This window comes from Acidovorax sp. NN32, from assembly GCF_057597245.1.
The window spans coordinates 2,195,658-2,420,267 of sequence record NZ_CP199679.1; the positions used below are offsets into that span (position 1 = coordinate 2,195,658).

The 224,610-nt window shown below is 64.5% G+C and carries 211 protein-coding genes, 4 tRNA genes and 1 riboswitch (2 of these 216 running past the window's edge); of the genes, 119 read left to right on the forward strand and 96 right to left on the reverse strand.

Going from position 1 to position 224,610, the window contains the following annotated elements:
• The 28 genes from ACT89O_RS10340 to ACT89O_RS10475 all read left to right on the forward strand — a co-directional run.
• Window positions 1-58: the 3' end of a terminase large subunit domain-containing protein gene (locus ACT89O_RS10340; protein WP_487262559.1), read on the forward strand. It extends 635 nt beyond the left edge of the window; the window shows 58 of its 693 coding nt (coding positions 636-693); the start codon falls outside the window, past its left edge; it ends in the stop codon at window positions 56-58.
• On the forward strand, window positions 58-819 hold the full coding sequence (locus ACT89O_RS10345) for a phage terminase large subunit family protein (protein ID WP_487262560.1): 762 nt from the start codon (window positions 58-60) through the stop codon (window positions 817-819). Before ACT89O_RS10340 ends, ACT89O_RS10345 begins: the two co-directional genes overlap by 1 nt.
• 1 nt (window position 820) lies before the next feature.
• Complete coding sequence (locus ACT89O_RS10350; protein ID WP_487262561.1) at window positions 821-2,995, forward strand: portal protein; 2,175 nt, start codon at window positions 821-823, stop codon at window positions 2,993-2,995.
• Window positions 2,996-3,050: 55 nt separating this feature from the next.
• Window positions 3,051-3,260, forward strand: coding sequence for a hypothetical protein (locus ACT89O_RS10355; protein ID WP_487262562.1), 210 nt, complete (start codon window positions 3,051-3,053; stop codon window positions 3,258-3,260).
• Between the two features lie 137 nt (window positions 3,261-3,397).
• Window positions 3,398-4,171 carry a hypothetical protein gene (locus tag ACT89O_RS10360; protein ID WP_487262563.1) on the forward strand — a complete coding sequence of 258 codons (774 nt, stop codon included), beginning with the start codon at window positions 3,398-3,400 and terminating at the stop codon, window positions 4,169-4,171.
• A gap of 14 nt (window positions 4,172-4,185) precedes the next feature.
• The gene (locus ACT89O_RS10365) at window positions 4,186-5,232 is read left to right on the forward strand and encodes a N4-gp56 family major capsid protein (protein ID WP_487262564.1); all 1,047 of its coding nucleotides are present in this window, start codon (window positions 4,186-4,188) and stop codon (window positions 5,230-5,232) included.
• A gap of 46 nt (window positions 5,233-5,278) precedes the next feature.
• Window positions 5,279-5,485 (forward strand): hypothetical protein, encoded by a 207-nt coding sequence (locus ACT89O_RS10370; RefSeq protein ID WP_487262565.1) that lies wholly within the window; start codon window positions 5,279-5,281, stop codon window positions 5,483-5,485.
• A 10-nt stretch (window positions 5,486-5,495) separates the two neighbouring features.
• Window positions 5,496-5,864: a hypothetical protein gene (locus ACT89O_RS10375; RefSeq protein ID WP_487262566.1), complete on the forward strand. Its 369-nt coding sequence runs from the start codon at window positions 5,496-5,498 to the stop codon at window positions 5,862-5,864.
• Between the two features lie 48 nt (window positions 5,865-5,912).
• Window positions 5,913-6,362 (forward strand): hypothetical protein, encoded by a 450-nt coding sequence (locus ACT89O_RS10380; protein WP_487262567.1) that lies wholly within the window; start codon window positions 5,913-5,915, stop codon window positions 6,360-6,362.
• 1 nt (window position 6,363) lies between these two features.
• The gene (locus ACT89O_RS10385; RefSeq protein WP_487262568.1) at window positions 6,364-7,023 is read left to right on the forward strand and encodes a phage adaptor protein; all 660 of its coding nucleotides are present in this window, start codon (window positions 6,364-6,366) and stop codon (window positions 7,021-7,023) included.
• 1,991 nt (window positions 7,024-9,014) lie between these two features.
• Window positions 9,015-10,148 (forward strand): hypothetical protein, encoded by a 1,134-nt coding sequence (locus ACT89O_RS10390; protein WP_487262569.1) that lies wholly within the window; start codon window positions 9,015-9,017, stop codon window positions 10,146-10,148.
• A 3-nt stretch (window positions 10,149-10,151) separates the two neighbouring features.
• Window positions 10,152-11,906 carry a hypothetical protein gene (locus tag ACT89O_RS10395; protein ID WP_487262570.1) on the forward strand — a complete coding sequence of 585 codons (1,755 nt, stop codon included), beginning with the start codon at window positions 10,152-10,154 and terminating at the stop codon, window positions 11,904-11,906.
• Between the two features lie 18 nt (window positions 11,907-11,924).
• Complete coding sequence (locus tag ACT89O_RS10400) at window positions 11,925-12,164, forward strand: hypothetical protein (protein ID WP_487262571.1); 240 nt, start codon at window positions 11,925-11,927, stop codon at window positions 12,162-12,164.
• A gap of 563 nt (window positions 12,165-12,727) precedes the next feature.
• On the forward strand, window positions 12,728-13,531 hold the full coding sequence (locus tag ACT89O_RS10405) for a hypothetical protein (protein WP_487262572.1): 804 nt from the start codon (window positions 12,728-12,730) through the stop codon (window positions 13,529-13,531).
• Between the two features lie 9 nt (window positions 13,532-13,540).
• Window positions 13,541-14,626: a hypothetical protein gene (locus tag ACT89O_RS10410; protein ID WP_487262573.1), complete on the forward strand. Its 1,086-nt coding sequence runs from the start codon at window positions 13,541-13,543 to the stop codon at window positions 14,624-14,626.
• Window positions 14,627-14,631: 5 nt separating this feature from the next.
• Complete coding sequence (locus ACT89O_RS10415; RefSeq protein WP_487262574.1) at window positions 14,632-15,507, forward strand: hypothetical protein; 876 nt, start codon at window positions 14,632-14,634, stop codon at window positions 15,505-15,507.
• Window positions 15,501-16,664, forward strand: a complete 1,164-nt coding sequence (locus ACT89O_RS10420; protein WP_487262575.1) for a hypothetical protein — start codon at window positions 15,501-15,503, stop codon at window positions 16,662-16,664. The genes ACT89O_RS10415 and ACT89O_RS10420 overlap by 7 nt, the downstream gene beginning before the upstream one ends.
• Window positions 16,661-18,544, forward strand: a complete 1,884-nt coding sequence (locus ACT89O_RS10425) for a hypothetical protein (protein ID WP_487262576.1) — start codon at window positions 16,661-16,663, stop codon at window positions 18,542-18,544. Before ACT89O_RS10420 ends, ACT89O_RS10425 begins: the two co-directional genes overlap by 4 nt.
• Complete coding sequence (locus ACT89O_RS10430) at window positions 18,541-18,978, forward strand: hypothetical protein (RefSeq protein ID WP_487262577.1); 438 nt, start codon at window positions 18,541-18,543, stop codon at window positions 18,976-18,978. The genes ACT89O_RS10425 and ACT89O_RS10430 overlap by 4 nt, the downstream gene beginning before the upstream one ends.
• Before the next feature lie 2 nt (window positions 18,979-18,980).
• Window positions 18,981-20,783: a hypothetical protein gene (locus ACT89O_RS10435; RefSeq protein WP_487262578.1), complete on the forward strand. Its 1,803-nt coding sequence runs from the start codon at window positions 18,981-18,983 to the stop codon at window positions 20,781-20,783.
• 62 nt (window positions 20,784-20,845) lie between these two features.
• Window positions 20,846-21,283: a hypothetical protein gene (locus ACT89O_RS10440; RefSeq protein WP_487262579.1), complete on the forward strand. Its 438-nt coding sequence runs from the start codon at window positions 20,846-20,848 to the stop codon at window positions 21,281-21,283.
• 528 nt (window positions 21,284-21,811) lie between these two features.
• On the forward strand, window positions 21,812-22,330 hold the full coding sequence (locus ACT89O_RS10445) for a hypothetical protein (RefSeq protein WP_487262580.1): 519 nt from the start codon (window positions 21,812-21,814) through the stop codon (window positions 22,328-22,330).
• A gap of 4 nt (window positions 22,331-22,334) precedes the next feature.
• Entirely contained in the window at window positions 22,335-24,050 is a 1,716-nt protein-coding gene (locus tag ACT89O_RS10450; RefSeq protein ID WP_487262581.1) for an autotransporter outer membrane beta-barrel domain-containing protein, read from the forward strand.
• Window positions 24,051-24,136: 86 nt separating this feature from the next.
• On the forward strand, window positions 24,137-24,448 hold the full coding sequence (locus tag ACT89O_RS10455; RefSeq protein ID WP_487262582.1) for a hypothetical protein: 312 nt from the start codon (window positions 24,137-24,139) through the stop codon (window positions 24,446-24,448).
• A complete protein-coding gene (locus ACT89O_RS10460; RefSeq protein ID WP_487262583.1) occupies window positions 24,445-24,993 on the forward strand; it encodes a lysozyme in 549 nt (182 codons plus the stop codon). The genes ACT89O_RS10455 and ACT89O_RS10460 overlap by 4 nt, the downstream gene beginning before the upstream one ends.
• Window positions 24,990-25,196, forward strand: coding sequence for a hypothetical protein (locus ACT89O_RS10465; protein WP_487262584.1), 207 nt, complete (start codon window positions 24,990-24,992; stop codon window positions 25,194-25,196). The genes ACT89O_RS10460 and ACT89O_RS10465 overlap by 4 nt, the downstream gene beginning before the upstream one ends.
• Entirely contained in the window at window positions 25,196-25,378 is a 183-nt protein-coding gene (locus ACT89O_RS10470; protein WP_487262585.1) for a hypothetical protein, read from the forward strand. Before ACT89O_RS10465 ends, ACT89O_RS10470 begins: the two co-directional genes overlap by 1 nt.
• Window positions 25,379-25,397: 19 nt before the next feature.
• Entirely contained in the window at window positions 25,398-25,946 is a 549-nt protein-coding gene (locus ACT89O_RS10475) for a hypothetical protein (protein ID WP_487262586.1), read from the forward strand.
• 3 nt (window positions 25,947-25,949) lie between these two features.
• Here ACT89O_RS10475 and ACT89O_RS10480 read toward each other — a convergent pair whose 3' ends face one another.
• Entirely contained in the window at window positions 25,950-26,267 is a 318-nt protein-coding gene (locus ACT89O_RS10480) for a hypothetical protein (protein ID WP_487262587.1), read from the reverse strand.
• Between the two features lie 77 nt (window positions 26,268-26,344).
• On the opposite strand from ACT89O_RS10480, the gene ACT89O_RS10485 reads away from it, so the two are divergent.
• The 4 genes from ACT89O_RS10485 to ACT89O_RS10500 all read left to right on the forward strand — a co-directional run bounded on the left by ACT89O_RS10485 (window position 26,345) and on the right by ACT89O_RS10500 (window position 29,103).
• A complete protein-coding gene (locus ACT89O_RS10485) occupies window positions 26,345-27,199 on the forward strand; it encodes a Gp49 family protein (RefSeq protein ID WP_487262588.1) in 855 nt (284 codons plus the stop codon).
• 86 nt (window positions 27,200-27,285) lie between these two features.
• Window positions 27,286-27,474: a hypothetical protein gene (locus tag ACT89O_RS10490; protein WP_487262589.1), complete on the forward strand. Its 189-nt coding sequence runs from the start codon at window positions 27,286-27,288 to the stop codon at window positions 27,472-27,474.
• A 364-nt stretch (window positions 27,475-27,838) separates the two neighbouring features.
• Window positions 27,839-28,042 carry a hypothetical protein gene (locus tag ACT89O_RS10495; protein ID WP_055400780.1) on the forward strand — a complete coding sequence of 68 codons (204 nt, stop codon included), beginning with the start codon at window positions 27,839-27,841 and terminating at the stop codon, window positions 28,040-28,042.
• 377 nt (window positions 28,043-28,419) lie between these two features.
• Window positions 28,420-29,103 carry an IPTL-CTERM sorting domain-containing protein gene (locus ACT89O_RS10500; protein WP_487262590.1) on the forward strand — a complete coding sequence of 228 codons (684 nt, stop codon included), beginning with the start codon at window positions 28,420-28,422 and terminating at the stop codon, window positions 29,101-29,103.
• A 312-nt stretch (window positions 29,104-29,415) separates the two neighbouring features.
• Here the strand turns inward: ACT89O_RS10500 and ACT89O_RS10505 are convergent, their stop codons facing one another.
• Together ACT89O_RS10505 and ACT89O_RS10510 are read right to left on the reverse strand one after the other, a co-directional pair.
• Window positions 29,416-29,694: a hypothetical protein gene (locus ACT89O_RS10505; RefSeq protein WP_156358811.1), complete on the reverse strand. Its 279-nt coding sequence runs from the start codon at window positions 29,692-29,694 to the stop codon at window positions 29,416-29,418.
• Window positions 29,695-29,838: 144 nt separating this feature from the next.
• A tRNA-Arg gene (locus ACT89O_RS10510) sits at window positions 29,839-29,915 on the reverse strand.
• A gap of 207 nt (window positions 29,916-30,122) precedes the next feature.
• On the opposite strand from ACT89O_RS10510, the gene ACT89O_RS10515 reads away from it, so the two are divergent.
• A complete protein-coding gene (locus ACT89O_RS10515; protein WP_487256368.1) occupies window positions 30,123-31,877 on the forward strand; it encodes a cation:proton antiporter domain-containing protein in 1,755 nt (584 codons plus the stop codon).
• 209 nt (window positions 31,878-32,086) lie between these two features.
• On the opposite strand, the gene ACT89O_RS10520 is transcribed toward ACT89O_RS10515, so the two are convergent.
• From ACT89O_RS10520 to ACT89O_RS10535, 4 genes are all read right to left on the reverse strand, one after another.
• Entirely contained in the window at window positions 32,087-33,961 is a 1,875-nt protein-coding gene (locus tag ACT89O_RS10520) for a M14 family metallopeptidase (protein WP_487262591.1), read from the reverse strand.
• A gap of 132 nt (window positions 33,962-34,093) precedes the next feature.
• Complete coding sequence (locus tag ACT89O_RS10525) at window positions 34,094-35,209, reverse strand: endonuclease/exonuclease/phosphatase family protein (RefSeq protein ID WP_487262592.1); 1,116 nt, start codon at window positions 35,207-35,209, stop codon at window positions 34,094-34,096.
• Window positions 35,210-35,242: 33 nt separating this feature from the next.
• Entirely contained in the window at window positions 35,243-35,902 is a 660-nt protein-coding gene (locus ACT89O_RS10530) for a Rossmann-fold NAD(P)-binding domain-containing protein (protein ID WP_487262593.1), read from the reverse strand.
• Window positions 35,892-37,721, reverse strand: a complete 1,830-nt coding sequence (locus ACT89O_RS10535) for a DEAD/DEAH box helicase (protein WP_487262594.1) — start codon at window positions 37,719-37,721, stop codon at window positions 35,892-35,894. Before ACT89O_RS10535 ends, ACT89O_RS10530 begins: the two co-directional genes overlap by 11 nt.
• 243 nt (window positions 37,722-37,964) lie before the next feature.
• Here ACT89O_RS10535 and ettA point away from each other — a divergent pair, with 243 nt between their 5' ends.
• Entirely contained in the window at window positions 37,965-39,626 is a 1,662-nt protein-coding gene (gene ettA, locus ACT89O_RS10540) for an energy-dependent translational throttle protein EttA (protein ID WP_055400762.1), read from the forward strand.
• 60 nt (window positions 39,627-39,686) lie between these two features.
• On the forward strand, window positions 39,687-42,125 hold the full coding sequence (locus ACT89O_RS10545) for a DUF1631 family protein (protein WP_487262595.1): 2,439 nt from the start codon (window positions 39,687-39,689) through the stop codon (window positions 42,123-42,125).
• Between the two features lie 207 nt (window positions 42,126-42,332).
• Here the strand turns inward: ACT89O_RS10545 and ACT89O_RS10550 are convergent, their stop codons facing one another.
• The 11 genes from ACT89O_RS10550 to ACT89O_RS10600 all read right to left on the reverse strand — a co-directional run bounded on the left by ACT89O_RS10550 (window position 42,333) and on the right by ACT89O_RS10600 (window position 51,690).
• Window positions 42,333-43,655, reverse strand: coding sequence for a TAXI family TRAP transporter solute-binding subunit (locus ACT89O_RS10550; RefSeq protein ID WP_487262596.1), 1,323 nt, complete (start codon window positions 43,653-43,655; stop codon window positions 42,333-42,335).
• 134 nt (window positions 43,656-43,789) lie between these two features.
• On the reverse strand, window positions 43,790-44,317 hold the full coding sequence (locus tag ACT89O_RS10555; protein ID WP_238385691.1) for an EF-hand domain-containing protein: 528 nt from the start codon (window positions 44,315-44,317) through the stop codon (window positions 43,790-43,792).
• Window positions 44,318-44,330: 13 nt separating this feature from the next.
• Window positions 44,331-45,128 carry a lectin gene (locus ACT89O_RS10560; protein ID WP_487262597.1) on the reverse strand — a complete coding sequence of 266 codons (798 nt, stop codon included), beginning with the start codon at window positions 45,126-45,128 and terminating at the stop codon, window positions 44,331-44,333.
• A 142-nt stretch (window positions 45,129-45,270) separates the two neighbouring features.
• The gene (locus tag ACT89O_RS10565) at window positions 45,271-46,278 is read right to left on the reverse strand and encodes a P1 family peptidase (protein ID WP_055400754.1); all 1,008 of its coding nucleotides are present in this window, start codon (window positions 46,276-46,278) and stop codon (window positions 45,271-45,273) included.
• A gap of 66 nt (window positions 46,279-46,344) precedes the next feature.
• Window positions 46,345-46,701 (reverse strand): copper-binding protein, encoded by a 357-nt coding sequence (locus ACT89O_RS10570; protein WP_487262598.1) that lies wholly within the window; start codon window positions 46,699-46,701, stop codon window positions 46,345-46,347.
• Window positions 46,698-47,237, reverse strand: a complete 540-nt coding sequence (locus tag ACT89O_RS10575) for a DUF411 domain-containing protein (protein WP_487262599.1) — start codon at window positions 47,235-47,237, stop codon at window positions 46,698-46,700. Before ACT89O_RS10575 ends, ACT89O_RS10570 begins: the two co-directional genes overlap by 4 nt.
• Before the next feature lie 18 nt (window positions 47,238-47,255).
• Complete coding sequence (locus ACT89O_RS10580; protein WP_487262600.1) at window positions 47,256-47,753, reverse strand: cupredoxin domain-containing protein; 498 nt, start codon at window positions 47,751-47,753, stop codon at window positions 47,256-47,258.
• 21 nt (window positions 47,754-47,774) lie between these two features.
• Window positions 47,775-49,157 carry a multicopper oxidase family protein gene (locus ACT89O_RS10585; RefSeq protein ID WP_176885613.1) on the reverse strand — a complete coding sequence of 461 codons (1,383 nt, stop codon included), beginning with the start codon at window positions 49,155-49,157 and terminating at the stop codon, window positions 47,775-47,777.
• A 1-nt stretch (window position 49,158) separates the two neighbouring features.
• Window positions 49,159-50,610: a TolC family protein gene (locus tag ACT89O_RS10590; RefSeq protein ID WP_487262843.1), complete on the reverse strand. Its 1,452-nt coding sequence runs from the start codon at window positions 50,608-50,610 to the stop codon at window positions 49,159-49,161.
• Between the two features lie 14 nt (window positions 50,611-50,624).
• Window positions 50,625-51,104, reverse strand: a complete 480-nt coding sequence (locus ACT89O_RS10595; RefSeq protein ID WP_487262601.1) for a hypothetical protein — start codon at window positions 51,102-51,104, stop codon at window positions 50,625-50,627.
• A gap of 103 nt (window positions 51,105-51,207) precedes the next feature.
• Window positions 51,208-51,690 carry a hypothetical protein gene (locus ACT89O_RS10600; RefSeq protein ID WP_487262602.1) on the reverse strand — a complete coding sequence of 161 codons (483 nt, stop codon included), beginning with the start codon at window positions 51,688-51,690 and terminating at the stop codon, window positions 51,208-51,210.
• Between the two features lie 198 nt (window positions 51,691-51,888).
• On the opposite strand from ACT89O_RS10600, the gene ACT89O_RS10605 reads away from it, so the two are divergent.
• A complete protein-coding gene (locus ACT89O_RS10605; RefSeq protein WP_487262603.1) occupies window positions 51,889-55,437 on the forward strand; it encodes an EAL domain-containing protein in 3,549 nt (1,182 codons plus the stop codon).
• Window positions 55,438-55,464: 27 nt separating this feature from the next.
• Here ACT89O_RS10605 and ACT89O_RS10610 read toward each other — a convergent pair whose 3' ends face one another.
• The gene (locus tag ACT89O_RS10610) at window positions 55,465-56,124 is read right to left on the reverse strand and encodes a YitT family protein (protein ID WP_121419710.1); all 660 of its coding nucleotides are present in this window, start codon (window positions 56,122-56,124) and stop codon (window positions 55,465-55,467) included.
• Between the two features lie 324 nt (window positions 56,125-56,448).
• On the opposite strand from ACT89O_RS10610, the gene ACT89O_RS10615 reads away from it, so the two are divergent.
• Genes ACT89O_RS10615 through ACT89O_RS10630 form a run of 4 tightly spaced genes read left to right on the forward strand, consistent with a single transcriptional unit; the run spans window position 56,449 to window position 60,944 of the window.
• Window positions 56,449-57,279, forward strand: a complete 831-nt coding sequence (locus tag ACT89O_RS10615) for a DUF3348 family protein (protein ID WP_487262604.1) — start codon at window positions 56,449-56,451, stop codon at window positions 57,277-57,279.
• On the forward strand, window positions 57,276-59,702 hold the full coding sequence (locus tag ACT89O_RS10620) for a DUF802 domain-containing protein (RefSeq protein ID WP_487262605.1): 2,427 nt from the start codon (window positions 57,276-57,278) through the stop codon (window positions 59,700-59,702). Before ACT89O_RS10615 ends, ACT89O_RS10620 begins: the two co-directional genes overlap by 4 nt.
• On the forward strand, window positions 59,699-60,358 hold the full coding sequence (locus ACT89O_RS10625; RefSeq protein WP_487262606.1) for an OmpA family protein: 660 nt from the start codon (window positions 59,699-59,701) through the stop codon (window positions 60,356-60,358). The genes ACT89O_RS10620 and ACT89O_RS10625 overlap by 4 nt, the downstream gene beginning before the upstream one ends.
• Window positions 60,351-60,944, forward strand: coding sequence for a DUF2894 domain-containing protein (locus ACT89O_RS10630; RefSeq protein ID WP_487262607.1), 594 nt, complete (start codon window positions 60,351-60,353; stop codon window positions 60,942-60,944). Before ACT89O_RS10625 ends, ACT89O_RS10630 begins: the two co-directional genes overlap by 8 nt.
• Before the next feature lie 39 nt (window positions 60,945-60,983).
• Here the strand turns inward: ACT89O_RS10630 and ACT89O_RS10635 are convergent, their stop codons facing one another.
• Window positions 60,984-61,859 carry a DUF3703 domain-containing protein gene (locus ACT89O_RS10635; protein WP_487262608.1) on the reverse strand — a complete coding sequence of 292 codons (876 nt, stop codon included), beginning with the start codon at window positions 61,857-61,859 and terminating at the stop codon, window positions 60,984-60,986.
• A 3-nt stretch (window positions 61,860-61,862) separates the two neighbouring features.
• Window positions 61,863-62,510, reverse strand: a complete 648-nt coding sequence (locus ACT89O_RS10640; protein ID WP_487262609.1) for a cation efflux transmembrane domain-containing protein — start codon at window positions 62,508-62,510, stop codon at window positions 61,863-61,865.
• Between the two features lie 71 nt (window positions 62,511-62,581).
• Here ACT89O_RS10640 and ACT89O_RS10645 point away from each other — a divergent pair, with 71 nt between their 5' ends.
• From ACT89O_RS10645 to ACT89O_RS10660, 4 genes are all read left to right on the forward strand, one after another.
• Window positions 62,582-63,043 carry a Cd(II)/Pb(II)-responsive transcriptional regulator gene (locus tag ACT89O_RS10645; protein ID WP_055393445.1) on the forward strand — a complete coding sequence of 154 codons (462 nt, stop codon included), beginning with the start codon at window positions 62,582-62,584 and terminating at the stop codon, window positions 63,041-63,043.
• Window positions 63,044-63,239: 196 nt separating this feature from the next.
• Window positions 63,240-64,040, forward strand: a complete 801-nt coding sequence (locus tag ACT89O_RS10650; protein ID WP_121506797.1) for an MlaE family ABC transporter permease — start codon at window positions 63,240-63,242, stop codon at window positions 64,038-64,040.
• Window positions 64,041-64,099: 59 nt separating this feature from the next.
• Window positions 64,100-65,137 (forward strand): MlaD family protein, encoded by a 1,038-nt coding sequence (locus tag ACT89O_RS10655; RefSeq protein WP_487262610.1) that lies wholly within the window; start codon window positions 64,100-64,102, stop codon window positions 65,135-65,137.
• Window positions 65,138-65,172: 35 nt separating this feature from the next.
• The gene (locus tag ACT89O_RS10660; protein WP_487262844.1) at window positions 65,173-65,853 is read left to right on the forward strand and encodes a hypothetical protein; all 681 of its coding nucleotides are present in this window, start codon (window positions 65,173-65,175) and stop codon (window positions 65,851-65,853) included.
• An 11-nt stretch (window positions 65,854-65,864) separates the two neighbouring features.
• Here ACT89O_RS10660 and ACT89O_RS10665 read toward each other — a convergent pair whose 3' ends face one another.
• From ACT89O_RS10665 to ACT89O_RS10690, 6 genes are all read right to left on the reverse strand, one after another.
• Window positions 65,865-66,242: a hypothetical protein gene (locus ACT89O_RS10665; RefSeq protein ID WP_233573378.1), complete on the reverse strand. Its 378-nt coding sequence runs from the start codon at window positions 66,240-66,242 to the stop codon at window positions 65,865-65,867.
• A gap of 126 nt (window positions 66,243-66,368) precedes the next feature.
• Window positions 66,369-66,551 carry a hypothetical protein gene (locus ACT89O_RS10670; RefSeq protein WP_487262611.1) on the reverse strand — a complete coding sequence of 61 codons (183 nt, stop codon included), beginning with the start codon at window positions 66,549-66,551 and terminating at the stop codon, window positions 66,369-66,371.
• A gap of 210 nt (window positions 66,552-66,761) precedes the next feature.
• A complete protein-coding gene (locus ACT89O_RS10675) occupies window positions 66,762-67,082 on the reverse strand; it encodes a hypothetical protein (protein WP_431152670.1) in 321 nt (106 codons plus the stop codon).
• A 209-nt stretch (window positions 67,083-67,291) separates the two neighbouring features.
• Window positions 67,292-67,381, reverse strand: a tRNA-Ser gene (locus tag ACT89O_RS10680).
• 80 nt (window positions 67,382-67,461) lie between these two features.
• Window positions 67,462-68,379: an SPFH domain-containing protein gene (locus ACT89O_RS10685; protein WP_055401799.1), complete on the reverse strand. Its 918-nt coding sequence runs from the start codon at window positions 68,377-68,379 to the stop codon at window positions 67,462-67,464.
• Between the two features lie 52 nt (window positions 68,380-68,431).
• Window positions 68,432-68,857, reverse strand: coding sequence for an NfeD family protein (locus tag ACT89O_RS10690; protein ID WP_306555466.1), 426 nt, complete (start codon window positions 68,855-68,857; stop codon window positions 68,432-68,434).
• 152 nt (window positions 68,858-69,009) lie between these two features.
• On the opposite strand from ACT89O_RS10690, the gene ACT89O_RS10695 reads away from it, so the two are divergent.
• Together ACT89O_RS10695 and ACT89O_RS10700 are read left to right on the forward strand one after the other, a co-directional pair.
• Complete coding sequence (locus tag ACT89O_RS10695; protein ID WP_176885630.1) at window positions 69,010-71,379, forward strand: arginine/lysine/ornithine decarboxylase; 2,370 nt, start codon at window positions 69,010-69,012, stop codon at window positions 71,377-71,379.
• Between the two features lie 180 nt (window positions 71,380-71,559).
• Entirely contained in the window at window positions 71,560-72,120 is a 561-nt protein-coding gene (locus ACT89O_RS10700; protein ID WP_121419720.1) for a fasciclin domain-containing protein, read from the forward strand.
• An 87-nt stretch (window positions 72,121-72,207) separates the two neighbouring features.
• On the opposite strand, the gene ACT89O_RS10705 is transcribed toward ACT89O_RS10700, so the two are convergent.
• Together ACT89O_RS10705 and fabI are read right to left on the reverse strand one after the other, a co-directional pair.
• Window positions 72,208-73,053 (reverse strand): DNA ligase, encoded by an 846-nt coding sequence (locus ACT89O_RS10705; RefSeq protein ID WP_487262612.1) that lies wholly within the window; start codon window positions 73,051-73,053, stop codon window positions 72,208-72,210.
• Between the two features lie 77 nt (window positions 73,054-73,130).
• On the reverse strand, window positions 73,131-73,931 hold the full coding sequence (fabI, locus tag ACT89O_RS10710) for an enoyl-ACP reductase FabI (RefSeq protein WP_055401808.1): 801 nt from the start codon (window positions 73,929-73,931) through the stop codon (window positions 73,131-73,133).
• 104 nt (window positions 73,932-74,035) lie between these two features.
• On the opposite strand from fabI, the gene ACT89O_RS10715 reads away from it, so the two are divergent.
• The 4 genes from ACT89O_RS10715 to ACT89O_RS10730 are packed head-to-tail and all read left to right on the forward strand — an operon-like array spanning window position 74,036 to window position 79,612.
• The gene (locus ACT89O_RS10715; RefSeq protein WP_121508730.1) at window positions 74,036-75,862 is read left to right on the forward strand and encodes an extracellular solute-binding protein; all 1,827 of its coding nucleotides are present in this window, start codon (window positions 74,036-74,038) and stop codon (window positions 75,860-75,862) included.
• 18 nt (window positions 75,863-75,880) lie between these two features.
• Window positions 75,881-76,912, forward strand: coding sequence for a microcin C ABC transporter permease YejB (locus tag ACT89O_RS10720; RefSeq protein ID WP_487262613.1), 1,032 nt, complete (start codon window positions 75,881-75,883; stop codon window positions 76,910-76,912).
• A 22-nt stretch (window positions 76,913-76,934) separates the two neighbouring features.
• Entirely contained in the window at window positions 76,935-77,981 is a 1,047-nt protein-coding gene (locus ACT89O_RS10725) for an ABC transporter permease (RefSeq protein ID WP_218299502.1), read from the forward strand.
• 11 nt (window positions 77,982-77,992) lie between these two features.
• Entirely contained in the window at window positions 77,993-79,612 is a 1,620-nt protein-coding gene (locus ACT89O_RS10730) for an ABC transporter ATP-binding protein (protein ID WP_487262614.1), read from the forward strand.
• Window positions 79,613-79,869: 257 nt separating this feature from the next.
• Here ACT89O_RS10730 and ACT89O_RS10735 read toward each other — a convergent pair whose 3' ends face one another.
• Both ACT89O_RS10735 and ACT89O_RS10740 read right to left on the reverse strand, forming a co-directional pair.
• A complete protein-coding gene (locus ACT89O_RS10735; RefSeq protein WP_487262615.1) occupies window positions 79,870-80,466 on the reverse strand; it encodes a lipocalin family protein in 597 nt (198 codons plus the stop codon).
• Window positions 80,467-80,993: 527 nt separating this feature from the next.
• On the reverse strand, window positions 80,994-81,977 hold the full coding sequence (locus ACT89O_RS10740) for a PhnD/SsuA/transferrin family substrate-binding protein (protein WP_228894797.1): 984 nt from the start codon (window positions 81,975-81,977) through the stop codon (window positions 80,994-80,996).
• A gap of 221 nt (window positions 81,978-82,198) precedes the next feature.
• Between ACT89O_RS10740 and ACT89O_RS10745 the strand changes: the two genes are divergently transcribed.
• The 5 genes from ACT89O_RS10745 (at window position 82,199) to ACT89O_RS10765 (ending at window position 87,766) form a co-directional block, all read left to right on the forward strand.
• Window positions 82,199-83,071: a hypothetical protein gene (locus tag ACT89O_RS10745; RefSeq protein ID WP_487262616.1), complete on the forward strand. Its 873-nt coding sequence runs from the start codon at window positions 82,199-82,201 to the stop codon at window positions 83,069-83,071.
• A gap of 20 nt (window positions 83,072-83,091) precedes the next feature.
• Complete coding sequence (locus tag ACT89O_RS10750; protein ID WP_487262617.1) at window positions 83,092-83,562, forward strand: hypothetical protein; 471 nt, start codon at window positions 83,092-83,094, stop codon at window positions 83,560-83,562.
• 127 nt (window positions 83,563-83,689) lie between these two features.
• A complete protein-coding gene (locus tag ACT89O_RS10755; protein ID WP_487262618.1) occupies window positions 83,690-84,910 on the forward strand; it encodes a hypothetical protein in 1,221 nt (406 codons plus the stop codon).
• The gene (locus ACT89O_RS10760) at window positions 84,895-87,099 is read left to right on the forward strand and encodes an ATP-binding protein (protein ID WP_487262619.1); all 2,205 of its coding nucleotides are present in this window, start codon (window positions 84,895-84,897) and stop codon (window positions 87,097-87,099) included. The genes ACT89O_RS10755 and ACT89O_RS10760 overlap by 16 nt, the downstream gene beginning before the upstream one ends.
• Before the next feature lie 274 nt (window positions 87,100-87,373).
• Entirely contained in the window at window positions 87,374-87,766 is a 393-nt protein-coding gene (locus tag ACT89O_RS10765; protein WP_487262620.1) for a VOC family protein, read from the forward strand.
• A gap of 88 nt (window positions 87,767-87,854) precedes the next feature.
• Here the strand turns inward: ACT89O_RS10765 and ACT89O_RS10770 are convergent, their stop codons facing one another.
• A complete protein-coding gene (locus tag ACT89O_RS10770; RefSeq protein ID WP_487262621.1) occupies window positions 87,855-88,748 on the reverse strand; it encodes a LysR family transcriptional regulator in 894 nt (297 codons plus the stop codon).
• Window positions 88,749-88,855: 107 nt separating this feature from the next.
• Between ACT89O_RS10770 and ACT89O_RS10775 the strand changes: the two genes are divergently transcribed.
• Genes ACT89O_RS10775 through ACT89O_RS10785 form a run of 3 tightly spaced genes read left to right on the forward strand, consistent with a single transcriptional unit; the run spans window position 88,856 to window position 91,635 of the window.
• Window positions 88,856-90,220, forward strand: coding sequence for an acyclic terpene utilization AtuA family protein (locus ACT89O_RS10775; RefSeq protein WP_487262622.1), 1,365 nt, complete (start codon window positions 88,856-88,858; stop codon window positions 90,218-90,220).
• Between the two features lie 14 nt (window positions 90,221-90,234).
• On the forward strand, window positions 90,235-90,597 hold the full coding sequence (locus tag ACT89O_RS10780) for an AtuA-related protein (RefSeq protein WP_487262623.1): 363 nt from the start codon (window positions 90,235-90,237) through the stop codon (window positions 90,595-90,597).
• A 45-nt stretch (window positions 90,598-90,642) separates the two neighbouring features.
• Window positions 90,643-91,635 carry a Bug family tripartite tricarboxylate transporter substrate binding protein gene (locus ACT89O_RS10785; protein ID WP_487262624.1) on the forward strand — a complete coding sequence of 331 codons (993 nt, stop codon included), beginning with the start codon at window positions 90,643-90,645 and terminating at the stop codon, window positions 91,633-91,635.
• Between the two features lie 254 nt (window positions 91,636-91,889).
• Here the strand turns inward: ACT89O_RS10785 and ACT89O_RS10790 are convergent, their stop codons facing one another.
• Window positions 91,890-92,783, reverse strand: a complete 894-nt coding sequence (locus ACT89O_RS10790) for a LysR family transcriptional regulator (RefSeq protein WP_288851238.1) — start codon at window positions 92,781-92,783, stop codon at window positions 91,890-91,892.
• A 123-nt stretch (window positions 92,784-92,906) separates the two neighbouring features.
• Here ACT89O_RS10790 and ACT89O_RS10795 point away from each other — a divergent pair, with 123 nt between their 5' ends.
• Genes ACT89O_RS10795 through ACT89O_RS10805 form a run of 3 tightly spaced genes read left to right on the forward strand, consistent with a single transcriptional unit; the run spans window position 92,907 to window position 94,743 of the window.
• A complete protein-coding gene (locus ACT89O_RS10795; RefSeq protein ID WP_487262625.1) occupies window positions 92,907-93,773 on the forward strand; it encodes an MBL fold metallo-hydrolase in 867 nt (288 codons plus the stop codon).
• Window positions 93,774-93,822: 49 nt separating this feature from the next.
• Entirely contained in the window at window positions 93,823-94,095 is a 273-nt protein-coding gene (locus ACT89O_RS10800; protein ID WP_233559301.1) for a hypothetical protein, read from the forward strand.
• Between the two features lie 3 nt (window positions 94,096-94,098).
• Window positions 94,099-94,743 (forward strand): DsbA family protein, encoded by a 645-nt coding sequence (locus ACT89O_RS10805; protein ID WP_487262626.1) that lies wholly within the window; start codon window positions 94,099-94,101, stop codon window positions 94,741-94,743.
• 292 nt (window positions 94,744-95,035) lie between these two features.
• Here ACT89O_RS10805 and ACT89O_RS10810 read toward each other — a convergent pair whose 3' ends face one another.
• Window positions 95,036-95,926: a LysR family transcriptional regulator gene (locus ACT89O_RS10810; RefSeq protein WP_228894824.1), complete on the reverse strand. Its 891-nt coding sequence runs from the start codon at window positions 95,924-95,926 to the stop codon at window positions 95,036-95,038.
• Between the two features lie 132 nt (window positions 95,927-96,058).
• Between ACT89O_RS10810 and ACT89O_RS10815 the strand changes: the two genes are divergently transcribed.
• The 4 genes from ACT89O_RS10815 to ACT89O_RS10830 all read left to right on the forward strand — a co-directional run bounded on the left by ACT89O_RS10815 (window position 96,059) and on the right by ACT89O_RS10830 (window position 101,859).
• Window positions 96,059-97,057 (forward strand): DMT family transporter, encoded by a 999-nt coding sequence (locus ACT89O_RS10815; RefSeq protein ID WP_487262627.1) that lies wholly within the window; start codon window positions 96,059-96,061, stop codon window positions 97,055-97,057.
• Window positions 97,058-97,237: 180 nt separating this feature from the next.
• Window positions 97,238-97,606, forward strand: a complete 369-nt coding sequence (locus ACT89O_RS10820) for a hypothetical protein (RefSeq protein ID WP_487262628.1) — start codon at window positions 97,238-97,240, stop codon at window positions 97,604-97,606.
• A 581-nt stretch (window positions 97,607-98,187) separates the two neighbouring features.
• On the forward strand, window positions 98,188-99,531 hold the full coding sequence (locus ACT89O_RS10825) for a PQQ-dependent sugar dehydrogenase (RefSeq protein ID WP_487262629.1): 1,344 nt from the start codon (window positions 98,188-98,190) through the stop codon (window positions 99,529-99,531).
• Between the two features lie 159 nt (window positions 99,532-99,690).
• Window positions 99,691-101,859, forward strand: coding sequence for a TonB-dependent receptor family protein (locus ACT89O_RS10830; RefSeq protein ID WP_487262630.1), 2,169 nt, complete (start codon window positions 99,691-99,693; stop codon window positions 101,857-101,859).
• Between the two features lie 74 nt (window positions 101,860-101,933).
• Here ACT89O_RS10830 and ACT89O_RS10835 read toward each other — a convergent pair whose 3' ends face one another.
• The 5 genes from ACT89O_RS10835 to ACT89O_RS10855 all read right to left on the reverse strand — a co-directional run bounded on the left by ACT89O_RS10835 (window position 101,934) and on the right by ACT89O_RS10855 (window position 106,476).
• Window positions 101,934-102,503, reverse strand: coding sequence for a P-loop nucleotide/nucleoside kinase family protein (locus ACT89O_RS10835; RefSeq protein WP_487262631.1), 570 nt, complete (start codon window positions 102,501-102,503; stop codon window positions 101,934-101,936).
• A 209-nt stretch (window positions 102,504-102,712) separates the two neighbouring features.
• Complete coding sequence (locus ACT89O_RS10840) at window positions 102,713-103,732, reverse strand: alpha/beta hydrolase family protein (RefSeq protein WP_487262632.1); 1,020 nt, start codon at window positions 103,730-103,732, stop codon at window positions 102,713-102,715.
• A gap of 129 nt (window positions 103,733-103,861) precedes the next feature.
• Window positions 103,862-104,863, reverse strand: coding sequence for an endonuclease/exonuclease/phosphatase family protein (locus ACT89O_RS10845; RefSeq protein ID WP_487262633.1), 1,002 nt, complete (start codon window positions 104,861-104,863; stop codon window positions 103,862-103,864).
• A gap of 202 nt (window positions 104,864-105,065) precedes the next feature.
• Window positions 105,066-106,025 (reverse strand): NAD(P)/FAD-dependent oxidoreductase, encoded by a 960-nt coding sequence (locus ACT89O_RS10850; RefSeq protein ID WP_487262634.1) that lies wholly within the window; start codon window positions 106,023-106,025, stop codon window positions 105,066-105,068.
• Entirely contained in the window at window positions 105,988-106,476 is a 489-nt protein-coding gene (locus ACT89O_RS10855) for an Rrf2 family transcriptional regulator (protein ID WP_142145327.1), read from the reverse strand. The genes ACT89O_RS10850 and ACT89O_RS10855 overlap by 38 nt, the downstream gene beginning before the upstream one ends.
• A gap of 250 nt (window positions 106,477-106,726) precedes the next feature.
• On the opposite strand from ACT89O_RS10855, the gene ACT89O_RS10860 reads away from it, so the two are divergent.
• Window positions 106,727-107,449 (forward strand): class I SAM-dependent methyltransferase, encoded by a 723-nt coding sequence (locus ACT89O_RS10860; RefSeq protein WP_487262635.1) that lies wholly within the window; start codon window positions 106,727-106,729, stop codon window positions 107,447-107,449.
• Window positions 107,450-107,572: 123 nt separating this feature from the next.
• On the opposite strand, the gene ACT89O_RS10865 is transcribed toward ACT89O_RS10860, so the two are convergent.
• Window positions 107,573-108,511, reverse strand: a complete 939-nt coding sequence (locus tag ACT89O_RS10865; RefSeq protein WP_487262636.1) for a LysR family transcriptional regulator — start codon at window positions 108,509-108,511, stop codon at window positions 107,573-107,575.
• A gap of 118 nt (window positions 108,512-108,629) precedes the next feature.
• Between ACT89O_RS10865 and ACT89O_RS10870 the strand changes: the two genes are divergently transcribed.
• Window positions 108,630-109,028, forward strand: a complete 399-nt coding sequence (locus ACT89O_RS10870) for a tautomerase family protein (RefSeq protein ID WP_296015187.1) — start codon at window positions 108,630-108,632, stop codon at window positions 109,026-109,028.
• 57 nt (window positions 109,029-109,085) lie between these two features.
• On the forward strand, window positions 109,086-109,562 hold the full coding sequence (locus tag ACT89O_RS10875) for a cupin domain-containing protein (protein WP_487262637.1): 477 nt from the start codon (window positions 109,086-109,088) through the stop codon (window positions 109,560-109,562).
• Between the two features lie 415 nt (window positions 109,563-109,977).
• Here the strand turns inward: ACT89O_RS10875 and ACT89O_RS10880 are convergent, their stop codons facing one another.
• Both ACT89O_RS10880 and ACT89O_RS10885 read right to left on the reverse strand, forming a co-directional pair.
• The gene (locus ACT89O_RS10880) at window positions 109,978-110,427 is read right to left on the reverse strand and encodes a hypothetical protein (protein ID WP_487262638.1); all 450 of its coding nucleotides are present in this window, start codon (window positions 110,425-110,427) and stop codon (window positions 109,978-109,980) included.
• Between the two features lie 361 nt (window positions 110,428-110,788).
• Window positions 110,789-110,938: a hypothetical protein gene (locus ACT89O_RS10885; RefSeq protein WP_487262639.1), complete on the reverse strand. Its 150-nt coding sequence runs from the start codon at window positions 110,936-110,938 to the stop codon at window positions 110,789-110,791.
• A gap of 353 nt (window positions 110,939-111,291) precedes the next feature.
• On the opposite strand from ACT89O_RS10885, the gene ACT89O_RS10890 reads away from it, so the two are divergent.
• From ACT89O_RS10890 to ACT89O_RS10920, 7 genes are all read left to right on the forward strand, one after another.
• Complete coding sequence (locus ACT89O_RS10890) at window positions 111,292-112,008, forward strand: hypothetical protein (protein ID WP_487262640.1); 717 nt, start codon at window positions 111,292-111,294, stop codon at window positions 112,006-112,008.
• A gap of 327 nt (window positions 112,009-112,335) precedes the next feature.
• Window positions 112,336-113,586: an ROK family transcriptional regulator gene (locus ACT89O_RS10895; protein ID WP_487262641.1), complete on the forward strand. Its 1,251-nt coding sequence runs from the start codon at window positions 112,336-112,338 to the stop codon at window positions 113,584-113,586.
• Window positions 113,583-115,073: a sugar ABC transporter ATP-binding protein gene (locus tag ACT89O_RS10900; RefSeq protein WP_487262642.1), complete on the forward strand. Its 1,491-nt coding sequence runs from the start codon at window positions 113,583-113,585 to the stop codon at window positions 115,071-115,073. Before ACT89O_RS10895 ends, ACT89O_RS10900 begins: the two co-directional genes overlap by 4 nt.
• Window positions 115,054-116,079: an ABC transporter permease gene (locus ACT89O_RS10905; protein WP_487262643.1), complete on the forward strand. Its 1,026-nt coding sequence runs from the start codon at window positions 115,054-115,056 to the stop codon at window positions 116,077-116,079. Before ACT89O_RS10900 ends, ACT89O_RS10905 begins: the two co-directional genes overlap by 20 nt.
• 100 nt (window positions 116,080-116,179) lie before the next feature.
• A complete protein-coding gene (locus tag ACT89O_RS10910) occupies window positions 116,180-117,157 on the forward strand; it encodes a substrate-binding domain-containing protein (RefSeq protein ID WP_121506725.1) in 978 nt (325 codons plus the stop codon).
• A 172-nt stretch (window positions 117,158-117,329) separates the two neighbouring features.
• A complete protein-coding gene (locus ACT89O_RS10915; protein WP_487262644.1) occupies window positions 117,330-118,340 on the forward strand; it encodes a sugar phosphate isomerase/epimerase family protein in 1,011 nt (336 codons plus the stop codon).
• A gap of 57 nt (window positions 118,341-118,397) precedes the next feature.
• A complete protein-coding gene (locus ACT89O_RS10920) occupies window positions 118,398-119,582 on the forward strand; it encodes a Gfo/Idh/MocA family protein (RefSeq protein WP_487262645.1) in 1,185 nt (394 codons plus the stop codon).
• Between the two features lie 84 nt (window positions 119,583-119,666).
• Here ACT89O_RS10920 and ACT89O_RS10925 read toward each other — a convergent pair whose 3' ends face one another.
• Window positions 119,667-120,017: a hypothetical protein gene (locus ACT89O_RS10925; protein WP_010461104.1), complete on the reverse strand. Its 351-nt coding sequence runs from the start codon at window positions 120,015-120,017 to the stop codon at window positions 119,667-119,669.
• A gap of 194 nt (window positions 120,018-120,211) precedes the next feature.
• Window positions 120,212-121,552 carry a GNAT family N-acetyltransferase gene (locus tag ACT89O_RS10930; RefSeq protein WP_487262646.1) on the reverse strand — a complete coding sequence of 447 codons (1,341 nt, stop codon included), beginning with the start codon at window positions 121,550-121,552 and terminating at the stop codon, window positions 120,212-120,214.
• A gap of 80 nt (window positions 121,553-121,632) precedes the next feature.
• Between ACT89O_RS10930 and ACT89O_RS10935 the strand changes: the two genes are divergently transcribed.
• Together ACT89O_RS10935 and ACT89O_RS10940 are read left to right on the forward strand one after the other, a co-directional pair.
• Window positions 121,633-123,291, forward strand: coding sequence for an NAD+ synthase (locus ACT89O_RS10935; protein ID WP_487262647.1), 1,659 nt, complete (start codon window positions 121,633-121,635; stop codon window positions 123,289-123,291).
• A gap of 56 nt (window positions 123,292-123,347) precedes the next feature.
• Window positions 123,348-123,686 (forward strand): P-II family nitrogen regulator, encoded by a 339-nt coding sequence (locus tag ACT89O_RS10940; protein ID WP_007857855.1) that lies wholly within the window; start codon window positions 123,348-123,350, stop codon window positions 123,684-123,686.
• 114 nt (window positions 123,687-123,800) lie between these two features.
• Here ACT89O_RS10940 and ACT89O_RS10945 read toward each other — a convergent pair whose 3' ends face one another.
• Genes ACT89O_RS10945 through ACT89O_RS10970 form a run of 6 tightly spaced genes read right to left on the reverse strand, consistent with a single transcriptional unit; the run spans window position 123,801 to window position 127,380 of the window.
• Entirely contained in the window at window positions 123,801-124,394 is a 594-nt protein-coding gene (locus ACT89O_RS10945) for an LOG family protein (RefSeq protein WP_487262648.1), read from the reverse strand.
• Window positions 124,387-124,797, reverse strand: a complete 411-nt coding sequence (locus tag ACT89O_RS10950) for a diacylglycerol kinase (protein ID WP_055393766.1) — start codon at window positions 124,795-124,797, stop codon at window positions 124,387-124,389. The genes ACT89O_RS10945 and ACT89O_RS10950 overlap by 8 nt, the downstream gene beginning before the upstream one ends.
• 55 nt (window positions 124,798-124,852) lie before the next feature.
• Window positions 124,853-125,401: an RDD family protein gene (locus ACT89O_RS10955; RefSeq protein ID WP_055393768.1), complete on the reverse strand. Its 549-nt coding sequence runs from the start codon at window positions 125,399-125,401 to the stop codon at window positions 124,853-124,855.
• Between the two features lie 45 nt (window positions 125,402-125,446).
• A complete protein-coding gene (locus tag ACT89O_RS10960) occupies window positions 125,447-126,337 on the reverse strand; it encodes a DUF3106 domain-containing protein (protein WP_121419804.1) in 891 nt (296 codons plus the stop codon).
• 24 nt (window positions 126,338-126,361) lie between these two features.
• The gene (locus ACT89O_RS10965; protein ID WP_121506719.1) at window positions 126,362-126,814 is read right to left on the reverse strand and encodes a DUF3619 family protein; all 453 of its coding nucleotides are present in this window, start codon (window positions 126,812-126,814) and stop codon (window positions 126,362-126,364) included.
• Complete coding sequence (locus ACT89O_RS10970; RefSeq protein ID WP_121419806.1) at window positions 126,811-127,380, reverse strand: RNA polymerase sigma factor; 570 nt, start codon at window positions 127,378-127,380, stop codon at window positions 126,811-126,813. Before ACT89O_RS10970 ends, ACT89O_RS10965 begins: the two co-directional genes overlap by 4 nt.
• A gap of 293 nt (window positions 127,381-127,673) precedes the next feature.
• Between ACT89O_RS10970 and ACT89O_RS10975 the strand changes: the two genes are divergently transcribed.
• The 6 genes from ACT89O_RS10975 (at window position 127,674) to pbpG (ending at window position 135,152) form a co-directional block, all read left to right on the forward strand.
• Window positions 127,674-129,467, forward strand: a complete 1,794-nt coding sequence (locus ACT89O_RS10975; protein WP_055393777.1) for an acetolactate synthase 3 catalytic subunit — start codon at window positions 127,674-127,676, stop codon at window positions 129,465-129,467.
• Window positions 129,468-129,610: 143 nt separating this feature from the next.
• Window positions 129,611-130,102 (forward strand): acetolactate synthase small subunit, encoded by a 492-nt coding sequence (gene ilvN / locus ACT89O_RS10980; RefSeq protein ID WP_007857867.1) that lies wholly within the window; start codon window positions 129,611-129,613, stop codon window positions 130,100-130,102.
• A 61-nt stretch (window positions 130,103-130,163) separates the two neighbouring features.
• Entirely contained in the window at window positions 130,164-131,180 is a 1,017-nt protein-coding gene (gene ilvC, locus ACT89O_RS10985; protein ID WP_055393779.1) for a ketol-acid reductoisomerase, read from the forward strand.
• Window positions 131,181-131,373: 193 nt separating this feature from the next.
• Window positions 131,374-132,207 carry a CDP-diacylglycerol--serine O-phosphatidyltransferase gene (gene pssA / locus ACT89O_RS10990; RefSeq protein WP_055393781.1) on the forward strand — a complete coding sequence of 278 codons (834 nt, stop codon included), beginning with the start codon at window positions 131,374-131,376 and terminating at the stop codon, window positions 132,205-132,207.
• A gap of 213 nt (window positions 132,208-132,420) precedes the next feature.
• Complete coding sequence (locus tag ACT89O_RS10995) at window positions 132,421-133,959, forward strand: 2-isopropylmalate synthase (RefSeq protein WP_121419808.1); 1,539 nt, start codon at window positions 132,421-132,423, stop codon at window positions 133,957-133,959.
• A gap of 116 nt (window positions 133,960-134,075) precedes the next feature.
• The gene (gene pbpG, locus ACT89O_RS11000) at window positions 134,076-135,152 is read left to right on the forward strand and encodes a D-alanyl-D-alanine endopeptidase (RefSeq protein WP_121506717.1); all 1,077 of its coding nucleotides are present in this window, start codon (window positions 134,076-134,078) and stop codon (window positions 135,150-135,152) included.
• Between the two features lie 205 nt (window positions 135,153-135,357).
• Here pbpG and ACT89O_RS11005 read toward each other — a convergent pair whose 3' ends face one another.
• From ACT89O_RS11005 to ACT89O_RS11030, 6 genes are all read right to left on the reverse strand, one after another.
• On the reverse strand, window positions 135,358-136,185 hold the full coding sequence (locus ACT89O_RS11005) for an IclR family transcriptional regulator (RefSeq protein ID WP_055393786.1): 828 nt from the start codon (window positions 136,183-136,185) through the stop codon (window positions 135,358-135,360).
• Between the two features lie 56 nt (window positions 136,186-136,241).
• Complete coding sequence (locus ACT89O_RS11010) at window positions 136,242-137,003, reverse strand: arginyltransferase (protein WP_487262649.1); 762 nt, start codon at window positions 137,001-137,003, stop codon at window positions 136,242-136,244.
• Window positions 137,000-137,755, reverse strand: coding sequence for a leucyl/phenylalanyl-tRNA--protein transferase (gene aat, locus ACT89O_RS11015; protein ID WP_487262650.1), 756 nt, complete (start codon window positions 137,753-137,755; stop codon window positions 137,000-137,002). Before aat ends, ACT89O_RS11010 begins: the two co-directional genes overlap by 4 nt.
• A 198-nt stretch (window positions 137,756-137,953) precedes the next feature.
• A tRNA-Asn gene (locus ACT89O_RS11020) sits at window positions 137,954-138,029 on the reverse strand.
• A 52-nt stretch (window positions 138,030-138,081) separates the two neighbouring features.
• A tRNA-Asn gene (locus ACT89O_RS11025) sits at window positions 138,082-138,157 on the reverse strand.
• Window positions 138,158-138,294: 137 nt separating this feature from the next.
• Window positions 138,295-138,714, reverse strand: a complete 420-nt coding sequence (locus ACT89O_RS11030) for a YbaN family protein (RefSeq protein ID WP_487262651.1) — start codon at window positions 138,712-138,714, stop codon at window positions 138,295-138,297.
• Window positions 138,715-138,819: 105 nt separating this feature from the next.
• Here ACT89O_RS11030 and def point away from each other — a divergent pair, with 105 nt between their 5' ends.
• Window positions 138,820-139,359 (forward strand): peptide deformylase, encoded by a 540-nt coding sequence (gene def, locus ACT89O_RS11035; RefSeq protein WP_228895933.1) that lies wholly within the window; start codon window positions 138,820-138,822, stop codon window positions 139,357-139,359.
• A gap of 189 nt (window positions 139,360-139,548) precedes the next feature.
• Here def and ACT89O_RS11040 read toward each other — a convergent pair whose 3' ends face one another.
• Both ACT89O_RS11040 and map read right to left on the reverse strand, forming a co-directional pair.
• Window positions 139,549-142,158: a [protein-PII] uridylyltransferase gene (locus tag ACT89O_RS11040; protein ID WP_487262652.1), complete on the reverse strand. Its 2,610-nt coding sequence runs from the start codon at window positions 142,156-142,158 to the stop codon at window positions 139,549-139,551.
• A gap of 86 nt (window positions 142,159-142,244) precedes the next feature.
• Complete coding sequence (gene map / locus ACT89O_RS11045; RefSeq protein ID WP_055393799.1) at window positions 142,245-143,060, reverse strand: type I methionyl aminopeptidase; 816 nt, start codon at window positions 143,058-143,060, stop codon at window positions 142,245-142,247.
• 137 nt (window positions 143,061-143,197) lie between these two features.
• Between map and purL the strand changes: the two genes are divergently transcribed.
• Window positions 143,198-147,205 carry a phosphoribosylformylglycinamidine synthase gene (purL, locus tag ACT89O_RS11050; RefSeq protein ID WP_487262653.1) on the forward strand — a complete coding sequence of 1,336 codons (4,008 nt, stop codon included), beginning with the start codon at window positions 143,198-143,200 and terminating at the stop codon, window positions 147,203-147,205.
• Window positions 147,206-147,396: 191 nt separating this feature from the next.
• Here the strand turns inward: purL and ACT89O_RS11055 are convergent, their stop codons facing one another.
• Window positions 147,397-148,080, reverse strand: a complete 684-nt coding sequence (locus ACT89O_RS11055; protein WP_121419814.1) for a class I SAM-dependent methyltransferase — start codon at window positions 148,078-148,080, stop codon at window positions 147,397-147,399.
• A 276-nt stretch (window positions 148,081-148,356) separates the two neighbouring features.
• On the opposite strand from ACT89O_RS11055, the gene ACT89O_RS11060 reads away from it, so the two are divergent.
• The 5 genes from ACT89O_RS11060 (at window position 148,357) to ACT89O_RS11080 (ending at window position 153,593) form a co-directional block, all read left to right on the forward strand.
• Window positions 148,357-149,343 carry a DUF808 domain-containing protein gene (locus tag ACT89O_RS11060; RefSeq protein ID WP_436130034.1) on the forward strand — a complete coding sequence of 329 codons (987 nt, stop codon included), beginning with the start codon at window positions 148,357-148,359 and terminating at the stop codon, window positions 149,341-149,343.
• Window positions 149,344-149,473: 130 nt separating this feature from the next.
• Window positions 149,474-150,064 (forward strand): OmpW/AlkL family protein, encoded by a 591-nt coding sequence (locus ACT89O_RS11065; protein ID WP_055393808.1) that lies wholly within the window; start codon window positions 149,474-149,476, stop codon window positions 150,062-150,064.
• A gap of 406 nt (window positions 150,065-150,470) precedes the next feature.
• The gene (egtD, locus tag ACT89O_RS11070; protein WP_121506709.1) at window positions 150,471-151,388 is read left to right on the forward strand and encodes an L-histidine N(alpha)-methyltransferase; all 918 of its coding nucleotides are present in this window, start codon (window positions 150,471-150,473) and stop codon (window positions 151,386-151,388) included.
• 18 nt (window positions 151,389-151,406) lie between these two features.
• Window positions 151,407-152,597, forward strand: coding sequence for an ergothioneine biosynthesis protein EgtB (gene egtB / locus ACT89O_RS11075; protein ID WP_487262654.1), 1,191 nt, complete (start codon window positions 151,407-151,409; stop codon window positions 152,595-152,597).
• A gap of 153 nt (window positions 152,598-152,750) precedes the next feature.
• A complete protein-coding gene (locus ACT89O_RS11080; RefSeq protein ID WP_055393814.1) occupies window positions 152,751-153,593 on the forward strand; it encodes an SPFH domain-containing protein in 843 nt (280 codons plus the stop codon).
• 140 nt (window positions 153,594-153,733) lie between these two features.
• On the opposite strand, the gene ACT89O_RS11085 is transcribed toward ACT89O_RS11080, so the two are convergent.
• From ACT89O_RS11085 to ACT89O_RS11100, 4 genes are all read right to left on the reverse strand, one after another.
• Window positions 153,734-155,017, reverse strand: a complete 1,284-nt coding sequence (locus ACT89O_RS11085) for an O-acetylhomoserine aminocarboxypropyltransferase/cysteine synthase family protein (RefSeq protein WP_121419818.1) — start codon at window positions 155,015-155,017, stop codon at window positions 153,734-153,736.
• Window positions 155,018-155,186: 169 nt separating this feature from the next.
• Window positions 155,187-157,892, reverse strand: coding sequence for a cation-translocating P-type ATPase (locus tag ACT89O_RS11090; RefSeq protein ID WP_487262655.1), 2,706 nt, complete (start codon window positions 157,890-157,892; stop codon window positions 155,187-155,189).
• The gene (locus tag ACT89O_RS11095; RefSeq protein WP_487262656.1) at window positions 157,882-158,964 is read right to left on the reverse strand and encodes a sodium:calcium antiporter; all 1,083 of its coding nucleotides are present in this window, start codon (window positions 158,962-158,964) and stop codon (window positions 157,882-157,884) included. Before ACT89O_RS11095 ends, ACT89O_RS11090 begins: the two co-directional genes overlap by 11 nt.
• A gap of 55 nt (window positions 158,965-159,019) precedes the next feature.
• Window positions 159,020-161,023, reverse strand: a complete 2,004-nt coding sequence (locus ACT89O_RS11100; protein ID WP_487262657.1) for a peptidase U32 family protein — start codon at window positions 161,021-161,023, stop codon at window positions 159,020-159,022.
• 219 nt (window positions 161,024-161,242) lie between these two features.
• Between ACT89O_RS11100 and ACT89O_RS11105 the strand changes: the two genes are divergently transcribed.
• Together ACT89O_RS11105 and ACT89O_RS11110 are read left to right on the forward strand one after the other, a co-directional pair.
• Window positions 161,243-161,917: a hypothetical protein gene (locus tag ACT89O_RS11105; RefSeq protein WP_487262658.1), complete on the forward strand. Its 675-nt coding sequence runs from the start codon at window positions 161,243-161,245 to the stop codon at window positions 161,915-161,917.
• 257 nt (window positions 161,918-162,174) lie between these two features.
• Entirely contained in the window at window positions 162,175-163,302 is a 1,128-nt protein-coding gene (locus tag ACT89O_RS11110; RefSeq protein WP_487262845.1) for a branched-chain amino acid ABC transporter substrate-binding protein, read from the forward strand.
• 80 nt (window positions 163,303-163,382) lie between these two features.
• On the opposite strand, the gene ACT89O_RS11115 is transcribed toward ACT89O_RS11110, so the two are convergent.
• Entirely contained in the window at window positions 163,383-164,387 is a 1,005-nt protein-coding gene (locus tag ACT89O_RS11115; RefSeq protein WP_228894875.1) for a GlxA family transcriptional regulator, read from the reverse strand.
• Window positions 164,388-164,488: 101 nt separating this feature from the next.
• Here ACT89O_RS11115 and ACT89O_RS11120 point away from each other — a divergent pair, with 101 nt between their 5' ends.
• The 4 genes from ACT89O_RS11120 (at window position 164,489) to ACT89O_RS11135 (ending at window position 167,938) form a co-directional block, all read left to right on the forward strand.
• Window positions 164,489-165,109, forward strand: a complete 621-nt coding sequence (locus tag ACT89O_RS11120; RefSeq protein WP_121506701.1) for a LysE family translocator — start codon at window positions 164,489-164,491, stop codon at window positions 165,107-165,109.
• A gap of 64 nt (window positions 165,110-165,173) precedes the next feature.
• Window positions 165,174-165,419, forward strand: a complete 246-nt coding sequence (locus ACT89O_RS11125; protein ID WP_228894877.1) for a hypothetical protein — start codon at window positions 165,174-165,176, stop codon at window positions 165,417-165,419.
• Between the two features lie 58 nt (window positions 165,420-165,477).
• Window positions 165,478-166,869 (forward strand): tRNA adenosine(34) deaminase TadA, encoded by a 1,392-nt coding sequence (tadA, locus tag ACT89O_RS11130; RefSeq protein WP_487262659.1) that lies wholly within the window; start codon window positions 165,478-165,480, stop codon window positions 166,867-166,869.
• An 85-nt stretch (window positions 166,870-166,954) separates the two neighbouring features.
• Complete coding sequence (locus tag ACT89O_RS11135; RefSeq protein WP_487262660.1) at window positions 166,955-167,938, forward strand: LD-carboxypeptidase; 984 nt, start codon at window positions 166,955-166,957, stop codon at window positions 167,936-167,938.
• Between the two features lie 66 nt (window positions 167,939-168,004).
• On the opposite strand, the gene ACT89O_RS11140 is transcribed toward ACT89O_RS11135, so the two are convergent.
• The gene (locus ACT89O_RS11140; RefSeq protein WP_121419827.1) at window positions 168,005-168,358 is read right to left on the reverse strand and encodes a hypothetical protein; all 354 of its coding nucleotides are present in this window, start codon (window positions 168,356-168,358) and stop codon (window positions 168,005-168,007) included.
• 332 nt (window positions 168,359-168,690) lie between these two features.
• Between ACT89O_RS11140 and ACT89O_RS11145 the strand changes: the two genes are divergently transcribed.
• The 4 genes from ACT89O_RS11145 to ACT89O_RS11160 all read left to right on the forward strand — a co-directional run bounded on the left by ACT89O_RS11145 (window position 168,691) and on the right by ACT89O_RS11160 (window position 173,602).
• Window positions 168,691-169,620 (forward strand): adenylate/guanylate cyclase domain-containing protein, encoded by a 930-nt coding sequence (locus tag ACT89O_RS11145; RefSeq protein WP_199727006.1) that lies wholly within the window; start codon window positions 168,691-168,693, stop codon window positions 169,618-169,620.
• Between the two features lie 118 nt (window positions 169,621-169,738).
• Window positions 169,739-172,303, forward strand: a complete 2,565-nt coding sequence (locus ACT89O_RS11150) for a penicillin acylase family protein (protein WP_487262662.1) — start codon at window positions 169,739-169,741, stop codon at window positions 172,301-172,303.
• 23 nt (window positions 172,304-172,326) lie between these two features.
• Window positions 172,327-173,397 carry an asparaginase gene (locus ACT89O_RS11155; RefSeq protein ID WP_487262663.1) on the forward strand — a complete coding sequence of 357 codons (1,071 nt, stop codon included), beginning with the start codon at window positions 172,327-172,329 and terminating at the stop codon, window positions 173,395-173,397.
• Window positions 173,345-173,602, forward strand: coding sequence for an asparaginase (locus tag ACT89O_RS11160; RefSeq protein WP_487262664.1), 258 nt, complete (start codon window positions 173,345-173,347; stop codon window positions 173,600-173,602). Before ACT89O_RS11155 ends, ACT89O_RS11160 begins: the two co-directional genes overlap by 53 nt.
• A 70-nt stretch (window positions 173,603-173,672) precedes the next feature.
• Here ACT89O_RS11160 and ACT89O_RS11165 read toward each other — a convergent pair whose 3' ends face one another.
• The gene (locus ACT89O_RS11165; RefSeq protein ID WP_487262846.1) at window positions 173,673-174,299 is read right to left on the reverse strand and encodes a hypothetical protein; all 627 of its coding nucleotides are present in this window, start codon (window positions 174,297-174,299) and stop codon (window positions 173,673-173,675) included.
• Window positions 174,300-174,520: 221 nt separating this feature from the next.
• Between ACT89O_RS11165 and ACT89O_RS11170 the strand changes: the two genes are divergently transcribed.
• Complete coding sequence (locus ACT89O_RS11170) at window positions 174,521-175,252, forward strand: hypothetical protein (RefSeq protein WP_055393843.1); 732 nt, start codon at window positions 174,521-174,523, stop codon at window positions 175,250-175,252.
• Between the two features lie 215 nt (window positions 175,253-175,467).
• On the opposite strand, the gene ACT89O_RS11175 is transcribed toward ACT89O_RS11170, so the two are convergent.
• The 5 genes from ACT89O_RS11175 to ACT89O_RS11195 all read right to left on the reverse strand — a co-directional run bounded on the left by ACT89O_RS11175 (window position 175,468) and on the right by ACT89O_RS11195 (window position 181,147).
• Window positions 175,468-176,742, reverse strand: coding sequence for an acyl-CoA dehydrogenase family protein (locus ACT89O_RS11175; RefSeq protein ID WP_055393845.1), 1,275 nt, complete (start codon window positions 176,740-176,742; stop codon window positions 175,468-175,470).
• A 54-nt stretch (window positions 176,743-176,796) separates the two neighbouring features.
• Window positions 176,797-177,882 (reverse strand): phosphotransferase, encoded by a 1,086-nt coding sequence (locus tag ACT89O_RS11180; protein WP_487262665.1) that lies wholly within the window; start codon window positions 177,880-177,882, stop codon window positions 176,797-176,799.
• 35 nt (window positions 177,883-177,917) lie between these two features.
• Window positions 177,918-178,637: a Crp/Fnr family transcriptional regulator gene (locus tag ACT89O_RS11185; protein WP_055393849.1), complete on the reverse strand. Its 720-nt coding sequence runs from the start codon at window positions 178,635-178,637 to the stop codon at window positions 177,918-177,920.
• 164 nt (window positions 178,638-178,801) lie between these two features.
• The gene (locus ACT89O_RS11190; RefSeq protein ID WP_487262666.1) at window positions 178,802-179,581 is read right to left on the reverse strand and encodes an oxepin-CoA hydrolase, alternative type; all 780 of its coding nucleotides are present in this window, start codon (window positions 179,579-179,581) and stop codon (window positions 178,802-178,804) included.
• Between the two features lie 42 nt (window positions 179,582-179,623).
• Complete coding sequence (locus ACT89O_RS11195) at window positions 179,624-181,147, reverse strand: 3-hydroxyacyl-CoA dehydrogenase (RefSeq protein ID WP_121419833.1); 1,524 nt, start codon at window positions 181,145-181,147, stop codon at window positions 179,624-179,626.
• A 72-nt stretch (window positions 181,148-181,219) separates the two neighbouring features.
• On the opposite strand from ACT89O_RS11195, the gene ACT89O_RS11200 reads away from it, so the two are divergent.
• Window positions 181,220-183,442: a hypothetical protein gene (locus tag ACT89O_RS11200; protein ID WP_487262667.1), complete on the forward strand. Its 2,223-nt coding sequence runs from the start codon at window positions 181,220-181,222 to the stop codon at window positions 183,440-183,442.
• A 57-nt stretch (window positions 183,443-183,499) separates the two neighbouring features.
• On the opposite strand, the gene ACT89O_RS11205 is transcribed toward ACT89O_RS11200, so the two are convergent.
• The 4 genes from ACT89O_RS11205 to ACT89O_RS11220 form a co-directional block, all read right to left on the reverse strand.
• Window positions 183,500-184,423: a thiamine phosphate synthase gene (locus tag ACT89O_RS11205; RefSeq protein WP_487262847.1), complete on the reverse strand. Its 924-nt coding sequence runs from the start codon at window positions 184,421-184,423 to the stop codon at window positions 183,500-183,502.
• Complete coding sequence (locus tag ACT89O_RS11210; protein ID WP_431152755.1) at window positions 184,416-185,228, reverse strand: thiazole synthase; 813 nt, start codon at window positions 185,226-185,228, stop codon at window positions 184,416-184,418. The genes ACT89O_RS11205 and ACT89O_RS11210 overlap by 8 nt, the downstream gene beginning before the upstream one ends.
• Before the next feature lie 84 nt (window positions 185,229-185,312).
• Window positions 185,313-185,510, reverse strand: coding sequence for a sulfur carrier protein ThiS (gene thiS, locus ACT89O_RS11215; protein WP_055393858.1), 198 nt, complete (start codon window positions 185,508-185,510; stop codon window positions 185,313-185,315).
• A complete protein-coding gene (locus ACT89O_RS11220; protein WP_487262668.1) occupies window positions 185,507-186,637 on the reverse strand; it encodes an FAD-dependent oxidoreductase in 1,131 nt (376 codons plus the stop codon). The genes thiS and ACT89O_RS11220 overlap by 4 nt, the downstream gene beginning before the upstream one ends.
• Window positions 186,638-186,924: 287 nt before the next feature.
• Between ACT89O_RS11220 and thiD the strand changes: the two genes are divergently transcribed.
• Entirely contained in the window at window positions 186,925-187,773 is an 849-nt protein-coding gene (gene thiD / locus ACT89O_RS11225) for a bifunctional hydroxymethylpyrimidine kinase/phosphomethylpyrimidine kinase (protein ID WP_487262669.1), read from the forward strand.
• Between the two features lie 68 nt (window positions 187,774-187,841).
• Here thiD and ACT89O_RS11230 read toward each other — a convergent pair whose 3' ends face one another.
• The 13 genes from ACT89O_RS11230 to ACT89O_RS11290 form a co-directional block, all read right to left on the reverse strand.
• Window positions 187,842-189,122 carry a purine-cytosine permease family protein gene (locus ACT89O_RS11230; protein WP_487262670.1) on the reverse strand — a complete coding sequence of 427 codons (1,281 nt, stop codon included), beginning with the start codon at window positions 189,120-189,122 and terminating at the stop codon, window positions 187,842-187,844.
• Window positions 189,123-189,194: 72 nt separating this feature from the next.
• Window positions 189,195-189,299: riboswitch (TPP riboswitch) on the reverse strand.
• A 37-nt stretch (window positions 189,300-189,336) separates the two neighbouring features.
• Complete coding sequence (locus tag ACT89O_RS11235) at window positions 189,337-190,218, reverse strand: GyrI-like domain-containing protein (RefSeq protein WP_487262671.1); 882 nt, start codon at window positions 190,216-190,218, stop codon at window positions 189,337-189,339.
• A gap of 12 nt (window positions 190,219-190,230) precedes the next feature.
• Complete coding sequence (locus ACT89O_RS11240) at window positions 190,231-190,590, reverse strand: nuclear transport factor 2 family protein (RefSeq protein ID WP_176885704.1); 360 nt, start codon at window positions 190,588-190,590, stop codon at window positions 190,231-190,233.
• A gap of 128 nt (window positions 190,591-190,718) precedes the next feature.
• Window positions 190,719-191,786 (reverse strand): NAD(P)/FAD-dependent oxidoreductase, encoded by a 1,068-nt coding sequence (locus tag ACT89O_RS11245; RefSeq protein ID WP_487262848.1) that lies wholly within the window; start codon window positions 191,784-191,786, stop codon window positions 190,719-190,721.
• A 31-nt stretch (window positions 191,787-191,817) separates the two neighbouring features.
• Window positions 191,818-192,147, reverse strand: coding sequence for a ferredoxin FdxA (gene fdxA, locus ACT89O_RS11250; RefSeq protein ID WP_055393870.1), 330 nt, complete (start codon window positions 192,145-192,147; stop codon window positions 191,818-191,820).
• Window positions 192,148-192,261: 114 nt separating this feature from the next.
• Window positions 192,262-193,626, reverse strand: a complete 1,365-nt coding sequence (locus ACT89O_RS11255) for a sulfate adenylyltransferase subunit 1 (RefSeq protein ID WP_199731189.1) — start codon at window positions 193,624-193,626, stop codon at window positions 192,262-192,264.
• Window positions 193,626-194,594 carry a sulfate adenylyltransferase subunit CysD gene (gene cysD, locus ACT89O_RS11260; protein WP_121419839.1) on the reverse strand — a complete coding sequence of 323 codons (969 nt, stop codon included), beginning with the start codon at window positions 194,592-194,594 and terminating at the stop codon, window positions 193,626-193,628. Before cysD ends, ACT89O_RS11255 begins: the two co-directional genes overlap by 1 nt.
• 19 nt (window positions 194,595-194,613) lie before the next feature.
• Window positions 194,614-195,237 (reverse strand): phosphoadenosine phosphosulfate reductase domain-containing protein, encoded by a 624-nt coding sequence (locus ACT89O_RS11265; protein WP_121506681.1) that lies wholly within the window; start codon window positions 195,235-195,237, stop codon window positions 194,614-194,616.
• 25 nt (window positions 195,238-195,262) lie between these two features.
• Window positions 195,263-195,658, reverse strand: coding sequence for a DUF934 domain-containing protein (locus tag ACT89O_RS11270; protein ID WP_370460173.1), 396 nt, complete (start codon window positions 195,656-195,658; stop codon window positions 195,263-195,265).
• A 192-nt stretch (window positions 195,659-195,850) separates the two neighbouring features.
• The gene (locus tag ACT89O_RS11275; protein ID WP_121419840.1) at window positions 195,851-197,635 is read right to left on the reverse strand and encodes a nitrite/sulfite reductase; all 1,785 of its coding nucleotides are present in this window, start codon (window positions 197,633-197,635) and stop codon (window positions 195,851-195,853) included.
• 29 nt (window positions 197,636-197,664) lie between these two features.
• Complete coding sequence (locus ACT89O_RS11280; protein WP_487262672.1) at window positions 197,665-198,468, reverse strand: sulfite exporter TauE/SafE family protein; 804 nt, start codon at window positions 198,466-198,468, stop codon at window positions 197,665-197,667.
• A gap of 113 nt (window positions 198,469-198,581) precedes the next feature.
• Window positions 198,582-200,552, reverse strand: a complete 1,971-nt coding sequence (gene mnmC / locus ACT89O_RS11285) for a bifunctional tRNA (5-methylaminomethyl-2-thiouridine)(34)-methyltransferase MnmC2/FAD-dependent 5-carboxymethylaminomethyl-2-thiouridine(34) oxidoreductase MnmC1 (RefSeq protein ID WP_487262673.1) — start codon at window positions 200,550-200,552, stop codon at window positions 198,582-198,584.
• Window positions 200,553-200,735: 183 nt separating this feature from the next.
• Window positions 200,736-201,008: an oxidative damage protection protein gene (locus ACT89O_RS11290; RefSeq protein ID WP_010461281.1), complete on the reverse strand. Its 273-nt coding sequence runs from the start codon at window positions 201,006-201,008 to the stop codon at window positions 200,736-200,738.
• Between the two features lie 158 nt (window positions 201,009-201,166).
• Here ACT89O_RS11290 and ACT89O_RS11295 point away from each other — a divergent pair, with 158 nt between their 5' ends.
• From ACT89O_RS11295 to ACT89O_RS11330, 8 genes are all read left to right on the forward strand, one after another.
• Entirely contained in the window at window positions 201,167-202,189 is a 1,023-nt protein-coding gene (locus tag ACT89O_RS11295; protein WP_487262674.1) for a sulfate ABC transporter substrate-binding protein, read from the forward strand.
• 113 nt (window positions 202,190-202,302) lie between these two features.
• On the forward strand, window positions 202,303-202,893 hold the full coding sequence (ssuE, locus tag ACT89O_RS11300; RefSeq protein ID WP_121419843.1) for an NADPH-dependent FMN reductase: 591 nt from the start codon (window positions 202,303-202,305) through the stop codon (window positions 202,891-202,893).
• 175 nt (window positions 202,894-203,068) lie between these two features.
• Complete coding sequence (locus tag ACT89O_RS11305; protein ID WP_487262675.1) at window positions 203,069-204,037, forward strand: sulfonate ABC transporter substrate-binding protein; 969 nt, start codon at window positions 203,069-203,071, stop codon at window positions 204,035-204,037.
• Between the two features lie 26 nt (window positions 204,038-204,063).
• Window positions 204,064-205,083, forward strand: coding sequence for a sulfonate ABC transporter substrate-binding protein (locus tag ACT89O_RS11310; protein WP_487262676.1), 1,020 nt, complete (start codon window positions 204,064-204,066; stop codon window positions 205,081-205,083).
• Window positions 205,084-205,126: 43 nt separating this feature from the next.
• A complete protein-coding gene (gene ssuD, locus ACT89O_RS11315) occupies window positions 205,127-206,305 on the forward strand; it encodes an FMNH2-dependent alkanesulfonate monooxygenase (RefSeq protein WP_487262677.1) in 1,179 nt (392 codons plus the stop codon).
• Window positions 206,306-206,329: 24 nt separating this feature from the next.
• Window positions 206,330-207,193 carry an aliphatic sulfonate ABC transporter permease SsuC gene (gene ssuC, locus ACT89O_RS11320; RefSeq protein ID WP_487262678.1) on the forward strand — a complete coding sequence of 288 codons (864 nt, stop codon included), beginning with the start codon at window positions 206,330-206,332 and terminating at the stop codon, window positions 207,191-207,193.
• 200 nt (window positions 207,194-207,393) lie between these two features.
• Complete coding sequence (locus tag ACT89O_RS11325) at window positions 207,394-208,203, forward strand: ATP-binding cassette domain-containing protein (protein ID WP_487262679.1); 810 nt, start codon at window positions 207,394-207,396, stop codon at window positions 208,201-208,203.
• Between the two features lie 88 nt (window positions 208,204-208,291).
• Window positions 208,292-208,507, forward strand: coding sequence for a TOBE domain-containing protein (locus ACT89O_RS11330; RefSeq protein ID WP_055393898.1), 216 nt, complete (start codon window positions 208,292-208,294; stop codon window positions 208,505-208,507).
• 201 nt (window positions 208,508-208,708) lie between these two features.
• Here ACT89O_RS11330 and ACT89O_RS11335 read toward each other — a convergent pair whose 3' ends face one another.
• Entirely contained in the window at window positions 208,709-209,995 is a 1,287-nt protein-coding gene (locus ACT89O_RS11335; protein WP_487262680.1) for an ankyrin repeat domain-containing protein, read from the reverse strand.
• Between the two features lie 729 nt (window positions 209,996-210,724).
• Here ACT89O_RS11335 and ACT89O_RS11340 point away from each other — a divergent pair.
• Both ACT89O_RS11340 and ACT89O_RS11345 read left to right on the forward strand, forming a co-directional pair.
• A complete protein-coding gene (locus ACT89O_RS11340; RefSeq protein ID WP_487262681.1) occupies window positions 210,725-211,135 on the forward strand; it encodes a GreA/GreB family elongation factor in 411 nt (136 codons plus the stop codon).
• Between the two features lie 136 nt (window positions 211,136-211,271).
• Window positions 211,272-212,264, forward strand: a complete 993-nt coding sequence (locus ACT89O_RS11345; RefSeq protein ID WP_487262682.1) for a universal stress protein — start codon at window positions 211,272-211,274, stop codon at window positions 212,262-212,264.
• Here the strand turns inward: ACT89O_RS11345 and ACT89O_RS11350 are convergent.
• Window positions 212,233-213,567, reverse strand: a complete 1,335-nt coding sequence (locus ACT89O_RS11350; RefSeq protein WP_487262683.1) for an aminotransferase-like domain-containing protein — start codon at window positions 213,565-213,567, stop codon at window positions 212,233-212,235. The genes ACT89O_RS11345 and ACT89O_RS11350 overlap by 32 nt on opposite strands.
• 130 nt (window positions 213,568-213,697) lie before the next feature.
• Here ACT89O_RS11350 and ACT89O_RS11355 point away from each other — a divergent pair, with 130 nt between their 5' ends.
• The gene (locus ACT89O_RS11355; RefSeq protein ID WP_487262684.1) at window positions 213,698-214,309 is read left to right on the forward strand and encodes a DJ-1/PfpI family protein; all 612 of its coding nucleotides are present in this window, start codon (window positions 213,698-213,700) and stop codon (window positions 214,307-214,309) included.
• Between the two features lie 108 nt (window positions 214,310-214,417).
• Here the strand turns inward: ACT89O_RS11355 and ACT89O_RS11360 are convergent, their stop codons facing one another.
• Window positions 214,418-216,028: a methyl-accepting chemotaxis protein gene (locus tag ACT89O_RS11360; RefSeq protein ID WP_487262685.1), complete on the reverse strand. Its 1,611-nt coding sequence runs from the start codon at window positions 216,026-216,028 to the stop codon at window positions 214,418-214,420.
• A 318-nt stretch (window positions 216,029-216,346) separates the two neighbouring features.
• Here ACT89O_RS11360 and ACT89O_RS11365 point away from each other — a divergent pair, with 318 nt between their 5' ends.
• From ACT89O_RS11365 to ACT89O_RS11375, 3 genes are all read left to right on the forward strand, one after another.
• On the forward strand, window positions 216,347-216,937 hold the full coding sequence (locus tag ACT89O_RS11365; RefSeq protein WP_147433746.1) for a hypothetical protein: 591 nt from the start codon (window positions 216,347-216,349) through the stop codon (window positions 216,935-216,937).
• 59 nt (window positions 216,938-216,996) lie between these two features.
• On the forward strand, window positions 216,997-217,206 hold the full coding sequence (locus ACT89O_RS11370; RefSeq protein WP_487262686.1) for a hypothetical protein: 210 nt from the start codon (window positions 216,997-216,999) through the stop codon (window positions 217,204-217,206).
• 69 nt (window positions 217,207-217,275) lie between these two features.
• Window positions 217,276-217,611 (forward strand): hypothetical protein, encoded by a 336-nt coding sequence (locus tag ACT89O_RS11375; protein ID WP_487262687.1) that lies wholly within the window; start codon window positions 217,276-217,278, stop codon window positions 217,609-217,611.
• Between the two features lie 105 nt (window positions 217,612-217,716).
• Here the strand turns inward: ACT89O_RS11375 and ACT89O_RS11380 are convergent, their stop codons facing one another.
• From ACT89O_RS11380 to ACT89O_RS11400, 5 genes are all read right to left on the reverse strand, one after another.
• Complete coding sequence (locus tag ACT89O_RS11380) at window positions 217,717-218,241, reverse strand: hypothetical protein (protein WP_487262688.1); 525 nt, start codon at window positions 218,239-218,241, stop codon at window positions 217,717-217,719.
• 134 nt (window positions 218,242-218,375) lie between these two features.
• A complete protein-coding gene (locus tag ACT89O_RS11385) occupies window positions 218,376-219,053 on the reverse strand; it encodes a YkgJ family cysteine cluster protein (RefSeq protein WP_487262689.1) in 678 nt (225 codons plus the stop codon).
• Window positions 219,054-219,089: 36 nt separating this feature from the next.
• A complete protein-coding gene (locus ACT89O_RS11390) occupies window positions 219,090-221,393 on the reverse strand; it encodes an ATP-dependent DNA helicase (RefSeq protein WP_487262690.1) in 2,304 nt (767 codons plus the stop codon).
• Entirely contained in the window at window positions 221,390-222,292 is a 903-nt protein-coding gene (locus tag ACT89O_RS11395; RefSeq protein ID WP_487262691.1) for a hypothetical protein, read from the reverse strand. Before ACT89O_RS11395 ends, ACT89O_RS11390 begins: the two co-directional genes overlap by 4 nt.
• Before the next feature lie 401 nt (window positions 222,293-222,693).
• A complete protein-coding gene (locus tag ACT89O_RS11400; protein WP_436130076.1) occupies window positions 222,694-223,626 on the reverse strand; it encodes a LysR family transcriptional regulator in 933 nt (310 codons plus the stop codon).
• A gap of 83 nt (window positions 223,627-223,709) precedes the next feature.
• On the opposite strand from ACT89O_RS11400, the gene ACT89O_RS11405 reads away from it, so the two are divergent.
• Together ACT89O_RS11405 and ACT89O_RS11410 are read left to right on the forward strand one after the other, a co-directional pair.
• Complete coding sequence (locus ACT89O_RS11405) at window positions 223,710-224,453, forward strand: sulfite exporter TauE/SafE family protein (RefSeq protein WP_487262692.1); 744 nt, start codon at window positions 223,710-223,712, stop codon at window positions 224,451-224,453.
• A 6-nt stretch (window positions 224,454-224,459) separates the two neighbouring features.
• A protein-coding gene (locus ACT89O_RS11410) for a hypothetical protein (RefSeq protein ID WP_110958933.1) crosses the window boundary here: on the forward strand, window positions 224,460-224,610 show its 5' portion. Its footprint extends 41 nt past the window's final position; only the first 151 of its 192 coding nucleotides appear in the window; its start codon is at window positions 224,460-224,462; its stop codon lies beyond the right edge, outside the window.

A 224,610-nucleotide genomic window follows, 5' to 3' on the forward strand; every position in this document is an offset into this window, starting at 1 on the left:
CACCGGGACGGTGATGATGTTCCTGCAGCCGGACACTGGCCGAAAGGCGGTGCACTGATGCCAGCCGTAACCGCCACCCGCTATCTGGTCACGGCCGGATGGGATGACGTTCCGCACCTGGACGAAAAGACCAAGCGCGAACTCTGGGACAGCTCGCCACCGCACGAGCGCGAAGCCCGTGCCAAAGGCATCCCATCGCTTGGCAGTGGCCGCATCTTCCCTGTGGAGGAAGACGCTATCAAGGTAGCGCCGTTCGCCATGCCTGCGCACTGGCCGCGCATCAACGGCATCGACTTTGGCTGGGATCACCCTACGGCCGCAGTGCAGCTGGCGTGGGACCGAGACGCTGACTGCCTCTACGTGCACAAGGCGCACCGGATGCGCGAGGCCACACCAGTGATGCACGCGGCCACGATCAAGCCTTGGGGCCAATGGGTTCCAACCGCCTGGCCGCATGACGGGCTGCAGCACGACAAGGGCAGCGGGGAGCAGCTTGCCAAGCAGTACGCGTCTGCCGGGCTGCTCATGCTCAAAGACCGCGCCACTTTTGAAGACGGCTCCAACGGTGTCGAGGCCGGATTGATGGAAATGCTCGAAAGGATGCAGACCGGCCGGTTCAAGGTGTTTTCGAACCTCGACGAATGGTTTGGCGAGTTCCGCCTGTACCACCGCAAGGACGGCAAGGTGGTCAAGGTGATGGACGACTTGCTATCCGCCACTCGCTACGCCGTGATGATGAAACGCAAGGCCAAGGTTCGGCCCGTGCAGACCGCTTCGCCTGCTGGCTGGGCTCCTTTGGACAGAGAAATAGGATACTGACATGCAAGCCAACGTACAACACGGGGGCGAGCAGCCCGGCGAAGAAACCAAAGACATGCGCGCGATCTTCGTGCAGACGCTTCTGTCCAAGCGGAGTGAGGCGATTTCCGGTCGCGCCAGCTCAGGCATCGAAGAAGAGTGGACCGAGGATGAGGAACACTACCAAGGCATCGACGACGCCAACCGGGCGTACCAGAACGCCAATCAGCTGTTCCGCAGCCGGAAAGCCGCGCTGACAGGCACAGCTCCAAACACCAACGGCCCAAGCCGTTCCGTGGTGTTTCTGAATATCACCCGGCCATACACCGATGCCGCCAGCGCGCGGGTAGCGGACATGCTGCTGCCTACTGACGACAGGGCGTGGGAGATAAAGCCGACGCCACTGCCAAAACTGAGCCCTTCGCAGCTGACGCAGCTTGCTACGTCGATGGGCATGGCGGACCCAGCCGAAGCGCAGGCCCATATCGAGGCCAACCAGGCGCAGGCAAAGCAGGCCGCCACGAAGATGCAGCAGGCCATTGAAGACCCGCTTGTCGAAAGCAACTGGCACGGCGAGGTTCGCCAAGTGATCGAGGATGCCGCACGCATCGGCTCTGGCGTGCTCAAGGGGCCATTCCCCATCCAGCGCACGCAACGGATGGTTCGGCGCGACCCAATAACGCAGATGACCGCAGTAGTTCGGGTGGACAGCATTCAACCCGGCTCCAAGCGCATTGACCCGTGGAACTTCTTCCCCGACGCAGCCTGTGGCGAGAATCTGCACAACGGCAGTCACACTTGGGAGCGCGAGTACATCGGCAAGCGTCAGATCAAGATGATGCTGTCAGACCCGAGCTATGACCGCGACGAGTTGCTGGCAGCACTGCGGGAAGGCCCGGCGCGCACGCGGCAAGGCACCGAGGCCGTCTACCGCGCCAGCGACGACGAGTATGAAATGTGGATCTTCTACGGCCACTGCGCGAGCGATCAGCTGCGCACCGTGGGCGTGGAATTGGATGAAGGCGATGAGGACCGCGTGCCAACCATGGCAGTTCTCATCAACGACCGTCTGGTGAAGGCCACACAGAGCCCGGTCGAAAACGGCGAATTCCCCTATGACATCCTGGCCTGGCAGCGCCGCCCCGGGATGCCGTGGGGTATGGGCATCAGCCGCCAGATCCGCACCGTGCAACGCATGCTCAATGGCTCAACGCGCGCCATGATGGACAACTCTGGGTTGTCCGCAGCCCCTCAGATCCTCATTGGCAACGGCATCACGCCGGAGGACGGTCGATACGCCCTCACCCCTGGAAAGGTGTGGCGTGTCAATTCTGACGCCGACGCGCCGGATGTGCGCGCAGCCTTCGCTTCTTTTGCAGTGCAAAGTGTCCAGGCCGAAGCGATGAACATCATCAACTTCTGCTTGAAGATGGCCGAGGACACCACGGGGATGCCCGCCATGCTGCAGGGCATCAGGGGCGACGCCCCGAACACGCTGGGCGGGATGCAGATGCAGAACAACAACGCCACCAGCGTTCTGCGCCGTCTTGCCAAGCGCTTCGACGACTACCTGACCCGCCCGCACATCCAGCGCTACTTCGATTGGATGATGAGCTACAGCGACGACGAGAGTATCAAGGGCGACTTCGAGATCGACGTCCGGGCGTCGTCGGCTCTGGTTGAGCGCGACGCGCAGCAGCAGTTCCTGATGTCGTTGCTGCAGGTGGCGAAAGACCCTGTCTATGAGCTGGACCCAGCCAAGCTGGCTGCCGAGCTGTGCAAGGGCCAGCGCCTGGACCCCAAGAACTTCCAGCTGGACGAACAACAGAAGGCGCAGCGCGCGCAACTGCCGCCCGATCCTGTCGCTATCGCAAAAGCCAAGCTGCTAGAGGCCCAGACGCGCAAGGTCGAGTCGGACCGATCCGAGACGGATATGAAGACGCTCTACAGCGGAGTGCAGACCGCCCAGGTGCTCGCAACCGATCCTGGCGTGGCGCCACTGGCCGACGAATTGGCGCAGTCTGTCGGGGTCGAGGACCAAAACGGCGGCACGATTGTTCCCCAGCTGGCAGAGGCCGCAATGACCCAGCCGGAACCCGTTTCCGTGCCTTCCAGCACCGACCCACTCACACCAACAAGCCCCGCGCTTGGGGTCCAAGACGGCATCGAGACACCCGAGGCTGACGGCCTTCGGTGACGCGACCCCCCAGTAGGGTTCGCGCGGAACGCTTGCTCTCGGAACACTGCAGCGCATGAAAGGCATCGACCTCACCTCACCAACGTGGCGCGCCATTGAGCGAATGGCTCAAGAGCAAATCGACACGTTGCGGGTGAAGAACGACAGCTCTTCTATGGACGCCTTGCGCACCGCTGAACTCAGGGGGCGCATCGCGGCTTGGAAAGAACTGCTGGCGCTGGCCAAACCGGCCCCGGCTCCAACCGTTGACGCTGGCGGTTACTGACCCCGGCCTCAGCACAAGCATTTAGGAGTGCATGACGCATGGACGAACAACAGCAGGAGCTGGCCGCTTTCCAAAGCAGCATCAATGACACCCAGGTGATTGAGCCAACCGCCACTGTCGCAGACAACGCGACGGCCGTGGAAAGCCAGGAAACCCAAGCGGTGGATGGTGCTGCTGAGCAAGGAGCTGTAGCGCAAGCCGAAGTCTCAGATGCCGCACAAGGCCAGCCCGACAAGGCCACGCCTGCAGCGGAGGATGACGACCCGGTATTGCTCGACGGCCTCAAGCGAAGCGAACTCCGGCGCCTGTTTGAGAGCGCTGCTGAAGTTGGAACTTTGAAACGCCAGATCGACAAGGCGCATGGGCACATTGGGGAGCTGAACCGCAAGCTTCAGCAAGCCGCCCAGGCAGCACCGGCCCAAGCGCCGGAGTTGCCCGCCGAGATCAAGCAGTTCGAAGCCGACTATCCAGAAGTCGCTCAGTACGTCCGAGCGTTGGGTGTCACACCTCAACAACCGCAGACCGCCCCACCGGCTGATGTGCAGCAACCCGCCCATGCGGATGCACAGCCAGCGCAGGCCGGGCTCGATCCGCTGGATATTGAGCTGGTTGTGATGGACCGCATGCACAAGGGTTGGCGCGAAAAGATCAGCACGCAGGAATTCAACCTGTGGCTGGGATCGCAAGGAGAACAGGCGCAGCAAGTGTTCCACACGGCGCAAACCGCCGATGAACTGTCTGCGGTGTTGGGGCAATACGACCAATGGGCCAGCGCTCGTGCCGCCGCCGCCGACAAGGTGGCGAAGGGGCAGCAGCGGTTGCAACGGGCATTGACCCCAAGCGGAAACGCACCTCTCCCGCAAAGCGCGCCGACCGAATTGGACGCATTTAGGGCCGCGCTCAAGTCGTAGGCCAGGAGTAGACCATGACAGCATTTACCAGCACCAGCCCAGCAGCTCGCATTGGCAAGCTCAAGGGCGACATCCTCAAGCACGCAATGCCTGCTGAGGTACTTGGCATCACTGGCCAGCAACGCATGACGCCCAAAAATCAGGGCAAGACCGTTTCGCATCGCATGTACCTGCCATATGGTGCTGCGAACACGAACTGGGACACGCGCAATCGCCCAACCGTGGACGCTGCAGCGCATGAACTGCAAGAAGGCGTGACGCCTACGGCAGACAGCCTGACGCCCTACGACATCAACGTGACGCTCAAACAGTACGGCTGTCTGTATGAGCTGACCGATCAGACCGCCGACACCTACGAGGACGACGTCCCCGAGGAAATGAAAAAGCAGTGCGGCGAACGCATCGCCCTGGTGCGCGAAATGATTCGCTGGGGCACGGTGAAGGCTGGCACCAACGTCTATTACGGCGGTGGCGGTTCGACCCGTGTCAGCGTGAACGCAAAGATCACGCTGCCGATTCTGCGCCGCATCAGCCGCAACCTGCAGGCGAACCATGCCAAGCGCATCACCGGCATTCTGGAGCCCAGCGACAAGATCTCCACGCAATCAGTGGAGGCTGCGTACATGGTGTTTGCGCATACCGATGCTGAATCGGACATTCGCGACCTGCCCGGCTTCAAGCACGTCGCTGAATACGGCTCGCGTAAGGTCGCAAGTCCTTACGAAATCGGCTCCTGCGAGAACTACCGGTTCATCCTGTCGCCTGAGTTGGCACCCTATGCCAACGCGGGTGCGGCGGTGGGCGTGACCGGCCTGTACTCCACAGGCGGTGTGAACGTGGATGTGTACCCGTTCGTCGTGGTGGGCGAAGACGCGTGGGGCCAGCATGCCCTGCGTGGCCTGGACGCTATCGACCCAACCTACATACAACCAGGTGTGAAGGACAAGAGCGATCCACTGGGCCAACGCGGCTACGTGGGCGCCAAGTTCTACATGAGCTGCGTGCTGCTCAACGAAGGTTGGATGGCTGTGGCTGAGGTTGGTGTTTCCAGCCTTGCCTGATGAATAGGGGAGGGCTTCGGCCCTCTCCGAACTACGGGAGAACCACATGACCACATCGATCACGCAGCGCATCAACGCTGCCCCGCTGAGCTCCGCCGAATCGCGCGAGCTTCTGGCCTTGTTTTCGTCTGTCCACGCCGATTTGACAGCCCTGGCAACGCAGTTCAACCAGCTGCGCACGGACTACAACGCGAACGCGACCATCGCCACCGACACGACCGCCACGGCCGTGACCCTGAACACCACCGCTTAAGGAGCCCATCATGGCCGACAACTCTGCGGGCCAAACCCGCACCAATTCCGACAAACAAGACTCGCCAGCAATTGCTCGCGGCAAGGTGGTGTATGACGCCACCGCGATCACTGCCACGGAGTACACCCGTGTTCTGACCGGCTTCAAGCCGCGTTACGTGCGCTGGGTCAACCTGACCGACCGCGTGGAAGTGGAATGGTTTGAAGGCATGGATGCAAATACCTGCCTCAAGACCGTGGCCGCAGGCACCCGCACGCTGGAGACAAGCGGCGGCAATGGCGGTGTCACTGTGGATGACAAGGGCTTCCGCGTGCTGCAGAACGCCACGCTGGCCGCAATCTTGGCCTCCAAGACCTGCTACTACGAAGCCCAAGGCTAAACCCCAGCGCCCCGGCTTCGGCTGGGGCGCGCATTCTGGAGAACTTGCATGAGCAGAAAACCCGCAGTGGATGCGACCGACGAATACCTGGGCCGCACGGACAGCATGGAGTTTGGCGTGGTGCCATCCTTCACCGCTGAAATGATCGATGCCCCGGTGACGATGGAAGGCGTTGACCTTGAGGCGTTCATGAATGAGCCTGTGATGGTCACCGTGCTGTCGGGCGGCAAGGATCATGAGGCCGTGTATGTGCCCGTGTCGGTCAACGGCATCACCCAGATGTTCAAGCGCGACACCCCCATGGTGGTCAAGCGCAAGTACGTCGAGCGCCTGGCCCGCGCCAAAGAAACCGGCTACGACCAGACCGTTGATGACCGCCTGGGCGAGCGCATGAACACCTTGCACAACCGGCACAGCCTGCGCTACCCATTCCAAGTGAACCGCGACGACAACCCGCGCGGCGCCGCTTGGCTGCGCTCCATCCTGGCAGGCCGTTGATATGACGCTGTCGGAGTTGATCACGCTGTACCGGGCGCAGGCGCAAGACACAGCAGAGCCGTATTTCTGCTCCGACGAGCTGTTGACCATCTACGCCAACGAAGGCCAGGACGAAGCGTGCCGCCGTGGTCAGCTGCTGCGCGATGCAGCATCGCCCTTGTGCACTGTGGCATACGCGCAGGACGCCGAATCGGTAGCACTCGACTATCGAGTCTGGACCGTTCTGCAGGCGTTCGTGAACGGCCATGAGGTTGACGTCGTGGGCGCCGACGAGATGGCTTCGTTCATGCCCAACTGGACCGCCCAGGCATCCAGTGCGAAGCAGCCGACCAGAGTAGTTACTGGTGTCACCGCTGGCCGCCTGCATCTGTGGCCCATTCCCAGTGATGCCGGACAGATCAAGTTGCACGTTTTGCGTCTGCCGCTCAAGCGCATGGCTCAGAGCGCAGACCGGCCAGAGATCCGCCAGGAAGCACATCCGGCCTTGGTGGAGTGGATGTTGTACCGGGCGTACAGCCGACAAGACGCTGACCTGGGCGACCCAGCCAAGGCCGCGACTGCCCTGCGCAAGTTCGTTGCCGAGTTTGGCGAAAAGCACGGCGCCCGCAATGAGCAGTGGATGCGTGACCGCGACACGCATGCTCCCGGCCCTATAGCCTGACGCCCCCAGTAGGGTTCGCCACAACCCTTCTACAGCGGGAGACTTGGCGGCAAGACACCCCGAAAGGCTCACCGATGTACGGCTACCAGCCACCGGCAGCGCGCCGTCTCGCGCAAACCCCTGAACAATATGCAGACGACGGCCTGGTTGCGCGCATGAAAAGCGCTGATGCCGGGCCTGCTGCTTTTGGCTCGCGTGGCCTGAGCCAGTTGCGCGAAATGGTGCCGCAGATGGCCGCGATGGGCTACCCGCAGCAAGCCGCAGCGCCTGCTCCCGCTCCCGCTCCAGCACCTGTATCTGACCCACGCGTCGCACAGCTGCAAGCCATGATCCCCAAGATGGAGGCCATGGGCTTCCAGAAAATGCCGCTGACGCCGCAGATGCTTGCCCGTGGCGGCATGGTGCGCGGCCCTGGCACCGGAACCAGCGACAGCATCCCCGACGAAGCCGAGCCCGGCACGTACATCATGCCCGCCGACTCCACGGCCGCAATCGGCCCGAGCGCGCTGGAAAAGCTTGGCACGATGCCTGTGCGTCTGAGTGATGGCGAATTCAAGATTCCGCCCGAACAAGTGATGGCGCTGGGCGCTGCTGTGCTCAAACTGTACAAAGACGCCACACACACGCCAGTGAATGGCGAAGACGGCGGGCAGACTGATGCCGAGGTGGAAGGCGATGACGACGCCCGGGGCTTCAACCCAGCAGACCGCATGGCACAGATGCCACAGATGTACGCTGACGGCGGCATGGTGGACCCGAACCGCCCCAACAGCTTCGGTGATGCAGCAGCGGTGACGCGCGACCCTGGTGTGACGGAAGTAGGCGCCGGGTATCAGCCTGGAAACGGCACGTTTAGCGTTGTGCCGTCACGGCCCATCGCAGCACCGGCCCAGACTCAGGCCCCAAATACTGTTGTCAGCATGATCAACCCAGAATGGGACCGAGTCGCCAAACAGCAGAACGGGGTGACTTCTGCACCCCAAAGTTCGGTAGCTGCGCTTACAGCACCTCCTGCTTCCGCAGCGGCACCCACTGCGCCTGCTCCGGCCCAACAACCAGCGCCAGCCATGGGCTGGCAGGCCCGACAGGACCAGCGCAGCGCTGATGTATCGGCTGCATCTATTACCAACCGGCCTGAATGGCGTCGCACACCCCGCCCTCTGTCCTCTACCGGTTTCGCTCCAGCTGCGGACCGACTCGGTGCAATGCCCAACCAACCGCGCCGATATGCGGATGGCGGGATGGTCGAGGACGACCTGAAAAAGCGCTTGGCGCAAATCCCGACAGGCGGAATGCAGGCGCCTCAACCAGACGGCAGCCAGAACAACCCTTTGAACACCGAGATCGGCCGCAACGCCATGAACACGCTTGCCGCATTGCCAGGTGTTGGTGGCTTGGCATCTCGTGGCGGTGCTCAAGTGGCGCGCGCTGCAACTGGGGGCGCTGTCTCTGCGGAGCGTGTGATCCCCGCCGCATGGGAAGTCGTGCAAGAAGGCGGATCTTTGGTAGGCCGCGCAGCATCTGCAGCACCTGCAGCGGGCCAAATCGGCCGCAGTGGCGGCGGTGCATTGACCAGGGCTGCAAGCATGAGCCAGGGCGCTCCGCAGGCCGCGCTATCCGGTACTGGTGGGCAACTTGCAACGCGCGCAGCCGGTGAGGTTGGCGAGGCTGCGGCTGGATTCGCCCCGCGCGCAAGGGCTGCCACGCAATGGGCTGATGTGGTTGAGCCAGCCGCACTGGGCGCACCAACAGTGGGGCAAGGCGCCGCTGCTGCTGGCCAGGCCGCACCAGGCGCTGCGCGAGGCTTTGGCCGGTATGCTGCTGGCGCCGCAGGCTTGGGCGGGGCGACCCTGGTGGCAGGATCGGCTGGCGATAGCGGCGCCAGCCAAGCAGCTCCATCAATGTCGCCATCGCAACCATTCATGCAGCCTGCTGGCACGCCCCAACCCAGCGTGGCGGCACAGAGCCCTGCGGCTGCAGCAATGGGCCAAATGCCAGCTACGCAAAACGCCATCACACGCACTGGCAACAGCTACACCGGCCCGGCAAACATCAGCGGTGATGTGCGGATCAATGGCGCTGCACCAGGCGGTGGGCAAATCAGCGCGCAAAATATGGCCGCAGCTGATTCGTTGGCAGGGCGTCAGGCGCAAGAGTCGCTGGCGCGAGTGCTTGGACAGATGCCCAGCGCCGCCCAGGGTGTGCAAGTGCCGACCATCCGCACCAGCGCCAACGACTGGCAAAGCCGAAACGACCTGCGCAATCTGGAGGTGTCGGCATCCTCAATCACCAACAACGGCGGGCGATTTGACCAAACTGGTGGACGGAATCAAGCCCAGTCCGCCTATCGTGCAGCCCTGGAAACCGACAACGCACTGCGCGCCAGTGCCCCGGGTCTTGCTCAGCAGGCCATGCGCGAGCAGGGCGACACGCAGCGCGCAGGACTGCAGGTGACGGCCAGCGGCTTGAATGCAGCGGCCGACCGCCAAAACGCATTGGAGCGCACGCTGATTGGCGAGCGCGGCGCAAACGCACGGGCCGGGCTGTCTGCTGCGGCAACGCTGGATGCCGCCAGGGTGAAGGCGAATGCGGCAGGTCAAAAGCCATTGACAGAAGATCAAGCCAAGTCGGCGGGCTACGCGCTGCGCATGGACAACGCGCTCAAACTGATCGATGAAGTGGGCAAGACGAACCCAGGAGCCATTCGCCCAGGATTGGCAACGCGCGCAATCAATGCTTTGCCAGAAGGAGCCGCCAACATTCTGAGGTCTGGTGATCGTCAGCGTGTGGAGGCCGCGCAGCTTGATGCGCTAGATGCAGCGCTGACTTTGAACACTGGCGCGGCTTACACCAAGGAGCAGCTGCAAGGCCTGAGTCGCGCCTACTTCGCACAACCCAGCGACGATGATCAGACGGTGCTTGATAAGCAGAAACGTCTACAGAGCCTGATTGAAACAGCCCGTGTGCGTGCTGGTTCTGGGGGCGCTGCAATGATTGATGCAGCGCAGGCAAAGCAGGCTCAGGCGCCGCAAGGCCTGCCATCCGGCATGTCCCGGCAAGTCGGAACTTCAGGCGGCCGGCCGGTCTATGAAGACGCGCAGGGCAATCGATTCATTGGAGGCTGACGCATGGCACTGACCCCATTCACGGGCGAGCTTGACGCGCCTACGGCACCCGGTGGCAGCGCTCCGGCGAAGCTGCAGCCATTCAATGGACAGCTTGATGACGCGCCTGCACCGGCAGCGACCCAGCCCCAGCGCTCCGTGGGGGCCGAACTTGGCCGCCAGGTGGGGTTGACAGCCCGGCACGCCATCACCGGTGTCGCAGCCATCCCCGCGATGGCAGCCGATGCCGTGGCAGGTGTTGCCAACAAAGGGCTTGATGTGGCCATGGGCGAGGGGCAAGGGTTCCGATTCCCCAAGCAGGCCCAGGCGCTGGACAACGCATTGACCAAGGCCGGGCTTCCGCAGCCTGAGACCGCGCAAGAACGATGGGTTGGCGATGCCACATCAGCCCTGGCAAGCGGCGCAGGCGTGATTGGTGTGGGCAATACGCTCGCGAAAGGTGCCGCTACACCTGTGGCACGCGCTGTGGGTGAGACCTTGGCGAAGGGTCCGGGATTTCAGCTTGCCAGTGGTGCCGCCAGCGCAGGCGCGTCCGGCAAAGTCCGAGAAGAAGGTGGAGGTCAAGCTGCGCAGCTGGCTGCAGGCATTGCCGGTGCGATTGCCCCAAACGCGTTGCTGCCACGTCGGGTGCTCACAGACACCGGCCGTCAGACCCGCGCAGCAGCCCAAAAGGCAGCCGAGCAGGGTTATGTGCTGCCACCGGCTGACCTGAGCCCAGGGCTTGTGAGTGAGGCACTGTCCGGGTTCAGTGGAAAGATCAAGACCGCCCAGGTAGCCAGCGCCCGCAATCAGAACGTGTCCAACAGCCTGGCACGCAAAGCACTGGGCGTGGCGGATGACGTGGATTTGAATGTAGACACGCTAGAAAACATCCGGCGTACCGCAGCTGGCGCCTATGCTCCAGTCGCGTCATCTGGTGTTGTGTCCCCGGGCAAGGCCTACTCCAGCGCACTGGACAAGGCGTTGAGCCCGTTCACCAGCCAAGGCAAGTCGTTTCCCGGCGCCAGGGTGCCAAAGGTGGTTGACGATATCAACGCGCTGCGGTCCGGCCAGTTCGACGCAGGCGATGGCCTGAACATGATCCGCACCATGCGCGAGAACGCGGATATTGCCTACCGTGCGGGTGAGGCCATGTCCGGCAAGGCGTACAAGCAGGCCGCCAGCGCCTTGGAAGATGCCATCGAAGATCACTTGAAGAGCTTGGGCCAGCCAGCCGGCGACCTGTTGAAGAACTTCCGCAATGCCCGGCAGACCATCGCAAAGACCTACACGGTTCAGAACGCGCTCAATCCACAGACCGGAAACGTCAACGCCGTGAAGCTGGCTGCGGATCTCGCCAAGGGCAAGCCGCTGACAGACGAATTGCGCACGGTTGCCGAGGCCGGGCAGGCTTTCCCCAAGGCAACGCAAGCGCTCAAAGAGGCGCCAAAGGCAACCAGCCCGCTCGATTGGTTCGGCGGCACTGCTGCGGCTGCAGGGACCGGGAACATTCTGCCGCTGGCTGCAGTAGCGGCAAGGCCTGCTGTGCGTGCGGGGCTGCTTTCGGCGCCCATGCAGCGCTTGGCCATCCGCAACGCCGGGACCGAAGTCACACGGGTTCCCGAGGGTGCGGGCGCGATTGCCACAGGCCTGGCAAGCCGAGCTGGGCAAACTGACGAACCCGCCCCATACCGAAACAGGCTGCAGGCAGCCGCAGCGGCGCGCGAGGTGGGCGGGCGGGTGGTCCCGGTCCCCGGTGGATTCGCCATCCAGCGCTGATGCTGCTACATTTCGCGGATGACCAAGCGTTACGACCCACCGATGAGCTTACGCGAGTCGGAAAACCTGCTGCAAAGTGCTGAAAACTGGGAGGCAACCAAGCGCGGGTGGATTGCCGACTTTGGCATTTTGGCCCTGGTGCTTGGCGCCATTGCGGTTGGAACTCTGCTTTTCTTTGGCTTGGCCGCTGTTGCTGGTTCTGTTGTCGCGGTCATTGTCACTGTGGTGGCTGTGCTGTACTGGCACGACAAGAAGTAGCTGCCGTTCAGTGAAAACGAAGCCCGCTGAGTGCGGGCGTTTCATGTCTCCTTACGGGCAAACCCAGTTTGGTCCAGCACGATGGCAAGTCCTGCCATCCGGGGCTGTCAAGAATTCGGGGCCGTTGCGGTGGTATACCCGTCCAACGTTGTCAAAGCAAAAGCCTGGTTCGCACCTTGTGATGTTGCCATATGGCTGCGGGGCAGGCTGCCGTTGAGGCAGTGTTTGCACGACAGGCGGGGCGTCGTTTGTTCCGCAGAACCGGTTGATTTTTTCCTGTTCAGTTCGGTAGCGCTCGTTTCGCTGCTCTGGCGTCAACCCCATCGACGTTCCAGTGAACTCCATTTCACGTTTGGCCTTCCGGCACTCGTAAGGATTGGCTTGCGCTGTCGCCGAGACCGAAACCGTGGCCAGCACGGAAGCGGCAACCATATAGCTTAGTAGTTTCATTTTTCACCTCCGGGCACCACTCTAGCACCGGCCAATCTGCCCCCCAGTAGGGTTCGCGCCTTCGTGCCATCCCCGGAACACTGCAATGAACCAACATTGCAGGAGCTCCGGCCATGGCCAACACCTCATACCCCAAGGGTGCCCAGAAGATGCTGAGCGCCAGCATCGACTTCATTGATGACACCATCAAGGTTGCGCTCGTGTCATCCAGCTACACGTTCAGCACGGCGCATGAGTTCGTTTCTGACCTTTCCACGACACGCATTGCCACTGACCAAACGCTTGCAAGCAAGTCAGTGACTGGCGGTGTGCTGGACGCCGACGACTTGAACTATGGCGCCATTGCGCCTGGCAGCACGATCAAAGCCCTGGTGGTCTACAAAGACACCGGCAACGCATCGACCTCGCCGCTGCTGTTCTATTTCGACACGGTAACCGGGCTACCGGCTGCGACCAATGGTGGCGTGATCACGGTCCCGTGGAGCAACGATGTCAAGAAGATCGCTCGCATCACCCTGCCGTTCTTCCCGAAGGGTGCCGAAAAAGTCTTGGCAGGAAGCATCAACTTCTCCAGCGACACCCTCAAGGTACGCCTGCTGCCTTCATCCTACGTTTACGACGCCGGGCATGAATTCTTGTCCAGCGTCAGCGCAGGCGTTGGTACAGACCAGACGCTGGCGAGCAAGTCCGTCGCTGATGGCGTGTTTGATGCTGATGATGCCGCATTTGGTGCCATCGCATCGGGCTCCACCATTGGCTCGGTGCTGATCTACAAGGATACGGGTGACTCTGCAACGTCCCCGCTGCTGATCCTTTTCACGGACACCGTGGGCCTTCCGTATGCCACCAATGGAGCGAACTACACCCAGCAATGGAGCAGCGGCGCGGCGAAGATCTTCCGCCTGGTGCCAGCTTAAGGAGCGGCCATGCTGCATCAGTTCAGCAACAACGCGGAGACGACGCTCGCCGCCACTTTCACCGATTCGACGGATACCTCCATGGTGGTGTCTGGTGATGACACGGCAGAAGGTACGTTTGCTGCGTTTTTGAGCAGCGGACAACCTGCGACCCTCACCCATGCTTCGTTTCCTGGCATGTATGAGGTGGTGCTGATTACGGGGCAGGCCGGGACTACGTTCACCGTCGTCCGAGAGTATGAGGGCGTCGCCCAGGCGTGGCCCATCGGCACTTTGGTGTCTGCACGCATCACGGCGAAGGTGCTTGACTACTTTCTTCAACGTGACCCGCAGACGGGAGCAGTTTCCGCCCCGGGTGGGGCTACTTCCTTTTTGCTTGGTGGCGGCGCGATTTCCAGTGACGTTCGAGACAGCAATGCCCTCGTGGTAGGCGGAAGGTCAAGAATCATTGACGGGGTCCAGCTATCCGGCTGGAACACTCTGCAACTTCTGCGTTCACAGTCCGGCACGGGAGTGTTCGACAGCAATTTCGCCAATGAATCGGTGGGCGGGAGTATTCCTGTTGACCTCGGGGTTGCTGACGCATGGGACGACGACACCCCGCGAGGCAGAAGCGCCGTGGTTGCTCCTACGACGCCGGATGGCAACCAATACTGGCTCGATATTACCGACGTGAACGCCTCTGGGGTCAGCAGTGTTGCTGGCGAGCCCACTTGGAACACCACTGGCGCGACGCCAGTTGGTGATAGCGCATCGTGGTATCCAACGGCGTTGCCTGTGGACATCAGTACAGGCGAGTTGCGCAATGTGCTGATTACAGAGGTGGGGTTCATCGCCTACAAGTACACGGCTGCAGCCCCGCCCGTGGTGGATATTGGCACCGACGCCGCGCCGACGCGGTTTGCAGATTCCGTGACCCTGAGCCAAATCACTGGTGATGGTTGCGTGCACCGCATACCACTGACCACTGGCGGCCAGATGGTTGTTGGTGAGGGCTTGCGTTTTCGCGTGGATACAGCGGCTTCTGGCGGACGCTGCATGGGGCGCTTCTACTGGCGCGGCATCTTCGTTGAGCTGGATGAGTACAGCGCCTAGAAGCAATGAGCTATCCCCTCATCAACGGCGCGGCGATCAACGGTACAGGCGGCGGTGACATTGTTCTTTTGCCACCTGGACTTGACCTGCTTGCGGCCGGGACACACACAGCCGTTGGCAGTACAGACGCCGGGGATGGAGAGCCGCTGGAATTTGGAGACGCGAGCCTCATGTATGCACTAGAGCCGGACGGACTTGATCTTCTGGATCATGGTGTGCACCTTGGGTTCTACGACCCAGTTCTTTCTCCGCCTGGCTTGGACATCCTCCAGCATGGGACACCCGTCATGGTGGTGAATCCTGTGGCTGGAGACGCGGATGTGATGGAGTTCGGCGCCCTGTCGCTGCAGATTGGATCTCCAATCCATGCACGCCCGGCAAGCCTTGACCTCCTGACATACGGGCTGCATGTGGCTGATGTAGGCGGCGTTCTGCCACCACCTATGACGGGTATTGGTGTGAGTGCGCGTCCGCTGGAGTTTGGGATGCCAAGCATGGCGCCAGGGCCTTATGCGGCTGTGGCTGGCGGGTTGGAGCCGCTGGAGCTTGGCGCGCCGACTCTGGGAGTGGCGACCATCGCTGGCGCCGCCGAACCACTGGAGTTTGGGGACTTCGCTTCAGGCATGGCCACTATCGCCGGTGCTGCATGGCCGCTGGAACTTGCAGTTCCCGGAATTGGTATGGCATTTGCGGTCAGTGGGATGGATCTGCTGACGGCGGGAGTGCATCGAGCTGTCGGCGGGGACATGGCTGCCGTGGCCGGGAATGCTGCGCCATTGGAGCTAGGCAATCACGGTCCTATCGGTTTTGCGACGATCACGCGGCAGAAATTCCCCTTGGAGATCGGCGCCGTATCCATTCACAGGGGCGTGTCATGCTGACATTCGAGGCCTTCACCGGCATCAATAACGTGCTGCCCGAGCTTCGGATGACGGGCAGCGACCTGGTCGCAGCAACTGATGTGGATATTGGGCTGACGGGCGAGATCAATCGCCGAGACGGCTTCACGGAATCTGCCGACATCTGCCACAAGAACATCCATCAAGCCGCAGGGTTTATGCTGGCCACCACGGGGAGCGCATTGATCGCCATCCACCCGGGCGGCGCGCAGCATGTGATTCACCCCGCCCTTGGGCCTGGCCGCGTCTGGTATTGCAACCTGCCTGACGGCCGCACGACCTACACCAATGGGCTGATCCATGGCGTAACCGATGGGCTCACGGGCCGGGACCGCAGCGTTCCGGCTCCAGCGTCATTGGGGTTCCATGATGATGCTTTTGGCGAACTGTTCCCAGGCTCCTACCGCTACCACCTGACGCATGTGCGTCTGTCGGACCGGCTGGAAAGCCCTGCCATCAGTTCAGAGCCGATTTCCATCAACAGCGGTTTCCGATTGGACGGACTGCCGCAGCTGAATGGTCACGCCATCAATGTCTACCTTAGCGGTTTGAACGGGGAGGGCGGCTACCTTGCGGGTGCCACCGCCACGGGAAGTTTCGAGTACACCGGCAACAACGCGGCGCTGGTGCTGCCCTGCAGAACACTGGGCGCGCAGTCGTTCCCGGTGGGCACATACACGGCGTTCTGGCGCGGTCGCGTGCTCGCCGCTGTCGGCAATGCGTTGTGGGCCAGCCGTCCGAATGCGCCGCACCTCTCGGACTGGCGGGACTTCAAGCAAATGGTTGGCGAGATTACCGCCATCCAACCTGTTGACGATGGGATCTATGTTGGCACGGACAAGGATCTGTTTTTCTTGTCTGGCATTACATGGGATGCATTGGCGCTCATTCCCACGAAGCGCGGTGCCGTGGTGCCAGGCTCTGGCGTCTCAGCTCCGGGCGACCGCCTGAAACTAGGCGACGGCACGGGCGGCGGTGCGGCCATGCTGTGCATTGCCGGTGAGGGAATCGTTGCTGGGTTCAACGGCGGCCAGACATACAGCCTGACCGGGGACCGCTACAAGACCGCAGCCACGGAAGTCTGCGCGACGTTTCGCGAGATCGACGGCGTGCCCCAATACCTGGCGGTTCCGCAATGAGCATCTGGAATCCACTGGTGTTTACGCCAACGGGCAACCCGGTGCCTGCTGCCGCGCCGCCAGCGCTGCGTGTCTATGGCGAGGCGACGGCTGAGCAGCGCGCCATGGCTCAAGTGTCCTTTGCGAACTTCTGCAACAGCTCCCGCGTGAGCGTGGTGGCAAACCCCATCGTTACCGGGTGGCTGGCGGACGGGTCGCGCTACCGCATCGTCGTGATTGGCCCGCAGACGATCATGGAGATCTGGCCGCAGGGTCAAGACGACGACCTCCGCCGCAGTGGTATCGGCCTGTCGCTCACGATGCTGGACGGCGGATTGGTCGCTGGGCACATCCACAAAGATGAAGATCGGCCGCAACCGTACATTCTGACGCCGCGAGTGCGCAAAGGGACGCGCATCACAACGGGGAAATGGCGCGTGCGCAAGGTAGATGGCTACTCTGGCGGCAAGGGGATTTGGGTCAGCAAGTCTGGCAAAAAGTCTGTGACGGCATTCGGTGGCGTGAGCTATGACATCGACCTGAAGGAGCAGCCATCTTTCGAAAGGCGTTTTGGGACGAACACCCGCGCCTACTGGATGCGAAGCTTTACATCAGGCCCCGGAATCTATACCGATAACGAAAAACGGGTTGGCTCTCTACAGGGCGACTACGACACCGTGCCTTTCTTCCGCCTGGCGTCTGACGGTACGGTTTGGCTCATGCAGATCACCGCTGAATTCGACCCAGCGCGGTTGCGGCTGCATGGTGAGCCGTACGACGCCAGTGCCCCAGAGTCGATTCTGCCGATTGGGCCGCTGCGCTTTGAAATGGAGATCCCGGCAGGCCATTCCTTGATCTGGCAAACCCTCTCTGTTTCGCCCAACGGCAATACAGCTCGGTTGATGATGCGCCGCGCGTCCGATGACAAGTATGTGAAAACTGACCTGCGGATCTCGGATGACGCCCTGGCCATCGTGTCTACGAATGCTGTGGGCTCATCAATTCCAGGCTCTTATTCATCCACAACTGTGGGTTCCGGTGGCGCCGGTCTTACCACGACCACCGAACATTACACACCATCGTGGGAGTTGGTGGCGGGCGGGTATGGGTACGACGGCCGCGGCGGGCAAACGGACTTCACGCTGCGCTACCCAACGGGCGGGAACAGCGGGACAAGTATCACATCGACATTCCGCGCCTACACCACGGAAGAGAACTACTACAAGGAAGAAACCACCATCACTGGCTCTATCAATGATGTGTTCCCCGGCCCTTCCATTACCTGGGGCGACAACCTTCTGCAGTTCAATAGCGGGTCTCTGACATTTGCGCGGAACGTGCAAAACATCACTGAGAACTTCACTCCGCCTGACGGAACGCCGTACACACTGGCGTCTAACCAAGGCACAGAAATCAGAACGCGCATAGAGAGCGGCATGCTGATCCTGTTTGTTGACCTGACGATAGATTTGCATGTGCTCTACCGGCCACGCCGCCAGGCGGTTGTCGTCACGGTAATCGACAACACATCCGACAACAGGACGTCACCCCCAACGGTGGTTGATGGCGGCTCCGAAACCACGACCGAATCATTTTCGCGTCAGTTGACCGTGGTTCATAAAGGTGTCGAGTTTTTCAAGCTGGAAGAGTCGGTCCCAACGATGGACGACCTGCAGAGCCGCCAGTTTGTGGTGTCACAAGCAGCGGACCCGCTGACCGGCGCAGTGTGCATCAACATCCTTGAGCTTGACATCGCGGCTGGCATCTTTGCCCCGCCGCTGCGCAGCTGGATCATCCTTGCCGATGACGTGAGCGCCAAGTTTCTTCACGAGGTGATGGATGTGCAGGAAGGCACCGACATCCGTGTAAAGAACGATTCAACCTTGCTATCCGTCGTATGAAAACCATCGTCTGCAACACTCTCAACGGTGCGGTGTCCGAGTACACGCGCTTCGCTTTTCAGAGCATCACGCCTACACACGGAGGCTCAGCAACTGGGCTTTACGAGTTCGGTGGCGATACCGACGACGGCCTGCCCATCGTGTCGAACATCCGGCTGCCAGCCACGCTGCGCGAGTCCACGCTAAAGCACGCCATTGAGATGGTGTACCTGTCCATGCGCGGCTGCGGGAGCGCGCGGTTCACTGTGCATGGCGCACAGCAAAGCTGGCATTACCCGTTCCCGATGCGGTCCAGCGGAGAGACACGCTGCCCCGTTGGACGCGGCATCCGCGAGAACTATCTGGGCTTTGGCCTGAGCAATCCGGCCGGGCAGGCTTTCACGCTTGATCGCGTTGAAGTCCTCAATCGTCAATCGAAAACACGGAGGGTCTAACCATGGCCGACGCAACCAGCAGTGCAGCAGAAATCGTCAACGACAAATACGACCGGTCCATCGACTTGGCCGACGCCGCCACGGAGGCCGTTGAAGGGTTTCAGGCAGCATTGAATGCCAGCGTGTACCAGCCGCCCACGATCAGCGTGACCTGGAACACGCTGCCAGCTCCGAACCTGCCTCCCATCCCGGATCTGCCGGATCTGCCGGAGATTGACCTTTCCATCCCAGGAGGGATGCCGTCCGCGCTGACCGACACCGTGGGAAACGTGCAAATCGATGATTTCGACATCGAGATGCCGACACTGAACTTCCCCGCCGCGCCGGCCCTGACTATCGGCACGGCGCCCACGCTGCCCGAGGTGCGCGACGTGGCCTTGCCAGATGCGCCCACGGTCATCCTGCCGGATGCGCCGGAGTTCCTGACGCTGCAGACCCACAGCTTTGGTGGGATCAACCTGCACGAAGACTGGTTGGACAAGCTGGACGACATTCCGGAACTGTCGGTTCTGCAGCCAGCGCCGTTCGCCTATTCGCCCGGCGCGCGGTACGCCAGCCAGTTGCTGGACAACCTCAAGGCCACGCTGAATGCTCGTATCCAGGGTGGAACCGGGCTGGCCCCTGCTGTGGAGCAGGCGATCTGGGACCGCTCGCGCGACCGCGAAACGCAGATTGCCCTGGCGAAAGAGCAGGAGGTCCTGCGCGCATCCGAAGCGCTGGGCTTCGCGCTGCCATCGGGTGTGCTGGCCGGGCAACTGGCAGATGCACGCCGCGAGTACAACGACAAGCTGTCCGGCCTGTCGCGCGATATCGCCATCAAGCAAGCCGAGCTTGAGCAGGCCAATCTGCAGCAGGCGACGACCCTGGCGCTGCAGCTGGAATCCACATTGCTGGATGACGCCTACAAGCTGGAAGTCATGGCCGTGGACCTTGCCAAGACCGCCGCCGACAACGCCATTGCCTGCCACAACGCGGCATTGGAGCAATACAAGGCTTTGCTGGCTGGGTATCAGGCCTATGCATCGGCCTATCAGACAGTTATTCAGGCCGAGTTGAACAAGGTCGAGGTATTCAAGGCTCTGCTGCAAGCCGAACAGACCAAGGCCGACATCAACCGGTCTCTGGTGGAGCGCTACAAGGCCGAGATCGAAGGCTCCATGGCCGCCGTGCAAATCTACCAAGCCCGCGTTGGAGCTGCAAAGACGCTGGTGGAACTGGAGGGCACGCGCATTCAGGCCGGGGCCGAGCAGGTCAAAGCCTTTGTTGCCACGGTCAATGCCGAAACAGCGAAGTCGGAGATGTACAAGGCCACGATCAGCGCCGAGGCTACCAAGGTCGAAGCCGTTGGCACGCTGGCCCGCGCTTACGGTGCAAAGGTCGGAGCCCAGGCCGAGCGCGCGCGCGTGGAGATTTCCAAGCTGCAGGTCAAGCTGGCCGCGAAGGGCTTGGAGTGGGACGGCTGGAAAGCCCAGCTGTCGGCCTCGACCTCGCAGGTCGAAGCAGCATCGCGCAAATCCGCCGTCATGGTGGATGGATACCGCGCCGGGGCGAGTGCTGCAGAAGCCCAGTCAGGCGCTATCTCCCGCATCTGGGAGTCGAACATGAAGCAGTACGAGGCGGGCAAGAGTATTGCCGCTCAGATTGCCAAGGCCAACACGGACGCGGTGTTGCACACGAACGATGCCCGCATGGAAGCCGCGAAGGTGGGGCTCACCACGTCATCGCAGCGCCTGGCCAGTGCATGGGCCATGGTCAGCGCGAATGCCTCGATCAGCGGCAGCGCATCGCTCAGCCAGACAATTTGATCCTGGTGCTAAACCCCCAGTAGGGTTGGCGCCAAAAGGCGGGCGCCGGAACACTGCGGGGCATGACGATCACGCCCGCCAGCCTCAGCCTGCCCATCATCCAAGGCGCCACCTTTGATGAGGCGTTGGAGCGCAGCTTTTTCCCGTACGACACCGAATGGGTGTGCGGCCAGCTTGTCCGAGCTGACACTGGCGCGCCAGTCAATGAGGCTGACCGCGTGCTGGAGGACTACACAGGCTGCTCTGCAGAGGTGCAGCTGCGGCACCCTGAAACCAATGCGCTGATCAAGACACTTTCCACGGCAAATTCCGGCATCGTGCTGGACGCCGACACGCTGCGGCTGTTCATAAGCCACACCGACACCGCAGCGCTGGTGTACGGGGAAACAGCCCCGGCGTGGACGTACGCCGTTGGACACGTCGAAGTCACGCGCGCTGACGGCACCCGCGAGCGCCAGTATTCGATCACATTCCCCCTGAATCCGGAGCTGACGGTGTGAGCACGGTAGTCGATCCGTCGTCTGATCCAGTTGTCGTACGGCAATCCACATCGGCCGTCGTCGTAGTGGAGCGCACGCGCGCAGTTGTGGTGGCGCCGCAAACCGGGCGTGGTTCAGTGGTGGTCTCGCGTGGCGGCACGGGGCGACCAGGGCCGCCAGGCCAGTCTGGCGCAAGTTACCTCACCTATGTGTCAGACGGTGCATTAGGCGGTCAGCGTGTTGTGCGGGCCACCACGGGTGGAAAGGTCGGCTACGTGGACCCCAGCGACCCAGCCCAAGCGCACGCGGCAATCGGTTTGACCATGGGCGCCGCAGTAGATGGCGCGTCCATCAATGTGCAGTTCTCCGGCGAGATGTCAGAACCCGGTTGGTCGTGGACTGCTAACCAGCCGATTTTCGCTGGCGCCAACGGTATCCCAACGCAGACACCTCCAGCAACCGGGTTTCAGGCCGCCATCGGCGTAGCGATATCCGCCACGGCAATGGTCATTCAGATCAAGTCCCCCATCGTTTTATAGGAGCACCATCATGGGCACTGCATCAAGCAAGAAATTCATCAAGAACAACGCGGGCACGCTGACCGAGGAAGCCGCGCTGCTGGACAGCGCCGGGGCGGGAGACGCTAACAAGATCCCCGCGCTGGACGCCAGCGGGCGCCTTGATTCGTCTTTCATGCCGACTGGCATCGGCGCAGACACTGCATCTATCGCGTCTAGCGAGAACCTTGCTGCCGGTGATTTGGTGAATGTCTGGAACGATTCAGGCACAGCCAAAGTGCGCAAGGCAGACGCAACGACTGCGGGCAAGGAGGCCCACGGCTTCGTGCTTGCCGCAGTCACAAGCCCCGCCAATGCCACGGTGTACTTTGAGGGCACCAATGCGCAGGTCACAGGACTGACGGCAGGGCCGCTTTTCTTGGGGACAACGGCTGGCGCTTGCGTTGGTACTGCGCCCAGCGGTTCTGGCAACGTGGTGCAGCGTGTTGGCCTAGCAACCGCCGCAGCGTCGATGAACTTCGAGGCTGGTCAACCGATCGTTTTGGCTTGATCACATGGCGACTCGTCGGCCGCTTTCTATGGTTTCTGGGCTCCTTCGGGAAGTCCCAGACACCGACACCCTGCCCACCGCGATTCAAGGATTCACGGCGGCCGGTAGCGGCGCGGTCGCCCGCACACTCCAGGACAAGGGTCGCGATGTAGCCAGTGTGAAGGATTTTGGGACCGGTGTTGGGACTGGCAATGACACTATCGACACAGCTGCATTTCAAGCTGCTTTGGCTGTCGAGAAATCCGTTTATGTGCCGCCAGGTTCATACTTTGTGGCGGATAAACTGACCATTGGAGCCCTTGCCAATCAGTGTCTATATGGGTCATCGCGCGGAGCGACAACCATTACCTCGACATCTACCACCCAGCCTTTAATCTATTTCGTAGGATCTACGGCTGGGCTGTCGCTGCGCGGGCTAACGCTAGACCGCAATGTGACGCCAACTAGCACCGCACATGGCATAGATTTCAACCGCATCGGCGAAGGCCGCATTGACGACATAGAGGTTCTTAACCACTACTACGGCGCCTACTTGGGTGAGGCGGGTTTCAGCAGCATCAAAAACTCGCGCATCTGCAAAAACTATAGCGACGGCATCCGCATGCACACCGGTTCCACGGGTCAGCTCCAGTGGTCATTGCACAAGATGCTCATTGACCAGAACGATGGGAACGCCCTGGCCGTCTACGCCATTGGGTCGGCCGCGTCGTCCAGCCTTGGCGAGTGGGACATGATTTCCACCTTTGCCAACACTGGGTATGGCATCTTGGTGGAGGGGGCATCTGGAAAGGCCATCCATGGTGTGCGCCTGCGTGCATCTTTCTTGGGCCAGGACGGCAACTCGGAAATCCGTCTGAATACCTACGGCGGCCACCACAAGATCACCGACAACTTCGTGGAGCTTGCGGGCACCGGGCCTACTGGGCGAACGCTTGCCACCTCTGCAAGCAATGTGGGCATTGGCATTCAGGCCACAGCCAACAATGAAGAAGTTTCGATCATCGCCAATCGCGTCAGCGGCTGCTCGCACAGCGGCATCAAGACGCAGGCGGCCGAAGCCATCATTGAGGCCAACAACGTCATCAATTGCGGCGTAGCCTTGACATCTGGCGAACGAACCGGCATTCGGATTGTGTCGGGCAATGCCACGGTGACGGGCAACACGTCCATGAATGTGAATGGCGCCACCTACCAGCAGTTCGGCTTCTACAACGACACCGACACGGTGCACATGGTTGCCAACAAGGGATCGGGTAACACAGTTCTCGACTTCGACGGCGTTGCCACGGTCAACAGCGTGAAGATCGCCAACATTGGGTCAACCGCGAACAACCTGGCTGGCGCATTGAAGGTATCCGGCAACCTGACCACAACCAGCGGCCTGATTGGCTACGATGCTGGTGCAGGTGGGACAGTCACACAGGCCACCGACAAGAGTACCGGTGTCACGCTGAATAAGTCCTCTGGCGTGATCACGATGAACAACGCGGCCCTTGCCAATGGCGGTGTTGCGACGTTCACTCTGACGAACTCTCTCATTGGCGCGAACGATGTGGTGTACGCGAACCCTGTTGGGTTTGGCGGTCCGTATCGAGTTACCGCCGCGAACCACACAGGCTTGGGCGGCTCTTGCCAGATCACAGTACAAAACAGCAGCGGAGGATCTTTGTCTGATGCGCTGAAAATTAGCTTTGTGGTTTTTAAGGTTGCGACCACCTAATCAGACCCCTTGATGGCCTGGTTTCCTGTCCTTTGCCCCCCAGTAGGGTTCGCGCACATGTTTCATGGCCCGGATCATCCGGGCTCATGGATCAAGCACAGACTCAAGGCGCCCCATCGGCCCACTCGGAAGAAATCGCCGAGATCAAAGTGCGCCTCGATGCTGGTGATGCCCGCATGGGGCGTATCGAACAGGATCTTGCCGCGAACACAGCGGCCACCCAGCAGACAGCGGCAAGCACCGCCGAGCTGGTAGACCTGTTCACATCCTTTAAAGGCGCGTTCCGGGTGTTTGAGTACATCGGGCGGCTCGCCAAACCCCTCGGCTACATCGTCGGGGCCTGCGCATCAGTCGCGGCACTCTGGACGGCTTGGAAGTCTGGGGTGAACCCAAAATGAAAGAGGCGGTCCGCAAGGTCGTCATCAAGTTTGGCGTGCCGCTGGTGCTCGCCAGCTCGGGCCTCGCGACATTCCTCCACGACTGGGAAGCTGATAAGAAGCAAGCCACCAAGGTCTACGCCGACCGCCTGGCGCGCGGCATCCCCACCGTCTGCGACGGCATCACCCCTGCAACCAGTCCATACCCCGTCATCGTGGGGGATGTTTGGAGCCAAGAGCGGTGCGACGAAGTCAACCGCATGGTGGTCGAGAAGACCCAGCTCAAGCTGCTGGACTGCGTCAAGACCCGCATCAGCCAATACACCTTCGACGCCCTGAGCAGCCACGCGCACAACGTGGGAGTGGGCAACACCTGCGCCAGCAAGGCTATGGGCCTCATCAACGCCGGGCGACTTGTTGAGGGCTGCCGCGCGCTGGCCTACACGCCATCCGGCGACCCCAACTGGTCGTTCGTGACTGAGAACGGCAAGGCTGTCTATGTACCGGGTCTGCACAACCGGCGCAAGGCTGAAATGGTCATGTGCAGTCGAAAGGACTTGCTATGAAAACGCTAGCTGCTGCCGTGATCGCCGTGGCCCTCACCGGCTGCGCCACCACCAAGGGCCTGGAAGTCTCTGCCGACGATGCCAAGGAGTGCGCTGAAGTCGGCTGCACGCCGTGGTCTGAGCGCCAGCTGGAAGGCTTGGCCAAGCACTTCTTCAGCTTGGGCGTGAAGGCTGGCATCAAGCGAGAGAAGGGGAGCATCTGATGCGCGCCCTGGCTCTGGTCATCTTCGCGCTGCTGCCCGGCGCTGCCTTTGCCAGCGGCTTCTACCTGCCATGGTGGGGTGAGGCGTTGCTTTTCCTAGCGATCAACCCATGGGGCTGGGCTCTGCTGGCTCTGGTGCTGGCAGTGATTGGCGGCCTGATTTACAAGGCAGTTCGCAAATGAGCCCAATCCTGATCGCAATGTGGTGGTTCTGGTGGAGGGCTTGGCGGTGATCTTTGCCCAACTCAAAGCCTACGGATGGATGGTCGCAGCAATCGCGGCTGGCGGGCTTCTGCTGGTTCAGACCGGGCGCCTGCACTTTGAACAGCTTGCACACCAGAAGCTGATCACCACCACCACGCAGGCCACGCTCAAGCGCTCCGAAGCCGCGCGCGCCGACGAGACGAAAACGGCAGGCAAGGAATCCACCCACGCCACCGCCACACAGGAGAACTCCGATGCCTTCACCACTTCGCAACCTGTGCGCGATGCCATTGCTCGCGCTGATCTTGCTCGCGTTGAGCGGCTGCGCCTCGACGCAGACCGCAGAGCCGCCACTTATCGCGCGCAAGCCCAAGCCGACGACGCTGCCCGCCGCGATCTCGCAAATCGACTTGAGGCCTTCGACCGCCACATTGTCGAGGGGGCAGGAGTGGTTGCAGAACACCGAGAAGCTCTTGCCCGGCGCGATTCGGAAGTAGTTCTGCTGCGCGGGCAGATTGATGCAGACCGGGCGCTGATGGCGCCCTGATGGTCACGGCTTCTGTAACTGGATATCAGGAATGTCCAACACCGGGATCGAAGGAGGCGGAATGTCAATCGAAGGGATGGCGATTGTCGCAACCTCAAATTCCGGGGGCTTCATTGCTGGCATGTCCGGCAATTGCTTTGCCATTTCTTGCACAAGCTGGTGGTCCTTGTTGAATCCCGCTCGCTCAGCAATTGCGATGTATGCGTCCACTTTTGCCTGGTACACATCCATGAGGCAACGGTTTCGCTCCATTGGAGCCCGCGCTTCCTCTGCGCGGCGTTCCAAGTCTTGCTCCCAGAAGGTATCCCATTGCGGATTCATGGCTCGGATTCTCCCCCGATTGCCAGCATCTTTCAACCCGCCCCGGCCGGTTGCCGGGTCAACACACTGAGAAGACCATGAGCACAATGAATTTTGGAGCAGCCCTGGAGGCCATCAAGGCTGGCCAGCGCATCGCCCGCACCGGCTGGAACGGCAAGGGCATGTTCGTGTATTTGGTGCCGCCTGCCAGCTACCCCGTGCAGACCGGCGCGGCCAAGGCGCACTTTGGTGAAGGCGCGATGGTTCCCTACAACGCCTACATGGCGATCAAGAACGTGGACGGCACGGTCAGCACCTGGGTGCCCAGCGTGAATGACTGCCTCGCAACAGACTGGGGTGTTGTGGGTGGAAGCGTACAGGCGGCCATCAACGAAAGTTCGCATGACTGGCGCCATAGTTCCTCGTATGGCGGGCAACTCTGTGCCGATTGTGGCGCCGTGAAGGGCTCTCGCCGGGGTGGATTGGAATGCCGCGACCCACATGCTGGTGTGGAAACCGTCGCGCTCCCCGTGGTGGACCCCGGCCCCGACTCCCTGGAGCGCGAGATTCAGGCCAAGGCAAACAAGGCGCCACGGGTGACGCCCGCAGCGTTGAAAAACGAGATCGTCAGCGAGTGGTACTTCACCGGATCGGATGGCGCCTACGGCGCCTCTCTGCGCGGCGTACCAGCGGAGCAGCAGCCACCCGTTCCTATCGGTCATCCGCTGACGCTTATGACCTTTTGTGTCCTGGTACTGCGCAACGGCTTCACTGTGCATGGAGTCTCTGCCTGCGCCAGCCCGGAAAACTTCAATGCCGACATTGGCCGCCGCGTCGCCCGCGAGAACGCAGAGCGGGAAATCTGGCCTTTGCTGGGCTTCCTGCTGCGTGAAGAGCTGTCACGCCCAATGCCTCCAGAAAACGGCTTGATATCGGAGCTTGCCGCCACCTGACCTGATCACGTCGGCAAGGCCCGCCCCGGTGCGCCGGGATGGCCAAGTGGTTCGCCCAGCCAGGCCGACACCCAACACCCACCACCATGGCTTGGCTTCTAGCCTCCACCGACGACGGAATCCACGTCACCCCGATGGACGACTACCGCCCGCACGACTACACAAGCAAGTGCTGGTGCAGGCCGGATGAAGACCCGACAGAGCCTGATGTCTGGTTTCACAACAGCCTGGATGGGCGGGATGCGTTTGAGACTGGGGAGCGGCTGATGTCGTGAGTTTTCAGGCAGATTGCCACGGGTACGAACCGCCTGAAAGCCGCATGCTCAGGCGCTCAAAAATGCGGCAGTAGTTCCCGCGACTCATGCGCAAACCTGCATCAGTCTTTGGTTGTGCCCACAGATTGTGATTCCTGTTGTCGTGGGTTCGAGCCCCATCAGCCACCCCAAATCAGAAAAAGCGCCGCAACAAATGTTGCGGCGCTTTTTTTTGTTTTGGGCCTCCAGCATGTGAGGGGCAGTCCGGAGCCATTGCTTCTGCCCACTCTTCGAACAGTCTTTCTTGGCGGGATTTGGGTAGTGCCGGGATGGAGCGCGTCGTATGCAGCGCATACTGCGTCTTTAGCTTTTTCTGGAGTCTTCCATGAGCCTTGTGATCCGCGACGCGTCGCCCAGCGAAAAACGTGGCAACGCCATGTCAGCAGCCCTTGCCAAGGAGCAGCTGGAGTACGCGGTCCAGATCGTTCGGGAGGTTTTGCCTCAGAGTGCGGGCGATGGCGCGCTCATTGGTGCAGTGGTCCAGGCCATTGCCATGAACTACGCTGCAGTCCCGCAGCCAAACCGATAGTGCTCCGATTTTTGATGGAAGGGAGTGTCCCTTCAGGCACCAGTGCATGAAATGTCCGCGCCGAAGTAGAACTGAGCCACCGCGCCGCTTGAATCGTGAGCCAGGGGTGGAAGCCGACGCTGTGATGGTCGGCTGTGGACCGCATTCCACGCTGTGGCTGTGCCGTCTCCTGATCCATTGAACGCTGATGATCCTGACGCTGAGAATCGACAAGATAGAACCCGGCAACTACCGGGCCCAAGTATTTGACGGCCTTGAGAAGCTGGGTGAGTTCGGAGCCCCGGGAGGACATAGACAAGTTCACCAGCTTGGCGCCTTGCATCGCCCTTCGGGAGCTGGAGGGGCCGACCTTTTCACCACCCCAAAACCGACGTTACATGGGCCGTGCCCGCAACTTTGGCTTAGGCTGGATCAAAGACATCCTCTACACTTCAAATGATACGTATTCTTATGAAGGGGTGGAGATGAATTTGCGAGACGTTGGCGTGGGCTTGATTTTCTTCCTGGGAGCGAACCTAGCTCAGGCTGTTTACACGATCAACATCAATCAGGTGGGTCCTGATGTCGTGATGAGTGGCTCAGGCTCGATAAACACCAGTTCTTTCTCCTCCATAGGCCTCATTGGCCCCTGTCTTCTTGGCGATGGATTCATCGGTGCAAATGCCCTCTGCATTGGCTCAGACACAAACGGAGATTGGTACCCTGGGGCGCTGTCGCCTGGCATTTCGCTGCCTTCAGTAGTACCGACCGCTGGGTCAAGCTCTTCGGGGCCCAACGTGTTTCTCCTGGGAACTGAGCTGTACCTACCGGAAAACTATGTTTCTGCGTCTCCGATCGTCAATCAAACGATTTTTGCAGGCACGACGTTGGCAGCGATTGGCCTTAACGTGGGGACTCAAACGTTGTTCGTGCCATCTGGCGACGAGATCATCATCAATGTGGGGCTAGCGCCACCCGCCGCTCCAGCTAGCATTCCCACGCTCGGTGAGTACGCCTTACTTGGACTGTCGTCATTGCTGGCTATGCTGGGCATGGTAGCTATGCGGCGTCAGCGGGGCTAAGGGACGTCCGCAATCGGAAGAAATCTGGTCCTGGGCGACGGGCCCACAGGATCTGCACCTTCATCCTCAATTTCGCCAACGTAGTCCGGCCCTGATTGGGGGAGCTGGGGCTGCGGGGGGATAGTCGGCGTCTCGGTACTGGGCGGCAGGTCGCCCGGGGGAAGGGGATAGGTCTCGGGGACCTTGTGGGCTGGGTGTTCGTTCGGGTCGGTGGCCATGGCGAGCTCCTTGTGGAAAGAGTCCATTGGGACACTCGCCTGTGTCGGCCGTCGTAGGAGGTCATCCATATAGAACGACCGTCCAGAGCTGGCTTCAGGCGTGAGCTAGTTGGTCAAAGTCCGCCAGCGGCATCTCGGTGCCATCGTGGGCCACAAGAACGCCAGCAGTGGCATCCGATACCTCTATCGGGCTGCCATTGAATTTGCCTTGCTCTGGCTTCACGCCATTCATTGGCACGCAGCCATAGAGGCGGCACAGAAGCAGATCGTCGGCCTGGGCCCTGGTCAGGACCAGCTTCTGCGGTTGCGCTGTACCGTGTGCGCGCCAGTGCGCGCGGAATGCGTTTGTCGCGCGGCGGTGGGTGTCTGCCATGCCTGGGCGGCAGGGTGGGAGGTCTACGATGTTCTGGGCGGCCATGCCTGCGATTTTGTCAGGATGGCGGAGCATCAATCGAAAATTCCTCCCCGATTCTTCCCTGGCGCAATGCAGAAAAGGTGTTTTTCAGAGGGGATGGGGTGGCCTGCCCGGAGGGACTCGAACCCCCGACCTATAGCTTAGAAGGCTATTGCTCTATCCAGTTGAGCTACGGGCAGTAGACAAGCTTTTTGCAGAGAAGCGCCTACTTGCTTGTATTGCAAAACATTTCGCAACTGCGCTGTAGCGCAGACCGCGAATCATACCCTGCGTACGGAGCTGGCCCGAAGATGGCGGCTCCGATGTTGGTAGTAGCAAAAGCCCTGTGGATGCGGGTATAACGAGGTCACCTACCCGCTAACGCATTCCCCCACCCCGCCCGCACCATGCCGCACAGCGTCACGCTCATACACACCATCGCTGCCGCGCTTGGGCTGGCCCTGGCGTTGGGTTTTGTGGCTACGCGGTTGCGGTTGCCAGCGTTGATCGGGTATCTGCTGGCGGGCGTGGTCATCGGGCCGTACACACCTGGTTTTGTGGCAGATGCGGCAATGGCCAGCCAGTTGGCTGAAATCGGCGTGATGCTGTTGATGTTTGGCGTCGGCCTGCATTTCTCGTGGGGTGATCTGCTGGCCGTGCGCAAGATTGCGGTGCCCGGGGCGGTGGTGCAGATGATGGTGGCCACGGCGCTGGGCATGGCTTTGGCCACCTGGTGGGGCTGGGGCTTGGGTGGGGCTTTGGTGTTTGGCTTGGCGCTCTCGGTGGCTAGCACGGTGGTGCTGTTGCGTGCGCTGGAGACCCTGGGCATTCTGGACAGTCACACCGGGCGGATTGCCGTGGGCTGGCTGGTGGTGGAAGACCTGGCCATGGTGTTGGTGCTGGTGTTGCTGCCGCCGCTGGCAGGCTGGCTGGGTGGCGGCAAAGGGGGGGAAGGTTCCGCCGCCCAGGGCGTGGATGGCGCGGCGCTGTGGCAGACCTTGGGATGGACGTTGCTGCAGGTTGGAGGGTTTGTTGCGCTGATGCTGCTGGTGGGGCGCCGTCTGTTCCCTTGGGTGCTCTGGCAGGTGGCGCGCACGGGTTCGCGGGAGCTGTTCACGCTCTGTGTGGTGGCCGCTGCGGTGGGCATTGCCTTTGGGTCTGCCGCGCTGTTTGGGGTGTCGTTTGCGCTGGGGGCTTTTTTTGCCGGCATGGTGATGCGCGAGTCGGAATTCAGCCACCGGGCTGCGCAAGAGTCTTTGCCGCTGCGCGACGCTTTTGCCGTGCTGTTTTTTGTCTCGGTGGGTATGTTGTTCGACCCCTCCGTGCTGTGGAGCCGGCCAATGCAGGTGCTGGCGGTGGTGGCGATCATCATGTTGGGCAAGACGCTGGCTGCGGCGGCCTTGGTGCTGGCATTTCGCTACCCGCTCAATACGGCGCTCACGGTCTCGGCGAGCCTGGCGCAGATTGGGGAGTTCTCTTTCATCCTGGTGGCGCTGGGTGCATCGCTGGGGCTGCTGCCGCCCGAGGGGGCCAGCCTGGTGCTGGCGGGGGCGCTGATTTCGATGGCGCTCAATCCGATGCTCTTTCATGCCATTGCCCCGCTGCAGGCCTGGTTGCGCGCCCGGTCGGCATTGGCACGGCGGCTGGAGCAGCGCGACGACCCCCTGGCCGAACTGCCCATGAGCACCGACGCCCGCTATCTTGCGCGGCAGGTGGTGCTGGTGGGATACGGCCGGGTGGGGCGCCGCGTTGCCAATGTGCTGGTGGCCAACGACATCCCGTTTGTGGTTGCAGAGCAGAACCGCGAACTGGTGGAGTCATTGCGGGAGTCCGGCATTGCAGCAGTGTTTGGTGATGCGGTGGACCCTGCCGTGCTCATTCAAGCGCACATCGCCCGCGCCGCCATGCTGGTCATTGCTACGCCGGACACCCTGAATGTGCGGCAGATCATCACCACCGCGCGCACATTGAACCCCCATATCGAAACCGTGGTGCGCAGCCACAGCGGCGATGAAGCGCGGCGGCTTGCGCAGGAGTGCGACAGCACGGTGTTCCTGGCCGACGAGGCGCTGGCTCAGGCCATGGCCCGCCATGTGCTGGAGCGTACCGAAGCACGCCTTGCGCGGCATACCCGCCCTGCATCGCTGCACGGTGGGGCCTGAATTCAATGCATTTTTGGCTGCTAGCGCTTGATGGATAAGCGTTGGTAGCTACTATTTTTATAGTATTTTCTCTGTCGGGGCGCTGGTTGCAGACTCCTTTGGGCTGCTTCAGCGTACTACCCCCTGCGCCTTGGTCCGCATTTCTGCCGCCTCGACCCACAAGACCTTGCATTGTTCGTCGGTGGGTTGCAGGCAGGCGCGTTCAAGCGCTAGTTGATGTCTTCAAACACCAGGGCAGGGGGTGACATGATGCGCGCGGTATTTCCCAGCTCTTCAATCAGGTGGTTGGCGAAATAGCTGTTCTGCGTGTCGGGCTCCAGGGCGGCCACTGCCAGGTTGGCGCGGGGCTGGTTCAGTGGCACATAGAAGCTGCCCGCAGGCACGTCGATGGCACTGCGCACTGGCGATACCTGCACGCGAACAATGCCCTTGCCGCCAGCGATGGTGCCGATCACGTCCTGCCGGTCGCCGGACTCACGCGCGGTTTCGCGGTAGATATCGGCCAGTGCCGATCCGGATTCGGCCACGCGCATCACCTGCAGGCCGAGCATTTTCAGGCGCTCAACGGCGGCGGTGGAGTTGGCCGACAGCCAGTAGCCGCAGGGGCGGGCGCGGGTTTTGGTGGGGCGCAAGGTGAGGGATGAGTTCCAGTCCACCCGGATGGCGCGGTCTGCACCCGTTTCGGGGTCCAGGAAGTCCAGCTCGCGCTGGGTGGGAGTGGCCGCTGCCTCTACCACCACTTGGTCGCGGCAGGCCTGGGCGCTCACGTCGCGCACGACGAAGGATCGGACCTGCTCCAGGTTGGCCGCCCGCTCTGCGGTGCTGCGCAGCGCACTGGTGATGGCAGTGACCTGAGAATGCACGCGGCGCTGGATGTGCATGCGCCCGATGCCCACACCCCGTGTTTCGATCAGCAGGCTGACGGTATTCTTCAGGCCGTTCACATTGCGGCCGGTGTCGGGTTGGGTGCCCCCCATGGAGATGCGTTTGTCGTCCGGGTTCGTCGAGGTGGTGTAGTACCAGTCGCTGGTCAGGCCCTGGGCCTTGAGGGCCGCCACCATGGGCTGGTGGTACCACTCTTGCGAGGCCTTGGTCAGAAACTCGGGGTAGTTCGCGGTGGTGGTGTACTGCAGCAGGGCGTCATAACGCTGGATGGCGTTGAATTTCTGCAGGTAGCGGCCCACCACCGTGTATTCATGGGCATCCACCACCAGGATGGGGCGGTAGTCGTTCACCACCTTGGCCAGAGCGCGGGCCTCGGGGGTGTTCAGCAGCAGGTGGTCGCGGTTCATGTCCACGCCATTGGCCGTGACGCGGGTGCCAACGGCGGCGCCATCGGGGTTGGCGCGCGGCACTACCACCACGTTGATCCGGTCCAGCAGGGGTTCCAGCAGGCCATGGGCCAGTTCACGGCTGATCACGAGCAGCGCCTCGCTGCCTGCGGGCTCGTCGCCGTGCTGCTGGCCGACGAGCACCACGGTGGGCCGCCCGCTGGTGTCCAGGTTGGCGGGTTCCGTGCCCGCAGCGCGGGTTACCAGCAGGCCCAGGATGGGTTCACCGCGCTGCGACATGCCCAGGTTGAGCAGCTTGGTGCGCGTGGGCCCACGGGGAGCAGGGTCGGCCAGTGAATGCAGCCACTGGCCCAGCTCCGCGTTGGTGGTGAATGCCCTGCGGTCCGGCCCCAGGCCGGGCGTGCTGTAGGCCATGGGTGGATCAGGGAACCGGGCCGCCACGGCCGCACCGTAGGGGGGCGCCATCGGGCCTTCGTTTTGCACGACCAGCGGCGCGGGTGGTGGCAGCGGGCTGGCGATCGCCCCTTGGCGCGGGGCCTGAGCCTGTGGGGCCTGGCCCAAGGGCGCTGGCACCACCGTACCTGGCTGAACGCGGGGCAAGGGGGCCGGCGCGCTGGTTCGCGTGGCTGGCGCTGATGGCCAGGGTGGCAGCGGGGTGCTGGAGCACGCCGTCAGCAGCACGGCTGCCAGCAACGCCGAGACCTTCCAGGGCATGCGCTGTGGGCGAGCCGGTGGCGGCAGGGCCGATGACGCTTCTGGTGGTGTGCGGTGAGGGTTGGAGTACATGTTCATGGTGGTATCTGCCTTCTGAGGCCTGACCGGGCGGCTTTGTTACGGCGATGTTACCTGCCCGTCACTGCCATGCCGTGTCAGCGTACATCCCGTTGCAAACCCGGGGTTGACGCGCCAAAACCCTGTGCGATGTCACAGTTTTGGGGCCGATGGGACTGGATTCGAGGCCAGCGAGGTACCGGCGGACGTGGACGGTGCAGGTGAGGGCTCCGTCTGCTGTGCCATCTTCAGCCGCAGCAGTGCGCGCACAAAACCGTGGTCCGATCGGGTCCTGTCACGTCCTTCGTGCAGGTGGTCGTTGAAGTAGTCCACGCGCCGCACGTCGCCCATGCTGTTCCTGCCGTTGTGCACGAACTCCTCGCTCACCAGAATCTGGTCCAGCACGCTGGGCGAGCCTTGGTGGATGTGTGAGTACGCGACATCCTTCTTCAGCGCCGCATCGCCCTGCAGGTCGTAGGCATTGAACAGCGCGACATCGCGTGCCGAGCGGTCGTAGGCGATCTCATTGGTGGCGCAGATGAGCTGTGTGGTGACGCTGTCGGGCGTGTCGTTGAAGTCGCCCAAGACCACCAGCGGCACGCTGGTGCGGTGCAGCAGGTCGATGACCAGGCAGCGCAGCGCCATGGCTTCGGCGCCCCGCATGATCAGCGAGCGCAACGATGCCAGCGCCATCACCTTGCGGTCGTCCCGGTCTTCCGTGGGGTTGCCCTGTGCATCCTGCAGGAACTTGGGCCGCTTGGATTTGAGGTGGGCCGTCAGTACGTTCAGGCTCTGTCCGTGTTTCATGCGCAGTGTTGCAACCAGAGGCGGCCGTTCAAAGCGCGTGTGCAGGCCCAGGCCCGGTATTTCTACCTGGAAGCCCGGGGGAAATTCCGCAAACGACTGCAAGGCATCCACCTTGAGCCGTGTCGCTATGCCTACCCGGGGCGTGCCTTGTGCTCCGGTGCGCGTCGCATCGTTCTCCGCCCCGGGTACCGCCACGAAGTCGTAGCGCAGGCCGCTGCGGCCGAGGGCGCCCTTGAATGCTGCGTCGTCCCACACCTCCTGTACTGCCAGCACGTCGGCATTGAGCATGCGAAACCGGTCGCCCAGCCAGGTGAGCTTGCGATCAAACTCCGTCTGGCTGTAGGGGTCTTGGTTCTCGTAGAACAGGCGGCCAGGATTGGCCAGGTTGAGCACATTGCAGGTGGCCACCATCAAAGTGGCCAGGGGCTGGGGGAAGTCGTTGGGGCGCATAGGCCACAGCATCGCACAGGCAACTGCAGTGGACTGGGGAGGAGGTCAGAAGACCTGCAGCGCGTTGCCTGACAGGACGTGCAGCCCCGAAGGCCGCGTTTGCACGGCATGGACAAGCGCTCGCGCCACATCGGCACCGGGGCGGGCGCGGTAGCTGGCGGGGATGAGCGGGTCCAGCAACTTGAAGGCCTTGATGGACAGGGACTCGGCGGGGCGCGCGGCCTGGCCCAGAGCCCGGCGTTCACCCAGCAGCAAGGATGGGCGCGCGATCACGAGCGTGTCAAAGCCCAGGCTTTTGAGCGCCTGCTCGACCTCGCCTTTGATACGGTTGTAGAAAATGCGGGAATTTGCGTCTGCGCCCATGGCGGTCACCACCCCGCAGCGGGTGGCACCGGCCGCCATCGCTGTGCGCGCGGTGGCGATCACCGCGTCGTGGTCCACCGCGCGAAAAGCCTGCTGGCTGCCGGCCGCTGCGATGGTCGTCCCCAACGTGATGTAGACATCATCCACATGCGGCAGGGCCGGGACCGCGGGCCGGGCGCCCAAGGCCGCAAAATCCACAGCGTGCAGGTGCAGCCGTGGATGCGTGATGTCAGGCATGCGCCGACCAAGGGCATACAGCGCATGCACCTCGGGTGGCAGCGCTTCGCCCGGCGCTGTGCCGGTATGGGCTGTATTTTTGCCTACCGACGGATCAGCGGCCAAAAGAGCCGCGAGAACCGCCCGGCCCACGAGACCCGTTGCCCCGGCCACCAGAACCACCCGTGCCTCCGCCATAGCCGCCACCTCCACCGTTGTTGCCACGATAGCCACCACCGCCACGGCGACCGCCGCCGCCCAAGCTGTCCACGCTGGTGCGCATGGGATCTGGCTGGCCGCCAGCGCCGCCGCCTGCATGGCTGGAGTTGCGATGGCCTGGGTTGGCATGGCCCATGTGCGTGCCCAGGTGGGCATTCGGGCGTGGGGGTTGCGAGTCGTCGTAGCGATTGCCGCCTTCGTAGCCGCCGCCTCCGCCACCGGCGCTGCCGCCGGAGCGGCCGCGTGCAGGTGCCTGGCCGCCAGCGCGTGCGCCGCCGCCCTGGGCGCCACCGCCACCACCGGCACGGCCACCGCGCGGACCATTGCCGCCACCGCCCGCTGCAGCAGGGGCACCACCGGCGCGGCCACCACGGGCACCACCGCCGCCGCCACTGCGGGGGCCGCGGTCACCGCCACCGCCGCCGCCAGCACCCTGGCCGGCCTTGTTGGTGCGGATGCGGTCCATCATTTCGCTGCGGGCTGCCTTGGCGGCTGCCTGCATCACGTCACGGCTCGGGGGCTTGCCTGCACCGCCCCAGATGGTCTGGCGGCCCATGGCGATGGGCTCTGCCTTCTCGCCCGCGTCGGGGCCGAAGCCTTCGATGATCTGGACCGGGATCTGCTGCTTGGTGAAGCGCTCGATGTCCATCATGAAGCCTTCTTCGTCCATGCAGACCAGGCTCACGGCTTCGCCGGTAGCGCCAGCGCGGCCCGTGCGGCCAATCCGGTGCACGTAGTCTTCAGAGACGTTCGGGATTTCGTAGTTGACGACGTGCGGCAGGTCGTCGATGTCAATGCCGCGCGCTGCAATGTCGGTGGCCACCAGAGCGCGGATTTCGCCGCTTTTGAAGCCTGCCAGTGCCTGGGTGCGCGCACTCTGACTCTTGTTGCCGTGTAGGGCCATGGCCTGCACGCCGTTCTTGGTCAGGAACTCGGCCACATTGTTGGCACCAAACTTGGTGCGGGTGAACACCAGCACCTGGCTCCAGTTGTGCTGCTGGATGATATGCAGCAGCACCTGCTTCTTCTTGCCACGGCCCACGGGGTGAATCACCTGCGAGATGCGCTGCACGGTGGTGTTGCTGGGGGTGACCTGGATGCTCTGAGGGTTCTTGAGCAGGGTGTTGGCCAGGTCGCGGATTTCATCGCTGAAGGTGGCCGAGAACAGCAGGCTTTGCTTGTCCTTGGGCACCAGGGCCAGCACCTTCTTCACGTCGTGGATGAAACCCATGTCCAGCATGCGGTCGGCCTCGTCGAGCACCAGCACCTGCACGGTCGACAGGTCCAGGAAGCCCTGCTGCTGCAGGTCCAGCAGGCGGCCGGGCGTGGCCACCAGAATGTCCACCCCGCGCTTGACGCGGTCGATCTGCGGGTTCATGCCCACACCGCCGAAGACGACGGTGGAGTTGATATCCAGGTATTTGCCGTATTCGCGCACGGATTCTTCCACCTGGGCGGCGAGTTCGCGGGTGGGCGTCAGCACCAGGGCACGGATGCCCTTGCCACCGAACTTGTTCTTGGGGGCAGCGCTTTGCGAAAGGCGGTGCAGCATGGGCAGGGTAAACGCGGCGGTCTTGCCGGTGCCAGTCTGCGCGCCAGCCAGCAGGTCGTGGCCTGCGAGCACGGCGGGAATGGCCTGGGCCTGAATGGGCGTGGGGGTTTCGTAGCCCGTTTCGTGCACGGCCTTCAGGATGGCAGGAGCCAGGTTCAGTTCGTCAAATGTCATGTCTTTGGATGCGCCCGTCCGGGGCGCTGGGTATCGGCCTGTCGTGCAACCGGGAGGTTGTCGAGCCAGTCTCAAGCCGATGAGGTTCAAGAGTGGGAGCCTGGAAGTTGATGCTTCCTTCGTCCCCAGCAGTGTGCTGATGTGGCGGGCAACTGGAGCCCGCTACGGTGGGTATTGTCGCATGGCCCGATAATCTCGGTTTGCACGCAGAATTTCTGCTCATTTTTGCAGGTTTGACACTCAATGGCCCAATACGTTTTTTCCATGAATCGCGTCGGCAAGATCGTGCCGCCCAAGCGGCAGATCTTGAAAGACATCTCCCTGAGCTTCTTCCCGGGCGCCAAGATTGGCGTATTGGGGACTAACGGTTCGGGTAAGTCCACCCTCCTGAAGATCATGGCGGGCCTTGACAAGGAAATTGAAGGCGAGGCCATCCCCATGGCCGGTCTGAACATCGGCTATCTGCCCCAGGAACCCCAGCTGGACCCGACACAAACCGTGCGGGAGAGCGTGGAAGCCGGCATGGGCAAGGTTTTTGCCGCCAAGGCCCGTCTGGAAGAGGTATACACCGCCTATGGCGCTGAAGATGCCGACTTTGACGCGCTGGCCGCCGAACAGGCCGAGCTGGAAGCCATTATTGCAACGGCGGGTACCGACTCCGAGCACCAATTGGAAATCGCCGCCGACGCGCTGCGCCTGCCACCGTGGGACGCCAACATCGGCGTGCTCTCCGGTGGTGAAAAACGCCGCGTGGCGCTGTGCCGCCTGCTGCTGTCCAAGCCCGACATGCTGCTGCTCGACGAGCCTACCAACCACTTGGACGCCGAATCGGTGGACTGGCTGGAGCAGTTCCTGCAGCGCTACTCCGGCACCGTGGTGGCCATCACCCACGATCGCTACTTCCTGGACAACGCCGCCGAATGGATTCTGGAACTGGACCGTGGGTCCGGCATCCCCTACAAGGGCAATTACTCCGACTGGCTGACCCAGAAAGGCGCCCGTCTGGAAGCCGAACAAAAGGGTGAGGAAGCCCGCGCCAAGGCCCTGAAGAAGGAGCTGGAATGGTCGCGCCAGAACCCCAAGGCCCGCCAGGCCAAGAGCAAGGCCCGTCTGGCCCGCTTTGAGGAACTGAGCGATTACGAATACCAGAAGCGCAACGAAACGAACGAAATCTTCATCCCCGTGGCGGACCGTCTGGGCAGCCAGGTGATCGAGTTCAAGAACGTCACCAAGTCGTTTGGCGACCGCGTGCTGATCGACAACCTGAGCTTCAACATTCCTGCAGGCGCCATCGTCGGCATCATCGGGCCCAACGGCGCCGGTAAGTCCACGCTGTTCAAGCTGATTGCGGGCAAGGAAAAGCCGGACGCGGGGGAGGTCGTTATCGGCTCCACCGTCAAGATGGCCTTTGTGGACCAGCACCGCGATGACTTGTCGAATGACAAGACCGTCTGGGAAGACGTATCGGGCGGGCTCGACATCCTGAACGTGGGCAAATTCCAGATGGCCAGCCGCGCCTACTGTGGCCGGTTCAACTTCAATGGCGGCGACCAGCAAAAGAAGGTTGGCATGCTCTCCGGGGGGGAACGCGGTCGTTTGCACCTGGCCAAGACCCTGATTGCGGGCGGCAACGTGCTGATGCTGGACGAGCCGTCCAACGATCTGGACGTGGAAACCTTGCGGGCTCTGGAAGATGCACTGCTGGAGTTTGCCGGCACGATGTTGGTAATCAGCCACGATCGCTGGTTCCTGGACCGGATCGCCACCCACATCCTGGCCGCCGAAGGTGACAGCCAGTGGACGTTCTTTGACGGCAATTACCAGGAGTACGAGGCCGACAAGAAGAAGCGCCTGGGTGAAGAAGGGGCAAAACCCAAACGAATGAGGTTCAAAGCCCTCAAATAAGGCGTCAGGTCAAGTAGCATTGCATCTGGAAACCTGTTGTCCGATCGATTCCTCCCCACCATGTCCCAGACTGCTTCTCGTTCGAGAACTGTTTTCCGCGCCTGTGTCGTCAACGCCGTGCGCGGCGGCGAGGCGTTGATGCAGGAATTGGTCAAGGTCACGCAAGGGGCCCTGACGGGTGAGGAGTCTGTCGTCCGCAATATCCAGCAGCGCAATCTGGTCAGTGACAGCCTGCGCTTGCTGAACCAGCATGAAGCTGCGCTGGTCAAGGGTTATCCCATGGCCCTGCTGGAGATTTTTGCCGAAGGTCCCGCTGCCAAAGGCCGCAGTTCTGCCGAGGACACCGGCATGGACTTCGGTGAACTCTCGCTCATGGATGAGAACGAGATGCAGGCGCAGGTGGAGCTGTCCAAGGCGCAGCAATCGGCGCTGCATGCCACTGATGCGGTACTGGCCGAACTCAACACCCTCGTCAGTTCTGCACAGGGCTTGCGCAGTGTGCAACCCGAGCGCAACCCGCTGCGCCCCGAAAGTTATATCCGCGCTCTCCAGCAAGTGGTGGGAGACACTGGCGTATCGCCCGAAGTGCGCCAGCTGTGGATGCAGCACATGCGCGACCTGTTGGGTAAGCTGCTGGTGGATGAATACAAAAAAACGGCTGCCAGCCTGCGCGAACATGGTGTTCAGCCCGTGGGCTACGCGGTGCTCGGCACGCCCGGCGGCAACGCGGGTCGTGGCGGTGGTCACGGCGGCCCCGGCACCAACACCGGCATGGGTACCGGCTATGGTGGGGGTTACTCCGGCTATGGCAATTCGATGGGCGCGCCCATGGGGGACTATGGCAACACCGGCTATGGCCGTGGCATGGGGCCTTCCACTGGCTGGAGTGGCGATTCCCTGCAATCGCCGATGGCGCCTGCCGCAGAAGAAGCATTGTTGACGGTGGGCATCCTGCGCCAGATGTTGGCTGGCGGAGATCCTTTTGATCCACGCGCATATGGCGCCATGCCTTCGCAGCCGGTGGCTTTGCAGCCTGCGTGGGGTGTGCCTCCTGTCGGCGGGGTTGTGGCGGGTGCCCAACCCATGCCACAAGGCGGTGGTTACTACCCTGTTGGTGCAGCGGCCGAGGCCATCGAGGACATGGCCCAGCTCGAACGCTTGGTGGGAAGGCTCGCCAGCGGCAGCCAGGCAGCTTCGCTGTCGGCGCCTTTGACGGGGTGGCGGGGACCGGGTGTGGCTCCTGTGGTCTATGCGGCCATGCCGATGGAGGCGGCCACCCAATCCCCGGCCATGGCCATTGAGGTGGTTGGCCGCATGATGGAGAACATTTCCCAGGATGCTCGCCTTCTGCCGCCCGTGCAGAAGGCTGTGAAGAGTTTGGAGCCCGCACTCAAACAACTGGTGACACACGATGGGCGTTTTTTCACCGATGGCACCCATCCCGCGCGCCGTTTGCTGGATGAGCTGACGCAACGCAGCCTGGCGTTCACCGCAGAAGCAACGCCGGGGTTCAGCAGTTTCATGCGCTTGGTACAAGGGGCGGTGGAGCACCTGACTGCCAACGAAATCAAAGATGCAGGGCCTTTTGATACCGTGCTCAAGGCCCTGCAGTCTGCCTGGGAGACTCAGGAGCAGAAGATCAAGGCCCATCAGGAAGCGCAGCAAAAAGCCTTGCTCCAAGCGGAGCAGCGGGAAATGCTGGCCGAAAAGACTGCGGCCGACATCCGCAGGCTGCCTGATCTGGAGAACGTGCCTGCCGATGTGCTCGATTTTGCCGCCGGCCCATGGGCGGATGTGATCGCCTTGGCGCAGGTGCTCAAGGGCGGAGATGGGCAGGATGAGGACCCCGGTGGCTACCTGGCGCTGGTGCCTGTGCTGCTATGGAGCGCCCAACCCGACCTGACCCGCCAGGAACCTGAACGCCTGAACGAGGCCATTCCCGGCCTGCTGGCCAAGCTGCGCAAGGGGCTCAAGACCATCAATTATCCCGCTGTGCAGACCAGCGCCTTCTTGCAGCGTTTGGTGGGGCTGCATCAGTCTGCCTTTGAAAAGCCAGCGCCCGCACCTGTGGCGACGCCTCAGCCAGAACCCGAGCCGGTGGCCCAAGAAGCAGCCCCTGCTGAAGCGCAAGCCTCCGCTGTGGCCCCCGAGGACAGTGTTCAGGCGCCCGTGGATGCGCCCGATCCCTACGCTGACTTTGTAATTGGCGCGTGGGTCGAGCTGGTCACCAACGGCCGGGTCGTCCGCACGCAACTTACCTGGGCCAGCCCACACGGCACTCTGTTCCTTTTCACAGCACCCGATGCGAGCACGCAATCCATGACCCGGCGGATGCGCGACAAGCTGGCTGCGGACGGCTCCTTGCGGGTGGTTCCGGCAGTGTCCTCCACGGTCCGTGTTCTGGACGCTGTCTCAGCGGGGTCGTCCCGGAAGGTGACCAGCAGCGCCCCTTCCTCCAAAGTTGCCCCGTTGGGCTCCAAGTCTTCCAAGACACGCTAAGAGCGGCTCACAAAACCCAGCGCAACGGCCCTGGCTAGGCGTTACGTCGCAGGCAGTACAAACGGTACGACAAGACGCAACGACGATGCCAGGGGAGTTTTGTTAGCCGCTCTAAGTTGCGGGCGCCTTCCGGGCGCTCCAAAACACATTCGGCCGTTTACTTCGCTTGCTGCCTGCAGAAAAGAGGCGTTCAACTCAGCGGTGCACTCAAGTGCGGAGCAACTTTTTGCGCACCAGGTGAATGTGATTGCGCAGCGCGTACAACTCGTCTGCGTAGGACAACGGTACGCTCACTTTTTCAGCCTGTGCCTCCAGCGTATTGAGGGCCTTGAGCAGCTCGGCGGCGTCAATGTTGCCAGCCTCCATGTCGTTTTCAATCTCACGAAGCCGGCCATACCAGCGGAAAACGCGTGATCGCACCCTGAACTGGTACAGCGGCGGCACGACGCGCGACAGCGGGAGCATGATCGCCAGCAAAATGCCCAGTACCAGCCACATGCGCTCAATCAGGTTTGCCATCCAGAACGGCAGGTAGCGTTGCAGCATCGGCACCGGCTCGTTCATGGCCCTGTCGCCTTCCTTGGCAATCGGAAGTTCGCTATTGCGTGAGTTGGGGAACTCGCGGGCCCGGTTGAACCAGCCCGATCCACCGTGCAGTTTCTGCGCGTTCTGCGCAAACAGGGTGAGCAGGGCAGGGTGCGTGGCATCGCGCGCCAGCAGCGAGGTGGTGGATGCCACCAGGCGCACATCCCGCGTGGGCACGTTGGCCGCCAGGTCCACCACGCCGCGCGGCAATGTGACCGGAGTCAGGAACGGAAACCGCCGCGCATAGGCCTCGTGCTGGGCAAAGTCCAGCAACTGCACGCCGGGTGTCTGCAGCAGCATCTGCACCATCAGGGATTCGGGGGCCGAGGCGAACACCAGCGCATCAAGTCTGCCCGCCAGAAATTCCACGGTGGCTGGCGTCTGCTCCAGCCGGGACATTTGCACCGCACCAGGCGCCACCTTGTTGGCGTCGAGCAGACGCTCCATCAACTTGGGCACGCCACTACCGTCCGAGCCTACATTGACCCGCCAGCCACGCAACTGCCGCAGGCTGTCGATGCGCGGCGTGTTGTACACACGTTCTGCAGTCTCCGCACGGTAGAACAGCCACACGGGCTCCACAAAGAGGCTGCCCAGAGACACCAGCTCGTCGGCATCATCGGGTTGCAGTTCGGCCGTGCCACCCTGCACAAACGCCACATCGGCCTTGCCCTCACGCAACAGCTGCAGGTTGTGCGAAGAGCCATCGCTGGGCAGCAACCGGACTTCGATGCCGTCCACCGCCAACGCCTTCTGGTAGCGCTTGCCAAACTCCTCGTAAGCGCTTTGCGCCGGGCCTGTGGCCAGCGTTACGGTTTTGGGTGGGTTGGGGTTGAGCCACCAGTACGCCAGGACCAGCAGTCCCACCGCCAGAAACGCGAGAGGACCGGCCGACACGATCAGATCGCGCAGAGAAAGCAGGGTATTGCGGAAAGCCTGGGACATGGAATAAGTGCTGAACATGGGGTGGAGCAACCACGAGGCCTCTGCGACCATCCGAGGCCCCGTGGTTGTTCATGTGGCTGTGGCGTACGCCCTCCAGGCACATGGGGCCAGGAGCGACAAGGAGTTCCTGAGATCTATGGCTTGCTGCCGCGCCGCTGGCGCTCGTAAGCCACACATTCCGAAAGGGAGAGCTGGTCGTCCTGATCGGTATCCGCCGCGTCGAAATAGGCCATGCGGCTTTCAACGACTTCCTTGAACGACAGCTTGCCGTCGCTGTCCGTGTCAACGGCTGCAAGTCGCTTCAGGCGGCCTTTGCCCATGCGCGGCACCTGGGCCAGGTCGGAGAGCTGGACATGGCCTGTCGCATCGGGCGAGAGGTTGTGCCAGCCTTGCACGATGTCCCGGTGAAACTCCTCCAGAGACACCTTGCCGTCGTGGTTCAGGTCAGCAGACGAGCAGATCGCCTGGAGCCGGTTGGCGCGCGATGGTGCTGCTGGCTTCTGGGCCGTGGTGGTCACCTTGGGTGGGGATGTGGGGGAAGACACCGGGGCATCCGCTGCCTGCGCGGCGGATGCACATGCCAGAGCGAAGGTGCCTGCCGCTGCTGCACTGCACAGCAAGCGCATGGTGCGCAGAGCGTGTGGGGTTTGGGTTGTGATCATCATTGGGTCCTCCTTACCACCACCAGCGTTGGCTGGGACTGCGGTTGCAGGGCCAGACCATGGTGTGTGCGCCCTGGCGGACCCGGCCATCCTCCACGTCCAGGCATTTGCCGGTGAGCTGGCTCACGATCTGGCCGCCCCGGGTGGCCCAGCTTTGGCTGCGCGAGCCCGAGCACGACCACAGCACCACCCGTGCGCCATCGCGCGGGTCGCCACGGTCCACGTCCACGCACAGGTCGCGTACCCGGATCTCACCCCCGCGCCCCACAGCAAACCGCTGGGACGCGGTGCCGTTGCATTCATACACCTGCAATGTGGTGCCTGGCTGGAACTTGCCACCCCGCACGTCCAGGCACAGGCGGCCGTCCACGCGGACTTCTCGCCCCCAGTCGCCACCTTGGCCGGGATAGTCCGGGTACTCGGGTCGCCGGTCGTTTTCGTGCCGGTTGTGGTTGGCCAGCAGCGCAAGGCCCGCGATGGCGGCCACCGCGGCCACAGCTGCGCCAGCGTTGGACCCACTGCTGTTGCCAGAGGCGTAGCTGCGGGTAATCTGGAAGCGGCCGCCACACCCCCCGTTGGTCCACAGTTCCCGGTTCGTCAGGTCATAGCCCCAGGTGCGATTGAAACGGCAAGCCCCCTGTGTCTGTGCGCTCAGGTCCACCTGTGTGGTGTCGTCCGGCAGGCGATAGGACGTGTAGCCACCGTTGGATTGCAGGTCCACGAACTGGTCCTGGGCGATGGCGGCTTGGGTATTCAGGAGCAAAGGCAGGCACAACAACCAGCTGTGCCGCAGACGGTTTAGGTCTTTCATGAATTCTCCTTGTCGCGATTGATAGGGTGGCAAGACTGGCGCGTGGGGGCCGCAGTGCGCTCCGGGCGTGTTCTGGCGCCTGAGCCCTGCGCGCGGTGTGGGCATCATATGGGCTCATGGGCGATGGCCCCATGACCATTGTTTACCCCAACTCACCAGCCCACGGCAAGTACAAACCTTCCGCCGTGGTGATGGACCGCGCCGCGCGTGCAGCGCGTGCCGTGGCAATGGCCGTGGCCTCGGCTGCCATGGTGGCCAGCACCATCATGCCCAGGCTTTTGCCTGCGCGGCCAGTGCCCAGGCTGAAGAGCGTGTCGCCGTCGGACATGGTGTGCACCGGGTTGATGCTGCGCGCCAGGCCGTCGTGGGCGGCCACGGCCAGGCGGTGGGCCTGTACCTTGGTGATGACGGCGTCGGTGGCCACCACGCCGATGGTGGTGTTGGTGCCCGCCAGCAGGGGCTGGGGCGGGTCGCCGCGCAGCAGGGCACGGCGCGTGTCGCGCAGGCGCAGGCCGTCGTCGGTGCGGGCGCCTGCAATCACTTGTGCGGTGTCGGGGTCGATCACGTCACCCAGGGCGTTGCAGGCGATGAGTGCGCCCACCGTCACGCCATCCACCGTGACAGAGGCGGTGCCAATGCCGCCCTTCATCGCGCGCTGGATGCCGAAGATCTTGCCCAGTGCCGCACCCGTGCCCGCACCTACATTGCCCTCGGCCGGGTCGGCGGTGGATGCCGCATCGCACGCCGCGTAGCCCGCCGCAGCGTCGGGGCGAATGTGCATGTCGCCCACCAGCAGGTCAAACAACACGGCAGCAGGCACGATGGGCAGGCGGCCCACGGCCACATCGAAGCCGATATTGCGCTCTTCCAGCCAGCGCACGGCGCCAGTGGCGGCATCCAGCCCCCAGGCGCTGCCCCCGGCCAGCATGATGGCGTGCACCTTGTCCACCAGGTTGGAGGGGTGGAGCAGGTCCGTCTCGCGGGTGCCGGGTGCTGCGCCGCGTACATCCACACCGGCCACGGCGCCTTCGCGGGTGATGATGACGGTGCAGCCCGTGGGACGGCGGGTTTCGGTGAAGTGACCGACCTCGATGCCCGCCACGCGGGTGATGCTGCCAGCGCTGCCGGCCAGAACGTGTTGAGAACTCATGGCCGTCGATTATGGTGCCCGGGCGCACCAGCTGGTTTGTGCGACGTCAGTCGGCCGGCAGGGGGCTCACGGGGCCTTTTCGATCTGCTTGACGTGGTAAGCGCCATTGACCTGCTCTGCCCGAAAGCGCACCTTGTCGCCCGGTTTCAAGTCACCCACCACGCTGGCGTCCGCCACGCGGAACACCATGGTCATGGGCGGCATTTCCAGGTTCTTGATCTCGCCATGCTTCAAGGTGAGGCGCAGTGTGCGCGGGTCCCAACGGGAGATTTCGCCTTCGCTCAGTTCCGCTTGCGCCGCCGACGGGGCCGGATGGTGGCTGTTGTGGCTATCGGAGGCTGCAGCGGTGGGGGCTTGCGCCAGAGCGGGCCCTGCGCCCAGGAGAAGCAGGCTGGCGACCAGTGGGATGTAAAGGATTTTCATGTCGATGCCTTCTTGTTGTAGCTTTTGAAAACACGGGTGCTGCCGTCGCGCGCCACCAGCAGCACGTCGTACGGGTCACGCCGGTCGCCATACGCAGGGCCGTCCATGCCGGGCGAGCCCACGGGCATGCCAGGCACCGCCAGGCCCAGGGCCTTGGGCTTTTGCTGCAGCAGCGCGCGCACGTCGCTGGCAGGCACATGGCCTTCCACCACATAGCCGCCGACGAGGGCGGTGTGGCACGAGCCCAGCTTTTGCGGCAGGCCCAGCTGTGCGCGCACGGCGTTGTTGCCGGTGGCGTGCACCTTCACGGCAAAGCCGTTGGCTTGCATGTGGTCCACCCAGTCCTGGCAGCAGCCGCAGTTCGGGTCTTTCCACACCTCCAGCGGTGTAGGGGTGTTGGTGGCTGCTCGGGACAGGCCGGGCAGCAGGGCGACGGCCACACCCGCACCCAGCAAAGGCAGTGCGGTGGTGAGCCATTGGCGTCGTGCAGGGTGGGCTGCGGTGGATGCGGAGCGTGGATTGCGTGAGTTGGTCATGGCGTGTCTCTCCTGGCGTTATGGGTTGCGCGGCAGCACAGTGATGGTGCCGGTCATGCCGGCCTGGTAGTGGCCGGGGATCAGGCAGGCAAAGTCAAAACTCCCGGCGCGGTTGAAGTGCCACACGATGTCACCGGTCTTGGCCGCCGCCACGTGGGCCATGTAGGGCTCGTCATGTTCCATGCCGGGGTGCTTTTTCATCATCTCGGCGTGCTGGTCCAGTTCGGCCTTGGTGCCGATCACGATCTCGTGCAACACCTTGCCTTTGTTCTCGGCACGCAGCCGCACGGTGTCGCCCTCACGCACTTCGATGTGATTCGGCGCAAAGCGCATGTCGTCGGTCATGCGGACGGTGATGGTGCGGCGCACGGCCTTGGCGTCGCCTGCGATGCCCCAGTCCTTTTGCTCCTTGACCACCGGGCTGTTCGATGCGGTGTGATGGGCGTTTTCATGGCCAAAAGAGGTGCTAGCGCTTATCCATAAAGCGCAAGCAGCTATCAATTTAATAGTATTCATGGTGTGTGCTGATGGGGAGGTTCAGTGCTGGTGGCCGCTGGCAGCGGGCTTGCGTGCGCTCGCTGCGCCGGGCGCGGTGCCTGGGGTGTCTGCGCGGGCGGGGCGTGGTGTGCTGGCGGGGGCACCCTGCCATTCGTAGGCCACCGTGCCCGCAGGTTGCTTGAAGTCGCCCGGGTCGCGGTAGTCGCCCGCAGGCTGGTCGGCGCGCACCTTGAGCGTGGTGAACATGCCGCCCATCTCCAGCGGGCCAAAGGGGCCGGTGCCGGTCATCATGGGGAAGGTGTTGTCGGGCAGGGGCATCTCCATGGCACCCATGTCGGCCATGCCGCGCTCGCCCATCACCATGTAGTCGGGCACGATCTTCTGGATCTTGCCCACCAGGCCCCGGTGGTCCACGCCGATCATGGTCGGCACGTCGTGCCCCATGGCGCCCATGGTGTGGTGGCTCTTGTGGCAGTGCAGGGCCCAGTCGCCCAGTTCGTCGGCAATGAACTCGACCTGCCGCATCTGGCCCACGGCTACGTCGGTGGTCACCTCGGGCCAGCGCGCACTTTTGGGTACGGGGCCGCCGTCGGTGCCGGTCACTTCGAATTCGTGGCCGTGGATGTGAATCGGGTGGTTCGTCATGGTGAGGTTGCCGATGCGCATGCGCACGCGCTCACCCTGCCGCGCCACCAGCGGGCTGATGGCGGGGAACACGCGGCTGTTCCAGCACCAGATGTTGTGGTCCAGCATAGTGTTGACCTTGGGGGTCATGCTGCCGGGCTCCACGTCAAAAGCGTTGAGCAAAAACGCGTAGTCGCGCTGCACCTTGGCGATGTGCGGGTGCGCGGCCTTCGGGTGGGTGATCCACAGGCCCATCATGCCCATGGCCATCTGCACCATCTCATCGGCATGCGGGTGGTACATGAAGGTGCCGGGGCGGCGCGCCACAAACTCGTACACAAAGGTCTTGCCGGGCTGTATGGCGGGCTGGGTGAGTCCGCCCACGCCGTCCATGCCGTTGGGCAGGCGCTGGCCGTGCCAGTGGATGGTGGTGTGCTCGGGCAGGCGGTTGGTGACGAAGATGCGCACGCGGTCGCCTTCAACCACCTCGATGGTGGGGCCGGGGCTCTGGCCGTTGTAGCCCCACATGTTGACCATGAAGCCGGGCGCCACCTCGCGCACCACGGGTTCGGCCACCAGGTGGAACTCCTTGACGCCTGCGTTCATGCGCCAGGGGGCGGTCCAGCCATTCAAAGTGACCACCGGGTTGTAGGGGCGGCCCGTGGGCGGGTGCAGCGGCGGCGCGGTGTCGGCGCTGGACTGCATGGCGGGCTCGGGCAGCGCGGCCAGGGCCACGCGGCTGACGGAGGCTGCGGCCACGGCCGTGGCGGCGCCGGAGAAGAAATTGCGGCGGTTCATGTCAGTGGCCTTGTGGGGTGGTGGAGGCTGCGGCGCCCGATGCGAGGCCCTGCAGGGCGCCTGGCGATGTGCCAGTGAGTGCGAGCTGCAAATCGGTCTCGGCCAGCCAGAAGTCGCGCTGTGCTTCGATGGCGTTGGCCACGGCCTGGGTGCTGTTGCGCGCTTCGGCCAGCATGTCCCACACACTGGCCAGCATGCCGTTGTAGCGCAGGGTGGTCTCGTCGCTGATGAGCTGGCGCAGGGGTACCACCTCAGCCTGCTGCTGGCGTGCCAGGTCGAGCGCGGTGCGGTAGGTGAGCCAGGCGGCGCGCACCTCGCTGCGGGCGCGCACGGCGGTGTCCTGCAGCTGGGCGGCACTTTGCTCCACCTCGGCCTGGGCGCGGGTACGGGCTGCGCCGCCCCAGTCGAACAGGGGCAAAGGCAACTCCAGCTCCCAACCCCGCGTGATCTCGCGGTGGCCGCCATCCCGCTCGGTGGTGGTGTTGCGGCTATAGGCCAGGCCGATGTCGCCAAACACGGCGCCTGCGCGGCTCCAGCCCTGCCGGGTGGCCTGGGTGTCGAGCTGGCGGCGGGCTGCCTGCACATCGAGCCGTTCGCGCAGCGCGGTGGCTTCGATGCCTTCCGCGGGCAGGGCGCTGGCGGGCAGGGGCGGCAGCTGGTTGGCCAGCTGGTACTGCGTTTGCAGCCCCCACACGCCCATGCGGCGGTTGAGCTGCTCGCGTTCGGTGGCTGCGGCAAGGCGGGCGCGGGCGCGCTGGCGGGTGGCCTCTTGCAGCACGGCCTGCTCGCGGGCCTGCTGCAGTCGGCTCCAGTTGCCCACCTGCACCATGCGGCGGGCCAGCTCGGCCCCGGCCTCGGCCGCCTCGACCATGCGGTCGTGGGTGGCGGCTATTTGCTCCGCGGCCACGGCACGCAGCCAGGCGCGGCGGGTGTCGGCGGCAAGCGTCACCACGTCCTGCGCGGCTTGCAGCGTCGCGATCTGCAGGCGCTCGGCTTGGCGCGCGGTGCGCCAGGGCAGGGTGATGAGGTCAATCAGGCTGAAGGCCAGGGTGCGCTCGATTTCGCGCTCGTGGCTGTTGGTGAATCTCCCTAGTGCAAGGTGCGGGTTGGGCAGCGTGATGGCCTGCACGCGCTCAGCGTCGGCCACGCCCAGTGCGGCCAGGCGGGCTTGCAGGCCGGGGTTGTGGAGCAGGGCAATGCGCACGGCAGCGTCTTGTGTCAAGGGCTGTGCCAGCCAGCCTTCGACGGATTTTTCCGCAGAGGCGCGGGCGGCAGGGTCTGCTGCAGGCAGGCTCGCTTGCACGCCCCCGGTGCGGCCCGCAGCGAGAGTGGCGACGTCACCGCGCAGGCCATCGGGCGAGACACTGGCGCAACCGGCCAGTACGGCTGCAGCGGCCAGCAGGCAAAGGCGCGGAGACAGGCGTGGGGAAAGGTGTGGAGAAATGTGCGGCATTTGGGCGGGGAGGTTCATGGCTTGCCTCCCGGTGCGTGGTGGCGTTGGTGCATCGGCGTGGGTGAAGCGGACTGGCCGTTGCTGCTGCTGCTGCTGCTGCTGCTGCTGTTGCCGTGGTGCCCGTGGTGATGACTGTGGGGGCTTTTGTGCCCTTCGACGGTGGACGGGGGTGTGGCGGGCTGGGCGCTCTGCCGAGCCTCCCAGGCGACGATGTCGGCATGCCCCCTGGGAAAGGCAGCCACCGCCTCGTGCGCCTCGCGCCATGGCTGGGGCGATGGGGTCGCGCCGGGCAATGGGGGTTGTGGGACGAGGGCGGGGTGGGCTAGTGGAGCCGTCGGGGCCGCAACATGGGCAGCGTCGGCAGCCGGTGCCAGAGGATGGCTGGGGGTGGGAACAATGCCCTGGGCCAGCGAAAGCAGCGGTGCCAGCAGCACAAGGCAGACGGTTCGCGGGGGTGATGAAGCGGGATACGGAAATGAAGCAGGCGCGCGCATGGCGATCTCCAGACAACGGACGAAAAAGGTGTTGCGCTACCGCCCGGGCCACCCTGTTTCAGGGGCGCTCAGGCTGGGGCAGACGCACTTCGGGCGTTGGAGATCAGGCGATGGGTGGTTTGATGGTCAGTGCGGGAGGCGCACTGTCAAACCGTGCAGACGCCGTGGGCAGCGCGGTGCCCGGGCGGCGGAGAGCGCAGGACGCTGCCGGGGCGGCGTCGAGCATTGCCGAATGGCAGATTTCGCAGGCGGAGCATGCGGCAGAGTGGTGATCGTGTGCAGCACACCCCACCAGTTCACCATCACTCGCGGATGCCGCAGCAGCATGCACGGCATGGTCATCGTGATGGGCGATGGCGTGATCGCCTTCCTGCATTTCTGCAGCCATGGCCTGTGCGGCCTGGTCAGTCGTGTGCTCTTGTGAAGTCGCGTATGCCGCTTCGGCTGCCACCAGGTGGCTGTGCTCCTGCGCATGCGGCGCGCTAGCAGGAAGCAGGGGCGGCAAGACCCCGGCGGCCATGGCGGTGCCAGTAAGTCCCCGCAGGACCAGCACCACCATCAACACGAAATAGAGGCCGCGACGCATGTCCCAATGATACGGCGGCACGCCTCAAGGTTCCCAAAAGGTTACATCTCCGGCCCCCGGGCCCTTGGGCGGCCACCAGGCACTGCGGGCAAATGGGGGTGCAGATGTAGGGCGGTTCGGCTTACGATGTAACAATGCGTTCGGTGCATCTCCTGGCCCTGCGGTGCCTGGAATGACTGTGCAAGACGAAAGGTCGGTATGCCTTCCTGGCTGGTGGGAACCTGGAGTACGTTGTCTGCGCGAATCCGCTGGCTGGTTCTGGTGGCGACCCTGCCCGCCGTGCTGCTGGCGGTTTACCAGGCACGGTCGCACCGCATGGACGCCATTGCCGCCGCAGAGAACCAGGCTTTGGGCACGCTGCGGGCCGTGGCAGCCAGCCAGCAGCGCCTGATTCAGAACACCCGCGATTTTCTGCAGAAGCTTGCGGCCATGCCCTCGGTGCACCGGCCGGCGGAACCCGAGTGTGGAAGGTACCTGGCCGAGGTGCTGTCGCTCAACGCCACTTACGTCAACATTGGTGTGCCACAGGCCAGTGGCGATCTGCTGTGCAATGCCCGCCCGTTGAAGGCGCCCGTGAACGTGGCGAACCGGCCCTATTTCCAGCACGCCATCACCACCCGGGAGTTCTCGGTGGGGGCTTTTCAGATCGACCGGGCTGCCCAGATGGCGAGCGTCAATTTTGCGGTGCCTGTGGTCCCGCCGGGCAGCCAGGAGGTGGTGGGCGCTGCAGTGGCCGTGGTGTCGCTGGAATGGTGGAGCCTGCGGCTTGCCGATTTGGGCCTGCCACCCGGGGCTGTGGCGCGTGTGACCGACGCCGATGGGCGCGTGGTGGCGCGTTTCCCGCCCGACGGGGCCGAACTCGGAACCCAGTTGGCCGACGCAGATTTCAGCGCGGCGCTGCAGCGCTCTGCCGAAGGGGTGCTTCAGCGCAGCAATGCGGCCGGATCACACCAGTTGATGGTGTTTCAGCCGCTCATAGAGTCGGGAGGGAAAACGGTTGCCACCATGAGTCTGGCTGTGCCACTGGACCAGCTCTACGCCACCGCCAACCGCAACATGTGGACCGAGGTGGCCTTCTTGCTGGCTGGCCTTGCGCTGTCTTTCCTGCTGGCCCAGCAGGGCGTGCGGCGGGGCGTGATGAAACCATTGCGGCGCCTCTTGGACGCCACCGACGAACTGGCCCAGGGCCGTTATGCCCCCCAGCCCCTCGCCACCGGCCTGGCAGAGTTGACCGAGTTGGGTCAGCGTTTTGACCGCATGGCGCTTACGCGCCAGAGCGCCGAGGCCCAGTTGCGCCAGAGTGAGGAAAACCTGTCCATCACGCTGCATTCCATTGGTGATGGGGTGGTGGCCACGGATGCGCAGGGCCATATCACACGCATGAATGCAGTGGCCGAACGCCTGACAGGCTGGCCGTTGCCCGAGGCACGGGGCAAGCCGCTGACGGACGTGTTTCGCATCGTCAATGCCAGCACGCGGGAGCCGGTGGTCGATCCGGTGCGGATGGTGGTGGCCAAGGGCGAGGTGGTGGGGCTGAGCAACCACACGACCTTGCTCGCGCGGGACGGTGCCGAATATCAGATTGCGGACAGCGCGGCGCCCATTCGCAATGCGCAGGGGCAGATTGTCGGTGTCGTGCTGGTGTTCAGCGACGTGACCGAGGCCTACCGCGTGCGCAAGCAACTGGAAGACAACGAAGCGCGCTTTCGCACCCTGACCATCTTGTCATCTGACTGGTACTGGGAACAGGACGCCCAGTTCCGCCTGACCCATGTGGACGGAAGCGACAAAGACCGTCTGCTGCAGGAGGCGGCCGCGTACATGGGCAAGACGCGCTGGGAGTTGGCTGGCCCTGGGGTGAGCGAAGCCCGCTGGCAGGAGCACCGCGAGCTGCTGGAACGCCATCAGGAGTTCCGCGATTTCGAGTTCCAGCGCAAAGACCGTTCGGGCCAGCTGCACTGGCTTTCGGTGAGCGGCACACCCATTTTTGACGTGAACGGGACATTTTGCGGTTACCGGGGCGTGGGCAAGGACATCACGGCGCGCAAGCGCGATGAAAACGAGCTGCGCATTGCGGCCATTGCGTTTGAGTCGCAGGAGGGCATGATCGTCACCGACCGAGAGACCGTCATCCTGCGCACGAACAGGGCCTTCACCAAAATTACGGGCTACAGCGCGGAAGATGCGGTGGGCAAGCGTTCCAGCCTTCTCGCGTCGGGCCACCATGACAAGGCCTTTTTCGACGCCATGTGGGGCAGCCTCTCGGACACCGGTGAATGGAAAGGCGAAATCTGGAACCGCTGCAAAAGCGGGGCGGTCAACCTCCACTTCATGGGCATCACAGCCGTCACGGACGATGGGGGCGAAGTCACCCACTATGTCGGCACGCTCAGCGATATCACCCAGCGTGCCCAGGCCGCGCGCGAGATCGAGCATCTGGCCTTTTATGACCCGCTGACACACCTGCCCAACCGCCGCCTCATGCTGGACCGTCTGCAGCAGGCGTTTGCCACCAGTGCGCGCACCGGCCTGCATGGCGCGCTGTTGTGCCTCGATCTGGACCACTTCAAGACCCTGAACGACACACTGGGCCATGACATGGGCGATGTCTTGCTGCAGCAGGTTGCGCAGCGCCTGTCGGGATGCGTGCGTGAAGGTGACACCGTGGCCCGCTTGGGCGGTGATGAGTTTCTGGTGCTGCTGGAAGACCTGGATGCGCTTGGCACCGACGCGGCTGAGCAGGCCCAGAATGTGTCCGAGAAAATACTTGCCGCCCTGAACCAGCCTTACCAGCTTGCCTTGCACCATGTGCACAGCACGACCAGTGTGGGAACCGTGCTGTTCAGCGGCCAAAGCCAAACGGTGGAAGACGTCGTCAAACACGCCGACCTGGCCATGTACGCCGCAAAAACAGCGGGGCGCAACGCGATCCGGTTCTTTGATCCGATGATGCAGGCGGCGGTCTCTGCCCGTGCTGCACTGGAAAACGACCTGCGCACTGCGTTGGCTGCGGGGCAGTTTTTGCTGCACTACCAGATTCAGGTGGGCTGTGGTGTACGCCCTGTCGGGGCCGAGGCGCTGATCCGCTGGCAACACCCGGAGCGCGGCATGGTCCCCCCTTATGAGTTCATCCCTTTGGCCGAAGAAACGGGGCTCATACTGCCCATAGGCCTGTGGGTGTTGCAGACCGCGTGTGCTCAGTTGCGCCGCTGGCAGGGCAACCCCGCCACAGAACAGCTGCAGTTGTCCGTGAACGTGAGCGCGCGGCAGTTCCGGCAGCCCGATTTCATGGAGCAGATTCGCACCGTGTTGCTGCAAACCGGTGCGCGGCCCGACCGTTTGAAGCTGGAACTGACGGAAAGCCTGGCGCTGGACAACGTGGACGACACCATCGCGAAGATGAACGCATTGCGCGCCCTGGGTCTGCGGTTTTCTCTGGACGACTTTGGCACGGGGCAGTCATCGCTGTCCTACCTCACGCGTCTGCCGCTGGACCAGCTCAAGATCGACCAGAGCTTTGTGCGCAACATTGGCATTCAGCACACCGATGCGCTGATCGTGCAGACCATCATCGGTATGGCGCAGAGCCTGGGAATCGACGTGATCGCCGAAGGCGTGGAGACGGACGCGCAGCGGGCGTTTCTGGAAAAGCACGGCTGCACGCTCTTTCAGGGTTACCTGTTCAGCCGCCCGGTGCCTATCGGGGTGCTGGAACAGTACCTGCAGGCACGGGCAGCCTCTGTTTGAGTTCTGGCCCGTGTGTTCTGGCCCGGCTTACACCGCCATGTAGCGCCCGGGCCGATGGTTCATCGCCAGGACCAGGTTGAGCGCCACGGCCCCGGCAATGGACCAGGCAACGCGCAGGGGTTCCACCGTCCACAGCGCCAGCAGCACGATGCAGCAGTCCACCGCCATCTGGATCTTGCCGGCGCGCCATCCGTACCGGTCTTGCAGGTACAGCGCGGCAATGCCCACGCCCCCCAGGCTGCAACGGTGGCGAAACAGCACCAGAAACCCCGTGCCCGTGATCAACCCACCTGCCACGGCCGCATACAGCGGCTGCAACTGCGCAAACTCCAGAAATTGAGTCTGCAGTTCGGTCAGCAGCGACAACAGCAGCACGGCAATAAACGTCTTGACCGTAAATGCGCGTCCCAGCTTGCGCAGGGCCAGCCAGTAAAAGGGCAGGTTCAGCACAAAGAAAATCTTGCCAAAGCCGATACCCGTGGCGTAGTGCAACAGGAACGCAAGGCCTGCGGTTCCCCCGGTCAGCAGGCCTGCGCTGGTGAAAAAAGCAACCCCTACGGAAATGAGCAGCACGCCGGTGAAGATGGCCACAGCATCTTCCGTGAGCGTGTGCGGCACCACCACAGGAGCGGCCACTTGCGCAGGGTTTGGCAGGGAAGGGGCGTGGGGTGCAGGCGGGTTGGACATGGTGAGCGCAGGCGGGCAGGGCGGCGGGTGCCGGTCAGGGGAAAGAGTCGCAGATTGGACCATGCAAGCCCTGTGCCGGACTTGTCCGCCATCAAGAAGCGGCGTGTCTGTGGGGGCTCGGTCCTGGAAAAACTGACCCGCTCCTTGGCTGTTTTTTGGCCGATTCTTGCAATCTGCTTTAGATGTAACACCTGCAACGCACAGCGATGTGGGGCTGGGGCGGCAGCGTTCCTGCGAAAATAGCGGGCTTTGCCCATTGCGGGGACCTGCTCCCTGACGCCCGCCACCCATCGGGGGGGGCGGTGCCATGGACGCCTCAGATTGATGTACCAGCCCCACCGACTCAACAGCTCCAGACTTGTGCTTTTGCTCCAGCAATGGACGCAGCCACAAGGTGGATCGGCGCGCCAGGATGTGGCGGAGCAACTCAGCCAGTGGCTCAGTACCGTGGATGCGGTCAAGCTCAGCCGGGCGCTGCATGCTCTGGAGTCCAGCCAAACCCCGGCTGTCACTACGCTGGGGCGGGGGACGGTGGATGTGCGCGCATTGCAGGCCAGCCTTCAGTCCACCCGGGCCGAGTTGACGGACTTGGTCACGGCCAAGGCCGCGCCTGCCAAACCCGTGCGCGAGCGTGCCGACAACACCCCTGTCGACGGCCCGGACCCCGAGGCCGGGGCAGATTTTGCAGTCCACGCGGCGCGTTATCTGGCGCTACAAAAGCAGATGGATGCCAGACTGGCTGCCTTGCGCGCGCTGATTCGGCAGAGCTTGTCGATGGGCCCCGAGGGCCTGCGTCGGCTGGCCCTGCTGGATGCGGTGATGGACCAGATGCTGGGTGCGCGTGAGCAAAGGCTGTGGGCGTCGCTACCCGGCCATCTGGAGCGGCGCCTGTCCCATCTGCGCGCAGCCCACCAGCAGCAGCTGGAGGCTGCAGGGCGAGACGATGAGCCGCAGCGTTGGGCGCTGCCGGGCGGTTGGTTGTTTGCCTTCGAGCAGGACCTGCGGGCGCTGCTGCTGGCCGAGCTGCAGGTGCGGCTGGAGCCCCTTGCTGGTTTGCTGGAAGCGGCGCAGAGCCATGACTCCCATCGCCGCACCACCCACCGTCCCCCCACAACCACGAAGACCTCGGAACGGGTAACAGGAATGATCGAATGAACAAGAGTGTGATGGCCGCCATCTTTGCGGTGGGCCTGGCGGTGGTGGGCTGGGTGGGATGGGGGTTTGTCGGGTCGAGCCCTCTGGCGCTGGCCATGACGGTGGTGATTGCTGCCGTCTACGTGGTGGGAGCCTATGAGCTGATGCAGTTCCGGGCCGCGACTTCGTCGCTGTCCATTGCGCTGGCCGGGCTGGGGCAGCAGCCCCTGGTGGACCTGGGTGGTTGGCTGGAGCGCCTGCATTCGTCCTTGCGCAACCCGGTTCGCCAGCGGATCGACGGGGAGCGTGTGCCCCTGCCGGGGCCTGCGCTGGCGCCGTACCTGGTGGGGCTCCTGGTCATGCTGGGCATGCTGGGCACCTTCCTGGGCATGGTGGTCACCTTCAATGGCGCGGTGTTCGCACTGGAGGCCTCGTCCAGCTTGGAGTCTATCCGGGCGGCGCTGGCCGCGCCCATCAAGGGGCTGGGTCTGTCGTTTGGCACCTCGGTGGCCGGGGTGGCAGCGTCGGCCATGCTGGGGCTGATGTCCGCCCTGTGCCGCCGCGAACGGCTGGCAGCGTTGCGCACGCTCGATGCCCGCATCGCCAGCGAGCTGCGCCCCTTCTCGGCGGCCCACCGGCGCCAGGAAATGTTCGAGGCCCTGCAGGCCCAGGCGCAGGCCATGCCGCTGATTGCAGAGCGCCTGCAAGGCCTGATGGAAGGGCTGGAGCGCCGCCACGAGCAGTTGAACGGCCAACTGCAAGACCAACAGCAGGTGTTTCACCGCGAGGCGGCAGCGGCCTACACCCAGCTGGCCACCACCGTGGGGGCATCCCTGCACGACAGCCTGGGCGCCAGCGCCCGCATGGCGGGTGAGACGATCCGCCCTGTGGTGGAGCAGGCCATGGCAACGCTGGCGCAAGAGGCTGAGCGCTCGCACCAGCGGCTGCGCGAGGCCACTGGCGTGCAGATGCACGCCCTCACGGCCCAATGGGAGGGCACGGCCCGCCAGGTGGCGGACACCTGGACGGAGGCCTTGGACCGTCACACGCAGACGCAGGACCAGCAGGCGGTGCAGTTGGGCAGCGCGCTGCAGTCCATCACGCAGACGCTAGAGCAGCGCACCACGAAGCTGCTAGCCACGTTGCAAGAGACTGTGGCCCAATCACAGGCGGCCCAACTGGCGGCCGACCAGCAGCGCCTTGCGGGCTGGAGCCTGTCCATGGAGGGCATGGCCAGCACACTGGCGGAGCGATGGCAACAGGTGGGCGAGCAAACCGCACAGCACCAGCAGGGCGTGTGCCTGGCGCTGGAAGGCGCTGCCACCCAGCTCGACCAGTCGCTGCAGACGGCATCGCAGGCCTTCGAGCAGCGCACCACGACGCTGCTGGCCTCGCTGGAACAGACGGTGGAGAAAACGCAGGCCGACCAGGCAGTGGCGGATCAGCAGCGCCTTGCGGGCTGGAGCCGGTCCATGGAAGGCATGGCCAGCCGACTGGCGGAGCAATGGCAGCAGGTGGGCGAGCAAACGGCGCAGCAGCAGCGCGGCGTATGCCAGGCGCTGGAGAGCGCTGCGGCGCAGCTCACCGAGCGCATGACCGAGCAGGTCCACCAGGCCCTGGGCGGTGCCGCCCGGTTGATGGACCAGTCGGACGCACTGTTGCACACCCGCATAGAGGCCGAAGCCCGATGGGCCGACACCCAGGCCCAGCGCATGGATACGCTCGCGGGCGTGTGGCGCACGGAATTGGTGGCGCTGCGGGATGCCGAGGCGGCACGCGGCCAGGCCGCAGTGGAGCGGCTCGATGCGCTGCAGGCCGCTGTGGCCGGGCACCTGGCCACGCTGGGTTCTGCGCTGGAAGCCCCGCTCACGCGATTGCTGCAGACGGCGTCGGATGTGCCGCAGGCCGCGGCTGAGGTGATCACCCAGTTGCGCCAGGAGATGACCCACCTGAGCGAACGCGACAACGCGGCCCTGGCAGAACGCACGGCCATGATGGAGCAACTGGGTGTGTTGCTCCAATCGGTGAACGAAGCCGCCGGGCAGCAGCGTGCGGCCATTGAATCGCTGGTGGGGTCTGCGGCCTCGGTGCTGGAGCAGGCGGGGCAGGAGTTTGCCCAGGCGCTCGGCGCGCAGGCGGGCAAGGTCGATGAAGTGTCGGCACACGTGGCCGCCAGCGCGGTGGAGCTGTCGAGCCTGGGTGAGTCCTTTGGCCACGGCGTGGAGTTGTTCACGGCCAGTAACGAAAAGCTGATGGACAGCCTGCAGCGCATCGAAGGCGCCATTGGCCAGTCCATGAGCCGCAGCGATGAGCAGCTGGCCTACTACGTGGCACAGGCCCGCGAGGTGATCGATCTGAGCATTTCTTCGCAGCAGGGCATTGTGGAAGACCTGCGCCGCCTCAACGGGCAGATGGCCGCAGCGGTGCAGGGAGTCGCCGCGTGACCGGCCTGGACGACACGCTGGACGATGCCACCGAACAGACGGCCCCGGTGTGGGCCGTGTTCGGCGACCTCATGGCGGGCTTGCTGGGTGCGTTTGTGCTCATTCTGGTCGGCGTGCTGGTGGTGCAGATCGACCTGGTGGCCAGCCTCAAACAGGAAGTGGAAAAGCGGCAGATGGAAGAAAAGCGCCGCATGGCGCTGGAAAAAGCACTGGCGATTCCGCTGGCCAGCGGCCGCGTCACGGTCAATGAAGGCCGTATCGGCATCAGCGGCAGCGTGCTGTTTGCGGCGGGCTCTGCCGAGTTGCGCCCTGAAGGCCGGCAACTGCTCCAGAGCCTGGTGCAGCCGCTGCAGGTGTACCTGCGCGAACGTGACGAGATGCTGATGGTGAGTGGCTTTACCGACAACACCACGCTGCTGCAAGGGCGCCACCAGCGTTTTGCCGACAACCTGGAGCTGTCGGCCCAGCGCGCGTTGACCGTGGCCCGCGCCCTGATCGAAGAGGACATGCCCTCGTCCCAGGTGTTTGCTGCGGCCTTTGGCGCCGAGCAGCCGGTGGCCGACAACGCCGACGAAAAGGGACGGGCACAGAACCGCCGCGTGGAGATGGCCCCCGTACCCCGCGCTGCCCAGGCCAAGCCCGCCCGCAATGAGTGAGCCGACCCTGGAGTCCCTGCGGGCCGAAGGCGCGCAGCACCACGACCCGGTGCGCTTTCGGTATCTGGAGGTGCTGGCCGCGCGCCTGCCTGCGCAGCCCCCCGCCGTACAGCAGGTGCTGGCCCGCAGGCTGCAGGCCGCCTTGGTGGACTACGCCAGGCGCACCCGGACACCTCCCCGCCAGCCACTGGCCGCCACAGCGCCAGCCGGTGCACCATCTGCACTGGCGCAACTGAACCGCGATCTCAGTACCCGCGCCCAGGCCGACGCAGACAGCGTGCTGGTGGGCGGTGGCGCCAGTGTGTCGGACATGAAGAGCGTGCGCCGCTTCAGCGAAGTCTGGTCCAAAATTGCTGCGGAACAGCAGGTGGCCCAGGCCTTCACGCGTGGGCCGGAAAACGCTGGGCCGTTGAATGCGCACCGTCTCATGCTGCGCTCCCTGGCCTTGATGCGGTCCCTGTCGCCGGACTACCTGCGGCATTTTTTATCGCAGATGGACAGCCTGCTGTGGCTGGAGCAGGCCGCTGCAAAGCCAGCCAGGGCACCCCTCAAGCCAGGTCGCGTGGCTCGCTCCTCCAAGTACTGAGTGCGCAGGCTGCGACTGGGGGAGCCGGGTGCGCAGTTTTCAGACGCCGTGGTCGTCGGGTTGCACGGGGCGGATCGCTGTTTCCTCCAGCGCCTGGTCCATCAGCACAGTGACTTCTGCCGCTGGCACCATGGGCCGGAAAGCACTCACGTGGGAGCGCCCGATGTTGCCCAACGGCAGCCGCGCCAGCAGGTGCCCCAGGGGCACCAGGGCCAGCCGCAGCAGCTGGCCGGTGGCCTCGCGCGCATCTCCCAGTGCGAGGGCGTAGCGCAGCATGGCGGTGTGTGACCGCCAGTGCAGGGTCAATGAGGTCTGCCCCAGCACGTGGGCGGCCTCCAGCCAACGCCAGCGCTGGGTGGGGGGCGCGTCAGGCTGGCGTGCAAAGCTGGCCAGCAGGTGGTTGAACGCGGCGCGCCTGTGTAGCGCGGTGGGGGCGGAGCCCCCGGCGGCATGCCGCGCGGCCAGTTGGCGCCAGCGCCTTTGGCGGTGCCGGTAGAACACCTGGGCAAACAGGGTGCTCAGCGGTGTCATCAGCCTGGGCAGGTGGCGCGCAACCACCTCGATGTCATCGGTGTACAGCGTGCGGCCATCGGGCAGGGGCTGCAGGGTGATGCGGTGGTCCCAGCGACGCATGAGCACGCCTTCTCCGTTGTCGCGCAGCGTGGGCCAGCCGCCCCTTTGTGCAGCCGGCTCGATGGAGATGCGCACGGTCTGGGGGCCCATGGGCAAAACGCCCAGCAACCGCATGTGCAGCGCCAGCTCGCCGGGCGCCCAGTGCGTGGGCCATTCCGTGCCCCGTGCGGGGTGAAACTGGATGAGCGGCGCGGTGATGTGGCGGAACACGGCGGTGCTTTGCAGCTGCGCAGCCACCCATTCAGGCGGGGCGCTCAACGGAGTCGATAGGTGCACGCGCATGGATCAGTGCCCTTGCGGTTGTGGCTGTGCGGTGGTGCTGGCCAGCTCTTGCCGCGCGTGGCGTATCACGCTCCAGCCGCCGCTGATGGCCAGGCCTGCCATGACGGCCGCCACCGCCAGATCGGGCCAGGCGGTGCCGGTGCCCAACACGCCCAGGGCAGCGCCCATCACCGCCAGGTTGCCCAGCGCATCGTTGCGGGTGCACAGCCACACGCCGCGCATGTTGGCGTCGCCCTCCCGGTAGGCATAGAGCAGGGCGGCTACGCCCAGGTTGGCCGCCAGCGCCAGCAGGCCCACGCTGCCCATGGTGAAGGGCTCGGGCGGTGTGCCTTGCCACGCACCCCAGGCCACGCGCCCAATCACGAACATGCCAAACGCCAGCATGCTGGCCCCCTTGACCAGGGCGGCGCGCGCGCGCCAGGTGAGGGCCATGGCCAGCACCCACAGCGACAGGCCGTAGTTGGCGGCATCCCCCAGAAAATCGATGGCATCGGCCAGCAGCGATGCCGAGCCCGACTGGGTACCCGCCCCCAGCTCCACCGCAAACATGGTGGCGTTGACGACAAGCGCTATCCACAAGATGCGGCGGTAGCGCGGGGCGGCGGCGGCAGGGCCAGTGGCGCAATGGTCGTCGTGGCAGTGGGCAGACATGGGGGGTTCTCCGTGCAGTTTTGAAAGCGATGGCATGATTGGAAACCTTGAAGTCACTTGAAGGTCAAGCCATGGATCAGAACGCTGTGCAGTTTCGCATTGGTGAGGCCGCCCTGCAGTCCGGGGTGTCTGCCGCCAACATCCGCTACTACGAGAAGGAGGGGCTGTTGCCCCCCGGCGTGCGGGGCGACAACAGCTACCGCCTGTACAGCGGCGCGGACGTGCACCAGCTGCGCTTCATCCGCCTTTGCCGGGCCATGGACATGTCTCTGCATGAAGTGCGCACCCTGTTGGCACTGGACTGGAGCCGCAAAGAAGACTGTGACGCCGCACGCGACACACTGGATGACCATCTGCAGCATGTGCGTGCCCGCCTGGCAGAGCTGCAGACCCTGGAGGCCGACCTGCTCGCGCTGCGCAACCGCTGCGATGGGACAGATGCCCACTGTCACATCATCGAAGCCCTGCACGCGCGTGCGGATGCGCAGCCCGCTGTGCCGTTCGCCACCGCTGCGGCAAAGCGGCATGTGTAGCCCGGTCTGCCGTGGGCGCTTGCAAGCACCAGCTTTCGCAAGGATGTGAGTAGCTGTTTCTTCTGCGTTTGAAAATGCTATAAAAATAATAGCTGTTTGCGCTTGTCTATCAAGCGCTAGATGCCAAAAACATCGAAAAATTTCTATGGCAGTCCACCGTCAACGCTCTCTGTGAGTGCCCCGCTATGATCCGACCATGATTTCGCGCTTGCCCGGCCTCTCCCTGCCCGAACGTGTGTGGAACACCGCGCGGCGCTGGGCGGTCGCCTGGTGGCGCATCTTGTATCTGGGGGCGGTGGTGCTGGTGCTGGTGTTGTCGCCGTCCAGCTATGGCAAGGGCACGCGCAAGGCGCTGGCGCGCCACCTGTATCTCGACACCGCCCCGGTGCTGCTCGGCTTTACGGTGCTGGCTGCCCTGATCAGCCTGGTGCTCACGCGCATCGTGGTGGTCACGGCGCTCAGCTATGGCCTGTCGCGCTATGCACTGGAGATGGTGATCCGCGTGCTGGTGCTGGAGCTGATCCCGCTCACGGCGGCGCTGTTCGTGGCCATGCGCTGCACCATCCCCAATGGCTCGCAGATCACGCGCCTGCGGCAAACCGGACGGTTCGATGCGCTGCGCGCCCATGGCTCGGACCCGGTGCGCATCGAGCTTCTGCCGCGCGTGATCGCTGGAGTGTTCGCCTGCATCACGCTCGCCGCGCTCAGCTGTGTGGTGGCCCTGGTGCTGGCGTACCTGGGGGTGTATGGTTTCAACTTGGCGGGGCTGCCCAGCTACACCCGCATGTTTGGCCAGGTGTTCACGCCCAGCGTGACGATGGTGTTCGCGCTCAAGACCGTGTTCTTCAGCCTGGCCGTAGCGCTGATCCCCATGGCGGCAGGCCTGTACGACACGGGCGATCGCACCCAGCCCGATTCAGAGCTGGGCGGCCTGGCCCGCATGTTTGCCGTGCTGCTGATGATCGAGGTGGCCTCGCTCATGGGCAACTACTACTGACCGATGTCTGCTGACACCCGACTACCCCATCCCTTTACGGCGACCCACCTTCCGGCACCATGAACGACGAGAACCACAACGCCCGCCAAACGCCGCCCCCAGGGCCAGCCCCGGCTTCTCCTGCCACCGACGTGGCGCCCGTGGAAACCCTGCGCCCGGTGGCTTACCTGGAGATCAAGGCGGCGGCGTTGCTGCTGTTCACGTTGGCCCTCATCGTCGGGTCGGGCCTGTACCTGCTGTATGCGCGTGGTGCGTTCGAGCCCACGCAGACCCTGGTGCTGACGGCCGACGACTCTGAAGGCGTGGTGGTGGGCATGGACATGACGTTCTCGGGTTTCCCCATTGGCCGCGTGCGCCGCATCGAACTGGCCGAAACCGGCAACGCCCGCATCATCGTGGACGTGCCCCGCAAGGACGCGCACTGGCTGCGTGAATCCAGCGTGTTCACCCTGGTGCGGGGCATCGTGGGTGGCACCAATATCCGCGCCTACACCGGCATGCTGAACGACAAGCTCCTGCCCGATGGTGCCGTGCGCCCCGTGCTGCGTGGCGACGCCACCGCCGAAATCCCGCAGCTCATGGCCTCGGCGCGCGAACTGCTGTCTAACCTCAATGCGCTCACGGCGCAGGACGCTGCCCTGGGCAGCAGCCTGACCAATGTGCAGGCGCTCACCGAACGCCTCAATGGCCCTGGCGGCATGCTGGGAGTGCTGATGGGCAATGAGGCCGACGGGAAGAAAATTGTTGCCACGCTCGACCGCACCAATGCCCTGCTGGCGCGCCTGGATGGCATGGCGGCGCGGGCTGACAAACAGGTATTTGGTGCCGAAGGCAGCAAGGAAGCGCTGGTACCTGAGGTGCGCGCCACCGTGGCCCAGCTCAATGGTTTGTTGGCCGACACCCGCACCAGCCTGAAAAAGGTGGACGCGGTGCTGGTGGAGGCCCAGGCCATTGGCGCCAATGCCCGCGAAGCCACCACTGACCTGGGGGCCTTGCGCGCCGAGGTGGAAAGCAATCTGCGCAAGGTGGAAAGCCTGGTCAACGAAATCAACCGCAAATGGCCTTTTGCGCGGGATACGGAACTCAAGCTGCCATGAAGCCCTTTTCAGTTTCTGCATTCCCTTCGAAGCCCATGCACCTGGCCAGGCCACTGCGGGTGTCATTGCTGGGAGCTGTGGTCGTTGCGGCGGCGTTGTTGTCAGCATGCTCCAGCAAACCTCCCGTGCCCGACTGGCAGATGAACGCTCAAGGCTCAGCCCAGAAGGCCCTCGAAGCCTATCTGTCGGGCAACCCCCGCGTCGAGCAGCTCGAATGGGACCGCGCCAGGGCTGAAGTGGCCCGCACGGGCCGCCCAGACCTGCTGGCCCGCCTGGAACTGATGCGCTGCGCCGCGCAGGTCGCCAGCTTGGTACCTGGCCCCTGCGAGCGCTTTGAACCACTGCGCGCCGACGCCGCCGCGCCCGAGCGCGCTTATGCCGACTATCTGGGGGGGCGAGTACAGCCCCAGGACGTGGGCTTGCTGCCCGAAGCGCAGCGCAAGGTAGCTGCATCGGGCGATGCATCTGCATTGCCCGCTTTGGAAGACCCGCTGTCGCGCCTCGTGGCGGCTGGGGTGCTGTTTCAGTCGGGGCGTGCCAGCCCGGCGGTGATCGCTATCGCTGCTGACACAGCCTCTGCCCAGGGCTGGCGCAGACCGTTGATGGCCTGGCTCAGTGTGCAGGTGCAACGCACTGAAGCTGCGGGCGACCAGCAAGCCACTGCAGCGCTGCGTCGGCGCATTGCCATCGTGGAGCAGGGTGCGCCGCAGCGCTGAGGCGCGAACGGCTAGCGCAGGCGTGCCTGCAATTGCGTTTCGATGTGTTCCCGCTCCAGCGCAAACTGCTGGGCGGTGATCTCATTGGCTTCGTATTTGCGGGCGGTGGATAACAACAGCACCGTGTTTTCCAGGCGCGTGTCTTGTTGCAACGAGGGCGGCAGGGCGGTCAGGCGGTCAAAACTCTGCTTGTAGAGTTCGCTCCAGCTCAGCGCCCCGGCCTGGGCCTGGGCGCGCGCACCGTCATGCCAGCGCGCGAATTCTTCAAGTGAGCCATCCCTCGGGCTGGTGCATCCCCCCATCGCCACCAGCAGCGCTGTCGCCGCCACAGGCCACGCGAAGAAGCGAGCAGAAAAAAGGCTTGCAGAGATTCGAAAACGTGTGGTCACGATCGTCCTCCATTCTGGATTGCCACCGAAAATCCCGGTGCGCAGCGCCAGATGGTACTCCGATGCTATGCTTTTTGCTACCCATGGCGAGTAGGCGTGCTAAACCACTCCACCTCATGCACAAGTTCACTCAAACAGACTGGAGGGAAAGATCTGGTCCAGCCCACTGGGCAAAAGCGGCATCGAATCCACCGACTGCACTGTCACATCGGGCATCAACAACGATGCCGCCGCCAGTACCGCAAGCACAACCGTGCCGGCAAACGCAGCGAGGGCGCGGATTCCGGGTGTCAAGGGGTGGCGCTTCATGGCGGATCCTTTGTCAAAAAGGTGGGAGTCCCAATGAGCTCCCGGGTCAGCCTCAATGGCTGGTGGGGAGAATTTCAGCAAAACGCGCGGTCAGCGTCTGTCAGACAAGTGCGATATCCGCAGATGACCCCGGTTTGTTGCCTTTGGTTGCAAGTCATTCAGAAGCTTGGTTGTGCTCAGATGTTCCGTAGAGCGAGCATGCACATGACACTAGGAGTCCAGCGTGGTCCTTGTCCCACCGCGCTGCACCTGGCAGGAGTCCAAAGACGGAAGCCAATCGGCCGAAGCCGGCGCTGGCGCTGAGCGCATGGGCGCGAACTTGAATGGGTAACGGGGATAGGTTGTTGCCAGCGCTGCCCGCCCCTGCGGCGAAATGGCAAGGACCTCTGCTTTTTGCTCCTTGGCACGCACATCGGGAAGCTGCACCTCTACGAGCTGAGCAGCCGCCAGCACCCGAAGCTTGTCAACGTCGCAGGGCTTCTCGATCATCATGGGCAGCTTGCTCTGTGCAAGGACGAACAGTAGCTCCATGGGCATAGGTGCACTCCTTTTGGGTGGAGTCATTTATTGTGAATAGTGCGCCGCGGCGTGACAACCAATCACACGTTTTGCAACAAATCGGCGGGTTGGGTCCCACCGCTCCCGGCATTTCGCGAGGCGGGAAGGAGGCGCTGAAAGCGCTCCGTGTCACTTGAGAGGCCGAAACGAAAAAAGCGCCCCGAAGGACGCTTTTTGATTTTTGGCGGAGAGGGCGGGATTCGAACCCGCGGTGGGGATTAGCCCACACACGCTTTCCAGGCGTGCGACTTAAACCGCTCATCCACCTCTCCGAAGCCCTCGATTATAGCCATAGGAAAAGGGATATCTGGGCTGACGGTAGCCGTTGCCTCGAAAAAAGCTTTGCCTGCGCTCAGGCCGCTTTCTGTGAAGCTTGCACCATCTTCATCGCCGAACCGATCAGCGCAGACACCTCCGTCATGTTGCTCGGCACGATAAGTGTGGTGTTGGAGTCTGCTGCCACCTGGCTGTAGGCTTCCACGGCCTTCTCGGCCACCTTGAGCTGTACAGCCTGTTCGCCACCGGGTTGGCGGATGGCTGAGGCCACACGCTCGATGGCCTGGGCGTTGGCTTCGGCCACGGCCTTGATCGATTCTGCCTCGCCTTGGGCCTTGTTGATGACGGCCTGCTTTTCGCCCTCGGATCGGGCGATGAAGGCCTCGCGTTCGCCGGTGGCGATGTTGATCTGTTCCTGGCGGCGGCCTTCAGATGCGGCGATCAACGCGCGTTTTTCGCGTTCTGCAGTGATCTGGGCCTGCATGGCGTGCAGGATTTCCTTGGGTGGTGTCAGGTCCTTGATTTCATAGCGCAGCACTTTCACGCCCCAGTTGAGGGCAGCTTCGTCGATGGCCTGTACGACCTGGGCGTTGATGATGTCGCGCTCTTCAAAGGTTTTGTCCAGCTCCAGCTTGCCGATGACCGAGCGCAGCGAGGTCTGCGCCAGCTGCGTCACGGCCATGATGTAGTTGCTGGAGCCGTAGCTGGCGCGCATGGGGTCGGTCACCTGAAAGTACAGGATGCCGTCCACTTGAAGCTGGGTGTTGTCGCGCGTGATGCAAACCTGGCTGGGCACGTCGAGCGGGATTTCCTTGAGGCTGTGTTTGTAGGCGACCTTGTCGACAAAAGGTACCAGGAAGTTCAGTCCCGGTGTGAGCGTGCCCGCGTACTTGCCCAGGCGCTCTTTGACCCAGGCATTTTGCTGGGGCACGACCTTGACGGACCGCGCGATGAAAATGACGGCAATGATGAGAATGACGATGGCAATTTCCATGAGGAGCCTCTTTTTCGTTGTTGATCTGTGAAGGTGAGCGACAGCGGGATTTTTAGAGAGGGTCTACCAGCAGGCGATTGCCCACGAGTTCAGCAACCCGGTGCATGCCCGTGGAGGGGGTGACTCCGGGACGGTGGATGGCTGTCCAGGTGGCACCCCGGTACTTCACGGTGGAGGTGCCATCAGCGTTCCAGCCCTCGATGAGAATGGTTTCACCCACGTCCATGTTCACACTGCGATCCGCACGGGCCGAGGGGTCTCCGGGCCGCTTTTTCTTGAGGTAGTACCAGCCCACCACTGCGCCGCCGCCCACAACAGCCGCTGCCACGATCTGCGCGGTAGTTGGCAACCCCAGATGGGCCGCTAGGGCCGCTGCCACCAGACCAATGGCCACCATGAGCAGATAGAACGTACCGGTGAGCAGCTCTGCAACGACCACAGCCCCCGCTGCGAGCCACCAGATGGTGGATTCCTCCATAGCCAACTCCTTGTTGTGGTTGTGGTTGTGTTTAGTGCACCACATTCTGGGACAAAAGGGTTGCAGTTCAAAGGCGCGTCAAGGTTATTCCTTACACTTCGCGCCTATTTCGTTTTTTGGCCGGGCAGGGCACGGTTGCACGGAGGCTGCGCATGAAGTTTCGCTTTCCCATCATCATCATCGATGAAGACTATCGTTCCGAGAACACCTCGGGCCTCGGTATCCGCGCGCTGGCGCAGGCTATCGAGTCCGAGGGGTTCGAGGTGGTTGGCGTCACCAGCTATGGTGACCTGTCGCAGTTTGCCCAGCAGCAAAGCCGCGCCAGCGCATTCATCTTGTCCATCGACGATGAGGAATTTACGGTGGGTGAGGGCCTGGACCCCATCGTGCTGAGCCTGCGCAACTTCATCGGTGAAGTGCGGCGCAAGAACACCGAAGTGCCCATCTATGTGCACGGCGAGACCAAGACCAGCCGCCACCTGCCCAACGACATCCTGCGCGAGCTGCATGGCTTCATCCACATGTTCGAGGACACCCCCGAATTTGTGGCGCGCCACATCATCCGCGAGGCCAAGAGCTACCTGGAGAGCGTGCAGCCTCCATTCTTCAAGGCACTGCTCGACTACGCTGAAGACGGCTCGTACAGCTGGCACTGCCCCGGCCACTCGGGCGGCGTGGCGTTTCTGAAGAGCCCTGTGGGCCAGATGTACCACCAGTTCTACGGCGAGAACATGCTGCGCGCCGATGTGTGCAATGCGGTGGAAGAGCTGGGCCAGCTGCTGGACCACAACGGTGCCATTGGTGAATCGGAGCGCAACGCCGCGCGTATTTTCAACGCCGACCACTGCTTCTTCGTGACCAACGGCACGTCCACATCGAACAAGATGGTGTGGCACCACACAGTGGCGCCGGGCGACGTGGTGGTGGTGGACCGCAACTGCCACAAGTCCATCCTGCACAGCATCATCATGACCGGGGCGATCCCCGTGTTCATGAAGCCCACGCGCAACCATTTCGGCATCATCGGCCCTATCCCGCAAAGCGAGTTCGAGCCAGCGGCCATTCAGGCCAAGATCAAGGCCAACCCGCTGCTCAAGGGCGTGGATGCGAAAAAGGTCAAGCCGCGCGTGCTCACGCTCACACAGTCCACCTACGACGGCGTGCTCTACAACACCGAGACCATCAAGGGCATGCTCGACGGCTACGTGGACAACCTGCACTTTGACGAGGCCTGGCTGCCGCACGCGGCCTTCCACCCGTTTTATGGCAGCTACCACGCCATGGGCAAGAAGCGCACGCGCCCCAAGCATTCCGTGACGTACGCGACGCAGTCCATCCACAAGCTGCTGGCCGGCATCAGCCAGGCCAGCCACGTGCTGGTGCAGGATTCGCAAACCACCAAGCTGGATCGCCACCTCTTCAACGAGGCCTACCTGATGCACACCAGCACCAGCCCACAGTACAGCATCATTGCCAGCTGCGACGTGGCCGCCGCCATGATGGAGCCTCCCGGCGGTACGGCCCTGGTGGAAGAAAGCCTGCTCGAAGCGCTGGACTTTCGCCGTGCCATGCGCCAGGTGGAGCACGACTTTGGCAAGAACGACTGGTGGTTCAAGGTTTGGGGCCCTGAAAAGCTCGTGGACGAAGGCCTGGGCCGCGCCGAGGACTGGATCATCCGCAGCGATGGCAAGGGCAAGAAGAACGCCAGCAAGTGGCACGGCTTCGGCCAGCTGGCCGACGGCTTCAACATGCTGGACCCGATCAAGTCCACCATCGTCACACCGGGCCTGAACCTGGACGGCAAGTTCGACAAGACCGGCATTCCCGCGTCCATCGTCACCAAGTACCTGGCCGAGCACGGCGTGGTGGTCGAGAAGACCGGTCTGTACAGTTTCTTCATCATGTTCACCATCGGCATCACCAAGGGCCGATGGAACACGCTGCTGACGGCGCTGCAGCAGTTCAAGGACGACTACGAGAAGAACCAGCCCATGTGGCGCATCCTTCCCGAGTTCTGCCAGCAGCACAAACGTTACGAGCGCATGGGCCTGAAGGACCTGTGCCAGCACGTGCATGAGATGTACGCCAAGTACGACATCGCGCGCCTGACGACCGAGATGTACCTGTCGGACCTGACGCCCGCCATGAAGCCCTCGGACGCCTACGCGCACATCGCCCACCGCCAGACCGAGCGCGTGGAGATCGACCACCTGGAAGGCCGCATCACCGTGGGCCTGGTCACGCCCTACCCACCGGGCATTCCGCTCTTGATCCCTGGCGAGGTATTCAACAAGAAGATCGTGGACTACCTCAAGTTCGCCCGCGAATTCGCCAAGCTGTGCCCGGGCTTCGAGACCGACATCCACGGCCTGGTGGAAGTGGAAGACGAGAACGGCCAGGTGCGCTACTACGCCGACTGCGTGGCAGAGCAAGGCAAGACCGGCAAGAACCCCAAGCCGCTGGCGACCGCCCAGAACCTGGTGCAGGTGGGCGACGACGGCCCGTACGGACGCAACGTGTAAGCACGTCTTCGCGCTGGTGTGTGGGTGCACCAGCGTCTCAAAAATCGCTCCCCCGGCATGGCTGGCGGAGCGATTTTTTTGTGCATTTGAATCCGCGGTTGTGGTGCTGCCGTATTGACTGTCAGCCGCGTGGTTTTCATGCGGTGACGACTGTCTTCACACACCTCTCAGGAGATTCTCATGACCCTTCGATTCAACGCCCGCCTCGCCACCATCGCCTTCACCGCAGCCATGGCCGCTGCCGCAATGCCTGCCATGGCGCAGGTCATGGTGGGCGGTGCGCCCATGCTGGCCAGCAAGGACATCATCGACAACGCCGTGAACTCCAAGGACCACACCACGCTGGTGGCCGCTGTGAAGGCTGCGGGCCTGGTCGAAACGCTCAAGGGCCCTGGTCCCTTCACCGTGTTTGCGCCCACCAATGCGGCATTTGCCGCATTGCCCGCCGGCACGGTGGACACGCTGCTCAAGCCCGAGAGCAAGCCCACCCTGACCAAGGTGCTCACCTACCACGTGGTCGCGGGCAAGTACGACGCTGCTGCGTTGTCCAAGATGATTGCAGACGGCAAAGGCATGGCCAGCCTCAAGACGGTGGCGGGCGGTACGCTCACCGCCAAGGCCAGCGGCAATGCTGTCATGGTGACGGACGAAAAGGGCGGTACGGCGACGGTGACGATTGCCGACGTGTACCAGTCCAACGGTGTAATCCACGTGGTGGACAAGGTCCTGTTGCCTAACTGATTGAGCAACGGATGGGGGGCTGCCCGTCCGCTGTGCATGGCCGCCGCATCGCAGGGCCGGGATCGGCCAGGGGTTGCTGTGGCCCCGTCAGCGAACCGGCGGCATATCGTCCCGCACACGCACAAAACTCGCGAAGCGCGGCAGGCCCCCGTCATGGGTACCGCGAAACCGGTACGTCACCCAGCTGCCCACAGGTGGTGGGTCAGCCCGCTGCGCATCGCTGAAACCCGCCCCCAGCCGGAAACGCTGGCCCGAAGGCATTTCCACCAGCAGGGCTCCCATGCGACCGGCGTGGCGGCCCTTGCCAGGCAGGTGGGCGACCACGCGCGCTTCCGTGTCTTCGTGGGTCTTGACCTTGACCAGGTCGTCGCTGCGGCCAGACTGGTAGAGCGAGCTGCCCCGGTGCAGCATCAGGCCTTCGCCGCCCGCCCGCACCGTGCGTTGCAACAGGGCCTGCAGGGCAGCATCGTTTTCGATGCGCTTTTGGGGCACCGCCTGGACCCAAGGCTGGTTGATCTGCATCACCAAGGCATTGAGCGACCGCAGCCGTTCGTCAAACATGCCGCCGTGCCGGGGCAGGTCAAACACCATGAAGCGCATCTGGCGCCAGGCCGCCTCATGAGGCTGCTGTTGGCGCGTGGTGGATTGAGAATGCGCAAAGCGCCCGCGTCCAGCCCACAGCTCTCCGTCCATGGGGGTGGTGGGCCACCCGGCGGTGAACCAGGCGGGGGCCATCACCGTTTCGCCGCCCCGCGTGCGCAGCGTGTGGCCGTCCCAGTAGCCACGCACACCGTCGTATTTTTCGCTGACCCAATAGTCGGCCAGCGGCATGCCGGGCCGGTACACATTGGCCAGCAACAGGGCAGGGGCGTCTGCTGCGTGCGTGGGCAGCGCAGTGAAACTCAGCCACGCCAGCCAGTGCCTGCGGAGCATTTGCTATTAAATGTATAGCTATCAGCGCTTTTTCAATAAGCGCTAGGCCCTGTTTTGATCTAAATTTTCGATGGCAATCAGACCTGGTCTGCGCTCAGGCCCGCCGTCTGGCTGAAGCCGCCGTCCACGTAGGTGATCTCGGCCGTCATGCCCGAGGCCAGGTCCGACAGCAGGAAGGCTGCCACATTGCCCACGTCTTCGATCGTCACGTTGCGGCGCAGGGGCGATGCATCGGCCACGCGGCTCAGCAGTTTGCCAAAGTCCTTGATGCCGCTGGCGGCCAAGGTCTTGATGGGGCCGGCGCTGATGCCGTTGGCGCGGATGCTGCGGCCGTCTTCGGTGCGGCCCACGGCCTCGGCCAGGTAGCGCACGCTGGCTTCCAGGCTGGCCTTGGCAAGGCCCATGGTGTTGTAGTTGGGGATGGAGCGCAGCGCGCCCAGGTAGCTCAGCGTCAGCAGCGACGACTTGTCGTTCAGGTAGGGAAGGGCGGCCTTGGCCATGGCGGGAAAGCTGTAGGCGCTGATGTCGTGGGCGATGCGGAAACCCTCGCGCGAAAGGCCTTCGAGGAAATTACCGGCAATCGCCTCACGGGGGGCGAAGCCGATGCTGTGCACAAACCCGTCGAATTGGGGCCAGGTCTGCGACAGCTCGGCAAACATGCGCTCGATCTGCTCGTCGCTGCCCACGTCACAGTCAAAGATCAGCTTGGAGTCGAACTCGGCCGCAAAGTCGGTGATGCGGTCCTTGAAGCGCTCGCCCACGTAGCTGAACGCCAGTTCGGCGCCCTGTGCGTGGCAGGCCTTGGCAATGCCGTAGGCGATGGAGCGGTTGGACAAAACACCCGTGATGAGCAGCTTCTTGCCGGTCAGAAAACCCATGTTCAATCTCCTTTTGGAATGGCGAAATGTCGGCGGGCGGCCTGGCGCATGTGGGTATGCGCGATCTGCAGCGGGGCCCGGCGAACGTAGTGCAGAATTGTCGCATGCGGTTTTGGCTGACTTTTTTGCTGATGGGGTGTGCGGTTCCTGCATGGGCTGCACATGGGTATGCCCTGTGGGGCGAGCCGCGTTATCCCGCCGGGTTTGCGCATTTTGCGTATGTGAACCCAGATGCGCCGAAAGGCGGCGAGCTGCGGCTGGTCAGCAACCTGCGGGTTTCCACCTTCGACAAATACAACCCGTTCACCATCAAGGGCAACGCGCCAGCATATTTGTCGTCGCTGATGTTCGATTCGCTGCTCGCCGGTTCGATGGACGAAACCGCCACCGGTTATGGTCTGCTGGCCGAAGATGTGGAAGTTGCCCCCGATGGTTTGTCCGCCACCTTCCGCCTGCGGCCGGAGGCGCGTTTTCACAACGGCAAGCCCGTGCTGGCGCAGGATGTGAAGCACAGCTACGACACGCTGGTGGGCCCCTTCACATCCCCTGCCTACAAGACGCTGCTGATCGAGGTGGCGGGCGTGGATGTGATCAACGACCGCACCGTGCGTTACCGCTTCAAGCTGCCCAATCGCGAGCTGCCCCTCACCGTGGGTGGCCTGCCGGTGTTCAGCCGCGACTGGGGCGTCGAGAACGGCAAGGCCAAGCCGTTTGACCAGGTGGTGATGGATATTCCCATCGGCAGTGGCCCCTACAAAATCGGCCCGGTGCGTTTTGGCAAGGACATCACCTATGTGCGCGATCCGCAGTACTGGGCGCGCGACCTGAACGTGCGCAAGGGCACGGCCAATTTCGACAACATCCTTGTCAAGATCTACAAGGACAACACTGCGCGGCTGGAGGCCCTCAAGGCGGGCGAGTTTGACCTCATGCGGTTTTTCAGCGCGGGCGACTGGGCCCGACGTGTTACGGGCAAGAAGTTCGATACGGGTGAACTCGTCAAGGGCGAGTTTGTGCACAAGCTCCCCTCGGGTTTTCAGAGCTATGTGCTCAACACCCGCCGGCCTTTGCTGCAGGATGCGCGCGTGCGCCAGGCCCTGGGCCTGGCCATGGACTACGAGTGGATGAACCGCCAGATGTTCTATGGCGCTTACCAGCGGGTGAACGGCCTGTTTGGCAACACGGCGTGCGAAACCAAGGGCAGTCCCTCGCCCGAGGAGCTTGCGCTGATGGAGCCCTACCGCAAGGACATTCCGGCTGCCGCGTTTGGCCCGATGACGGTGCCCCCGCGCACGGATGGCGACTCCTCACTGCGGGCCAACCTGCGGCGGGCGCAGGCTTTGCTCAAGGAAGCGGGCTGGGAGGTGCGCGACGGTGCCCTGCGCAACGCCAAGGGCGAGGCCATGGTGCTCGAATACATGGACAGCAATGAAGGCGGCGTGCGCACCATCACCCCCTGGATGCGCAATCTCGAAAAGATTGGTGTCACCTTGCGGTTTCGGTCAGTGGACTTTGCGCTGTACCAGCAGCGTCTGCAGAAGTTCGACTTCGACATTACCTCGATTGCCTACCAGGGCACCAACAACCCGGGCCAGGAGTTTGCCGACATGTTTGGCAGCCAGGCGGCCGACGTGGAGGATTCCGGCAACTTTGCGGGCGTCAAGAACCCGGCGGTGGACGCGATGATCAAGGCCATGACCTCCGCCAAGACCGAGGCGCAACTGCTTCCCGCCTGCCACGCCCTGGAGCGCATCATTGCGCACAGCCACTACCTCATTCCGCAGTGGACGGCGGGCACACACCGCATGGCCTACAACGCCTGGCGGCTGGCACGGCCGGCCACGGTGCCGCCTTACGCCAGCGGCGAAGGGTGGGTCATCGACACGTGGTGGGCGCGTATTCCTCCCCAGACCGCGCCAGACAAGAAATAGCCCTAACACCGCCCACCCATGTTTGCCTACATTCTCAAACGTGTCTTGCTCATGCTGCCCACGCTGCTGGGCGTGCTCTTGCTGACCTTTGTGGTGATCCAGTTCGTGCCGGGCGGCCCGGTGGAGCAGTACATGGCCGAGGCCAAGGCCGGTGTGGGCGGTGGCGGCGCCGAGGGGGGCGGCCTGAGCTACCGGGGCGCGCAGGGCGTTGACCCTAAACGGCTGGAGCAGATCAAGGCGCTGTACGGCTTTGACAAACCTGCCCATGAGCGCTTCCTGCAGATGCTGGGACAGTTCGCGAGGTTTGATCTGGGCAAGAGCTTTTTCCAGAACAAGGATGTGTGGCAACTGGTGAAGGAGAAACTGCCGGTTTCCATCAGCCTGGGCCTCTGGACTTTTTTCATCAGCTACCTCGTCGCCGTGCCATTGGGCGTGGCCAAGGCGGTGCGCGCCGGGTCACGCTTTGATCTGGTGACCACGCTGCTCATTCTGGTGGGCTATGCCATTCCCGGCTTTGTGCTGGGCGTGGCGCTGCTGGTCATTTTTGGTGGGCAGTTGCAGTGGTTCCCACTGCGGGGGCTCACGTCGGCCAACTGGGACGAGTTGTCTTGGGGCGCGCGCATCGTGGACTATCTGTGGCACATCACGCTGCCTGTGACGGCCATGGTGCTGGGCAGTTTTGCCGTGACGGCCATGCTGACCAAGAACGCGTTCCTCGAAGAAATCCGAAAGCAGTATGTGCTCACCGCCCGCGCCAAGGGCTTGAGCGAGCGGCAGGTGCTGTGGAAGCATGTGTTCCGCAATGCCCTTATTCCCATCGTCACTGGCTTCCCGGCTGCGTTCATCGGTGCTTTTTTTGCGGGCTCGCTGCTCATCGAAACCCTGTTCTCGCTGGATGGGCTGGGCTTGCTCAGCTATGAGAGTGTGATCCGTCGCGACTACCCGGTGGTGCTGGGCACCTTGTATCTGTTCACACTGATCGGGCTGGTCACCAAGCTCGTCAGCGACCTTTGTTATGTGTGGGTGGACCCGCGCGTGAAGTTTGACTAGCCCGAACGAATCCATGGCCCTGATGAGTTCTGCTTCCGCATCGCCTTCGCTCTCGCCCTCTCGCCGTGCCTGGCTGCGCTTCAAGCGCAACCGCTTGGGTTACTGGAGCCTGCTGATCTTCTGCGCCCTGGTGCTGGTGAGCCTGTGTGCCGAGCTAGTCAGCAACGACAAGCCGCTCATCGTGCGCTATGAGGGGCAGACCTACTTTCCCATGCTCAAGGACTACTCCGAAAAGACCTTCGGGGGAGACTTCGAAACCCCCACCGATTACCTCGATCCCTTCATCAAGGAGCGCATTACCGCAGGCAGCAACTGGGCGCTGTACACCTTGAACCCCTACGGCCCCAACACGCTGAACTACTTTGCCAAGGCGCCCAACCCGTCGGCCCCCACAGCCGACAACTGGCTGGGCACGGATGACCGGGGGCGCGACCTGCTGGCGCAGCTGCTGTACGGATTTCGTGTGAGTGTGCTGTTTGGTCTGGCACTCACCATCACCGGCGTACTGCTGGGCATGCTCACCGGGGCCATCCAGGGGTTCTTTGGGGGCAAGACCGACCTGGCGTTTCAGCGCTTCATCGAGATCTGGGGCTCCATGCCCGAGCTGTATCTGCTCATCATCTTCAGCGCCGTGTTCGCGCCCAGCATTGCGCTGCTGCTCATCCTGCTGTCGCTGTTTGGCTGGATGGGTTTGTCCGACTATGTGCGCGCCGAGTTCCTGCGCAACCGCCAGCTCGACTATGTGAAGGCTGCCCGGGCCTTGGGGGTGAGCAATAGCCAGATCATCTGGCGCCACATCCTGCCCAACAGCCTGACGCCCGTGGTCACCTTTTTGCCCTTCCGCATGAGTGGCGCCATCCTGGCGCTGACCTCGCTCGACTTCCTGGGCCTGGGGGTGCCGCCCGGCACGCCGTCGCTCGGTGAACTGCTGAACCAAGGCAAGAACAGCATTGACGCGTGGTGGATTTCGCTGTCTACCTTTGCGGTGCTGGTCACCACCTTGTTGCTGCTGACCTTCATGGGCGATGCGCTGCGCGATGCCCTGGACCCCCGAAAGGCCGACCAGTGACCCCTACGGCCATGACCCCTTTGTTGCAGGTTCAGGACCTCCACGTTCACTTTGGCCCCAAAGAAGTGGTGAGGGGCGTCAACTTCAGCATTGCCGCAGGCGAAAAGCTTGCGTTGGTGGGCGAGTCTGGTTCGGGCAAAACCATCACCGCTTTGAGCCTGTTGCGCCTGGCGGGCAATGCCGCCATCACCGGGCAGGCAACGCTGCAAGGGCGGGGCGACCTGCTGGCGCTGACAGAGCGCGAGATGCGCGGCGTGCGTGGTGGCGACATCGCCATGGTGTTCCAGGAGCCCATGACCGCGCTCAACCCGCTGATGACCATCGGCCTGCAGATTGCCGAAATCCTGCAGCTCAAAAAAGGCCTGACCGGCGCCCAGTGCGCGCAGGCTGCCGTCGAGCTGCTGGCCCAGACCGGCATCCCCGAGCCTGCACGCCGGGCCAACAGCTTCCCACACCAACTCTCAGGCGGCCAGCGCCAGCGCGCGATGATTGCCATGGCCCTGGCCAGCAGCCCGAAGCTGCTGCTGGCCGACGAGCCCACTACCGCGCTGGATGTGACCTTGCGCGGCCAGATCCTGGACTTGCTGAGTGATCTGCAACGCCAGACGGGCATGGCCGTGCTGCTCATCACGCACGACCTCAACCTGGTGCGCCGCTTTGCCGACCGCGTGGCCGTGATGGAGCAGGGCGTGCTGGTAGAGCAGGGCCCCGTTGCCGAGGTTTTTGGTGCACCCCAGCACGCCTACACGCGCCGCCTGATTGCCAGCCAACCCCGCCGCGATGTGGTCGAGTCCGATCCGCCCGCAGGCACTGCCCCGGTGGTGAAGACGCAGGATCTGCGCGTGGTCTACCCCACGCCGCTGCCCGGCATCAAGGGCTGGTTCAAGAAGGGCGAGTTTGTGGCTGTGCAGGGCGCCACGCTGCAGTTGCTGCCGGGCCAAACACTGGGGGTGGTGGGCGAGTCCGGCTCGGGCAAGTCCACGCTGGCGCAGGCCATCCTGGGGCTGTTGCCTTACTCCGGCCAGTTGCAGGTCGGGGGTCAGGCGTGGCAGCAACCAGCCATGCGCAATACCCCCGCCAACCAGCAGCTGCGCCGCCGCGTGCAGGTGGTATTTCAAGACCCGTTTTCGTCGCTGTCCCCGCGCCTCACGGTCGAAGAGATCGTGGGCGAGGGCCTGAAGGTGCACGAGCCCACACTGACCGTGGCCCAGCGCCGCATGCGCGTCGAGGCCGCGCTGGAAGAGGTGGGACTGGCCGAAGCACAGTACCCCCGTCTGCTGGAGCGTTATCCGCATGAATTTTCAGGCGGCCAGCGCCAGCGCCTGGCCATCGCCCGGGCCCTCATCGTGCAGCCGCAGGTGCTGGTGCTGGACGAGCCCACCAGCGCCCTGGACGTGACCATCCAGCAGCAGGTGTTGGGCTTGCTCCAGCGGCTGCAAAAAGAAAAGGGCCTGAGCTACTTGCTCATCACCCATGACGTGGATGTGATCCGCGCCATGGCGCACGACGTGGTGGTGATGAAGGATGGCGCGGTGTTGGAAGGTGGCAGCGTGAACGACGTGCTGGATGCACCACAACACCCTTACACCCAGCGCCTGGTGGCGGCGGCCACCGTGCCGGGTATCGGCTGATATTTGAATAGAAATGGCATCAAGGGACCCTCTGCACGAATCACCGCGCCGCGTGCATCTGCGGTCTCGGGCGGTCTGCCGCGTTGCAAATACTCGCAATAGCTGCGGCTATTGCTGCGGTTTGCGCCTTGCAGCCCCTCCCGATCCGCAGCGCACACTTGCCGCTCGATTCGTGCAGAGGATCCCTAGCGCTTATTAGGTAAGCGTAAATAGCTATCAAATATATAGCTATTTGCGCTTGCTGGCGTTGAGGCTTTTCAGGTCATCACGGCCCGCTTGGCGTGTTGCTCGCTGACGGCGGGCATCCACAGAATCTTGCGCACATCCACACCCATCGTCTGTGCCCGCTCCATGAGGTGCTCGCGCACATGCCAGGGCAGGGTGGGCGTGCGTGACAAGATCCACAGGTAATCGGTGCTGGAGCCCACCACCATGGCCCACTGGTAGTTTTCATCGAGCGCCACCACGTTGTAGCCGCCGTAAAACGGTCCAAAAAACGACACCTTGAGCGCAGCGCGCGTGGGCTCATCCACAAAGCGCGCCGTGCCCTCGGCCTGCTTCCACTCCTTGCGCACTGGGTCGTAGCCTCGGTTGACCACCTTGATCGTGTCGTCGGCGTTGCGGCTGTAGGTGGCGCTGGTCTGGGTCAGGCCGCGCTCAAAGGCGTGGTCGATGCGTGCCACCTCGTGCCAGTGGCCTGCGTAGCGGTCTGCGTCAAACCCCGTGACGGGCTGAATGCCCTCGGGCGCGCGGGGCGTGGAGCAGGCCGTGAGCGCCAGCAACGCCATCATTGCGGCAGCGCCGATGACCAGCGGCCAGGGCGAATGGGCACGGGGTGGGGTGTGAATGCGCATGGGGCTTGCTCCTGCTGGGGTTGCTGCCGGGGCTGCCGTTGCACCTGACGTCACCTTATGGCACCTGACGGAATGTGCACTGCGCAGCGGCTGTTCGTGCGATCCACTGTAGGCACTGCGAGGGGGGCGGTGTGTAGGCGCGCGCTGGCAGCGGCTGTCGGCAGGATGTGCATCGGTGTGGTGGCGCTGCCGTCGTTCCGTACCTATCCAGGCCTCCACTCTGGAGCGCTGTCGGAGATGGAGTTGATGGCATTTGCCGCGGCGCACTTCTCGCAATGCGTCCCCCTGAGTGGCCGCATTCAGACAAGAGTGTTGATGGCTTCCACCAGGCCAGGGGTACGACGGCCTTCCGGTACCGGCGCTGCTTTCGTGTTTGCATCCCTGCTTGCCAGGGTCTGCTGGTGCAGGGCGGCCTGTTCTTCCTGGCTCTGTCGTGTTATGGCGGTAATCTGTTGCTGCACCATCTGAGCCCGCAAACCAGAGTCCGGCCTGCGGGGGGCGGCGATAGACGCTTTTGACACCGGGACTTATTTGGCGGCAGCCTTGGCAGCCTGCGCCTTCTGCGTCTTGGTGTAGACCTCCATCACCGTCGCGAAGTCGCGCTCGAAATTGATGGGCAAAAAGGTGTCATTGCCTGGCAGCAGCTGGCGCAGCTTGGGCGAAAAGCTGTAGCTGTACGAGCACTTCTTCACGCGGGCCTGCAGCTCGGGCGATACGTCCTTGCCCAGCGTCCAGGTCTCGGTCATGAAGGGCGGGCTCTCCCACAGCGTGCGGATGCTGGAGCCCTTCACATCGCCCTTGACCACCATGCGTTGGTACAAATCGCTGGCCACGGCTGCGGCGGGGTAGAAGCCGTGCATCACGCCTGTGACCGAGCGCTCGTGGCCGTTGGAGAACACCACCTCGTAGTTCTGGTCCGGCACCAGCCCGATCGCCGGGAACAGCGCGCGCGGCGCCAGGTTGCCGGAGTTGGAGGTGGGTGTGGAGTGGGCAATCTTCTTGCCCACCAAGTCCTGCGGCTTGGTGAAAGGGCTGTCCACGCGCGAGATCAGGATCAGCGTGTAGGAATTGCGTTTGCCGCTGGCCTTGTTGCCGGGCACACCAAACGGGGCAGGCTGGCCAGCGCCCACCAATTGGGGCACCAGGCCGGGGTTGACCTGCGCCAGCTGTGCCTTGCCGCTGAGGAGGCTGTCGATCAGCTCCTTTTCGCCCAGCACATCGATGTTGGTGCTCTTCTCCAGCGATTCGCCTTGCAGATTCTGCAGATCAATGTTGCCGCAGCGCGCCAGGTGGTTGAAGTAGTCCCCCCACAGCAGCATGGTTTCGCTTTTGGCATAGGTCTTGGGCATGGCCACCACCAGTTTCTCGCGTGGGCTGCCTGCAAAGCTCGTGGCGGCCGGGGTGGCTGCGGTGGCGCGGGCAGGCGCGGCCCGGTCGGTCTGCGCAGCTACCGGGCCCAGCATCAGCGCGGTGCCAGACAGCAGTGCAAAAAAGCGGGTATCGAATCGCATCGTTGTTTTCCCTCCAATTGTGGTGAAAGCGCGCTCCGCGCGCGGGTCGGCCAGTATGCATGAACGTTTTGTGACAATCAGCGCCTTGGCGACCCGTGCGGGTGGACGTTTTGTCAACCTCGCGCCGCCCCGGCATGGACAAGCCCGCAGGGGACATGCGCGGGCCTGGTCCACACAATCCCAATCCATCGCAATGCCTACCGCTGTGAACAGCGTTTCCCATGTCGCAAAACACCCTGACCTTGCAACTGTTTTTCGAAGACCCGATCAAGCTGAAGCTCGCACAGCTCACGTACCAATACCTGTGCTCAGACAACACGGAACAGGCCCAACGCTGGGCGGACAAGCTGGGGGCCGCCAACCTGGAGTCCCTGTGGGATGCGCAATGGTTCAATGCGTCGGCATCTGCCGCTTCCACGCACCTTCTGCTCCAGTTCGACACGGGTACGAGCGACCCACCGCCGCTGCGCCAGCTCGAAGCCCTGTTTGACCAGGGCCTGCGGGCTGCAGTGCTGGAGATCTTCTACGACCAGGTGGGGGAGACCGAGCGCATGCACTTCGACCGGGGCCAGTGGGTGTCGCGCAAGGCATTCATGGACGCCAACCCGCAGTGGCGCGCAGTGGTAGAGCCTGCGCAGCATGGTGGCGAAGGCCAGGGCAACGGCCGTGAGGAGGGTGGTGAGGCCGATGACCCCTATGCCTGCTCCAAAGACCCGGCCAAGCCCCTTGCCGTGGCCAAGCTGCGCCAGCAGGAAGAAAAGCGCATGCGCGAGGCCCGGGAGGCGGCCGAGGCCTTCGTGGAGATGGCGCAGGCCATGGGCAAGAGCGGCAAATCGCCCATGCAGGGCCTCATTGCCGTGCTGCTGCTGCGCGCCGGGCTCAAGGGGCTGGTGCATGCGGTGGCATTCACGGTGGTCACCGTGTTGCTGTTCAAAGGCTTCTGGCTGTGGATGGGCCTGGGTCTGCTTCTGGCCGTGGCGCTGCCGCTGTACTACATGGCAACCGAACACAAGGAGCTGCGCGGGGACGACGGAGACGATGACGCCGACCCGCCTGGCGACGATGGCCCCGCCACGGTGATGGCACCCCAGTAAAAGAAACTCCGGAGAACAACATGCTGACGCAAATCGAATGGTGGGGTGGGGTGATCTTTGTGCTGGGGGCGCTGACCTACCGCATGGTCATGGGGGCGCTGGAAAGGCCGGCGGACGGCATTCCCTGGTACCGGCTCATGATGCACGTGTTCTTTCTGGCCCCGGCCGCGCTGCTGGCGGGATACTTCTACCCGCTCACGCAGCCTGCGCTGCAATACGGCTACCTGGCGCTGCTGGCCATCTCGCTGCTGGTGGTGGCCGTGATGCTGGTGCAGGAGATGACCGGCGATTCGGGCGAGGGCCAAGAAGAGGGGCGCAGCAAGGAGCCCTTGAAGGAGGGTGCGACAGCCAAGGCCGACGATACCGACGAGTACGAGGAGCCCGGCTGGCTCATGTCGGTGGTCGGCGCCATGGTGCTGTACAGCCCGGTACTCACGGCCTGTGGCCTCGCCAGCTACAAGGCCTGGCCCATGGTGCAGCGCCTGGCGTAGTGCATCCGCAGTGCGCAGTGGGATGGCGGTGGTCTGGCAAGGCTGACAATGCCTGCCCACCATCCCCATGTTTTTCGCTGCCCTTGGTTTGGGCTCGGTGTACCAGCCTTCGTTAGTCCACAACTCCATGTCCCCTGATTCCTTTGCCGATCTTCTGTCGGTCTACATGCGCCGCATCCGCGCCAGCGCCTCCGGCGTGGCCACCGAGATCGGCCTGAGCCGTGAGGCGGTGAACAACTGGCGCAACGGCATCTCGGTGCCCAACCCGCGCTCGCGCGACAAGCTGGTGGCCTGCACCCGCTACCTGCGCCTCACTGAAAGCGAGGCCAACCGCCTGCTCAGCGCCGCCGGGTTTGCACCAGAATTTCCCCTGCAGGCCGAATCCACCGGCGCGCAGCCGTTTGCCGCGTTCCAGGACAAGGTGTTTGCGCAACTGGCCCAGGCGGTGCCATACCCCATCTCGCTGCTGCTGTCGCCCGCGCACTGGGGCCAGCCGCCGTTCCGGCACGAGCTGCTGCAGCGAGCCCGCGCGCAGTACGGCGAAGGCTCGGTGCTGCACATCCAGCCGCCCTACAGCGTGAGCACCGTGCCCGCCGAATACTTCGCCGCCATCGGCCGCCAATGTGGCCTGGGCGATGTGGCGTCGGACTACGAGTTTGAATCCGCGCTGGAGCGCCGCCTGGTGGCGGGTGAGCGCATCTTCTGCCTGGTCAGCCGCTTTGAGCAGGGAACGCCCGCACTGCGCGAAACCCTGGCGGGCATCTTGCGCAGCCTGAGCGAGATGCACAGCGGCCGCCTGCACCTGCTGCTGTGCGGCGGGCAGGCGCTGGCCGACCTCAAATACCGCAGTGGCGATCTCTCGCTGCTCAACATTGCGCAGGTCCACCACTGGCCCGACCCGTCGCTGGACGACCTCACGCAACTGGCCCGCCACCGCTGGCCCGAGCACACCTGGACCGAGCCCGTGGTGGCCGACTTGCAGGCGCTCAGCGGCGGCCATCCCGCGTTGTTTGAAGAAGGGTTGCAGTGGCTGGTAGACCAAGGGGTGGGTGATGGTCATGCATCGTCTGCTGCGTTGCGCACCCACCTGACCAGCAGCCCGCGCCTGTGGCAAACCTTTTTGCCGCTGGCCCAGGCGCCCGCCACGCGCACGCGCTTGCAGCAGCTGCTGCAGGCCGACGATCTGGGCCGCGCGCGGCCCTATCTGCAGGACGACGAACTGCGCAGCCTGTTCTGGGGCAACCTCATCCACGTGCGCGGCACGGGCGATGCGGCGCGGCTGCACTGGCGCTGCGCCACCATCCGCGATGCAGGCTTGATGGTGCTGGACGCATGCTCGAACGCTTGAGCCCCTTTTTCTCCAGGGCCGTGGTGCGTGCCGTGGTCATTGCGGTGGTCACGCTGTTCGTGGCCAGCGCGCTGTTCACGCCGCAGCTCAACCCGGTCACGCGGGGCTCGTTCCTGGCGTCGGTCAATGTAGGCCCGGTGTGGGGCGAGCTGGTGCAGTGGCGCGTCGCCATGATCGAGGCGCGCAACGAGCTGGATGGCTGGCCCAAGGACATCCACCAATACGCACCGCGCATTGCCAACCCGCAGCTGCGCGTAACGTCTCCGCGCCCCAACGTGCTGCAGGCCGACATCGCCCACAACCCCGAGCTGGGCAAGCTGGCGGGCACCCAGGTGGTGGTGGAGCTCAAACCCGGCACCCACACCTGGACGTGCCGCCCCGGCAACCCACCCATTCCACCGGGCTACCTGCCCATCAACTGCCTGGAAGGCAGCTCCGACGACTTCGAGCCCGTCAAACCCGCACCCGACGCAGACCCGTTCGGCTGGCTGCGCTCGCTCATCCTGTGGTGCGGCGTGATCTTTGCCGCAGGCGCCGTGGTATGGGTGGTGCGCCACCCCATGATCGGCGCCGGGCAGCTGCGGCCCGCGCGCCTGCGCCGCACCCCGCTGGCGCGGCTGCCTCAGATCGACCGGCTGCTGCGCTGGCTGCGGCGGCTGGAACCCACGCTGCTGGCTGCCGACATTCGCATGGTGGACTGGCGCCGCGCCGTGGCCTGCGCCCAGGCCACGGGCGGCGAGCGCGCCCCGGCATTGGCCCGCGCGCTGGCCGAGCGCGTGTCGGCCCGCTGCCAGCCCAGCACCGACTGGGCGCTGCCCGGTGCGGTGTTTGAGTGGCTGTTCCCGCCCGACCTGCCCGTGTCGCTGGACCGCTGCCTGGTCTTTGTGCCCACGCACGGCATCGACGAAGCCACCGTGCTGCGCCAGCTGCGCGCCGTGCAGACCGGCAGCGACGTGCTGCTGATCCTGTGCGAGCACAGCGTGGACACGCCCTGGCCGCTGCTGCAGGCCCACACCCAAGACCGCGCCAACCTGCATGTGATGGTGGACAGCGCCAGCCAGACCGAATGGCTGATCGGTGGCGAGGCGCTGCAAGCGCTGCTGCGCCAACTGGCCGCGCAGCTGCGCATCACCCGCATCTCGCCGTACCAGACGCGCGGCGGCGTCACGCGCGAAGGCGCCTTCTTCGGCCGCGCCCAGCTGCTGGCGCGCGTCATCAACCGCGAGCCCGCCAACTACCTGGTGGTGGGTGGGCGCCAGCTGGGCAAAAGTAGCCTGCTCAAGGCCGTGCAGCGCCGCATGGCGGGCCACCCGCATACCGTGTGCCATTACGTCTCGCTGCGCGATCACCGCCTGGCGCCGCGCATGGCGCTGCAGTTTGGCCTGCCGGCCGACACGCCGCTTGAAGCCATCGTGGACCATCTGCAGGCGCAGTACCAGGGCAAGCGCCTGGTGCTGCTGATCGACGAGGCCGACCTGTTCTTCCGCGATGAATCGGCCAACGGCTACGTGCAGCTGTCCACCCTGCGCGCGCTCAGCGAAGAGGGGCGCTGCTGGTTCATGCTGGCGGGCTTTTGGGACCTGTATGCCACGGCCGTGCTCGACTACCAAAGCCCGCTGCGCAACTTTGGCGAGGTGCTGGCCATTGGCGGCCTGGAGCGCGCCGCTTGCCGCGAACTGGCCACCGAGCCACTGCGCAAGCTGCGCCTGGGCTTTGACAACGAAAAACTGGTGGATCGCCTCATCGATGCCAGCGGCCAGCGTGCCAACCTGGTGGCCATCCTGTGCCAGGAATGCCTGGAGGCGCTGTTGCCCGGCGAACGTGTCATCGAAGCCCGCCACCTCACCCAGGCCCTGGCCTCGCAAGCCGTGCAAGACGCCTTGGCCGGCTGGGGCCGCCTGAGCCACGACGAAGCCGCCTGCCGCCTCGACCGCATCGTGGTCTACCACACAGCCCAGGCCGGGCAGTCCAGCCTGGTCACCCTGGCCCAACTGCTGCAAAGCCACGGCATTGCGGGCGATGCGCAAGCGCTGCGCCAGTCATTGGCGCGCCTGCAGCTGGCCTACGTGCTGCGCAAACATGAGGCAGGCGAATACCGCTTTGCCATCCCGCTGCTGCAGGACCAGTTCGAGCCGACTGAGGTGGAGTTGCTGCTGCACCAGGAGCTGGCGGTGCTGGGTCGCGGGTGAGCATGAAGCCTAGGAAGCCTCTGCACGAATCACCGCGCCGTGTGCATCTGCGGATCGGGCGGTCTGCGTCGCAAGCAAATGTTCGCAATAGCTACGGCTATTGCTGCGCCTGGCAGCCCATCCCTATGCGCAGCGCACCAGTGCCGCTCAATTCCTGCAGAGGCTCCTGGGGTAGTTTCCGCTGGCGGGTTGAACCCCAGCGGCAGCCCCTACACTGCGGCCATCTGATCCCCCCAGGCCGCGAGGGCTTGGACTTCTACAGGAGGTTTGGACAATGCCCATCCAGCTCGATCACCTGATGGTGCCCGCCCGCGACAAACTGGCCGCCGCCCGGCTGCTGGCCGAACTGCTCGGCGTGCCCTTGTCCAAAACCGGCGTGGGGCCGTTTTCCCCTGTGTTCGTGAACGATGGTTTCACCATCGACTTCGACGAATGGCCCGAGCCCATTCCGCGCATCCACTACTGCTTTCGCGTGAGCGATGCGGAGTTCAACGCCATCCTCGCGCGCATCCAGGCGGCGGGCATCCCGTACCGCAGCGCGGTGCACGGCCCCGTGGACAGCCAGGTGGACACAGCCCACGGTGGCCGCATCGTGTACTGGAACGAGCCCGATGGGCACCAGTGGGAGATGCTGACCGTGAGCTATGCGCGCGCAGCCGCCACCTAGGCGGCCGGAATTCAAGAAAATTTGGCCGCCAGCGCTTGTTGCATAAGCGCTGATAGCTATCAAATTTGTACGTTTTGCCGCCTGTGAATCATGGCCGCTGCGCCATCACCAGCGCATACAGCGCCTGCGCCGCCACCGACAGGCTCTCGTCCCGCCGCCGTACCAGATAGATCTGTCGCGTCAGCCCCGGCAGCGACAACGGCCGCGTGACCAGCCCCGGCTGGTCAAAGTGGAACAGCGTGAGCGCGGGCACCACGCTGATGCCCAGCCCGGCGCGCACCATGCCCATCACGGTGGCGAGCTGCTCCACCTCCATCAGCGTGTGCATGGCCTGTGGGTGCAGGGCGGCCTCCAGGTACTGGCGCACGCTGCTGGTGCGCGCGAGGTGGATGAAGGGCCAGGCGGCCAGATCCTGCGCGGTGATGGCCTTGCGGCGGCGGGTCAGCGGGTGGTCGGCCGGGCACACCAGGTAAAAGTTGTCGCTGCAAAACGGCTCGGCCTGCAACGCGGGCGTGTCGGCGCGGATGGCGGCCAGCGCAAAGTCGGCATGGCCGCTGGCCACGCGGTCGATGCAGGGCTCGGACAGCACATCGGCAATGTCGATCTCGATGCCTGGGTGCGCCGTGCGGTACTGCGCCAGCACGCCTGGCAGCCAGCCTGCGGCCAGTGACGGCAGCAGCGCCACGGCCACACGCCCGCGCTGCAGCGTGGCGGCACTGCGCACGGCGGCCAGGGCGCTGGTGATTTCGGCGCGGATGCGGCGGGCCGACTCCAGAAAGTTCTGCCCCTCGGGCGTGAGGTCCACATGGCGCGTGCTGCGGTCGAACAGCCGCAGACCCAGGTCGTCCTCCAGCGCGCGGATCAGCGCGCTGAACGCGGGCTGCGACAAATGGCACAACGTGGCGGCGCGCGTGAAGCTGCGCTGCTCGGCCAGCGCGAGGAAGGCATCGAGCTGGCGGCTGGAGAGGTGGGGGGCGCTCATTCGGGGGGTGACTTGATTCATCTGTGTTTCAGATGGATTCATAAGAACAATCGATTTCACAGAATACCGGGATGTTTCTACAGTCGGCTGCAGGAGACAACGGATTCATGCCGAACGACCAAAAAACCAACCTGCTGGTGGGCTGCGCCGCCGGCTTCTCGGGCGACCGCACCGACGCGGCCTTGCCCGTGGTGCAGGCGCTCATCGCCAGCGGCCAGCCTGCGGTGCTCATCTTCGAGACCCTGGCCGAGCGCACGCTGGCGCTGGCCCAGCTGGCGCGCCGCACAGACCCCGATGCGGGTTATGAACCCCTGCTGGTGGACCTGCTGCGCCCCGTGCTGGCGCAGTGCCTGGCGCACGGCGTGCGCGTTGTCAGCAACTTTGGTGCGGCCAACCCGCACGGCGCGGCGCGCCGCATCCACGCGCTGGCGGCCGAGCTGGGCCTTGCCCGCCCGCGCATTGCCGTGCTGCAGGGCGACGACCTGAGCGGCCCCGAACACAGCGCGCTGCTGCAGGGCGCGCTGGGCAGCGCGATGCCCACCGAGCCCATCGTCAGCGCCAATGCCTACATCGGCGCGCAGGCCATTGCCGATGCGCTGCGCGCGGGCGCAGACATCGTGGTCTGCGGCCGCGTGGCCGACCCGTCGCTGGTGCTGGGCCCTGCGCTGGCGCACTACGGCTGGTCGCTGGACGACTGGGACCGGCTGGCCCGTGCCACCATGGCGGGGCATCTGCTGGAATGCGGCGCCCAGGTTACGGGCGGCTACTTTGCCGACCCTGGCTACAAGGACGTGCCGGGCCTGGCGCAACTGGGCTACCCCATCGCCGAGATTGACGCCGAGGGCCACTGCACCATCACCAAGCCCCCGAGCACAGGGGGCTGCATCACCGAGCGCACGGTGAAGGAGCAGCTGCTGTACGAGCTGCACGACCCGGCGGCGTACCTCACGCCCGATGTGGTTGCCGACATCACCACCGCCCGCGTGACCACGGTGGGCGCCGACGCGGTGCGGCTGGAGGGCGTGCAGGGCCACGCGCGGCCCGCCACGCTCAAGGTCAACGTGTGTTTTGAATCGGGCTGGTTTGCCGAGGGCGAAATCTCCTACGCCGGCCCGCGCGCTGAGGCCCGTGCCCGACTGGCGGGCGAGGTGCTGCGCGAGCGCTTGCAAGGCCTGGGCCCACTGCGCATTGACCTGATTGGCGTGACCAGCATCTTTGGCGACGACACCAGCCGCTGGCTGGATGCGCCCGCTAGCGACAGCCGTGACACCCGCGATGTGCGCCTGCGCGTGGCCCTGCAGCACCGCGACCATGCCATCGCCCAGCGCCTGGTGCGCGAGGTGACCGCGCTCTACACCTGCGGCCCCGCAGGCGGTGGCGGCGTGCGCACCGCCATGCGGCCGCGCCTGGGCACAGTGTCGTGCCTGGTGCCGCGCGATGCCGTGGCCGTGCGATTTGAGATGGTGGATTGAGGAGTACCCACACCATGACAACCACCATCACCGTTCCGTTGTATCGCCTGGCCCACAGCCGCACCGGCGACAAAGGCAACCGCTCCAACATCAGCGTCATCGCCTGGCACCCGGCGCTCTGGGATGTGCTGGTCGAACAGGTCACCGAGGCCGCCGTGGCACAGCAGTTTGCGCAGCGCCGCCCGCGCCAGGTCACGCGCTACCTGCTGCCGCAGTTGCAGGCCATGAACCTCGTGCTGGACGACGTGCTCGACGGCGGCGTGAACGACTCGCTCAACCTCGACAGCCACGGCAAGGCACTGAGCTACCTGCTGCTCGATATGCCCGTCACTGTGCCCGCGCACCTGTCGCCGCACTTTGGCGGTCCCACGGCCTAGACCTCCCGTTTCGCTTTTTCATCCATACCAACACCAGGAGACAACATGACCCATTCATCCCCCCGCCGCGCTCTGCTCGCCACTGCCGCCGTGCTGGCGCTCGGCGCATTGCACGCCCCCGCTGCGCTCGCCCAGGCGGCCGGTGCCTACCCGGCCAAGGCCATCACCTTTGTCGTGCCCTTTGCCGCAGGCAGCGCCACCGACCAGCTGGCACGCGCGTTGGGCCAGTCCATCACCAGCGACACCAAGCAGCCGGTGGTCATCGACAACAAGGCGGGCGCCAGCGGCATGATCGCCGCGTCGGCCGTGGCCAAGTCGGCGGCCGATGGCTACAGCGTGCTCATCACCACCAACACCACACATGCCGCCAACGAGCACCTGTACAAAAAGCTCTCGTACGACCCGGTGAAGGACTTTGCCCCGGTCACCGGCCTGGGCAAGGGTGGCCAGGTGCTCGTGGTCAACGCCAGCGCGCCGTACAAGAACGTGGGCGAGCTGCTGGCCTTTGCCAAGAAGAACCCCGGCAAGCTCAGCTTTGGCAGCGGCAGCTCATCGAGCCGCATGGCGGGCGAAATGCTCAAGCAGCTGGCCAGCGTGGACATCCTGCACGTGCCCTACAAGAGCAACCCACTGGCCATCACCGACCTGCTGGGCGGGCAGATCGATTTGATGATCACCGACACCTCCACCGGTGTGCCGCAGGTCAAGGCAGGCAAGCTGCGTGCGCTGGGCTACTCCACTCAAAAGCGCAGCACCCAGCTACCCGACGTGCCCACCATCGACGAAGCCGGTGTGAAGGGCTACGACATGGGCTACTGGTTTGCGGCCTACGTGCCAGCAGGCACGCCCGCGCCGGTGGTGGCGCGCCTCAACGAGCTGCTGATCGCCGCCACCAAGAGCGCAGCGGCCAAGAGCTTCTTTGACAATGCGGGCTCCGAAGCCTGGACCACCACGCCCGATGAACTGGCCAAGTTCCAGGCTGCCGAAACCCAGAAGTGGGGCAAGGTGATCAAGGCCGCTGGCATTGAGGCGGAGTAATTCGCAGACCCGGTAGCGGCGGCGGGTTTTCACTCCCTCTCCCCTCGCGGGAGAGGGTCGGGGAGAGGGGGCTCTTCTTCCGAGCGCCGCGCCCCATGCTCCCCCCTCTCCCCATCCCTCTCCCTCCAGGGGAGAGGGAGTTTCAGAGCGCTTTCAAAGGGGTGTGAATATCAAGCCAAATAGGCCTCTGCCGCCTGATGGATAAGCGCTATTAGCTATCAAATTAGTAGTTCTTCAGCCGAGGCGACCGCCCCTCACCACGGCACCCCCGCAAACCGGGCCACCAAAAAATCCAGCAACGCCCGCACCGCAGGCGACAAGTGCCTGCGTGACGGGTACAGCGCATAGATCGTCATCACCGGCAAGTCCCACCCAGGCAACACGGCCTGCAACTCGCCGCTGTGCAGGTAGGGGTTGACCAGATACGTCGGCTGCATCGCAATGCCACCGCCCGCCAGCGCGGCGCGCATCAGCGTGGTGGCCTCGTTGGCGCTGAAATGGCCGCTCACGCCCACACGCTCCACCACCTCGCCGCGCGTCAGCTGCCACACGCTTTTGCCAAAGTTGGCGTAGCTCAGGCATCGGTGCTGCGCCAGGTCGGCGGGTTGCTGCGGCACACCGTGCGCGGTCAAGTAAGCGGGCGAGGCCACCAGCACCGAATCACACCGCACCAGTGGCCGGCCGATGAGCAGAGGGTCGGGCTCGGCGCTGATGCGGATGGCCAGGTCGATGCGCTTTTCCACCAAGTTCAGTGACCCCTCGCTCGCGTCCAGGTCGATCTTGAGCTGCGGGTGTTGTGCCAGAAAGTCCGCAATCGCCGCACCCATCTGCGCAAACGCAAACGACACGCTGCAGGTCAGCCGCAGCTGCCCGCGCAATGCGCCCTCGGTGGTGGTGGCGGTTTCTTCTTCCAGGTCTTGCGACAGCGCCAGCATCTGCTGGCAGCGGCGCAGCGCGTGCTCGCCCGCGTCGGTCAGCGTCACGCTGCGGGTGGTGCGCTGCAGCAGCCGCGCCTGCAGCCACTGCTCCATCTCGCCCACGTAGCGCGTGACCATGGCCCGCGACATCTCCAGTTTGTCGGCCGTGGCGCTGAAGCTGCCGCTGGTAGCGACTTCGGCAAACACATGCATGGCGGTCAGGCGGTCCATAGGGGTTATTTGATCGATTTGTGAAACAAATATGCGCGAATTATCGGGTTTATTGGATCGATTGGCGCAAATAAACTTCATTCCGTCCTCTGCACCACCGCTCAACACACCGGAGAAACCACCATGTTCCGCACCACCCTCATCGCCGCCACCCTCGCCGTTGCCTTCACCGGCGCCCAGGCCGCCCAGCCGCTGCAGGTCAAGGTCTACAACGCCGACGGCAACAGCTTCAACGTCAACTCCACGCTGGTCTATGGCGACAAAGAAGCCATGGTCATCGACGCCGGCTTTACCCGTGCCGATGCGCTGCGCATTGCCGCCAACGTGCTCGACAGCGGCAAAGAGCTGAAGACCATCTACGTGAGCCAGGCCGACCCTGACTACTACTTTGGCGTGGAGACGCTGAAAGAAATCTTCCCCAAGGCCGACGTGGTGACCACGCCCGCCGTGCTGGAGAAGATCAACGCCAAGCTGGCTGGCAAGCTCGCCTTCTGGGGCCCCAAGATGGGCGCCAACGCACCGCGCACGCCCGTGCTGCCCAAGGCGATTGCTGGCAACACGCTGAGCGTGGACGGCCAGACGGTCGAGATCCGCGGCACCACCGGCCTGCTGGCGCACCGCCCGTATGCGTGGATTCCGTCCATCAAGGCCGTGGTGGGCACCATCGGCGTGTTTGGCACCAACACCCATGTGTGGACGGCCGACACCCAAACCGTGGCCGAGCGCAGCGCCTGGGTGGCCCAGCTCGACGAAATGGCCGCCCTGCAGCCCACCGTGGTGGTGCCCGGCCACATGCCCGCAGGTGGCGCGCTGGATGCCGCCAACATCAGCTACACCAAGGGCTACCTGCAAGCGTTTGAGAAAAACGCCGCCGCCACCAAGACCAGCGCCGAACTCATCGAAGCGATGAAGAAGGCGTACCCCGCAGCGCCCATGGGCCTGTCGCTGGACATAGGCGCCAAGGTCAACAAGGGCGAGATGAAGTGGTGAGATGACGTGCTGAAAGCTGTCAAAGCAAGTTGTTGAAAGGAACCAGATCGTGACCACGCACCCGCTCCAGCAAGTCCTGCAGCACCTGCACGCCGGGCGCTGGAATGCGGCGCACGATCTGGTGCAACACGACGGCTCCATGCTCGGCGCGTGGCTGCACGGCATCCTGCACCTGCAAGAGGGCGACCTGGAAGACGCCGAAAACTGGTACGACCGCGCCGCCCGCCATTTCCGCAGCCGGGGCACGCTGGCCGAAGAGATTGCGGCTTTTGAAGCCGCACTGATTGCGTCCGAAACATCAGACCCTCAAGAAAGAACCTGACCCATGCCCAACGTCACCGTGACCTACTTGTTTGACCCCTTGTGCGGCTGGTGCTATGCCGCCGCGCCCGCGCTCAAGTTCCTGCAAGCGCAGAAGGGTGTCGAGGTGGTGCTGGCCCCCTCCGGCCTGTTTGCGGGCGCAGGCGCGCGGCCCATGGACGCGCAGTTTGCCGCCTATGCCTGGTCCAACGACCAGCGCATCCAGCAGCTCACAGGCCAGCCCTTCACGCAGGCCTACCGCGATCAAATTCTGGGTGCTGTGTCCGGTCGCTTTGATTCAGGCCCTGCCACCCTCGCGCTGACTGCCGTGGCGCAGACCGCGCCTGCGCATGAACTGGAAGCCTTGCACGCGCTGCAGCACGCACGCTATGTGGAAGGCCGCGACACCGCAGAACCGGAGGTGCTGGCAGACCTGTTGCGGGCTTTAGGCCTGGCCGATGCCGCCGCATTGACGCTGGCACCCGACGCCGCACTGCACAGCGTGGTGGCCGAGCGCGTAGCCCGCGCCCAGGCCACGCTGCGTGCCGTGGGTGCCCGGGGCGTGCCGCAATTGGTGGTGGCGGGGCAGGGCGGTGCGCTGCGGTTGATCGGAGGCGATGCGCTGCTGGGGCCGCGCGAGAAACTGGTAGAGCACATCCTGGCGGCCTGAGGCCCTGAACCCATGGAGGGCTCAGAACCTGTTCAAGATCTTTTCGCGGTCGCACAAGGTCCTTGCCGGGATGGGATGCAAGGCGCGGTGCGCAGTGGATAGCTCGGCTATCCACAAGCGCAGCAACGCCGCAGACCGCCCGGCAAGGACCTTGCCCGAAGGGTTGGAGTGAAATCGGGCGATTGGAAGCCCCGGCTGCTTGCATGGGCACGAGCCCATGCGGCGCATCCGAAGCATCCACTCCTCCCGATTGGACTCCAATGCGATCCCCGAAAAGATTTTGAACAGGTTCTCAGGCCTTGGGCAGGAGTTCGCCCCGTCGGCCCAAGGTCCGCACCATCTGCTCATACATCGCATCCACAGCCGGTGAGCGCAGCGACACCTTGCTGCGCAGCACCGCCACGTTCATCGAAGCCAGCGGCGGCAGGTCAAACTCCGCCGGCAGGTTCTGCAGGATTTGCAAATGGGCCGGGGCGCTGCACCGCGTGAGCACCGCCACCGCCAAACCGCTCTCCACAGCAGCCAGCTGGCCCGCCAGGCTGGAGCTGTGGTACACGATGCGGTAGGTCCGCCGCCGCGTGCCCAGCGCGGCCAGGGTGGCCTGCCGGGCCATGCTGGCCGATTCATACACCGCAATCGGCAGCGGGTCGCGCCGCCAGGCCTCGAACTGGGCGGCCCCCACCCACACCAGCGGCTCGTCGAACAAGAAGCGCCCGCGTTGCGGCTTGTCTTGCGAGACCAGCGCCAGGTCCAGCTCGCCCTTCACCACACGTGGGATCAGCGACGTGGACTGCTCGCACGTCAGCTCAATCTCCACCCCCTGGTAGCGGTGCGAAAAGCTGCGCAGCACTGGCGTGAGGTAGGCCGACGCATAGTCGTCGGGCACCCCTAGCCGCACCCGGCCCGCCAGCTTGGGGCCAAACAATGCGGCATGTGCCTCAGCCTGCAAATCGAGCACGCGGCGCGCATACGACAGCAGTTCGGCGCCCGCTGGCGTCACCTCCAGGTGGCGCGGCCCGCGCAGCAGCACCGGGCGGCCCAGCGCGGCCTCCAGCTTCTTGATCTGCATGCTCACGGCCGACTGTGAGCGGTGCACCAGCGGCGCCGCGCCCGAGAGCGAGCCTGCATCCACCACGGCCACAAAGGCACGCAGCCAGTCGATCTGAAAGTCTGGGTAGTTCATGGGGGCCTTTATCGGTCGGACCAGTGACGACAGTGGTGGGGCTATCGGTGGGTTGGTAAATTCGTTTATCGAATGGTAGCTGTTCGATTTATCCGTTTTACAGGATGCCTGTAAAGCGTGAGCATCGGCGGCATGAACCACTCCAAAGCCAGCACCGTCGCATCGCCTTCCTTGGCCACCACACCGCTGCCCGTCAATGCCAATGCCATCACCCGCGAGCGCGACGGCCAGTGGCTGCTCGTCGCCGGTGGCGTGCTGCTGGGCACCATCGGCGTGTTTGTGGAAGAGGCGGGCCAGCACCCGCTGGTCACCGTGTGGTTCCGCTGCGTATTCGGTGCACTGGCGCTGCTGGCCTGGTGCCTGGCCACGGGGCGGGGACAGCAACTTTTTCTGCACGGCCGTGCCTGCTGGGTGGCCTGCGCTACGGGCGTGCTCATGGTGCTCAACTGGGCGCTGTTTTTTGCAGCCATCCCACGCACATCGATTGCCGTGGCCACCGTGATCTTTCACATCCAGCCCATCTGGGTCATCGTGTTTGGCGCGTTGTTCTTGCGCGAGGCCGTGTCGCCCACGCAGTGGCTGGCCACACTGGCCGCGCTGGGCGGGCTGGTGCTGACCACGGGCTTGCTCGACGGCACCGCAGGTGTAGCAGCGGCCAGCAGCACCGGCGGCGGCAGCTATGTGGCTGGCGTGCTGATGTGCCTGGGCGGTTCGCTCTGCTATGCGGGCGTGACGCTGCTCGCCAACACGCAGAAAACCATCAGTCCCTTTGCCATGGCGCTGTGGCAATGCCTGGTGGGCGCGGTGGCGCTGGTGTGGGCGCCCTTTGTGCTGGGCTGGCCGCAGCAGGGCGCCGCGTGGGGCTGGCTGCTGGGCCTGGGCGTGCTGCACACCGGCCTGGCGTATGTGGTGCTGTTTGCCGGCATGTCGCGCCTGGGGTTGGGGCGCATTGCGGTGCTGCAGTTTGTGTACCCGCTCACGGCGGTGTTGGTGGACTGGGTGGTGTATGGCCGCACGCTCAGCCCCATCCAACTGGGCGGCGTGGGGCTGATGGCTGTGGCGCTGTGGACGATTCGGCGGCCCCGTTCGATGGGGGTGGGTACTCCGGGCCCCACCACCGCAAGCCGCTGATCAGGCCCGCCCCCCGCTCAATGTGTGAAATGCGCCCATTGCTTGTGAAGAATTTCGCTGTAATTTCCTGTAATCGCCAAACCGCTTTGGTGGCGCCACCATGGGCTCACTTCATCAACACGTGATGAAGCCGAGGGCGCCGAAAATCGTCACAGAGTAGGCATGAAGGGGAACTTGGCAATGAAAAAATTCATGACTGCGGTCTGCGTGTTGCTGCTGTGTGGCACAGCCTTTGCGAGGCCGACCTATGTATTCCAGCCTCAGTGGAATCAACCCAACAACAACGATGTGAACAACGGCGCCACCGGGCAGCCCTACACCCAGACTCAGATTGAGGCGTTCCTCAACAATGCGAAGAATCGCCGTTCCGGCGCACCCCTGGCCAGCCAGATTCTGGACTCGTGTGGTGTGGTCGAGGTCGAAAAAGGCTGCCATCAGGCCACGGATCCGCACATCACTATTTGGGTGGATAACCGGGTCAAATCCAACCAGGTCAAAGCGTGCCAGAAGCTCAACCCAGGCACTGCCGTGCACGCGAACGGCTGTTGAGGGCGCCACAACTTACCCCCGCCGGGAACATCGTGCTGGATGGGGGTAGATGGCGCAAATCCGTTCGGGCTGCGCCTGTCAATGGCCCACCAGGTGATTGGGAAGGCTCAGCGTGAACGGCCCGTTGTGCTCGCAGGCCGTAGAGGAACGCCTCCGCAGAAATTATGCCGAAAAAGGTATCCAGCGCTTGATGGATAAGCGCTTCAAGCTATCAAATCAGTAGTATTCGGGTCGTGTGCACTACGGCGATTCCGTCAGTTGCACCACCACCGACCGATGATCCGAACCCAAGTCCGGCCCGAGGTCAAAACGCACCTCCCGCCAGCCCATTGAAGCCAGCACAGGGCCCAGCGGCAGCACCGACAACCTTCCCCGCGCGCTAGGCCAGTTGGCCACCATGCCCTTGGCGCGGCGCAGGGGGCATCCAAGGCTACAAAGACAAAAATCGACGCGGCATTGTGTGCCCGCTGCCTCTATGTGGGTGCACGGTGCGCACGCCGCCATCTCACGCCCCCATCACATGCGGAACTGACGGCACTGGCCTACAGCTGCCCGCAAATCGGGCCGCCCATACTGCGTTGATGAAAATGCACCTCTGCTCCCACCGCTTCACCCAGGGGTCGCTGGCGTTGGCCCTTGCAGGGTCCATGGCTCTGGCCCTGGCCCAGCCGGCCACCCCTGGCCCCGGCCTGGGTCCGAACCCGCAATTGCCCGCACCGGAAAAGAGTGGCCTGGTGCCCACCTTCAACATCGCACCTGCACAGGGTTGGCCGCAGGGCACCCAGCCGCAGGCCCCTGCGGGGTTCAAGGTCACAGCGCTGGCGCGTGGGCTGGACCATCCGCGCTGGGTCTACACCCTCCCCAATGGCGATGTGCTGGTCGCTGAAAGCAACAAGCCGCCGCCTGCAGAGGGCGCCAAAAACGTGCACTCCGACGGCCTGCGTGGCCTGGCCATGGGCCTGGTGATGAAACGCGCTGGTGCCGGTACGCCCAGCGCCAACCGCATCACGCTGCTGCGCGATACGGACGGTGACGGCGTGGCGGATGTGCGCACCGCCTTTATGCAAAACCTGCTCTCGCCCTTTGGCATGGCGTTGGTGGGAACCCAGCTCTTCATTGCCACGGCCGACGGTGTGGTGAAGGTGCCTTACGAAACCGGGCAGACCTCGGTCAACACGGCACCCGTCAGGGTCACCGATCTGCCTGCCGGGGCCAACCACCACTGGACCAAGAACATCATCGCCAGCCCCGATGGCCGCAAGCTGTACGCCACCGTGGGCTCCAACAGCAATGCGGGCGACAACGGCATGGCGGCGGAAGAGGGCCGCGCCGCCATCTGGGAGGTGGACGTGGAGACTGGCAGCAAGCGGCTGTTTGCCACCGGCCTGCGCAACCCCAACGGCCTGGGCTGGGAGCCGCAGAGCAAGCTGCTCTGGACGGTGGTGAACGAACGCGACGAGCTGGGCAACGAGCTGGTGCCCGACTACCTCACCTCGGTGAAGGACGGCGCCTTTTACGGCTGGCCGTGGAGCTACTGGGGCCAGCATGTGGACACCCGTGTCAACCCGCCCAACCCCGACATGGTGGCCAAGGCCATCACGCCGGACTTTGGCCTGGGTTCACACGTTGCGCCGCTGGGCCTGGCGTTCTCCGACGCCCGCATGCCCGGCGCCTACGCCAGCGGCGCGTTCATCGGCCAGCACGGCTCGTGGAACCGCAAGGAGCTGACGGGCTACAACGTGGTGTTCGTTCCCTTTGCCGACGGGCGCCCCTCGGGGCCTCCCCAGCCGTTTCTGATGGGCTTTTTGAGCAAGGACGGCGACGCCTATGGCCGCCCGGTGGGCGTGGCGCTGGACGGCAAGGGAGCGTTGCTGGTGGCCGACGACGTGGGCAACGTGGTCTGGCGCGTGGTGCGGTCCGAATGACGTCTATGCAGGCGCCACGCCCTTCGCTGCGGTGGTTCGCATGACCGCCACGGGGCCACAGCAGACTATCCTGCGGTTTGCTGGGCTTGGCCCCTGTGCCCGCCACGCGACGCTCCGTAAAGCCCCGTTCAGAAATTCCGCAACCAGGAATCGGCACCCATGTCTTTTGCAGCCACCCATTGGCCCCACGCCGCCCAAGTTAACAGGGTTGCCCGCATCCTGGCCAGTTGTGTGTGCGTGGTGGCGCACGCCCATGCCCATGCGCAAGATGTTCCGGCCGATCCCGCCCAGTCACTGCCCACCACGCCCCCCACACTTGAAGCCCAGCAGGTCACCGGCAGCGCGCAGGCGCAGCGCCAGTTTGACAGTGCCGCCAGCCACAGCAGCGTGGCCGTGGATGCCTTCACGGCCCCCACGCCATTGGTGAACCTGTCGGAGCTGCTGGCTGGGCAGGCTGGCGTGGTGGCCACAGACCGCGGCAACTACGCGCAGGATCTGCAGATCGCGGTGCGGGGCTTTGGCTCCCGCGCCACTTTTGGTGTGCGGGGTGTGCGGATTCTGGTGGATGGCATCCCCGCCACCATGCCCGACGGCCAGGGCCAGGCTGCCACCGCGCACCTGCCTTCGGCCAGCCAGATTGAAGTGCTGCGCGGCCCGCTCGCGCAGCTGTATGGCAATGCGGCAGGGGGCGTGGTGCAGGTCACCACCCGCGATCCCCGGCCCGGGGGCGGCGCCCAGGCCGGGGTGGCGGTGGGCTCGTTCGGCCAGCGGCTGGTGGACGCATCCTTGGACTTTGGCGACCAGCGCCTGGGCGGGCTGCTGGGGGTGTCGCACTTCGAAACCGAGGGCTGGCGCGGCCACAGCGCCGCGCGGCGCACGCACCTCAACGCCAAGCTGCAGGCCCAGCCCGACAGCCGCACACGCATCACAGCCCTGGTCAACCTGTACGACCAGCCCTTGGCGCAAGACCCACTGGGCCTCACACGCGCGCAGCTGGAGGGCGACGCGCGCCAGGCCGGCGCCCTGGCCACCACCTTCAACACCCGCAAGTCGGTGGGCCAGAGCCAGCTGGGCCTGGTGCTGGAGCGCCAGCTCAGCGACACCGACAGCGTGCGGCTGCGCGCCTATGGCGGTGGGCGGCAGCTCACGCAATACCTGTCTTTCAGCGGCGCGGCGGCCAACAGCGCAGGCGGGGTGGTGGACCTGGACCGCAGCTACCAGGGCGCGGCCGCCACCTGGACGCGGGCCGTGCGCCTGCCCTCGGGCCTGCCGCTGACGTGGACGGTCGGGGCGGAGGCGAATCGCCTGTCTGAACACCGCCAGGGGTTTGTGAACAACGCGGGCACCAGCGGTGCGCTGCGGCGCGACGAGCAAGACAGCGCCGCCAACACCGATGTGTATGCCCAGGTAGACACCTGGCTCTCGCAGCGCTGGCGCGCCATCGCCGGGCTGCGCGCCAGCCAGGTGCGCGTGCAGGTGGATGACCGCTACATCACCCCCGCCAACCCCGACGACAGTGGCGCGCGCAACTGGCGCCACACCAGCCCCGCGTTGGGTCTGGTGTGGGCTGCCACCGACCAGCTCAACCTGTACGCCAACGCAGGCCAGGGCTTTGAAACCCCCACGCTGGCCGAGATGGCCTACAGCACCGGCAACACCGGCCCCAATTTCGGACTGGCTGCCGCCCGCAGCCGCCAGTGGGAGGTGGGCGCCAAGTGGCAAGGCACCCACCAGCAGCTGGAGCTGGCATGGTTCGACACCCGCAGCCAGGGCGAGATCGTGCCCGTGGCCACGGTCAACGGCCGATCGGTGTTCCAGAACGTGGACAACGTGCGGCGCCGGGGGCTCGAAGTGGGTTGGCGTGCACAGTGGGGCGCCTGGGCCCCGCGCGCCAGCTACACCTACCTGGATGCCCACTTTGGCAGCGCCTACGCCGGGGCAGGGGGCGCCAACGTCGCCGCAGGCAACCAGTTGCCGGGCACAGCGCGGCACGCTGCGCAGCTTGCCATCGACTACGCGCCCACCGCACGCTGGCAACTGGGGGTCACGGCGAACGTGTCGGGGCCCGTATTTGCCAACGATGTCAACAGCGAGCGGGCCGCCGGTTTTGCCGTGCTGGGCCTGCACGCGGCCTACGGTTGGGGCGGCCAACAAGCAGGTCCAGGTGCAGGTGCAGGCACGACGCGCTGGCAGCTCTGGGCCCGGCTCGACAACGTGTTCAACCGCCACCACGCAGCCACCCTCATCGTGAACGACGCCAACGGCCGCTACTTCGAGCCCGCAGCGGGCAGGCGCCTCATGGTGGGGCTGCGCGCGCAGTTCATGTAGTCGAGGTGGTCTGGCCCCGGGGCACTTCCATCGCCACGGAAGGGCCTGCGTGCAAGCACAGCTGCAACCACGGCCTACCGCTCCGCCAACGGCACAAACACCACGGTGCGTTCCGCGCACTCCACATCGCCGGGCGGTTGCCACAGGTCGCTGGCCAGCTCAAAGATGTGCGGCGGCACCACCATCGAAAACGTCGCTCCCTGTTCGGCATTGCGCCGCAACACACGCTCGCGGCGCACCTCGCGCGGAGCATCGAGCACATACACCACCATGGCGTCGGCCCACGGCCCCATGCGGGCATAAAAGGCGTCGCGCTGGTGGGTCTGGATCAGTCCCACCTCCAGCACCACATCGCGGCCCGCATCCAGCACGGCTTCGGCGGTCTTCCAGATTTGCGCCAGGCAGCGCAGCGTGCGCGGCACATACCAGGCCAGCACATCGGCCATGTCAGCCGTGTCGGGCCGGTCCGGCGAGAACAGCGTGGCCATCCAGTCGTCCAGGTTCAGCGGCACGGCGCGGTGCTGCTGCACCAGGTGGCGCACAAAGGTGGACTTGCCCGCTCCCACCGGGCCGATGACCAGGTGGATTCGTGGGGCGGTGCCTGCAACGGCTGCGGGGGTGGTGTGGGTCGAAGCGGTTTGCATGAGATAAGGGCTCCAGAAATGCAAAAAGCCCTCTCTGCAAGCAGGGAGAGCTTTCCATAGGGCGGACGAAAAAAAGCCCTCAACGGTGGTGGAGGGCTTTGCGGTTCGCTCCGATCCCAAGGACCGGATGCGAGGTTGGCAGTGTAGGTGGCAGACGCTGGCTGCGTCAACTCACGGGCAGCGTGGGCGCGACGAATGCCGAACTGCGCTCAGGGCGCTTTGCCTGCCGCGAGGTGCCGCTGAAAGAACGCCAGCACCTGGGCATTGAAAGTCTGGTGAAAAGCCACCCGGTCAAACCCTGCTGCATCGCGGCAGATGCCGGGCACTGCCTCGGCCAGCGCGGGTGAGCAGGGCGCCAGAAAGGCGAAGTGCCCGGCGTTGGCCGCCAGCTGCCAGTCGGGCGCACTGGGCAGACCCTGGCGCACCGTCTCCACGCTTTGCAGCGTGACGCCATCACCACCCAGGGCCGAGGCCCACAGCTGGATGGGGGTTCTGACGTGCCCCAAGCCCTTGGCATCGAAGACGCTCAACGGGTCGACGATGACTGCAGCCCGAATGCGCGGGTCCGGCGCGGGCGTGGCGGGGATTTCTTTGCGCCGGATCTCGCCGCACAAGGGCCGGGTGGATAGCGGCGAGCACAGGTCTTGCCGTGACGTCCAGTCCGGCACGGCGCCGATGGCCACCAGGCCCGTGTAGCCGCCGCGTGAAAAGCCAAAGAAACCGACCTTGCCCGCGTCCAGCTGCGCGCGCTGGGGCCAGGCGCCCAGCATGTAATCCGTCAGCCGCTTCATGTCCACCGGCCGCGTGGCAAAGGCCGACAGGTAGCCCTGGCGGCTCAGGTCTTGAAAGTTGTCGCCCGGGTGGCTGATGGCGGCCACCACATAACCTGCGTCGGCCAGCGTGGCCGCCGTGTCGTGGTGCCCCAGGGCCGATCCGCCCGCGCCGTGCGACACCACAACCAGCGGCAGGCCCTGGCCAGCTACGGGGCAGTCACGCGTGCCTTGCAGCACCAGCGGCGCCAGGTCAATGCGGCCCGGCGGCGTGCTGCAGGGCGACCACACGGCGCCGCGCAGCGCGGGCCCGTCCTTGTCTGCAGGCACCTCGATGAAGGCAAAGCCTGCCGCCTGGACCACGGTGGCCGCGCAGCCAAATGCAGCGGCCGACAGCCAACGAACGCCTGGGCCGGAGCGTGAACGAGGGCGGGAACGAAGCAGGGATGAAATGGTCATGGCGATGTGCTGGCGTGGATGGGTATGAGGGATGCACTGCCCGCCGAGTGTGCCGCAGCCTGCGGGATACGACTTTGCTGATCTTGCGACCTCGCCGCCAACGCAGGGCTGAGGCAGGAAAGCTGGCGGCTACTGCGCCACCAGCCGCACCACCATCGGCCGGTGGTCCGAGCCCAGGTCCGGCCCCGTGTGTGCATCCACCAGCTGCCACCCGGGCGAGGCCAGCACATGGTCCAGCGGCAGCACCGACAGCGAGCCCCAGGCGTTGGGCCAGGTGGGCACCGCAGGGCCCGCGCGGCGCATCTCCGCTTGCTCTGCACCCCACAGGCCGCGCGCCCAGGGCGTGGTGTTCAGGTCACCTGCCATCACACCCAGCCCGCCGGCCTGGGCCAGGTGTCGGGCCTCGTCCTGTAGCGCTTGGTCTCGTGCCTGGGCAAAAGTGCTGCTGATGGGGGGCATGGGGTGTAGCGCGCTCAAGTGCACGGGCTGGCCGTTCCACGCCAGCGTGGCCCGCAGGCGCAGGGTGTCGAGGTCCGTGCCGGGCTGCAGCACCTGCGCATCCGCCAGCGGGTGGCGCGACAGAATCGCCAGCCCAAACGGGTCGGGCTGCGGCACGGCCAGGCGGTGGGGGTAGCGCGCGGCAAGGGCCGGGTCATCAGCCAGTGCACGCTGGGCCAGCTCGGTGAACTCCTGCAAAAACACCACATCGGGCGCATCGGCAGACGCCAGCCACTGCCGCAGCGGCGTGAAGTCGGTGGTGGCCAGGTTCAGGTTGGCGGTGCCCACTGCAAGCACTCGCGCATTGGCGGCGATGGTTGCAGACGCTGCGGGCAGCGTGGCAGGCTGCCACAGCAACGACCCCGCCATCACCAGCGCAGGCAGCACCAGCCACGCCGAACGCCGCCGCAACATCAGCGCCAGCAGCACCCACAGCAGTGCGGTCGCAGCACCCACCGTGGCATAGGCCCACTGCCAATGCGCGGCCAGCTCCGCCAGCCACTGCAGCCAGGGCAGAGGGTGTGTGGGCAGCACACGCGACAGGGGTGCCATCACCGCACCCAACGCGCTGAGCCACACCAGCCATTGCGCTCTGATCGCGAAGAAGTGAAAAACGGCAGTGCGGCTGGGCATGGTGGTGGGGCTGGAGGACGAGCAGCCGCGCATTGTGCGCGCTGCTGCAGAGCGTGCGGCTTCACCAAGGGATGCGTTCGTTCACAAGGGCATGGCCAACGCCCCACCCGTTCGGGCTGAGCCTGTCGAAGCCCAGCGCGGCGCTTCTACTGACCAAGTGTGAGTGCGCTCTTTTTGGGGCTGAGACGGGGCCACCCAAGGCTCACGTCCCAAACACCAGCGCCTGGTGCGCCCCCACACCCGCCAGCACCCCTTCGGCCGAGGCCAGCGTGGCGTTGTGCCGCATCAGCGTCAGGTCGCCAGCGGCATACACGCCGGGCACGGTGGTCATCTTGTTGGCATCGGTGCGGAGGTACGGGCCCATAGGCCCATCGTCAAACGCGCAGCCCAGTTGCTCGGCCAGCGGGCTGGCGGGGCGCGTGGTGGCGGCCACATACAGCGCAGCCAGCGGCACCACACGCGCATCGCCGCCGCCAGTGGCTTGCAGCCGCACACCCTGCAGCGCCTGGCCTGGGCCTTCCAGCGCGGCGATAGGCGCGGGCTCGATGGTTATGCCCAGCGCCAGCAGCCGCTCGCGCTCGGCGCTCTCCAGCGTGGTGTCGCCATTCAGGAAGAGGGTGGTCGGGCCCCAGTCGGCAATCAGCTGCGCGTGCATGGCCGAGCCTGCCGAGTGGTACAGCACGCCCAGCCGCTGGCCTGCAAATTCATAGCCGTGGCAATACGGGCAGTGCAACACCGATGCGCCCCAGCGCTCGCGCAGGCCCGCAATCTCGGGCAAGCCATCCTGCACGCCAAACGCCAGCACCAGCTTGTGCGCCTCCATGTGCGTGCCATCGTCCAGCACCACTTCAAACCCGTTCTCGGGTGACCCGGCGCGTTGCTGCGCGGTGGCCGATACCACCGTGCCCTGCACAAAACTCACGGTAGGGTAGGCCGCCAGCTTGCGCCGCGCCTGCTCGATCATCGCCAGCGGCGGCTCGCCGTCTTGCCCGAAGAAGCCGTGCGACGCTGCCGCAAACCGGTTGCGCGGCTGGCCTGCGTCCACCACACACACCCGCCGCCGAGCCCGCGCCAGCTGCATCGCGGCCGACAGGCCGGCAAAGCTGCCGCCTATCACGATCACCTCATACGCCTGGGTTTTTGCCATTGCTGCCGTCGCCATGCTCAATCTCCTTGTGACCGTGGCACCCGGCCACCATGCGTTCATGAAACTCGGCCGACAGCTGCGCCAGCGTCACTTCGCCCAGCCGCGCCAGCAGCGCTTCTTCGGCCGCCTGATAGGCATCGGTCAGCGCGCGGTTCACCGCCTGCTCGACGATGCAGCCGGGGCTCTCCACCCTGTTGCCCACCGCCAGCAGCGTGGGCGCGCCCAGCGCCTCGTAGATGTCGCGCAGCGTGATGTCGGTGAGCGGGCACGACAGCACCCACCCGCCACCATGCCCCTTGGCCGACGAAACAAACCCCGCATACCGCAGCCCAGCCATCAGGCGGCGCACGACGACTGGGTTGGTCTGCATGGCCTGCGCCATGGCCTCAGACGTGGCGGGCCCCTCCATCTCTGCCATGTGCAGCAGCGCGTGGAGGACGTTGGAAAGTCGGCTATCTCGTTTCATGCAACATTAAAAGTTGCGTGATGCTAGCATGCAACCAGAAACAGTGCTGGCGCATGAACAGAATGCTACTGAATTGATAGCTGCTAGAGCTTGATGGATAAGCGCTAGAGGTCAATTTGGCTTGATTTTTTTCAGACTTTGCCCACCCCTGACCGTTCGGGTTGAGCCTGCCGAAACCCTGAGCTGACCAGGCAAACCCGTTGGACAAACTCATCGCGCAGCGCAGTACCCACCGCGCGCACTACACACCATGACCCATCCCACCGCATCTCCCTTCTCCGACCCCGCCGCCGTCGCCCGCTACGCCGAAGGCCCCCGCCGCAACGTGCCCGGCTACGACAGCCTGCTGCGCATGTCGCGCATCCTGCTGGCCGAGCGCGTGCCCGCCAACGGCCGCGTGCTGGTGGTGGGCGCAGGCGGCGGGCTGGAGCTGGAAGACATGGCGCTGGCGCACCCCGGCTGGCGGTTTGATGGCGTGGACCCGAGCCAGCCCATGCTGGACTTGGCGGCGCAGCGGCTGCAGAGCGCGGGCGTACCCGGTGACCGCGTGGCGCTGCACCACGGCTATGTGCAGAGCGCACCGGCCGGGCCGTTCGATGGCGCGACGTGCCTGCTGACTTTGCACTTTGTGCCGCGCGAGGAGCGCGTGCCCATGGCGGCCGAGATCCGGCGGCGACTGAAGCCCGGTGCGCCGCTGGTGGTGGCACATCTGAGCGTGGCGGATGGCGCAGGCCGTGGCGGCGAGGGCGGGGCAGGGGAGCGCGATCTGTGGCTGTCACGCTACGCCGCGTTTCAGGTGGCGTCCGGCGTGCCGCCCGAGCATGCGGCCCGGGCGCGGGACAAGGTGGCTGCAGAGCTGGCAGTGCTGACGCCGCAGGAAGACGAAGCGATTCTGCGCGAGGCCGGTTTCACCGATGTGCAGATGTTTTACATGGGGTTTGCGTTCAGGGGTTGGGTGGCATCGGCCTGCTAGCAACCAACGAAAGCGGGCCAACTCACTGACCCCGCATGCCCGCACCTTGCTCCCCCGCAGGCAGTCTTGTAGCTGGGGTTAGCGGCCCCCGTCCAGCCAGCCGGTGGTGCATAAAAAAAATCTTCAACGCACAGGCGCCAGTGCCCACCGGTCCTTCGACGCCTTCACCAGAAAATCAATCACCGCCTTCACCCTGGCCGCGTTGCGCCGGCCCGGTGACGACACCGCGTACAGCGTGTGCACGGTGCGGGACGCAAAAGGCGCCAGCACCTCCACCAACCGGCCTTGCGCCACATCCGCCGCCGCGAGCGGGTTGGACAACATGCCGATGCCCGCGCCGCCCACCAGCGCGTGGTGCACCAGGGCCGAACTGCTGGCGGCCAGGCGCGAGCGCACGGTCACCTCCAGCGGCTTGCCTTGTGCATTGCGAAACACCCAGGTCACCGCCGGCCCCTGCGCGGTGTGCGTGACGGTGTGGTGCTGCTGCAGTTCGCTAGGCTCGGCAGGCGTGCCGTGCTGTTCCAAATACGCAGGGGCCGCGTACAGGCGCCGCTCGAACCGGCCCAGCGCGCGCGCCACCACCAGGTCGCTGTGGCCCACGGTGGTGCGCAGCGCCACGTCGATGCCCTCCGTCACCAGGTCGGCCACGCGGTCATCGGCCAGCAGCTCCACCCGCAGCGCGGGGTAGCGCGCCTGCAGGTCTGCCAGGTGGGGCAGCACCAGCGCCTCGCAGATCTCCTGGCTGGAGGCCAGGCGCAAGGTGCCCGCCACGCGGCTGCGCTGGTCCGACAGCGATGCCCCTATGTCCTCCAGCTGAGCCAGCAAGGCACGCGCTTCCTGCGCCAGTTCTGCGCCCTCGGGCGTGGCCGACAGGCCGTGCGTGGACCGGCGCAGCAAGCGCACGCCGTAGCCGGCCTCCAGCCGGTCCACACCGCGCGCGACGACCGACACCGCCACATCCATCTCGCGCGCCGCTGCAGAAAACGAGCGCAGGTCGAGCGACCGCACCAGCCACCGCAGGTCGGCCGGGTCGGGGAGGAAGGAGCGGGGTTGATTTTTCATCGTGCGCGCCTTTGCGTGCGGAGCAAAAGCCATTATCCCCACGGGCGGTTTCCGTGGCGGGGCGCAATTTCTACAGTGAAGGCTCGTTCAACCCCATGAGTTTTTACAGGAGCCCTCCATGCCCATCCTCAACGTCAAAGTGTCTGCCCAACGCACACCCGAGCTGTCTGCCCGCATTGCAGAAACCCTGCTGGACCTGACCACCCGCGTGCTCGGCAAGCGGCGCGACCTCACGGCCGTGGTCATCACTTTTGTGGACCCGGCCGACTGGTACATCGCCGGCCGGTCGCTGGCCGACCTCAAGCAATCAAGCTTCTACTTCGACGTCAAGGTGGTGGACGAGACCAACACCAAGGCCGAGAAGGCGCGCTACATCGCCGAGGCGTTCGCAGCCTTCGAGGGCCTGCTGGGCGCGCTGCACCCCGAAAGCTACGTCTACGTGCAGGACGTTCGCGCCACCGCGTACGGCTTTGGCGGCCGCACGCAGGAATACCGCCACCAGCACCCCGAGCAATAAGCGAGCAAGCAATCCATCAAGCCATCAACCAATCGCTACTTACCCAGGAGCACCGACATGACGACGTTTACGACAACGAACAACCACCTTGCCAATGTGATCGTGGCCCAGGCGCTGGAGCGTGCGGGCCTGGCGGACTGGATTCCTGAAGGCGAGGGCAAGTGGTCCCTGCCCATTCAGTTTTTGCCCGACGACGCTGGGTGGGTGGAACTGATGCGCCTATCGCCCGGCACGCGGCTGGGCCTGCACCGCCACACGGGCGAAGTGCACGCCCTGACGCTGGCGGGCGAGCGCCGCCTGAACGACGGCCGCGTGGTGCGGCCGGGCGACTACATCCACGAGCCCGCTGGCAATGTGGATTGGTGGGAGGCGACGGGCACCGAAACGCTGCTGGTGCATGTGGTGGTCAAGGGAAGCGTGGAATACCTGGGGGCGCACCACACGGTGCTGCAGCGGATCACCGCGGCTGACCGGCGGGCGGATTACCGACGCTGGTGCGAGGGGGTGGGGGTGGTGCCGCGTGATCTCTGCTAGGGGCGTGTGGGAGCCAACCCGGCCAGGGCACTTCATGCAGTGCAGGCAAGCACCTGGCGCGCAGAAATATGAGTAAAAACAAGCTCTAGCGCTTATCGGTAAAGCGCTATTAGCTATCAAATACAGAGCAAACCTTTCATCCCCACCGCCGCGTGTTGGTGGGCGTGGGCTGCGGGCTCACCCGGCCAGCCCGTGCTCGACTTGGTAGCGCTCCTCACTCGTTTAGAGCGTCATCCGAACTACGGTCGAGCGAATCGCCATCGTGTCGCAGACATTGCAGTCGGCCAGGACCCGACTTCCCCCGCTCATACGGCTTCACGAACCTCTGGCTGAGATCAGCCTCACTCAGGTCGCTAACAAGCAAACGCGCTTTTAGGAGCGTTGTTCAACGCTACGACAAGGTGGTAATACATATTTAGGCCCGTGGCCGAAAGTGGACGTATATAAGGTGGCTAAGCTCGTTGACAGCGGCAGGATTGAGCATTGGGAACGAGCGCTGAATTTCTTTGCTGAGCCCTTGCGTGTCACCTTTCGTGATCAAGGCGGCGGCCATAGCTAACATAGAGTTTGGAACAAAGAAGTTTGTGTTCATCAAATTGAACGTCGCTCCTTCTTCACCCAAAACAGGTCGTGCTTTATCGTCGCGGCGTTTTATCGCTTCTTTTTCCAAGCGTTCTAACTGCTCAATGATTTTACGCAGGGAGCTTAAGCTTACGACTCGCACGTGTACTCCCGAGCGCCGCTTATCCGAAGGGACGCTCGCATAAACTGATACCGAGTTATCGTTTGGCATAAACGAAAAATCCAAACGCCCAGAGTCATCCCCTATTGAGCCGGCTTGATGAATTTCGATTGATGTGGTCATGTGAACTTCCTGAGATCTATTTGAGTAATTTTCGCGTTAATTGCCGGCCAAAAATAGTGGGTAAATTTTTTCCTCTTATGTGGCTCTTCCGCTCGAAAATTATTAAGAAGAAATTTCCAGAAGACTTGCATGACCGACGGCCTTCGCAGTCTCATGCGTTCTAATCGTGATTTCAAGAGTCGATTCCATCGCAGTTACTATCTCGTCAGCAAGACGGGTGTTTGTACACCGTTATCAGGTTGACTTTCCGTGATTTGCTCAAGCCGCAAGAGAATGCGAACAATCGGGGGGGTTAGGACGCGTCACGGCGGCTGATCTAGCGCTAGAAGTAAGCGTGGGTGTTGGTGAACATCTAGCGGTCTTATAGGTAGTAGCGCATGTCCTGCACGTCTTCTACCGAGTGCTTGCGGCAATAGCGGTCGACGACCTCGCCAAGTCCGTCGTCGTCATTGCAGAGGAAGATGTCGTAGAAGTTGGCGTGGAAGAAGTCGTCATTGTGCTTGTCGCCCACTCGATCCCCTTGTTAACTGCGGCTGGGCCACCCAGAAGAGCAGCGACAAGCGTTCCCGCAGCAATGAGCGTCTTCGGGAGCTTCTCCACCACGTGCGCGGCAAGCATCCAGCCTGGCCCCGCGCCGCTGTCGACGTACGGTTGCAGGGGCGAGGGCGGGTGAGTGGTGCGCGTTTTGCGGGGCAGCTTGAGCATGGGTCGAACCTCCATGCCGAAATTGTATGAGGTGCCTTTTGATAGAGCTGGATATAAAAACAGTTCAGTGCTCCTCGCCTTGCGGCGATGAGCGCACAAAACAATACGCGCTAGAGCCAACTGTGACTAAGCTACAAATTCATACAAATAGGAGTCGCAATGGTAGAAGACGAGAACTCGAAGCTGCGGAGAAATCTGGTGGCTTTTTGTGCCGCGTACTTAATCGGTTGGTATCTCGATATTTCTGTGCAAGAAATACTTAACCATCTAAATTTTGCAAAAGGAGCTGGGTATATTCCCGCACATAAGCTGATGGTTGTCTCTTCACTTGTTTTTTCTTACTTGGCGTGGCGATGGTTTACGTGTGACGAACAGAAGAAATATTACAGCGAATTTTTGAAAATATTCGATATTAAAGTGTTTGATCTTTCGAATGATTGGATATTCAAACGCGTAAATGATCGTAAGTTTGACAAATACTTGGATTTCATAAATACCGAACAGCGCACAAAATTTCTAGACTGGGAGAGTGACTTAGACCGAAGAATTGCGCCTGGCTGGCCGATGGAAATCTCCATTCATAGCTACCAAAGGGGTAAATTTTCCGGTGTTTGGCTTCTTAGCTTAATGGTCGTTAAGCCTAACCAGAACTTTCCACGCACTGATATAAATTTCAAAGTCAGCCTGCCAGTCGTAGTTAGAATCTCATTCGGTGCGCGTGCTTTCTATCATGTGTTGCTCAAAGCACCGTTTTGGGAGTGGGTGCCACCAATACTTTTGAGCGCGCTGACGCTCATTTGCATTATGTACCGAGCTATTGCTTATGCAATAGCACCCCAACAGCTCAACAGCATTATTCAAAGTCAGTCGGCTTAACGTAGCCATGGTTGCACTGCAGCGCGCTATTCCAATAGCGCAACAGCTGCTTAAGAACTTCCATCTTTGCGGGAATTACGGAACCTGCACCGCCGGCTGAGAGAAGGACGCGCGGCTTAGGTGTCTAACGGTCACCTGAGGGCACGGAGGAAGCTTTCGCAGTGGGTACATGACGACGTCTCAGCGCACCAATAGCGCCAGATACCTTTGCTTTGATCAAAATTAGGTCAAAGTTCAGTCTTGCCCGGCCAAAGTAGACCGCATAGCATCCCTGTCAAGCACCCACCCCCATGAGGTGCTGCACAAAAACATGACCGGAGACAAGCCTTGCCATCCACCCGCTGGAGTCACTGCGGCACCGAAGACCTGAGCGTTCTGCAGACCATCTTTTGGTCCGCAGGCGCGTCGCGCAACGCGCTGGCGCAGCGCCTGGCCTATTCCAAAAGCAAGGCCAACGCCATGGTGGCGGCGCTGCTGGATGAGGGCCTGCTCGACGAGGTGGGCCTGCAGGAATCCTCTGGCGGCCGCCGTGCCGAAACCCTGCGTTTGAGCGAAACCCTGGGCGTGGTGATTGGCGCCGACCTGGGCGCGACCAGCATGCAGATAGCGGTGATGCGGCCTGACATGACGGTGCTGGCACGGCACCGTGAGCCGATTGATGTGCGCCAGGGGCCAGGCGTGATCCTGGCGCGGGTGCGGGGGCTGATGCGGGAGCTGCTGGCGCGCTGCGGGCTGGCCCCCAACCAGGTGATCGCCATCGGCATGGGCGTGCCGGGGCCGGTGGATTTTGAAAGCGGGCAGCTCGTCAACCCGCCGCTGATGCCCGACTGGGACGGCTTTTCCATCCGCGACTACCTGCGCGAGGCGTTTGCCGCGCCGGTGTTTGTGGACAACGACGTGAACCTGATGGCGCTGGGCGAGATGTACCGGCTGCAGCGGAATTTGCCCAACTTCTTGGTCATCAAAGTGGGCACGGGCATTGGCTGCGGCATCGTGTGCCACGGGCAGGTGTACCGGGGCGCCAATGGCTCGGCGGGCGATGTGGGCCACATCTGTGTGGACCAGCACGGCCCGCGCTGCCACTGCGGCAACCAGGGCTGTGTGGAGGCGATGGCCGCAGCGCCCGCCATGGCGCGCATGGCGATAGAGGCTGCGCAGCGCGGCGAGAGCGCGCTGCTGGCCGAGAGGCTGCAAAGCACAGGCACGCTGACGATTGAAGACGTGGCCCAGGCCAGCCGCACGGGCGATGTGGCGGCCAACGCGATCATCCAGCGCGCGGGCAGCCTGGTGGGGCAGATGCTGGCGTCCATCGTGAACTTCTTCAACCCGTCGCATGTGTTCATTGCGGGGCGGGTGACGGACATGGGGCCGCTGTTCCTCGCGTCGGTGCGGCAGAGCGTGTACCACCGGTCGCTGGCGCTGTCGACGCGGCACTTGGAGATTCAATACGCCCCCCTGGCCGACGATGCCGGTGTGGTGGGCGCGGGCGTGCTGGCGATGCAGGAGAGCCTGTCGCGCGCGGGCTCGGTGACGGGTGTGGGCGCTGGAGCAGTCGTAGGAACAGGGGCAGCGCGATGAGCGTAGCCGTCGAGTTCCGCAACGTCACCAAAGAGTTTGGCCCGGTGCGCGTGCTGCACGGCGTGGGCTTTGCGCTGCAGCCGGGCCGCGTCTATGGCCTGCTGGGCGAGAACGGCGCGGGCAAGTCCACGCTGATGAAGATTCTGGCGGGGTACGAGAGCCCCACCACTGGCGAGGTGGTAGTGGACGGTGCGGTGCGCGCACCGGGCGGCGGCTCGCGCGCGGCCGAGGCGCAGGGCATTGTGCTGATCCACCAGGAGTTCAACCTGGCGGAGGACCTGACGATTGCGCAGAACATCTTCTTGGGCCACGAGATCAAGCGCGGCCCCTTCCTCGATGACAAGGCGATGCGTGAGAAGACGCGCGAGGCGCTTGCCAAAGTGGGCCTGCCGCTGGACCCGGACACGCGGGTGCGCAAGCTCATCGTGGCCGAAAAGCAGCTGGTGGAGATTGCCCGCGCACTGGCCCGCAATGCGCGCCTGCTCATCATGGACGAGCCCACCGCCACGCTGACCCCCGGCGAGACGGAGCGCCTGTTTGCGCTGATGGCGGGGCTGAAGGCTGCGGGCGTGACCATCATCTACATATCGCACAAGCTCGACGAGGTGGAGCGCACCACCGACGAGGTGGTGGTGATGCGCGACGGCCTGCTGGTGGCGCGCGAGCCCACGGCCAGCGTGACGCGGCGGCAGATGGCCAACCTGATGGTGGGCCGCGAGCTGGCGGATTTGTTCCCGCCCAAGCTGCCTGCGCCTGCGGGTGGAGAGCCGGCCATCCAGGTGCGCGGCCTCACGGTGCCGGGGTGGGCTGAGGATGTGAGCTTTGAAGTGCGGCGCGGCGAGATTCTGGGCTTTGCCGGGCTGGTGGGCGCGGGGCGCACGGAGTTGTTCGAAGGCCTGCTGGGCCTGCGCCCGCGCACGGCCGGCACGGTGGAGATTGCTGGCAAACCCGTGCATTTGAAAAGTCCGCGCGATGCCGCGCGCCACGGCCTCACGTACCTGAGCGAAGACCGCAAGGGCAAGGGCCTGCACGTGCACTTTGGCCTGCGGCCCAACCTGACGCTGATGGCGCTGGAGCGCTATGCCAAGCCCTGGCTCGACCCGGCGGCCGAGCAGGCTGCGCTGCGCGATGCGGTGCAGGAGTTTGGCATCCGCACCGGCTCGCTGGAGGTGCGCGCGTCGTCGCTGTCGGGCGGCAACCAGCAAAAGCTGGCGCTGGCCAAGGTGCTGCACCCCGGCCCCAGCGTGGTGGTGCTGGACGAGCCCACGCGCGGCGTGGACGTGGGTGCCAAGCGCGAGATTTATCACCTGGTGCAACGCCTGGCAGAGCAGGGGCTGGCGGTTGTGGTGATTTCTTCCGAACTGATGGAGCTGATCGGCCTGTGCCACCGCGTGGCGGTGATGCGCGCCGGGCGGCTGCAGACCACGCTCCAAGAACCCCATTTGACCGAAGAGGAGTTGATTGCACATGCCACAGGTACCCGCTGAAAACGCAACCACCGCCGTACCTGGTGCAGGCCGCCACGGCGGCGCCACGGCCTGGTGGGGCAAGCTGCACGGGCTGGGCCCGGTCATCGGTCTCGTGCTGCTGTGCATTGCGGGCACGCTGCTCAACAGCAACTTCGCCACCTACGACAACGTGATGAACGTGCTCACGCGCACGGCCTTCATCGGCATCATCGCGGTGGGCATGTGCTTCGTCATCATCTCGGGCGGCATCGATTTGTCGGTGGGGTCCATGGCGGCGCTGATCGCAGGCTCGGTCATTTTGTTCATGAACGCCATGGCGCCCGTGCTGGGCTCGCCCATGGCGACCGTGGTGGTGGGCATGCTGCTGGCGGTGGTGCTGGGCGCGGTGTTCGGGCTGGTGCATGGGCTCTTGATCACCAAGGGCCGCATCGAGCCTTTCATCGTCACGCTGGGCACGCTGGGCATCTTCCGCGCGTACCTCACGTACTTCTCCAACGGCGGGGCCATCACGCTGGAGAACGATCTTTCGGACATCTACAGCCCGGTGTACTACGCCAACCTGCTGGGCGTGCCCATCCCCGTGTGGATCTTCCTGCTGGTGGCTGTCATCGGCGGCGTGATCCTGAACCGCACGGCCTATGGACGCTATGTGCAGGCCATCGGCTCCAACGAGCAGGTGGCGCAGTACGCGGCGGTGGATGTGCACAAGATCAAGATCCTCACGTACATGCTGCTGGGCGTTTGCGTGGGCATTGCCACGCTGCTGTATGTGCCGCGCCTGGGCTCCGCATCGCCCACCACAGGCCTGCTGTGGGAGCTGGAGGCGATTGCCGCCGTCATCGTGGGCGGCACGGTGTTGAAGGGCGGGGCGGGCAGCATCACCGGCACGGTGGTGGGGGCGATCCTGCTCTCGGTCATCAGCAACATCCTCAACCTCACCAGCATCATCAGCGTGTACCTGAATGCGGCGGTGCAGGGCTTCGTGATCATTGCCGTAGCGTTCATGCAGCGCGGAAAACGGTGATGGATTTTCTGGATTGGTTTTCTCGGTAGGTCGTTTGACTTTCGTGTTCCCCAGCCGGCCAGCTTCCATGGCCATATTCCAAAGCAACAGGAGACAACGCATGAACAGCCAACTTTCTTTCACCCGCCGCCTGGCCCTCTCGGCCGTGGGCGCCGCCGCCTTCGCATTGGCCGCCCCCGCCATGGCGCAGGCCAACAAGACGGTGGTGGGCGTGGCCATTCCGTCGGCCACGCACGGCTTCACCGGCGGCATCGTGTACTGGGCCAACCAGGCCAAGAAGGACCTGGAAAAGGCACACCCCGGCCTGCAGGTCATCGTCAAGACCGCAGGCGGCGCACCCGAGCAGGCCAACCAGCTGCAAGACTTGGTGACGGTGAACAAGATCAACGCCTTGGTCATCTTCCCGTTCGAATCGGCGGCGCTGACCAAGCCCGTGGCCCAGGTCAAGGCCAAGGGCGTGTACGTGACGGTGGTGGACCGGGGCCTGACCGACACCAGCGCGCAGGACGCGTATGTGGCCGGTGACAACACGGCGTTTGGCAAGATTCCGGCCGAGTACATCGCCAAGGCGCTGGGCGGCAAGGGCAACGTGGTGGCCATGCGCGGCATTGCGACCACGCTGGACAACGAGCGCATGGACGCTTTCAACAGCGTGCTGAAGAACCACCCCGGCATCAAGCTGCTGGACGCCAAGTACGCCAACTGGAACCGCGACGATGCCTTCAAGGTGATGCAGGACTACCTGACCCGCTTCCCACAGATCGACGCGGTGTGGGCGGCTGACGACGACATGGCCGTGGGCGTGCTCAAGGCCATCGAGCAGGCCAAGCGCAAGGACATCAAGCTGGTGTTTGGCGGCGCGGGTGCCAAGGGCATGATCAAGACGCTGATGGACGGCAGCAACCCGCTCATCCAAGCCAACGTGTCGTACAGCCCCAAGTTCATCTACGACTCGATCAAGCTCACGGCCGAGGCGCGGATCAAGGGCGAGAAGCTGCCCGCCAACACCATCATTCCGTCGGTGCTGATCACGAAGGAAACGGCGAAGGACTTTTACTTTCCTGATTCGCCGTTTTGATTCGGACAACCCCCTGAGCCGCTTCGCGCCTTCCCCCTTCTCTCGAACTACTGCGTAGTTCGGGAAGGGGGACACCGCCAGCGCGGCGGGGCGGCCCTTGCGCGGCGGTCCTGGCCTAGGCCACGCGAGAACGACCACCTTAGCCCTCACTGCCAATCGCCCTGGAGTCCCCATGCCAAGACCCGTCACCCTCTTCACCGGCCAGTGGGCCGACCTGCCGCTGGTAGAACTCGCGCCCCTGGCCAAAAGCATGGGCTACGACGGCCTGGAGCTGGCCTGCTGGGGCGACCATTTCAACGTGCAGGAGGCGCTGTCGTCGCCCCAGTACGTCAAAGACAAACACGCACTGCTGGCCCAGCACGGCCTGCAGTGTTTTGCCATCGGCAACCACCTGGTGGGCCAGGCCGTGTGCGATCTGATCGACGAGCGCCACCAGTCCATCCTGCCGCCCCATGTGTGGGACGATGGCGAGCCCGAGGGTGTGCGCCAGCGCGCTGCTAGCGAGCTGGCAGACACGGCGCGCGCTGCCGCGAACTTTGGCGTGAAGACGGTGACGGGCTTTACCGGCTCGTCGGTGTGGCATTCGATCTATGCCTTTCCGCCCACCACGCAGGAATACTGGGACAAGGGCTTTGCCGATTTTGCGAAGCGCTTTGGCCCCATCCTCGATGTGTTCGAGCAGCACGACATCAACTTCGCGCTGGAGGTGCACCCCACCGAGATCGCGTTCGACATTGCCTCGGCCGAGCGCGCGATTGCAGCCGTGGGCGGTAACAGGCGCTTCGGCTTTAACTACGACCCCAGCCACCTGGCCTACCAGGGCGTGGACTACATCAAGTTCATCCGCCAGTTTGGCAATCGCATCTACAACGCCCACATGAAGGACGTGTGGTGGGGCAAGGGCGACGGCACGGTGGGCGTGTTCGGCGGGCACACCAGCTTTGGCGACGCGCGGCGCCACTGGGACTTCCGCAGCGTGGGGCGCGGGATGATCGACTTCGAATCCATCATCGTCGCGCTCAACGACATCGGCTACCAGGGCCCGCTGTCGGTGGAGTGGGAAGACAGCCGCATGGATCGTGTGCACGGCGCGACCGAGAGTGCGGCGTTCTGCAAGCGGCTGGATTTCAAGCCGGCGGCGGGCGCGTTCGACGCCGTATTTGCACGCGACAAGCAGGCCTAACCGCACTCCGTCCATATAACCGATAACAACAACACACAGCGAGCAAAGGCGTTTCGTATGTCCAGTCCCCAAAAGCTCCGCTACGCCATGGTGGGCGGCGGCCATGGCGCGTTTATCGGCGCTGTGCACCGCAAGGCCATGGCGCTCGATGGCCAGTTCGAGCTGGTGGCCGGCGCGCTCTCGTCATCGCCCGAGCGCGCCCGCGCATCCGGCGCCGAACTGGGCCTGGCGGACGACCGCAACCACGGCAGCTGGCAGGACCTGCTGGCCGACGAACTGCGCCGCCCGGCGCATGAGCGCATCGACCTGGTGAGCATCGTCACCCCCAACCATGTGCACCACCCGGTGGCGTTGGCGTTTGTGCAGGCGGGCTTTCATGTGGTGTGCGACAAGCCGCTGGTGCACACCCGCGCGCAGGCCGACGAGCTGGTGGCCGCCGTGAAGAAAGCCGGCACCGTGTTTGGCGTGACCTACAACTACACCGGCTACCCCATGGTGCGCGAGGCGCGCTACCTGGTGCACAGCGGTGCGCTGGGCACACTGCGCAAGATCACCGTCGAATACAACCAGGGCTGGCTGGCCACCGCAGTGGAAGAGGGCGGCGCCAACAAGCAGGCCGACTGGCGGCTGGACCCGGCGCGCAGCGGCAGCGCAGGAACCCTGGGGGACATCGGATCACACGCCGAAAACCTGGCCGCCACCGTCACCGGCCAGCACCCCGCCTGGGTGTGTGCCGACCTCACCACCTTTGGCGCCGGGCGGCGGCTGGACGACGACGCCCAGCTGCTGCTGCGCTACGACAGCGGCGCACGCGGCTTCATCGTGGCATCGCAAGTGGCAGCGGGGCTGGAGAACGATCTGCGCCTGCAGGTGTCGGGCACGCTGGGCACCATCACCTGGCGGCAGGAAGAGCCCAACCAACTCGTCCACTCCCCGGTGGACGGCCCGCGCCGCATCCTCACGCGCGGCTCGCCGTGGCTGTGCGAATCGGCGCGGCGCGCCGGGCGCATCCCAGCGGGGCACCCCGAGGCGTTCATCGAAGCCTTTGCCAACATCTACCTGGGTGTGGCGGCCGACATCCGCGCGCATGCCGCTGGCCGCGCGGCCGACCCTTTGGCGGCCGACTATCCGCGCGTGGAGGATGGTGCCGAGGGGGTGCGCTTTATCGAAAAGGTGGTGGAGTCCGCTGCGAGCGAGCGCAAATGGACCGCATTGGCCCACTCTGCTGGCCTGAATGTTTGAATCAGATTGGCCCTTAGCGCTTGTCAGAAAAGCGCAGACAGCTATCTATTTGTGACCGTTTGACGGGCCGTCTGCAGCCGTTGTTCAGTTGCCTGCCAGCTGAAACCGCTGGTCAAAGTTCATCTTGCCCAGCACACGCAGTGCCGCCGTGCGGGTGGCGTTGTCTACCTTGCTGATGTCCAGGCTGTAGCGCTTGGCGGTGGACACCACGTCCACGCTTTTGGGGCCCCACTGCACCGCGACCAGCAGGGCGGGGCGCTGGCCCGCTTCGGCACCCACCGACACACCGCGCTGCTCGGGCCGCAGCATGAATTCCAGCCGGGGGGTGCGTACCAGGGTGAGGCGGTGGGCGCCCTGTGGGCCCAGCGCGAATGAGACGACCCAGTCGTCTTCGTCTTCCACCGTCAGAAATGGGACATGCTGCGGAGCGGCCATGGTGAGGGTGCTGTGGGTTGACGGGCGGGCGGATGGGCCGCCGTGGTGCGCAGCCCGGGTGCGGGCGGCCGCCAGTATGCCGTTGCAAAAGCTGTGCCGAGGTCGGGAGAACCCGAGGTTGGGCGCATCCAACGCGCTGGTGGCGTTGTCAGGCTGGTGCAAGCTGGTGTGGGACGGGCTGGCGTTGCGCTGGCTCAGGCTGTCTTGAACGGGCTGCGTTCGTGCAGTTCGCTCAGGTACTCAGCCACCCCGGCGCCTTCGCGCTGCAGGAACCGCTCCACCGCGTCGGCAAAAGCCGGGTGCGCCAGCCAGTGGGCGCTGGTGGCCTGCACGGGCAGCAGGGCGCGGGCCATCTTGTGCTCGCCCTGGGCGCCGCCCTCAAAGCGGATCACGCCGTGCTCGATGCACCACTGCAGTGGCTGGTAGTAGCAGGCTTCGAAGTGCAGGCAGTCCACGCGCTCCAGCGCGCCCCAATACCGGCCGTATGCAACTAATTCTTGGTTTTTTTGGCTGCCAGCGCTGGATGGTAAAGCGCTGACAGCTATCAAACTGCTAGCAATTGGCTGGCCGTCGCGCTCGGCCACAAACAGCAGCCAGGCCTCGGGCATGTGGGCCGCCATGCGGGCGAAGAAGTCCCGCGTGAGATAGGGCGGGTTGCCGTGTTCGAGGTAGGTGCGTTCGTAGCAGCGGTAGAAAAAATCCCAGTCGGCTGCGCTGATGTCCGCACCACGCGACGAACGGAAGCTGACCCCGGCATCCGCCACGCGGCGGCGCTCCTGGCGGATCTTCTTGCGCTTGTCCTGGGAGAGGCTGGCAAGGAAGTGGTCGAAGTCTTTGAAGGGTTGGCCCGAGCCGCCGCCGGGCAAGGTGCTGTCGGGGGAGGGTGCATCAGACGCAGCGGGGAGCGTGGGGGCAACGTTCTCGCCGCCGCCGGGCCGCCCCAAGGCGGTGAGGGCCCCCTCGGGGGGCAGCGAACCACGCGCAGCGGGGAGCGTGGGGGCCACATTCTTCCAATGAAATTGAACGGTGTGCCGCAGCATCAGGTCTTGCTGCGCACTGGTCAGCACGTCGTCGTCGCTGGCAAACAGGATGTGCACGGACGACACGTTTTCGTCCTCGCACCACTGGCACACGGCCTGCACCAGCAGAGCGCGTGCAGCATCGTCACGGGCCAAAAGGCGGCTGCCCGGCACGGGGGTGAAGGGCACGGCGATCACGGCCTTGGGGTAGTAGGGCACGCCGTGCTGTTCGTAGGCGCTGGCCCAGGCCCAGTCGAACACGTACTCGCCGTAGGAGTGGTTCTTGAGGTACAGCGGGCAGGCGGCAATCAGGGTGTCGCCCTCCCACAGGGTCATGAAGCGCGGCGCCCAGCCGGTGCGTGGGGTGGCGCTGTCGCTGGTCTCCAGGGCGGCCAGGTACTCGTGGCGCATGAAGGGCGTGGGGTGGCTTTGCTGGGCCAGCAGGGTGTTCCAGGCCGCAGCATCCACGTCCAGCGCAGTGGCAAGTACGCGGGCGATAATGGCAGATTCAGCCATGCACGCCCCGGTTTTGTTTTGCAAGCTGCGGGCCCGTGTGGGCGGTGTTCAACCTGGCCGCAGGGGCCGATTCCAGTTCCATGACGCTCTCCATTTGCACTGCGCAGCTCAACTTTGTTGTGGGCGATATGCCCGGCAACGCCCAAAAGATCATTGCGGCGGCCCGCGAGGCTTATGCCCAGGGCGCCCGTTTGCTGCTGACGCCTGAGCTGGCGATTTGCGGCTATGCGGCCGAAGACCTGTTCCTGCGCCCCGCCTTCATTGCGGCCTGTGATGATGCCGTGAAAACCGTGGCCCGCGAGACTGCGGGGTTGAAAGGCCTGGCCATCGTGCTGGGCCACCCGCAGGCCGTGGCGCCCGATGCTCCGGCGTTCAGCGCTTGCTTCAATGCCGCCAGCCTGCTGCGCGATGGGCAGATCGAGCAGACCTATGCCAAGCGCGAACTGCCCAACTACCAGGTGTTTGACGAGCGCCGCTACTTTGTGGCGGGCGACAAGCCTTGCATCTTCGAGGTGGAAGGCGTGCGCGTGGGGGTGCTGGTGTGCGAAGACGCGTGGTTTGCCACCCCTGCACGCGATGCCGCCGCAGCGGGGGCACAAATGCTGGCGGTGATCAATGCATCGCCTTTCCACCTGGGCAAGAGCGCCGAGCGCGAAGCCACCATGCGCGAGCGTGTGGCCGAGACGGGCCTGCCGCTGGTGTATGCCCACCTGGTGGGCGGGCAAGACGAGGTGGTGTTTGAGGGCCGCTCGTTTGCGCTGAATACCGATGGCTCGGTGGCAGGGCGTGGTCCGGGTTTTGAAGAAAAACTGGTGTTTGCGCAGGTCCATCAAGCACAAGATGCTATCAAAATTGAAGCGAACATAGCCCCAGAGAAAAGCCTGGAAGCCGACCTGTGGGATGCCCTGGTGCTGGGCGTGCGCGACTATGTGGGCAAGAACGGCTTTCCGGGCGCGCTGCTCGGGCTGTCGGGGGGCATCGATTCGGCCCTGGTGCTGGCGATTGCCGTGGATGCGCTGGGGGCCGACAAGGTGCGCACGGTGATGATGCCTTCGCCCTACACGGCCGACATCAGCTGGATCGATGCGCGCGACATGGCCGAGCGCCTGGGCGTGCGCTACGACGAGATCTCCATCAAGCCGCAGTTCGAGGCCTTCAAGGCCGCACTGGCCAGCGATTTTGCAGGGCTGCCCGAAGACACGACCGAAGAAAACCTGCAGGCGCGCATCCGGGGCACGCTGCTCATGGCGCTGTCCAACAAGTTCGGATCCATCGTGCTCACCACGGGCAACAAGAGCGAGATGTCCACGGGCTACTGCACGCTGTACGGTGACATGGCAGGGGGCTTCGCCGTGATCAAGGACGTGGCCAAGACCCGCGTGTTCGACCTGGCCCGCTGGCGCAACGCCAACGACCCGTATGGCACGGGCGCCAGTCCGATTCCAGAGCGCATCATCACGCGCCCGCCCAGCGCCGAGCTGCGGCCCGACCAGAAAGACCAGGACAGCCTGCCGCCCTACGAGGTGCTGGACGCCATCGTGGCGCGCTACATGGAGAACGACGAGCCCATCGAGTCCATCATCGCCAGCGGCTTTGAACGTGCCGATGTGGAGCGTGTCACGCGCCTCATCAAGCTCAACGAGTACAAGCGCCGCCAGGCTCCTGTAGGGATTCGCGTCACGCGCCGCAGCTTTGGCAAGGACTGGCGTTACCCTATCACCAGCAAATTCAGGGCGTGACGCTTCGGCGCTGCGCTTTCAGACCCCATTTTTTTACATCCTCCAGGAGACCCGCCATGAAAATGATCACCGCCGTCATCAAGCCCTTCAAGCTCGAAGAAGTCCGCGAAGCCCTGGCCGAGTGTGGCGTGACCGGTCTCACCGTGACCGAGGTGAAGGGTTTTGGCCGCCAGAAGGGCCACACCGAGCTGTACCGTGGCGCCGAGTACGTGGTGGACTTCCTGCCCAAGGTGAAGGTCGAGGTTGTCGTGAAAACCGAGGACGTGGACCGCTGTGTGGACGCCATCGTGAATGTGGCCCGCACCGGCAAGATTGGCGACGGCAAGATTTTTGTGACGGCCGTGGAGCGTGTGGTGCGTATCCGTACTGGGGATCTGGACGACGCGGCTGTGTAAGGCTCCCCCCTGAGTCGCTGCGCGCCTTCCCCCTGAGGGGGACGCCACCAGTGGCCTGGCAAAGCCAGTTCCACGGTGGCACTGGCCTTGCGCTGAGCCAGTTTTTGAAGGCCGTTAGATCACCGAGCGCAGCGGGACGGGCGCTTGGTCGGGGCCGGCGTCTTGCACCAGCGTGCGCAGCAGTGCCTCGGCATCGGTAGAGGCGTGCAGCAGGCCCATCTGCCATTCGCCCATGAAGCCGCTGGCCACGCTGGTCTGCAGAAAGCCCAGCAGGCCGTCGTAGTAGCCGGCCACATTGAGCAGGCCGAGGGGCTTGTCGTGGTAGCCCAGTTGGCGCCAGGTCCACACTTCAAACAGTTCTTCAAAGGTGCCGATACCGCCGGGCAGGGCCAAAAAGGCATCGCTGCGCTCGGCCATCATGGCCTTGCGTTCGTGCATGGTCTGCACGATGTGCAACTCGTCGCATTGGCGGTTGGCCAGCTCTTTATCGACCAGGGCCTGGGGAATCACGCCCACCACGCGCCCGCCCGCAAGCCGCGTGGCTTCGGCCACCGTACCCATGAGGCCGCTGCGGCCGCCGCCATACACCAGCTGGCCGCCGTGCTGGCCAATCCATTGGCCCACGGCTTCGGCAGCGTCGGCAAAGGCCGCGTTCTCGCCAGGTCGCGAGCCGCAATACACACACACGGAAAAAGTCGGTTCAGCCATGGAAAATCCTCTGAAAAACCGCTGCACCCCAGATGCCCGCGCACAGCAGCAAGGCCAGCAGCACGGCAGCGCTGCCCATGTCCTTGGCGCGTTTGGAAAGGTCGTGCCACTCGGGGCCGATGCGGTCGATGGCGGTTTCGATGCCGGTGTTGAGCAACTCCACGATCATCACGATCACCACCGAGCCTGCCAGCAGCGCGGTTTCTACCCAGCTTTGCCCCAGCCAGAGAGACGCGGGCAGCAGCACCATGGCGGCAATGGCTTCCTGGCGGAATGCCTTTTCGTTCCAGCCTGCGCGAAGGCCTTCGATGGAGTACCCCGCAGCGTGCCAGATGCGGTTCAAGCCCGTGCGGGCCTTCTGGGGGTTGGCGGGCGCGGAGGACTCGGGTGGGGACAGGGGCATAGGGATATTGTGTCGCAGCCGCATGACAGCGGGCGTTGCAGCCTGCGCGCGGGTGCTACTTTTTCGGAAGCTCGAAGTGCACCAGGCGCGTGCCTGCCAGGGCGTCGTGCCAGAACTGCCGCTCTGGATGAAAGCGGCTCAGGATGGCCCAGATGGCAACCCAGCCGAACAGCAGCACCAGCACTTCAATGGCTGAGACGCCCAGCAGATAGGCTGCCAAGGGCGGCAGGAACCACACCCAACTCAGCAGATAGCGCAGCAGCGCACGCGCCTGGGTGATGGGTTGCCCGGCGGTGTCCACCACACGGATGAGCCAGGTCTTTTGAGCCAGGGTCTGGCCTTTGGCCCAGAACCAGGTGAAGTAAATGCCAAACACCACAAACAGAAAGGCCTGCAGGGCGTGCCGGTTGTCCAGGGCGTGGCGGGTTTGGCTCAGGGTGCCGAACAGGTAGCCTGCAATGAAGACCACACCGAACATGAGCATGCCCTCATACAGCCAGCAGGCCATGCGGCGCCACAAATTGGGCGTGGGGCCGAGGGCGGCGGAAGAGGTCTTTGCAGAGAGGGATGCCTGCGGTGCTGGGGCGGGAGGGGTGGCGGTCATTCCAGAAGGCGAAAGCAAGGCGGAGAGTGTCGGCCAGCGACGGGACTACTGAGGATACAGGCCCGAGTTGTCGGGAGTGACCATGGGCGCTGTTGTCGCAGGTGTTTCTGCGGAACCTGCGCCCAGAGGGGGGAGTGCTGCTGGTACTGCCACCGGAATCGAGACGGGCGCCGTCTCGACCACGTTGGAGGCCGGATTTTGCGTGGGCACGCCGGTCGCCGGGGGCGCCGTGGGGGTGACCGGTGCCGCCACACGGGGGGCGCTGTGGTCGAGCACGGGCGGAATCTTCGGTGCGTTGGGGCGGCTGGGGTTGGCCTGCGTGGCCGCCGGAACCTGGGCCAGCTTCTTGGGCGACACGGGGCGCAAGGCCGTGGCGGCGCCCTTGGGCTTGGGGGCGGCACGCGCAGCCAGCGCACGTTTTTCCTCGTCGGACAGCGCCTGGTAGGCCTCCCACTGGGCGCGTTTGTCGTCGCGGGCAAGCCGGTTGGTGACTGCATAGTTCAGCCGGGCCTGGTTGCGCTGCTGTGCGCTCAGGCTGGCCCAGTCCGTCATGCGGTCATGAAATTTGGCCTGTTCTTCTTCAGGAAGCGCCGAGAAATTGGCGGCCAGCGCAAGCCAGCGGCGCTTTTGCGCTTCGCTGATGAGCGCCCAGCGCTCTGCCAGTGGGTACAGCGCCAGTTTCTGGGGCGTGGTCAGGGTTTCCCAGCCCGGGCCGGTCTCGACCTGTGGCACTGCCATGGTGCCAGGCCGGGTGGACGTGCGGGCATTGTTGGGGCTGGCAACCGCAGCTTCAGCCCCCGCAGGCAGCAGGGTGCCGGGTGCCATGCGCATCTGTACCAGCACCTGGCCACCCACCGCTGCGAGCACGCCCAAGAGCGCCAAAGCCAGCACAAAGGCTGGCAGGGCAGGGGAAGCGTCGGGTGAACTTGGGTGCATGCAGTACGCGGTCGGGGGCGGGGCTCAGTTCGACGGGGCAGAGGTTTTGAGGAATTGTACGAAGCCAGGGTCAGCGTAGGCTGCTGGTGGCAAATCGTCGGTCAAAAGGGCTGCATCGACTTCGGCCAGGTCATTGGCGCTGCTTTCGTCCTGGGCAATGTTGATGACCACCAGCCCCACCACCAGTGCCATCAGCGGAACGGCAGACACCAGTGCATTCCACCAGCCGCCACCCTCGTTGCCGCCACGGCCCAGCGTGGCACTGCCACCCGCATGCACCACAACGGGTGCCGCCAGACGCACCGGCACGGTGTCTTTCTTGCGCTTGGCAAGGGCTTGCATGCGCGAGGCGCGCAGCCGTTCGGAAATGTCGTAAGGCAATTCGTCGGTGCCGCTGGACAAGCGCGCCGTAACGCGCAGTGCAAAGCGCTCTGCCGCAGCTTCTGCCTGTGTCGATGGGGTCTGTACAGTGTTCATGGCTCGATTCCTTTGGCCTTCAGTGCCTTGCTGAGGGTTTGTATGGCACGAAAACAGTGCGTTTTGACGCTGCCTTCGGAGCAGCCCATGGCGGCTGCCGTTTCTGCTACATCCATTTCTTCCCAGTAACGCATCAGGAACGCTTCCCGTTGACGTGGGGGCAGCTCGGCAATCTCGGCTTCGATCCCGTGAAAGATCTGCGCCCGCCGGGTCAGATCCTCGGCGCTCTCTGCCCGTTCCCCATTTTCCGGTCCTGAATACGCTTCAAGCAGATCAAAATCCATGCCATCTTCGCCGGGACCTTCAAAGTCGCTCATGCTCGAAAACAGTGCATTGCGGGTTTTCTGGCGGCGAAACCAGTCCAGCGTGCAGTTGGAAAGTATGCGCTGGTAGAGCATGGGCAGCTCAGCCGCCGGCTTGTCACCATAGTGCTCTGCCAGCTTGAGCATGCTGTCCTGCACGATGTCGAGCGCCGCTTCCTCATTGCGAACGTGGTAGACCGAGCGCTTGAATGCGCGCTTTTCTACACTTTTGAGGAAGTCGGAGAGTTCTCGTTCGGTTGCCAAGACGGGTCAGCCCGGGAGGGGATCGGTGCCGGTGAGTTCACAAAAATGTGGCTATCCGGCACGTGGAGCCTTTGATTATCGCATCCGCCGGGGTTTTTTTCGGGGGATGGCAGTTTTACATGTGTTGCAGTGCGATAATCGCCACTGCAATTCAAAGGCAAACGGGTCACGGTCCGGCGCGGCAATCATCCCGCCCATGTCCTTGGCCTCAAGTTCCAAGCTGGCTTCACAAGAGCGCATGTTAGGAGCACCCAAGGTTTTTCGTCAGAGAAATTCACAAAGGTTGATCGATCATGGAAATCTCCAAGGCTGAAATCTCTTCAGCGGCCGCTGCTTCGCAGGGCAACACCTCCCCCGCTTCCGGTGCTCAGGACCTCATGGGTTCCGAGATCCTCATCAAGTCGCTTCAGGCTGAGAACGTCCAGTACATCTGGGGCTATCCCGGCGGTGCAGTTCTCTACATCTACGACGCGCTCTACAAACAAGACACCATCCAGCACGTGCTGGTGCGCCATGAGCAGGCTGCCGTACACGCTGCTGACGGCTACGCCCGCGCCACGGGTGAAGTGGGCGTTGCGCTGGTCACATCCGGTCCAGGTCTCACCAACGCAGTGACCGGTATCGCTACGGCGTACATGGACAGCATTCCGATGGTGATCATTTCCGGACAGGTGCCCACGCCCGCCATCGGGCTGGATGCCTTCCAGGAGTGCGACACGGTCGGTATTACCCGCCCCATCGTCAAACACAATTTCCTCGTCAAAGACCCGCGCGATCTGGCCATGACGATGAAGAAGGCCTTCCACATTGCCCGCACCGGCCGCCCCGGCCCCGTGGTGGTGGATGTGCCCAAGGACGTTTCCTTCAAGAAGGTGCCGTACAGCGGCTATCCACAAAGCGTGGAAATGCGCTCGTACAACCCTGTGCGCAAGGGCCATGGTGGTCAGATTCGCAAGGCGCTGCAACTCCTGCTGGCGGCCAAGCGTCCCTACATCTACACCGGCGGTGGCGTGCTGCTGGGCAATGCCACCAATGAGCTGCGCACGCTGGTGGACATGCTGGGCTACCCGGTCACCAACACGCTGATGGGCCTGGGTGCCTACCCCGCGTCGGACCGCAAGTTCCTGGGCATGCTGGGCATGCACGGCACCATCGAGGCCAACAACGCCATGCAGAACTGCGACGTGCTGCTGGCTGTGGGCGCGCGTTTTGATGACCGCGTGATCGGCAACCCCAAGCACTTTGCGCAGAACGACCGCAAGATCATCCACGTTGATATTGACCCGTCGAGCATTTCCAAGCGCGTGAAGGTCGATATCCCGATCGTCGGCGACGTCAAGGACGTGCTCACCGAGCTGATCTCCATGATCCGCGAGAGCAGCACGCGCCCTGACTCGGGTGCTCTGGCCGCTTGGTGGGACACCATTGAAGGCTGGCGCAAGCGCGACTGCCTCAAGTACAGCATGGGCAGCCCAGACGTCATCAAGCCCCAGTACGTGGTCGAAACGCTGTGGAACATGACCAAGGACGCGGACACCTACATCACGTCCGACGTGGGCCAGCACCAGATGTGGGCCGCGCAGTACTACCGCTTTGACGAGCCACGCCGCTGGATCAACTCTGGCGGCCTGGGCACCATGGGCGTGGGCATCCCGTACGCCATGGGCATCAAGCTGGCAAAGCCGCAGTCCGAGGTGTTCTGTATCACTGGCGAAGGCTCGGTGCAGATGAACATCCAGGAGCTGTCCACCTGCCTGCAGTACAACACGCCGATCAAGATCTGCTCGCTCAACAACCGCTACCTGGGCATGGTGCGGCAGTGGCAAGAGATCGAATACTCCGGCCGCTACAGCCACAGCTACATGGACGCGCTGCCCAACTTCGTGAAGCTGGCAGAGGCGTACGGCCATGTGGGCATGTTGATCGAGAGTCCCAAGGACGTAGAGCCCGCTCTGCGCGAAGCCCGCAAGCTCAAGGACCGCACCGTGTTCATGGACTTCCGCACCGACCCCACCGAGAACGTGTTCCCGATGGTCCAGGCCGGCAAGGGCATTACCGAGATGCTGCTGGGGTCGGAGGACCTTTAAGCCAAATCGGCCTCCAGCGCTTGTTCATCAAGCGCTACCAGCTATCGAATAGATAGCATTCACTTTTTTGACGAATCTATTGCCTGCCAAGCCCGTGCATTACCGTGCACGGGGGAGGGCAGCGAAAAGAGGAATCTGCACCTATGAAACACATCATTGCCGTTCTGCTGGAAAACGAACCCGGTGCGCTGTCGCGCGTTGTCGGCCTGTTTTCTGCCCGTGGTTACAACATCGAATCGCTCACCGTGGCGCCCACTGAGGATCCATCGCTCTCGCGCATGACGATCCAGACCACGGGCTCCGACGATGTGATCGAACAGATCACCAAGCATCTGAACCGCCTCATTGAGGTCGTGAAGGTGGTGGATCTCACCGAAGGTGCCTACACCGAGCGCGAGCTCATGATGGTGAAGGTGCGCGCGGTGGGCAAGGAGCGCGAGGAGATGAAGCGCATGGCCGACATCTTCCGTGGCCGCATCATCGACGTGACCGAGAAGAGCTACACGATTGAGCTGACCGGCGACCAGTCGAAGAACGACGCTTTTCTGCAGGCCATTGACCGCACGGCCATCTTGGAAACCGTACGTACGGGTGCCAGCGGCATCGGCCGCGGCGAGCGCATCTTGCGCGTGTAAGACAATTCACCCCGTTTTTCCCATTTCAACCCCCAACAACGCATTTCAACCGGAGCGACCCATGAAAGTTTTCTACGACAAAGACACCGATCTGAGCCTGATCAAAGGCAAGACCGTGGCCATCATCGGCTACGGCTCGCAGGGCCATGCCCACGCACAAAACCTGAACGACAGTGGCGTGAAGGTCGTGGTCGGCCTGCGCAAGGGCGGTGCATCGTGGGACAAGGTTGGTAAGGCCGGCCTGACGGTTCTGGAAGTCAACGACGCCGTCAAATCCGCTGACGTGGTCATGATCCTGCTGCCTGACGAAGACATCGCAGCCGTCTACAAGAACAACGTCGAGCCCAACATCAAGCAAGGCGCCTCGCTGGCCTTTGCCCACGGCTTCAACGTGCACTACAACCAGGTCGTGCCCCGTGCTGACCTGGACGTGTGGATGGTCGCCCCCAAGGCCCCTGGCCACACCGTGCGTAACACCTACACCCAAGGCGGCGGCGTGCCCCACCTGGTCGCTGTGCACCAGGACAAGTCCGGCAAGGCCCGTGACCTGGCCCTGAGCTACGCAGCTGCCAACGGTGGCGGCAAGGCCGGCATCATCGAGACCAACTTCAAGGAAGAAACCGAGACCGACCTGTTCGGCGAACAAGCCGTGTTGTGCGGCGGTGCCGTCGAGCTGATCAAGATGGGTTACGAAACCCTGGTTGAAGCCGGCTACGCCCCTGAAATGGCCTACTTCGAATGCCTGCACGAGCTCAAGCTCATCGTGGACCTGATCTACGAAGGTGGCATTGCCAACATGAACTACTCGATCTCGAACAACGCCGAGTACGGCGAGTACGTGACCGGCCCCGAAGTGATCAACGAGCAGTCGCGCGCCGCCATGCGCAATGCCTTGAAGCGCATCCAGAACGGCGACTACGCCAAGATGTTCATCCAGGAAGGCCGTCTGAACTACCCATCGATGACAGCCCGTCGCCGCAACACGGCCGACCACAGCATCGAAAAGGTAGGCGGCCAACTGCGCGCCATGATGCCTTGGATCGCCAAGAACAAGCTGGTCGATCAGACCCGCAACTGATTCTCCATCGCTGGAGCATCACGAGGCCACTTCGGTGGCCTTTTTCGTTGGCGGTCGGTCCTGTTGGCAGGCGCTACACTGCGGCCTTCGCCTTGATGGCGCGCGGCGACCTGCCCGTGCAGCGGGGAATTGCTGGATACTATAAATTTAATAGCTGCTCAAGCAATATGGGCAAGCGCTGGAGGTCTATTTAATGCATGACGGCAATGAATCCACCGACAACCCCGGTGTGATGGTGCGCAAACGGCGCAAGGGCATCTACATCCTGCCCAACCTGTTCACGCTGGCGGCATTGTTTGGGGGCTTCTATTCGATCGTGATGGCCATGAATGGCCGTTTCGACATGGCGGCCGTGGGCGTTTTTTGTGCGATGGTGCTCGACAGTCTTGATGGCCGGGTAGCGCGCATGACCAATACCCAGAGCGCGTTTGGCGAGCAGATGGATTCGCTCTCCGACATGGTGTCCTTTGGAGCGGCGCCTGCCCTGATTGCCTATGAATGGTCCCTCCAGGGGCTGGGCCGCTGGGGCTGGATTGCCGCATTTGTGTACTGCGCCTGTGCCGCGCTTCGCCTGGCGCGCTTCAATGTGAATACCGGCGTGGTGGACAAGCGCTATTTTCAGGGGCTGCCTTCGCCAGCCGCTGCAGCTTTGGTGGCGGGGTTCATCTGGCTGATGACCGAGCTGGGCGTGCATCCTGGTGAAGACCACTGGCTGACCTGGAGTCAGACGACCTGGATCATGTTCGCATTCACGCTGTACGCGGGGCTCACCATGGTGACCAATGTGCCGTTCTACAGCTTCAAGGATGTGCAGATGAAAAAGAGCGTGCCTTTTGCAGCCATTGTGTTGATCGCGCTGGGCATTGCGATCATCAACATCCACCCGCCCATCGTGCTGTTTGGCGTGTTCGTGTTCTATGGCCTGAGCGGTTACGGCGTGTACGCCTGGCGCAAGGCCAAAGGACAGCACAGCAGCGTGATCAGCACCTCGACGGACGAACCGGACGAACGTGGACTGCACAAGTGATTGGAATGATGTCTGGCCAGTTGTGCTACATTGCACCGCATGAATTCGTTTGCACTGGCTCTACTGCTACCTCCCTACGGGCGGAGACAGTAGGCGCACGCGCACACTTTTTCCACAAAGGCCCGTATGCACCCGCAACGGGCCTTTTGTTTTGGGCGCCAGATTTTTAGTGTTGCGGGCCAATCCCACCCCACCAGTACCAGGAGAAACAACATGGCTGACAAACTCATCATTTTCGACACCACTTTGCGCGATGGCGAACAGTCCCCCGGCGCCTCGATGACCAAGGATGAGAAGCTGCGAATTGCCCGCCAGCTGGAGCGCCTGAAGGTGGACGTGATCGAAGCCGGTTTTGCGGCCAGCTCTAACGGAGATTTCGAGGCGGTGCAGGCGATTGCCAATGCCATCAGGGAGTCCACCATCTGCTCGCTGTCGCGCGCCAATGACCGCGACATTTCCCGCGCAGCCGAAGCGCTTGCAGGGGCGAACAGCGCGCGCATCCATACGTTCATTGCCACCAGCCCGCTGCACATGGAAAAGAAGCTGCGCATGACGCCAGAGCAGGTGCTGGAGCAGGCCAAGCAGTCGGTGCGTTTTGCGCGCAACCTGGTGGGAGATATTGAGTTCAGCCCCGAAGATGGCTACCGCAGCGACCCAGACTTCCTGTGCCGCGTGCTCGAAGCTGTGATCGCCGAGGGTGCCACGACCATCAATGTGCCCGACACCGTGGGCTATGCCATCCCCGAGCTGTACGGCAACTTCATCAAGACCCTGCGCGAGCGCATTCCCAACAGCGACAAGGCCATCTGGTCCGTGCACTGCCACAACGACCTCGGCATGGCCGTGGCCAATTCGCTGGCTGGTGTGAAGATTGGCGGCGCGCGCCAGGTGGAATGCACGATCAATGGTCTGGGTGAGCGCGCTGGCAACTGTTCTCTCGAAGAGGTGGTGATGGCGGTCAAGACCCGCCGCGACTATTTCAACCTCGATCTCAACATTGATACCCAGCACATCGTTGCGGCCAGCCGAATGGTCAGTCAGACCACGGGGTTCGTGGTGCAGCCGAACAAGGCCGTGGTGGGGGCCAATGCCTTTGCGCACGCCAGTGGCATCCACCAGGATGGCGTGCTCAAGGCGCGCGATACCTACGAAATCATGCGTGCCGAGGATGTGGGCTGGAGCGCCAACAAGATCGTGTTGGGCAAGCTCAGCGGCCGCAACGCCTTCAAGCAGCGCCTGCAGGAACTGGGTGTGAGCCTGGACAGTGAAACCGAAGTCAACACCGCTTTCACGCGTTTCAAGGAGCTTGCCGATCGCAAGAGCGAGATTTTTGACGAGGACATCCTGGCGCTGGTGAGTGATGAGAGCGTGACCAGCGAAAGGGAACAATATGGCTTTGTCTCTCTGTTCCAGCAGAGCGAAACGGGTGAGCACCCCCGAGCACGCATCGTCTTTACGGTAGATGGCCAGGAGGTGCGGGGCGAGTCCGAAGGAAACGGCCCTGTGGATGCCTCGCTCAAGGCCATCGAATCGCATGTGAAGAGTGGTGCGGAGATGGTGCTGTACTCGGTGAACGCCATCAGCGGCTCGACAGAGAGCCAAGGCGAGGTCACCGTGCGCCTGCAGAACAGTGGCCGCGTGGTCAACGGCGTGGGAGCAGACCCCGATATCGTGGTCGCTTCGGCCAAGGCCTATCTGAGTGCGCTGAACAAGTTACAAAGTAAAGCTGACCGGGTGGCTGCACAGGGTTGAATGATCAATTTATAATTTCATTCACTTTCTTGGAAAGTCGCGCAAGGTATTGATCTTGCGCGACTTTTTTTGATTCTGTACACTGCTCAACACTTATTACCGTTTGGAGCACTTTGATGCACCATCGCCACCGCGCCGCAGTGACCCGTTTTTTCCAGCTTTTGGGCTTTGTCGTCGTCAGTACGGCGCTGGTTGTGCCGATTGCGCACTCAGGGGAGCGCTCCAAGGCGCCAGCCAAAAAGCAGCAAGTCAGTTCGGCCAATGCCAAGCGCGCTGCTCCGGCCCGCAAGGTCGCTACCAATACCCGCGCCGTGCGTGTCACGGCCAAGACCGCCAAGGCGCCGACCCGTGTGGCCTTTGTGCCTGCCAAGCAGTCGTTCGGGCAAATGGCGGGGCTGCATGAGGTGAGTGATCCGCTGGACCTGAAGTCCAGCGTCGCACTCGTGATCGACCAGGACACGCATGAAGTCCTGCTCAGCAAGAATGATCAGGCAGTGCTTCCCATTGCGTCCCTGACCAAGCTCATGACGGGCTTGCTGATTTCCCAGGCCAAGCTGCCGATGGATGAGCCCATTACGATCACCCAGGATGACGTTGATACTGAAAAAGGCAGCCGCTCGCGCCTGACCGTGGGCTCTACGTTGACCCGGGGCGAGATGCTGCACCTGGCGCTCATGTCCAGCGAGAACCGCGCAGCGCATGCGCTGGGTCGTACGTACCCTGGTGGCCTCGAAGCGTTTGTTGTGCAGATGAATGTCAAGGCCCGCCTGCTCGGCATGACCGATACCCGTTATGTTGAGCCAACCGGCCTTTCCAGCCGCAACCAGTCCAGCGCACGTGACCTGGCTACCCTGGTGAATGTGGCGCATGGTGATCCCCTGCTGCGCGAACTGTCCACGTCACCGGGATATGAGGTGGCAGTGGGCCCCAAAACATTGCAGTACAACAACACCAACGGGCTGGTAAAAAACCCCACCTGGGACATTGGCCTCCAGAAAACCGGCTACATCTCGGAAGCAGGGCGCTGCCTGGTGATGCAAACCCAGATCGCCGGGCGCAAGCTCATCATGGTGTTTCTGGATTCGGCGGGCAAATTCAGCCGCCTGGGTGATGCTGAGCGTGTGCGCCATTGGGTGGAGTCGATGCCGTCATTGACGGCGCCTTTGCAGGCCCGTGCAGGGTCCAATGGGTGAGGCAGTTAATCCTGTAGCTTGTACATCCTTCCCTCGCGCGCCAAGCATTTGGTGCTGGTAGCGTCGGCGGGATTTCGTGCCGACTGCCTTGTGCGCTGATTTGATGGATCCACCGGCCGACCGGGCATCACTGCCCGCGTCGGTTTTTTTTCAAGGATCAGGCCCGGCTGCGGCTGCGGCTGCGGTAGCTGTTGTGTCCCGAGGCTCAGCGAAGTCCCGGACGCAAACCCGCATCACCGGATGCCGACGCTTCCATGCTGGGTGTGTGACCCAGAGCCAGAGAAATCTCGTTGGCCGTGGCTTGGAGCTTGGGAAGCCATCCTTCGTCCAGTCGATCAGCGGGTGCTGATATGGACAGTCCGGCTACCAACTTGCCTTGGTCATCGTAGACGCCAGCGGCCATGCAGCGCACGCCCAGTTCCAGCTCTTCGTTGTCGCGGGCAATACCGTACTGGCGTGCTTTGGCGAGTTCGCGCTCCAGGATGGGCAATTGGGTGATGCTGTTGCGGGTGTGTCCGGCCAGACCGGTTCGGGTGGCATAGGCCCGCACGCGCTGGGGGTCGTCCAGGGCCAGAAAGAGCTTGCCTGTGGAGGTAAGGTGCAGAGGGGCCCGTCCGCCAATGGCGCGCACCACCTGCATGCCGGAGCGTTCACTGTAGGCACGTTCGACATACACAATCTCGTCGCCCTGGCGCATGCTGAGATTGACGGGCTGCTGGATCAGCTTGTGAAGATTGCGCATCGGGGTCAGGGCGGCATCGCGCACGCTCAGGCGCGCTTTTACGAGGTTGCCCAGTTCCAGCAGGCGCATGCCCAGTCGGTAGCTGCCCGATTCTGGCCGATCCACGAAACGGCCAATCGTGAGGTCGTTCAGGATGCGGTGCGTGGTGGACGGGTGCAGCCCTGTTTTCTCGCTGATTTCCTTGAGAGATATTGCCTCTTCGCGTGACGCCAGAACATCGATCAGCGTAAACATGCGTTCAAGCACCTGAACGCTGGGTTTGACGGGGATGCTGGGATCGTTTTTTTTCATGGACGGCGATGCAGTGACGGCCGCAGCATTTTATCTTGTGAAATGCGAGCCTGCATTCACGCGCTCTGATTCGCGCCCGGGCTGGAGCGATGCCACTGGCCATCGGTCCGGATCTCGTGGGGGTGAAAGCGCGCCTTGTAGTTCATCTTGGGGCTGGCCCCGATCCAGTAGCCCAGGTACACATGGGGCAACTCCAGGGAGCGCGCCTGGGCAATCTGCCACATCACGTTGTAGGTGCCGTAGCTGCAATGTGGCTCGGGTTCGTAGAAGGTGTAGACCGCCGAAAGCCCGTCGTCGAGCACGTCCAGGATGGACACCATCTTGAGCGCGCCGGGCTCTCCTGTTATGCCATCTGTTTCGCGGAACTCCACCAGACGTGAATTCACCCGGCTTTGCAGCAGAAACTGCGTGTATTGGTCGATGCTGTCATGGTCCATGCCGCCGCCCGCATGGCGGCCGTTCTGGTAGCGCAGATACAGCTGATAGTGCTCGGGTACAAAACACAGGCGCAATACCCGCGCCTGCAGATTGCCGTGCCGCACGGTAGCGCGCCGCTGGCTCCGATCCGGCTGAAACTCGTTCACCAGCACGCGCAAGGGGGTGCAGGCCTGGCAGCCATCGCAATAGGGGCGGTAAGTGAACATGCCACTGCGGCGAAACCCCTTGGCCACGAGATCGGAATACACATCGCTCTGGATCAGGTGGCTGGGCGTGGCGACCTGCGACCGTGCCTGCCTGTCCGGCAGATAACTGCAGGGGTAAGGGGCTGTCGCGTAGAACTGCAGGGTCTGCAGTGGTAGGTCATTGAGTTGCGTCATGCCGTGGGCGCCGTGAAGGGCAGCAGCTCGTTCCAGTATACGGGTTCAAACGACCACGAGAGGGCGGGCTGGTCCAGTGCGTTTTGTATGTGAGACAGGAACTGGGCTCGCGAGATTTCGTGGGCTCCCAATGAGGCCAGGTGCCGGGTGTTCTGTTGGCAATCAATCATTGCCACACCCTGGCGGCGGCACAAGGCCACCAGGGCCGCAAGCGCGATTTTCGATGCATCGGTAGCGTGGGCGAACATCGATTCACCGAACACCGCCTGCCCCAGTGCGACGCAATACAGGCCGCCTGCCAGTTTTCCATCGATCCAGGTTTCAACGCTATGAGCATTGCCCGCTGCATGGAGGCGGGTGTAGGCTTCAACCATCTCGGGCACGATCCAGGTGCCCGCCTGCCCGTCGCGCTCCTTGCTGGCGCAGGCTGTAATCACGTCCAGGAAGTTGTGGTTTATGCGGATCTCGCAGGCTGTATTTGCTCGGAATGCCTGCAGGGTCCTGCGAAGCGAGCGATGGAGTCGGAAGTTCGCCACGGGCAAGACCATTCGTGGATCGGGAGCCCACCACAAGATGGGTTGCCCCGGGCCGTACCAGGGGAAAGTGCCCTGGGCATACGCCGCTCGCAGATGCGCTACATCCAGCGTGCCACCGGCAGCCAGGAGTCCGGGGGCGGGGTCGTCGGGTCCCCATGCTTTCGCAGGGGCGGGTAGCGGATCTTCAAGCTCCAGCCAAGGCAGTTGCGGGGGCATGGGGTTGCAATACAAATAGGACTTGCGCAAATCGGGGTGCAACGGCCGCCTCGCCTTGGGATGGGCCGATTGCCTGGGCCTGTTTTGCGCAAGTCATGACAAAGAACTGTATTGTCAGGCAGGCACAGGGGTGGTGGATTTTCTTGAGGCGTATGAATGAAAAAGCCCACCATGCGTGAACATGGCGGGCTTCTTTGATGGCTCCTCGACCTGGGCTCGAACCAGGGACCTACGGATTAACAGTCCGGCGCTCTACCGACTGAGCTATCGAGGAATGATCGGTATGTAAAAGGCCCCGCGTACACATGCAGGGCCTGCAAAATTCTTGGCTCCTCGACCTGGGCTCGAACCAGGGACCTACGGATTAACAGTCCGGCGCTCTACCGACTGAGCTATCGAGGAACAAGACTTAGATTATATACATAAAAATTGGGGCTCCGAAGATTTGACGGCGGGTTCTTGCGTGGTGTTGCGGTCGCGTGCCGAGGTGTGCGAATGACGGCCAACTTTCACTACTCCGGTGAGGGGAAGGGCGGGCTTCAGGGCTCGGGGCGGTGCCACAGCCAGGCTGCCACGCAAACCATGGAGGTGATGGCGATACCTACCACCCACGGCCGAGTGCCCGTGGCGAACAGCACGATGCCGCTCAGCGCCATGAGCAGTGTGGCACTCCACTTGGCCCGCCGGCTGACCTTGCCGCCCTGGGCCCAGTTGCGAAGCAGGGGGCCGAACAAGCGATGGTTCCACAGCCAGCGGTAGAGCCGTGGCGAGCTGCGGGCTGCGGCCCAGGCCGCCATGAGGATGAACACCGTGGTCGGCAGTCCGGGAACGATCACACCGAGGATGCCCATGACCAGGCACAGCACGGCAAATGCGAGCAGCAGCCAGCGCACGGGCCAGGGCAGGGTGCGCAGTGGCGGCGCGGCGTCTTCGTGGGACTCTGTGGGGGGCTGGGGCATGTCCGTTATTGTGAATGCCCCGGCGGCAGCACCGGGGCGTGCGCACGCGCTATGCTGCCGCAGCAGCGCATGCGCCGCTTTTCTCTTGACCTGAATGCACCTTCGATGACCATCCACACCATCCTGAAGATGGGCGATCCGCGCCTGCTGCGTGTTGCCCAGCCTGTCACTGAATTCGATACCGATGCGCTTCACCTTCTGGTGCGCGACATGTTCGAGACCATGCAGTCTGTCAACGGAGCGGGGCTTGCGGCGCCGCAGATCGGCGTGGATCTGCAGCTCGTGATTTTTGGGTCTGGCGAGCGCAATCCACGCTACCCGGACCGGCCCGTGGTCCCTCCCACCGTCTTGCTCAACCCGGTCATCATGCCCCTTGGTGATGAGGAGGATGAGGACTGGGAAGGTTGCCTCTCGGTGCCAGGGTTGCGCGGCAAGGTGCCCCGCTGGTCGCGCATTCGCTATACCGGGTTTGATCCGTATGGCGACCCGATCGACCGCACGGTGGAAGGGTTTCATGCCCGGGTGGTGCAGCACGAATGCGACCACCTCATTGGCAAGCTCTACCCCATGCGGGTGCGCGATTTCACGCAGTTCGGCTTTACCGAAGTGCTGTTCCCGGACATCAGTGCCAACGAGGACGACTGATGCCTCCGCCTGACAGGCACACATCCGTCACCGGTGTACCCGCACCGGGATAGATCTTGCTGTGGGTGATGGCTTCGTACGCCTGGTTGCTGAAGCTGCTCAGGGTGCAAGATGTCAAAAAAAGGCCGCTAGCGCTTTCTGGTAAATCGCTGGTAGCTATTAAAAAGAGAGCATTTTGTCGAGCATGGCTCACGCGGACAGTTCGCGCAGCAGCTCGGTCTCGATTTCGATCTGGCGGGCGTTGTTCTGCAGCTCGGGGCCCTGGATCAGGAAGGTGTCTTCCACCCGCTCCCCCAAGGTGCTGACCTTGGCCAGTTGCACGCTAAGGTGGTGCTGCGCCAGGATACGGGCCACCAGGTAGAGCAGGCCCGCCCGGTCGCTGGCCGAGATGGCCAGCAGCCAGCGCTGGGCCTTTTCGTCGGGGCGCAGCGTGACGCGCGGCGCCACCGGAAAACTCTTGACCCGGCGCGAGACCCGCTTGCGGGCGGGCTCGGGCAGCGGGCCACCGGCCTCGATCACACGCACCAGATCGCTTTCGACCATGTGCGTCAGCTCCCGGTAGTGCCCCGGCTGCGATGAGGCCACCACCTGGAAGGTGTCGAGGGCATAGCCGTTGTTCGCGGTGTGCACGCGGGCATCCAGGATGGAAAACCCCGCGCGGTCGAAATATCCGCAGATGCGCGCAAACAGATCGGCCTGGTCGGCCGCATACACCATCACCTGCAGCCCGTCGCCTGCCAGCGACTGGCGCGCGCGCACCACAGGCTTTGCCGTGCCGACATGGCGCGACAGGTGGCGCGTGTGCCAGGCGATGTCGGCTGCCTCGTGCCGCATGAAATAGCTCACGTCCAGCGTGGCCCACAGGGCCTTGTGTGCCTCGAAGGGCAGGGCGCTCAGGGCCAGCAGCACCAGCGCCTCGCGCTTGCGGGCCTCGATTTCGGCGGCAGCGTCGGGCGCCCGGCCGCCCAGAGTGCGCAGCGTGGCGCGGTACAGGTCTTCCAGCAGTTTGCCCTTCCACGCATTCCACACCTTGGGACTGGTGCCACGGATGTCGGCCACGGTGAGCAGGTACAGCGCGGTGAGATAGCGTTCGTTGCCTACGCGCTGCGCGAACGCGGCGATCACGTCGGGATCGCTCAGGTCTTCCTTTTGGGCGATGCGGCTCATCGACAGGTGTTCGCTGACCAGGAATTCGACGAGTTTTGCGTCCTCGCGGGCGACGCCGTGTTGGCGGCAAAAGCGGCGCACTTCCACGGCACCGATCTGCGAGTGGTCGCCCCCACGGCCTTTGCCAATGTCATGGAAGAGTGCGGCGATGTACAGGATCCACGGCTTGTCCCAGCCGCCAGCCAGCTGCGAGCAAAAGGGGTACTCATGTGCATGCTCGGCCATGAAGAAGCGCCGCACATTGCGCAACACCATCAGGATGTGCTGGTCCACCGTGTACACGTGGAACAGGTCATGCTGCATCTGGCCGACGATGCCGCGAAACGCCCACAGGTAGCGGCCCAGCACCGAGGTTTGGTTCATCAGCCGCATGGCATGCGTAATGCCCGACGGTTGCTGCAGGACGCGCATGAAGTTGTCGCGGTTGACCGGGTCGCGGCGGAAAGCGCCATCCATCACGCCGCGTGCGTTGTACAGCGCGCGCAAGGTGCGGGCTGACAGATCTTTCAGGCCCACCGTGGTCTGGTAGAGCAAAAAGGTTTCGAGGATGGCGTGTGGGTCGCGCGTGTAAAGGTCATCGCTGGCCACCTCGATGAGTCCGGCCTTCTCGAAGAAGCGCTCGTTGATGGGGCGCGGCTCGTGCGTCGAGGGATTCAGGCGCTCTTCGATGTTGAGCAGCAGGATCTGGCTGAGCTGCGATACCGCCTTGGCCGCCCAGTAGTAGCGCCGCATGAGGCTCTCGCTGGCGCGCATGGGCAGCCGTGATCCGTCGGGCGCCTGTGAGCGGTAGCCAAACGACTCGGCCACGGCTGTCTGCAGGTCAAACACCAGCCGGTCTTCATGCCGCCCAGCGGCGGCATGCAAGCGCGCACGGATGAGGCACAGCACCGCCTCGTTGCGCTCGATCTGGCGCACCTCGAACGCGGTGGCCATGCCGCTGGCGGCCAGCTCTTTCCAGTTGCGGCCCAGCCCCGCGGCCTGGGAGACCCACAAGATCATCTGCAGGTCGCGCAGCCCCCCAGGAGACTCTTTGCAGTTGGGCTCCAGCGAATAGGGCGTGTTCTCGTACTTGTTGTGGCGCTGGCGCATCTCCAGTGTCTTGGCCACCAGAAACGCCTGGGAATTCATCTGCGCGCGGTACTGCCGCTGGAAGTCTTCAAACAGCGCTGCGTTGCCGCACACGAGGCGTGATTCAAGCAGGGAGGTCTGCACGGTGACATCGCCCGCACTTTCGGCCAGGCATTCGGCCACCGTGCGCACGCTGGAGCCAATCTCCAGCCCCGCATCCCAGCAGCTGCCGATGAAACCTTCGAGCTGGGTGCGCAGTGCGCTGCCCGCCTCGGGCGCCGCACCATCGGGCATCAGCAGCAGTACATCCACATCCGAATAAGGAAAGAGCTGGTCGCGCCCGAAACCGCCCACCGCCACCAGGGCCATGTCGGCAGGCAGTTCGGCGCGCTGCCACAGCGTTTGCAGCAGGTTGCCTGCCAGGGTGGACAGCTTGCGCAGCAGCACCCGGATGCCGCGTGTCGAGGCCCCCGTCGCTTTCATGGCGGCCAGCAGCGCCGCTTTGTCGCTGCGGTAGGCGTCCCGCAGGACGTGCACTTCAGGCAGGGCATGGATTTTGGTCATGGTCGTCGAAGGTCGCGCTGAAGAAGGGCCATGCAAAAAGCCATGCAAGAGTTGTGCGAGCCGGCTGGCAGGGGCCGGCGAGCGGGTCAGGTCTTGGTCGCGGTCACAAACGCCGGGAGCGGCGGCGAGCCTGCCGACAGCGTCATGACTTCATAGCCTGTTTCGGTAACCAGCACCGTGTGCTCCCACTGGGCTGACAGGCTGTGGTCCTTGGTCACGATGGTCCAACCGTCGTTACCAAAGTCTTTTACCTCGCGGCGGCCAGCGTTGATCATGGGCTCGATGGTGAACACCATGCCGGGCACCAGTTCTTCGAGCGTGCCGGGGCGGCCGTAGTGCAGCACCTGAGGCTCTTCGTGGAATTTTTTGCCAATGCCATGGCCGCAGAACTCGCGCACGATGGAAAAGCCCTGGCCTTCGGCAAACTTCTGGATGGCGTGGCCGATGTCGCCCAGATGCGCGCCGGGCTTGACCTGCACGATGCCGTGCCACATGGCATCAAACGTGATGGCCGACAGCCGCTTGGCGGCGATCGAGCATTCGCCGATCAGGTACATGCGGCTGTTGTCGCCATACCAGCCGTCCTTGGTGATCACAGTCACGTCCACATTGACGATGTCACCCTTCTTCAAAGGCTTGTCGTTGGGGATGCCGTGGCACACCACATGGTTGACCGAGGTGCACAGCGAGGCCGGGTAGGGGGGATAACCCGGTGGCTGGTAGCCCACGGTGGCCGAGATGGTGCCCTGCTGGGCCATGCATTCGGCGCCCAGGCGGTCGATCTCTTTGGTGGTGATGCCGGGCTTGATGTGGGGGGCGATGTAGTCCAGTACTTCGGAGGCCAGACGGCAGGCCAGGCGCATGCCCTCGATGTCCTCAGCGCTTTTGATGGTGATGCTCATCCCCGGATTATCCCATTGGCCCCCGCGCCACGCAGGCGGTGCGGCCATGCCCGGTAAAATAGCGGGCTCCGGTCCTGGCTGCACGCTGGCGCCCGGAGCCACCCTCTACCCCTGACACCCCCCAACAGGCCGCTACCGTGACCTTGCACATGACCACGCTGGCGGGCGGCAACGCCCTCAGCTCCTTCCGCGCCCAGCAACTTCAACCCGCCCTGGAGGCGATCCACCCCAAGATCAGCGGCATTGCAGCGCGTTTTGTGCACCTGGTCGCTACCGACGCGGCCCCTACACCCACTGAGCAAGAACGTTTGGCCGCGCTGTTGACCTACGGCGACCCTTATGCGGGCCCCGAAGACGGCGCCGTGCTCATCGTCACACCCCGCCTGGGCACGCTGTCGCCCTGGGCCTCCAAGGCCACCGACATCGCCCGCAACTGCGGCATCGCCATCCGCCGGGTCGAGCGCATCACTGAATACCGCATCAGCCTCAAATCCGGTCTGCTGGGCAAAACCCCTGAGCTGACGGCCGAGCAGCTGGGCCAGGTGGCCGCCTTGCTGCACGACCGCATGACCGAATCGGTGGTGGCCGACCGCAGCGCCGCCGCCGCCCTGTTCACCGAACTGCAGCCCGCGCCCATGGAGCATGTGGACGTGCTGGCCGGTGGTCGCGCTGCCCTGGTGGCCGCCAACACCCGCTTCGGCCTGGCCCTGGCCGATGACGAAATCGACTACCTCGTGACCGCGTTCACGGGTCTCGCGCGCAACCCCACCGACGTGGAACTGATGATGTTCGCGCAGGCCAACAGCGAACACTGCCGCCACAAGATCTTCAACGCCCAGTTCACCATCGACGGTGTGGCCCAGGACAAGAGCCTGTTCGGCATGATCCGCAACACCCACCAGCTGGCGCCGCAGCACACAGTGATCGCGTATTCGGACAACGCCTCGGTGATGGAAGGCCATCAGGTCGAGCGATTTGTGGCAAAAATGGCTGCTACCGCGCATCCATCAAGCGCTAATAGCTATCAAAAGAGTAGCGTAACCCAGCATGTGCTGATGAAGGTGGAAACCCACAACCACCCCACGGCCATCTCGCCCTTCCCTGGCGCCTCCACCGGCGCGGGCGGCGAGATCCGCGACGAGGGCGCCACCGGCCGGGGCTCCAAGCCCAAGGCGGGCCTCACGGGCTTCACGGTGTCCAAGCTCTGGGGCAGCACTGTGGGCAAGCCCGAGCACATTGCCAGCCCGCTGCAGATCATGGTCGAAGGGCCCCTGGGCGGCGCCGCGTTCAACAACGAGTTTGGTCGCCCCAACCTGAACGGCTACTTCCGCGAATACGAGCAAGAAGTCGGCGGCGTGCAGCGCGGCTACCACAAGCCCATCATGATTGCGGGCGGTGTGGGCGTGATCGATGCCGAGCTGACGAAGAAGATTGAGTTTCCCGCCGGTTCGCTGCTGATCCAGCTGGGCGGCCCCGGCATGCGCATCGGTATGGGCGGCAGCGCCGCCAGCTCCATGGCCACGGGCACCAACGCGGCCGAGCTGGACTTTGACTCGGTGCAGCGCGGCAACCCCGAGATCGAGCGCCGCGCGCAAGAGGTCATCAACCACTGCTGGGCGCAGGGCGCGGCCAACCCGATCCTCGCCATCCACGACGTGGGTGCGGGTGGCTTGTCCAACGCCTTCCCCGAACTGACCAATGACGCAGGCCGGGGCGCGCGCTTTGACCTGCGTGCCGTGCAGCTCGAAGAGTCGGGCATGGCGCCCAAGGAAATCTGGAGCAACGAATCGCAAGAGCGCTACGTGCTAGCCATCGCGCCCGAGTCGCTGGAACAGTTCAAGGCCTTCTGCGAGCGCGAGCGCTGCCCGTTTGCCGTGATCGGCACGGCCACCGAAGAGCGCCAGCTGGTGCTGCACGACCCTGCTGCTACGGCCGACGATCAGAAGCTGCCCGTGGACATGCCCATGAACGTGCTGCTGGGCAAGCCGCCAAAGATGCACCGCGATGTGAAGACGGTGGTGCGCGAATTCGCACCCATGGCCCTGACCGGCGTGCCGCTGCAAAAAGCCGTGATCGACGTGCTGGCCCACCCCACGGTAGCCTCCAAGCGCTTCCTCATCACCATTGGCGACCGCACCGTGGGTGGCCTGAGCCACCGCGACCAGATGGTCGGCCCCTGGCAGGTGCCCGTGGCCGATTGCGCCGTGACCCTGGCCGACTACAAGGGCTTTGCGGGCGAGGCCATGAGCATGGGCGAGCGCACGCCGCTGGCCGCCATCAACGCGCCGGCTTCAGGCCGCATGGCCGTGGCCGAGGCCATCACCAACCTGCTGGCCGCCCCCATCGAGCTGCCGCGCGTGAAGCTGTCGGCCAACTGGATGGCCGCGTGTGGCGAGCCCGGCGAAGACGCCGCGCTGTACGAAACCGTGAAGGCCGTGGGCATGGAGCTGTGCCCTGCGCTGGGCATCAGCATCCCCGTGGGCAAGGACAGCCTGTCCATGCGCACGCAGTGGAGCGAAGGTTCTGAGAAGAAGAAAGTTACCTCGCCCGTCAGCCTGATCGTGAGCGCATTCGCTTCGCTGTCCGACGTGCGTGGCACGCTCACGCCCCAGCTCAACGCCACCGAGGCCGACACCACCCTGGTGCTGATCGACCTGGGCAAGGGCCAGAGCCGCATGGGCGGCAGCATCCTGGGCCAGACGCTGGAGCAAAGCGGCGATGTGGTACCCGATGTGGACGACCCGAAAGACCTGGTCAACCTCGTCAACGCCGTGAACGCACTGCGCGCCAAGGGCCAGATCCTGGCGTACCACGACCGCAGCGACGGCGGCCTGCTGGCGGCTGCCGCCGAAATGGCCTTTGCGGGCCATGTGGGCGTGGCGCTGAACGTGGATTTGCTGGTCACTGAAGGCGACGGCATCAGCGACAGCCGCATGGACACGGGCGATGCCAAGAACTGGGCAGGCCAGGTGGGGGCTCGCCGCGAAGAGCTCACGCTGAAAGCCCTGTTCAACGAGGAACTGGGTGTGTTGCTGCAGGTGCGCACGGCCGAGCGCAACGACGTGATGCAGACCCTGCGCGAGCATGGCCTGTCCAAGTTCAGCCACTTCGTCGGCAAAACGCGTCCTGCATCGTCCGAGATCGACGCAGGCAAGGGCGAATTGCAGGTCTGGCGCGATGCCAAGGCCGTATTCAGTGCGCCGCTGGCCGACCTGCACCAGGTGTGGGACGCTGTGAGCTGGAAGATTTGCCAGCAGCGCGACAACCCCGCCAATGCCGATGCCGAACACGCCGCAGCGGGCGAGCCCACCGACCCCGGCATGCACGTGCACCTCACGTTCGACGCCACTGACAACGTGGCGGCGCCATACCTGAACCTCGCCAAACCCAAGGTCGCCATCCTGCGCGAGCAGGGTGTGAACTCGCACATCGAGATGGCCTACACGTTCACGGAAGCAGGCTTTGAGGCCTATGACGTGCACATGACCGACCTGCAGACTGGCCGCGTCAAGCTCGAAGACTTCAAGGGCGTGGTGGCCTGCGGCGGCTTCAGCTACGGCGACACCTTGGGCGCGGGCATCGGCTGGGCGCGGTCCATCACCTTCAACCCCGTGCTGGCCGCGCAGTTCCAGGGCTTCTTTGGCCGCACCGATACGTTTGGCCTGGGTGTTTGCAACGGCTGCCAGATGTTTGCCGAGCTGGCCGACATCATCCCCGGCGCGCAGGACTGGCCACGCTTCACCACCAACCAGAGCGAGCGTTTCGAAGCCCGCCTGTCGCTGGTGGAAGTGCTCGAATCACCCAGCTTGTTCCTGCAAGGCATGGCCGGCAGCCGACTGCCGATTGCTGTGGCGCATGGCGAGGGTTATGCCAACTTCAAGTACCGGGGCAACGCCGACAAGGCCATTGCCGCCATGCGCTACGTGGACAACCACGGGCGCGCGACGGAGCAGTACCCCTTCAACCCCAACGGCAGCGCAGGCGGCCTGACGGCGGTGACCACGGCCGACGGCCGCTTCACGGCCATGATGCCGCACCCCGAGCGCGTGTTCCGCAACGTGCAGATGAGCTGGACGAGTGAAGACAAGGCGCAGTACAGCAGCTGGATGCGCATTTGGCGCAACGCGCGCAAGTGGGTAGGCTGATCCGGCGCTGATCATCTGCACCGCTGCGGCGGTTGTTGCCAAAAGGCCGGTCCCTCATGGGGTCGGCCTTTTTTCGTGGAGCCAACCATTGAGAAAGGTGGGCGGCGCGGGTGAAAGGCGGCAAGCCAAGGGCTGCTCCGTAACGAGGGCCTAGCCCCCCTCGGGGGAGGTGCTCCCGGCGGCTCAGGGGCTCATCCCATCTTGCGTTGGTAGATCAGCAGGCGGCCCTTGTAGGCCGGGCGGTCTTCCAGGGCCGGGTGGTCCAGGCGCTCTTCCACCACTTCAAACCGGTGCACTGCCATCTGCTTGTGGAAGGTAGAGCGGTTGCCCCGGTTCGGGTCCACGATCCAGATCTGCGCGCCCTGGCCGGCGTGGCGGTCCAGAAAACTGGCCAGCGAGGCGCGGGCGTCGCGTTCATACAGCACATCGCTGCCCATGATGAGGTCGAACTGACCTTGTACCGCGCCTGTTCCCGCGGCGGCGTCCGCGCCCCACTGGCCCGTGCGGTATTTGAGGGGCGGCAGGCCGTTGAGCCGCAGGTTCTCCAGCAGAAACGTTGGTGCCAGCGGGTGGCAGTCGCTGGCGGTCACATCCATGCCGCGCCGGTGGCACACCAGGCTTGCCAGGCCCAGGCCACAGCCAATCTCCAGCACGCGCTCGCCGGTCAGCAAAGGGCGGCTGGCCATGCGTTGTGCCAACTGTGCCCCCGATGGCCAAAGCAGGCCGAACAGGGGCCACGCGGCCGACGATATGCCAAGCGCCTCGGCGGCTCCCAGTGGATCAGAGAACTGTTGCCTGTCGAGCAATGATCGAATGATCAGGTCGGCTGCGCCAGTGATGGCGATGTCTTCGTGTTTGGTGAGGTAGCCGGGCATGGCTTGGGCATGAAGCCCGAATAAGAGCACATGCTCCAGGACCCCAGAGGTGATGGGTGAGGGCGCGAGTATGCGCTTTGTGCGGGGCGGCATTCGCGCCATCCATCGCTGTGCTGAGCAAGGGGCGGCCCACCAGTGGGAAACAGGTCGTGCAAGGGCCGCCCAGATCGAGGGGTCTGTGCCGCGCGGCGCCGTTGGCCTGGGCGTTGCTATAGTCCGGCGCACGCATGGCGGCATGCCCGCCGATTTTGTACTGACTTATTTCAAGGATTCCCCATGGCCACTGGCAGCCTGCTTGCCCTGTTGGACGATATCGCCACCATCCTCGACGACGTGGCCCTCATGACCAAGGTGGCGGCCAAGAAGAGCGCTGCCATGGCCGATGACGTGTCGGTCATGACAAAGGTGGCCGCCCAGAAGACGGCCGGTGTGCTGGGGGATGACCTGGCACTCAATGCCCAGCAGGTCACCGGGGTGCGGGCCGAGCGCGAAATCCCTGTGGTGTGGGCCGTGGCCAAGGGCTCCATGATCAACAAGGTCATCCTGGTGCCTGCCGCGCTGCTGATCAGCGCGTTTGCGCCCTGGGCGGTCACGCCTTTGTTGATGGTGGGGGGCGCTTTTTTGTGTTTTGAGGGCTTTGAAAAAGTGGCGCACAAGCTGCTGCATGCCCAGCACCAGGATGAGGCCGAGCACGAAAGCCATGCCAAGGCCAATGCGAACCCGGCGGTGGACCTGGTAGCCTTTGAAAAGGACAAGATCAAGGGCGCGGTGCGCACCGACTTCATCCTGTCGGCTGAAATCATCGCGATCACGCTGGGCACCGTGGCCAATGCACCGTTTACCCAGCAGGTGGCCGTGCTGTCGGGCATCGCCATCATCATGACCATCGGTGTGTATGGCCTGGTAGCGGGCATCGTCAAGCTCGATGACCTGGGCCTGTGGCTCAACAACAAGGCCAGCAGCGCGGCCCGTGCCGTGGGGGCAGGCATCCTGCGCGCTGCTCCCTGGCTCATGAAGGGCCTGTCCATTGCTGGCACGGCGGCGATGTTTCTGGTGGGCGGTGGCATCCTGGTGCATGGCGTTCCGGTGCTGCACCATGCTGTAGAGGGCGTAGCTGCCGCAGCAGGCCAATGGCCGACGGGCGGGTTGTGGAAGGTGGTGGTGGAGAATCTGCTCAACGCGGTGGTGGGCATCGTGGCCGGGGGGCTGGTGCTGGCCGGTGTCACGCTGGTGCAGCGCCTGCGCGGCAAGTCCACAGCGTGAGAATGGGTATGCCTTGATCTAGGTCTAAGGGTTAGTACGGAGGTCTTGAGATAGGGCAAGGTCGGCGGGTGGATGCAGCGGTTCAATACATGCACGGGGGTCGTCCCCGTCCAACCGATGCGAAATCACCATGAAAAAAACTCTGCTGGCTGTAGCCGCTCTGTGTGTTCTGTCTTCTGGCGCTGCGCTGGCGCAACAAGCAGAAGGCCCCTGGATGGTCCGCGCGCGCGTTGTCAACCTTGACAGCGCCAACAAGGACAGCACACCGCTGGGCCTGACGGTCAACGACAAGACCATCCCTGAAGTAGACATCACCTACTTCTTCAATAAGAACATCGCCGCCGAGCTGATCCTCACCGTCCCCCAGAAACACACCCTGCGTGCGGGCGGCGCTGCCATCGGCACGCTCAAGCACCTGCCTCCCACGCTCACTGTGCAATACCACTTTGACGTAGCCGGCTTTAAGCCCTACGTGGGTGCGGGCCTGAACTACACGCGCTTCTCCGGCGTGCACCTGCCCGCTGGTGTGGACATTGACCGCAACAGCTTTGGCCCCGCCTTGCAAGCCGGTGTGGACATTCCGCTGTCCAAGAACCTGTACCTGAATTTCGACGTGAAGAAGGTCTACATCAAGACCGACGTGAGCGCAGGCGGTGCCAAGCTGGGCACCTTCAAGGTGGACCCCGTTCTGGTGGGCGTGGGTCTGGGCTGGCGCTTCTAGTGTGGTGTTGCAGGCTTGACGGCACATTTAGAACCGATGGATTTTTGGTCAGGGCAAGGCGCAAACCACAGCGATACCAGTAGGTATCGCGAGGATTTGCAACGCAGCCCTGGCCGAAAAGACGCGGTTTTAAGTGCCGGATAGCGTGCAACACCACACGAGGGAGTCTGCGGTCAAGGCTGGCCCTGCATTCCTGGCAGCAAGAGTTCTCCAAGGTTAAAAGGGCTGGCGCCTGCGCCAGCCCTTTTTTTTAGGGGGTGCGGAAATGGCCTACACACAGCTGCAGGCGAGGCGACGCACAATGGCGTGAAGGGAGCGTGTGGGGCGTGCCGCCGTGCGTGCGCCCCAGGTGCCTCTGCTTTTTGACCACCCGGCGGCGCTGCCGCACCCAACGTCTCACTGACCCATGCTCCTGCCTCGCTACTCCGACATTACGCACGGGCTGACCCAGCGGCCCGCACGCATCTCCCCCAAGTATTTTTACGACCAACACGGCTCGCAGCTGTTTGAGGCCATCACGCGCCTGCCGGAGTACTACCCCACGCGCACCGAGATGGCACTGATGCAGACGCATGCGGACAGCATTGCAGGCACGGTGGGACCGGGGCGTACCCTCATCGAACTGGGAGCAGGCAACTGCCAGAAGGCCCGCACCCTGTGCCGCCTGGTGCAGCCGGCGTGTTTTGTGGGTGTGGACATTTCAGCGGATTTTCTGGAACAGGCGGTGCAGGGGCTGCGCGACGACTTCCCCGCACTGGATGCCCGCGCACTGGCGGGCGACATGACCCTGGGGGTGGCACTGCCGGACGACATTCCCCGCACCGGCCGGCTGGTGTTCTACCCGGGATCTTCCATCGGCAACTTCGATCCCCCGCACGCCCTGGAACTGCTGGGCCACATGCGTGAACTTGTGGATGACGATGGCGGCCTGCTCATCGGCATCGATCTGCCCAAGGACGTGGCCGTGCTGGAGGCGGCCTACGACGATGCGGCGGGCGTGACGGCCGAGTTCAACCGCAACGTGCTGCGCCACGTGAACCGCCTGATCGGCAGCGACTTTGATGTGGGGCAGTGGCAGCACCGTGCGTTCTTTAACCCCGAGGCGTCGCGCATTGAAATGCACCTGGAGGCGGCATCCGATACCGAGGTGTGCTGGCCCGGCGGTGGCCGCAGGTTTGAGCAGGGCGAGCGCATTCACACCGAGAACAGCTACAAGTACCCCTTGCCCGTGTTCACCGACATGCTGGCCCGCGCTGGTTTTGCACAGGCCCAGGCGTGGACGGACGAGCGCGGCTGGTTTGCCGTGGTGCACGCGCGTCCCTGATCAGTGGCTGCAATGACCATGACATCCAACACACTGCAGTCCCGCTACACCGCCGTGCGCGGCCGCTCGGTGGCACTGGCGGCGCCCCTGTCGCCCGAGGACTGCAGCGCGCAGTCCATGCCGGACGCCAGCCCCACCAAATGGCACCTGGCGCACACCAGCTGGTTTTTTGAAACCTTCGTTCTCGAAGCGCACGAACCCGGGTTTGCGCCGTTTGCGCCCGCGTTCCGGGTGCTTTTCAACTCTTACTACAACGGTGTGGGGGCCAAGCACCCGCGCCCGCAGAGGGGGCTGCTGACGCGCCCCGCGCTCCATGAAGTGCTGGCCTACCGGGCCGATGTGGATGCCCGCATGGCGCGCCTGTTGTCGACCGTGGCGCACGATGCCGCTTTGTGCGCATTGATCGAACTGGGCTTGCAGCACGAGCAGCAGCACCAGGAGTTGATGCTCACCGACATACAGCACCTGCTGTCGTGCAACCCGCTGTTCCCTGTCTATGCGGCGGCTTGCGATGTGGTGCCACCGCCCGCGGCTGCAACTTTGACGTGGCATTCTTTCGATGGAGGGCTCATCGAAATCGGCCATAAAGGCGAAGGCTTTGCGTTTGACAACGAAGGCCCACGCCATCGCACGTACCTGCACCCTTACGCACTGGCCTCGCGCCTTGTTACCCAGGCTGAATTTGCGGCCTTTGTGGAGGGCGGGGGCTACCAGAACCCCATGCTCTGGCTGGCGGAAGGTTGGGATTGGCGGGCAGCACAGGGTCTGAATCACCCGCTGTATTGGCACCGCGTGGAAGGCGAGTGGTACTGCTTCACGTTGGCTGGCCTGCAGCCGCTGGAGGGCGACCAACCGGTGGTGCATCTGTCGTACTACGAGGCTGATGCCTACGCGCGCTGGGCGGGAGCCCGCCTGCCCACCGAGGCCGAATGGGAGCACGCGGCCGCGAAGGATGCCGACCCCGTGGCGCAGCTTTTTGGCGTCGCCTGGCAATGGACACAGTCGAGCTACGCCCCGTATCCCGGCTTTCAGGTGGCGGCAGGTGCCGTGGGCGAATACAACGGCAAGTTCATGGTGAATCAGTACGTGCTGCGGGGCTCGTCCTGCGCTACGCCACCGGGGCATGAGCGGCTGACCTACCGCAACTTCTTCCCGGCCACCGCGCGCTGGCAGTTCACGGGCATTCGGCTGGCGCGCGACCTGGGTTGATACTGGGCTCTGCCGTCCCGAAGGCTGCTGTAGACAGCGGCGAACCACACGTTTTTGGTGGGGTAGGGCTCTCCTACAATCGCGCTCGCTCGCCCTGCCGGCGCAGCCACGGCGCGCCGTGCCTACCAACCCCTTTTGACCCGTGAGACTCTCATGACCGCTTTGCGAACCTTGTCCCTGTTGTGCCTGAGCGTTGCGCTGGGCGCGTGCAGCCAGATCGATACCGGCAATGTGGGTGTGGAGCGCACGCTGGGCAAGGTGGGGCAGGAGGCCTTGCCGCCGGGGCTTTACTTCACGCTGTTCAAGACGGTGGATGAATTCACGGCTAAAGAGGTGAGCTTTTCGCTGGAGAACCTCACCCCCAAGAGCCGCGACAACCTGACCATGCAGGACGTGGACATCGACATCTATTTCAAGACCACGCCGGCCTCCATCCCTACGCTGTTCGTCAAATACCAGGGCGATGTGGTGCAGCACAGACAAGTGGTCAAAGACGGCACGGCGGACCTGCTGGTGGCCTACAGCCGCGTGCAGCGCGAAGCCCGTGAAGCCATCTACAAGGCCATTGCCCAGATGGATGCGACCACCATGCACACCAAGCGCGCCGAGCTGGCAGAAAGCGTGCGCACCACCTTGCAGGCCGAGCTGGACGCCACGGACAAAGGCGCCTTCACTGTCACCGCCGTGAATGTTCGCAACATGCTGACGGACAAGGCCATCGAATCCGCCATCCGCCAGCGCGCCGAGACGGACCAGGCGATCGAGAAAAAGCGCAAGGAGATCGACCTGGCCAAGGCCGAGGCAGAGCGCCTGATCGTGCAGGCCGAAGGCGAAGCGCGGGCCAACCAGATCATCAGCGCATCGCTCACGCCCGCGCTCAAGGAAATCCGGCTGGCCGAGATCCAGCGCGACACCGCCCTGGCCATTGCCAGCAAGCAGGGCAACACGGTGCTGATGGGCGGCGGCGCTGCACCACTGGTCAGCGTGGGCCGGTGAATCAGGGCGCCAAGCGGTGCCACTGTGGGTTGATTTGCTATTGAAACAATAGTTATTAGCGCTTGCCGGTCAAGCGCTGGAGGCTAAAAACACTTGAAATTCGAGTGGCCACGCGCCTTCAGCGCATGGCCACTCGCAGTTCACACCTTGTCGAGCGCCTGGGCCAGGTCGGCCTGCAGGTCGTTGATGTGCTCGATGCCCACCGACAAGCGCACCATGCCCTCGCTCACGCCGGCCTTGGCCAGCTCCTCGGGGTTGAGCTGGCGGTGGGTGGTCGATGCGGGGTGCGTGGCGAGGGACTTCGCATCGCCGATGTTGACCAGGCGTGTGAAGAGTTGCAGCGCATCCAGAAAACGTGCACCGGCCGCACGTGGGTCGGCGTCGCTGTTCTTCACGCCAAAGCTCAGGATGCCCGAGGCCTTGCCGCCTGACTGGCGCTGCACCAGCGCGTGGTCCGGGTGGTCGGGCAGACCGGCGTAGCGCACCCATTCCACCTTGGGATGGCTTTGCAGATACTTGGCAATGGCCAGCGTGTTGTCGCAGATGCGGTCCATGCGCAGCGCCAGGGTTTCGATGCCTTGCAGGATCAGGAAGGCATTGAGCGGCGCCAGCGCCGCGCCGGTATTGCGCAGCGGCACCACGCGCGCCCGGCCGATAAAGGCAGCCGGGCCCAGGGCCTCGGTGTAGACCACGCCGTGGTAGCTCACATCGGGCTCGTTCAGGCGCGGGAAGCGGGCCTTGTGCTCGGCCCACGGGAACTTGCCGCTGTCCACAATCGCGCCGCCCACGCTGTTGCCGTGGCCGCCCAGGTACTTGGTGAGCGAGTGCACCACGATGTCGGCGCCATGCTCGATGGGGCGCAGCAGGTAGGGGCTGGGCACCGTGTTGTCCACGATCAGCGGCACGCCGTGGTCGTGCGCCACCTTGGCCAGCGCGGCGATATCGGTCACATTGCCCAGCGGGTTGCCGATGGACTCGATGAAGATCGCCTTGGTGCGCGCATCGATGTGCTGCGCAAAGCTGGCCGGGTCACGCGGGTCGGCAAAGCGCGTGGTGATGCCCTGCTGCGGCAGCGTGTGGGCAAACAGGTTGTAGGTGCCGCCGTAGAGCGTGCTGGCCGAGACGATGTTGTCGCCCGCCTCGGCAATGGTCTGGATGGCATAGGTGATGGCTGCCATGCCCGAGGCCACGGCCAGCGCGGCAATGCCGCCTTCGAGCGCTGCGACGCGCTTTTCGAGCACGTCGGTGGTGGGGTTCATGATGCGGGTGTAGATGTTGCCCGGCACCTTCAGGTCGAACAGGTCCGCGCCGTGCTGGGCGCTGTCAAACGCGTAGGCCACCGTCTGGTAGATGGGCACGGCCACGGCCTTGGTGGTGGGGTCGGGGCTGTAGCCGGCGTGGACGGCCAGGGTTTCGATTTTCATGAAGCTTGTCTCTTTCGTTGAAGGGAAGGGAGTGGCACCACCGGTCTCCACCCGTGGCTGGGCGGAGCTCGGTGCGCCGATGGCGCGGGCCATTCTGGCACCGCTGGCCGCTGGCGTCACCGAATCGTTGGCTATGTGCTTATGACGTTCTTGTGCGGGTTGGGCAACCTCACGCAGCAGGCTCGTCCATGGCGCTGTCGATGGGCTCTGGCGCGGTGCGCCGCTCCTGCTGGCTGCGCCGCCAGGCCTTCTCGATTTCCACGACCACCAGCACCACCAGTGCGGCGCCAATGCACAGCGCCAACTCGCCAATACTCAGCGGCTCCGTGCGGAATATGGGGTTGAGCCAGGGCACATAAATCGTGGCCATCTGCAGCGCAAAGGTGAGCAGCACGGCGCCCAGCAGCGGGCGGTTGCTCAGCAGGCCTAGGCGCCAGATGGGTTCGGATTCGGAGCGGATGGCGATCACGTGCGCCATCTGCGCCAGCGTGAGCACGGTGAACACCATGGTCTGCCAATGCGCGTGGCCGGTGTGCAGGGCCCAGGCCTGCACCGCCAGGCACAGCCCGCCAATGAGCAGGCCCACGCCCAATATGTGCTGCCACATGCCGTGTGCAAACAGGCTCTCGCGCGGTGCGCGGGGCGGGCGCTGCATGATGCCGCGCTCGGCTGGCTCGGCCGCCAGTGCCAGGCCGGGCAGGCCGTCGGTCACCAGGTTGACCCACAGGATGTGGATGGGCAGCAGCGGAATGGGCAGCAGCAACAGCGGCGCGAGGAAGATGGTCCAGATCTCGCCCGAGTTGCCCGTCATCGCGTAGCGCACAAACTTGCGGATGTTGTCGTAGATGCGGCGGCCTTCGCGCACCGCCGCGACGATGGTGGCGAAGTTGTCGTCCAGCAGCACCAGGCTCGATGCCTCGCGCGCCACGTCGGTACCGCCCTGGCCCATCGCAATGCCGATATCGGCGCGTTTGAGGGCCGGGGCGTCGTTCACGCCGTCGCCTGTCATAGCCACGAAGTGGCCCTGGGCCTGCAGCGCTTCGACGATGCGGATCTTCTGCGCCGGGTCCACGCGGGCGTAGACCTGCACCTGTTCCACGCGGGCGCGCAGTGCGGCATCGTCCAATGTGGCCAGGTCGGCGCCGGTGAGCACGGGCGCGTCGGTGCTGGTGACGATACCCAAGCGGTGAGCAATGGCACGTGCGGTGGCGGGGTGGTCGCCGGTGATCATCACGGGCGTGATGCCTGCGCTGATGCAGTCGCGCACTGCGGCCTTCGCCTCGGCACGGGGTGGGTCGATGAGGGCGATCAGGCCCAGCAGCTCCAGCTGGTTTTCTACCGCGTCGATGTCGTTGGTGTCGGGCAGGCGGGTGTGGCTGCGGCGGGCCAGGGCCAGCACACGCAGGCCCTGGGCGGCGAGTTGCTGGGCGGTGGCGAGGACCTGGGCCGTGTCCAGTGCGGCAGCGCCTTCGGGCGTCCAGTGGGCGGTGCAGCGGGGCAAGACTGATTCCGGCGCGCCCTTGGTGTAGGCCACAAAACCATCGGCAGCGCGGTGGAAGGTGGTCATGCGCTTGCGTTCAGAGTCAAAGGGCTGCTCTTGCACGCGGGGGCTGCTCACATCCAGCTGGGCCTTGTCCTGTCCGCCCGCATGGGCGGCCAGCACCAGCGCGGTTTCGGTGGGGTCGCCCTGCCAGCGGGTGCCGAACTGGCCCTCTTCGTTCTGCGCCTGGAGCGTGGCGTCGTTGCACAGCGCTGCGGCGCGCAGGGCCTCGGCATGGGCGGGGCCGGGCAGGGGGTCACCGGGCACCCAGCGCACGCCGTGGGCCAGCAGCAGCTCGGCATGCATGCGGTTTTGCGTGAGGGTGCCGGTCTTGTCCGAGCAGATGGTGGTGACCGAGCCCAGGGTTTCGACCGACGGCAGGCGCCGCACCAGCGCATGCACGGCCACCATGCGGCGTGCGCCCAGGGCCAGGAGCACGGTGACCACCGCAGGCAGTGCCTCGGGGATGGCGGCCACGGCCAGACTGATGGCGGTGAGGGCCATGAGCAGCGGCGCCTCGCCGCGCAGCACGCCGACCACAAAGATCACCGCGCAGATGCCCAGCACCGCGATCGCCAAGCGCTTGCCAAAGGCCGCCAGGCGCAGTTGCAGCGGCGTGCTGCGGTCGCCGGTGTCGAGCAGCGTGGCCACCTTGCCCAGCTCGGTGTGCATGCCGGTGGCCACCACCAGGCCGCGTGCCCGGCCATGCGTGGCCGTGGTGCCCTTGAAGGCCATGTTGGTGCGGTCGCCCAGCGCGCCCACGTCCTCGGCGGCCAGGGCCTGCGTCTGCTTGGCGACGGTGACGGACTCGCCCGTGAGGGCCGATTCATCCACCTGCAGCTGCGCAATCTCGATGAGCCGCAGGTCGGCCGGAATCTGGTTGCCCGCCTCCAGCAGCACGATGTCGCCCGGCACCAGCGCCGTGGCGGGCACCACCTGCACCGCGCCGCTGCGCAGCACGGTGGCGTGGGCGGCGGCCAGCTGGCGCAGCGCCGCCATGGCCTGGTCGGCGCGCCAGGCCTGAACAAAGCCGATGACGGCATTGAGCACCACGATCACCAGGATGACCAGCGTGTCGGTGACCTCCCCCACCAGGCCCGAGATGACGGCGGCGCCCAGCAGCACCAGCACCATGAAGTCCTTGAACTGGTCAGCCAGCAGATGCCACCAGGGGCGGTCTTGCCCCGCCGCCAGCTCATTGGCGCCGTGGGTGGCGCTGCGGCGCAGGGCTTCGTCGGGGTGCAGGCCTGCGTCAGGGTCAACGGCGTGCTCGCGTGCCACGTCTATGGCATCGCGCAGATGAGGATGGGGGTGTTTCACGGCATCAGTTTCCATGCAGAAAGACCACGTAGGTGTTGACCAGGTACACCGCCGCCATGCCGATGCTGACCATGCCCACTGCGCGCAGCACACGGCTGCGCGGGCGAAAGAACAGGCCCACCACCGCCAGCCCGGTCATGACTACGGCCGATGCGGCGGTGATGGCATGCACGGGCGACACATGGGCCAGCAGATCGCCGGGGCGGTAGAACAGATCATCTATGCCCACGATAGCCACGTTGAACAGGTTGCTGCCCAGCAGGTTGCCAATGGCCATGTCGAGCGCACCCAGCCGCAGGGCGGACAACGTGACCGCCAGCTCGGGCAGGGTTGTGACCAGGGCCACAAACAGGCTGCCCACAAAGCTGCGGTTCCAGCCCATGGTGGTGGCCAGGTTGACCGCCACAAAGGGCAGCCACATGCCGGCCCCCACCACGATGGCAGCCGCCATCGCAAAGCGGGTGGCCGCTTGTCGAAGGCTGGGCAGCGTAGGTGCTGCGTTGTTGGTGGGCGGCACTGTGTCGGCCGGTGGCGCAGCGGGGTGGCTCCGTTCATACGCAAAGACGGTGCGCATCGCCACCAGATACAGCAGCAGGATCACGGGAGTGAGCAGGCCCACGCTGCGCTGGGAGGCAGTGCCAGCGCCGGTGGAAGCACTGGCAGTAGCCCCCAGTTGGCCCATCAGCAGCCCCAGCAGCAAAAAGCCCAGCAGCACCACGCCAAAAGCGCCTGCCAGCACGTGGCCGTGGGCGGCCCGGGTCCATACCGGTGCTGGCCGGTACAGCAGGTCGATCACCACCAGAAACACCAGGTTGAGCACGCAGCTGCCCAGTGCGTTGCCCACAGCCAGGTTGGGGGTGTTTGCGATGGTGACGCTGGTGATGCCGGTGGCCAGCTCTGGAAGCGAAGTCACGCTGGCCACCAGCGTGAGGCCGATCCAGCTGCCCGACAAGCCTGTGCGCTGGGCAATGGCATCACCGTAGCGCGACAGCTGGTAGCCCGCCGCGCCAATCAGCCCCGCGCAGACTGCGAACTGCAGCCACACCAGCAGCGTGGCCGTCATGGTGCTGGCCCGCAGGGCGGGCATGAAAACGGGGCAGTGTGCATGGGGCATTGCTGTTGAGCCGCCACATGCAGGTGCATCAATGTGCTTTGTGCGGCCGGGCTTTGTAGAAGGTCAGTGGGATCTCGTTGGCCTGGTTCAGCACCTGGCGCTTGATCTTGCCCACCACGTGCATTTCACAGGGCTTGCAGTCAAAGCGCAAGGTCAGCTTCTCCTTGCCGTTGATCAACATCAAGGGTTCGGCTTTGATGGTGCCCTGCACGCCCGTCACGCCCTTGGCCTGCTTGGGGCACAGGCTCATCGAAAAGCGCACGCAGTGCTTGGTGATCATGAGGCTGACTTCGCCTTCCTCTTCGTGCGCCTCGTAGGCCGCGGCGATCACCTTCACGCCGTGGCGCACGTAGAAGTCGTGGGCCTTGTGGTTGAACACGTTGCCCAGAAAGGAGAGCGTGTCTTCAGGGTAGAGCGCAGGGGGTTCCACGGGCGTGGCGCGTGGCAGGCGGGCGAAGTTGCGGGCGCGGCTGGCTTCCAGGTCGGCCACGGCATCGCGGCGCAGGGCATTGAGCACCGAGGCGGGCACAAACCACGGCTGCGAGAGCTGCAGCGCAATGTCATGCACCGCAAACACCGTGGCGCCAAAGCGGCCCAATTGCTCGCGCAGGCTGGCCTCGGCCTTGGTGGCGTCGGTAGCACTCTGGTGGGGTTGCAGCACGTCGGCGCAGCCCACATTGCCGTCCTCGTCGGTCAGCAGCAGGCTGAAACCCGTGGGCGTTTCGCTCAGTTGCGCCCACAGGCCGATGCGGCGGTCGCTAGATTTTTTCTCCAGCGTGCGCACCCAGTCCATGTCGCGGTTGCGGTTGACCTCGGTGCCCTTGCGCAGGTCCTTGAATCCTTCCATCGGGTCTTTGGGGTACACCCGCCACTGGCCGACGCTGCGGGCCGACACGGGCTCGGCCACGTTGATGGCCATGCCCACCAGCTCCTTGTGCAGGTCGTAGTAGCACAGGCCGTCGCCGTTGTGCAGCACGGTGGCGGGGTCGCTCAGTTCCAGCTCCACAAAGTCTGGGCCCAGCTTGGTTACCCAGCCGATGGCCTGGCCGGGGTTCTTGGGGGTGTCGAATGCGCCGATGTCTTCCTTGCGGCCCGTCACGAAGTAGTCGGTGAACTCGCGGTTGAAGTTCTGCAGCGGGTCGGGCGTGAAGGTGAAGGTGGTGCGCCCGCTGGACGAGCGGGAGAGCGGCCGGCCCTGGGCCTCGCGCTCTTCGATGATTTCGTCGAGCAGCGTGCGGTAGTGGGCGGTGATGTTCTTCACATAGCCCATGTCCTTATAGCGCCCTTCGATCTTGAAGCTGCGCACGCCGGCGTCGATGAGGGCGCGCAGGTTGTCGCTCTGGTTGTTGTCCTTCATGGAGAGCACATGCTTGTCGTGCGCGATGAAGCGGCCCTGCGCGTCCGTCACCTGGTAGGGCAGGCGGCAGGCCTGGCTGCAGTCGCCCCGGTTGGCGCTGCGGCCTGTCTGCGCATGGCTGATGTTGCACTGGCCGCTGTAGGCCACACACAGTGCGCCGTGGATGAAGAACTCGATGTTGGCCCGGCCGGGGGCGTCCACTGGCCCCAGCGCCTTGTGCACGGCCGCGATCTGCTGCACCGTGAGCTCACGCGCCAGAACGATCTGCGAGAGGCCTGCGTCCTGCAGAAAGCGTGCTTTCTCGGGCGTGCGGATGTCGGTCTGTGTGCTGGCGTGCAGCTGGATGGGGGGCAGGTCGATTTCGAGCAGGCCCATGTCCTGGATGATGAGGGCGTCGGCACCGGCCTCGTACACCTGCCACGCCATTTTGCGAGCAGCCTCCAGCTCGTCGTCGCGCAGGATGGTGTTGAGCGTGATGAAGATGCGGCTGTTGAAGCGGTGCGCATGCTTCACCAGGCGTTCGATGTCGCGGATGTCGTTGCCCGCACTGGCCCGCGCGCCAAAGGCTGGGCCGCCGATGTAGACGGCATCGGCGCCGTGGTTGATGGCTTCGATGCCGATGTCTGCGTCGCGCGCGGGCGAGAGCAGTTCGAGCTGGTGGGGCAGGAGAGACATGGGGCGTGATTATTTCAGTTTCGCGGTGCCGTGGAGCTTCCCTCGGGTATCGGGCACTGCACTTTTGGTAACCATGTGACGATGCATTGTGCGGTGGGGGTCTGGTACAACGGGCTCAGCGTGCAAGCCTCGGCGGCCACCCCATGGTCTCTGTGAGCCGCGTTCTTGCAAGGCCGTCGGCGTCGTCGGCCACCCCGAAAACCCAGTGAAAGGACTCTGATGAGCACCTCCCGCATGAAGAAGCCCACCCAGCTGACACTGGCGATCAATGATCTCGACTTTTGCTACCTGCCGCCTCGGCTCAGCTTGTCTCCCATGCGGCACAACGACTTGGTCTGCACGGTGGACTGTTCGTGGTTCTTTTCCGAAGGTGCCAACCACATGGTGTTTGCGCTGGACTGCACGGGCGGGCAGGGCAGCTACAACCCTCACTGCGGGCCGATCTACCGCCACGGTCAGAACCTTTGGTCCGAGGCCCGGGGCTTCATCATCTTTGCGGACGGCATGGTGATGGCCGAGCGATGGAACGGCACGGCCATGCCGGGGCTGGTGACGGTTACCAACACCTCGGGGGCGATCTTCAACCCGGCGGTGCACCCCGTCTTCACGCTTCACGTCCGGGCCGGCTACAGGATGGGTGGGTTTGCCGACCGGATGCGCATCACCATCCACCAGGGTATCGCGGCCGATGGCCCGGTTTTGTTCGAAGGCGAGGTGACCGGGGCCGGGTGGGGCTGGGACTGGACGGGGTCGCACAAAGTGGCCATTGCCGGTATTGGTCCGCACTTCGTGACCCCCAATGACACGGGCTGCGTGGAAGAGCGCGTACCCCGCGACGCACCGAACGCCATCCTGCCGTTTACCAACTTCAAGTTGCGGATGGTGAAAGGTTGAGCGCTTGCCAACGGGCGCGCTGCCGGTCAAAGGGCAGCTTCAGAGGGTGACTTCGGCGAATCAGCTTGTGCCATTAGCCGTTTTAATGGCCCTGCAAATTACTAAGCTTGCATAGCAATTGGCGACGGCAAGGGAGGATGGTGGCTAGGATGCGGTGCGTTTTGCCCCGAAATGGTGCGCAAAAGTTGCGACTATATTTTTTGGAGATTTCTACCGTGTTCCGAGCTTTCACCCGCCTGCGTCCGTCGTCTTTCCCCGTGTCTGTTGTGCAGCTGGCTGCCGTGGGTGTGTGTGTTGCCGCCACTACAGCCACCGCACAGGATGTGCAAACCGTCAAGATCGCCCACGCCGGCCCCGTGTCGGGCGGCATTGCCCACATCGGCAAGGACACTGAAAACGGCGTGCGCCTGGCGATTGACGACCTGAACGCCCAAAACCTCGTGATCGGCGGCAAGAAGATCAAGTTTGAAATTGCGGCCGAAGACGACGCGGGCGACCCGCGCCAGGCCACCGCCGTGGCGCAGAAGCTGTGCGACCAGAAGGTGGCCGGCGTGGTGGGTCACCTGCAGTCGGGCACGTCCATCCCCGCATCGGCCATCTATGCCAAGTGCGACCTGCCGCACATCACGGCATCGGCCTCCAATCCTGACCTGACCAAACCCGGCCACAAGACCACCTTCCGCCTGATCGCCAACGACAACGCGCTGGGCGCGGCGCTGGCCCTGTTTGGTGCCGACCATCAGAAGCTCAAGAGTGTGGCCATCATCGACGACCGCACGGCCTACGGCCAGGGCGTGGCCTCGGTCTTCAAGGCCACGGCGCAACAAAAGGGCCTGAAGGTGGTGGCTGAGGAGTTCACCAACGACAAGGCCACCGACTTCATGGCCATCCTCACTGCCATCAAGAACAAGAAGCCCGATGCGATCTTCTACGGCGGCCTGGACGCGCAGGCCGGCCCCATGCTGCGCCAGATGGAGCAGCTGGGCCTGGGCAATGTGAAGTTCTTCGGCGGCGACGCGCTGTGCACCGAAAAGCTGCCCGAGCTGTCGGGCAAGACCCCCGCCCTGAAGAACGTGACCTGCGCCACCGGCGGCGCGTCGGTGGACAAGATGCAGGGCGGCGCCGACTGGAAGAAGCGCTACGACGCCAAGTTCTCTGGCCAGTTCCAGATCTACAGCCCCTATGCCTATGACGCCGCCATGGTGCTGGCCGACGCCATGAAGCGCGCCAATTCGGTGGACCCGAAGGTGTTTACCCCCTTCCTGGCCAAGACCGAATACAAGGGCGTGACCGCCAACATCGCCTTCACCGCCAAGGGCGAGCTGACGACGCCCGCCGTGACGCTCTACACCTTCAAGGACGGCAGCCGCGTGGCGCTGAACTGAGGGGTCGCCCGCGCATGGATCGGTGCCGGTGGACTCGGGTACCCGATGGCCCTGCCTGCAGAGTGGAAGCGGAGCTTCAGTCAGTCCCTCGGACCGCCCGCGCGGGCCGCTCCGGGGCTGGTGCCGTAGTGCCGCCGGAACAGTCGTGCCAGGCTGCTGGCGTTGCCCAGACCCACCTCGTCAGCGATGGCGGAGAGGCTGTGGTGTGAATGGGTTACGCGCCAGTGGGCGTGTTCCATGCGCATCGCTGTCCAGTGGTTGTGAGCGCTGTGGCCGAAGCGCTCGGTGAACAACCGATCCAGCTGTCGGCGGCCAATGCCGATGCGCTCGGCGATGCTGGCCACGGTAAGGCCGTCGGCCATGGAGGTGCGCATCAGCGCGACCGCACGCACCAGGTGGCGGCCCAGGTCCGGCCCGCCGCCTTCCATCGATTGCAGGTGGTGCCCCTGGTGGCGTGGTTCGTCCACCAGCATGTCGGCCAAGCCCTTGAAGGCGCGCTCCCGGCCGCAGTGGCGTGACAGCAACTCCACCGCCATGTCGATGGCCGCGGTGCCGCCCGCGCAGGTGATGCGGTCGCGGTCAAAGCAATAGATCTGCTCGCTGGCCACCGCTATGCGTGGGAAGGCATGGCGGAACTCGGTCACATGGCGCCAATGCAGCGCCACGCGGCGGCCTTTGAGCAGACCCGCCTCGGCGAGCAAAAAGCTGGCGTTGTCGATCGCCACGAGGGGCAGGCCCCGCGCTGCAGCCTGTCGCAGCACGGGCCCATGGGTGTGCACATGTCCCAGCGACGCTTGCACCGTGCGGCTGCCAAACACCACCAGATAGTCGAATGCCGCCAGGTCCACGGAGTCAGGCGTGGCCTCCATCGTCACCTGCACCCCGCTGCTGGACACCACGGGCGCGCTGTCGACGCCCATCAGCGTCCAGGCGCAGTAGCGCTGGCGGCTGCGGTCCGCTTCGTCGGCCGAAAAGCGCAGCTTGTCCAGAAACGCGCCAAATGGCAGCAGCGCGAAGTCGGGTAGCGGCATCAAGAGCAGGCGTACGTCTGGGCGCTGGAGAGGGCGGTCGTTGGCGGTGCTCATAAGGTATCCATTTTGGTATCAAAAATAGCCAGATTGGATTGCATACCACGGACAGGAGGTGCCTAGACTCCAGACCATGCTTTTCCAAGAAGGGTGCTGCGATGGAACTGAAAATATGGCTCGTCTACCTGTTGGCGGTCATCGGGCTGTCCTTGACCCCGGGGCCCAACAGCCTGCTGGTGCTGGCCCATGGCGCGCTGCATGGGCGCGTGCGCACGCTGTGGACCATTGCGGGCGGGGCGGTGGGCTTTGTGAGCCTGATCGGGCTGTCCATGCTCGGCATCGGCGCGCTGCTGCAGTCGTCGGCCCACGCGCTCACGGTGATGAAATGGGTGGGCGGGGCGTATCTGGTGTGGCTGGGCATCCAGCTGTGGCGGGCGCCGGCCATGCAGGTGCAGGCCTTGCCCCGTGCTGCGGGACCGGCATCGGTGACGGGCGGCAGGATGTTTCGCCAAGGGCTGCTGGCAGCCATTTCTAACCCCAAGGTGCTGCTGTTCTATGGGGCCTTCCTGCCGCAGTTCATCGCGCCGGGGCGCGACCTGTGGGTGCAGTTCGTGATCATGGCGGGCACCTTCGCGGCGGTCGAATGCCTGGTCGAATTCGGCCTGGCGAGCCTGGCGCACCGCATCCGGCCCTGGTTGCAGCGCACGGGCCGCAAGTTCAACCGTGCCTGCGGCGGGTTGTTCGGCCTGATGGGGGCGGCGCTGCCCATGACGCACTGACTGAAGGCAGGGAAGGCCTTGCCCGGTTTACAGTGCAGTCCTGCACAGCATAGGGAGCACAGGCATGCGGGGATTGTTTGGTTTGGTGGGGCTGGTTGTGGTGCTGGCCATCGTGGGCCTGTTGGCCAAGAAGCAGTTGTCGGCCACGCGCGCCCCGGTGCCCGCGCTGCAGACGGCGCCCAGGGCTGACCCTGCGTCGGCACCGCCTGTCACCGTGCGCGACCAGAGTCAGCAGATCCAGCAGCAGGTCAAGCAACAGGTGGAAGGCCTGATGCAGCAAGCCCGGCCCATGCCCGACGAAGAAAAATAAGCCAAATTGGCCCCTGGCGCCTGTATATCAAGCGCTAGTAGCTATCATTTAAATAGCAATGACCCTTGACCAAGATTTGCACTGGATGCGCCTGGCCCTGGCCGAGGCGCAGGCAGCCGCGCAAGCGGGTGAGGTGCCTGTGGGCGCCATCGTGGTCAAGGACGGCCAGGTCATCGCCACGGGCCGCAATGCCCCCGTGGAGGGCCACGACCCCACGGCCCACGCCGAGATCGTGGCCCTGCGCGCGGCGGCGCAGCGGCTGGGTAACTACCGGCTCGACGGCTGCAGCCTCTACGTCACGCTGGAGCCTTGTGCCATGTGCAGCGGCGCCATGCTGCATGCGCGGCTGGCGCGGGTGGTGTACGGTGCGGCAGATCCCAAAACAGGCGCGGCCGGTTCGGTGCTCAACCTGTTCGGGCATCCCGAGATCAACCACCAGACCCAGGTGCGAGGCGGGGTGCTGCCCGAAGAATGTGGCGGTCTGCTCAGCGGCTTTTTCCGCCAGCGCCGCCATCAGCAACGCACCGAGGCACTGGCCCGCCATCCGTTGCGGGACGACGCTTTGCGCACGCCCGATGCGGCGTTTGCCAACGTGCCCGGCTACCCCTGGGCGCCTCACTACATCAGCGACCTGCCCAGCCTGGCGGGCCTGCGTTTGCACACCCTCGACGAAGGTCCTCGCGATGCGCCCCGCACTTGGCTGTGCCTGCATGGCAACCCGGCCTGGAGCTACCTGTACCGGCGCATGCTGCCCACCTTTCTGGCTGCAGGCGACCGCGTGGTGGCGCCCGACCTGCTTGGCTTTGGGAAAAGCGACAAGCCCAAGAAAGAGGGCGCCCACCAGTTCGAATGGCACCGCCAGGTGCTGCTGGAGCTGGTGGAGCGGCTCGATCTGTGCAACGTGGTGCTGGTGGTGCAGGACTGGGGCGGCATCCTGGGCCTGACGCTGCCCATGGCCATGCCGGATCGTTTTGACGGCCTGCTGGTGATGAACACCCTGCTGGCCACGGGCGATGCGCCACTGCCTGCTGGGTTTGTCGACTGGCGTGCCATGTGCCGCGACAAGCCGCTGTATGGAGTAGGGCGCCTGCTGGCGCGTGGCAATCCGCATCTGACGGCGGCAGAGTGCGCTGCGTACGATGCTCCGTTCCCGGACAAAGGCTACCGCGCCGCGTTGCGGGCCTTTCCAGAACGCGTGCCCGCTGCTGCGGGTGACCCTGGCGCCGCCGTGTCGCGCGCGGCCCGCGATTTTTGGCAGCACCAGTGGCAGGGCCGCAGCCTGATGGTGGTGGGAGCGCAGGACCCGGTGCTGGGCCTGTCCTCCATGCGGGCGCTGCAGCAGTGCATCGAAGGGTGCCCCGAGCCCATCGTGCTGCCCCATGCCGGCCACTTTGTGCAGGAGCATGGCGAGGCCATTGCCGCACAGGCTGTGGAATACTTCGCGCACTGACTTGTCCGCTGGCGCCGCCTGACTGCATGTGGCGCCCGGCATTCCCCCTGTTTACGGAGCAGGCCCCTCGGCGGGTCTGAGCGCTTTGCACGACCACCATCACGACCCTTTCCATTGCGACCACGACCACGGTCCCAAGCACATCTACATCTACTCGCCCTCCAGCGCCGTGCGCGACAAGGTCGCCTTCAAGCGCGGCATTGCCCGGCTCAAGGCCCTGGGCCATGAGGTGGAGGTGGATGAGGACGCGCTGGCCACCCACACCCGCTTTGCGGGCGACGACGAAACCCGGTTGGCCGCCATCCACCGTGCAGCGGCCAGCGGCGCCGATGTGGCGCTGATCTCGCGCGGGGGCTACGGCCTGTCGCGCATCCTGCCGGGCATCCGCTACAAGGCGGTGGCCAAGGCGATTGAAAAGGGCATGCACTTTGTGGGCGTGAGCGATTTCACCGCCTTCCAGCTGGCCGTGTTGGCCAAGACGGGGGCCACCACCTGGGCGGGGCCATCGCTGGGGGCTGACTTTGGTGTGGCGGGCGAGCCCGACGACATCATGGAAGCCTGCTTTGACGACCTGCTGACCGGCCACGGCGAAGGCACAGGCTGGCGCATGAACAAAGAGCAGCCCAACGCCGCCACGGGCAAGCCCGCTGTACCCAATGTCTATGTGAAAAGCGCCACGCTGTGGGGTGGCAACCTGGCGGTGCTGGCATCGCTGGTGGGCACGCCGTATTTCCCGCAGGTCAAGGGCGGCGTGCTGTTCATCGAAGACGTGCACGAGCACCCCTACCGCATCGAACGCATGCTGACCCAGCTGCTGCACGCCGGTGTGCTGGCCCAGCAGAAGGCTGTGGTGCTGGGGCAGTTCACCAACTTCAAGCTGGCACCGCATGACAAGGGCTACAAGCTGCAGTCGGTGGTGGACTGGCTGCGCACCCAGATCAAGGCGCCGGTGCTGACCAACCTGCCGTTCGGGCATGTTGAAACGAAGGTGCTGCTGCCCGTGGGCGCGACGGTGTCGCTGTCGGTGGAAGAGCGCGATGCGCTGATCTACTGGGGGCACCAGCACTGACGCGGTGAGGCCTTTACCCGCATGACACCGCCACAACGGCGGTTCGCCACGCGCGCGTGGTGCGCGTCAGGAGGGGGTGTGAGGGGCGGCCTGTGCTGGGCGCAGGGCGCGTGGGAGCTGCCCCTGGAACAGCTGGGTGACCTGGTCGATCACGCCCCGGGCACCGTGCTCACCCTGCAGCGGCACCAGTGTGCTGAAGAGGTCGGTGCGCAGGTACCACAGCGCCTCGATGTCGCCGGCATAACGCAGCCGCATGTTCATGCGCGCCACGTCGGAGCCGGTCATGCCGACCAGGCTCTGCAGCATGGCCCGGCGCACTTCTTCCAGCCCCTGGTTGCGCACCCATGCCGTGGACGACGGCTTGTCACGGCCCAGCAGGTCGTGAAGGTTGTTGCGGAGTGTCGGCTTGTTCCAGCGCATGGCGGGGTGAGGGCGGGCTTTTTGTAACAGGGACGGCCAAAGTAAGCGGGAGCGAGGTGCAGCGCAAGGGGCGTGCTCCTGTTTTTGCATAAAGACAACAACTTGCCCCGGCTTGTTGCGAATTTTTACGTGTTGGTGGATTTTCAGGCGACCGGGGTTGCGCCTCCCTTTCGCGACGCTGACGATGTGCGGAGTCGTTGTGGTGAACGTTGCAACCGCGCCTTTCGCTGCGGCGGCGGCCTCAGGCAACACTTGTTGGCGCTTTGAAGGGTGCGCAGCTAGGGCGCTTGCACTAAACTGATTCACATGATGTTACCAACGGGCCTGCGTTCATGAGTGTGTTGTCGACGATGGTCTTTGCGGACATCTCAGGCAGCACTGCCTTGTATGAAGCGCTGGGCAACGAACGCGCTACCGAGGCCGTGACGCAGGTCACCCAGTGGATTGGTGACACCATCGAGGCCCACGGCGGCCGGGTGGTCAAGAAGCTCGGGGATGGGGTGCTGGGGGTCTTTGGCGATGCCTCCAGTGCGGTGTCTGCTATGGCCACCATGCTGCGCCAGCACAAGGTCCGCCTGGACCGCTGGCCCCACCCCTTGCGCATGGAGATCCGCGTGGGCGTGGCCAGCGGCGAAGTGGTGGATGTGGATGGCGATTGTTATGGCGACGCCGTCAACGTGGCTTCCCGGCTGTGCGAACGGGCCGGGCCCGCTGAAATCTGGGCTACCGAAACCACCGTGCTGCTTGCGGGCACGGCCCCCGATGTCTGGTACCGCAAGCTGGGCATGATGGACATTCGGGGCAAGGCCGAGTTGCTCATGCTCTACCACGTCGAATGGCGTGAGGACGAAGCGCCCGATTCCCTCACCATGCAGGCGGCACTGGTCAGCAACTTTGCACCGGTCGATTCCATCCTGGGGCAGATCCAGTTCTCCTGGCATGGGGTGGACCGCACCTTCACCTCGTCGGATGCCCCGGTCATGGTGGGGCGGGCCGAGCATGCCCAGCTGCGCATCAACGACCCGCGCGTGTCGCGCCTGCATGCGCGCATCGACTGGCGCAACAGCGGGTTCGTGCTGACCGACATGAGCAGCTTTGGAACCTGGGTGCGGTTCGAGGGCAGCGACTCGCCCGTGCGCCTGCGGCGCGATGCCTGCATCCTGCATGGCGCGGGGCACATTGCGCTGGGCGTGTCGTTTAACGAGCCCAGTGCGCCGGTCATGAGCTTTCATGTGGCGGGCGGCAGTGTGCACTTGAGCTGACACACGCAGAGCTGGCGGCTCCTTCTGCATTGCGGTGTGGCCGCAGCGCGGGCGCGGAGCCACCATGGCTTTGCGTGCACAACATCAACAACAAGACCAACGGCAGGAGACAAGAAACATGGCATGGATGAAGCGGACAGCCCTCGGGCTGGTGGCAGTGGCGCTGCTGGCAGGCGCGGGCGCGGCGGTGTATGTGCAGCGCAGCTTTGCACAACTCGATGGTTCCCTGGCTGTGGCGGGGCTCAGCGAAGCAGTACAGGTGCGGCGCGATGGCGCCGATGTCACCCACATCCAGGCTCAGACCCCGCAGGATGCCTGGTTTGCAATGGGCTATGTACATGCGCAGGAACGCACCTGGCAGTTGGAATTCAACCGCCGGGTCATGCACGGCCAGCTGTCCGAGGTTTTTGGCCCTGCCACGGTCGAGACCGACAAGCTCATGCGCAGCCTGGACATCATGGGTGTGGCCCGGCGGCAGTACGCTGGGCTGCCGCTGTATGCCCAGGAGGCCTTGCAGGCCTACAGCAAGGGCATCCATGCCTTCCACCAGAAACGTCCCCAGGCCTTGCCACCGGAGTTTCTGGTGCTGGGCGTGCAACCCGGAGGCGCCGCAGGCGCGGTGTGGGAGCCCGAGGACAGCGTGGGCTGGGCGCTGATGATGGCGCTGGACCTGGGTGGCAATTGGGGCACCGAGTTCGCACGCCTGTCGGTGGCGCGCACGCTGGACACCGACCGGCTGTGGCAACTGATGCCACCCTATCCGGGGGAGCCGCCCGCTGCGTCCGCAGACCTGGCGGCGCTGTATCGCCAGCTGGGGGTTTATCGTGCACCTGCCGCCGGTGCTGCAGCGGCTGCTGTGGCGCCAGCCAACCGCGAAGGTCCGTTGTCCCGGCAGATCAGCGCTGGCATGCTGGCCTGGGCCGACGAACTGACCCGCAACGCAGGCACCAACGAGGGCAAGGGTAGCAACAACTGGGTGATTGCGGGCACCCGCACCGTGAGCGGCAAGCCGCTGCTGGCCAACGACCCGCACCTGGGCCTGTCGGCCCCCGCCATCTGGTACTTTGCGAGCCTGCAGGCCCCTACGGGCAAGGCGTCTGACGGCACACCCTTGGGCCCGATTGATGCGGTAGGCGCCACCTTGCCGGGCTTGCCCTTTGTGGTGCTGGGCCGTACCGACAAGGTCGCCTGGGGCTTCACCAACACCGGCCCCGATGTGCAGGACTTGTATCTCGAGCAGATCAACCCCGCCGACGCCACGCAGTACCGCACGCCCGACGGATGGGCTCCGTTCACGGTGCGCAACGAAACCATCCGCGTCAAGGGCGAGGCCGACCTTTTGCTGCAGCTGCGCAGCACGCGTCATGGCCCCGTGCTGAGCGACGTTCAGAAGTCGCACGCCGAGGTGCTGGACCTGGGCAAATATGTGATCGCGTTGCGCTGGAGCGCGCTGGACGATGACAACCAGACCGTGCTGGCGGGCTTCAAGACCAACCAGTCCAAGAGCGTGGATGAGCTCTTTGCGGGGCTGGCGTACTACCACTCGCCGATGCAAAGCGTGGTGGCTGCGGACGACCAGGGCAACATCCGCTTCAAGGCCGCAGGCCGTGTGCCGCTGCGCGATGCCGCCAACGACATTCGGGGCGTGGCGCCTTCGCCGGGCTGGGACGCTCGCTACGACTGGAAGGGCTGGCTGCCGTATGAGCAAACCCCGCAGGACGACGGTATCAGCGGAGGGGCGGGCGTCCAGGGCGCCCGGGGCTGGATCGCCACGGCCAACCAGCGCGTGACGGCGCCAGGCTACCCCCACTTTCTGACGCAGGACTGGGCCTTGCCCTACCGCTACGAACGCATTGCGCAGCTCATCGAGGCCACGCCCAAGCACGACGCGGCCAGCATGCAGGCCATCCACCGCGACGTGACCTCGCTCGCCACGCGGCGCCTGCTGCCGCACCTGCAGCAGGCGCAGTCCACGCACCCGCGGGCCGCCGCTGCGCAGAAAGAGCTGCAGGGCTTTGACGGCGTGATGGACGCGGGCCGAGCCGCGCCGCTGATCTTTGTGGCCTGGACGGACGAACTGGCACGCGGCCTCATCATTCCGCGCATTGGCGAAGACCGGTTCACCGCTACGTATGGCAAGCGCGACTACCGCGCGGCCATCGAAGGCATTCTGGAGCGCAACGACACCTGGTGGTGCCAGCCCGCATCGTGTGCCGAACAATCTGCCGCCGCCCTGGGCCGCGCGCTCGACCGCCTGCAGGCTGCGTATGGCGCAGACCCGGCCCAGTGGCGCTGGGGCGCGGCGCACCCGGCGCTCAGCGCGCACCGGCCCTTCGGCAACGTGCCCGCATTCGCGCGTTTCTTCGATGTGAGCGTGCCTTCGCACGGCGATTCGTACACCGTGAACGTGGGCCAGTACAACGCGGGCGAAGCCTCTGGCCCGTACGTGAACCGCCACGCCGCCTCGCTGCGCGCGGTGTACGACCTGGCCGATCTGGAACAGTCACGCTTCATCTACCAAACCGGTCAGAGCGGGCTGGTGTTCTCGCCGCGCTACCGCGACATGAGCTCCACCTGGGCCGAGACCGGCTATCGCGCGCTGCAGCGCCAGCCCGCGCGCTGGATGCACGAGCTCACACTCACGCCTTCCACTGCCGCCAGCAACGCCGCTGCTGCGCAGTGATGCAGGCTGCAAGAAAGCACACCATGGGTTTTGTACCGTTGATCGAAGTCAACCGCGGCGGACTGGTCGAGTGCCAGCACTGGGGCGCAGTGGCCGTGGCCGACCGCGACGGCAGGGTATCGGCCCAGGTGGGTGACCCGTACACCGTCACTTTCACCCGCTCCACCATCAAGGCGTTCCAGGCGCTGCCTTTCATGCAGTCGGGCGGAGCCCGCGCGCTGGGCTGGGGGCAGGGCGAGCTGGCGCTGCTGTGCGCCAGCCACAACGGCGAGCCCATGCATGTGGCGCAGGCCGAGCGCATGCTGGCCAGCGTGGGCAAGGACTACCACGCGCTGCGCTGCGGGTGCCACCGGCCGCTGTTTGCCGAGCTGGGGCTCGCCTCGCTGCCACAAGGTTTTGTGCCAGACGAACGCCACAACAACTGCAGCGGCAAACACGCGGGCTTTGTCGCGCACTGCGTGCAACAAGGCTTGCCGCTGGACGATCACCTCGACCCAGCGCATCCGCTGCAGGTGGCCATTCGCGACCACGTTGCGCAAGCGGTGGGGCTGGCACCAGAACAGCTGGCCATGGGCATTGACGGCTGCTCGGCGCCCAACTACGCCATGCCGCTGGCCAGCCTGGCCCGGGGCTACGCTCGCTTGGCCGGTGGTGCACCGGACACGGACCTGGACCAGAGCCTTACCGAACTGGCCGATGCCATGGTCGCCCGGCCCGAGCTGGGCTCGGGCACCGGCCGGCACGACCTGGATTTCATGCGTGTGGGTGAGGGCGACTGGGTGTTGAGAACGTATTCACGACCTTTTCCGGGCCGCGCAAGTGCCTTGCCGGGATGGGCTGCTAGGCGCGGTGCGCAGTGGATAGCCCGGCTATCCACAAGCGCCGCAACGCTGCAGACCGCCCGGCAAGGCACTTGCCCGAAGGGTTGGAGTGAAATCGGGCGATTGGACGCCCCGGCTGCTTGCATGGGCATGAGCCCATGCGGCGCAGTCGAGGCATCCACTCATCCCGATTGCGCCCCAACGCGGCCCGGAAAAGGTCGTGAATACGTTCTGGACCGGCGCCGACGGCGTGCAGGTGGTGGGCAGCCGTAGCCGGGGCGAGGCCTTCGGGCTCAAGGTCATGGACGGCAACATGGTGGCGCAGGTGGCCGCCGCAGTGGAGGTCATGGACCAGCTCGGCTGGCTCGACGCCCGGCAGCGCGAGGCACTGGCGCCGCGCCGGTCGGGCCGTATCCTCAATGCCCGGGGCCTGGAGGTCGGCGGGCGCAGGGCCGTGTTCCAGCTGCGGCCTGTCTGAACCGGGAAGCCTGACGCCGCGCGGCGGCAGGCCGGATTCGAAAAATCAAGTAAAAAATGGCCCTAGCGCTTTATGGGTAAGCGCTAGCAGCTATAAAAAAAGTAGCAAATGACTCTGTGTCCGGCAGCACATACACCACGCCGCGTGCCTGGCCGAACACAGGCGCGATGAACTGGTTGTAGAACGCCTCGGGTGCGTTCACGCAGCCGTAGCTGATGCGTTTGTCGCTCACGCCCCGGCTTGCCAGGCGTTGCTGGCGGCGCTCAGCGGCATGAACGCTGCGCACGCGGTGCAGCGAGACGGCGGATTCATAGTCGATCCACACAATGTCGTCGCCGCGCAGGTTTCGCCCGGGTTCTGTCACGAACCGGCCAGCGGGCGTGGTGCGCTCCTCCGGGCGGATCTGTGACAGTGGCCGCTGCCCAATGTCCGGCGCAGACCGGTCGCCCAGCGCCGCGCCCAGCAGCACCGGAGCACTGCTCAGCCACTGCCCCTGGGCCGAGAACAAATGGATGCGGGCGGCGGGCTTGTCGATCACGGCAAAAGGCAGACCCTGGTGGTCGCCGGTTTCGGTGGCCCAGCGCACCAGCTGGCGGGCCGTGGCCGAGGTGTCCCTGGGCAATTCCGCTGCGGCCGCAGGCAAGGTCCCCAGTACACCCGCAGCAGCCATGGCGGTCAGGGCAAAACGGCGGTTCATAGTCAAAAGTGGCATGTCGTTCATCCAAGCGCCGTACCAGGCCCCCACCTGCCGAAACTGGCGCGCCCCAGGCCAGTGCACCCGTGGATCTGGCTTTGCCAGTCCACCGGGTGCGTCCCCCTCAGGGGGAAGGCGCCGCAGGCGACTCAGGGGGAATTTCAATTTTCGCCCAATAATGCCTGTACCCGCGACTCTTGCGAAGCCTTGCGCTTCGGCCTCTCATGTTTGACCGCCTCCGCAAAGCATTCGGTACTTCCGGCTCCCCGGGTTCGGACCTGGGCCGGCCTGCCACCAACCGGGACGTGGCCCGCTGGGCTGCGAAACAGCAGCTGGCCATCGTTGCACATTCCACCGAGGGGCATTTCGATCTGGGCGGTGACATCCACGGCCACCCGTGGCGGCTGGAATGCGGCGCACCCACACGCGACTATGTGACGGGCCTGGAGCTGCGCGGGCGCGCCGACGTGGGCGCCGACCCCGATGCCGCCGTGATGGTGATCAACCGTCCCTTGCAGGAAATTCTGGAAGGCACGGCCTACACCGCCATCACCGATACGCTGCAGACCGCGGTGAGCAGCAGCCTGCCCGAAGAAATGCGCTGGTTGTCCATGTACGAGGAAATGGCCTGGCCCGGCCTGCCCGTGTCATTCCGCGAGCACTTCGCGGTGGTGGCAGAGCGCATTGAGCTGGCCCAGCGCTGGATCCATGCGCCCGTGGTCTCACAGCTGCTCAATGCCGTGGAGGGGGAAGGGGGCTCCGAACGGGCGAAATCGCCCATGGTGCTGATGCTGGCGCGTGGCAAGGTCTACCTGCGCATGGAACACACGCAGCGCAGCCTGGCCGAGATAGCGCATGCCAAGCAACTGCTGCTGGTGGCCGGGCAGGCGGCCCTGCAGAACCTGCCGCCCATGTCGGTGGCGGGGCCGGACGACGTGCCCAACATCACCCGGTAGCGTTCCAGCCAGCGCCTGCGCCAAAGAAAACGCACAACGGAGCGTGTGGCCCCGTTGTGCGTTCTGCAATATGTTCCCGCAGGTTATGACGCTGGCACGCTGCAAGCCAATGCCCTGCGCAAGGGTCGCCCAGCCGCGTTGGGTGCGGTTCCCTCCCGCGCGTAGTGCGAGAGAGGAGGGGGAAAGGCCCAAGGGGCCTCTGGGGGGATTTCCAGTCAGCTTCCACGGGTGACGGGCACGGCCGCATCACGGCCGTAGGTGCCGTACTTGCCCAGCTCCCACTTGGCAATGGCGTTGCGGTGCACCTCGTCCGGGCCGTCTGCAAAGCGCAGCGTGCGTGCACCGGCGTAGGCATAGGCCAGCGGGAAGTCATCGCTCATGCCGCCGCCGCCGTGCACCTGCATGGCCCAGTCAATCACCTGGCAGGCCATGCTGGGTGCCACGACCTTGATCATGGCGATCTCGGTCTTGGCGACCTTGTTGCCAGCCACATCCATCAGCCAGGCGGCCTTGAGCGTGAGCAGGCGCGCCATGTCGATCTTGCAGCGGGCTTCGGCAATGCGCTCTTGTGTCACGGTCTGCTGGGCCACGGTTTTGCCAAACGCCACGCGCGACGAAGCACGCTTGCACATCAGCTCCAGCGCGCGCTCGGCCAGGCCGATCAGGCGCATGCAGTGGTGGATGCGCCCGGGGCCGAGGCGGCCTTGAGCGATCTCGAAGCCACGGCCTTCCCCCAGCAGGATGTTGGAGACGGGCACGCGCACGTTCTCGAACGTCATCTCGACGTGGCCGTGGGGCGCATCGTCATAGCCCAGCACGTTCAGCGGGCGGACGATGGTGATGCCCTTGGCATCGGCGGGTACCAGCACCATGCTCTGCTGCGAATGGCGGGGTGCGTCGGGGTCTGTCTTGCCCATGGTGATGAACACCGCGCAGCGCGGGTCGGCCGCGCCGGAGATCCACCATTTGCGGCCATTGATCACGTACTCGTCGCCCTGGCGCTCGATGCGCGTCTCGATGTTGGTGGCGTCGCTCGATGCCACGTCGGGCTCGGTCATCGCAAAGGCCGAGCGGATCTTGCCGTCGAGCAGCGGCTTGAGCCAGCGGGCCTTGTTGGCATCGTCGCCGTAGCGGGCAATGGTCTCCATGTTGCCGGTGTCGGGTGCCGAGCAGTTGAACACCTCGCTGGCCCATGGCACGCGGCCCATGATTTCGGCCAGCGGTGCGTATTCCTGGTTGGTCAGGCCCGCGCCTTCGTAGCCCGAGGCGGCGGCGCTATCGACCGGCAGAAACAGGTTCCACAACCCGGCAGCCTGCGCCTTGGGCTTGAGGTTCTCGATGGTGTTCAGCGCGCTCCAGCGCTTGCCTGCGGCTGTGTTGGCGGCCAGTTCGTCTTTGTAGGCAGACTCGTTCGGATAGATGTGGTCATCCATGAACTGGAGCAGCTTGGCCTGCAGTTCCTTGGTTTTGGGCGAGTAGTCAAAGTCCATGGGTTTCTTCTCCGTTGGTAATCGAGGGGCGGCGCTTGTACTTGCGTCGTGTGTTTAGCCGCGCTGGGCAAACGACCAGGCCAGTTGGGCCATGGGCCGCGCGGTGTCGCCCGATGCCTTGGCCTGCGCGCTGGAGGCCGTGCCAGCCTCCACCCGCTTGGCAATGCCTTGCAGGATGGCCGCGATGCGGAACATGTTGTAGGCGAGGTAGAAGTTCCAGTCGGCACGCAGTGCCTCGGGCGTTGTGATGCCGGTGCGCTCGCAGTACAGGCGGATATAGGTGTCTTCGTCGGGGATGCCCAGCGCGGCCAGGTCCAGCCCTGCGATGCCGCGCCCGAGCGAGGCGGGGATGTGCCAGCTCATGCAGTGGTAGCTGAAGTCCGCCAGCGGATGGCCCAGCGTGGACAACTCCCAGTCGAGCACGGCAATCACGCGCGGCTCGGTGGGATGGAACATCAGGTTGTCCAGGCGGTAGTCGCCGTGCACGATGGACACATGGCCCTCGTCCCGCGCGCTGGCGGGCATGTTGGCGGGCAACCACTCCATGAGGCGGTCCATCTCTTCGATGGGCTGCGTGATAGACGCCACGTATTGCTTGCTCCAACGGCCGATCTGGCGGTCAAAGTAGTTGCCGGGCTTGCCATAGCTGGCCAGGCCCCGGTCTGCAAATTTCACCGTGTGCAGTGCGGCAATCACGCGGTTCATCTCGTTGTAGATGTCGCCGCGCTCGGCTGGCGTCATGTCGGGCAGAGATTGATCCCACAGCACGCGGCCCTGCATGCACTCCATCACGTAGAAGGCGCGGCCGATGACGGATTCGTCCTCGCACAGCACAAACATGCGGGGCACGGGAACGTCGGTGCCATACAGGCCGCTCATCACCGCAAACTCTCGCTCGATGGCGTGGGCAGAAGGCAGCAGTTTGGCCACGGGGCCAGGCTTGGCCCGCATCACGTAGCTGGCACCGGGCGTTATGAGCTTGTAGGTGGGGTTGGACTGCCCCCCTTTGAACATTTCCACGGTCAGGGGGCCTCCGAAGCCTTCCATGTTCCGTGCAAGCCACGCGGTCAGCGCTTCGGTATCAAAGGCGTGCTGATCGGAAACAGGACGGGTGCCGACGAAATGGTCAAAGTTGCTCATGGAGGAATGGGGGAGAGGTTCGGTCAGTCAACGAGTCAGTTGTCGGTTTCAGCAATGCGCATCAGGGCTTCGCGGTCACGCACCACCAGTCCGCCCGGCTCGATGCGAATGGCGTCCTCGCGCTCCATGGCCTTGAGTTCCTGGTTCACGCGTTGGCGCGATGCGCCCAAGAGCTGCGCCAGTTCTTCCTGCGCCAGTTGCAGGCTGATGCGCATCTCGCTGCCGTCCGACAGGCTGGGCACGCCGTAGCTGCGCACCAGATGCACAAGCTGCTTGGCCAGGCGCGAGCGCAAGGGCAGGGTGTTGAGGTCTTCCACCAGCCCGAACAGCTGGCGAATGCGCCGCGCATGCAGTCGCAGCATGGCTTCGTACAGCTCGGTGTGCACCGCCAGAATCTTGCGGAAATCGGCCTTGGCCACACACAGGATCGTGGTGTCGCCATGCGCGTAGGCGTCGTGTGTGCGCCGGTCCCCGTCGAAGATCGCCACGTCGCCGAACCAGATGCCCGGCTCCACATAGGTCAGCGTGATCTGCTTGCCCGAGATGGAGGTCGAGCTCACCCGCACCGCACCGCGCGCGCAGGCAATCCACTCCTCGGGCGGATCTCCGCGTGCGGCAATGAGGCCGCCGTCCTTGAAGCGTTTGACGTATGCACATCTGAGGATGTCGTGGCGTAGAGAAGGTGAGAGAGATGAAAACCAGCGACCTGAGTTGATCGCTTCACGTTCTTCGATAGTAAGAATCGGGTCGTCCATGGCCTGTCTTTTGGGTGACTAGAAACAGACCCATTGTCGCGTCAGGGACCTTCGTGCTGCGTCAGGGTTGTCACCTGCGTGTCTGCACGGTGGCCACCAAAAAGAAAACCCCCGGGCGCTGGAGTGCAGCGGGCCGGGGGCGGTCGGGTGGGTGTGTGCAGGTGCTATTCGTAGCGGGGCACGCGTTTCTCTAGGAAGGCAGAAATACCGGCCCCGCCGTTCGCATGGTGCAGGTTCTTCACGAAATGGTCGCGCTCATGGGCGAGGTGGTGTGTGAGCTGGGCATGGGGCGCTTCGTTGAGCAGCTCCTTGATGCTCGCGAGGGCATTGGGTGCGCGCGCATTGAGCTGCTCGGCCAGTGCCAGGGCGGTCTCCAGCGCGCTGCCGGTTTCTGCAATGCGGTTGACCACCCCGAGAGCGTGCAGGCGTTCTGCGCTGATGCGGTCACCACACATGAGGATCTCGGTTGCCACCTGGCGGGGCAGGGCGTGCGACAGGCTCCAGCTGGCGCCGCCATCGGGCGACAGGGCCACATTGCTGTAGGCCATCACAAACACGGCGTTGCGGGCCGCCACGATGAAGTCGCAGGCCAATGCCAATGAAAAGCCCGCACCGGCCGCCGCGCCTTCCACGGCTGCAATCACAGGCTTGGGGTAGGTGCGGATGGTCTCGATCCAGTTGTGCAGGCCTTCAATGCTCTGTGCCTGTACCTCGGGGGCTTCCTGGCGGTTGGCCAGCAGGCGCTGCAGGTTGCCGCCCGAGCAGAACATGCCATCGGCCCCCGTGATGACCACGCTGCGAATGTCAGGGCTGCTTTCGGCCACACCCAGCGCCTCCACGCCCGCTGCGTACATCACCGGGTCGATGGCGTTGCGCCGCTCAGGGTTGCTAAGGGTCAGGATCAGGGTCTGGCCCTGGCTGGTGCTCTGGAGTTCTGCGGGCATGGTGGCCTTGGTTGGGGAGCGGCTCTTGCTCTGTTCGCGCGATCAGGCTTCTTCGACGTGGGTCAGGCTCAGGCCGATGGCGCCGCGCCTGCGCAGCCAGGGGCTCGGGCGGTAGCGTGTGTCGCCGTACACGGTCTGCATGTTGAACAACACTTCGAGGATGTTGGTCGGCCCCCAGCGGTCGCCCATGGCCAGGGGCCCCAGGGGGTAACCCAGGCCCAGTGTCACAGCGGTTTCCAGATCCTTGGGGGAGCAGATGCCTTGCTGGCAGATGTCGCTGGCGATGTTGACGATGGTGGCCACCACACGCTGCGTGACAAAGCCGCCGCTGTCGCGGATCACGCTCACGGCCTTGCCGTCGCGGGCAAACAGCGCATGCGCTGCGTTGCGGATGTCCACGCGGGTGGCGGGGTTGGTGGCCAACACGCGGCGCTTGGTAGCGGCGTCGTCGATCAGCATGTCGATGCCGATGGTGCGCGCCGGGTCCAGGCGCTCCACGACCGCCACGGTGGTGATGTCAAACCCCAGCGGCGCGACCAGCGTGATGGCCTGGGGCGAGGGCGACTGGCCGGTTTCGATGGTGGCGCCCAGGTCCTTGAGCAGCTGGTACAGCTCCGCGCGGCGCGCGGCACGGGGCGAGACCCACACGGGGGGAATCTCAGCCACCACGGGCGGCGGCGCCTCTGCCGGTATCTGCGCCACGCCGTCCACGTAGCGGTAAAAGCCTTCGCCCACCTTCTTGCCCACCACGCCGCCTGCCAGGCGCTGCGCGGTGATCACACTGGGGCGAAAGCGCGGCTCGTCGTAGTACTGGCGGTAGATGGATTCCATCACCGGGTGGGAGACGTCCAGCGCCGTCAGGTCCATCAATTCAAAGGGGCCGAGCTTGAAGCCGACCTGGTCGCGCAGGATGCGGTCGATGGTGGCGAAGTCGGCCACGCCTTCGCCCACGATGCGCAGGGCCTCTGTGCCAAAGCCGCGCCCGGCGTGGTTCACGATGAAGCCGGGGGTGTCTTGTGCCTGAACGGGGGTGTGTCCCATTTCCCTCGCATACGTGGCCAGGGCGGTGCACACGGCTGCATCCGTCTTGAGCCCGGCAATCACTTCCACCACCTTCATGAGCGGCACGGGGTTGAAGAAGTGGAAACCTGCCAGGCGCTCGGGCCGCTGCAGGCCCGCGCCGATGGCGGTGACCGAGAGGGATGAGGTATTGGTGGCCAGCACCGCATCCGGGCGCACCACGGCTTCCAGTTCGGCGAACAGCGTCTTTTTCACATCCAGCCGCTCCACGATGGCTTCTACCACCAGGTCGCAGCCTGCCAGGTCGGCCACGACCTTGACGGGGTGCAGCCGCGCGGTCAGGTCACCGGCCTGCGCGGCATCGATGCGGCCCTTGGCCACCAGTTTGTTCCATTGCTCCTGGAGCGCCGCCTTGGCCGCATCGGCGGCGCCGGGGTTGGCATCAAGCAGAAAAACCTGGCTGCCAGCCTGTGCGGCGATTTGTGCAATGCCCCGACCCATGGCGCCGGTGCCCACGATAGCGATGTTGGGAAACTGAATTTTCATAGCGCCATTATGGCTCTGGCGTTGCGCGGGACTTATGTGCAAGAATGGGTTGCACCAAAAACAGAACATATTGTGAAAATCCGTAACGCCATTTTGGGGACCAGTCTGTGGGCGGTCGCTGCAGGCGCCTCGGCACTGTCCTTGGGCGGCAGCAGGGGCGTGGTGGTGTTGGGTGCCCCGGTAGATCTTTCCTTCGATATCCAGCCCGACCCAGGCACCGATCTGGCCTCTTCCTGCGTGACGGCCAAGCTGGTGGCCGGCGATACGGTGATTGGCGATGCCAAGGTGCGGGTAGTGCCATTGCCCGACATGCGGGGGCGGTCTCCGGCCGTGCGGGTGCAGGCCGCCATCGCGGTGGACGAACCGGTATTGATGGTCACCTTGTCGGCGGGGTGCACAGGCAAGGTCACGCGCACCTACACATTTTTTGCCGAGCTTCCATCCACGGTGGCACGGTCCGCATCGCCGGTCGACGTCTCGCGGCTACCTTCCCTTGCGGCCGGTGGGGTCGAAGCACCCCGTCCGGCCCAGGGTGCAGCAGGGCAGCGCGCTGCAGGGGCTGCCACTGCGCCTGTGGCGCCTTCTCCGATGGCATCGGTGCCCTTGTCTTCCGAAAACCGGCCCGAGCCCGTACCCAGCACCCCGTCGGTGGCCAAGCCCGCCGCGCGGACGGCCCCGGTACGGCCCCCAGAGCGTCCGGTGGCGCGCCCCCAGGCCAGCGCTGAAAAAAATAAGCTGCCTACAGCCCCCAAGCCTGCTGACCGGGCTCGCTTGGTCGTCGAGCCACTCGATCTCTGGGTAGACCGTCCGCTGGCACTGCGCACCTCGCCTGAACTGTTGGTGATGCCATCAGACCAGCCCTCGGCCCAGCGTGCCCAGGCTGCAGCGCTCTGGAAAGCGATGAATGCCCAGCCCGAGGATGTCAACCAGGAGGCTGACCGGCTCAAGGCCCTGGAATCCGACGTTGCTGCCCTGCGGGCGCAGGCCGCCCGCGACCGGGCCAGCGCAGCGCAATTGCAGCAACAGCTGGAGCAGGCAGAGAGCGAGAGATTTCCTGCCACGGTTGTCTACGCGCTGGGCGGGTTGCTGCTGCTGGCACTGTTGCTCGCTGTGTGGGCCTGGGGGCGGATGCGCAGCGCCTCCGAAAAGGCGGTGCGCGCATGGCGCGATTCGGTGGCTGCGCTGGGTGGCCGAGATGCCGTGGTCGAGCATGGGGCTGCGCTGGGCCTGCCCCCCGACCCCAGCGATCACTGGCTGCCGTCCGATGAGTCCGCCGAAGCCCGGGAACCTTCCCCGGGCTCAGCTGCTGCCCCGCTGGTACCTCCTTTTGTGGCCACGGCCCCTTTGCCCAGTGCCCCGGTCCCCCTGAAGGCGACCGTTCCCCCGCCAGCACCTGCCGCTGTAGTCACGCAGCAACCCGCGCTGCACATCGTCAGCCCGGAAGAGCTTTTCGACATCCAGCAACAGGCCGAGTTTTTTATCTCGGTGGGGGAACACCAGCAGGCCATCGAAGTGCTGAAAACGCACATCGCTGAGCGCGGTGCCACTTCGCCGCTGGCGTATCTGGAGCTTTTGCGGCTGTACCACACGCTGAGCCGGGTGGAGGAGTTCACGCAACTGCGTACGCAGTTCATGCAATCGTTCAACGCGCAGGTGCCGGAATTTGCCAGCTTCCATCGCACGGGCCGCATGCTGTATCACTACACCGATGCGCTCGCTGACATCGAGGCTGAATGGACGTCTCCGTCCGTGCTGCAGCTGCTCGAAAAGCTGCTGTTCCGGCAGAACGGTGTCGGTTCGGTCGAGCCCTTTGACCTTGCGGCTTACGACGACCTGCTGCTGTTGCTCTCCATTGCGCAGACCACGCCCGCAAGTGCCCGAGGGGAGCCTGCGCCCCGCAAGCGCACCACACCGCTCGCCGCACCTCGGGACGAAACCCAGGTGCAGCAAGCGCCAGCCCCGAAGGTGCCTGCGACAACGGCGGCATTACCGCAGGACTCGCGCGCGGCGAGCCTGGAGTTCGACTTTGACGGGATGCCTCCCGCTACAGGGCAGCCATCTCAGGCATCGGGTGTTGCAGCGCCCTCCGCACTGGATGGCGACACGCGCGGTGCGCCGCTGGATCTGGACCTCGACCTTGATCTGTCAGAGCCGCCCCACCTCACCCTGAGCGATCTGCCGGCCGTGCCGGTGACCGCGCCCCCGGCCGCGGGTCAGGCCGTCGGTTTTGGCATGGACAACGACCTGGTCGAACTGCGGCTGGAACTGGAGCAGAAGAAAGGCGACCGCAAATAGGCCGATAGGCAGACAGGCCGACAGGCCGACAGGCCGACAGGCCAATGGATCGTCCCTTCAGCGGCTCGCGCGCTGGCTGTTTTGTTCCATCAGGCGCATCAAGTGCGTGGCGGTGGCTTCAGGGTCTGGGGCATTGACAAGGGCCCGCACCACCGCAATCGACCCCACGCCTGTGGCCTGCACCGGCGCAAACTGCTCGGCGCCGATGCCGCCAATGGCCACCTGGGGGTAGTGGCGCAGCAGGCGCGCATACACACCCAACCGGCCCACACCCTGCGGGGCCGTGGCCATCTTCTTGAGGGTGGTCGGGAATACGGCGCCCATGGCGATGTAGCTGGGGCCTACTGCATCTGCACGCACCATTTCTGCGTAGCCATGGGTGCTGACACCCAGGCGCAGGCCCGAAGCGCGCAGTGCTTGGAGTTCGTCGGGGGCCAGGGCATCCAGATCTTCCTGGCCGAGGTGAATGCCATAGGCACCCGCCTGGATGGCCGTGCGCCAATGGTCGTTGATGAACAGCAGCGCACCCGTGCCCTGCACGGCCCGTACGGCGGCGTGCACTTCCCGTTCAATGGCGGCAGCGTTGTCCGACTTGAAGCGAAGCTGCACGGTGGGCACGCCCGCACGCGCCATGCGGCCTACCCAGTCGGCGTCGGGCAACACGGCGTACAGGCCCAGGTGCTCAGGGCATGGGGCGAACGCTTGGGCATGTGGCACGGGTTGCAGGCCAAAATCCTCTGGCGCGTCGGGCCATTGCTCAGGCTGGAAGGTGCCGGTGCGCAGACTCTGTGCCAGCCAGGCCTGGGCCAGGCACTCCGCGTCGTGGGCAATAAAGCCCAGCGTGCTGCAGGCATGCAGGGCTGCCAGGTAGGCGGCTTCCTGCCGCGTGGGTTTCGGGGCGGGCTCGGCGCCAAAGCCCGCGAAGGTGGCGGCGTGGTGCGCAAGAATGGCCTGCACCATGGCGCTGGTGTCGTCACGCATGTTGTTCATGGTGCCAGAAGGGGGTGCCGAGCACGGGCGTACTGGGCTGGGCCGCATCCTGCGCTGCCATGGCACCTGCCTGGCGCGCGGCGCGCCCGGCATTCACAGCATCGGCGAAGGCACCGGCCATGGCCACAGGGTCTTGCGCCAGTGCGACCGCAGTATTGAGCAGCACGCCGTCATAGCCCCATTCCATCACCTGGCAGGCGTGGGATGGCAGGCCCAGCCCGGCATCCACCAGCATCGGCACGTTCAGCCGTTCACGCAGCGTTTGCAAGGCATAGGGGTTGACGGGGCCGCGCCCGGTGCCGATGGGTGCCGCCCAGGGCATCACGGCCTGGCAGCCCACATCCACGAGGCGCTGGCACAGCACCAGGTCTTCCGTGCAGTAGGGCAGCACCTGAAAGCCTTCCTTGATGAGGTGTTCGGCCACGCCCACCAGGTTCAGGGTGTCGGGCTGCAGGGTGTAGTCGTCGCCAATCAGCTCCAGTTTGATCCAGGGGGTGTTGAACACCTCGCGCGCCATCTGTGCCGTGGTGATGGCCTCTTGCGCGCTGTGGCAGCCTGCCGTGTTGGGCAGCACAGGCACGTTGAGCTTGCGCAGCAGCTCCCAGAAGCTGCTACCGCTTTCGGCCGGGTTGCTGCCCTGGCGGCGCAGCGATGCGGTGACCATGGCAGGCTTGGCGCGCAGCACGGCGGCTTCGAGCACTGCGGGGGATGGGTAGCGCGAGGTGCCCAGCAGCAGGCGGCTGGCGAACTGCTGGCCGTAGAGCACCAGGGGGTCTTGGGGCGTTGAAGTGGTCATGGTGTTTACTATGCTTTTGATAGCTGCTAGCGCTTATTTATCATGCGCTAGGTGCCAATTTGGCTTCAATTTTCAGGCGGCGGATCAGCCCCCCGTCACGGGCGAGATGATTTCCACACGGTCGCCGGGCTGCAGGGCCTGAGCGGCGTAGCGGGTGTTGGGCACAAAGGTGGTGTTCACGGCCACGGCAAAAGGCGGGCGGGCCGCGATGGCGGCCACGGCGTCGGCCACGGTAGCGCCCTCGGGCAGTTCGTGCGGGATCTGGTTGATGGAAATGTTCATGCGAAAGCGGCGGCCGCGCTGGGTGGGGGCAGGGGGGCGGGCTCCAAGTCCAGCGCGAGGTCAAATCGTTGCGAAAGCTGCGATTGTCCTGCGTTCAGCACTTCCAGCGTCACATCCAGCATCGCGGGCGCGATCATGAAGCCGTGGCGGTACAGGCCGTTGATTTCCAGCACGCCCTTGCGCGGCTGGCGGATGGCGGGCAGGTTGTCGGGCAGCGTGGGGCGGCACTGCGTGGCCAGTTCCAGGATGCGGCCCTCTGCAAAGCCGGGGTGCACGGCGTAGGCGGCGGAGAGCAGCTCCAGTGTGGAGCGCACGCTGGCGGGCGACAGGTCGTCCGATTCGATTTCGGTGGCGCCGATGACGAACAGATTGTCTTCTTTGGGCGCAATGTAGATGGGGTAGCGCGGGTGCACCAGCCGCGTTGGGCGCTGCAGCGTGACATCCGGCGCGTGGATGCGAACCACCTCGCCGCGCACGCCGCGCAGTGCACTCCACTGGCCCTTGGCGCCCAAGCCACGGCAGTCCAGCACCCAGTCGGGTTGGCCAGGGGCGCCGGGTGCAAAGGCCTCGGGCGACTGGGGGCTGTGCCAGTGCGTGCGCACCGACAGCCGCTGCATTTCCACCACCAGGGCGGCCAGCAGCTGCCGGTTGTCGAGCTGGCCTTCGCCGGGCAGGTACAGGCCCTGCGCAAAACGCTGCGCGAGGGTGGGTTCCGCCTGGGCCAGCGCGGCGCCGTCCAGCTTTTGCAGGGCGGGCAGCTCTGGCACCTGGTGCTGGTTGGCCTCCAGCTGGCGCGTGAGCCGCTGGGCTTCGGCCGCGTCCTGCCGGTGCCACACGATGAGCGTGCCGGCCTGCTGGAAGAACACGGGCTCGGCCAGCGCCGCCAGCAGCTGCGGCCAGCGGGTGAGGGCGTGGTGGCCCATGCGCACCACGCCGGGCTCGGTGATGGCCGATTCGGCCAGCGGCGCCAGCATGGCCGCGGCCACGGTCGCGGCCGAATGTTCGGCGGCCGGGCTGCCCGCGTCGTAGATGTCCACACGGTGACCCTGGCGGGCCAGCTCCACCGCAAGCAGGCGGCCCATGAGGCCCGCGCCCAGAATCGCAAAAGAAGAGGGTTGAAGTGGCATAGGTCCGTCGGTGTGTCCGTGTTGGCTGGCAACCATGGACAAAACGGGGGCAGCGCCGCTCTTGGAAACTCCCCACGCCAGCATGACCTGGATCGGGTAGCGGGGCCACGTTGCAGGCAGTGCCATGCAGCGCTGCGTGCGAGCCCCAGGGTATTTCTCAGTCGCACACCGAAGAACCTGTTCAGGTTCTGAACGGAGGGACACCCCTGTTTCGTCCGGAAAAAATCAATTACAGCACAACCCTTGGCCGCTCTTTTTGCGCTAGCGCATAGGCCATAATTTTTGCCATGACTTCATTGACCCCACCGACCTCCGCAGCGCGCCGCTATGTGCGCGTGCTTTCCATTGCCGGTTCTGACAGCGGCGGCGGGGCGGGCATCCAGGCCGACCTCAAGACCTTCAGCGCCCTGGGCTGCTACGGTATGACGGCCATCACGGCCATCACGGCGCAGAACACCTGCGGCGTGACGGGCATCCACGGCATTCCGCCAGAGATGCTCAAGGCCCAGATCGACGCCGTGGTGCAGGACATTGGCGTGGATGCGGTCAAGATCGGCATGCTGCATTCGTCCGAGGTGGTGCGTGTGGTGGCCGATGCCATCCGCACCTACCAGCTGCCGCACGTGGTGCTCGACCCCGTGATGGTGGCCACCAGTGGCGACCGGCTCATCGCTTCAGAAACCGTGAGCGTGCTGGTGCAGGAGCTGTTTCCGCTGGCCGAGGTGATCACCCCCAACCTGGACGAGGCCGGCTGGCTGCTGGGGCGCAGCATCAAGGGCGTGGAAACGCTGGACGAAGCCGCGCAGGCACTGTGCGCTCTGGGTGCACGTGCGGCACTGCTCAAGGGCGGCCACCTGCCTGGAGACTGGGTGGTGGACGTTCTGGCCACCCGCAGCGGTGTGCGGCAGCGGCTGGAGTCTGCACGCATTGCCACGCCCAACGGGCACGGCACGGGCTGCACCCTGTCGTCGGCCATTGCGGCACACCTGGCGCAGGGCCTGCCCTTGCAGCAGGCGGTGGAGCGCGCGCGTGCCTACATTCTGGGCGCCATCGCCGCAGGGGCTGATGTGACCACCGGCCGCGGCCACGGCCCGCTCAACCACGGCTATGCGCCTGTGGCGCAGTTGGTGCTGTAGAAATTTAAGTGTTTTTGGCCGCTGGCGCTTATCTGGTAAGCGCTAGTAGCTCACAATTCGATAGCTATTCAACGGCCCCGTGGCCGTGTGGCCCAGGCCAGCAAAAAGCTGAACGCCAATGCCGGCAGCGCCGAGCCCGCACCCGGCAGCACCTTGGGAGCCAGGTGGTAGACGGCAATCCCCACCAGCCAGATCGCCACGGGCACCGCATTCACCTTGCGCGCCGCTGCCAGCAATGCAGGTGCATCGGTGCCAAACGCCAGCCGCCCCAGGATCACGCCAAACAGCGGCACAAATACGGAGCTGAGCAGCAGCAGGAAGGGCTCCAGGCTGTGCATGGGCAAGACCAGCGCAAGGCCCGTACATACCACCGCCATGGCCAGACCCCACTTGCGTACGCCCCAGCGCGGCAGCAGGCTGTGGGCTGACACCGCGCCTGAATACGTGTCGCCATAGGCGTTGTCCACCTCGTCGATCAGGATCAGCGACAGCGCAATCAGCCCGCCCTGGGCCAGCAGCAGCGCCTGCACCAGGTCCTTGCTGGGCAAGGTCAGCGCCACCAGCACACCCAGCGTGTAGCACCACATGTTGGCCAGCGCGTAACCCAGCCAGGTGCCGCGCAATGCAGAGCCGCCGTTCTTGCCGTGGCGCGCATAGTCGGCCACCAGCGGCAGCCACGAAATCGGCATGGCGATCACCAGATCCAGCGCAGGGAACACGCCCATGCCGCCCGCGCCCTGGCGGTTCCACAGCGCATCAAACCCCTGGGCCTGTGCCAGCGACAAGAACTGCCACGACAGCCACAGCAGCGACAGCACCACCAGCGGCAGCGCCACGCGCGCAATCACCTTGCGCACCAGCTGCACCATCGATCCGCTGATGAGCAGCATCACCACGCCGCCCCACAGCAGCGTGGCCAGCACCGGCCAGTGCGCACCGGCCATGCTGCCCGACTGCTGACCGATGGCCACGGTGGCATCGCGCATCACCACCAGCTCGAACGTGCCCCAGCCCACCAGCTGCACGATGTTCAGGATGATCGGCAGGCTGGCAAAGGTGCGGCCATAAACGGCGTGCATCAGGCCGGCACTGGCCAGGCCGCTGTCGCAGCCCAGCTTGGCCACCCAGCCCAGCAGGCCCGCGCCCACGATGGAACCGGCCAAGATGGCGATGAGGGCTTCTTTGGTGCCCAACGCGGGCATCAGGTATGCACCCACCTGCATGACCAGCAAGCCCACGCCCAGGCTGAACCAGAGCGAGGCGTGGTCATGCCACTGGAAGACGCGGCGGTCGAGGGAGACGGGGGCCAGCGCTTCGTTGTGGGAGGGCGCGGCGGGCGATGAGGACATGGATGGCTCCGTGGCAGTACAGAGCAGGGGCGGCCCGCCAGCGCGCCCCAAAGTCATTTCATTCAGGGCTGGGCCAAAGCGGACGTGCTTCCCTGCGCGAGGATGATCTCAATCAGGTTCAAAGGGACTCTCTCAGTCGGTTCCGGCAGGCCGGTCTCGACACCCCTAGCGTTGGCGCCCCCGAAGGAGCGCGGTTGCCATTGTAGAGGGTGGGTCAGCGCCCGGCCTGGGTGAGGGGGATGGCGTAGTGCATCACGGAGTCAGCGGACGTCGGGTGGTATTGCGAGCCGTAGATTTCCAGATCCGGCCCCAGGCTGTGCGTCTGGCTGGCCGACAGCAGCCAGCTGGAGTAGATGTAGTTCACCGTCGCATCGACGTTCTGGGCAGGACCCCTGTGGGTGAAGCGTGCATAGGTGGACGCGGGGATTTCCATGGCCTCCATGCCCGGTGGCAGTGCACCGGGGCCACTCACTTCGATGCAGGCCAGGTAGCGCAGCTCTTCCGTGTGCGGCCCCGCCGGGGCCACGACGCCATAACAGACCCCGGGCACGGTGTTCGCAATCTCGCCCAACCGGGGCAGAAACTTCGCCCACAGGGGCGGCAGTTTCTGGCCCAGGTTGTTTTTTTCGGAATCGATGCCGTAGTAGTCGGTGGGCAGCCCGACCAATTGCATGGCGGGCTGCTGCTGGATGCCGGGTTCCAGGGAAATGTTGTGGTGAATGTGCGCGAGGTAGCTTTGGTCAAACCGGATCTTCCGCACGAACAGCGAGCGGTTGCCCATCTTGCGGTACTGCGACGGCGTGAGCCGAAAGCAGTCGCGGAACGCGCGCGTGAAACTCTCCTGTGTCTCGTACCCCGACGCCAGCGCAATGTCGAGCACGCTCAGCCGCGTGTTGGTCAACTGCTCCAGCGCCCGCGAGAACCGGCGCGAGCGGATGTAGGTCTTCAAGGTTTCGTTGGTCAGTGCCTTGAAGATCCGCTGGAAGTGCCACTGGCTCATCCCGGCAGCCCGTGCCACCTCGGAAAGCTGGATATCGGATTCGAGGTGGGCCTCGATGAAATCGATGCCCTCCTGGATTTGCCGGAGATAAAGCACGGTGGCGTCCGTTCAAGGGGTTTCAAAGAAACCGGTCATGGCCACCAGCCGGTTCTGGTCGTTGTACCGGCCGTAGCTCACGCCTTCACCGATCACCTGGCCGCTGCCATCCACCATGTTCCACTTGGCGATGCTTTGCTGGTTGTGGCTGGCAAAGTAGTGGGTCACAAAATGCCCGCCGGGCACCTGGCTGTGAAAGTTGTCCATGTAGGCCGTCAATTGGTCCCAGCCCTGGGCGGTGGCCAGCGGATCGTTGTAGGTGCAGGCGGGGTCGAGGGACTGGGAAAACAGGGCCTCCCTGTCTGCGGCCGAGTCGGTTTTCCACGACGCGGTGTAGGTGTCCCAGATGGATTGAAGGGGTTGTTGGCTCATGGTGTGCTCCGATAGGTGTTGAAGGGAGACGCCATCGTGCCGGGCGCTTGCGCGCCTTTTGGACATTTTGTGCTTATTTGTGGGCGCGTCGTTTGGGCACGAAACGACGGTGCCCCGACTCGCCTGGACTACGTGCTGGCGGAAGGCACAGACGCCGGAGCCACACCCAGCAGCTGGTGCAGCCTTGGGCTCGTGGTGGTGTACTGCAGCGCCACCTTGTCGCCCTTGAGCGCCTCGGCGGCGCCAAAGGCGGCTAGCGTGGCCTCGTGGAAACCGCACAGGATGAGCTTGCGTTTGCCGGGGTAGGTGTTGATGTCGCCCACGGCGTAGATTCCGGGCACGCTGGTGCGGAAGGCCTCGGTGTCCACCACCAGCTGTTTGCGGTCCATGGCCAGGCCCCAGTCGGCGATGGGGCCGAGGCGGGGCGAGATGCCGAGCACGGCCACCAGCAGGTCGATTGCCAGGGCGCGGGTGCTGCCATCGGCGTCCACGACCTGCAAGGCCGTCAGCAGATCACCTGTGGTGTCGATGCCGGTGATCTGCGCGGCCTCGACATGGATGCGGCCTGTGTCGCGCAGTTGCTGCAGACGCTGCAGCAGGGCGTCGGGCGCCTGGAACACGTCGCGGCGGTGCAGCAGGCTGACGCGGGCGGCCTGGCCTTGCTCGGCCAGTTCCAAGGCGCGGGCCACGGCGGGCTCGTCGCCGCCGTGCACGACCACATGGAGCCCGGCTACGTGGGCCGTGGCGGGCAGGTTCTGGTAGTGGACCTGGGCGCCCACAAAGCGCTCGATGCCGTCCACCTTGAGCGTGCGTGGCACAAAGGCGCCCACACCGGCAGCAATGAACACCGTGCGGGCCAGCAGTTGTGCGCCCTGGGAGGTTTCGACCAGCAGGCGCCCATCGGCCTGCACGGTGAGTGCGGACACCAGCGTGTTCAGGTGCCACTGGGTCTTGAACGGCGCAATCTGCTCAAGCAGCAGGCCAGCCAGCTCGCGCCCGGTGCACACGGGGATGCCGGGGATGTCGTAGATGGGTTTGTCGCCGTACAGCTCGACGCACTGGCCACCCGCATGGGGTAGGGCGTCGATGACATGGGCGGTGATGCCTTGCAGGCCCAGCTGGAAGACCTGGAACAGGCCCACAGGACCCGCGCCGATGACAACGGCGTCGGTCTCTACGACTGCGGGCACTTGCAAAGTCTCGGACACCAACGGGGCGCGGGGCGTTTTACTTGACCAGTTCGTTGACCTTGCCCGGTTTGCCATTCCACTCGTCGGCGTCTGGCAGCGCTGGCTTGCGCTTGGTGATGCTCTTCCAGCCGTCGGCAAAGGCCAGGTCGGCGTTGAGCTTGATGAAAGCAATCTGGTCGGCCGGCAGATCTTCTTCGGCAAAGATGGCGTTGGCCGGGCATTCGGGGATGCAGACGGCGCAGTCGATGCATTCATCGGGGTCGATGACAAGCATGTTCGGGCCTTCGCGGAAGCAGTCCACGGGGCACACGTCCACACAATCGGTGTACTTGCACTTGATGCAGTTTTCGGAGACGACGTGGGTCATGACAGGAGTTGTGTGGGTCGGTGAAAACCCTCAATTTTAGAAGCTTTCACCGACCTTTGGTTACAGGGTCCCTCACCCCGATGGGGTGACTGGGGTTACGGGCGCTGATCTAGATCAGTTCACCAGCACGGCACCGGCCGTTTTGTGGCTCGCGGTGTCCACCAGGATCAGCGATCCGAGCACCCGGGCTTTGCCAAAGGGGGCGGCCGGAATCGCCTCTTGCAGCAGCAGGTCGACATGGCCGATGGCATTGGGGTCGAGCTGGGTGGCGGCCTCTTCGGCCAGCGTGTTGATGTTGAGCTTGTGCACCACGGCCTTGACCTTGGCCTTGACCCAGCGGTGGCCGTGCAGCGCCCAGTACACGCGGCCTGCGACCAGGGGCTCGTCGTCCATCCAGGCCACCGTGGTGCGCAGCTCGCGGCTGGCGGGCCATGCAGGCACGCTGGCGGGCGTGTCGAAGTCGTCTTCGGCGGGGGTGGCGACGGCAGGCGCCGCCAGAATCCAGTCGCCCCGCGAGACATCCACCTCGCGGTCCAGGATGATGCCGGCGCTGGTACCTGCGGGCACGTCCTTGGGGCGACGCGCATGGTCCAGCACTTGCGCCACGGTGGCCAGCTGGCCGCTGGGGAAGATCTGTACAGCGGTGCCGGGCGCAAAACTGCCCGCAGCCACGCGGCCCCAGAACACACGGCGGCCTTGCGAGGTGTCGGAGGACGACGAGAACTTCTCGACCCACTGCACCGGGAAGGCCGGTGCCAGCGCTGTGTCTGCGGGGGTGTTGGGCAGTGCTTCCAGCACCTGCAGCAGCGTGGGGCCGTCATAGCCGCACCAGCCCGCATGGGCGTCCACCACGTTCCAGCCCTTGAGGGCCGACACCGGCACCATGGCGCGCACGGTGATGCCTGCCGCCTGGGCAAAGGACTGCAACGCGCCCTGGATGTGCTGCCACGCCAGAGCGGGGTCTTCCACCGCGTCGAGCTTGTTCACGGCAAACACCAGCGAGTGCACGCGCAGCAGGTGGGCCAGCAGGCTGTGGCGGCGGGTTTGGGGCAGCAGGGCCAGGCCGGGGTTCTTCCAGTCGAGCTTGGTGGCATCGACCAGCACCACGGCGGCGTCGGCGCTGCTGGCGGCGGTGACCATGTTGCGGGTGTATTGCTCGTGGCCGGGTGCATCGCCAATGATGAACTTGCGCTCTTCGGTGGCGAAGTAGCGGTAGGCCACGTCGATGGTGATGCCCTGTTCGCGCTCGGCGCTCAGGCCGTCGGTCAGCAGGGCCAGGTCGGTCTCACCCTGGCGCTGAACGCCAGCCAGGTGGTCCTGCAGCACGGCCTTGCTGTCCACCAGCAGACGGCCGATCAGCGTGCTCTTGCCGTCGTCCACGCTGCCGCAGGTGATGAACTTGAGCGCGGAAATGTGGTCATTTTTTCCTGTAGCGCTTGTAGGGATTGCGCTGGAAGCTATCGAATTCATAGTGGTCATCAGAAGTACCCGTCTTTCTTGCGCTTTTCCATCGAGGCATCGCTGGTCTTGTCGTCCATGCGGGTGGCACCGCGCTCGCTCACGTCGGCGGCCAGGGTCTCGATGACGATCTCGGCCGGGGTGGCGGCGGTGCTCTCCACCGGTGCGGTGCAGGTGATGTCGCCCACGGTGCGAAAGCGCACGTCGCGTGTCTCGACCACGTCGCCTTCACGCGGCGGTGTCAGCTCGGTCACGGGCATCAGCAGGCCCTTGCGGTCCACCACCTGGCGCTTGTGCGTGTAGTAGATGCTGGGCAGGCCGATCTGTTCGCGGTCGATGTACTGCCACACATCGAGCTCGGTCCAGTTGCTGATGGGGAACACGCGGAAGTGTTCGCCGGGCTGCAGGCGGGTGTTGAACAGGGTCCACAGCTCAGGCCGCTGGGCCTTGGGCTGCCATTGGCCAAAACTGTCGCGGTGGCTGAAGATGCGCTCTTTGGCGCGTGCCTTTTCTTCATCGCGGCGGGCGCCGCCGATCAGGGCGTCAAAGCGGAATTCCTCGATCGCTTCGAGCAGCGTGACGGACTGGTGCACGTTGCGCGATTCGCCGGGGTGGGCCAGTCGCACGGTGCCGCGTGCCATGGAGTCTTCGACATTGCGCACGATGAGTTCAGCACCGAGTTCCTTGGCGCGGAAGTCGCGAAAATCCGTCACTTCGGGGAAGTTGTGGCCCGTGTCGATCATGAGCAGCGGGTAGGGAATGCCGCCGCCGCTGGCCTTGGTGCCAAAGGCCTTTTCGGCGCACTTGAGCATGACCAGCGAATCCTTGCCGCCCGAAAACAGCAAGGCAGGGCGTTCAAAGGCGGCAGCCACTTCGCGCAGGATGAAGATGGTTTCTTCTTCCAGGGCGTCGAGGTGCGAGTTGTTCAGGTGGTAGCTCATATCGTTGGTTTTCTTCTCAAGCAGCGCGGTATCGGTCCGGGTGTTCATGGTCGGTGCTGCAGTGGAGTCAGTGGGCCAGATGCAAACCGCACTCGCGGTTGTCTTCGCCCTTGGTGGGGTCCACGTAGTCAAAGTTGTTGGGCAGGCCGTGCTTGACGCAGTATTCGTGCAGCTCCTTGGACGACCAGTGCAGCAGCGGCGCGACCTTGATCAGGCCGTCGGGGTTGATGCTGACCGGGTCCATCTGTGCACGCACGGCGGTGTCGGTGGCGCGCAGTGCGGTAAACCACACCTTGGGGGCCGTTTCGCGCAGGGCGCGGGCAAAGGGCTCCAGCTTCACTTCTTCGGTAAAGGCTGCGTGGCGTGGGTCGTCCAGCGCGGGGGTCGCGCCTTCCACGGCTTCACGGTGCGCGCGTGAGCGGCGTGGCAGGTAGATCTGCAGCTTCAGGCCCAGTTGCTTTGTCACCTCGTCGGCAAAGCGGTAGGTGGCTTCGGTGTTGTAGCCGTTGTCCATCCACACCACGGGCACGTCAGGGTTGACTTGCGTGACCATGTGCAGGATCACTGCCTCAAAGGGGCGGAAGTTGGTGGTGACGATGGCGGGCTGGCCCAGCCCCAGCGCCCAGGCCACCAGGTCTGGTGCGTTGCGGCCGAGGTCGGCGTTGATGCGTGCGAGATCGATTTGGCTCATGGTGCAGGGCTTATGGGTTGGGTTCTCAGGCGGCGGCGCGGTGGGCAAACAGCGGCTGGGGATTGACGGCGTCGCCCTGGTAGAAGCCTGGGAACAGTTCAAACTGGCGCTGGGCATCGGCGGCATCCACCCCCTCGGCCAGCACCGCGCTGCTAAAGCCCGTGCGCTGCATTTGCACGAGTTGGTCGATCAGCACATCACCCGTGGCGCGGATTTCGCCAGCAAAGCCACGGCGGCGGCGCAGCAAAAAGGCCTGGCTGAACGCACGGCCATCGGTGAAGTTGGGGAAGTGCAGGTCCACGCGTTCCACGCCTTCCAGCGGCAGGGCTGTGGCGTCGGCATCGTTGGCCAACGCCACCACGCGGGCGTCGCCTTCCGCCGGGGGCTGGTGTTCGTGGGATGCAAGAAGTGTCAGGTTCATCATCGTTCGGATTTCGGTGGCAGGGCGGCTTCAGAGGCTGGGAGTTTTTTTCGAGTGCCCGAAAGGTGCGTCAAAACGCCGCTGATCGAGGCGCAAAGCACAGCCATAGCTTGGGCTATGGCGCGCATTTGCAACGACGAGCAGCGGTGTTTTGGCGTGCAAGGCGGGCATAGGAAAAAGACTCTCAGCCTCTTAGGCTGTGGCCAGGGTTTCGTCTTTGTGGCGGGCAAGCTTTGCGGCTTCCTTGAACGGGTCCAGGCCAGTGCGGCGCACGGTGTTCTGGAAGGTCTCGCCGCTTTCGCGCAGGTCGCGGTAGGTGCTGAGCACCGCCTCGATCACGTCGGGCACTTCGGCCGCAGAGAACGAGGGGCCGATCACCTTGCCCGCCACGGCAGCGCCCGACAGGTCGGAACCATCGGAGCCACCCAGCGTCACCTGGTACCACTCCTTGCCGTCTTTATCGACGCCCAGGATGCCGATGTGGCCGCTGTGGTGGTGGCCGCAGCTGTTGATGCAGCCGCTGATGTGCAGGTCGATCTCGCCGATGTCGTCCAGCTCGTCCAGGTCCTGGTAGCGCTGGGTGATGGCCTCGGCAATGGGCAGCGAGCGGGCGTTGGCCAGCGCGCAGAAGTCGCCGCCGGGGCAGGCGATCATGTCGGTCAGCAGCTGCACGTTGGCGCTGGCCAGGCCCAGGGCCTTGGCCTCTTGCCACAGGTCAAACAGGCGGCTGGCGTGCACCCAGGGCAGCAACACGTTCTGGTCGTGCGTCACGCGGGCTTCTCCGGCGGAGTATTTGTCCACCAGGTCAGCCAGGGCGATCAGTTGTTCGCTGGTGGCATCACCCGGCGACTGGCCGGGGCGCTTGAACGACAGTGTCACGGCGCGCAGTTGCGGGTTTTGGTGCGGGTGCACATTGCGCTGCAGCCAGCGGCCGAACATCACGTGCTCTGCCGCCAGGGCGTCCAGCGATGCCTGCAGTGCTGCAGGGGGCACATCGGCAATGTTGGCCAGCTTCGGCGTCACAAAGCAGGCGGCCACGCGGTCAAACTCAGCCTGCGGAATGGTGTGGGGGCCACCGTCGATCTCGACGATCTGGCGGTACTCTTCTTCCACATCGTCGATGTACTGCTGGCCTTCGGCCTTGACCAAAATCTTGATGCGGGCCTTGTACTTGTTGTCGCGGCGGCCGTGCTCGTTGTACACGCGCACGATGGCCTCGATGTAATTCATGATCTGGTTCCAGGGCAGGAACTCGCGGATCACCGTGCCAATCACCGGCGTGCGACCCATGCCACCGCCCACAAACACCTTGAAGCCGATCTCGCCCTGCTCATTCTTGAGCAGGTGCAGGCCCACGTCGTGCCAGCCCGTGGCGGCGCGGTCGTCCTTGGCACCGCTGATGGCGATCTTGAACTTGCGTGGCAAAAAAGCGAATTCGGGGTGCAGCGTGGTCCACTGGCGGATGATTTCCGCATAGGGGCGTGGGTCCACGATTTCGTCCACGGCAATGCCGGCCAGGGCATCGGTGGTGGTGTTGCGGATGCAGTTGCCGCTGGTCTGGATGCCGTGCATGTCCACAGTGGCCAGCAGGTCCATCACATCCGCACTTTTGGACAGCGGAATCCAGTTGAACTGCACATTGGTGCGGGTGGTGAAGTGGGCGCAGTTCTTGGGCAGGAAGGTGGTGCCCAGCTTGCCCTGGCCTTCCATGGCGGCCTTGAAGACGGCCGCTTCGGGTTCGTCGTATTCGCGGGCGATCTGGGCCAGCACGCGCAACTGGCGGCTTGCGATTTCACCGTAAGGCACAGCCACGCGCAGCATGGGGGCGTAGCGCTGCACATACCAGCCGTTTTGCAGGCGCAGTGGGCGGAAGTTGTCTTCGGGCAGCTTGCCGGTCTGCCAGCGCGTGAGCTGGTCACGGAATTGCCGTGCCCGCTGTTGCACAAATTGTCGGTCGAATTCTGTGTATTGGTACATCGTGGTCAGTGCAGTTCAGTGCGTGCAACTCAAATCAAGATCAGTTTGAAGCCCGCCCAGGCGAGCAACAGCGAGAGGATGGAGCGAATCAGGCGCTCGGGCGTGCGGGTCACCAGGCGCGAGCCCAGCCAGATGCCCGGCAGCGAGCCAGCCAGCAATTGTGCAAGCAAAGGCCAGTCCACCGAGCCCAGCGAGGCGTGTCCGAGGCCAGCCACCAGAGTCAGGGGCACGGCATACGCAATGTCGGCACCAATGATGCGCGGCAGGGGCAGCATGGGGTAGACCAGCAGCAACACCGTGACGCCAATGGCGCCCGCGCCCACCGAGGTAAAGGTGACCAGCGTACCGATGACGGCACCCATCAGCACGGGCAGGATCCAGTGGCGAGGGCGTGTGGGGTCGCCCGTGTGGCTCTTGCGGGCTGCGGCTTCGGCCGCCTGGCGCTGGGCAGAAAACGCCACTACCTTATAGAGCGTGGCCGCTGCCGTCAGCAGCAGGGCAAAACCCAGGGTGGTGGTCATCACACGCTGCGCGGTGCTGCTGGCCGGGCCCATCATCTTGAGCGCCCACAGCGCCAGCAACGCGGCCGGAATGCTGCCTGCGCAAAGCTGGCCCACCACTTTCCAGGGCACCAGGCGCTGGCGGGCCAGGCTGACGGTGCCGCCCATCTTGGTGAAGGCAGCGAACAGCAGGTCGGTGCCCACGGCCATGTGGGGCTTGATGCCAAAGAAGAAAATCAGGATTGGCGTCATCAGCGAGCCACCGCCCACGCCGGTCAGGCCCACAATCAGCCCGACCGCAAAGCCCGCAAAAACAAACGCCAATTCATGCATGGGTGCGAATGTAGGGGAGAGGCTTATGGAAGCAAACTATTGTTTCGCTCTGCTGATATGTCAATTTGCTTATAAGCAAGTGCGGGCGCGGTTTTTTTACGCGTTTTCGGCGTTTACAGACGCTCCGTTCCCAGCGCCCTGGCCAGCTTGGCGTCCAGCGGCAGGGGTTCACCTTGCAGGCGGGCTGCCAGCAGCTCGCCACAGAGCAGCGCCAGCGTCAGCCCCCGCGCGCCCATGGCGGTGTTGACCCACAGGCCCGGAAGGTCCGTGGCGTCCACAGGGCCGACGATGGGCAGGCGATCCGGCGCGGTGCAGCGCACGGCGGCCCAGGTTTTCAGGGCAGGCGGCGCTGCTGGCCCCCCTTCGGGTTCTGACGCTGCGGTGGGGGGAGCGTGCGACCCTTGGTGGAACGCGGGCGCCAATTGCGGTGCTATTGCGGGCAGCAGTGCCTGCAACTTGCCCCAGTTGGTGGCATGGGCCGCCTGAACGTCGGCGGCGCTGGGCGGCAGGGCCTGCACATCCCGCTCAAACGTGGAGCCCATTACCCAACCCCAGCCCTGGCGGCCACCTGCATCGCCGCCGAGCGGAAAGTGGGGCACCAAGTTGCCGTTGCCGTTGGCCGGAAACGGCAGCAGCGGCGCCGCAGGGTCTGAATGGTCCCCCCACGACACCTGCCCCCGTACCGGCTGCAAAGGCCAGCGGTGGTTGAGCAGCTCCAGGCTGCCAGCGCCCGCCGCAATGACCACTGTGGGTGCCTCGGCCAGCACCTGGCCCTGGGCATCCAGCGCCTGCCAGACCGTGGTGGCCGGGTGGTCATCGGCGGCGGGGGGCTCTGCGCGTCGTAGCTGTGCCACCTGGCACCTCCCTTGCCAGCGTATGCCGGGCTGCGCCAGCAAGGCCGTGGCCAGGCGGGCAGGGCGCACCCAGCCTGCCTGGTGGTGCCAGCAGGCCGTGGCATCGGGCGGTAGCTGAGCGGCAGCCAAGGCGGCGGGGGACGCAGGCTCGCTCCAGGCGGCGCCTGGCCCTTGGTCCCAATCGGGCGACAGGCCGGGCGTGCCGTCGGTGCGATGCTCCAGCACCCCGCAATGGGCCCAGTCCATGCCCTCGCTCAGCAGCCAGCGGGCCTGCTCCAGCGTGGTGCGGATACCGCTGCGCGACAGGCGCGAGAGCACACTGTCATCCGGCGACACATGGGGCGCAAACACCCCGGCAGGCAGGGCCGAGGCGCCCGCAGCGGGCTTGGGGGCCTGGTCGAGCACCACCACCTGCCAGCCGCGCCGGGCCAGGCTGGCGGCGGCGGCGGCGCCTGAAATGCCGCCGCCGATCACGATGCAGGGGCCGGGCAGGGCGGGTTCGGGCGTGGCCACAGGCTGGCGCGTGGTGCGCGGCTCCCAGCGTGGGTTGTAGGTGGCGTGCAGGTTGTCGCGCTTGGGCGGCACGCCGGGCACGCGGATCACTTCAAAGCCACATTGCGCCAGGGCATCGCGCACGGCGCGTGCGATGGTCCACGTGGCGAGCTGTGTACCGCGCCGGCAGCAGCGCGCCACGGCTTTCAGGGTGTGCGGGTCCCAGATCTCGGGGTTGCGCTGGGGGCTGAAGCCGTCGAGGTAGACGGCATCTACCACCAGGTTTTGCTGGCGCAGCATGGCCTGGGTGTCGCCCACATACAGGGTGAGCAGCACCCGGCCGTCATCAAAACGCAGGCGGTGCACGCCCGGCAGCAGGCCCCACCACTGGCGGTGCAATGCCTCAGCCAGCGGCGCCAGCTCGGGGTGGACCGAGGTGGCTCGCAGCAGGTCGCCGGCACTCACGGGCCAGGCTTCTGTCGATACGAAGTGCAGCAGCGTGGGCCGCGCGGGGTCGGCCCGCCAGGCGGCCCAGGTCACCAGGAAGTTCAGGCCAAAGCCAAACCCGGTCTCCAGAATGCGCCATTGCGGCTGCCCCGCCCAGGCGTCGGGCAAACCACAGCCGTGCAGAAACACCCGGCGGGCCTGGGTGAGGCCGCCGTTTTCGCTGTGGTAGCGGTCGCCGAAGCGGGGGCTGTAGGGGGTGCCGTCCGGCAGCCACTCGATGGGTTCAGTCATGAGAACGGCAAAAGGCCGGCGTGGCGCCGGCCTGTTGGAAAGGGAAGGCGGTTTTTACCGCGAACCGCTCCAGGGTGCGTTGCGCTGCGTCACGCGCCAAGCGGGACATATCCCGCCGCAGCGTCAGCGCCGCTGCCAAAAAAGTGGTTTTGGTGAAACCATTTCTCGCAGTGCTTCACTACGTTACGCACTGGGCGGGACGTATCCCGCCGCGGCGTCTGCGCCGCCGCCGAAGAAATGGTTTTCCATCTGCCGGGCCAGGTACTGGCGGGCGCGCGCATCGGCCAGGTTCAGGCGGTTTTCATTGACCAGCATGGTCTGGTGCTTGAGCCAGCCGGCCCAGGCTTCTTTGCTCACGCTTTCCCAGATGCGTTTGCCCAGTTCGCCGGGGTAAGGCGGAAAGTCGAGGCCTTCGGCTTCCTTGCCGAGCTTGATGCATTGAACGGTGCGTGCCATGGGAATTCCTTGTAGCGGGGGCGAGCGAAAAAGGCTTTGCTCAGATGATTTGGATATTAAGAACTGAAATCTCAGTAGTTCCAGTTTTGAAGAGGGCCTTCCAGAATGCGTTCCATCGGTGATTTGCACCGCAACACATTCACAAAAGAGGCCCTCCCATGAACTCTCGCCGCGACTTTATCAAGTTTCCCTTCGCCGCCGCCCTGGTGGGCAGTTTGGCCCTGACGGCATTGCCGTCGTTTGCACAGTCTGTGACGCTGCTCAATGTGTCGTACGACCCGACTCGCGAGCTGTACGTGGAGTTCAACCAGGCGTTTGCCAAGCACTGGAAGGCCAAGACCGGCCAGGACGTGACCATCAAGCAAAGCCACGGCGGCTCGGGCAAGCAGGCACGCTCCATCATCGACGGGCTGGACGCCGACGTGGCCACGCTGGCCCTGGCGGGCGACACCGATGCGCTGCACACCAACGGCGGCTGGATTCCCAAGGACTGGCAAAAGCGCCTGCCACACAACAGCTCGCCCTACACCTCGACCATCGTGCTGGTGGTGCGCCAGGGCAACCCCAAGGGCATCAAGGACTGGGACGACCTGGTGCGCGCCGACGTGAAGGTGATCACGCCCAACCCCAAGACCTCGGGCGGCGCGCGCTGGAACTACCTGGCCGCGTGGGAATTCGCCAAGCGCAAGTACGGCGGCGACGCCAAGGCCAAGGACTTCGTGGCCAAGCTGTATGGCAACGTGCCTGTGCTGGACACCGGCGCGCGCGGCTCCACCATCACCTTTGCGCAGCGCAACCAGGGCGACGTGCTGATTGCGTGGGAGAACGAGGCCTACCTGCTCGAAAAAGAGTTCGGCACCAAGTTCGACGTGATCGCGCCGTCGATCTCCATCCTGGCCGAACCCGCCGTGTCGGTGGTGGACAAGAACGTGGACAAAAAGGGCACCCGTGCCGTGGCCGAGGCCTATCTGCAGTACCTCTACACCGAAGAAGGCCAGGACATTGCGGGCAAGCACTTCTACCGCCCCGCTGTCTCTGACAAAGCCAAGGCCAAGTACGCCAAGCAGTTCCCCAAGCTGAACCTGTTCACCATCAACGACGCGTTCGGTGGCTGGGACAAGGCGGCCAAAGAGCACTTTGCGGACAACGCGAGCTTTGACCAGATCTACACCAAAAAATAGGCTCACCCCGAAGCGGCCTTCAGCCGCCTCCCCTCAAGGGGCGCCACCGCTGGACCGGCGAAGCCGGATCCAGGGTGGCGCTGGTCTGACCACGCCCTCTGGAATCCTCTCTTATGTCCGCTCTTCTCATCGCTGGTAGCCCCTCCGAGCGTTCCCGCTCCGCCGCCTTGCTGGATGCCGTGGCCCAGCGCCTCTCAGTGCGTGGTGCGCTGGTGGACCGCATCCACATCCGCGACCTCTCGCCCCAGGCGCTGCTGCTGGCCGACTTTGGCCACCCCACGGTGGTGCATGCCATCGACCAGGTGGCCGATGCCAGCGTGCTGGTGGTGGCCACCCCGGTCTACAAGGCGGCCTACAGCGGCGTGCTCAAGGTGTTTCTGGACCTGCTGCCGCAAACGGCCCTCAAGGGCAAGGTCGTGCTGCCCCTGGCCACGGGCGGCAGCCCGCACCACATGCTGGCGCTCGACTACGCGCTGCGGCCCGTGCTGCAGTCGCTGGGCGCCAAAAGCATCCTGCCTGGCATTTACGCCACCGATGCCCAGGTCACCCTCACGCCCGAGGGCAGCTACCACGTGCAGGCCGACATTGCCGCCCGGCTGGACGATGCGGTGAACGTGCTGGTGACCGAAACCCTGCGCCCGTCGCCCGCCCAGGCCACCCGGTTTGCGCCGGTGCCGTTCTCGCAGGTGCGATGTAGCGTCTGACAACGGCGTGGCGCTGCGGCCCTGCCGTGGTGCCAGCGCCAGCCTTTCTCCCCCTTCGTCCTCTTTATTTTGATTTTGTTGCTGCGCCGGGTGCGCGGGCAGGGCGGTGTGCCGCCTGCTGCCAACCCAGCCCGGTCGCCCATCCCACAACTGCTTTGAATCTGGAATCCGCACCATGAACGAACTGAACCGCTTCTCCCTGCAACGCCGCCAACTGCTGGCCGCGGTTGCTGCCACTACGGCAACGGTCGCAACGCCCCAGGCCTGGTCGCAAAACGCTGGCCGCGTGCTGCGCGTGGGCCACCAAAAGGGCTGGCTCTCCATCCTCAAGGGCCGTGGCACGCTCGAAAAGCGCCTGGCCCCGCTGGGTGTGAAGGTGACCTGGACCGAGTTCAACGCGGGCCCCGTGCAGCTCGAAGCCCTCAATGTCGGCTCCATCGACTTCGGCGACGTGGGCGAAGCCCCGCCCATCTTTGCCCAGGCGGCAGGCGCCCCGCTGGTCTATGCCGGTGCCACCGTGCCGCGCCCCGCACTGGAGGCGGTCATCGTTCCCAGCGGTTCGCCCATCCGCAGCGTGGCCGACCTCAAAGGCAAGCGCGTGGCCTACAACAAGGGCTCCAACGTGCAGTACTTCCTGGTCAAGCTGCTGGAGAAGAACGGTCTGAAGTACGGCGACGTGCAATCCATCTTCCTGGCCCCGGCCGACGCGCGGGCCGCGTTTGAACGCGGCGCGATCGATGCCTGGATCATCTGGGACCCCTTCCTCGCCGCCGCGCAAAAGCAGCTCGATGCGCGTCTGCTGGTCGATGCCACGGGCGTGGTCAACAACCGCGCCTACTACTTCACCTCGCGCGACTTCGCCACCAGGAACGCCGACGTGCTGCGCATCGCCATCGAAGAGGTCGACGCCATCGACACCTGGGCGTCTAAAAACAAGGAGGCCGCGGCGGCCGAGCTGTCGGCCGTGCTGGGTCTGGACAAGTCCATCACCGACCTGTACCTGAGCCGCGCCCGCTTCGGCACCGCACCCGTCACGCGCGAGATCCTGGCCGAGCAGCAGGCGATTGCCGACACCTTCTTCGACCTCAAGCTCATCCCCAAAAAGCTCAACCTGCTGCATGCCGCGCCGGTTGATCTGCTGTGAATCGGGCCATGAAAGGACACATCGCCATGACCCACCTCGCCATCAACTCCGAGCGCCGCCGCGCACTGCAGCTGCTGGGCGTTACCGCTTTCAGCTGGGCGCTGGCCAGCCGCTATGCCCACGCGCAAAGCGCAGCCGTGCAAGGGCCTGAGCAACTGCGCATTGGTTATCAGAAGTCGGCCGTCAACCTCGTCATCCTGAAGCAGCAGGGCGTGCTGGAAAAGCGCTTTCCGGGCACGCGAATCAGCTGGCTGGAGTTCCCGGCTGGGCCGCAGCTGCTGGAGGCGCTGTCGGTTGGCAGCCTCGAATTCGGCCTGACCGGCGACTCGCCCCCCGTGTTTGCCCAGGCCGCTGGCAAAGACCTGCTCTACGTGGGCGCCGAGCCACCCAAGCCCGACAGCTCCGCGCTGCTGGTACTCAACGATTCGCCCCTGCGCAAGCTGGCCGACCTCAAGGGCCGCCGCATTGCCGTGCAAAAGGGCAGCAGCGCCCACTACCTGCTGGTGCGCGCAGTCGAAAAGGCAGGGCTGCAGTGGGCCGACATCCAGCCCGTGTACCTGGCTCCGGCCGACGCGCGCGCCGCGTTCGAGCGCAAGAGCGTGGACGCATGGGCCATCTGGGACCCCTTCTACGCTGCCACCGAGCTGGCCATCCAGCCCCGCGTGCTGGCCACGGGGCGCGACCTGGCCAGCAGCAACAACTCCTTCTACCTGGCGGCCCGCCCCTTCGTGCAGGCCCATCCCCAGGTACTGCGCGTGCTGTTTGAAGAACTCAGCCGCGCCGACCGCCTGGCGCAAGAGGCGCGCAAGGACGCGATCAAGCTCATTGCCGACTTCAGCGGCCTGGACGCTGGCGTGGTGAGCCTGTTCATCCAGCGCCGTCCGTCGTCACCCGTGGGCCTGCTCAGCACCGCCACCGTGGCTGACCAGCAGCGTGTGGCCGATGCGTTTTTCAAGCTCGGCCTGATTCCCAAGCCTGTGAACGTGGCCGACATCGTGTGGCGACCTGCGGTTGCGCAACTGGCCGCTGCCACCTCCAAGCCCTGAGTCACATCCACCGCATCCAACCCATATCTACCCCGAGGCATTCATGAAAATTTTCTGGTTCATTCCCACCCACGGCGACAGCCGCTACCTGGGCACCGCCAAAGGCGCACGCCAGCTCAACCACGACTACCTCAAGCAGGTCGCGGTGGCGGCCGACAGCCTGGGCTACGAAGGCGTGCTCATCCCCACCGGCCGCTCGTGCGAAGACCCGTGGGTGGTGGCGTCCAGCCTGCTGCCCGTCACGCGCAACCTCAAGTTTTTGGTGGCCGTGCGCCCCGGCCTGCACCAGCCCGCGCTGGCTGCGCGCATGGCGGCCACGTTCGACCGGCTTTCGGGCGGGCGCCTGCTCATCAACCTGGTCACAGGCGGCGACCAGGCCGAGCTGGAGGGCGACGGCGTGTTCCTGGACCACGCCACGCGCTACGAACAGTCGGCCGAGTTCATCCGCATCTGGCGCGAGATTCTGGCGCGCAGCCACCGGGGCGAGAGCCTGGACTTTGAAGGCCAGCACCTCTCGGTGAAAGGGGCCAAGCTGCTCTTTCCGCCGCTGCAGCAGCCCCACCCGCCCGTGTACTTTGGCGGCTCGTCGCCCGCCGCACACGACCTGGCGGCCGAGCAGGTGGAAACCTATCTGACATGGGGCGAGCCACCGGCTGAAGTCGCCAAAAAAGTGGCAGACGTGCGCGCGCGCGCCGCCAAACATGGCCGCACCGTCAACTTCGGCATCCGCCTGCACGTCATCGTGCGCGAGACCGATGAGCAGGCCTGGGCCGCAGCCGAGGAACTCATCAGCCATGTGGATGACGACACCGTGGTGCGCGCCCAGGCCGTGTTTGCGCGCATGGACTCCGAAGGCCAGCGCCGCATGGCCGCCTTGCACGCTGGTGGTGCCAAGCGCAGCCGCAAGGACCTGGAAATCAGCCCCAATCTGTGGGCGGGCGTGGGACTGGTGCGTGGTGGCGCGGGCACGGCCCTGGTGGGCGACCCGCAAACGGTGGCTGCACGCATCGAGGAATACGCCGCGCTGGGGCTCGACACCTTCGTGCTGTCGGGCTACCCGCACCTGGACGAGGCCTACCGCTTTGCCGAGCTGGTGTTCCCGCTGCTGCCCCTGCCGCTGCGCAACCAGCTGGCCAGCGGCAATCCCTTGTTTGGCAACCCGCTGGGCCCGTTTGGCGAAACCGTGGCCAATGACTTTGTGCCGCGCGCGTCGCAAAGCTGACTTGTCCCCGAACCGGAACTCTCCATGACACACACCGCAAGAGAACTGCAGGTATCCCCGGTGGCCGACACCGTGGACCTGCCCATAGAAGGGCCTTTGCTGCCCGCACCTGTGGTGCGCTTTTTCCAACAGATCGCGCAGCGCCTGCTGCCCTGGGCCGTGCCCGTGGGGCTCATCGTGCTGTGGCAGATCGCCTCGTCGCAAGGCTGGCTGTCCACCCGCGTACTGCCTGCACCGCTGGAGGTCGTCAAGGCCGCCTGGGCCCTGACCGTATCGGGCGAACTCTGGACCCATGTGCGGGTCAGCGCCGGCAGGGCCTTGACCGGGCTGGCCATTGGCGGCGGCCTGGGGTTGCTGCTGGGCCTGCTCACCGGCTCCATCAAGCTGCTCGAGACGCTGCTCGACTCCACCATCCAGATGGTGCGCAACATCCCTGCGCTGGCGCTGATCCCGTTGGTGATCCTGTGGTTCGGCATCGACGAATCGGCCAAGCTGTTTCTCATCAGCGTGTCGGTTTTCTTCCCGATCTACCTCAACACCTTCCACGGCATCCGCAATGTGGACCCGGGGCTGATCGAGATGGGGCGCACCTATGGCCTTAACCGCTGGCAGCTCTACAAGCAGATCATCCTGCCCGGGGCGCTCTCCAGCATCCTGGTGGGGCTGCGGTTCTCGCTCGGTTTGATGTGGGTGATCCTGATCGTGGCCGAGACCATCTCGGCGCAGGCGGGCATCGGCTACCTCACGATGAATGCACGCGAGTTCCTGCAGACCGACATTGTGCTCGTGGGCATCCTGCTGTATGCGCTGCTGGGCAAGCTGGCCGACGTCTTCGCCAAGGGGTTGGAGCGCTACTGGCTGAGGTGGCATCCCGGGTATCAGGCATGAGCATCCCCCTGAGCCGCTACGCGGCTTCCCCCTTCTCTCGAATCGCTATGCGATTCGAGAGAAGGGGGACGACGCCAGCGCGGCGGGGCGGCCCTTGCGCGGCGTCCCTCGCATTGGGTCGCGCCCAGTGCAGCCACCGCGCCCAATTACTCTCATTTTTATAGCTGCTGGCGCTTGATAGATAAGCGCAGGAGGCAATTTTGATCACTAATTTATCTTTACAACCCCAGGGCGTGCGCCTGGAAGTGCGCGGCGTGGACAAACGCTACGGCACGCGCGACGTGCTCAAGAAGACCGAGCTGGTCATCGAACCCGGCCAGTTCGTCGCCATTGTGGGCCGCAGCGGCTGCGGCAAGAGCACGCTGCTGCGCCTGGTGGCGGGGCTCGAATCTATCTCCGGCGGTGCTATCCGCCTGGATGGCAAGGACATCACGGGCCTGAGCAGCGACACCCGCATCATGTTTCAGGACTCGCGCCTCTTGCCCTGGAAGCGCGTGGCCGACAACGTGGCCCTGGGCCTGCCGCCCGAGCGGCGCGGCGCGGCGGCCGACGTACTGGCCCGCGTCGGCCTGGGCGACCGGCTGGGCGAATGGCCCGCGCGCCTGTCCGGCGGCCAGCGCCAGCGCGTGGCCCTGGCCCGTGCCCTGGTGCACAACCCGCGCCTCTTGCTGCTCGACGAACCGCTGGGCGCGCTGGATGCGTTGACCCGCATCGAGATGCACCGCCTCATCGAAGGCCTGTGGCGCAGCAGCGGCTTCACCGCGCTGCTGGTCACCCACGACGTGCAAGAGGCCGTGGCCCTGGCCGACCGCGTGATCCTGATCGAGGACGGCCAGATCGCGCTGGACCAGCGCATCGACCTGCCGCGTCCGCGTTCACATGGCGACGCCGCGTTTGCCGCCATCGAAAAACGCATCCTCGACCGTGTGCTGCAAAAGCCCGATGGGGAGCCTGCGCACGAGGTTTCCTGGCCCGGCGTGCCTGCGCATGGCTTGCGCTGGGCGGTCTGATTTCTCTCTCTCTCTCTCTCTCTCTTTTCGTTTGCTTGTTTTTCTTTCACTTACCTCTTTTTTCAACGGACTATTCAAGGAGAACCCCATGTCCATTCAAGCCATCAACGTCCGCAACCAGTTCAAGGGCAAGGTCCGCGAAATCATCCGCGGCGACGTCGTCTCCGAGGTCGATGTCGAGACGCCATGGGGCGTCGTCACCTCGGTCATCACCACCCGCTCGGTGGACGACCTGGGCCTCATCGTCGGTTCCGACGTGGTCGCGCTGGTCAAGTCCACGGAGGTGTCGATTGCGAAGCTGTGAGGCAACCGAGGCGCGGAAAATTTAAGTGAAATAGGGCTCCAGCGCTTTGTGGATAAGCGCTGGTAGCTATCAAATTAAGCAGCGTGCTAGCCTGTCTTGACGCTGCAATTTATGCACGAATCGAGTGGGAGGCTTGGCGGAAGGCTGAGAAGAGACCAGAGGAAAAGGCAAGACCTTGGTCCCCAATATGGCCCGAACAACTCACGCAGCTTGCTCCCTCTGGCCTTGGGCCAGATCAGCCGGGGTCCGGCCTGCGGCGTTCCGGGCCAGGGCGTCTGCACCATGCTCAAGCAGCATTTCGATCACCCGCGAGTTCTCATCACGCGGGAACCAGCATTGCATCCCATTTCCCCCCACCCACGTCTGCCCACTGCAGTAGTGCAGGGCGGTATTGTTGTAGCAATCGAGGGCATGCACATCGGCGCCCGCACTGAGAAGGTACTCCACCGCAGCTATGTCGTCCGTGAGCGCTGCGGCCATCAAGGGCGTCCCATGGCGGCCCACGCGCCCTTCCATTACCCAGATGGGCCCAGCCGTCCGAGAATTCACGTCGCAATAAAAACCTTCCACGAGGTGGCGGACCATGGCCAGCTTCTCGGGTTCATAGCTCGCGGCGGCACACGCATGGACCAACAAATCCTTGCCCGCCAAGTGCGCATTGTTCTTGGCGATTCTGTTGAAAACAGCCGGTGAAAGGCCTTCCACCGCATTGACTAGGGTGCTGGCATTGACTTGGGCACCGTGCAACAAAAGACGGTCGACGAATTCAACATTCCTGGACTGGGCAGCGAAACCAAGGGCGTCACAGCCATTCTTATCGCGAGCGGTCAGGTCCGGGTTGCGTCGCAAGACGATCTCAAGGTTGTGCGCATGGATGCCGAGCCGCTCTGCGGCTTCCTCAATGACCTCTTCATCGTCCTCTACCTCCGCGTCGGCAAGGCCTTGCACCGCCCAGCGGTAGTTCTCGCAAGCCACAAGCAACGGGGTACTGCGGTTGTGGTCAACAAAATTAATGCCCCCCTCGCTGCCCGTTATGACATCGAGTTCGGTGTCGGTGATCTTGCGGTGCGCCATTTCCCCCAGAAACTCATCCGCCTCCTCGCTCACGTCACTGTGAGCGTCTTCAGCGCACATGCCATCGTCTTGTTCGGCGAATCGCACGGTTTCCACCTCACCGGTTTCAAACAGCGTGGAAACCGCCGAGCCTTGTTCCACAAATTCTTCGATGAGGGGCCAGATATGGTGAGACATGTCGTTCTTGCCGCCCGCGAACCCGATGCGCACAAGATCGCGTCCGTCCACTTCGCATTCCATGTGCAGCAGTTCGAGCGCCCGTGCGAGACAGGTGGTCTGCATAAACTCCTGCTCATCCACGATATAGCCCGATACCGCCGGGTGCGAGGCACACCCGTTCTGCAAGCCTTTCAGCGCCGCAGCCTGGCTTCCCTCATTGATCCGTACGGTAGTCGCCGTGACAGTAGTATTCATCCCCATTGCTGATCTCCCTTGATATCGTCATTGTCAGAAGCGAAAGCGGAAACCGCCAAAGCCTGTTGGCCTTGTCATAGCCCTTTGGGCAGCTGTCACACCATGGCCAATGATAGGTAGAGCTTGCCGGATCTTGCTGGACAAGTTGTCCAGTGGGCCGTCCCTCGGCGCCAGAACCTGCACGAAGAGCAATTCGACGTTGGTCAGAAACTGATGCCTGAGGGAGCAGATCTTCCCTCGGCGGGACGGGCGTTGGGGGCCGCGAAGTGGCTTCGTCAATCTCTGTAGGAACCGGTTTGCTGAACAGGACTCTCCGCATTTCGCGCTGCTTAGAGAGCGCCGCAGATTCGAGGGAGTTCTTCGTGTTTAGCGCTTTGTAAATAAGCGCCAGTAGCTATCAAAAAATGAGTTTCCCGCCCTCGCTATCTGGCAAGAACCCTGGGGCCATTGGCCTCAAGCCAGTCCAGGCGGCCTACACTTCAGCCCATGACGACTCTCCTTTTTTGCACTTTTGCCGCCTTGGCTGCGCTGCTCCACGCAGCGGCTGTCGCGCGAGTGGCGGTAAAGAAGAATGCGCGTCGTCAGCTGACGCCAGCACATTCATAAGCCCGGCGGCACCCTCTCTCCCCATCCTCTTTCAGCGCAACCATCCACCGCCGGGCACCAGCCTCGCGCGGTAGCGGCCGTCTTGTTCCACGGGGCGACAGCCGCATTTGATGGAGCGCTTTCATGCATGAAGCTGTTGTTGTCGTTCACGGCGAGCGCACGCTCACCGACCTGGACTATTCACGCCTGAGCAAGCTGGTGGGCCACCAGCTCCCCGCTGTTCTTGACGATCTGCTTGCCAATGCAGACATCACCAACTCGCGCGCCGTGTCGGCCAACGTGGTCACCATGTATTCCCGCGTGGAACTGGTGGACGTGCACACCCGCCGGCGCCAGGTGCTCACCATTTGCTACCCGCAAGACGCAGAACCGGCTGCGGGTTTCATTTCGGTGCTGTCGCCCGTGGGCATCAGCCTGCTGGGCCTGAAGGTGGAGGATGTTGCCACGTGGCACACGCCGCATGGCGAAGAGTGCGCGGCCGTTGTCGAAGGCATTCAGTTCCAGCCTGAGGCCACGGGCGACTACGTCACGTAGTCGTCAGCCCCGCAGCAACCCGTCTGCGGCCCGCCAGGGGCCGCGCTCACCAGCATCACCGCCGCCAGCCCGGCGCCATCTCGCATTGGCGCTTCGGGATAGGTGCGCGCTGTGCAAAACAGAAGGACGTTCAACCATGACCCCTCGCTCCATCCTCGCCATCACTGATTTCTCTCTGCAGGGAGGCCATGCCATCGCGCGCGCTGCGCTGCTGTGCGCTGAGCACCGTGCAACTCTGAGGCTCGTCTATCTGGCCCCACCCGCTGAGGCACCCCCGCCGGACGCGGGCGTGCGCCTGTCGCACCATGCGCTGCAACTTCGGCAGCGCCACGGCATCCACGTTCACGCGGCAACGCGCATCGACTTCACCGCTGCGGATGTGGTGCGCGAGGCGGCGGGCGCCGACCTGGTGGTGTGGGGCACGGCGCCGTTGCGTGGCCTGCGCGCCTGGTTCACCGCGCATCCCGCCATCCAGATGCTGCGTGCCTGTCAGCGCCCTGTGATCGTGGTGCGCAATCCTGCCGACCAGCCTTACCAAACTTTGATGGTGGCGGTGGACTTCTCGCGGGTGTCGCACCGTCTGGTCGAGCTGGCTTTTGCGCTGCATCCCACCGCGCGGGTTGAGCTGTTCCATGCGATCAGCACCGCCAACGAGGGCAAGCTGCGGTATGCCGAAGTGTCTGAACGCACCATTCAGATCTACCGGGAGGAATGCCGCCGCCATGCGCAAGACCGGATGTTCACACTGACCGATTCGTACGACGCACGGCGCAACCGGCTGTCGTCTTCCATCGGGCGAGGCGATCCAGCCCGGCAGGTGGTGGTGCAGCAGCAGAACACGGCAGCGGACCTCATCGTGGTGGGCAAGCACCCGGCGTCCAGGCTCTCTGACCTGCTGTTCGAGAGCGTGGCGCAACGCGTCGTGCGCGATGCGCTCGCGGATGTGCTGGTGGTGCCGAACGACTTTCAACCGGCGTCACGTGGCTCGGCGGTACAGCGCCTGGCCACCGATCTGCCGGTGCGCCGCGTCAAGGCGGGTTCGCCGCGTTTGCCGAGTTATCCCAACCCGGCCGCGCTACCGGACTCCTTGCGCCTGTTCACGAACAGTCCTGCACCACCACATCCTTGACCACGGCCAGCGACCGGGCCAGGTCTTCAAGCGCCACCGACCCCAGCGCGATGCGCAGCGCGTGGGGCACATGGGTGGTGGTGGCAAACCCTTCGGCGGTCGACACGGACACCCCGCGTTCTGCCAGGGCGGCGGCGATGCGGTCGGCCCGCTGGTCGTCGCCCAGCGGCAGCCAGACGAAGTACGAGTGCGGGTGCCGCACCAGCCGCAGCCCCGCCAGCGCCCGGGTGGCAATGGCCTGGCGCTGCGCGGTGTCTGCGCGTTTGTCGGCCTCCAGCCGGGCCACGGTGCCGTCTTCGATCCAGCCGCAGGCGATGGCAGTGACGACCCCGGCGGTGTTCCAGGCGGTGGCACGCACGGCGCGCTCGATGGGGCCGATCAGTTCGCGCGATGTGGCCACAAAGCCAAACCGCAAGCCCGTGGCCACGTTCTTGGACAGGCTGGAGAGGTACACCGTGCGCTCGGGTGCCAGCGCCGCGATGGGGGGCGGCGCCTCGGGCGCGAGGTAGGCATAGGGTGCGTCCTCGATCACCAGCAGGTCGTGTGCGCGCGCCATGCCCACCAGGCGCTTGCGGGCGCGGGCGCCCATCACGCAGCCCAGCGGGTTGTGCAGGGTGGGCATGGTGTAGATGGCGCGCACGGGCCGGGTGTCGCACAGGCGCTGTAAGGCGTCCAGGTCGGTGCCAGCGGGGCCCATGGGTACCGGGGCCAGGTCCAGCCGCAGGCGTTCTGCCAGCACGCGAAAGCCGGGGTAAGTGAGGGCGTCTACCGCCACCACGTCGCCGGGGTTGAGCAGGCCCATGGCCGCCACGGCCATGCCGTGCTGCGCGCCGTTGACGATGAGCACCTGCTCGCCCGCCACTTGCAGCTGGCGCGTCTTCAGGTGCCCGGCCACGATGGCGCGTTCGTGCGGCCGGCCGCCGTAGGGGTGGTAGTGCAGCAGCGATTCCAGGTCGCCGGAGGCGGCCAGCTTGCGCAGGGCATCCCGCAGCAGGTCTGCCTGGCCCGGCACGCTGGGGTTGTTGAACGACAAGTCTGTGGCGCTGGGCGCGGGCGTGGTGAGGTCGGCGTCGGCACCGCGCGGGGAGGCGGGGTCGCGCACAAAGGTGCCGCGCCCGGTTTCGCCCACCACCAGGCCGATGGCCTCCAGCTCGGCATACACGCGGCTGGCCGTGGCCAGCGCCAGGCCATGCCGCTGGGCCAGCGCGCGGTGGGTGGGCAGGCGTGTGCCCGGCCGCAGCTGCCCCGCGCGGATGTCCGACGCCAGTGCGTCCACCACTTGCTTGTACCGAACCTGGCCCATGGCGTTGTGTCCCTGCGTTGAAACGTATCTATGACAATTTTTTGATTGTATTGGATGCCGTCGATAGGATGCGCTTGGCCATTTCTTGCTTCATTCACTCCTTTCCTCTACTGAACAGGACCCCACCGCCATGCGCATCGCCATCCTGACCTTCGACGGTTTCAATGAACTCGATTCCCTGATTGCCCTGGGCCTGCTCAACCGGGTGAAGAAACCGGGGTGGGAGGTGTCGCTGTGCTGCCCTACAGACCAGGTGCGTTCCATGAACGGCGTGACGGTGCAGGCCCAGTCGCTGCTGCCCTATGCGCGGTCAGCCGATGCCGTGCTGGTGGGGAGCGGCGTGAAGACGCGTGAGGTGGTGCAGGACGCCGCCCTGATGGCGGAGCTCGACTTCGATCCGGCGCGCCAGTTGCTGGGCGCTCAGTGTTCGGGGGCTTTGATCCTGGCCAAGTTGGGGCTGCTTGACGGCGTGCCGGCCTGCACCGACCTGACCACGAAACCCTGGGTGCAAGAGGCTGGTGTCACCGTGCTGAACCAGCCTTTCTTTGCCAAGGGAAACGTGGCCACGGCGGGCGGGTGCCTGTCGGCGCAGTACCTGGCCGCCTGGTTGATCGCGAGGCTGGCAGGGCCCGAGGCGGCCCGCGAGGTCATCCACTACTTTGCCCCGGTGGGCGAGAAGGAGGAATATGTCGCCCGCGCCCTCGGACATATCGAAAACCAGGGTGCCACAACGAGCTGCTGATCCGCGCGCGCACCTGCAAAAGGCATAGCTCAGGCCTGCAGCGTGCTGCAAGCCCCTCGGTGGCGCTGACGCTGGGTGGCGGCTAGAGGCGCTGGGTAGGCGCAGTCTTTACGCCACACTCAGGGCCAAGGCCGGGACGCGGCCGCGCATCCTGCCACCGCCACCGCCACCGCCATGGCCCGGCAGCGTGAATACCGCCACGGCGTTCACCAGATCCTGTGCCTGGGTGCGCATGTTGTTGGCGGCGGCGGCCATTTCTTCGACCAGCGCTGCGTTTTGCTGGGTGGCCTGGTCGATCTGGCTGACTGCTTCGCCGATCTGGGTGACGCCGGTGCTTTGTTCGCTGCTGGCGGCGGTGATCTCGCCCACGATGCCGGTGACGCTGCGGATGGCGTTGACCACTTCGGTCATGGTGGCACCGGCTTTGTCCACCTGTGCGGTGCCACGTGCCACACGCTCCACGCTGGTGGAGATCAGGAGCTTGATTTCCTTGGCCGCGTCGGCCGAACGGCCGGCCAGGCTGCGCACCTCGCTGGCCACCACGGCAAAGCCCCGGCCTTGCTCGCCGGCCCGTGCGGCTTCCACGGCCGCGTTCAGAGCCAGGATATTCGTCTGAAAGGCAATGCCGTCGATCACGCCAATGATGTCGGCGATTTTCTGGGAGCTTTCGTGGATGCCCTTCATGGTCTGCACCACCTCGGCCACCATGGCACCGCCTTCGGCCGCCACCGTGCTGGCGCTCAAGGCCAGCCGGTTGGCCTGGAGGGCATGGTCTGCGTTTTGTCGCACCGTGCTGCTCAGTTGCTCGGTGGAGGCGGCGGTTTCCTGTAGCGCGCTGGCCTGGTGTTCGGTGCGGCTGCTCAGGTCCAGATTGCCCTGGGCGATCTCGGTGCTGGCGTTGGCCACGCTGTCGGAGGTCTGGCGCACACTTGCCACCACGTTGGACAGGCTGGCCTGCATAGCCGCCAGGGCCTGCATCACGGCTGCCACCTCGTCCTTGCCGCTGGTGTCGATGGGCTGGCTCAAGTCGCCATGGGCCACCGCATCCGCCACTTGTCCGGCCCGCTGCAGCGGCCGGGTGATGCCACGCACCAGGGCCAGGCCAAAGAGTGCGGCAAACAGCACGCCCACCATGATGGCGCCGATGACGATGGCGCGGATGGTGCCAAAGCGCTGCACGGCAGCGTCGTACTCGCCCCGGGCTTCCTTTTGGGTCAGGGCCAGCAGCGCGTCCATGTCGCTGCCTATGGGGTCGTACAGGTCGTCGAACTTGCGCACCACCAACACCCGCGCCGTGGCCACGTCGGCGTCCTTCAGCGCTGCCAGCGCGGGGGCCAGCCCCTCTTTCATGATCTTCTGGCGCTGCTCGCCAATGGCCTGGATGTACTTCTGCCGCTCGGGGCTCATGGCGGTGGCCAGCAAAGCCTCCCAGGCCTGGTCGCTCTTGCCGATGTTGGCCTCTGCCTCTTCAATGGCCTTGGCCACTTTCTCCGGTGCTGGCGACAGCAGCGCGTTGGATACCAACTGCCGATTGCGGGTGGTCAGGTAGCGAAAGTCGGCCACCGCCCGCTGGGCCTGCATGCGGTTCTGGTACATCGACTCCATCGCCGCGTTGGACCTGGCGATGCCAAACAGGCCGATGGCCCCCAGCGCTACGAGCAGGGCAGAGAGCACGCCCACCAGCACCAGCAGTCTCGTGAATATCTTGAAATTTCTCATGCACGGTCCCTCTTGCCGTTTGTGTCACTGAATATTCAGAATACCGTGCGAGGCACCCCCGTTTGGCTTGAAACAGCGCCGAAAACGGTTGATTTCAGGGTAAATCGGGGTGTGTTTTTTGGACGCGTGCGATTGCCGTTTCGGCATCCCTGCGGTGCGCCTGAGGGCTGCGTTGCGCGTATTGCTTCACCGAGAACATTGGGTCCAGGCGGGGACGGCATACTCGCCGCTTTGACAGGCTGACCGCGCATGCGGTCCATCATTTGCGGAGAGGGCGGTGTTATGACGCGTTGGGCGGCGAGTGAAGTTTTGCGTTGTGTGCGATCACGCGTTGTTTCGGCGCGCGGGTTTGTGCTTTGGGGTGCGTTTTTCTCGCTGCTGGCCCCTTCCGCGAGCTTTGCGGGCTGCCTCCAACCTGCCTCCACGCATGCGTGGAAGTGGGGCCTGGGTGGCGGCGCGGCCTGGCTGCAATACACCGACGAGAAAAGCCAGAAACCCTATTTCTCCCTCCTGCGCAGCCCGGTGCGCGAATCGACGCAAATCATCTTGCACGATGCCTCTGCCGCAATCTCCAAGACGCAGGAAGTGCCTGGCTTCATTCCTTTCTCGTTTGAAGGGGGCTTTCACAAGGCAAATGGCGACCAGGTTACCGCCGTGGATGGCATCGGAGTACTCAAAAACTTTCCGGACGGCCGTGTGGGCCTAGTGACTGGCAACCTCGACCACGCCGACAACGGCGTTCAGTTGCTGCGCCGGGCGAGCTTGGCCATCCACGGGGCGTTTCGCTTTTATGTGGACGATACGTGCTACCAGATTCCGATGGGGGATGAGGCCTTGAAGGTGATGCAAGTGCTTTTCTTGCCCCACCCGCGCTTTAAGCAAGAGGCGTCCAAGCTGTTCTTGAAGTGATGACAGGACACTAGTCCTCTGCATTTTTGAATTTGCCGGGCTGCGCATCTTCTTCGCACATGAATATCCAGACGCTCCGAAAGAAATCTCGCAACGGTTCTCTGGAAGTCGAGGACCTGCTGCGCGCCGCTGTGGAGAAGCTGCCTTGCCTAGAGGCGGAGCTGAAGGCGCTCGCGCTCGCAAACGGATGGGCATCAACAGCGGCACTGTCCGGTGGCGCTACCCGCACAGTCCCATTTGCCAAGTGGGCCGAGGTGGCTGTCTGCTAGGCATCCCGGGGTTATGCGGGCCTGCGAGAGCTTGCCGAGGACAACCAGAACATTCCGTTTGTTCTTGGCTTGGTAGAGGAAGTTAAAACCGTCGAATCGACCGCGTTTGTCCTTGAACTGTGCGAGCGAGCGCTGGGGCCGACGCTTTCCAAAGACGTGGCGTTTGACGTCGTGTCCAGCGTGAACGCGTTGTTCTCGTTCAAACACGCCACACCTGTCAGTGACGAGCAGGCAGAGCGTTTTCAGCGTTTCTTGCTGGCTTTGTACCCGCAGGCGAAATCTGAGGTCCACCGGGCCAAGGTGCTGCTGGCGCTGCGTGGTGTGGGCGATCAGGATCCGGTTCAGTGCATCCAATCGGCCTCGGAGTTTGCGGAACCGTGGGCGGACACGAAGAAGGCAGCCTAGAATGCGGTGCGAAAAAGGATCAAGGCGGCAATGCTCAAAACATCTTCTTGCGCATGATGGCACTTCGCAGGCAGCTATCAACGTGGTAGCTGATAACGCCGCCCTTCAACGCGGCAAACACCCCGCAAACCCCTTCGGCCCCGCCGCATTCACATCTGGCAGCGTCAGTGCTTCCAGCCGGTCGTTTTGCCCCGGTATCTTGGTCAGCCGCTGGCCGTTCTGCCAGCGCCATTGTTTGCCATCAAAACTGTAAACGAAGGTGTGGGTGCGGTTGGAGAGCAGGTGCGCCGGGGTTAGGGTGATGGCCTGGGCGGTGGCTTCGGTGGTGGCGGTGGCCTGGGCCTCGTTGTCTTTGATGACGATCTTGCCCACGTAGGGGGTCACGGCTGATTCGGTGCGGGTGACCTCGGGCTGTACCAGGGCGGGGCTGTATCCGGTCTTGATCCATTCGCCGCTGCCCCCGGGGCGCACATGGGGCTCGCGCGCAGCAAGGGCCTGGGTGCACGCTGCTGCCAGCGCGTCAAAACCTGTCTGCGCGGGGCCGCTGGCTTCGGGCTTTTTGCACCCCAGCAGGGGCAGGGTCAGCGTAGCGGCCATTAGGAGGAGTGCAGAGCGCAGGGGCGATGGCATGGTCATCAAGGCGAGGAGGCGGTGGTGTGGAGGGCACGCGATGTGAAGGGGGAAAGCTCCCAGCCTCCTCTATCGGCGGTGGGGCATTGTGTGCCGCTGCGCAAGGTGGGGCTTGATGGAAGTCAATTCGCCAATCAATTCTGCGCGTCCTTCGGCATCAAGGCGGCTGCATCGCCCTGGTACCAGCGCGCCTGGGCGGTGGGGTCGTTCAGGGCGGCCAGCACGGCGGCGTTCAGCTCGTGGGCGCTGGCGGGCAGGGGCTGGTCGCGGTAGGCCAGGGCGGTGCCTGCCATCAGGGCTTCGGCATCGACCAGCAGGCGCAGGTTTTGCGGGATGGTGGCGGATTGTTCTGCGCAGTGTTGGGCTGACAACGAGTGCGCCTTGCGGCAGGCGGCGGGGCGCACGGGGTAGATGCTGCAGCGGTCATCCACGAGAAAGCTGCAGGCCTGGCGTGCGGGGTTGGTGGGGTTGAGCGCTGCGCTGGACACATGCCGCTGCAGGGCGTTGGTGGCATCGGCCAGCGCCGCCGGGGGCTGGGCGCGCAGGTGCTGGGCGATGTGGAAGACCTCGGGCTCAGTGGCTTCTACCCGCAGGTGGCAGCAGTGGGCGCAACCGGCCTGGCAGGCGGGCTGGGGGCCGGTGGCGCGGGCCTGCTCGGCCACGGTGTCCAGCCCCCGGTGCAGCTGCGCGATGAAGGCCACGGCGCCATCCGCACCATCTGCGCCCTGGGCCTGCCGCAGCGCCTGCGCTGCCCGCTGCCGCACGCGGGCGATGGATTGCAGGAAGGCGGAGCGCTCGTCGTCGGTCAGCATGGGCGGTTGGGGGGGAAGGTGGCTGTGCCCCGCACCTTAGCGCGTTTGCCACCACGCGGGCAGCAGGCTGCGCACCTGGGCCCGTGCAAAGCGCTCGTCCATCAGGTGCACCACGCCTTCGTCGCTGGGCGTGCGGATCACGCGGCCAGCGGCCTGCACCACCTTTTGCAGGCCGGGGTAGAGGTAGGTGTAGTCATAGCCCGCACCAAACAAGGTTTGCATGCGCTCGCGGATCTGCTCGTTGACGGGGTTGACCTGCGGCAGGCCCAGCGTGGCGACGAAGGCGCCGATCAGCCGCTGGCCCGGCAGGTCGATGCCCTCGGCAAACGCGCCGCCCAGCACGGCAAAGGCAATGCCCTGGCTGGTGGTGGTAAAGCGGGCCAGAAAATCGCGCTGCTCGCCTTCGAGCATGCGGCGCGACTGGCACCAGTGCGGTACATCGGGGTGTTGCTGCGCAAACAGTGCAGCGGCCTGCTGCAGGTAGTCATAGCTGCTGAAAAACGCCAGGTAGTTGCCGGGCCGCGCGCGAAACTGCTGCGCCATCAGCGCCGCAATGGGCGCCAGCGACGCAGCCCGGTGCGGGTAGCGCGTGGAAATGTGGCGCGCCACCTGCACTTGCAGTTGGTGCGCAGCAAAGGGCGATTCCACATCCACCCACACATGGTCCTCAGGTAGGCCCAGCAGGTCGGCGTAGTAGCGCGCGGGCTGCAGCGTGGCCGAGAACAAGGTGCTGGTGTGTGCCGCAGCAAGGCGGGGTTGCAGAAAGGGCGCGGGCACCACGTTGCGGATGCAAACCACGGAATCGCCGGGTTTGGAGGACTGCTGGTGGTGGGCGGCAGAAGCCTGGGTGATGTCCACCATCGAATGCGCATCGAGCAGGTCGGCCATGCGCTGCAGGTGCAGGGCGTCGAAGTAGAAGGTCTGCAGCGCGCCGTCTGGCTCCGTGGGGTGGTCGGTGAAGTGTTCGGTGAGCGTGGTGGTGCACTGCTGCAGCGCGGCCAGCAGCTTGTCGGGGAAGGTTTCGAGCACCGTGTATGGGGCCGGGTGCGCCTTGCCCAACGCCACCCAGGCGCGGCGCACCTTGTCCAGCGCCTTTTTCACCGGCGCATGCTGCGCGGCGGTGGGGCTGCTGCGGGCCTGGGCCAAGGCGGCGGGGTGCAGCTCGGCCGTGAACATCTTGCGGCCGCGTTCCACCAGGTTGTGCGCCTCGTCCACCAGCAGCGCCGTGCGCCACTGGTTGGCCTGGGCCAGGCCGTGCAGTAGGCCGCCCTGGTCAAAGTAGTAGTTGTAGTCGCCCACCACCACATCGGCCCAGCGGGCCAGCTCCTGGCTCAGGTAGTAGGGGCAGACATCGTGCTGCAGAGCCACGTCGCGCACACGGGCTTGTAGCAGGACAGGCGCGGGGTTGCATGCGCTGGCGGGGGCCACGGCGGCAGCGCGGGCAGCAGGCAGCCGGTCGTAAAAGCCCCGGGCCAGCGGGCAGGATTCGCCGTGGCAGGCCTTGTCTGGGTGTTCGCACGCCTTGTCGCGCGCCACCAGCTCTAGCACACGCAGGGGCAGCGCCGGTGCGCTGTCGGCCAGGCGCGCCAGCGCATCCAGCGCCATCTGCCGCCCCGAGGTTTTGGCGGCCAGAAAGAACACCTTGTCGATGCGCTGCGCAGGCGCAGCCTTGAGCAGTGGGAACAGCGTGCCCATGGTCTTGCCAATGCCCGTGGGCGCCTGGGCCAGCAGGCAGCGGCCCGCCACTGCCGCCTTGTAAACGGCCTCGGCCAGCGGGCGCTGGCCGGTGCGAAAGTCGCCAAACGGAAATGCCAAGGTGGTCAGTGCCGCGTCGCGTGCGGCACGGTGGGCCACCTGCTGTTCGGCCCAGGCAATGAAGCGCTGGCACTGGGCCTCGAAGTGCTGGCGCAAGTCGTCGGCGCTACAACGCTCGGTGAACACCGTCTCCTGCTGCGTGTCCACGTCCAGATACACCAGCGCCACGTCGATGTGTGCCAACTGCTCCTGCTCGCACAGCAGCCAGCCATACACCTTGGCCTGCGCCCAGTGCAGGTGGCGGTGCGATGCGGGCTGGCGGTCCAGCCGCCCTTTGAAGGTCTTGACCTCGTCGATGCGCTGCTGCGCGGGGTCGTAGCCATCGGCCCGGCCGCGCACGCGCAGGCTTTGGTAACTGCCGCTCAGTGCCACCTCGGCGCGGTAGCCTGCACCCCGGCGCGACGCTGCCACCGCATGGCCCGCCATGCCCTCCAGCGCGGTGGGTGCGGGCGTAAAGCGCAGGTCCAGGTCGCCTTGCTTGGCGGTGAACTCGCACAGCTCGCGCACCGCCACGGTATAGGTCATGGCGGGGTGGTCGGGGTGGTCGGGGTGTCAGTGGCGGGCGGAGCAGGCTCGCCCAAATGGGTCTGAGCCATATCTTCATCGCTGCGCAGCGGCGTGGCCTTGCACAGCGCCATCCACACAGAAAAGGGCAGGGTGCAGCGGTTGTGCCGCGCGGGGCGCAGCAGCTCAAAGCGCCCGTCCTCCACACTGCCATGTAGCACCCAGATGCCGAAGTGCTCAGGGATCTCGTCGGGCTCGGCTATGCCTGCCGGGAAGACGTAGTAGCACTCCTCGCACAACCACTGATAGGCCTGCCGCTTGGCATCGTGCCGCAGGTCCGACAGCAGGTCGGCCCGGCTCGCCTTCACCTCGTGCACCATGGGCTGCAGGTAGGCGGGCACCGAGGTATTGCGCACCGAGAACAGATCGGGCCGGGCCATGCGCCACACATTGGCGGCAGCGCGGGCAGCGGGGGCGTGGTCAGCCTCGGCCCACAGCGGTGCCATGGCGGGCTCGGTGTTGGTGGGTGCATCGGCTGTGGCCGCAGGCGGCACCACATCCCCCATCGGCACGGTGTCGATCACCGCGCGCAGTGACAGTTCGGTCCACACGATGCGCCCCGAAGCCAGCAACTGCGCCGCAAACTTCTGCCCCAGCCGGTCGTGCAGGCTCAGCGCCCGCACGCCACGCTGGCGGGCCTGTGCCAGGGTGCGGATGCCTTCGTCGGTGAGGCGCAGGGTCTCGCAACCATCGGCCGCAATGTGCAGACTGATGAGGCCCGCAGCCAGCAGGTCAATCTCCAGCCCATCCTTGCACGGCCAGCCTGCCGAGCGCCAGATCTGCATCAGGCGCGCGCGGTGAAAGCGGGTGATGGGGGTGGAGGGCGGGGAGTCCGAAGTGGGGGAGGGCAGCACCGTCATGGCGGGGTGGGTGGGCTGGCGTGACACTGATTTTAATCACAGTGTCTGGCAGGGACTGATTTTTGGACAAGGGTAGAACAGGGTTGCAGAGGAGTTGGGGGTGTGATCGGCACCGGGCGCAATATGGGTGGGCGCTAGCAGCTATAAAAATGTGAGCGTCCCCACGGTGACATTCCGAGGTTGAAGCAATGAGTCCCCAGGGGCCTGAATGAGGGCGCTCCTGCCCGCCATTGGGCTAACAACCGGAAGTTGTTGTCGTGTGGCCGTCTATGCCGCAGGAAAATTGGAAGCGGTTGCGAGAGGCTGCAGCGCAGGGTTTGCAGCCGGTCAGTTTTCTGACGCTGATAGCAGGCTACAGGGCAACAGCAATCCTTATCCCATACCCTGCCAACGTCCTCTGCTCACCGGCTCCCGGCCTGCGGTCGCGCTGTCAGCAGCGCATTGGCCAGTGCGCTCACGCTGGGCAGTTCGCTGCCTGCCGGGGTCATGCAAACGAGCAGCTTTCTCCGAGACCAAGCATCAGATAGTCCTAGGATCTGGGTGCCTGACTTGGCAAAGCGCGCAGCCGCGCTTTCGGACATCACCGCCACTCCCACGCCTTCGGCTACCAATTGCGCGACAGCGTCAAATCCGCCCAGACGCACCCGATGGCGCGGGACCCGGCCACTGCGACTGGCCTGGGCTGCCAGAAAGCGGCTGAGTCCACTCTCCCGGGCCAAACCCACAAAGGGATGCACTAGCAATTCGCCATACGCCACGGAACGGCGGCGGCCCAAAGACCAGCGCTTTGGCAAGAGTGCCACCAGACGGTCATCGACCCATGGCTGCACAAGCAGCCCAGAGGAGTCCACGTAATCGGCGACGATGCCCAGGTCGGCGGTGCCACGGCGCAATGCCTCTACGACCGCCTCGCTCGAAAGCTCTTGCACGTCCACATCAAGATCAGGGGTCTTCACCAAGAATTGGCCGATCGTGCGCGGAAGGCTCTCGGACATGGCGGCTGTGTTGCACAGCAGCCGAACGGTCCCGCGCAATCCATGACCAAAGCTCGCCATCTCTACATGCAGCGATTCGAGCTCAGCCAGCACGCGGTTGGCATGGCGCAGCAGAGCGCGTCCCGCATCGGTGGGTATTGCGCCCGACTTGGACCGCTCCAACAACCGCGAACCGGTCGCGTCTTCAAGACCCTTGAGGCGAGCGCTGGCCGCAGCCAACGACAGATTCACGGACGAAGCAGCGGCAGTGATGGTTCCATGCTCCATCACGGCGGCAAAGAGGTGAAGGTCAAACGGATCAACGCGGTAATCCGTGGTGCGGCGCTTAGGGGTACTCATGACCGCCATCCTACGGAATACGCGAAGGATCTGTTCACTGCTATCCGATGGACAGCACTTGAGCCATGCATACACCATAGGGCATGGACATATTGCAGCTCTTGATGGTGGTCGTTGTTTTCGTTCTGGCCGGTGGTGTGAAGGGCGTCACCGGCATGGGGCTGCCTACAGTGGCTGTGAGCTTGCTCGGGCTGTGGATGCCCCCTGTGCAAGCCGCCGCACTGTTGGTCATACCCTCGCTGGCAACCAATATGGCGCAATGCCGTGGCCCTCACCTGCGCTCACTGGTATCCCGGCTGTGGCCCGGTTGGCTGGCAATCGCGATCGTGACTCTGAGCGCGCCCGGTCTGGGGGACACCGTTTCCGCACAAACGACCAAGGGCTGGCTGGGCGGGATTCTCATGGCCTATGGCATCTGGGGCTTGTGGCGACCTGAGCTGCCCGATCTTTCACTCACCAGCAAATGGCTCAGCCTGCCGACAGGCGCGGCCACTGGGTTCGTGACGGCACTCACGGCCGTCTTCGTATTGCCCTGGGTTCCCTACTTGCAGACGCTGCGGCTGGGCAAGGACGAGATGGTGCAAGCGCTGGGCCTTTCATTCACCGCGGCCACTCTGTCGCTCGCCGTGAAAGTGCAGATGTCCGCCCCTTTGGGGTTGATCTCGTCGTCTGTTGCTATTGCAGTCGGTGGAGCATTGATCGGCGCATTGAGCGGGCTCAAGCTTGGTGAGCTGCTACGTAGCCGCCTTGTCGGTCCCGTCTTCCAGAAGGCGCTTTTTATGGTGTTCCTCGGACTGGGTGCAGCCAATCTGATCCAGGCACACTGACACAGCATGAGCGGACAAAAGGAGTTGCTTGAGGCTGCTGCCTTGTTAGAGCGGGCTTACCGGCTGGCACACGTGTTGCAAGGCGAAGGTTTGCTTGAAATCGGAAGCAGACAGTTTGTTGCAGATGAGCTTGTCGAGGTGCTTGATGAAGCTCGTG

Coding starts and splice junctions, on each gene's coding strand:
- ACT89O_RS10400 (WP_487262571.1), top strand. CDS start 11,925: ATGACCAAGCGTTACGACCCACCGATGAGCTTACGCGAGTCGGAAAAC.
- ACT89O_RS10875 (WP_487262637.1), top strand. CDS start 109,086: ATGACGACGTTTACGACAACGAACAACCACCTTGCCAATGTGATCGTG.
- ACT89O_RS10865 (WP_487262636.1), bottom strand. CDS start 108,511: ATGAAAAATCAACCCCGCTCCTTCCTCCCCGACCCGGCCGACCTGCGG.
- ACT89O_RS10370 (WP_487262565.1), top strand. CDS start 5,279: ATGACCACATCGATCACGCAGCGCATCAACGCTGCCCCGCTGAGCTCC.
- ACT89O_RS10910 (WP_121506725.1), top strand. CDS start 116,180: ATGAACAGCCAACTTTCTTTCACCCGCCGCCTGGCCCTCTCGGCCGTG.
- ACT89O_RS11155 (WP_487262663.1), top strand. CDS start 172,327: ATGGGTTTTGTACCGTTGATCGAAGTCAACCGCGGCGGACTGGTCGAG.
- ACT89O_RS10590 (WP_487262843.1), bottom strand. CDS start 50,610: ATGCCGCACATTTCTCCACACCTTTCCCCACGCCTGTCTCCGCGCCTT.
- ACT89O_RS10720 (WP_487262613.1), top strand. CDS start 75,881: ATGTTTGCCTACATTCTCAAACGTGTCTTGCTCATGCTGCCCACGCTG.
- ACT89O_RS11350 (WP_487262683.1), bottom strand. CDS start 213,567: ATGGGCCAGGTTCGGTACAAGCAAGTGGTGGACGCACTGGCGTCGGAC.
- ACT89O_RS10445 (WP_487262580.1), top strand. CDS start 21,812: ATGGGCACTGCATCAAGCAAGAAATTCATCAAGAACAACGCGGGCACG.
- ettA (WP_055400762.1), top strand. CDS start 37,965: ATGGCCCAATACGTTTTTTCCATGAATCGCGTCGGCAAGATCGTGCCG.
- ACT89O_RS10880 (WP_487262638.1), bottom strand. CDS start 110,427: ATGACCACATCAATCGAAATTCATCAAGCCGGCTCAATAGGGGATGAC.
- ACT89O_RS10550 (WP_487262596.1), bottom strand. CDS start 43,655: ATGTCCCAGGCTTTCCGCAATACCCTGCTTTCTCTGCGCGATCTGATC.
- cysD (WP_121419839.1), bottom strand. CDS start 194,594: ATGAACACCCGGACCGATACCGCGCTGCTTGAGAAGAAAACCAACGAT.
- ACT89O_RS10670 (WP_487262611.1), bottom strand. CDS start 66,551: ATGAAGCGCCACCCCTTGACACCCGGAATCCGCGCCCTCGCTGCGTTT.
- ACT89O_RS10630 (WP_487262607.1), top strand. CDS start 60,351: ATGAGTGAGCCGACCCTGGAGTCCCTGCGGGCCGAAGGCGCGCAGCAC.
- ACT89O_RS10940 (WP_007857855.1), top strand. CDS start 123,348: ATGAAAATGATCACCGCCGTCATCAAGCCCTTCAAGCTCGAAGAAGTC.
- ACT89O_RS11195 (WP_121419833.1), bottom strand. CDS start 181,147: ATGAAAATTCAGTTTCCCAACATCGCTATCGTGGGCACCGGCGCCATG.
- ACT89O_RS10440 (WP_487262579.1), top strand. CDS start 20,846: ATGACGATCACGCCCGCCAGCCTCAGCCTGCCCATCATCCAAGGCGCC.
- ssuD (WP_487262677.1), top strand. CDS start 205,127: ATGAAAATTTTCTGGTTCATTCCCACCCACGGCGACAGCCGCTACCTG.
- ACT89O_RS10715 (WP_121508730.1), top strand. CDS start 74,036: ATGCGGTTTTGGCTGACTTTTTTGCTGATGGGGTGTGCGGTTCCTGCA.
- ACT89O_RS10460 (WP_487262583.1), top strand. CDS start 24,445: ATGAAAGAGGCGGTCCGCAAGGTCGTCATCAAGTTTGGCGTGCCGCTG.
- ACT89O_RS10640 (WP_487262609.1), bottom strand. CDS start 62,510: ATGTCTGCCCACTGCCACGACGACCATTGCGCCACTGGCCCTGCCGCC.
- ACT89O_RS11190 (WP_487262666.1), bottom strand. CDS start 179,581: ATGCCCGCAGAACTCCAGAGCACCAGCCAGGGCCAGACCCTGATCCTG.
- ACT89O_RS11280 (WP_487262672.1), bottom strand. CDS start 198,468: ATGCATGAATTGGCGTTTGTTTTTGCGGGCTTTGCGGTCGGGCTGATT.
- ACT89O_RS11145 (WP_199727006.1), top strand. CDS start 168,691: ATGAGTGTGTTGTCGACGATGGTCTTTGCGGACATCTCAGGCAGCACT.
- ACT89O_RS10365 (WP_487262564.1), top strand. CDS start 4,186: ATGACAGCATTTACCAGCACCAGCCCAGCAGCTCGCATTGGCAAGCTC.
- ACT89O_RS11395 (WP_487262691.1), bottom strand. CDS start 222,292: ATGACGGTGCTGCCCTCCCCCACTTCGGACTCCCCGCCCTCCACCCCC.
- ACT89O_RS11345 (WP_487262682.1), top strand. CDS start 211,272: ATGACCCCTCGCTCCATCCTCGCCATCACTGATTTCTCTCTGCAGGGA.
- ACT89O_RS10935 (WP_487262647.1), top strand. CDS start 121,633: ATGACGCTCTCCATTTGCACTGCGCAGCTCAACTTTGTTGTGGGCGAT.
- ACT89O_RS10645 (WP_055393445.1), top strand. CDS start 62,582: ATGGATCAGAACGCTGTGCAGTTTCGCATTGGTGAGGCCGCCCTGCAG.
- ACT89O_RS10920 (WP_487262645.1), top strand. CDS start 118,398: ATGTCCAGTCCCCAAAAGCTCCGCTACGCCATGGTGGGCGGCGGCCAT.
- ACT89O_RS11185 (WP_055393849.1), bottom strand. CDS start 178,637: ATGGACGACCCGATTCTTACTATCGAAGAACGTGAAGCGATCAACTCA.
- egtB (WP_487262654.1), top strand. CDS start 151,407: ATGACATCCAACACACTGCAGTCCCGCTACACCGCCGTGCGCGGCCGC.
- ACT89O_RS10405 (WP_487262572.1), top strand. CDS start 12,728: ATGGCCAACACCTCATACCCCAAGGGTGCCCAGAAGATGCTGAGCGCC.
- ACT89O_RS10570 (WP_487262598.1), bottom strand. CDS start 46,701: ATGAAAATCCTTTACATCCCACTGGTCGCCAGCCTGCTTCTCCTGGGC.
- ACT89O_RS11055 (WP_121419814.1), bottom strand. CDS start 148,080: ATGCCCGGCTACCTCACCAAACACGAAGACATCGCCATCACTGGCGCA.
- ACT89O_RS10615 (WP_487262604.1), top strand. CDS start 56,449: ATGTACCAGCCCCACCGACTCAACAGCTCCAGACTTGTGCTTTTGCTC.
- ACT89O_RS10740 (WP_228894797.1), bottom strand. CDS start 81,977: ATGCGATTCGATACCCGCTTTTTTGCACTGCTGTCTGGCACCGCGCTG.
- ACT89O_RS11255 (WP_199731189.1), bottom strand. CDS start 193,626: ATGACCACTATGAATTCGATAGCTTCCAGCGCAATCCCTACAAGCGCT.
- fdxA (WP_055393870.1), bottom strand. CDS start 192,147: ATGACCCACGTCGTCTCCGAAAACTGCATCAAGTGCAAGTACACCGAT.
- ACT89O_RS11205 (WP_487262847.1), bottom strand. CDS start 184,423: ATGCGTGACGACACCAGCGCCATGGTGCAGGCCATTCTTGCGCACCAC.
- ACT89O_RS10480 (WP_487262587.1), bottom strand. CDS start 26,267: ATGAATCCGCAATGGGATACCTTCTGGGAGCAAGACTTGGAACGCCGC.
- ACT89O_RS10350 (WP_487262561.1), top strand. CDS start 821: ATGCAAGCCAACGTACAACACGGGGGCGAGCAGCCCGGCGAAGAAACC.
- ACT89O_RS10815 (WP_487262627.1), top strand. CDS start 96,059: ATGAACCACTCCAAAGCCAGCACCGTCGCATCGCCTTCCTTGGCCACC.
- ACT89O_RS11115 (WP_228894875.1), bottom strand. CDS start 164,387: ATGAGCACCGCCAACGACCGCCCTCTCCAGCGCCCAGACGTACGCCTG.
- ACT89O_RS10825 (WP_487262629.1), top strand. CDS start 98,188: ATGAAAATGCACCTCTGCTCCCACCGCTTCACCCAGGGGTCGCTGGCG.
- ACT89O_RS10965 (WP_121506719.1), bottom strand. CDS start 126,814: ATGAACACTGTACAGACCCCATCGACACAGGCAGAAGCTGCGGCAGAG.
- ACT89O_RS10675 (WP_431152670.1), bottom strand. CDS start 67,082: ATGGAGCTACTGTTCGTCCTTGCACAGAGCAAGCTGCCCATGATGATC.
- ACT89O_RS10375 (WP_487262566.1), top strand. CDS start 5,496: ATGGCCGACAACTCTGCGGGCCAAACCCGCACCAATTCCGACAAACAA.
- ACT89O_RS10745 (WP_487262616.1), top strand. CDS start 82,199: ATGTCGCAAAACACCCTGACCTTGCAACTGTTTTTCGAAGACCCGATC.
- ACT89O_RS11150 (WP_487262662.1), top strand. CDS start 169,739: ATGGCATGGATGAAGCGGACAGCCCTCGGGCTGGTGGCAGTGGCGCTG.
- pssA (WP_055393781.1), top strand. CDS start 131,374: ATGCATGACGGCAATGAATCCACCGACAACCCCGGTGTGATGGTGCGC.
- ACT89O_RS11040 (WP_487262652.1), bottom strand. CDS start 142,158: ATGACCAAAATCCATGCCCTGCCTGAAGTGCACGTCCTGCGGGACGCC.
- ACT89O_RS11090 (WP_487262655.1), bottom strand. CDS start 157,892: ATGGAAACTGATGCCGTGAAACACCCCCATCCTCATCTGCGCGATGCC.
- ACT89O_RS11305 (WP_487262675.1), top strand. CDS start 203,069: ATGAACGAACTGAACCGCTTCTCCCTGCAACGCCGCCAACTGCTGGCC.
- ACT89O_RS10585 (WP_176885613.1), bottom strand. CDS start 49,157: ATGAACCGCCGCAATTTCTTCTCCGGCGCCGCCACGGCCGTGGCCGCA.
- ACT89O_RS11370 (WP_487262686.1), top strand. CDS start 216,997: ATGAATATCCAGACGCTCCGAAAGAAATCTCGCAACGGTTCTCTGGAA.
- ACT89O_RS10730 (WP_487262614.1), top strand. CDS start 77,993: ATGACCCCTTTGTTGCAGGTTCAGGACCTCCACGTTCACTTTGGCCCC.
- ACT89O_RS10830 (WP_487262630.1), top strand. CDS start 99,691: ATGTCTTTTGCAGCCACCCATTGGCCCCACGCCGCCCAAGTTAACAGG.
- ACT89O_RS11400 (WP_436130076.1), bottom strand. CDS start 223,626: ATGAGTACCCCTAAGCGCCGCACCACGGATTACCGCGTTGATCCGTTT.
- ACT89O_RS10455 (WP_487262582.1), top strand. CDS start 24,137: ATGGATCAAGCACAGACTCAAGGCGCCCCATCGGCCCACTCGGAAGAA.
- ACT89O_RS10725 (WP_218299502.1), top strand. CDS start 76,935: ATGAGTTCTGCTTCCGCATCGCCTTCGCTCTCGCCCTCTCGCCGTGCC.
- ACT89O_RS11095 (WP_487262656.1), bottom strand. CDS start 158,964: ATGCCCGCCCTGCGGGCCAGCACCATGACGGCCACGCTGCTGGTGTGG.
- ACT89O_RS10415 (WP_487262574.1), top strand. CDS start 14,632: ATGAGCTATCCCCTCATCAACGGCGCGGCGATCAACGGTACAGGCGGC.
- ACT89O_RS11010 (WP_487262649.1), bottom strand. CDS start 137,003: ATGACGCAACTCAATGACCTACCACTGCAGACCCTGCAGTTCTACGCG.
- ACT89O_RS10790 (WP_288851238.1), bottom strand. CDS start 92,783: ATGGACCGCCTGACCGCCATGCATGTGTTTGCCGAAGTCGCTACCAGC.
- ACT89O_RS10345 (WP_487262560.1), top strand. CDS start 58: ATGCCAGCCGTAACCGCCACCCGCTATCTGGTCACGGCCGGATGGGAT.
- ACT89O_RS10760 (WP_487262619.1), top strand. CDS start 84,895: ATGCTCGAACGCTTGAGCCCCTTTTTCTCCAGGGCCGTGGTGCGTGCC.
- ACT89O_RS10785 (WP_487262624.1), top strand. CDS start 90,643: ATGACCCATTCATCCCCCCGCCGCGCTCTGCTCGCCACTGCCGCCGTG.
- ACT89O_RS10770 (WP_487262621.1), bottom strand. CDS start 88,748: ATGAGCGCCCCCCACCTCTCCAGCCGCCAGCTCGATGCCTTCCTCGCG.
- ACT89O_RS10850 (WP_487262634.1), bottom strand. CDS start 106,025: ATGGCGACGGCAGCAATGGCAAAAACCCAGGCGTATGAGGTGATCGTG.
- thiS (WP_055393858.1), bottom strand. CDS start 185,510: ATGAACATTTCCATCAACCAGATCCCGCACGAACTGCCCGAGGGCGCT.
- ilvC (WP_055393779.1), top strand. CDS start 130,164: ATGAAAGTTTTCTACGACAAAGACACCGATCTGAGCCTGATCAAAGGC.
- ACT89O_RS10775 (WP_487262622.1), top strand. CDS start 88,856: ATGCCGAACGACCAAAAAACCAACCTGCTGGTGGGCTGCGCCGCCGGC.
- ACT89O_RS10810 (WP_228894824.1), bottom strand. CDS start 95,926: ATGAACTACCCAGACTTTCAGATCGACTGGCTGCGTGCCTTTGTGGCC.
- ACT89O_RS10535 (WP_487262594.1), bottom strand. CDS start 37,721: ATGACATTTGACGAACTGAACCTGGCTCCTGCCATCCTGAAGGCCGTG.
- ACT89O_RS10465 (WP_487262584.1), top strand. CDS start 24,990: ATGAAAACGCTAGCTGCTGCCGTGATCGCCGTGGCCCTCACCGGCTGC.
- ACT89O_RS11340 (WP_487262681.1), top strand. CDS start 210,725: ATGCATGAAGCTGTTGTTGTCGTTCACGGCGAGCGCACGCTCACCGAC.
- ACT89O_RS11275 (WP_121419840.1), bottom strand. CDS start 197,635: ATGTACCAATACACAGAATTCGACCGACAATTTGTGCAACAGCGGGCA.
- ACT89O_RS10485 (WP_487262588.1), top strand. CDS start 26,345: ATGAGCACAATGAATTTTGGAGCAGCCCTGGAGGCCATCAAGGCTGGC.
- ACT89O_RS10690 (WP_306555466.1), bottom strand. CDS start 68,857: ATGGAGGAATCCACCATCTGGTGGCTCGCAGCGGGGGCTGTGGTCGTT.
- ACT89O_RS10995 (WP_121419808.1), top strand. CDS start 132,421: ATGGCTGACAAACTCATCATTTTCGACACCACTTTGCGCGATGGCGAA.
- fabI (WP_055401808.1), bottom strand. CDS start 73,931: ATGGGTTTTCTGACCGGCAAGAAGCTGCTCATCACGGGTGTTTTGTCC.
- ACT89O_RS11030 (WP_487262651.1), bottom strand. CDS start 138,714: ATGCCCCAGCCCCCCACAGAGTCCCACGAAGACGCCGCGCCGCCACTG.
- ACT89O_RS10900 (WP_487262642.1), top strand. CDS start 113,583: ATGAGCGTAGCCGTCGAGTTCCGCAACGTCACCAAAGAGTTTGGCCCG.
- ACT89O_RS11360 (WP_487262685.1), bottom strand. CDS start 216,028: ATGAGAAATTTCAAGATATTCACGAGACTGCTGGTGCTGGTGGGCGTG.
- ACT89O_RS10700 (WP_121419720.1), top strand. CDS start 71,560: ATGACCCTTCGATTCAACGCCCGCCTCGCCACCATCGCCTTCACCGCA.
- ACT89O_RS11295 (WP_487262674.1), top strand. CDS start 201,167: ATGAACTCTCGCCGCGACTTTATCAAGTTTCCCTTCGCCGCCGCCCTG.
- ACT89O_RS10890 (WP_487262640.1), top strand. CDS start 111,292: ATGGTAGAAGACGAGAACTCGAAGCTGCGGAGAAATCTGGTGGCTTTT.
- ssuE (WP_121419843.1), top strand. CDS start 202,303: ATGTCCGCTCTTCTCATCGCTGGTAGCCCCTCCGAGCGTTCCCGCTCC.
- ACT89O_RS11100 (WP_487262657.1), bottom strand. CDS start 161,023: ATGTCTCTCCTGCCCCACCAGCTCGAACTGCTCTCGCCCGCGCGCGAC.
- ACT89O_RS10610 (WP_121419710.1), bottom strand. CDS start 56,124: ATGTCCAACCCGCCTGCACCCCACGCCCCTTCCCTGCCAAACCCTGCG.
- ACT89O_RS11390 (WP_487262690.1), bottom strand. CDS start 221,393: ATGACCTATACCGTGGCGGTGCGCGAGCTGTGCGAGTTCACCGCCAAG.
- ACT89O_RS11290 (WP_010461281.1), bottom strand. CDS start 201,008: ATGGCACGCACCGTTCAATGCATCAAGCTCGGCAAGGAAGCCGAAGGC.
- ACT89O_RS10595 (WP_487262601.1), bottom strand. CDS start 51,104: ATGCGCGCGCCTGCTTCATTTCCGTATCCCGCTTCATCACCCCCGCGA.
- ACT89O_RS11080 (WP_055393814.1), top strand. CDS start 152,751: ATGACCGCTTTGCGAACCTTGTCCCTGTTGTGCCTGAGCGTTGCGCTG.
- ACT89O_RS10905 (WP_487262643.1), top strand. CDS start 115,054: ATGCCACAGGTACCCGCTGAAAACGCAACCACCGCCGTACCTGGTGCA.
- ACT89O_RS10425 (WP_487262576.1), top strand. CDS start 16,661: ATGAGCATCTGGAATCCACTGGTGTTTACGCCAACGGGCAACCCGGTG.
- thiD (WP_487262669.1), top strand. CDS start 186,925: ATGACTTCATTGACCCCACCGACCTCCGCAGCGCGCCGCTATGTGCGC.
- ACT89O_RS10960 (WP_121419804.1), bottom strand. CDS start 126,337: ATGCACCCAAGTTCACCCGACGCTTCCCCTGCCCTGCCAGCCTTTGTG.
- ACT89O_RS10420 (WP_487262575.1), top strand. CDS start 15,501: ATGCTGACATTCGAGGCCTTCACCGGCATCAATAACGTGCTGCCCGAG.
- ACT89O_RS11125 (WP_228894877.1), top strand. CDS start 165,174: ATGCGGGGATTGTTTGGTTTGGTGGGGCTGGTTGTGGTGCTGGCCATC.
- ACT89O_RS10860 (WP_487262635.1), top strand. CDS start 106,727: ATGACCCATCCCACCGCATCTCCCTTCTCCGACCCCGCCGCCGTCGCC.
- ACT89O_RS10490 (WP_487262589.1), top strand. CDS start 27,286: ATGGCTTGGCTTCTAGCCTCCACCGACGACGGAATCCACGTCACCCCG.
- map (WP_055393799.1), bottom strand. CDS start 143,060: ATGAGCATCACCATCAAAAGCGCTGAGGACATCGAGGGCATGCGCCTG.
- ACT89O_RS11355 (WP_487262684.1), top strand. CDS start 213,698: ATGCGCATCGCCATCCTGACCTTCGACGGTTTCAATGAACTCGATTCC.
- aat (WP_487262650.1), bottom strand. CDS start 137,755: ATGCCCCCGCAACTGCCTTGGCTGGAGCTTGAAGATCCGCTACCCGCC.
- ACT89O_RS11270 (WP_370460173.1), bottom strand. CDS start 195,658: ATGAACCTGACACTTCTTGCATCCCACGAACACCAGCCCCCGGCGGAA.
- ACT89O_RS11240 (WP_176885704.1), bottom strand. CDS start 190,590: ATGAGCCAACAACCCCTTCAATCCATCTGGGACACCTACACCGCGTCG.
- ACT89O_RS11175 (WP_055393845.1), bottom strand. CDS start 176,742: ATGGACTTTGACTACTCGCCCAAAACCAAGGAACTGCAGGCCAAGCTG.
- ACT89O_RS11385 (WP_487262689.1), bottom strand. CDS start 219,053: ATGCTGACCGACGACGAGCGCTCCGCCTTCCTGCAATCCATCGCCCGC.
- ACT89O_RS11310 (WP_487262676.1), top strand. CDS start 204,064: ATGACCCACCTCGCCATCAACTCCGAGCGCCGCCGCGCACTGCAGCTG.
- ACT89O_RS10430 (WP_487262577.1), top strand. CDS start 18,541: ATGAAAACCATCGTCTGCAACACTCTCAACGGTGCGGTGTCCGAGTAC.
- ACT89O_RS10750 (WP_487262617.1), top strand. CDS start 83,092: ATGCTGACGCAAATCGAATGGTGGGGTGGGGTGATCTTTGTGCTGGGG.
- ACT89O_RS10685 (WP_055401799.1), bottom strand. CDS start 68,379: ATGGAAATTGCCATCGTCATTCTCATCATTGCCGTCATTTTCATCGCG.
- mnmC (WP_487262673.1), bottom strand. CDS start 200,552: ATGACTGAACCCATCGAGTGGCTGCCGGACGGCACCCCCTACAGCCCC.
- ACT89O_RS10695 (WP_176885630.1), top strand. CDS start 69,010: ATGAAGTTTCGCTTTCCCATCATCATCATCGATGAAGACTATCGTTCC.
- ACT89O_RS10705 (WP_487262612.1), bottom strand. CDS start 73,053: ATGCTCCGCAGGCACTGGCTGGCGTGGCTGAGTTTCACTGCGCTGCCC.
- ACT89O_RS11265 (WP_121506681.1), bottom strand. CDS start 195,237: ATGAGCCAAATCGATCTCGCACGCATCAACGCCGACCTCGGCCGCAAC.
- ACT89O_RS10500 (WP_487262590.1), top strand. CDS start 28,420: ATGGGCCGTGCCCGCAACTTTGGCTTAGGCTGGATCAAAGACATCCTC.
- ACT89O_RS10470 (WP_487262585.1), top strand. CDS start 25,196: ATGCGCGCCCTGGCTCTGGTCATCTTCGCGCTGCTGCCCGGCGCTGCC.
- ACT89O_RS11165 (WP_487262846.1), bottom strand. CDS start 174,299: ATGAACCGCCGTTTTGCCCTGACCGCCATGGCTGCTGCGGGTGTACTG.
- ACT89O_RS10945 (WP_487262648.1), bottom strand. CDS start 124,394: ATGGCTGAACCGACTTTTTCCGTGTGTGTGTATTGCGGCTCGCGACCT.
- ACT89O_RS10385 (WP_487262568.1), top strand. CDS start 6,364: ATGACGCTGTCGGAGTTGATCACGCTGTACCGGGCGCAGGCGCAAGAC.
- ACT89O_RS11140 (WP_121419827.1), bottom strand. CDS start 168,358: ATGCGCTGGAACAAGCCGACACTCCGCAACAACCTTCACGACCTGCTG.
- ACT89O_RS11120 (WP_121506701.1), top strand. CDS start 164,489: ATGGAACTGAAAATATGGCTCGTCTACCTGTTGGCGGTCATCGGGCTG.
- pbpG (WP_121506717.1), top strand. CDS start 134,076: ATGCACCATCGCCACCGCGCCGCAGTGACCCGTTTTTTCCAGCTTTTG.
- ACT89O_RS10435 (WP_487262578.1), top strand. CDS start 18,981: ATGGCCGACGCAACCAGCAGTGCAGCAGAAATCGTCAACGACAAATAC.
- ACT89O_RS10600 (WP_487262602.1), bottom strand. CDS start 51,690: ATGCGTCGCGGCCTCTATTTCGTGTTGATGGTGGTGCTGGTCCTGCGG.
- ACT89O_RS10515 (WP_487256368.1), top strand. CDS start 30,123: ATGCCGCACAGCGTCACGCTCATACACACCATCGCTGCCGCGCTTGGG.
- ACT89O_RS11085 (WP_121419818.1), bottom strand. CDS start 155,017: ATGAAAATCGAAACCCTGGCCGTCCACGCCGGCTACAGCCCCGACCCC.
- ACT89O_RS10660 (WP_487262844.1), top strand. CDS start 65,173: ATGCACCTGGCCAGGCCACTGCGGGTGTCATTGCTGGGAGCTGTGGTC.
- tadA (WP_487262659.1), top strand. CDS start 165,478: ATGACCCTTGACCAAGATTTGCACTGGATGCGCCTGGCCCTGGCCGAG.
- ACT89O_RS11230 (WP_487262670.1), bottom strand. CDS start 189,122: ATGTCCTCATCGCCCGCCGCGCCCTCCCACAACGAAGCGCTGGCCCCC.
- ACT89O_RS10925 (WP_010461104.1), bottom strand. CDS start 120,017: ATGGCCGCTCCGCAGCATGTCCCATTTCTGACGGTGGAAGACGAAGAC.
- ACT89O_RS11210 (WP_431152755.1), bottom strand. CDS start 185,228: ATGACCACTTCAACGCCCCAAGACCCCCTGGTGCTCTACGGCCAGCAG.
- ACT89O_RS10605 (WP_487262603.1), top strand. CDS start 51,889: ATGCCTTCCTGGCTGGTGGGAACCTGGAGTACGTTGTCTGCGCGAATC.
- ACT89O_RS10450 (WP_487262581.1), top strand. CDS start 22,335: ATGGCGACTCGTCGGCCGCTTTCTATGGTTTCTGGGCTCCTTCGGGAA.
- ACT89O_RS10735 (WP_487262615.1), bottom strand. CDS start 80,466: ATGCGCATTCACACCCCACCCCGTGCCCATTCGCCCTGGCCGCTGGTC.
- ACT89O_RS11380 (WP_487262688.1), bottom strand. CDS start 218,241: ATGCCATCGCCCCTGCGCTCTGCACTCCTCCTAATGGCCGCTACGCTG.
- ACT89O_RS10380 (WP_487262567.1), top strand. CDS start 5,913: ATGAGCAGAAAACCCGCAGTGGATGCGACCGACGAATACCTGGGCCGC.
- ACT89O_RS10635 (WP_487262608.1), bottom strand. CDS start 61,859: ATGCGCGTGCACCTATCGACTCCGTTGAGCGCCCCGCCTGAATGGGTG.
- ACT89O_RS11170 (WP_055393843.1), top strand. CDS start 174,521: ATGTTTGACCGCCTCCGCAAAGCATTCGGTACTTCCGGCTCCCCGGGT.
- ACT89O_RS10835 (WP_487262631.1), bottom strand. CDS start 102,503: ATGCAAACCGCTTCGACCCACACCACCCCCGCAGCCGTTGCAGGCACC.
- ACT89O_RS10520 (WP_487262591.1), bottom strand. CDS start 33,961: ATGAACATGTACTCCAACCCTCACCGCACACCACCAGAAGCGTCATCG.
- ACT89O_RS10855 (WP_142145327.1), bottom strand. CDS start 106,476: ATGAAACGAGATAGCCGACTTTCCAACGTCCTCCACGCGCTGCTGCAC.
- ACT89O_RS11005 (WP_055393786.1), bottom strand. CDS start 136,185: ATGAAAAAAAACGATCCCAGCATCCCCGTCAAACCCAGCGTTCAGGTG.
- ACT89O_RS11335 (WP_487262680.1), bottom strand. CDS start 209,995: ATGAATACTACTGTCACGGCGACTACCGTACGGATCAATGAGGGAAGC.
- ACT89O_RS11060 (WP_436130034.1), top strand. CDS start 148,357: ATGGCCACTGGCAGCCTGCTTGCCCTGTTGGACGATATCGCCACCATC.
- ACT89O_RS10930 (WP_487262646.1), bottom strand. CDS start 121,552: ATGGCTGAATCTGCCATTATCGCCCGCGTACTTGCCACTGCGCTGGAC.
- ACT89O_RS10780 (WP_487262623.1), top strand. CDS start 90,235: ATGACAACCACCATCACCGTTCCGTTGTATCGCCTGGCCCACAGCCGC.
- ACT89O_RS10795 (WP_487262625.1), top strand. CDS start 92,907: ATGTTCCGCACCACCCTCATCGCCGCCACCCTCGCCGTTGCCTTCACC.
- ACT89O_RS11065 (WP_055393808.1), top strand. CDS start 149,474: ATGAAAAAAACTCTGCTGGCTGTAGCCGCTCTGTGTGTTCTGTCTTCT.
- ACT89O_RS10650 (WP_121506797.1), top strand. CDS start 63,240: ATGATTTCGCGCTTGCCCGGCCTCTCCCTGCCCGAACGTGTGTGGAAC.
- ACT89O_RS11330 (WP_055393898.1), top strand. CDS start 208,292: ATGTCCATTCAAGCCATCAACGTCCGCAACCAGTTCAAGGGCAAGGTC.
- ACT89O_RS10410 (WP_487262573.1), top strand. CDS start 13,541: ATGCTGCATCAGTTCAGCAACAACGCGGAGACGACGCTCGCCGCCACT.
- ACT89O_RS11220 (WP_487262668.1), bottom strand. CDS start 186,637: ATGCCACTTCAACCCTCTTCTTTTGCGATTCTGGGCGCGGGCCTCATG.
- ACT89O_RS10870 (WP_296015187.1), top strand. CDS start 108,630: ATGCCCATCCTCAACGTCAAAGTGTCTGCCCAACGCACACCCGAGCTG.
- ACT89O_RS11405 (WP_487262692.1), top strand. CDS start 223,710: ATGGACATATTGCAGCTCTTGATGGTGGTCGTTGTTTTCGTTCTGGCC.
- ACT89O_RS10820 (WP_487262628.1), top strand. CDS start 97,238: ATGAAAAAATTCATGACTGCGGTCTGCGTGTTGCTGCTGTGTGGCACA.
- ACT89O_RS10390 (WP_487262569.1), top strand. CDS start 9,015: ATGCCAGCTACGCAAAACGCCATCACACGCACTGGCAACAGCTACACC.
- ACT89O_RS10525 (WP_487262592.1), bottom strand. CDS start 35,209: ATGCTGTGGCCTATGCGCCCCAACGACTTCCCCCAGCCCCTGGCCACT.
- ACT89O_RS10915 (WP_487262644.1), top strand. CDS start 117,330: ATGCCAAGACCCGTCACCCTCTTCACCGGCCAGTGGGCCGACCTGCCG.
- egtD (WP_121506709.1), top strand. CDS start 150,471: ATGCTCCTGCCTCGCTACTCCGACATTACGCACGGGCTGACCCAGCGG.
- ACT89O_RS10975 (WP_055393777.1), top strand. CDS start 127,674: ATGGAAATCTCCAAGGCTGAAATCTCTTCAGCGGCCGCTGCTTCGCAG.
- ACT89O_RS10395 (WP_487262570.1), top strand. CDS start 10,152: ATGGCACTGACCCCATTCACGGGCGAGCTTGACGCGCCTACGGCACCC.
- ACT89O_RS10495 (WP_055400780.1), top strand. CDS start 27,839: ATGAGCCTTGTGATCCGCGACGCGTCGCCCAGCGAAAAACGTGGCAAC.
- ACT89O_RS10755 (WP_487262618.1), top strand. CDS start 83,690: ATGTCCCCTGATTCCTTTGCCGATCTTCTGTCGGTCTACATGCGCCGC.
- ilvN (WP_007857867.1), top strand. CDS start 129,611: ATGAAACACATCATTGCCGTTCTGCTGGAAAACGAACCCGGTGCGCTG.
- ACT89O_RS10805 (WP_487262626.1), top strand. CDS start 94,099: ATGCCCAACGTCACCGTGACCTACTTGTTTGACCCCTTGTGCGGCTGG.
- ACT89O_RS10575 (WP_487262599.1), bottom strand. CDS start 47,237: ATGACCAACTCACGCAATCCACGCTCCGCATCCACCGCAGCCCACCCT.
- ACT89O_RS10955 (WP_055393768.1), bottom strand. CDS start 125,401: ATGACCGCCACCCCTCCCGCCCCAGCACCGCAGGCATCCCTCTCTGCA.
- ssuC (WP_487262678.1), top strand. CDS start 206,330: ATGACACACACCGCAAGAGAACTGCAGGTATCCCCGGTGGCCGACACC.
- ACT89O_RS10845 (WP_487262633.1), bottom strand. CDS start 104,863: ATGCCCAGCCGCACTGCCGTTTTTCACTTCTTCGCGATCAGAGCGCAA.
- ACT89O_RS11180 (WP_487262665.1), bottom strand. CDS start 177,882: ATGAGCAACTTTGACCATTTCGTCGGCACCCGTCCTGTTTCCGATCAG.
- ACT89O_RS11105 (WP_487262658.1), top strand. CDS start 161,243: ATGAGCACCTCCCGCATGAAGAAGCCCACCCAGCTGACACTGGCGATC.
- ACT89O_RS10620 (WP_487262605.1), top strand. CDS start 57,276: ATGAACAAGAGTGTGATGGCCGCCATCTTTGCGGTGGGCCTGGCGGTG.
- ACT89O_RS10555 (WP_238385691.1), bottom strand. CDS start 44,317: ATGATCACAACCCAAACCCCACACGCTCTGCGCACCATGCGCTTGCTG.
- ACT89O_RS10355 (WP_487262562.1), top strand. CDS start 3,051: ATGAAAGGCATCGACCTCACCTCACCAACGTGGCGCGCCATTGAGCGA.
- ACT89O_RS10655 (WP_487262610.1), top strand. CDS start 64,100: ATGAACGACGAGAACCACAACGCCCGCCAAACGCCGCCCCCAGGGCCA.
- ACT89O_RS10545 (WP_487262595.1), top strand. CDS start 39,687: ATGTCCCAGACTGCTTCTCGTTCGAGAACTGTTTTCCGCGCCTGTGTC.
- ACT89O_RS10580 (WP_487262600.1), bottom strand. CDS start 47,753: ATGAATACTATTAAATTGATAGCTGCTTGCGCTTTATGGATAAGCGCT.
- ACT89O_RS10505 (WP_156358811.1), bottom strand. CDS start 29,694: ATGGCAGACACCCACCGCCGCGCGACAAACGCATTCCGCGCGCACTGG.
- ACT89O_RS10765 (WP_487262620.1), top strand. CDS start 87,374: ATGCCCATCCAGCTCGATCACCTGATGGTGCCCGCCCGCGACAAACTG.
- ACT89O_RS10840 (WP_487262632.1), bottom strand. CDS start 103,732: ATGACCATTTCATCCCTGCTTCGTTCCCGCCCTCGTTCACGCTCCGGC.
- ACT89O_RS10565 (WP_055400754.1), bottom strand. CDS start 46,278: ATGAGTTCTCAACACGTTCTGGCCGGCAGCGCTGGCAGCATCACCCGC.
- ACT89O_RS10950 (WP_055393766.1), bottom strand. CDS start 124,797: ATGCCCCTGTCCCCACCCGAGTCCTCCGCGCCCGCCAACCCCCAGAAG.
- ACT89O_RS10560 (WP_487262597.1), bottom strand. CDS start 45,128: ATGAAAGACCTAAACCGTCTGCGGCACAGCTGGTTGTTGTGCCTGCCT.
- def (WP_228895933.1), top strand. CDS start 138,820: ATGACCATCCACACCATCCTGAAGATGGGCGATCCGCGCCTGCTGCGT.